Annotated in this window: 198 protein-coding genes, 5 pseudogenes, 1 riboswitch and 1 other annotated feature (1 of these 205 only partly in view); of the genes and pseudogenes, 141 read left to right on the top strand and 62 right to left on the bottom strand. The window is 44.7% G+C overall.

Features of this window, described 5'->3' with window-relative positions; all coding sequences use genetic code 11:
- The 10 genes from BM415_RS05870 to BM415_RS05915 all read left to right on the top strand — a co-directional run.
- Positions 1-462 carry the 3' portion of an aldo/keto reductase gene (locus BM415_RS05870; protein WP_091155615.1) on the top strand. It extends 516 nt beyond the left edge of the window, so the window shows 462 of its 978 coding nt (coding positions 517-978); the start codon falls outside the window, past its left edge; it ends in the stop codon at positions 460-462.
- A 99-nt stretch (positions 463-561) separates the two neighbouring features.
- Positions 562-1,011, top strand: a complete 450-nt coding sequence (locus BM415_RS05875; RefSeq protein ID WP_091155616.1) for a hypothetical protein — start codon at positions 562-564, stop codon at positions 1,009-1,011.
- Positions 1,012-1,241: 230 nt separating this feature from the next.
- Positions 1,242-3,935: a pyruvate, phosphate dikinase gene (gene ppdK / locus BM415_RS05880; protein ID WP_091155619.1), complete on the top strand. Its 2,694-nt coding sequence runs from the start codon at positions 1,242-1,244 to the stop codon at positions 3,933-3,935.
- Between the two features lie 70 nt (positions 3,936-4,005).
- The gene (locus BM415_RS05885) at positions 4,006-4,641 is read left to right on the top strand and encodes a helix-turn-helix transcriptional regulator (protein WP_091155622.1); all 636 of its coding nucleotides are present in this window, start codon (positions 4,006-4,008) and stop codon (positions 4,639-4,641) included.
- A 113-nt stretch (positions 4,642-4,754) separates the two neighbouring features.
- Entirely contained in the window at positions 4,755-5,543 is a 789-nt protein-coding gene (locus tag BM415_RS05890; RefSeq protein ID WP_091155624.1) for a pyruvate, water dikinase regulatory protein, read from the top strand.
- 151 nt (positions 5,544-5,694) lie between these two features.
- The gene (locus tag BM415_RS05895) at positions 5,695-6,507 is read left to right on the top strand and encodes a DUF3891 family protein (RefSeq protein ID WP_091155627.1); all 813 of its coding nucleotides are present in this window, start codon (positions 5,695-5,697) and stop codon (positions 6,505-6,507) included.
- 261 nt (positions 6,508-6,768) lie between these two features.
- Positions 6,769-8,658, top strand: coding sequence for an LTA synthase family protein (locus BM415_RS05900; RefSeq protein ID WP_348272306.1), 1,890 nt, complete (start codon positions 6,769-6,771; stop codon positions 8,656-8,658).
- A gap of 90 nt (positions 8,659-8,748) precedes the next feature.
- A complete protein-coding gene (locus BM415_RS05905) occupies positions 8,749-9,759 on the top strand; it encodes an LLM class flavin-dependent oxidoreductase (RefSeq protein ID WP_091155632.1) in 1,011 nt (336 codons plus the stop codon).
- A 1-nt stretch (position 9,760) separates the two neighbouring features.
- A complete protein-coding gene (gene infC, locus BM415_RS05910) occupies positions 9,761-10,231 on the top strand; it encodes a translation initiation factor IF-3 (RefSeq protein ID WP_091155635.1) in 471 nt (156 codons plus the stop codon).
- A 130-nt stretch (positions 10,232-10,361) separates the two neighbouring features.
- A complete protein-coding gene (locus tag BM415_RS05915; protein ID WP_091155636.1) occupies positions 10,362-11,288 on the top strand; it encodes a manganese-dependent inorganic pyrophosphatase in 927 nt (308 codons plus the stop codon).
- 95 nt (positions 11,289-11,383) lie between these two features.
- Here BM415_RS05915 and BM415_RS05920 read toward each other — a convergent pair whose 3' ends face one another.
- A complete protein-coding gene (locus BM415_RS05920; RefSeq protein WP_091155639.1) occupies positions 11,384-12,583 on the bottom strand; it encodes an ROK family transcriptional regulator in 1,200 nt (399 codons plus the stop codon).
- 319 nt (positions 12,584-12,902) lie between these two features.
- Here BM415_RS05920 and BM415_RS05925 point away from each other — a divergent pair, with 319 nt between their 5' ends.
- Positions 12,903-13,751, top strand: a complete 849-nt coding sequence (locus BM415_RS05925; RefSeq protein ID WP_244533258.1) for a formylglycine-generating enzyme family protein — start codon at positions 12,903-12,905, stop codon at positions 13,749-13,751.
- A gap of 73 nt (positions 13,752-13,824) precedes the next feature.
- On the opposite strand, the gene BM415_RS05930 is transcribed toward BM415_RS05925, so the two are convergent.
- Positions 13,825-15,153 carry a hemolysin family protein gene (locus tag BM415_RS05930; RefSeq protein WP_170862381.1) on the bottom strand — a complete coding sequence of 443 codons (1,329 nt, stop codon included), beginning with the start codon at positions 15,151-15,153 and terminating at the stop codon, positions 13,825-13,827.
- 258 nt (positions 15,154-15,411) lie between these two features.
- On the opposite strand from BM415_RS05930, the gene BM415_RS05935 reads away from it, so the two are divergent.
- The gene (locus BM415_RS05935; RefSeq protein ID WP_091155644.1) at positions 15,412-16,146 is read left to right on the top strand and encodes a DUF1836 domain-containing protein; all 735 of its coding nucleotides are present in this window, start codon (positions 15,412-15,414) and stop codon (positions 16,144-16,146) included.
- A gap of 84 nt (positions 16,147-16,230) precedes the next feature.
- Here the strand turns inward: BM415_RS05935 and BM415_RS05940 are convergent, their stop codons facing one another.
- Positions 16,231-16,449: a cation:proton antiporter regulatory subunit gene (locus tag BM415_RS05940; protein WP_047910171.1), complete on the bottom strand. Its 219-nt coding sequence runs from the start codon at positions 16,447-16,449 to the stop codon at positions 16,231-16,233.
- Between the two features lie 472 nt (positions 16,450-16,921).
- On the opposite strand from BM415_RS05940, the gene BM415_RS05945 reads away from it, so the two are divergent.
- Both BM415_RS05945 and glgD read left to right on the top strand, forming a co-directional pair.
- Entirely contained in the window at positions 16,922-18,064 is a 1,143-nt protein-coding gene (locus BM415_RS05945; RefSeq protein ID WP_091155646.1) for a glucose-1-phosphate adenylyltransferase, read from the top strand.
- Between the two features lie 20 nt (positions 18,065-18,084).
- Entirely contained in the window at positions 18,085-19,185 is a 1,101-nt protein-coding gene (glgD, locus tag BM415_RS05950) for a glucose-1-phosphate adenylyltransferase subunit GlgD (protein WP_091155648.1), read from the top strand.
- 121 nt (positions 19,186-19,306) lie between these two features.
- Here the strand turns inward: glgD and BM415_RS05955 are convergent, their stop codons facing one another.
- The 3 genes from BM415_RS05955 to BM415_RS05965 form a co-directional block, all read right to left on the bottom strand.
- The gene (locus BM415_RS05955; protein WP_091155651.1) at positions 19,307-19,768 is read right to left on the bottom strand and encodes a C40 family peptidase; all 462 of its coding nucleotides are present in this window, start codon (positions 19,766-19,768) and stop codon (positions 19,307-19,309) included.
- Between the two features lie 6 nt (positions 19,769-19,774).
- Positions 19,775-19,912, bottom strand: a riboswitch (cyclic di-AMP (ydaO/yuaA leader).
- A 348-nt stretch (positions 19,913-20,260) separates the two neighbouring features.
- Positions 20,261-21,955 (bottom strand): DUF11 domain-containing protein, encoded by a 1,695-nt coding sequence (locus BM415_RS05960; protein ID WP_091155654.1) that lies wholly within the window; start codon positions 21,953-21,955, stop codon positions 20,261-20,263.
- Positions 21,952-28,704, bottom strand: a complete 6,753-nt coding sequence (locus BM415_RS05965) for a hypothetical protein (protein ID WP_244533159.1) — start codon at positions 28,702-28,704, stop codon at positions 21,952-21,954. Before BM415_RS05965 ends, BM415_RS05960 begins: the two co-directional genes overlap by 4 nt.
- Positions 28,705-28,903: 199 nt before the next feature.
- Between BM415_RS05965 and BM415_RS05970 the strand changes: the two genes are divergently transcribed.
- Positions 28,904-29,677 (top strand): GTP pyrophosphokinase, encoded by a 774-nt coding sequence (locus BM415_RS05970; protein WP_091155656.1) that lies wholly within the window; start codon positions 28,904-28,906, stop codon positions 29,675-29,677.
- A 175-nt stretch (positions 29,678-29,852) separates the two neighbouring features.
- On the opposite strand, the gene BM415_RS05975 is transcribed toward BM415_RS05970, so the two are convergent.
- The 8 genes from BM415_RS05975 to BM415_RS06010 all read right to left on the bottom strand — a co-directional run bounded on the left by BM415_RS05975 (position 29,853) and on the right by BM415_RS06010 (position 37,603).
- Positions 29,853-30,224 (bottom strand): hypothetical protein, encoded by a 372-nt coding sequence (locus BM415_RS05975; RefSeq protein ID WP_091155658.1) that lies wholly within the window; start codon positions 30,222-30,224, stop codon positions 29,853-29,855.
- A 197-nt stretch (positions 30,225-30,421) separates the two neighbouring features.
- Complete coding sequence (locus tag BM415_RS05980) at positions 30,422-31,147, bottom strand: DUF3153 domain-containing protein (protein WP_091155660.1); 726 nt, start codon at positions 31,145-31,147, stop codon at positions 30,422-30,424.
- Positions 31,148-31,528: 381 nt separating this feature from the next.
- Positions 31,529-32,386, bottom strand: a complete 858-nt coding sequence (locus BM415_RS05985) for an undecaprenyl-diphosphate phosphatase (protein WP_091155663.1) — start codon at positions 32,384-32,386, stop codon at positions 31,529-31,531.
- Between the two features lie 42 nt (positions 32,387-32,428).
- Positions 32,429-33,043, bottom strand: a complete 615-nt coding sequence (locus BM415_RS05990; protein WP_091155664.1) for a DedA family protein — start codon at positions 33,041-33,043, stop codon at positions 32,429-32,431.
- Positions 33,044-33,093: 50 nt separating this feature from the next.
- Positions 33,094-35,037 carry an ABC transporter permease gene (locus BM415_RS05995; protein WP_139236953.1) on the bottom strand — a complete coding sequence of 648 codons (1,944 nt, stop codon included), beginning with the start codon at positions 35,035-35,037 and terminating at the stop codon, positions 33,094-33,096.
- Positions 35,034-35,783, bottom strand: coding sequence for an ABC transporter ATP-binding protein (locus tag BM415_RS06000; RefSeq protein WP_139236990.1), 750 nt, complete (start codon positions 35,781-35,783; stop codon positions 35,034-35,036). The genes BM415_RS05995 and BM415_RS06000 overlap by 4 nt, the downstream gene beginning before the upstream one ends.
- Before the next feature lie 132 nt (positions 35,784-35,915).
- Positions 35,916-36,899, bottom strand: a complete 984-nt coding sequence (locus BM415_RS06005; protein ID WP_091155668.1) for a sensor histidine kinase — start codon at positions 36,897-36,899, stop codon at positions 35,916-35,918.
- Positions 36,896-37,603 (bottom strand): response regulator transcription factor, encoded by a 708-nt coding sequence (locus BM415_RS06010; RefSeq protein WP_091155671.1) that lies wholly within the window; start codon positions 37,601-37,603, stop codon positions 36,896-36,898. The genes BM415_RS06005 and BM415_RS06010 overlap by 4 nt, the downstream gene beginning before the upstream one ends.
- Positions 37,604-37,762: 159 nt before the next feature.
- Here BM415_RS06010 and BM415_RS06015 point away from each other — a divergent pair, with 159 nt between their 5' ends.
- From BM415_RS06015 to BM415_RS06025, 3 genes are all read left to right on the top strand, one after another.
- Complete coding sequence (locus BM415_RS06015) at positions 37,763-38,950, top strand: GTP-binding protein (RefSeq protein WP_091155674.1); 1,188 nt, start codon at positions 37,763-37,765, stop codon at positions 38,948-38,950.
- Positions 38,951-39,046: 96 nt separating this feature from the next.
- Positions 39,047-39,511: a hypothetical protein gene (locus BM415_RS06020; RefSeq protein WP_091155677.1), complete on the top strand. Its 465-nt coding sequence runs from the start codon at positions 39,047-39,049 to the stop codon at positions 39,509-39,511.
- A gap of 24 nt (positions 39,512-39,535) precedes the next feature.
- Positions 39,536-40,174 (top strand): hypothetical protein, encoded by a 639-nt coding sequence (locus BM415_RS06025; protein ID WP_091155679.1) that lies wholly within the window; start codon positions 39,536-39,538, stop codon positions 40,172-40,174.
- Between the two features lie 97 nt (positions 40,175-40,271).
- Here BM415_RS06025 and BM415_RS06030 read toward each other — a convergent pair whose 3' ends face one another.
- From BM415_RS06030 to BM415_RS06040, 3 genes are all read right to left on the bottom strand, one after another.
- A complete protein-coding gene (locus BM415_RS06030; RefSeq protein WP_091155682.1) occupies positions 40,272-41,516 on the bottom strand; it encodes a cytochrome P450 in 1,245 nt (414 codons plus the stop codon).
- Positions 41,517-41,563: 47 nt separating this feature from the next.
- A complete protein-coding gene (locus BM415_RS06035) occupies positions 41,564-42,193 on the bottom strand; it encodes a DedA family protein (RefSeq protein WP_091155684.1) in 630 nt (209 codons plus the stop codon).
- A gap of 94 nt (positions 42,194-42,287) precedes the next feature.
- Positions 42,288-42,869, bottom strand: a complete 582-nt coding sequence (locus BM415_RS06040; RefSeq protein ID WP_091155686.1) for a hypothetical protein — start codon at positions 42,867-42,869, stop codon at positions 42,288-42,290.
- A gap of 643 nt (positions 42,870-43,512) precedes the next feature.
- On the opposite strand from BM415_RS06040, the gene BM415_RS06045 reads away from it, so the two are divergent.
- The gene (locus BM415_RS06045; protein WP_091155688.1) at positions 43,513-46,344 is read left to right on the top strand and encodes a DUF5689 domain-containing protein; all 2,832 of its coding nucleotides are present in this window, start codon (positions 43,513-43,515) and stop codon (positions 46,342-46,344) included.
- Positions 46,345-46,480: 136 nt separating this feature from the next.
- Entirely contained in the window at positions 46,481-47,410 is a 930-nt protein-coding gene (locus BM415_RS06050) for an EamA family transporter (RefSeq protein ID WP_091155691.1), read from the top strand.
- 103 nt (positions 47,411-47,513) lie between these two features.
- On the opposite strand, the gene BM415_RS06055 is transcribed toward BM415_RS06050, so the two are convergent.
- Positions 47,514-48,530 (bottom strand): iron-hydroxamate ABC transporter substrate-binding protein, encoded by a 1,017-nt coding sequence (locus tag BM415_RS06055; RefSeq protein WP_091155693.1) that lies wholly within the window; start codon positions 48,528-48,530, stop codon positions 47,514-47,516.
- A gap of 441 nt (positions 48,531-48,971) precedes the next feature.
- Between BM415_RS06055 and BM415_RS06060 the strand changes: the two are divergent.
- Positions 48,972-49,166, top strand: a pseudogene (locus tag BM415_RS06060) (MbtH family NRPS accessory protein).
- A 412-nt stretch (positions 49,167-49,578) separates the two neighbouring features.
- Here BM415_RS06060 and BM415_RS06065 read toward each other — a convergent pair.
- Positions 49,579-50,481 carry an ArsR/SmtB family transcription factor gene (locus BM415_RS06065; protein WP_091155695.1) on the bottom strand — a complete coding sequence of 301 codons (903 nt, stop codon included), beginning with the start codon at positions 50,479-50,481 and terminating at the stop codon, positions 49,579-49,581.
- Positions 50,482-50,653: 172 nt separating this feature from the next.
- On the opposite strand from BM415_RS06065, the gene BM415_RS06070 reads away from it, so the two are divergent.
- The 4 genes and pseudogenes from BM415_RS06070 (at position 50,654) to BM415_RS06085 (ending at position 55,671) form a co-directional block, all read left to right on the top strand.
- Positions 50,654-52,411, top strand: coding sequence for a glycoside hydrolase family 2 protein (locus BM415_RS06070; protein ID WP_091155697.1), 1,758 nt, complete (start codon positions 50,654-50,656; stop codon positions 52,409-52,411).
- Between the two features lie 204 nt (positions 52,412-52,615).
- Positions 52,616-53,062 (top strand): MarR family winged helix-turn-helix transcriptional regulator, encoded by a 447-nt coding sequence (locus BM415_RS06075; RefSeq protein ID WP_091155699.1) that lies wholly within the window; start codon positions 52,616-52,618, stop codon positions 53,060-53,062.
- A 37-nt stretch (positions 53,063-53,099) separates the two neighbouring features.
- Positions 53,100-53,915, top strand: a pseudogene (locus tag BM415_RS06080) (MFS transporter).
- 187 nt (positions 53,916-54,102) lie between these two features.
- Positions 54,103-55,671, top strand: coding sequence for a YcdB/YcdC domain-containing protein (locus BM415_RS06085; RefSeq protein ID WP_091155702.1), 1,569 nt, complete (start codon positions 54,103-54,105; stop codon positions 55,669-55,671).
- A gap of 59 nt (positions 55,672-55,730) precedes the next feature.
- Here the strand turns inward: BM415_RS06085 and BM415_RS06090 are convergent, their stop codons facing one another.
- Complete coding sequence (locus tag BM415_RS06090; RefSeq protein WP_091155704.1) at positions 55,731-56,486, bottom strand: DeoR/GlpR family DNA-binding transcription regulator; 756 nt, start codon at positions 56,484-56,486, stop codon at positions 55,731-55,733.
- A gap of 361 nt (positions 56,487-56,847) precedes the next feature.
- On the opposite strand from BM415_RS06090, the gene BM415_RS06095 reads away from it, so the two are divergent.
- The 9 genes and pseudogenes from BM415_RS06095 (at position 56,848) to BM415_RS06140 (ending at position 65,571) form a co-directional block, all read left to right on the top strand.
- The gene (locus BM415_RS06095; protein WP_091155706.1) at positions 56,848-57,615 is read left to right on the top strand and encodes a hypothetical protein; all 768 of its coding nucleotides are present in this window, start codon (positions 56,848-56,850) and stop codon (positions 57,613-57,615) included.
- Positions 57,616-57,720: 105 nt separating this feature from the next.
- Positions 57,721-58,521 (top strand): class I SAM-dependent methyltransferase, encoded by an 801-nt coding sequence (locus BM415_RS06100; RefSeq protein WP_244533160.1) that lies wholly within the window; start codon positions 57,721-57,723, stop codon positions 58,519-58,521.
- A 66-nt stretch (positions 58,522-58,587) separates the two neighbouring features.
- Positions 58,588-58,859, top strand: a binding site (T-box leader).
- A 94-nt stretch (positions 58,860-58,953) separates the two neighbouring features.
- A pseudogene (locus BM415_RS06110) lies at positions 58,954-60,635 on the top strand (glutamine--tRNA ligase/YqeY domain fusion protein).
- A gap of 186 nt (positions 60,636-60,821) precedes the next feature.
- Positions 60,822-61,157 (top strand): PadR family transcriptional regulator, encoded by a 336-nt coding sequence (locus BM415_RS06115; RefSeq protein ID WP_091155712.1) that lies wholly within the window; start codon positions 60,822-60,824, stop codon positions 61,155-61,157.
- A 1-nt stretch (position 61,158) separates the two neighbouring features.
- Positions 61,159-61,683, top strand: coding sequence for a DUF1700 domain-containing protein (locus BM415_RS06120; protein WP_091155715.1), 525 nt, complete (start codon positions 61,159-61,161; stop codon positions 61,681-61,683).
- Complete coding sequence (locus tag BM415_RS06125; RefSeq protein WP_091155717.1) at positions 61,684-63,141, top strand: serine hydrolase domain-containing protein; 1,458 nt, start codon at positions 61,684-61,686, stop codon at positions 63,139-63,141.
- Between the two features lie 261 nt (positions 63,142-63,402).
- On the top strand, positions 63,403-64,434 hold the full coding sequence (locus tag BM415_RS06130; RefSeq protein ID WP_091155719.1) for an NADH:flavin oxidoreductase/NADH oxidase: 1,032 nt from the start codon (positions 63,403-63,405) through the stop codon (positions 64,432-64,434).
- 123 nt (positions 64,435-64,557) lie between these two features.
- Positions 64,558-64,992, top strand: a complete 435-nt coding sequence (locus BM415_RS06135) for a MarR family winged helix-turn-helix transcriptional regulator (RefSeq protein ID WP_091155721.1) — start codon at positions 64,558-64,560, stop codon at positions 64,990-64,992.
- 156 nt (positions 64,993-65,148) lie between these two features.
- Complete coding sequence (locus BM415_RS06140) at positions 65,149-65,571, top strand: hypothetical protein (protein ID WP_091155723.1); 423 nt, start codon at positions 65,149-65,151, stop codon at positions 65,569-65,571.
- A 128-nt stretch (positions 65,572-65,699) separates the two neighbouring features.
- Here BM415_RS06140 and BM415_RS06145 read toward each other — a convergent pair whose 3' ends face one another.
- The 4 genes from BM415_RS06145 to BM415_RS06160 form a co-directional block, all read right to left on the bottom strand.
- The gene (locus tag BM415_RS06145) at positions 65,700-66,101 is read right to left on the bottom strand and encodes a secondary thiamine-phosphate synthase enzyme YjbQ (protein WP_091155724.1); all 402 of its coding nucleotides are present in this window, start codon (positions 66,099-66,101) and stop codon (positions 65,700-65,702) included.
- A 147-nt stretch (positions 66,102-66,248) separates the two neighbouring features.
- On the bottom strand, positions 66,249-66,572 hold the full coding sequence (locus BM415_RS06150; protein ID WP_091155727.1) for an AzlD domain-containing protein: 324 nt from the start codon (positions 66,570-66,572) through the stop codon (positions 66,249-66,251).
- Positions 66,569-67,297, bottom strand: a complete 729-nt coding sequence (locus tag BM415_RS06155) for an AzlC family ABC transporter permease (RefSeq protein ID WP_091155728.1) — start codon at positions 67,295-67,297, stop codon at positions 66,569-66,571. Before BM415_RS06155 ends, BM415_RS06150 begins: the two co-directional genes overlap by 4 nt.
- Entirely contained in the window at positions 67,294-68,130 is an 837-nt protein-coding gene (locus BM415_RS06160) for a TrmB family transcriptional regulator (protein ID WP_091155732.1), read from the bottom strand. The genes BM415_RS06155 and BM415_RS06160 overlap by 4 nt, the downstream gene beginning before the upstream one ends.
- 218 nt (positions 68,131-68,348) lie before the next feature.
- Here BM415_RS06160 and BM415_RS06165 point away from each other — a divergent pair, with 218 nt between their 5' ends.
- From BM415_RS06165 to BM415_RS06175, 3 genes are all read left to right on the top strand, one after another.
- Positions 68,349-68,567: a PNPOx family protein gene (locus BM415_RS06165; protein ID WP_091155734.1), complete on the top strand. Its 219-nt coding sequence runs from the start codon at positions 68,349-68,351 to the stop codon at positions 68,565-68,567.
- Between the two features lie 74 nt (positions 68,568-68,641).
- The gene (locus BM415_RS06170; RefSeq protein ID WP_091155737.1) at positions 68,642-69,358 is read left to right on the top strand and encodes a 3-ketoacyl-ACP reductase; all 717 of its coding nucleotides are present in this window, start codon (positions 68,642-68,644) and stop codon (positions 69,356-69,358) included.
- A gap of 172 nt (positions 69,359-69,530) precedes the next feature.
- Positions 69,531-71,354 (top strand): ABC transporter substrate-binding protein, encoded by a 1,824-nt coding sequence (locus BM415_RS06175; protein WP_091155740.1) that lies wholly within the window; start codon positions 69,531-69,533, stop codon positions 71,352-71,354.
- A gap of 95 nt (positions 71,355-71,449) precedes the next feature.
- Here BM415_RS06175 and BM415_RS06180 read toward each other — a convergent pair whose 3' ends face one another.
- Positions 71,450-71,653: a hypothetical protein gene (locus BM415_RS06180; RefSeq protein WP_091155742.1), complete on the bottom strand. Its 204-nt coding sequence runs from the start codon at positions 71,651-71,653 to the stop codon at positions 71,450-71,452.
- Between the two features lie 465 nt (positions 71,654-72,118).
- Here BM415_RS06180 and BM415_RS06190 point away from each other — a divergent pair, with 465 nt between their 5' ends.
- From BM415_RS06190 to BM415_RS06225, 8 genes are all read left to right on the top strand, one after another.
- Positions 72,119-72,757 carry a hypothetical protein gene (locus tag BM415_RS06190; RefSeq protein WP_244533161.1) on the top strand — a complete coding sequence of 213 codons (639 nt, stop codon included), beginning with the start codon at positions 72,119-72,121 and terminating at the stop codon, positions 72,755-72,757.
- A 90-nt stretch (positions 72,758-72,847) separates the two neighbouring features.
- A complete protein-coding gene (locus BM415_RS06195; RefSeq protein WP_091155749.1) occupies positions 72,848-73,390 on the top strand; it encodes a MauE/DoxX family redox-associated membrane protein in 543 nt (180 codons plus the stop codon).
- A complete protein-coding gene (locus BM415_RS06200; RefSeq protein ID WP_091155751.1) occupies positions 73,387-73,926 on the top strand; it encodes a TlpA family protein disulfide reductase in 540 nt (179 codons plus the stop codon). The genes BM415_RS06195 and BM415_RS06200 overlap by 4 nt, the downstream gene beginning before the upstream one ends.
- A gap of 11 nt (positions 73,927-73,937) precedes the next feature.
- Complete coding sequence (locus tag BM415_RS06205) at positions 73,938-74,414, top strand: hypothetical protein (RefSeq protein ID WP_091155753.1); 477 nt, start codon at positions 73,938-73,940, stop codon at positions 74,412-74,414.
- A 77-nt stretch (positions 74,415-74,491) separates the two neighbouring features.
- Positions 74,492-74,956 (top strand): hypothetical protein, encoded by a 465-nt coding sequence (locus tag BM415_RS06210; RefSeq protein ID WP_091155755.1) that lies wholly within the window; start codon positions 74,492-74,494, stop codon positions 74,954-74,956.
- Positions 74,957-75,199: 243 nt separating this feature from the next.
- On the top strand, positions 75,200-75,700 hold the full coding sequence (locus BM415_RS06215) for a DinB family protein (RefSeq protein ID WP_091155757.1): 501 nt from the start codon (positions 75,200-75,202) through the stop codon (positions 75,698-75,700).
- Positions 75,701-75,819: 119 nt separating this feature from the next.
- A complete protein-coding gene (locus BM415_RS06220; RefSeq protein WP_091155759.1) occupies positions 75,820-76,248 on the top strand; it encodes a hypothetical protein in 429 nt (142 codons plus the stop codon).
- A gap of 183 nt (positions 76,249-76,431) precedes the next feature.
- Positions 76,432-77,652 (top strand): aminotransferase class I/II-fold pyridoxal phosphate-dependent enzyme, encoded by a 1,221-nt coding sequence (locus BM415_RS06225; RefSeq protein ID WP_244533162.1) that lies wholly within the window; start codon positions 76,432-76,434, stop codon positions 77,650-77,652.
- Between the two features lie 96 nt (positions 77,653-77,748).
- Here the strand turns inward: BM415_RS06225 and BM415_RS06230 are convergent, their stop codons facing one another.
- Positions 77,749-80,052, bottom strand: coding sequence for a helix-turn-helix domain-containing protein (locus tag BM415_RS06230; RefSeq protein ID WP_091155761.1), 2,304 nt, complete (start codon positions 80,050-80,052; stop codon positions 77,749-77,751).
- 334 nt (positions 80,053-80,386) lie between these two features.
- Between BM415_RS06230 and BM415_RS06235 the strand changes: the two genes are divergently transcribed.
- Genes BM415_RS06235 through BM415_RS06255 form a run of 5 tightly spaced genes read left to right on the top strand, consistent with a single transcriptional unit; the run spans position 80,387 to position 85,905 of the window.
- Positions 80,387-81,322, top strand: a complete 936-nt coding sequence (locus BM415_RS06235) for an ABC transporter permease (protein ID WP_091155764.1) — start codon at positions 80,387-80,389, stop codon at positions 81,320-81,322.
- Positions 81,323-81,339: 17 nt separating this feature from the next.
- Entirely contained in the window at positions 81,340-82,221 is an 882-nt protein-coding gene (locus tag BM415_RS06240) for a carbohydrate ABC transporter permease (RefSeq protein ID WP_091155765.1), read from the top strand.
- Positions 82,222-82,255: 34 nt separating this feature from the next.
- Positions 82,256-83,881, top strand: coding sequence for an extracellular solute-binding protein (locus tag BM415_RS06245; RefSeq protein ID WP_091155768.1), 1,626 nt, complete (start codon positions 82,256-82,258; stop codon positions 83,879-83,881).
- Positions 83,859-84,938: a Gfo/Idh/MocA family protein gene (locus BM415_RS06250; protein WP_091155769.1), complete on the top strand. Its 1,080-nt coding sequence runs from the start codon at positions 83,859-83,861 to the stop codon at positions 84,936-84,938. Before BM415_RS06245 ends, BM415_RS06250 begins: the two co-directional genes overlap by 23 nt.
- Positions 84,931-85,905, top strand: a complete 975-nt coding sequence (locus BM415_RS06255; protein WP_091155772.1) for a Gfo/Idh/MocA family protein — start codon at positions 84,931-84,933, stop codon at positions 85,903-85,905. Before BM415_RS06250 ends, BM415_RS06255 begins: the two co-directional genes overlap by 8 nt.
- A gap of 25 nt (positions 85,906-85,930) precedes the next feature.
- On the opposite strand, the gene BM415_RS06260 is transcribed toward BM415_RS06255, so the two are convergent.
- Entirely contained in the window at positions 85,931-86,683 is a 753-nt protein-coding gene (locus tag BM415_RS06260) for a DUF4184 family protein (RefSeq protein WP_091155774.1), read from the bottom strand.
- A 120-nt stretch (positions 86,684-86,803) separates the two neighbouring features.
- Between BM415_RS06260 and BM415_RS06265 the strand changes: the two genes are divergently transcribed.
- The 4 genes from BM415_RS06265 (at position 86,804) to BM415_RS06280 (ending at position 90,976) form a co-directional block, all read left to right on the top strand.
- Complete coding sequence (locus BM415_RS06265; RefSeq protein WP_091155776.1) at positions 86,804-87,409, top strand: GNAT family N-acetyltransferase; 606 nt, start codon at positions 86,804-86,806, stop codon at positions 87,407-87,409.
- Between the two features lie 159 nt (positions 87,410-87,568).
- On the top strand, positions 87,569-88,876 hold the full coding sequence (locus tag BM415_RS06270; protein ID WP_091155779.1) for a DUF4179 domain-containing protein: 1,308 nt from the start codon (positions 87,569-87,571) through the stop codon (positions 88,874-88,876).
- A gap of 359 nt (positions 88,877-89,235) precedes the next feature.
- The gene (locus BM415_RS06275) at positions 89,236-89,955 is read left to right on the top strand and encodes a YebC/PmpR family DNA-binding transcriptional regulator (protein ID WP_047913983.1); all 720 of its coding nucleotides are present in this window, start codon (positions 89,236-89,238) and stop codon (positions 89,953-89,955) included.
- A gap of 241 nt (positions 89,956-90,196) precedes the next feature.
- Positions 90,197-90,976 (top strand): exodeoxyribonuclease III, encoded by a 780-nt coding sequence (locus tag BM415_RS06280; RefSeq protein ID WP_091155780.1) that lies wholly within the window; start codon positions 90,197-90,199, stop codon positions 90,974-90,976.
- 174 nt (positions 90,977-91,150) lie between these two features.
- On the opposite strand, the gene BM415_RS06285 is transcribed toward BM415_RS06280, so the two are convergent.
- Entirely contained in the window at positions 91,151-91,693 is a 543-nt protein-coding gene (locus tag BM415_RS06285) for an isochorismatase family protein (protein ID WP_091155783.1), read from the bottom strand.
- Between the two features lie 182 nt (positions 91,694-91,875).
- Between BM415_RS06285 and BM415_RS06290 the strand changes: the two genes are divergently transcribed.
- Entirely contained in the window at positions 91,876-92,502 is a 627-nt protein-coding gene (locus BM415_RS06290) for an SGNH/GDSL hydrolase family protein (protein WP_091155784.1), read from the top strand.
- Here BM415_RS06290 and BM415_RS06295 read toward each other — a convergent pair.
- From BM415_RS06295 to BM415_RS06310, 4 genes are all read right to left on the bottom strand, one after another.
- A complete protein-coding gene (locus BM415_RS06295) occupies positions 92,492-92,770 on the bottom strand; it encodes a hypothetical protein (protein WP_091155785.1) in 279 nt (92 codons plus the stop codon). The genes BM415_RS06290 and BM415_RS06295 overlap by 11 nt on opposite strands.
- Positions 92,771-92,861: 91 nt before the next feature.
- Positions 92,862-93,836, bottom strand: a complete 975-nt coding sequence (locus tag BM415_RS06300; RefSeq protein WP_091155788.1) for an electron transfer flavoprotein subunit alpha/FixB family protein — start codon at positions 93,834-93,836, stop codon at positions 92,862-92,864.
- 199 nt (positions 93,837-94,035) lie between these two features.
- Positions 94,036-94,803, bottom strand: coding sequence for an electron transfer flavoprotein subunit beta/FixA family protein (locus tag BM415_RS06305; RefSeq protein WP_091155789.1), 768 nt, complete (start codon positions 94,801-94,803; stop codon positions 94,036-94,038).
- 42 nt (positions 94,804-94,845) lie between these two features.
- Entirely contained in the window at positions 94,846-95,430 is a 585-nt protein-coding gene (locus BM415_RS06310; RefSeq protein ID WP_091155792.1) for a TetR/AcrR family transcriptional regulator, read from the bottom strand.
- A gap of 378 nt (positions 95,431-95,808) precedes the next feature.
- Between BM415_RS06310 and BM415_RS06315 the strand changes: the two genes are divergently transcribed.
- The 8 genes from BM415_RS06315 to BM415_RS06345 all read left to right on the top strand — a co-directional run bounded on the left by BM415_RS06315 (position 95,809) and on the right by BM415_RS06345 (position 106,700).
- A complete protein-coding gene (locus BM415_RS06315) occupies positions 95,809-97,989 on the top strand; it encodes a (Fe-S)-binding protein (RefSeq protein WP_091155794.1) in 2,181 nt (726 codons plus the stop codon).
- Positions 97,990-97,994: 5 nt separating this feature from the next.
- Positions 97,995-100,421 carry a 3-hydroxyacyl-CoA dehydrogenase/enoyl-CoA hydratase family protein gene (locus tag BM415_RS06320; RefSeq protein WP_091159093.1) on the top strand — a complete coding sequence of 809 codons (2,427 nt, stop codon included), beginning with the start codon at positions 97,995-97,997 and terminating at the stop codon, positions 100,419-100,421.
- 105 nt (positions 100,422-100,526) lie between these two features.
- Positions 100,527-101,726, top strand: a complete 1,200-nt coding sequence (locus BM415_RS06325) for an acetyl-CoA C-acyltransferase (RefSeq protein ID WP_091155796.1) — start codon at positions 100,527-100,529, stop codon at positions 101,724-101,726.
- 129 nt (positions 101,727-101,855) lie between these two features.
- Entirely contained in the window at positions 101,856-102,368 is a 513-nt protein-coding gene (locus BM415_RS06330; RefSeq protein WP_139236954.1) for a hypothetical protein, read from the top strand.
- Positions 102,369-102,379: 11 nt separating this feature from the next.
- Positions 102,380-102,598, top strand: a complete 219-nt coding sequence (locus BM415_RS24650) for a hypothetical protein (RefSeq protein ID WP_139236955.1) — start codon at positions 102,380-102,382, stop codon at positions 102,596-102,598.
- Between the two features lie 48 nt (positions 102,599-102,646).
- A complete protein-coding gene (locus tag BM415_RS06335; RefSeq protein ID WP_091155838.1) occupies positions 102,647-104,437 on the top strand; it encodes an acyl-CoA dehydrogenase family protein in 1,791 nt (596 codons plus the stop codon).
- Positions 104,438-104,521: 84 nt separating this feature from the next.
- Positions 104,522-106,198 (top strand): long-chain-fatty-acid--CoA ligase, encoded by a 1,677-nt coding sequence (locus BM415_RS06340; protein WP_091159094.1) that lies wholly within the window; start codon positions 104,522-104,524, stop codon positions 106,196-106,198.
- A gap of 55 nt (positions 106,199-106,253) precedes the next feature.
- Positions 106,254-106,700, top strand: coding sequence for a PaaI family thioesterase (locus BM415_RS06345; RefSeq protein WP_091155840.1), 447 nt, complete (start codon positions 106,254-106,256; stop codon positions 106,698-106,700).
- 67 nt (positions 106,701-106,767) lie between these two features.
- Here the strand turns inward: BM415_RS06345 and BM415_RS06350 are convergent, their stop codons facing one another.
- Complete coding sequence (locus tag BM415_RS06350; RefSeq protein WP_091155842.1) at positions 106,768-108,012, bottom strand: sialidase family protein; 1,245 nt, start codon at positions 108,010-108,012, stop codon at positions 106,768-106,770.
- A 176-nt stretch (positions 108,013-108,188) separates the two neighbouring features.
- Between BM415_RS06350 and BM415_RS06355 the strand changes: the two genes are divergently transcribed.
- From BM415_RS06355 to BM415_RS06370, 4 genes are all read left to right on the top strand, one after another.
- Positions 108,189-108,560, top strand: a complete 372-nt coding sequence (locus BM415_RS06355; RefSeq protein WP_091155843.1) for a hypothetical protein — start codon at positions 108,189-108,191, stop codon at positions 108,558-108,560.
- 160 nt (positions 108,561-108,720) lie between these two features.
- Positions 108,721-109,938, top strand: a complete 1,218-nt coding sequence (locus BM415_RS06360; protein ID WP_091159096.1) for a glycosyltransferase family 2 protein — start codon at positions 108,721-108,723, stop codon at positions 109,936-109,938.
- A gap of 6 nt (positions 109,939-109,944) precedes the next feature.
- Entirely contained in the window at positions 109,945-111,012 is a 1,068-nt protein-coding gene (locus BM415_RS06365; protein ID WP_091155845.1) for a glycosyltransferase family 4 protein, read from the top strand.
- A gap of 195 nt (positions 111,013-111,207) precedes the next feature.
- On the top strand, positions 111,208-112,353 hold the full coding sequence (locus tag BM415_RS06370; RefSeq protein ID WP_091155848.1) for a WD40/YVTN/BNR-like repeat-containing protein: 1,146 nt from the start codon (positions 111,208-111,210) through the stop codon (positions 112,351-112,353).
- A 134-nt stretch (positions 112,354-112,487) separates the two neighbouring features.
- Here the strand turns inward: BM415_RS06370 and csaA are convergent, their stop codons facing one another.
- Together csaA and BM415_RS06380 are read right to left on the bottom strand one after the other, a co-directional pair.
- Positions 112,488-112,817, bottom strand: coding sequence for a chaperone CsaA (csaA, locus tag BM415_RS06375; protein WP_091155850.1), 330 nt, complete (start codon positions 112,815-112,817; stop codon positions 112,488-112,490).
- Positions 112,818-112,833: 16 nt separating this feature from the next.
- Positions 112,834-113,382 carry a recombinase family protein gene (locus BM415_RS06380; protein WP_091155851.1) on the bottom strand — a complete coding sequence of 183 codons (549 nt, stop codon included), beginning with the start codon at positions 113,380-113,382 and terminating at the stop codon, positions 112,834-112,836.
- Positions 113,383-113,547: 165 nt separating this feature from the next.
- Here BM415_RS06380 and BM415_RS06385 point away from each other — a divergent pair, with 165 nt between their 5' ends.
- Entirely contained in the window at positions 113,548-115,014 is a 1,467-nt protein-coding gene (locus BM415_RS06385) for a SulP family inorganic anion transporter (RefSeq protein WP_091155854.1), read from the top strand.
- 271 nt (positions 115,015-115,285) lie between these two features.
- Here the strand turns inward: BM415_RS06385 and BM415_RS06390 are convergent, their stop codons facing one another.
- Positions 115,286-116,113, bottom strand: a complete 828-nt coding sequence (locus BM415_RS06390; RefSeq protein ID WP_091155855.1) for an SPL family radical SAM protein — start codon at positions 116,111-116,113, stop codon at positions 115,286-115,288.
- A gap of 194 nt (positions 116,114-116,307) precedes the next feature.
- Between BM415_RS06390 and BM415_RS06395 the strand changes: the two genes are divergently transcribed.
- From BM415_RS06395 to speB (BM415_RS06425), 7 genes are all read left to right on the top strand, one after another.
- Positions 116,308-117,168 (top strand): aldo/keto reductase, encoded by an 861-nt coding sequence (locus BM415_RS06395; RefSeq protein ID WP_091155858.1) that lies wholly within the window; start codon positions 116,308-116,310, stop codon positions 117,166-117,168.
- A 202-nt stretch (positions 117,169-117,370) separates the two neighbouring features.
- The gene (locus BM415_RS06400) at positions 117,371-119,323 is read left to right on the top strand and encodes an amidase family protein (RefSeq protein WP_091155859.1); all 1,953 of its coding nucleotides are present in this window, start codon (positions 117,371-117,373) and stop codon (positions 119,321-119,323) included.
- Between the two features lie 171 nt (positions 119,324-119,494).
- Positions 119,495-120,574 (top strand): Gfo/Idh/MocA family protein, encoded by a 1,080-nt coding sequence (locus BM415_RS06405; protein ID WP_091155862.1) that lies wholly within the window; start codon positions 119,495-119,497, stop codon positions 120,572-120,574.
- Positions 120,575-120,722: 148 nt separating this feature from the next.
- Positions 120,723-121,478, top strand: coding sequence for an SDR family NAD(P)-dependent oxidoreductase (locus BM415_RS06410; RefSeq protein WP_091155864.1), 756 nt, complete (start codon positions 120,723-120,725; stop codon positions 121,476-121,478).
- Between the two features lie 201 nt (positions 121,479-121,679).
- On the top strand, positions 121,680-123,293 hold the full coding sequence (locus tag BM415_RS06415; RefSeq protein ID WP_091155866.1) for a catalase: 1,614 nt from the start codon (positions 121,680-121,682) through the stop codon (positions 123,291-123,293).
- Between the two features lie 178 nt (positions 123,294-123,471).
- Complete coding sequence (locus BM415_RS06420; RefSeq protein ID WP_244533163.1) at positions 123,472-124,248, top strand: kanamycin nucleotidyltransferase C-terminal domain-containing protein; 777 nt, start codon at positions 123,472-123,474, stop codon at positions 124,246-124,248.
- 216 nt (positions 124,249-124,464) lie between these two features.
- On the top strand, positions 124,465-125,436 hold the full coding sequence (speB, locus tag BM415_RS06425) for an agmatinase (RefSeq protein ID WP_091155869.1): 972 nt from the start codon (positions 124,465-124,467) through the stop codon (positions 125,434-125,436).
- Between the two features lie 79 nt (positions 125,437-125,515).
- Here the strand turns inward: speB (BM415_RS06425) and BM415_RS06430 are convergent, their stop codons facing one another.
- Complete coding sequence (locus BM415_RS06430; protein ID WP_091155871.1) at positions 125,516-126,064, bottom strand: ANTAR domain-containing response regulator; 549 nt, start codon at positions 126,062-126,064, stop codon at positions 125,516-125,518.
- A gap of 346 nt (positions 126,065-126,410) precedes the next feature.
- On the opposite strand from BM415_RS06430, the gene speB (BM415_RS06435) reads away from it, so the two are divergent.
- The 8 genes from speB (BM415_RS06435) to BM415_RS06470 all read left to right on the top strand — a co-directional run bounded on the left by speB (BM415_RS06435) (position 126,411) and on the right by BM415_RS06470 (position 135,460).
- A complete protein-coding gene (speB, locus tag BM415_RS06435) occupies positions 126,411-127,412 on the top strand; it encodes an agmatinase (protein ID WP_091155873.1) in 1,002 nt (333 codons plus the stop codon).
- On the top strand, positions 127,396-129,036 hold the full coding sequence (locus BM415_RS06440) for an ABC transporter substrate-binding protein (RefSeq protein WP_170862382.1): 1,641 nt from the start codon (positions 127,396-127,398) through the stop codon (positions 129,034-129,036). The genes speB (BM415_RS06435) and BM415_RS06440 overlap by 17 nt, the downstream gene beginning before the upstream one ends.
- A gap of 29 nt (positions 129,037-129,065) precedes the next feature.
- Complete coding sequence (locus BM415_RS06445; RefSeq protein ID WP_091155877.1) at positions 129,066-130,055, top strand: ABC transporter ATP-binding protein; 990 nt, start codon at positions 129,066-129,068, stop codon at positions 130,053-130,055.
- 5 nt (positions 130,056-130,060) lie between these two features.
- On the top strand, positions 130,061-131,125 hold the full coding sequence (locus BM415_RS06450; RefSeq protein WP_091155880.1) for an ABC transporter ATP-binding protein: 1,065 nt from the start codon (positions 130,061-130,063) through the stop codon (positions 131,123-131,125).
- A complete protein-coding gene (locus BM415_RS06455) occupies positions 131,118-132,068 on the top strand; it encodes an ABC transporter permease (protein ID WP_091155881.1) in 951 nt (316 codons plus the stop codon). Before BM415_RS06450 ends, BM415_RS06455 begins: the two co-directional genes overlap by 8 nt.
- A gap of 59 nt (positions 132,069-132,127) precedes the next feature.
- Positions 132,128-133,015 carry an oligopeptide ABC transporter permease gene (gene opp4C / locus BM415_RS06460; RefSeq protein WP_091159099.1) on the top strand — a complete coding sequence of 296 codons (888 nt, stop codon included), beginning with the start codon at positions 132,128-132,130 and terminating at the stop codon, positions 133,013-133,015.
- A 13-nt stretch (positions 133,016-133,028) separates the two neighbouring features.
- Positions 133,029-134,360, top strand: coding sequence for an MFS transporter (locus tag BM415_RS06465; protein ID WP_091155884.1), 1,332 nt, complete (start codon positions 133,029-133,031; stop codon positions 134,358-134,360).
- Between the two features lie 224 nt (positions 134,361-134,584).
- Entirely contained in the window at positions 134,585-135,460 is an 876-nt protein-coding gene (locus BM415_RS06470; protein ID WP_139236956.1) for a hypothetical protein, read from the top strand.
- Between the two features lie 96 nt (positions 135,461-135,556).
- Here BM415_RS06470 and BM415_RS06475 read toward each other — a convergent pair whose 3' ends face one another.
- Positions 135,557-136,423: an AraC family transcriptional regulator gene (locus BM415_RS06475; protein ID WP_091155888.1), complete on the bottom strand. Its 867-nt coding sequence runs from the start codon at positions 136,421-136,423 to the stop codon at positions 135,557-135,559.
- A 152-nt stretch (positions 136,424-136,575) separates the two neighbouring features.
- Between BM415_RS06475 and BM415_RS06480 the strand changes: the two genes are divergently transcribed.
- From BM415_RS06480 to BM415_RS06525, 10 genes are all read left to right on the top strand, one after another.
- Positions 136,576-137,964 carry an MATE family efflux transporter gene (locus tag BM415_RS06480; RefSeq protein WP_091159100.1) on the top strand — a complete coding sequence of 463 codons (1,389 nt, stop codon included), beginning with the start codon at positions 136,576-136,578 and terminating at the stop codon, positions 137,962-137,964.
- Between the two features lie 279 nt (positions 137,965-138,243).
- Complete coding sequence (locus BM415_RS06485) at positions 138,244-139,722, top strand: alanine/glycine:cation symporter family protein (protein ID WP_091155890.1); 1,479 nt, start codon at positions 138,244-138,246, stop codon at positions 139,720-139,722.
- A 280-nt stretch (positions 139,723-140,002) separates the two neighbouring features.
- Positions 140,003-140,194, top strand: coding sequence for a hypothetical protein (locus BM415_RS06490; protein WP_139236957.1), 192 nt, complete (start codon positions 140,003-140,005; stop codon positions 140,192-140,194).
- A gap of 165 nt (positions 140,195-140,359) precedes the next feature.
- Positions 140,360-141,985 (top strand): response regulator transcription factor, encoded by a 1,626-nt coding sequence (locus tag BM415_RS06495; RefSeq protein ID WP_091155894.1) that lies wholly within the window; start codon positions 140,360-140,362, stop codon positions 141,983-141,985.
- Positions 141,966-143,708 carry a sensor histidine kinase gene (locus BM415_RS06500; RefSeq protein ID WP_091155897.1) on the top strand — a complete coding sequence of 581 codons (1,743 nt, stop codon included), beginning with the start codon at positions 141,966-141,968 and terminating at the stop codon, positions 143,706-143,708. The genes BM415_RS06495 and BM415_RS06500 overlap by 20 nt, the downstream gene beginning before the upstream one ends.
- Before the next feature lie 161 nt (positions 143,709-143,869).
- Positions 143,870-145,528 carry an ABC transporter substrate-binding protein gene (locus BM415_RS06505; protein ID WP_170862474.1) on the top strand — a complete coding sequence of 553 codons (1,659 nt, stop codon included), beginning with the start codon at positions 143,870-143,872 and terminating at the stop codon, positions 145,526-145,528.
- 194 nt (positions 145,529-145,722) lie between these two features.
- Positions 145,723-146,640 carry an ABC transporter permease gene (locus BM415_RS06510; protein ID WP_244533260.1) on the top strand — a complete coding sequence of 306 codons (918 nt, stop codon included), beginning with the start codon at positions 145,723-145,725 and terminating at the stop codon, positions 146,638-146,640.
- Between the two features lie 31 nt (positions 146,641-146,671).
- Positions 146,672-147,607, top strand: a complete 936-nt coding sequence (locus tag BM415_RS06515; protein WP_091155905.1) for a carbohydrate ABC transporter permease — start codon at positions 146,672-146,674, stop codon at positions 147,605-147,607.
- Positions 147,608-147,662: 55 nt separating this feature from the next.
- The gene (locus BM415_RS06520; RefSeq protein WP_091155907.1) at positions 147,663-148,679 is read left to right on the top strand and encodes an endo-1,4-beta-xylanase; all 1,017 of its coding nucleotides are present in this window, start codon (positions 147,663-147,665) and stop codon (positions 148,677-148,679) included.
- A 52-nt stretch (positions 148,680-148,731) separates the two neighbouring features.
- On the top strand, positions 148,732-148,923 hold the full coding sequence (locus tag BM415_RS06525) for a hypothetical protein (RefSeq protein WP_091155909.1): 192 nt from the start codon (positions 148,732-148,734) through the stop codon (positions 148,921-148,923).
- 62 nt (positions 148,924-148,985) lie between these two features.
- On the opposite strand, the gene BM415_RS06530 is transcribed toward BM415_RS06525, so the two are convergent.
- Complete coding sequence (locus BM415_RS06530; protein WP_091155913.1) at positions 148,986-150,176, bottom strand: FtsW/RodA/SpoVE family cell cycle protein; 1,191 nt, start codon at positions 150,174-150,176, stop codon at positions 148,986-148,988.
- 239 nt (positions 150,177-150,415) lie between these two features.
- Between BM415_RS06530 and BM415_RS06535 the strand changes: the two genes are divergently transcribed.
- Both BM415_RS06535 and BM415_RS06540 read left to right on the top strand, forming a co-directional pair.
- Positions 150,416-152,629: a stalk domain-containing protein gene (locus tag BM415_RS06535; RefSeq protein ID WP_091155915.1), complete on the top strand. Its 2,214-nt coding sequence runs from the start codon at positions 150,416-150,418 to the stop codon at positions 152,627-152,629.
- Between the two features lie 492 nt (positions 152,630-153,121).
- Positions 153,122-154,216, top strand: a complete 1,095-nt coding sequence (locus BM415_RS06540) for a threonine aldolase family protein (protein WP_091155917.1) — start codon at positions 153,122-153,124, stop codon at positions 154,214-154,216.
- A gap of 267 nt (positions 154,217-154,483) precedes the next feature.
- Here BM415_RS06540 and BM415_RS06545 read toward each other — a convergent pair whose 3' ends face one another.
- The 5 genes from BM415_RS06545 to BM415_RS06560 form a co-directional block, all read right to left on the bottom strand.
- Positions 154,484-155,749 (bottom strand): S-adenosylmethionine decarboxylase related protein, encoded by a 1,266-nt coding sequence (locus BM415_RS06545; protein WP_091155920.1) that lies wholly within the window; start codon positions 155,747-155,749, stop codon positions 154,484-154,486.
- Positions 155,750-155,997: 248 nt separating this feature from the next.
- On the bottom strand, positions 155,998-157,329 hold the full coding sequence (locus BM415_RS06550) for an arsenic transporter (protein ID WP_091155922.1): 1,332 nt from the start codon (positions 157,327-157,329) through the stop codon (positions 155,998-156,000).
- A 37-nt stretch (positions 157,330-157,366) separates the two neighbouring features.
- Positions 157,367-157,519: a hypothetical protein gene (locus tag BM415_RS25000; protein ID WP_211753650.1), complete on the bottom strand. Its 153-nt coding sequence runs from the start codon at positions 157,517-157,519 to the stop codon at positions 157,367-157,369.
- Positions 157,520-157,708: 189 nt separating this feature from the next.
- Positions 157,709-158,368, bottom strand: a complete 660-nt coding sequence (locus BM415_RS06555; protein WP_091155924.1) for a DUF2642 domain-containing protein — start codon at positions 158,366-158,368, stop codon at positions 157,709-157,711.
- 236 nt (positions 158,369-158,604) lie between these two features.
- Entirely contained in the window at positions 158,605-159,396 is a 792-nt protein-coding gene (locus BM415_RS06560) for a hypothetical protein (protein WP_211753651.1), read from the bottom strand.
- 348 nt (positions 159,397-159,744) lie between these two features.
- Between BM415_RS06560 and BM415_RS06565 the strand changes: the two genes are divergently transcribed.
- Positions 159,745-160,797: a CotH kinase family protein gene (locus BM415_RS06565; protein WP_091155927.1), complete on the top strand. Its 1,053-nt coding sequence runs from the start codon at positions 159,745-159,747 to the stop codon at positions 160,795-160,797.
- A 172-nt stretch (positions 160,798-160,969) separates the two neighbouring features.
- Here the strand turns inward: BM415_RS06565 and BM415_RS06570 are convergent.
- Positions 160,970-161,069: pseudogene (locus tag BM415_RS06570) on the bottom strand (DUF2243 domain-containing protein); the annotation flags it as partial.
- A 310-nt stretch (positions 161,070-161,379) separates the two neighbouring features.
- Between BM415_RS06570 and BM415_RS06575 the strand changes: the two are divergent.
- The 3 genes from BM415_RS06575 to BM415_RS06585 all read left to right on the top strand — a co-directional run bounded on the left by BM415_RS06575 (position 161,380) and on the right by BM415_RS06585 (position 163,125).
- Positions 161,380-161,823, top strand: a complete 444-nt coding sequence (locus BM415_RS06575) for a CBS domain-containing protein (protein ID WP_091155928.1) — start codon at positions 161,380-161,382, stop codon at positions 161,821-161,823.
- A 78-nt stretch (positions 161,824-161,901) separates the two neighbouring features.
- Complete coding sequence (locus BM415_RS06580) at positions 161,902-162,723, top strand: sugar phosphate isomerase/epimerase family protein (RefSeq protein ID WP_091155931.1); 822 nt, start codon at positions 161,902-161,904, stop codon at positions 162,721-162,723.
- Positions 162,724-163,125, top strand: coding sequence for an NUDIX hydrolase (locus tag BM415_RS06585; protein ID WP_091155932.1), 402 nt, complete (start codon positions 162,724-162,726; stop codon positions 163,123-163,125). It begins immediately after the preceding gene.
- A 198-nt stretch (positions 163,126-163,323) separates the two neighbouring features.
- Here BM415_RS06585 and BM415_RS06590 read toward each other — a convergent pair whose 3' ends face one another.
- The 6 genes from BM415_RS06590 to BM415_RS06615 all read right to left on the bottom strand — a co-directional run bounded on the left by BM415_RS06590 (position 163,324) and on the right by BM415_RS06615 (position 168,822).
- Positions 163,324-164,373 (bottom strand): ABC transporter ATP-binding protein, encoded by a 1,050-nt coding sequence (locus BM415_RS06590; RefSeq protein ID WP_091155935.1) that lies wholly within the window; start codon positions 164,371-164,373, stop codon positions 163,324-163,326.
- Entirely contained in the window at positions 164,370-165,872 is a 1,503-nt protein-coding gene (locus BM415_RS06595) for an ABC transporter permease (protein WP_244533164.1), read from the bottom strand. Before BM415_RS06595 ends, BM415_RS06590 begins: the two co-directional genes overlap by 4 nt.
- Before the next feature lie 270 nt (positions 165,873-166,142).
- Positions 166,143-167,183, bottom strand: coding sequence for an ABC transporter substrate-binding protein (locus tag BM415_RS06600; protein ID WP_244533165.1), 1,041 nt, complete (start codon positions 167,181-167,183; stop codon positions 166,143-166,145).
- Positions 167,125-167,874, bottom strand: a complete 750-nt coding sequence (locus BM415_RS06605; RefSeq protein ID WP_091155939.1) for an HAD hydrolase family protein — start codon at positions 167,872-167,874, stop codon at positions 167,125-167,127. The genes BM415_RS06600 and BM415_RS06605 overlap by 59 nt, the downstream gene beginning before the upstream one ends.
- A complete protein-coding gene (locus BM415_RS25770) occupies positions 167,837-168,091 on the bottom strand; it encodes an HAD family hydrolase (RefSeq protein ID WP_091155941.1) in 255 nt (84 codons plus the stop codon). The genes BM415_RS06605 and BM415_RS25770 overlap by 38 nt, the downstream gene beginning before the upstream one ends.
- Positions 168,085-168,822, bottom strand: a complete 738-nt coding sequence (locus BM415_RS06615; RefSeq protein ID WP_280142865.1) for an MBL fold metallo-hydrolase — start codon at positions 168,820-168,822, stop codon at positions 168,085-168,087. The genes BM415_RS25770 and BM415_RS06615 overlap by 7 nt, the downstream gene beginning before the upstream one ends.
- 295 nt (positions 168,823-169,117) lie before the next feature.
- On the opposite strand from BM415_RS06615, the gene BM415_RS06620 reads away from it, so the two are divergent.
- The 4 genes from BM415_RS06620 to BM415_RS06640 all read left to right on the top strand — a co-directional run bounded on the left by BM415_RS06620 (position 169,118) and on the right by BM415_RS06640 (position 173,841).
- Positions 169,118-170,077 carry a sugar-binding transcriptional regulator gene (locus tag BM415_RS06620; protein WP_091155943.1) on the top strand — a complete coding sequence of 320 codons (960 nt, stop codon included), beginning with the start codon at positions 169,118-169,120 and terminating at the stop codon, positions 170,075-170,077.
- A 234-nt stretch (positions 170,078-170,311) separates the two neighbouring features.
- Positions 170,312-171,184 (top strand): CheR family methyltransferase, encoded by an 873-nt coding sequence (locus BM415_RS06630; protein ID WP_091155946.1) that lies wholly within the window; start codon positions 170,312-170,314, stop codon positions 171,182-171,184.
- A 206-nt stretch (positions 171,185-171,390) separates the two neighbouring features.
- Positions 171,391-171,834 carry a MarR family winged helix-turn-helix transcriptional regulator gene (locus tag BM415_RS06635; RefSeq protein WP_091155949.1) on the top strand — a complete coding sequence of 148 codons (444 nt, stop codon included), beginning with the start codon at positions 171,391-171,393 and terminating at the stop codon, positions 171,832-171,834.
- A 21-nt stretch (positions 171,835-171,855) separates the two neighbouring features.
- Entirely contained in the window at positions 171,856-173,841 is a 1,986-nt protein-coding gene (locus BM415_RS06640) for an FUSC family protein (RefSeq protein ID WP_091155951.1), read from the top strand.
- A 141-nt stretch (positions 173,842-173,982) separates the two neighbouring features.
- On the opposite strand, the gene BM415_RS06645 is transcribed toward BM415_RS06640, so the two are convergent.
- Positions 173,983-174,771: a glucose 1-dehydrogenase gene (locus tag BM415_RS06645; protein WP_091155953.1), complete on the bottom strand. Its 789-nt coding sequence runs from the start codon at positions 174,769-174,771 to the stop codon at positions 173,983-173,985.
- A gap of 426 nt (positions 174,772-175,197) precedes the next feature.
- Between BM415_RS06645 and BM415_RS06650 the strand changes: the two genes are divergently transcribed.
- Positions 175,198-175,533, top strand: coding sequence for a hypothetical protein (locus tag BM415_RS06650; RefSeq protein WP_091155955.1), 336 nt, complete (start codon positions 175,198-175,200; stop codon positions 175,531-175,533).
- Between the two features lie 53 nt (positions 175,534-175,586).
- Positions 175,587-178,004, top strand: a complete 2,418-nt coding sequence (locus BM415_RS06655) for a collagen-like domain-containing protein (protein WP_091155958.1) — start codon at positions 175,587-175,589, stop codon at positions 178,002-178,004.
- Between the two features lie 219 nt (positions 178,005-178,223).
- On the opposite strand, the gene BM415_RS06660 is transcribed toward BM415_RS06655, so the two are convergent.
- The gene (locus BM415_RS06660; protein ID WP_244533167.1) at positions 178,224-178,538 is read right to left on the bottom strand and encodes a TetR/AcrR family transcriptional regulator; all 315 of its coding nucleotides are present in this window, start codon (positions 178,536-178,538) and stop codon (positions 178,224-178,226) included.
- Between the two features lie 284 nt (positions 178,539-178,822).
- Between BM415_RS06660 and BM415_RS06665 the strand changes: the two genes are divergently transcribed.
- Entirely contained in the window at positions 178,823-179,491 is a 669-nt protein-coding gene (locus BM415_RS06665) for a PilZ domain-containing protein (protein WP_170862384.1), read from the top strand.
- A 102-nt stretch (positions 179,492-179,593) separates the two neighbouring features.
- On the opposite strand, the gene BM415_RS06670 is transcribed toward BM415_RS06665, so the two are convergent.
- The gene (locus BM415_RS06670; protein WP_091155962.1) at positions 179,594-181,231 is read right to left on the bottom strand and encodes a sensor domain-containing diguanylate cyclase; all 1,638 of its coding nucleotides are present in this window, start codon (positions 181,229-181,231) and stop codon (positions 179,594-179,596) included.
- A 192-nt stretch (positions 181,232-181,423) separates the two neighbouring features.
- On the opposite strand from BM415_RS06670, the gene BM415_RS06675 reads away from it, so the two are divergent.
- Positions 181,424-182,695 (top strand): FG-GAP-like repeat-containing protein, encoded by a 1,272-nt coding sequence (locus tag BM415_RS06675; protein ID WP_244533168.1) that lies wholly within the window; start codon positions 181,424-181,426, stop codon positions 182,693-182,695.
- Between the two features lie 60 nt (positions 182,696-182,755).
- Here the strand turns inward: BM415_RS06675 and BM415_RS06680 are convergent, their stop codons facing one another.
- The gene (locus tag BM415_RS06680; RefSeq protein WP_091155963.1) at positions 182,756-183,610 is read right to left on the bottom strand and encodes an SDR family oxidoreductase; all 855 of its coding nucleotides are present in this window, start codon (positions 183,608-183,610) and stop codon (positions 182,756-182,758) included.
- A 137-nt stretch (positions 183,611-183,747) separates the two neighbouring features.
- Here BM415_RS06680 and BM415_RS06685 point away from each other — a divergent pair, with 137 nt between their 5' ends.
- The 14 genes from BM415_RS06685 (at position 183,748) to BM415_RS06750 (ending at position 202,144) form a co-directional block, all read left to right on the top strand.
- Entirely contained in the window at positions 183,748-184,026 is a 279-nt protein-coding gene (locus BM415_RS06685; protein ID WP_091155966.1) for a hypothetical protein, read from the top strand.
- Positions 184,027-184,143: 117 nt separating this feature from the next.
- Entirely contained in the window at positions 184,144-184,410 is a 267-nt protein-coding gene (locus tag BM415_RS06690) for a DUF2798 domain-containing protein (protein WP_091155969.1), read from the top strand.
- A gap of 118 nt (positions 184,411-184,528) precedes the next feature.
- Positions 184,529-186,379, top strand: coding sequence for a TerB N-terminal domain-containing protein (locus BM415_RS06695; RefSeq protein WP_091155971.1), 1,851 nt, complete (start codon positions 184,529-184,531; stop codon positions 186,377-186,379).
- Positions 186,380-186,397: 18 nt separating this feature from the next.
- On the top strand, positions 186,398-187,759 hold the full coding sequence (locus tag BM415_RS06700; protein ID WP_091155974.1) for an ATP-binding protein: 1,362 nt from the start codon (positions 186,398-186,400) through the stop codon (positions 187,757-187,759).
- Positions 187,756-189,960 (top strand): DEAD/DEAH box helicase, encoded by a 2,205-nt coding sequence (locus tag BM415_RS06705; RefSeq protein WP_091155975.1) that lies wholly within the window; start codon positions 187,756-187,758, stop codon positions 189,958-189,960. Before BM415_RS06700 ends, BM415_RS06705 begins: the two co-directional genes overlap by 4 nt.
- A gap of 733 nt (positions 189,961-190,693) precedes the next feature.
- On the top strand, positions 190,694-191,287 hold the full coding sequence (locus BM415_RS06710; RefSeq protein ID WP_091155978.1) for a DJ-1/PfpI family protein: 594 nt from the start codon (positions 190,694-190,696) through the stop codon (positions 191,285-191,287).
- 337 nt (positions 191,288-191,624) lie between these two features.
- Positions 191,625-193,151, top strand: a complete 1,527-nt coding sequence (locus BM415_RS06715; protein WP_091155981.1) for a response regulator transcription factor — start codon at positions 191,625-191,627, stop codon at positions 193,149-193,151.
- 45 nt (positions 193,152-193,196) lie between these two features.
- A complete protein-coding gene (locus tag BM415_RS06720; RefSeq protein WP_244533169.1) occupies positions 193,197-195,020 on the top strand; it encodes a sensor histidine kinase in 1,824 nt (607 codons plus the stop codon).
- Positions 195,010-196,545 carry a response regulator transcription factor gene (locus BM415_RS06725; protein WP_091155984.1) on the top strand — a complete coding sequence of 512 codons (1,536 nt, stop codon included), beginning with the start codon at positions 195,010-195,012 and terminating at the stop codon, positions 196,543-196,545. The genes BM415_RS06720 and BM415_RS06725 overlap by 11 nt, the downstream gene beginning before the upstream one ends.
- A gap of 117 nt (positions 196,546-196,662) precedes the next feature.
- Positions 196,663-198,336 (top strand): ABC transporter substrate-binding protein, encoded by a 1,674-nt coding sequence (locus BM415_RS06730; protein ID WP_091155986.1) that lies wholly within the window; start codon positions 196,663-196,665, stop codon positions 198,334-198,336.
- 82 nt (positions 198,337-198,418) lie between these two features.
- The gene (locus BM415_RS06735) at positions 198,419-199,384 is read left to right on the top strand and encodes an ABC transporter permease (protein WP_091155989.1); all 966 of its coding nucleotides are present in this window, start codon (positions 198,419-198,421) and stop codon (positions 199,382-199,384) included.
- Between the two features lie 2 nt (positions 199,385-199,386).
- The gene (locus BM415_RS06740; RefSeq protein WP_091155990.1) at positions 199,387-200,331 is read left to right on the top strand and encodes a carbohydrate ABC transporter permease; all 945 of its coding nucleotides are present in this window, start codon (positions 199,387-199,389) and stop codon (positions 200,329-200,331) included.
- Positions 200,332-201,888 (top strand): glycoside hydrolase family 43 protein, encoded by a 1,557-nt coding sequence (locus BM415_RS06745; protein ID WP_091155992.1) that lies wholly within the window; start codon positions 200,332-200,334, stop codon positions 201,886-201,888.
- Positions 201,878-202,144 (top strand): endo-1,4-beta-xylanase, encoded by a 267-nt coding sequence (locus BM415_RS06750; protein ID WP_091155995.1) that lies wholly within the window; start codon positions 201,878-201,880, stop codon positions 202,142-202,144. The genes BM415_RS06745 and BM415_RS06750 overlap by 11 nt, the downstream gene beginning before the upstream one ends.
- A 101-nt stretch (positions 202,145-202,245) precedes the next feature.
- Here BM415_RS06750 and BM415_RS06755 read toward each other — a convergent pair whose 3' ends face one another.
- Positions 202,246-203,379, bottom strand: coding sequence for a family 8 glycosyl hydrolase (locus BM415_RS06755; RefSeq protein ID WP_091159105.1), 1,134 nt, complete (start codon positions 203,377-203,379; stop codon positions 202,246-202,248).
- 255 nt (positions 203,380-203,634) lie between these two features.
- Here BM415_RS06755 and BM415_RS06760 point away from each other — a divergent pair, with 255 nt between their 5' ends.
- A complete protein-coding gene (locus tag BM415_RS06760; RefSeq protein WP_091155997.1) occupies positions 203,635-204,762 on the top strand; it encodes an NAD(P)/FAD-dependent oxidoreductase in 1,128 nt (375 codons plus the stop codon).
- Positions 204,763-204,828: 66 nt separating this feature from the next.
- Here BM415_RS06760 and BM415_RS06765 read toward each other — a convergent pair whose 3' ends face one another.
- Positions 204,829-205,848 (bottom strand): alpha/beta fold hydrolase, encoded by a 1,020-nt coding sequence (locus BM415_RS06765; RefSeq protein WP_091155999.1) that lies wholly within the window; start codon positions 205,846-205,848, stop codon positions 204,829-204,831.
- Between the two features lie 143 nt (positions 205,849-205,991).
- Here BM415_RS06765 and BM415_RS06770 point away from each other — a divergent pair, with 143 nt between their 5' ends.
- Positions 205,992-206,903 (top strand): LysR family transcriptional regulator, encoded by a 912-nt coding sequence (locus BM415_RS06770; protein ID WP_091156002.1) that lies wholly within the window; start codon positions 205,992-205,994, stop codon positions 206,901-206,903.
- Between the two features lie 191 nt (positions 206,904-207,094).
- On the opposite strand, the gene BM415_RS06775 is transcribed toward BM415_RS06770, so the two are convergent.
- Positions 207,095-208,327 (bottom strand): cytochrome P450, encoded by a 1,233-nt coding sequence (locus BM415_RS06775; protein ID WP_091156003.1) that lies wholly within the window; start codon positions 208,325-208,327, stop codon positions 207,095-207,097.
- 219 nt (positions 208,328-208,546) lie between these two features.
- On the opposite strand from BM415_RS06775, the gene BM415_RS06780 reads away from it, so the two are divergent.
- Positions 208,547-209,068, top strand: a complete 522-nt coding sequence (locus BM415_RS06780; RefSeq protein ID WP_091156006.1) for a PadR family transcriptional regulator — start codon at positions 208,547-208,549, stop codon at positions 209,066-209,068.
- A gap of 56 nt (positions 209,069-209,124) precedes the next feature.
- On the opposite strand, the gene BM415_RS06785 is transcribed toward BM415_RS06780, so the two are convergent.
- The 3 genes from BM415_RS06785 to BM415_RS06795 all read right to left on the bottom strand — a co-directional run bounded on the left by BM415_RS06785 (position 209,125) and on the right by BM415_RS06795 (position 211,738).
- A complete protein-coding gene (locus BM415_RS06785) occupies positions 209,125-209,730 on the bottom strand; it encodes a TetR/AcrR family transcriptional regulator (protein WP_091156008.1) in 606 nt (201 codons plus the stop codon).
- Between the two features lie 17 nt (positions 209,731-209,747).
- Positions 209,748-210,647, bottom strand: coding sequence for a 3-hydroxyacyl-CoA dehydrogenase (locus BM415_RS06790; RefSeq protein ID WP_091156010.1), 900 nt, complete (start codon positions 210,645-210,647; stop codon positions 209,748-209,750).
- Positions 210,648-210,973: 326 nt separating this feature from the next.
- Positions 210,974-211,738 carry a MerR family transcriptional regulator gene (locus BM415_RS06795; protein WP_091156012.1) on the bottom strand — a complete coding sequence of 255 codons (765 nt, stop codon included), beginning with the start codon at positions 211,736-211,738 and terminating at the stop codon, positions 210,974-210,976.
- Positions 211,739-211,834: 96 nt separating this feature from the next.
- Here BM415_RS06795 and BM415_RS06800 point away from each other — a divergent pair, with 96 nt between their 5' ends.
- From BM415_RS06800 to BM415_RS06835, 8 genes are all read left to right on the top strand, one after another.
- Positions 211,835-212,527 (top strand): CPBP family intramembrane glutamic endopeptidase, encoded by a 693-nt coding sequence (locus tag BM415_RS06800; protein WP_244533170.1) that lies wholly within the window; start codon positions 211,835-211,837, stop codon positions 212,525-212,527.
- 144 nt (positions 212,528-212,671) lie between these two features.
- Positions 212,672-215,476, top strand: coding sequence for a glycoside hydrolase family 2 TIM barrel-domain containing protein (locus tag BM415_RS06805; RefSeq protein WP_091156015.1), 2,805 nt, complete (start codon positions 212,672-212,674; stop codon positions 215,474-215,476).
- Between the two features lie 180 nt (positions 215,477-215,656).
- Positions 215,657-216,100 (top strand): hypothetical protein, encoded by a 444-nt coding sequence (locus BM415_RS06810; RefSeq protein WP_091156016.1) that lies wholly within the window; start codon positions 215,657-215,659, stop codon positions 216,098-216,100.
- A 61-nt stretch (positions 216,101-216,161) separates the two neighbouring features.
- Positions 216,162-216,455 carry an ArsR/SmtB family transcription factor gene (locus tag BM415_RS06815; RefSeq protein ID WP_091156019.1) on the top strand — a complete coding sequence of 98 codons (294 nt, stop codon included), beginning with the start codon at positions 216,162-216,164 and terminating at the stop codon, positions 216,453-216,455.
- A gap of 131 nt (positions 216,456-216,586) precedes the next feature.
- Positions 216,587-217,603, top strand: coding sequence for an NADP-dependent oxidoreductase (locus tag BM415_RS06820; RefSeq protein ID WP_091156021.1), 1,017 nt, complete (start codon positions 216,587-216,589; stop codon positions 217,601-217,603).
- 319 nt (positions 217,604-217,922) lie between these two features.
- Positions 217,923-219,374, top strand: a complete 1,452-nt coding sequence (locus BM415_RS06825) for an amino acid ABC transporter substrate-binding protein/permease (protein ID WP_091156023.1) — start codon at positions 217,923-217,925, stop codon at positions 219,372-219,374.
- Complete coding sequence (locus BM415_RS06830; protein ID WP_091156025.1) at positions 219,367-220,095, top strand: amino acid ABC transporter ATP-binding protein; 729 nt, start codon at positions 219,367-219,369, stop codon at positions 220,093-220,095. Before BM415_RS06825 ends, BM415_RS06830 begins: the two co-directional genes overlap by 8 nt.
- Before the next feature lie 225 nt (positions 220,096-220,320).
- Entirely contained in the window at positions 220,321-221,505 is a 1,185-nt protein-coding gene (locus BM415_RS06835; RefSeq protein WP_091156027.1) for an alanyl-tRNA editing protein, read from the top strand.
- Here the strand turns inward: BM415_RS06835 and BM415_RS24660 are convergent.
- Positions 221,483-221,719, bottom strand: coding sequence for a hypothetical protein (locus BM415_RS24660; protein WP_139236960.1), 237 nt, complete (start codon positions 221,717-221,719; stop codon positions 221,483-221,485). The genes BM415_RS06835 and BM415_RS24660 overlap by 23 nt on opposite strands.
- Before the next feature lie 721 nt (positions 221,720-222,440).
- Between BM415_RS24660 and BM415_RS06845 the strand changes: the two genes are divergently transcribed.
- The 9 genes and pseudogenes from BM415_RS06845 to BM415_RS06885 all read left to right on the top strand — a co-directional run bounded on the left by BM415_RS06845 (position 222,441) and on the right by BM415_RS06885 (position 230,564).
- The gene (locus BM415_RS06845; RefSeq protein ID WP_091156030.1) at positions 222,441-223,007 is read left to right on the top strand and encodes an NADPH-dependent FMN reductase; all 567 of its coding nucleotides are present in this window, start codon (positions 222,441-222,443) and stop codon (positions 223,005-223,007) included.
- A gap of 372 nt (positions 223,008-223,379) precedes the next feature.
- The gene (locus tag BM415_RS06850) at positions 223,380-224,237 is read left to right on the top strand and encodes an SDR family NAD(P)-dependent oxidoreductase (protein ID WP_091156033.1); all 858 of its coding nucleotides are present in this window, start codon (positions 223,380-223,382) and stop codon (positions 224,235-224,237) included.
- Between the two features lie 37 nt (positions 224,238-224,274).
- Complete coding sequence (locus BM415_RS06855; protein ID WP_211753652.1) at positions 224,275-224,751, top strand: nuclear transport factor 2 family protein; 477 nt, start codon at positions 224,275-224,277, stop codon at positions 224,749-224,751.
- 730 nt (positions 224,752-225,481) lie between these two features.
- Positions 225,482-225,910, top strand: coding sequence for an RrF2 family transcriptional regulator (locus BM415_RS06860; RefSeq protein ID WP_091156035.1), 429 nt, complete (start codon positions 225,482-225,484; stop codon positions 225,908-225,910).
- A 69-nt stretch (positions 225,911-225,979) separates the two neighbouring features.
- On the top strand, positions 225,980-226,807 hold the full coding sequence (locus BM415_RS06865; protein ID WP_091156038.1) for a pirin family protein: 828 nt from the start codon (positions 225,980-225,982) through the stop codon (positions 226,805-226,807).
- Positions 226,808-226,904: 97 nt separating this feature from the next.
- A pseudogene (locus BM415_RS06870) lies at positions 226,905-227,152 on the top strand (fructose-bisphosphatase class II); the annotation flags it as partial.
- A gap of 429 nt (positions 227,153-227,581) precedes the next feature.
- Positions 227,582-228,409 (top strand): histidine racemase CntK family protein, encoded by an 828-nt coding sequence (locus tag BM415_RS06875; RefSeq protein WP_091156040.1) that lies wholly within the window; start codon positions 227,582-227,584, stop codon positions 228,407-228,409.
- A gap of 85 nt (positions 228,410-228,494) precedes the next feature.
- Entirely contained in the window at positions 228,495-229,229 is a 735-nt protein-coding gene (locus BM415_RS06880) for a class I SAM-dependent methyltransferase (RefSeq protein ID WP_170862476.1), read from the top strand.
- Between the two features lie 27 nt (positions 229,230-229,256).
- Positions 229,257-230,564 carry an opine metallophore biosynthesis dehydrogenase gene (locus tag BM415_RS06885; RefSeq protein ID WP_091156044.1) on the top strand — a complete coding sequence of 436 codons (1,308 nt, stop codon included), beginning with the start codon at positions 229,257-229,259 and terminating at the stop codon, positions 230,562-230,564.
- Positions 230,565-230,686: the final 122 nt, after the last annotated feature.

Raw genomic sequence — 230,686 nt, forward strand, 5'->3', positions numbered from 1 at the left:
CAGCGTTCGCTTCCGTATCCGATTATTGTAAACCAGCTGCAGATGAGCTTGTCTCACTTGCATTTTGTTGATGAGGTGGTCTTTGTCAATCAAGCTGCTGGAACGAAGGTAAACTTTGGCGCAGGACTGCTTGAGTTCAGCCAGATGCAGGACATTCAGCTTCAAGCCTGGAGTCCGCTGTCACAAGGAATATTCACAGGTAAGGACGTTTCGGATCAGCCGGAGCATATTCAGGCTGCAGCGAAGCTCGTTCAGGACATGGCCGAAGAGAAGGAAACCACTCGTGAAGCGATCGTACTCGGCTGGCTTATGAGACATCCTGCGATGATTCAACCGGTCATCGGTACGATCAATCCTGAGCGGATTAAGGCGACGGGGGACGCTGTCCGCCAAGGCCAGCTCATGACCCGGGATGAATGGTACAAGCTGTATGTTACAGCAAGAGGACCTAGACTGCCGTAAACTTAATGCTTAATCGGGCCGGCGATGAACACTCTAACTTAGCGCTGCTATCATTTTGGCATAAGCAGATGTTGTCGCTGCAAGGGAGAGTGGTGTGGCTTGGTATCCAATATAAGTCTTATTCTTTTTCTTTTCCTTTCATTAGCGGTCTTTTTCATTAGCATTCAGCAGCGCCGCAAGACGGGGAAAGTAAGGTTTAGTGGACTAGGTAAAGAAAATACGATGCTGATGGTGCTGATCTATGTACTTGGCGGTATTTACCTGATAACGAGTGAAGGATGGCTCAAATACGTTATTTTCATGCTCTCGTTTATTGTCTATTATTTTGTAAGTCAGTTTTATGTCGGGGAGAACGGTGTGAAGTTTGGCATTTATTTTATTCCTTATCATAAGGTGACCGGATACAGGCAATATGATGGTTCAAATGACGTGACATTATATATTGAAGGTAAATCCAAAGGGATCTATCTCAAACCCAAAATCGAATACCGCAGCAGTTTGATTCAATCGGCGCTTGAAATGAAGGGGATTTCTGAGCAGCAACGGTGATGTCTTCTCTGCAAAATACACAAATAAGCTGTCTCTATGAGATAGCTTATTTGTGTTGAAACCATTTTTATAACAACAGGAATCATACGTAATCCACACAAATAAAAGATTCTTATATGACGTATTATATATTGACCATTATCCATTTGTGACGTAATATATTGGCTAAGTTGGATTTGAAAAAAATGGAAAATAAGTTCTTGAAAAACGATGAGATGAGGAGAGATAGGATGACGGACAAACGTGTATTCATGTTCAGTGAAGGCAATGCATCGATGCGTGAGCTTCTGGGTGGAAAAGGGGCGGACTTGGCGGAAATGACAAGAGCGGGCTTACCCGTACCTTACGGCTTTACGATTACGACGGCTTCATGCCGGGATTATTACACTCATCTTGGACATATTCCCCTTTCCCTTATTGAAGAAATTGAAGAAGCACTTGTGAGTCTGGAACAGAAGACTGGCAAAACATTCGGCGATACAGAGAATCCTTTATTCGTTGCCGTGCGTTCCGGTGCAGTGACTTCTATGCCGGGAATGATGGACACGATCCTTAACCTTGGCATGAATGATGAGACAACAGAAGGGCTGGCGGCAATCTCTGGCAATCGCAAATATGCGCTGGAATGCTATGCCCGCTTTATACAAATGTATGGACATGTGGTGATGGGAATCGAGAACAATGCATTCTCGAAATTATTGCGTCACATCAATGGAGCTCAAGGGACAGAACATATCGGACAGCTCGAACCAACAGAACTGGAGGAGCTGATCCATAAATACAAATCACTTATTCAGCAGCGTGCCAAGAAACCGATGCCGCAAAATGTAAGAGAGCAGGTGATAGATGCCGTACGTGCCATCTTCCGTTCCTGGTCTAATCCGAGAGCGAAGGTATATCGTAAGGTTCACAAGATCTCAGAGGATCAGGGTACTGCTGTCAGTGTTCAGGAAATGGTATTTGGCAATCTGGATGAGTACAGCGGAACAGGTGTGCTTTTTACTCGAAACCCATCAACTGGAGTTCATGAAATACTTGGGGAGTATCTGCCTTCGGCCCAAGGAGAAGAAGTGGTTATGGGCATCCGCACTCCGTTTGGGATATCGTATCTTGCACAAACCATGCCGGCTGTTTATGAAGAGCTTCACGAAGCAGCATCCAAGCTGGAAGCATGGTATGGAGATATTCAGGACATAGAATTCACAATTGAGCAAGGTAAACTGTACATACTTCAGACTCGCGGAGCGAGGCGGACTGCCCAAGCGGCGATGAAAGCAGCTGTCGATTATGCGAAAGAAGGCATTATTACCAAAGAAGAGGCTTTGCTTCGAATTGAGCCTGAGCATCTGAATCAGCTGCTGCATCAATCGATTGAAGCTCAGGATGTGGATAAAGTCGTTGCAACGGGACTTCCAGCTTCTCCCGGAGCCGTGAGCGGTGCGCTTGTGTTTGATTCCGAAACGGCAGAAGCATGGACTTCTGTTGGCAAAAGAGTTATTTTGGTGCGCAGAGAAACAACGCCTCAGGATATTCATGGGGTTATTGCGGCTGAAGGCCTGCTAACACTGCGGGGAGGCATGACGAGCCATGCAGCGGTGGTCGCTAGAGGGATGGGGACACCCTGCGTTTGCGGCTGTGAAGAGATGGAGCTTCGTGAGGATAAGAAGGAGCTGATCTGCGGGAAATACACGTTCCAGGAAGGAGATCTGATCTCGCTAGATGGGGCAACGGGTCAGGTATATGCAGGAGAGATCAAGCTGAAGGATCCCGAAATTTCGGAGGAATTGTCTCTTGTTCTCAGCTGGGCGGATGAGGTTAAGCATATGAAGGTATATGCAAATATTGATCAGCCTGGTGATGTAAAATATGCACGTAAATGGGGAGCCGAGGGAATAGGCTTATGCCGCACAGAGCATATGTTTCTGTCTCCTTCCAGACTGCCGCTGATTCAGCGGGTCATCGTCGCCGGAAATGCCCAGGAGCGTCAAGAGGCGCTGTATCGTTTAATGCCTATTCAGCAATCCGATTTTGAGCAGATCTTTACGGAGATGGATGGACTGCCTGTTACGATTCGTTTGCTGGACCCGCCTCTGCATGAGTTTTTGCCGAAGCTCGAAGTACTTGAAGGCAGAAAAGAACATCTTCGCATGATTACGATGGATGGGGACACAGATGAGCTGGACAAAGTGGAACGAGTCATTTCGAAGGTGCAGGAGTTAAGAGAAACGAATCCCATGCTTGGATGGCGTGGGGCAAGACTTGGTATTGTATTCCCCGAAATCTATGATATGCAAATAGAGGCGATCTTCCGTGCAGCTGCGAACTGTATAGACAGAGGGATATCGGTTGTACCTGAGATTATGATACCTCTGATTGGGCATGCAAACGAGCTGTCCACGCTGAGAAAGCTTGTGGATGAAGTCGCGGAACAAGTGCTCAGAGAGAATCTGAGGCATTGTCCGTATCGGGTTGGAACGATGATAGAAGTTCCACGTGCGGCCTTGACCGCCGCAGAGATAGCGAAGCATGCTGATTTTTTCTCTTTTGGCACAAATGATTTAACGCAGATGACGCTCGGCTACAGCAGAGATGATGCGGAACGCAGATTCCTCAGCCAATATATGGAACAGAAGATTATTGAAGCCAACCCTTTCGAAGTGTTGGATGAGGAAGGTGTAGGTGAGCTGATGAAGCTGGCCCTCAGCAGAGGACGTACCTGGAAGCCGCATCTTGTGGCAGGGCTGTGTGGTGAGCATGGCGGTGATCGAGACTCTATTCGCTTCTGTCATCAGATTGGACTGGATTATGTCAGCTGTTCACCGTATCGGGTGCCCTTTGCCCGAATTGCTGCGGCGCAAGCAGAAATTCTGGAGCGAGATGTGTCGGCGTCTAATGTCGGCTCAGAGGTAACGAGCACTGCATAATCTTGAATGTTCATAGCAAGAGCGTGAGCGTACCATCTATTTTTACTGGAACTTTTTATGGGGGCATATTGTGATTGAACTAACAGGAAGACAACAACGTATTGTGGATATTGTTCAGGAGAGCGCCCCCATTACGGGGGATCAGATTGCTGATCGTTTGTCACTATCCAAACCGACGATCAGGGCGGATCTGTCTTTACTCGTAATGACGGGTTACTTGTCTGCCAAGCCCAAGGTAGGATATTTTCTGGGCCGTGCGATGACTGCATCAGAGCGGTATATGACTGAAATGAGCGATATTAAAGTGAAGGATGTACAGAGTGTTCCGGTCGTGGTGTATGGACATACCACCATCCATGAAGCAGTGGTGACCTTGTTCTTGGAAGATGTGGGAACACTGCTGGTTATTAGCACAGAGGGGGCACTGATCGGAATTATTTCACGGAAGGACTTGCTTAAGGTGACCTTAGGAGATCAGGATATTCGAGAGATCCCGGTCAGCCTGATGATGACAAGAGAGCCGCATATGATATCGGTGTCACCGGAGGATAGCGTTATTGACGCCGTTGGAAAAATGGTATTTCATGAGATCGACAGCTTGCCTGTTATTAAGCGGGAGACAAATGAGCTGGTCGGCCGAATATCGAAGACGACGATAGTTAGAGTGTTATATGCGGCGTTTGATTCGGTACATCACGAAGAGTGAGTATGAATGAAAAAGCCAGGGCGTTTGATTCGGTACATCACGAAGAGTGAGTATGAATGAAAAAGCCTTCGGTACATTAATTTCCATTTATAAAGCAGCAGGGGGAGAAGAGGATGCATTTCGTCGCCGTTTGTTCAGATTCTCTAGGGGAGACAGCCGATCTAGTTGTAAGAGCCGCTTTGCGACAGTTTGAGTCATTGAACATTCAGCTGAGACGGTATCCCCAAATCCGCAGTGAAGATGAGATTCGAGAATTGATGGAAGAGGTTCACCGCAAATCCGGTTTTGTCGCATACACACTCGTTCAACCTGAGCTGCGTGAAGCGATCAAAGAAGAATCCGTTCGATTAGGCATTCGAACCGTCGACATCATGGGACCGATGATGCAGGCATTTATTGATACCTTTCATGACTCGCCTACTCAGCGTCCGGGTGTGCTGCACCGTTTGGATGAAGACTACTTCAGACGAGTTGAAGCGGTCGAATTTGCAGTAAAGTGTGATGATGGCAAGGACACAAGTGCAATTGTAAAGGCGGATATGGTTCTGCTCGGCGTATCCCGGACCTCAAAAACACCGCTGAGTATTTTTCTAGCGCATAAAGGCTATAAAGTGGTCAATTATCCCATCGTACCTGAGATCAAGCCGCCCGAACCACTCAATGAGCCGATCAAAGGCCAAATTATCGGACTGACCATGGATGCAGAGCATCTCCTAAAAATACGCTCTGAACGGCTCAAGGTCATGGGACTTCCCAATGGATCAAAATACGCTTCGCTCGCCCGGATCGTTACTGAGCTGGAATATGCTTATGAACTGTTTGATCGGCTAGGTTGTCCGGTTATAGATGTAACAGATAAAGCAATTGAAGAAACAGCAGGCATTATTTTGGGATATCTATAGTAGAATCCAATAAGGTATACGTGTCTTCGTAATTAAGAGTTAGTGTAAGTAAATAAAGGAATAGATGTAGATGTATATAAGAGTCAAAGAAGCCTGAGCGGGCTTCTTTGTTCTTTGTTCTGTAAGCTATATAGTTTAGAATTATGCCTGCATGGGTTACATATCAGAAGCAGATGATGAAGAAGGAGATGTGATCGAGATGATTATAAGAGAACAAGCACAGCACTTCATTATGATTGAGCAGCATGAGCATGCCAGGCTGTCGGGAGAGATTGCCTCCAGACTCTTACCGGAATTGTTTATTAGGGATACATATAAGAAGGACGTATTGTATGCCATTTACGAGCATGACCGGGCCTGGATTCGGGTAGATGAGGTGCCGATATGGAATGACAAGGAGAAGAAGCCTTATTATTTCGTCAATTATCCTTATCCAGTGAAGCTTAGAATGTACCAGACCGGAATTGAGGAAGTAGAAGAACACAATTCTTATGCGGCCTACCTGGTTAGTCGTCATTTCACACACTTTCCCGATATACAGAACGGGACAGACGAGTTCAGCATATCTTTTTGCGAAGAGGAAGAGCATAGACAGCAGCGTTTGCGTCAACAAGCAGCGCCGCAGGAAGCCGAAGTTGTTGACCAGCATTATCGACTTCTTCAGTTCTGTGACGATCTCTCCCTCTATGTATGTATGAATGAACCAGGAGTCAGCAAGCAGGATGAACATCCTTGGTTCAAGAACGGATTATCTCAAGTAAGCGCAGCAGATACTGATGAGCCTTCCATTCAAGCAAAATGGCTGGACAGCCAGACAGTACAGGTGATGCCATCCCCTTTTGCCACACCGTTTCAGGCCCAGCTATCGTATAAGAAAGTGTCCAAAGAGTGGATTGATGAAAAAGGACTGAATGATGCCTACACACAAACGCCGGAGACGAAGCAGACCCTGCATTTTAAATGAGCGTGGTTACCATCAGCTCCAGACAACCATAACGACAACTTAATAGGAACGCTTTATGGTTACGAAACAGGAACGCTTGCCTTTAGGGAAGGTTCCTTTTTTTGTTTGTTCTACATGAATCTATACATCCTCTTGATTATAGCAAATCAGGGCATCATGAAATGATTTCGTATTAGAACAAATACAATATAAATGTTATAATGGATCACATATTTCGTAAAAACATTATAAAATTTTTGATTTAGAATGGGGTCAGTTCAATTGAAAGAAACAAAGACAGGGCTGGGAAGGTCTTTATTTGTTATTGTGTTTGTTCTCATGATGGCAAAGTTGACATTATTCCGCTTTTTTGTATTTAAAGACATATCATGGGACCGCATTGCTGTGGATGCGATTGCTGTTCTGGTCGTTTTATGCTTATGGGAGCTTCTCTTTTCAGGGAGATGGAAGGGTACAGCTTATTGGAGCTTGAACACATTGTTCTCGGTAATTCTGTTTGCGGCAACGATTTATAACGTCCAGTTCGGTTCCATTCCGACATATACGACATTGCTTAGTCTGAATCAAGTACCACAGGTAGCCTCAAGTATCGGTCTGCTGATTGAGCCGGAGCATTTCTTGTTTTTTGCGGATGTTATGGTGATGTCAATATGGTGGATCGTATACAGAGTTCAAGGTAAACGAAGCGTGTATTCCAGACAGTTGTCCCGGATCGGCATTTTATCGGTTGCCGTCATTGGTCTTGTAATGTCTGGAATGACCATTGCCAAGGATGGCTCGATAGAAAATGAAACCGTTCGTGCTGATGAGCTCGGATTTCTGAATTATCAGGTAGCTCAAGCGATTCTTGCGAATCAGCAGAATAAAATGATTGCTGCAGGTGATATCGAGGAGACCGTTAAGGAAATTAATGAGCATCAAGCCACCTACCCATATCAGCAGCAACCTGAAGAAGATGGTGTGGAAACGATGCCAGTTGGATTCGGTGCAGCAAAAGGGAAAAATCTGATTATCGTTCAGCTTGAATCATTTCAGAATTTCCCGGTTCGTCAGCAGGTAGAGGGACAAGAGGTCACTCCAGTGCTCAATGATCTCATAGAGGAGAGTATGTACTTTCCACATGTATTCCAGCAAATAGGGCAAGGGAATACCTCGGATGCCGAATTTATGACGAATACATCGATCTATCCGATTGGAACGATGGCGATGGCTACTGGATTTGGTGACCGTGTGCTGCCAAGTCTGCCCCGCCTTGTACAGAATGAAGGATATACGGCACAGACCTTCCATGTTAATAGTGTGAGCTTTTGGGATCGAAACAAGATGTATCCAGCACTTCATTTTGATCAATATTTTGATAAGCCTTACTTTACAAATGATCATTTTAACGATTTTGGTGCTTCTGATGAAGAAATGTATCGTGTCGGTCTTGAGAAACTGGTGGATCTTGATGCGCAGAACAAGCCTTTTTACGCACATTTTATTGCAACCTCAAGTCATGCGCCTTTCAAAGTACCGCAGGATCGTATGCAGATGGAGGTTCCGGCACAGCTTGCAGGGACTGCTTTAGGGGATTACCTCACATCATTGAATTATGCTGACTACGCCCTGGGGACATTAATTGATGGACTGAAGGAAGAAGGGCTGTGGGAGGACACCATTCTTGTCGTTTACGGTGATCATTTCGGCTTGCAGAACCAAAGTACCTCTCCGGAGCAAGTCGAGGCCGCGCTGGGCGTTCCATATCATGAGCAGATCAGCCGTTTTAATGTGCCGCTCGTCATTCATGTGCCCGGAATGGAAGGTCGTCAGATTGACACGGTCGGTGGACAAATGGATATATTGCCTACGGTCTCCAATCTGCTCGGCATTTCTTTAAAGGAATCGAAATTCACTGCATTAGGTCAGGATCTGCTCAATATTGATCAGAATGTAATTGGGATGAGATATTACATGCCGACAGGAACTTTCTTCAATAATGAGGTCATGTTTGTGCCGGGCAGCGGTTTTGAGGATGGACAGGCGATTTCTCTTACAACGCTGGAACCGGTCGCCGATATTGAGAAGTATCGCACGGATTATGATTATATCATGAAGCTGATGAAGCTCTCGGATGAATATGTGAAGCTGCTTCCTAAGCGTGGATTCTGATATTATAGAAGGGCACCGTTAACAATAACGGTGTCCTTTAACTTTGAAGCTGCAGTAGAACGGCATTTTTCTATAAGGAAGGTGAAGGTAATGATCAAACTAAGTGTATTAGAGCATGGTTACATAAAAGAAGGATTCACGGTCCACGATGCTTTAAGTGAAGCGACAGAGCTGATTCAATTTACGGAAGGTCTGGGGTATCACCGGTTTTGGGTTTCAGAGCATCATGGCATGCCTGCGCTCTCATTTTCCAGCCCGGAAGTGATGATCTCGCATCTGGCATCTCACAGCTCACGCATACGTGTCGGTTCGGGAGGCATTATGCTGCCGCACTATAGTGCTTATAAGGTGGCAGAAAATTTCCGTCTGCTAGAAGCCTTGTATCCGGGCAGAATCGATCTGGGAATCGGTAGAGCTACAGGTGCCATGCCGCTGGCGACAGCAGCCTTAAACGAAGGGAAAAGGATGAATTCGCAGCAATTTCCGGTACAGATTGATGATCTGATCGGTTATCTATATGAGGATCTTCCGGAAGATCACCGATATGCCCATCTTAAGGCTATTCCGCTGATCGACAGTGTCCCAGAGCTATGGGTGCTCGGATCAAGCAGCGAAGGAGGAAAGATCGCGGCAAGGCATGGCGTATCCTACTCGTTTGCTCATTTCTTTGGCGTACCTGGAGGAGAAGAAGCGATCCATCATTACAAAACCGGGTTTAAGCCTTCGATCGTGAGAGAAACCCCGCGGACTATGATTACCATTAGTGTTGTATGTGCAGATACGGAGGAGGAAGCGAGGAATCTTGCTTCAAGCAATCAGCTGTATTTTCTTGCATTGATGAGAGGAGGACAGCTGTCCGGTTTTCCATCGGTGGAGACGTCGCTTAATTATCCTTACACAGCAATAGAGAAGGAGCAGATCAACAGCAGAAGGCACCTCAGTATTGTCGGCGACCCTGAACAGGTGAAGAGAGGAATACTCAGAATCAGCGAGTTTTATAATGTGGACGAAATCATGATTGCATCTGCCATCCATGATTTTGAAGCAAGGAAGAGATCATTTCAGCTTATTGCGGAAGCGATGAGGGAAGGGGAAGCGTAAATTGATCAAGAATGAAAAAATCAAAGCAGCAGAAGTAGTGGTCACCGGCATAGATGGCGAAGATCTCGGTGTAATGAAGACAAGCGAAGCACTTGCATTAGCCAAGAAGCTAAAGGTAGATCTGGTATGCACAACACTCCTGAGCAGCCCTCCGCCATGCAGGCTTGTTGGAGCGGGAGTTGCCAAGCAGGAAGCGGCGGCCGAGAAGCGCAAGAACCGTGAACCAAAAGTGAAAGAAATCCGGCTGACTCCGCATATTGAGGAGCATGATTATGATACGAAGAAGACACAGATGGAACGTATACTTAAATCCGGCGATATGGTGAAGCTGGTCGTGAAGATTCAAAAGAAAGAAGGAGAGATGGCCAAATCACTACTCGAGAGTCTTGTACGTGATTTGAAGGAGTTCGGCGAGCCAAAGACTGGTATTCAGCTGAGCGGCAAACAGGCAGTCGTGGAATTAATGCCATAAAAAATTTTTTTAAAACAAGGTATAAACATTGGAATACAATTCATTTAACGCTATAATCGTATAGGGAAATACATCCTAACCGGATGCTCACACATGATGACAATAACATATTAACGGAGGTCTCAATAAAATGGGGAAAACATTGATTTTTGGACACAAAAATCCGGATACGGACACCATCTGTTCTGCAATTGCCTATGCTGATCTTAAGAGTAAGCTGGGTCTTGAAGTTGAAGCTGTTCGTCTTGGAGAAGTAAATGGTGAAACACAATTTGCTCTTGAATACTTCAACGTGGATGCACCGCGTTTTGTAGAGACTGTAGCAAATGAAACAAACAGTGTTATTCTGGTTGACCATAACGAGCGTCAACAAAGCGTAAGCGATATTGATCAGGTTCAAATTACGGAAGTCATTGATCACCACAGAATTGCTAATTTTGAGACAAGCCAGCCCCTCTACTATCGCGCCGAGCCAGTGGGCTGCACAGCAACGATTCTTAACAAGCTGTATAAAGAGAACAATGTTGAGATTACGAAACCGATTGCGGGTCTGATGCTGTCTGCTATTATTTCAGATTCACTTTTGTTTAAATCACCAACATGCACTGAGCAGGATATTGCTGCAGCCAAGGAATTAGCTGATATTGCAGGTGTCGATGCGAGCGTATACGGTCTTGATATGCTCAAAGCAGGTGCTGATCTTAGCAAAAAATCCGTTCCTCAGCTCCTTACGCTTGATGCGAAGGAATTCTCAATGGGCGGCTTCAAAGTGGAAATAGCACAAGTTAACACGGTAGATGTCAACGATTTGCTTGTAAAGCAAGCTGAGCTCGAGGCGGTTATCTATCAGACAATTGCTGAGAAGAATCTCGATCTATTTGTCTTTGTCATTACAGATATCCTGAACAATGACTCTGTTGCGCTTGCACTTGGACATAAGTCTGAAGCAGTTGAGCGTGCGTACAATGTCCAGCTTGTGGACAACAAGGCACTTCTGAAAGGCGTCGTATCACGCAAATCTCAGATCGTTCCTGTACTGACAGAAGCATTGTCTTAATATTCTGCTCCAAAATAATAGGGTTGTTCTAATCGCAGTCACACTGCATTAGGACAACCCTTTATTTTTCTTGAGAGATCATCTTTCTATCATTTCTACAGCTGGAAGGCACGGCACACGTTAAGTGCGCACCCTGTAATGACTGCGTCTTCTTTCAGGTTCCCTTTCGAGAATACAGGTTCATACCTTGGATAATAGAAGGTATTCTTCCTGGCGATATGAGTTGCTGTATCAAAGTAGAGCGAGTTGTAATTCACCAAGGTTCCACCTAATATAACAATCTCCGGATGAAACATATTTATTAAATTGGCGAGTCCAATACCAAAATAGACAGCAGACTGCTCAAATATTTCACGTGCGAATGGATCTTCTGCATCCAGTGCTTTGAGAAGATGCTCGAACTGAATTCGATCGGGAGACAATGGGCTGAGTAAGGGACCGAGCGCTCTTCCTGCCTTGGCTTGTGATCGTGCAGTTCTCTCAAGTGCTTGGATAGAGGCGTATGCCTCTAGTGCTCCATAATTGCCGATAGGACCAAGTCTCTGACCATCCATGTGCACGATCATTTGACCGATGGAGCCTTCAGTATCAACGGTACCATGGACAATTTGGCCTTGAGACATAATGGCGGATCTGAGGCTGACTCCGGCATGAACATACAGTGCATGTTGAATACCTTGATCACGCATCGCCCAAGCTTCCCCAATAAGCGCAGCGTTAACTCCGTTCTCCAGATAAGCCTTCCAGCCTGTGGCATTCTCGAGTTGCTGACATATGGGGATATTACGCCAGCCTGATGCCGGAAAGTATAATGGGTCCAGAATGGTCCCCTTGTTCCGATCAACCGGTCCGACGGCACCGATACCAATACCTAATATTTGTGAAGGTTCAAGCTGATGATCCTTGAGAAAGCTCCTCATATGCCCAGCAGCAAATTCAACAAAACGCTCGGGTGTCATTGATTCATCCATCCGCCAGCGCATCACGGATTTTGGATTCATAGCCATGTCAAACAGACCGAGTGTGGAAGAGAACCGGGAAATTTCCAGTCCGAATATGTATTTATAATCAGGTTCGATCTGATAAAGAATGGGACGACGACCGCCGCTGGAAGCGCCGAGGCTTGCCGCCTGAATAAGACCTTCGCTTGTCATCTCCTCAAGCATGCGGGTAAGTGTACTGCTCGTTAGTGAAAAAGCATCTAATAGTTCAGCTTTGGAAATAGGACCATGCTCAGCAATCCAGGAATAGATCAATTTTTTATTTGATTGTAATACAGGTTCTTTTTTGTTCATGAACGTCGCTGCTCCAATGAATGAGGTTATTTTTCACTCTAGATATGATAACGATTATAACTCAGATAAGAGACAATGACCATGTAACTTACATACGGTCTAAATGGATTAAACTCCAAAATTGGAAAAAGGTGATAGGATAATTAAATGGAGGTAAGCATGAGGCTATTAACACATTAATAGAAGGAAGTGACTAGAGACGATGCAGAATAAAGGCTGCTGTTCAGCCAGTAGTTCTTCACACTCGGTGCATAGTGAGGTAGATATTCAAGTTCAATATAAACAGAAGACTGATAAGCCCTCTTCAGCCATAATTCATATGAATTGGACTGATATTCCGGCAGGCTCTTTTGTTATGGGATCGGACACGTCAGAAGGTTTTCCAAGTGATGGTGAAGGGCCTGTTCGAGAGGTGTACGTCGATTCCTTTCGTATGTCAGCCTTTACCGTTACGAATGAACAATTCAGACAATTTATTGAATCTACAGGGTATGTAACGGAGGCTGAGAGATATGGCTGGTCTTACGTATTCCATCTGTTTGTCTCTGAGGAGACCAGACAGCAGGTGCGAAGCACGCCTCAACAGGTGCCTTGGTGGTATGTCGTAGAAGGGGCAGACTGGAAACGGCCAGAGGGGCCCGATTCAAACATTGTGGACCGGCTTAATCATCCGGTTGTACATATCACTTGGAATGATGCCATGGCTTATTGTGCTTGGTCAGGAACTAGACTACCGACAGAGGCGGAATGGGAGTATGCGGCTCGGGGCGGGTTGAAGCGGAAGACATATCCTTGGGGTGATTTGCTGAAACAGGGTGGAAGGCATATGTGCAACATATGGCAGGGGAAGTTCCCAGTCAAAAATAATGCAAGTGATGGCTATATTGGCACTGCTCCTGTGGACTCTTATGAGCCAAACGGATATGGGTTATATAACGTCGCAGGAAATGTGTGGGAATGGTGTGCAGATTGGTTCACTCCGGAGTATCATCGTGAAACGTCAGCCGACAATCCCCTGTATCAAATGGAAACAGGCAGAAGGTCGATGCGCGGCGGTTCCTATCTGTGTCACCGGTCTTACTGTAACCGCTACCGAGTCGCAGCACGTAGCAGCAACACGCCAGACAGCTCAACAGGAAATTTGGGTTTTCGCGTCATCCTAAACTAAAAAATACGGCAGGCCCTAAGCATACTTAAGGGCTGCCGAAATTCTCGATTATTATAATATTGTTAAATGTTCTCTAGCCTACCGCCTGAGGGGTCAATTCGAGCTCAATCTCCTCGGGTGCTTTTTTAAATTCGACCTTCTTGACGCGGTTGCGTCCTACTTCTTTGACGGTGAAGACCATTCCTTCGTGATAATGGGTATGGCCGACTTTGGGGTTCATTAATATGGTGAACAGCCAGCCGCCAATCGTATCGGCGGTTTCTAGATCGAAGTGCAGGCCTGTGAGGTCAGCAATTTGATCCAATTGAATCTTGCCATCTACAATATAATGCATTTCTCCGATCTGTTCGATTTCCTTACGCTCCTCGGAGTCAAATTCATCACGAATTTCGCCGACGATTTCTTCGAGGATGTCCTCAATCGTGATGAGCCCGGCTGTACCGCCGAATTCATCAACAATGACAGCCAGGTGCACCTGTTCTTTTTGCATTCTTTTTAATAGTTCATTCACAGGAGTTGCTTCTGAGACAGACAGTACAGGATGCATAAACTGCTTCAAATCAAACGTTTCATTCTCTCTATAATTCAGGAACAGCTGCTTCGTATTAATCATCCCTACGATCTGATCCTTGCCTTGGTGAGCAACAGGAAAGCGCGTATATTGTTCTCTGTGGATGATGCTCATGTTCTCTTCGAGTGTATTGTTGGTGTACAAGCAAACCATATCGGTACGAGGAATCATGATCTCTTTGGCAAGCTTCTCGTCAAAAGCAAATATACGGTTTACATATCCATATTCCGTATTGTTGATTTTACCGCTTTGGTAGCTCTCGGATAATATAATCTGAATCTCTTCTTCCGAGTGTGCATCCTCGTGCTCCTTCACAGGCTTTAGGCCAAACATTTGAACAAGCTTGTTAGCCGAGCCGTTAAGCAGCCAAATAAACGGATACATAATTTTATAGAACAACATAATCGGTCTTGCAACTAGAAATGTGATTGCTTCGGCTTTTTGAATAGCCAGCGTCTTCGGAGCAAGTTCACCTACAACGACATGTAGGAATGTAACGATCGCAAATGCAATAATGAAAGAGAAGAGATGAACTAATTCATCGGGAGCACCCAGGCGTGCAAACAACGGTTCAATCATAATCGCGACAGTGGGTTCACCTAACCATCCAAGTCCTAACGCTGTAATGGTAATGCCTAGCTGACATGCGGATAAATAACCATCCAGATTCGTCGTTACCTTCTGTACGGCAAGGGCGCCTCTGCGTCCTTCAAGCACCAGCTGGTCGACACGGCTCGGCCTGAGCTTAATGATCGCAAATTCGGTTGCAACGAAGAATGCGGTTAGTACAATGAGTATTGCAAACAAGAATAAATTCAGTCCTATACCCATTAGAGTTCTTCACAATCCTTTTTTATAAATTTGAGTTCATATGAACTAATATACAGAACTTATCCTGTGATTATCAATGGTCTGTAGAGTTTATAATAGACCGTATGAGGTTAATTTGGCCCCAAAAGGAAGTTAGACGCCATATTCCCTTAACCAGACCTCTCTTTACAAGGTTATACGTTCGGCGTAATATAATTCCATGTGATTTTTAAACGTACCGGAATCAATTTCATAACACACGCAAGGGAGGTCCATTAGATGACAGAGTTATTCTCACTTACTCGCTCTGAAATGGCACAATTGCTGCTGTCCATCGAAGGACAACATACAGAAACACCCCTGGCTATGCTTCAAAAAGCATGGAATAAGCATCATCCGTCGGAAGTGGAGAATGGCAATAAACTCCCCGCATTTCTGTCGACTTCTTTACCGCCTATATTAGAGAAGCTCATCAAGGGCAATCGTGCAGCTGGATTCTCATTACAGGAAATTGCTTCACTCGGTCAGCTTGTTGAATATTCCAACGTTTCTATTACATCCATGCAAAATTGGGTGAAACGGGACTTTAAAGAATATCTGTCATCTCCGAAGATCGGGAAAAAGTATTCCATTAATCAAGCCTCACTATTGTTTATCATTGATGATCTTAAATCTGTGCTTGATTTTGAGTCTATACGTCATTTATTTGAAGGCGTATTTAACCAGCCGGAGCGCGATGATGACGATCTGGTTAGTCCACTGAAATTGTACAGTACCTATGCTGAACTGTTCGAACAGCTTGACGGCCAATATGATCAAACGATCCATACGGATAAGACAGTGGAGGAAGAAATACGCTCAGCGGCCAATAAGATGGCGGGCCAGTTTACTCATTTGTCTGAGAAGCAGCATCTAATTGTGCGAAATATTTTATTCATCGCCACATTATCGATCCAAACCACTTATCTGTATTCTCTGTCCAGACGCTATTTGAATGCCACCTTATTTTTATAAATATACAAAAAAAGACAGTCCTCGTACAAAAGTTTAGTTTTTGTACACGACTGTCTGATTTTTTGGTAATTCATTTTTGGTTAGTTACCTTTCATTCCATCCGCCAATAATACTCGAGAGCAACATACACTCCTCATCCTCCAGCTCGGCAATAAAGATGAGGCTCTCATGATCCTCTGGATCGGAACAGTAAATTTCACGTCGTCCATCCTCATGATGAACAATGATGAAATTGGAACCTGCTTTCGTCTCCAATTGATACTTCATCCCTACACCAGGCAATTCAGATTTGAGAAGTTCCATGGGAATAATCCCCTTTCTTAGCTTTAATTCTTATTCTAGTTCATACACTCAAAGCCGTATTTTACTATCTGTGTACATGTAATGCAAGCCAAATGCATTATATTTTTTGTGAAAATACAAAAATGGCCATAGTCGACATATCCTGAGGAGATTAGGGGTAAAACGTCATAAACCTCTGTTTGTCAAGAGCTATTGCAATTGTTTATAATAAAATAGAAATGATTTAATTTTATAATACCTATTAATGTGTTATGAAATTAAATCAGATGTGTAAATATTCTTAAGATTCTTCACTCTCTTAGTTTAACCTCATGCATCAAGTGCTTACCGCTATTTACCACTTCTTCTGAGTTAACATCGTTCCTTACCTTCTTTACAAACAAACATACATTACATTACAACTTCATACCTGCGTATTCACTTCATTAGAAGCAGCTACAGTTACTCATACTGATCTTGAGGAGGCTCTTCCATGAATAAAAAAGAAGTGGTGGCCATGTTGCTGGCCGGAGGACAAGGTAAACGTTTGAAAGGTCTGACCAAAACTTTAGCCAAGCCTGCGGTTTATTTTGGAGGAACCTATCGTATTATTGATTTTCCGCTTAGTAATTGTGCCAACTCCGGGATTGATACTGTCGGTGTACTCACTCAGTATGAGCCGCTGATTCTCCATTCCTATGTCGGTATAGGCAGTGATTGGGACCTTAACCGGCGTAAAGGAGGTGTCTTTGTCCTTCCTCCGCATGAACGTGAAGGGAGCAACAGCTGGTATCGGGGAACGGCGGATGCGATTTATCGCAATATCCATTTTGTCGAACAGTTTGATCCCGAGCATGTTCTGATATTGTCAGGCGATCATATCTACAAGATGAACTACGACGCGATGCTGCAGTACCATAAAGAGAGGGATTCGGATTGTACCATATCCGTGATTGACGTCCCATTATCTGATGCAAGTCGATTTGGATTACTAAATACGAATGATAATTACGAAATATCTGAATTTGAAGAAAAGCCGGCGATGCCGCGCAGTACGCTTGCTTCCATGGGGGTGTACCTGTTCAAATGGTCTGTACTCCGTCAGCATTTGCTCGAAAGCGAGCAGGACCCGAATTCAACGTATGATTTTGGGAAAGACATCATTCCTCTTCTGCTCCGCAATGAGAAAAGGCTGTTTGCATATCCTTTTGACGGTTATTGGAAAGATGTCGGTACCGTTCAAAGTCTATGGGAGGCCAATATGGACCTCTTGGTAGACGATCCTCCTTTAAATTTGAATGATCCGAAGTGGCGGATATTTTCCCGTAATCCCAATGAACCTGCATGTTACATTTCGAAGGAAGCACAAGTACGCAGCAGTATCGTTAATGAAGGCTGTGTTGTTCACGGGGATGTGAACAGGTCTGTATTATTTTATGGCGTTGAGGTTGGAGAGGGAAGCGAAATTACAGATTCGGTAATCATGCCTAAGGTGAAGATTGGGAAGAATGTCAAGATCCATAAAGCCATCGTAAGTGAAAATATGATCATCGGAGATGGTACTACGATCGGTGGAGAGGATCAGGATGAAATATTGCTCGTAGATGAAGCTTACAGATCGTTTGAAATAATATGAACAGGGACGGTGGCCGATATATGCAACAGCTCATGGGTGTAGTGAACTTGGATCATGAACTCGATTTGATGAACGAATTAACTTATTTTCGCTGCGGCGCAGCCGTTCCATTCGCAGGCAGGTATCGTCTGATCGATTTTGTCCTGTCCAACATGATGCATTCTGGAGTTCATAACATCGCGTTGTTTGTCCGCCGAAAATATCGATCCCTAATGGATCATTTAGGGGAAGGAGCGCCATGGGACTTGGATCGCAAGAATGGAGGATTGTTCATATTGCCACCGGATTGGAATGATCCTACCGACAGGTCCAAGGGAGACTTACAGCATTTTCATAACAATCGTGATTTTTTCATGAGAGGGACTGGAACGCATATTATTCATACCGGCAGCCAGCATCTCTATACAGCTGATTATAGAGAGATGTTTAATAATCATATGGAGACACAGGCTGACATCACCTTGCTGTATAAAAGAGTAGATGAAATCCTCCCCGAACATGCTTCATGCATCCGGATGGATGTGGACAACGGATGGGTCACAGGGATGCATGGGGAAGGTGGACATCCTAATATCTATTTGGGTGCATTTATTGTGGAGAAGCAGCTATTCTTGAAATTAATAGAACACTGTATTGCTCATGGCCAGAACCATTTCTTTCGAGATGGAATTCAGAACAACCTGGCCAATCTCAAAATCGCTGCTTATGCTTATAACGGATATCATGCCGTGATTAACTCCGTAGACAGCTATTATCGCAATAGTCTGGAGCTGCTTCAGCAAGAACAATACAACCAGCTGTTTAAATATCATGAGGTGCATACCAAGATTAAGTATGAACCGCCAACTCGTTATTTAGAGCATGCAGAAGTCAATAATTCCTTGATTGCGAACGGATGCGTTATTGGAGGAACCGTGGAGAACAGCATCATTTTCAGAGGAGTTAAAATACATAGCGGGGCGCAAATACGCAACTCGATTATTATGCAGAAATGCGTAATTGAGGAGAATGCGGTGCTTGAGAACGTGATATTGGATAAGGATGTACACTTATCTGTGGATCGCAAGCTGATCGGTGATGTTAAGAAGCCTTATGTGATTGCGAAGAGCAGCCAAATCTAAACGCTATGCTTCATGCGGGCTGAGCAGGCGTACACAGCAGAAGGTCCAGGAATCATTCCTGGACCTTCTATCATGGCTATACGCTTATGTTGTTTGAGAAATAATAGATCGGGTAATGTAATTATAATCCAGCTCTTTTAGCAGAGGCCGGGCTAAGCATTCTTTTGGCGCCGTAATACTTGGAGCTCCAATAGCCTTTGTTAATAGGCGTAATAGCAATCCCTTTGGAAGAAGTAGCGGAGACAAATTGGTTATTGCCAAGATAGATTCCTACATGTGAAACACCGGATCCACTAGTATTAAAGAAGACGAGATCTCCCTTTACAAGCTCAGATTTCTTGATAGCCTGTCCTTTATGAAATTGCTGTTTGGAGCTATGAGGCAGATTTACGCCAAGCTGCTTATATACATAACGAGTAAATCCAGAGCAATCAAACCCAGAAAGGGTCGAACCGCCATATTGGTATGGTATGCCTACCGTATTGTTAACTGTTTTGGATAGAATGGAAGCCGATGCTTCTGTGACTCCTGCGGAGAATAATAGAGCGAACCCTAATGCCGCAGCTGTTAGTGTCTTTTTCAAAGTAAATAATACTCCTTCCAATGCCTGCGAGGTTAGCTAAGGATTCGGTTGAAGGTTCCCTATGATCACTTCATATTGATCAATTCACCCATAAAATGGTCGGGTCCCCCGCTTCTTGGTGCTAGAATTCGGCAGTTATCAGTCATTCACCTAAAGATTTCGACAACGAAGTGACATTAATAATTACGAAATTGTTACTTTATCTATTCTTGGATTTTATCACTCACTGGTATATTTATCAACTCTCTTTTCCGAAGTTTGGCATAGTTTTTTCGTTTTTATGTAAAATAACGGTTTAAACACTCGTTAATCCGTAGGTATAAGAAATGTAGAATGGATCATTTGTTCATAAATTTCTAACAAACTTGTAATTAGTTTTTGTCGAACTGAGTAGAATGAAGATTTTGCATAAATCCTAAGAATTAAAAATCCCTCCCTCTCTTCCTAAGAAGGAAGAGAGAGAGGGATTCTTATATCATGAAATATCTATTCCTATTCATCATGCTGCTCGATTACGATGATGTATTCATTCGAATTGACTTCCAGTGTATATTCCTCATTCTCAAACAAATAGGTGAATAATGCAGTGACATACCCTTTTAACAAATCGGATGGTAAGAGTCCGTCGATCTTCACACGAACGATATATTCAATTTCAGCATATTCTCCCGGCTCAAGAACACCGATGAAGAGTATCCCATTTATTAAATCTTGTGTATAGAAGACCCTCGTCGTCCCATCTTGTAAGCGCAAGTGACCTGATATAAGCTCGGTACCCGGTGGGGTAAGGCCTCTCAGCGATAGAGCTGCAGCTAGATTTCCAGTATTGCGAATTAAGATCTGAATGGTCACCTCGTCACCCCGTTCAACTCGGGCAGGGTATGAGGTAAGCACCGCCTGAATAACAGGAGCAAGAAATAATACCTGGACCTCTGCTTCCTCTCGAAGCGAGACCGTTCTGCTATCTGACAGTCGATACGTAAACTGAAGGGATGCTTGATTCATCAAATTCATCTGAGATATCCGGGAATATGGTGTAAAGGATATAAGGGCTCGATACGTGATGACGGTTCTAGAACGTGGAAACAAAGTGCCCAGCCGTATACCGATCACAGGATTTGCATTTTGAACTTCAACCCCGTTAATTCGAACAGAATGATCCTGGAAGATAAGACCTTGTGGAAAATTCATATAGTAAACAGCCTCAATCGGAAGATCTCCTTCATTCAGTATCGTAGCGGTAAACTGAGCAGCTCCTCCATAGGTGACTTGCTCAGGCATTACCGTTACGATCATGTTCACAACAGGATCAACCGGTGACAGCACAACTTCATTGGAACCAGTCTGAACAAGCACCCCGTCAGAGGTGTAAGATACGAGTACTTCACTGGATAAGGGACTACTAATGCTCAGCACACGTACCTGGTATGTCAGCTGTATAATTTCCCCGGGGTTAATGACCGGAAGTATAAAGCCTTGAACAGGATCTAGACCCGGAGAGATGATACCGTTAAGCACCACACTCCCCGGCACAAAGCTCATCCCTGCAGAGAGCAATACGCTTAATCTCGCATTGACCACTGGTACAGTGCCCGTATTTTGAATCGTTATTGTAAATGTAATGACATCTCCAACAAAGGTTTGCATAGTGTTTGCTCGCTGAGATATGATGAGCTGCGCATTCGCAAGTGAGATTCGTACACCGTTTGAAGTAATATCCCTCCTAATTATTCGACCATCCAACGTTTGAAAAGTATACACTGCGCTTGCCACATTGTAGAGCTCGTTAGAAGGCGGGAGGCTCGTGACGATTGTCTGAAAACGGATATTCGTGGCAGACTTGCTGGCAACGATGCCTATATTTAAACCTGAGGTTATGTCTGCCCCCGGAAGAGGCTGCCCATTTATAAGGACGCTGTTAGCAATAAATTGCAGGTTCTCCGGGATCGCATCCCGCACAATCACCTCTGCATCTGCATTTCCAGTGTTAGAAATATTCAGCTCATAAGTGATGATGCTGCCCAGTCCTGCTTGCGTAACCGAAGCCGATTTCTCGAGTGTAATTACCGGGCCCGTTAGTGGAATGCTCACCAAATTGGAATAAGCGACTCCATCCGAAGCTCCTGATATAAAGGTAACTGACGTTTGGTTCTGAAGACGGCGTTCCTGATTAGGATCAAGGCTCATATCATGACAACCTGCACCTGGAATGTGACGGTGACAGAGCTACCTTCTTCAATGGTCCCTACATTTATGCCTGAATTCGGATTTGCCGAAGGTCTTGGCGCACCGTCTACGGTAACACTGCCGGTGACAAAAACAGTACCTGCAGGTACAGGGTCAACCATGATGACATTGTTCACTTCAGTAATTCCGTTGTTGGTGATAACGACAGTATACGTGATGATATCTCCGACGACAGCATCAATAGCAGGTGAGCTCTTTACCACAGAGACTTCTGGCGAAGATACCGGAATTACCAGCACATTGGAGCTGACTGTTCCCGATAATACACGTCCATCTGGCGGAGAGTAAGTATAGTTACCGGTGGCCTGATTCACTAACTGCTGGGGATTCGGCAGAATATCCACAACGACTTGAAATGTTACGGTAATTGAAACGCTATTTCCAGGCTGCACCACACCAACCGGTATGCCCGTTTCTGGATTGACTCCCGGCTGAGGAACTCCGTTAATGAGTACGCTGTTTGGAACGAGTACCGCACCGGTAGGAATGTCATCAAACAAGACGATATCTGCTGGCAAGTTGCCGTTGTTCGTCAAGCTAAGGAAATACACGATCGTATCACCAACGGTGGCGTTGGATGAGCTTGCCGTTTTGACAAGATTAAAGATCGGCTGATAGATGGCAGTAGACACCGTATTGGAATAAGAAGCACCGGTAAAGGTCCCTGTTGTATAGCTGATCGATGATTGATTACTAATGATATACGGTGCAGGAGGCAGTGCATTGATACTGACTGCAAAGGTAACCGTTGCTGATGCTCCGGGCGCAAGTGTTCCGATGCTGATTCCTCCTGCAGGATTCGCATTAGGCTGGGTAACACCATTAATCGTCACACTGCCGGGAACAAAGCTGCTCTGGGAAGGAAGAACATCAGATAGAACAGCGTTGGTGACGTTGGTTATACCGTTATTGGTAACCAGAACGCTGTACGTTAGTGTGTCACCTACCACTGCAGTAGGAGCAGAGACACTCTTAACTAATGAGACGTTCGGCGAAGAGACCTGAATTTGCAGCAGGTTCGAAGTAAAGGAGCCATTTAACGTACGGCCATCCGGCAATGTATAGGTAAAGGTTGAATTCGCCTGGTTGGATAGCTGCTGACTTACAGGCAGGCTGTCTACAGTTACAGAGAAGAGGACAGTTGCTGTTGTGGAGATGACCCCGAGGTCAATCCCTGCTGCAGGATTTGCACCTGCTACAGGTGATCCATTTACAATGACACTGTTAGGAACGAGTGTTGTTCCGGCAGGAATATTATCCGTAAGGATGACATTTGCCCCATAATTGCCGGTATTCGAGTATTCGATGCTATAAACGACAGTATCTCCCACTGTCGCATTAACCGTGTTCGCTGACTTTACTGCAGTCAAAATCGGTTGAAATACAGGAGTCGTAACGGTATTGGAGAAGGCGCTCCCCGAGAAAGTACCGGAAGTAAAGGTAACCGTCGTCCGGTTTGTAACCTCTGCAGGTGTTGTAGGAGGCAGAGCGTTTACCTGTACCTGAAAAGTAACATTGACGCTGGCCCCTGGCGGAATGCTTCCAATGTTAATGCCGGTAGAAGGATTGGCTGTGGGAATAGGTGCTGCATCCACGGTTACACTTCCGGGAACAAAGGTTGTAAATGAAGGCAACGGGTCGCTCAAAATTACGTTATTTATCGCTGCAATGCCGTTATTCGTGACGTTAACACTGTAAGTATTTACATCCCCCACGGATAGCGCCGTCAGCGCAGATATTTTTACTACCGCCACATTGGGAGCGGACACCGTTATGACAGAGATGTTGGACACGGTGCTGTCACTTAAGGTTCGGCCGGAAGGCAGGGTGTAAGCATACGCAATAAAGGATTGGTTTGACAGAATTTGCGGATTCGGCAGTGTGTCGATAACGACCGAGAACATAATGGTTGTAGAAGTGCCGGGAGCCACGACTCCACTCGGAATGCCTACTGCCGGATCGGCTCCTGGAGCGGGCAGACCGTTAATCAATACACTGTTAGCGACCAGAGACGTCCCCGCCGGGATCGGATCGGTTAATGTGAATGATGCAGCATAGTTGCCTGAATTCGCTACACTGATGGTGTAGGTTATGGTGTCTCCGACGGTCGCATTGATGCTGCTTCCTGATTTGACAGCGCTAAGCACAGGCTCATATACCGGGATGATCGGAGTGTTGGAATATGTGGTACCTGTAAATGCGCCAGAAGAATAAGTGACTGCTGCCTGATTCGTGATTTGTGGAGGACTTGGCACAGTGTCAACACTCACGTTGTAGGTGACCGTAGTAGAGGTTCCAGGTGTAATGGTGCCCAGATTAATTCCCCCCGAAGGAAATGCGGTAGGATCAGGAATGCCGTTAATCGTCACACTGCCCGGAATGAAGGTCGTACCTGGTGTAGAATCTGAAAAGAGGACATTCGTGATCGGAGCAATTCCTCGATTAAGGGTGGTTACCGTAAAGGTGATAATATCCCCAACTGAAGCATCTGCCAGTGAGCTGGACTTTGTGACTTCAACATCCGGGGAGGACACCGGAAAGCTTACAGTATTAGATACCGCAGTACCGGTTAAAGTCCGATTATCCGGAGGCGTAAAAGTAAAGACAGAGGATGCCTGATTGGTAATTAACTGAGGTGACGGCAGGGACGTAACCACGACGGCAAAAGAAACGGATATGCTCTGACCCGCAGCAATGGTTCCGATACTGACCCCATCACTGATTACAACACCCGGAACCGGACTGCCCTGAACAATAACACTATTAGGCGAAAATGTGGTTCCTGCCGGAATGGTGTCGGAAAGAACCAAATTGGCTGCCAGATTGCCTGCGTTGGTAACAACAACGGTATACACAATGGTATCACCTACTGTTGCGTTACTTGTACTTGCTGTTTTTTGCAGAGAAATTTGCGGCTGAATGACAGGAATGGTGGATGTATTGGAGTTCGATGTACCCGAGAAGACGCCGGATGTGAAGCTTACGGTTGATTGGTTATTAATCTCTGAAGGCACTGCCATTGTCACATTCACCTCAAAAGTTACGGTCGCGATGGCTGCAGGAGCCAAGCTGCCGATTGGAATGCCTGATTGCGGAGATGCAGATGGAAGGGGGGTTCCATTTACAGTCGCGCTCCCAGGAATGAAGGAAACTTGGGATGGAAGCATATCGCTGAGCACGATGTTATTGATTGCTGCGCCTCCATTGTTTGTAACGACAAGCGTATAGATAATGGAATCTCCCACAATAGCTGTTGTTCTGGAGGGAGTCTTGCTTAGTGTTACATTTGGAGCAGAGACGTTAACCGTAACCGTATTCGATGAAGCTGTACCGGATAGTGTTCTTCCGCTTCCTGTCTGGTAGAAGTAGTTCACGTCGGCCTGATTGATAACCCGCTGTGATGCCGGCAGATCATTGACGGTCGCAATGAAGGTGACTGTCGTCGTTCCGCCAGCAGGGATGCTGGAGATGGTGATTCCTGTTTCCGGGTCTGCACCAGGTGTTGGCTGACCGTCAATAACGACGCTGTTCGTATCAAATACGACTTCAGGTGGAAGCTCATCGAAGAGCGTCGCAAACGATGGAGTATTACCTCTATTGGACAGAATGAATGTATAAGTTAAGGTCTGCCCTACAGTCACAGTGGACAGGCTGGCAGACTTGGCTATTGAAATATCTGCATTATAAACCGGTAAGACGACGGTATTGGAAACAGATGCCCCCGTGAATGTACCGCTGGTAAAGGCGACACTCGCCTGATTCGCGACAAGTCCCGATTCGTTAAGTGCAGCAACCTGCAGTTGGAAGCTGACCAGGACAGAGGACTGACCGGGTACGGAGCCGATGGCAACTCCGGCAGAAGGATTGGAAGCTTGAGACACTACTCCGTTAATTCTCACTGAACCCGGTACAAACACAGTTCCCTGCGGGATGGTATCCGAGACAATGACATTGCTGACCGGCTCTACGCCATTGTTGGAAGCGGTAAGGGTATAGGTGATGACATCACCGATGGCAGCTTCTGTTGCATTGACGATTTTATCTACAGTGACGTTTGGAGCCGATACAGGTATAGTGACGGTATTGGACAAACTTGAGCCTGTCAGCGTTCGGCCACTTGGAAGCACGTAAGAGTAATTAGCCGAGGCTGTATTTGAAATGGAAGGCGGTGTAGGTAGTGAGGCAACCTGAAGCTGAAAGGTAATGGTATTGTTGCTGCCTGCTGCCAGTGTTCCTATAAATATACCTGTTACCGGATCGGCCCCAGGCATACTGGCGCCCCCTACCGTGACACTGCCTGGGACAAATAAGGTACCGGGAGGTATAGGGTCAGTGACCGATACTTGTGTACCGATGTTACCTGTATTTTGCAGGCTGATGTTTACGGTAATGGTGTCGCCGATCGTTGCATAATTGTCATTCAATGCTTTCACTGCGCTGATGATCGGTTGATATACAGGCGTAGATACCGCATTTGAGACTCCAAGACCAGTTAAAGTCCCTGAACGGTATGCGACACTTGCCTGATTGAGGACTTGCCCGCTGGTAGGAACAGACTGAATGAGCACCTGAAAAGTTACTGTCGATGAACTTCCTCCTGCAATGCTCGGCAGTGAAATACCATTTCCGGGATTCGCATTATTACGAGCTACACCATTTACTGTAACGCTTCCGGGTACAAGAGAAGTTCCGGTTGGAATAGCATCCGTAAATACGATGCTTCCCAAGACTGTAGTGCCATTATTCGCGATAACCGTTGTATATGTGAGCACTTCACCAACTGCAGCATCCGTCAGATTCGCTGTCTTGCTGATGACTACGTTAGGCAAAGATACAGGTGTAGATATGGTGTTTGATACTGCTGACCCGCTAAGCACTCTGCCGTCCGGCGGTTGATAGGTGTAGGAAACAGAGGCTAGATTGTTAAGCGTCGGCGGGGAAGGCAGAGAATTGACAACGACTTGGAATGTGACCTGTGAGGTGCTGCCTGCAGCAACAACCCCGATATTAACTCCTGTTGCAGGGTTTGCACCGGAGATAGCAATGCCATTCACCTGGAAGCTTCCCGGCACATAGCTGGTGCCTGCTGGAATATTGTCTGTAAATGTTGTGGTCGCACCGATATTGCCTGAATTCGTAACCGCAACAGAGTAAGTAAGGGTGTCCCCAACGGTTGCATTTGCGATGTTCGACGATTTAGCCAGATTAAAGATGGGGGCATACACCGGCAGTGTTACAGCGTTGGACGGAATAACGCCGGTAATCGTGCTCCCACCCGCAATGCTTTGGAACGTAAAGGCGGCATTCGCGGTGTTTACTACTTGCTGTGGGCTCGGGATGGACGTTACTGTGGCACGATACGTGATTGTCACGCTGCTTGAGAGATTCAATGTGCCGATCGGCACGCCTGAGCGAATATCGAGCGTTGGTTTCTGTGTTCCTGCAACCGTAACGCTTCCCGTAACAAAGGTTAGACCCGCAGGAAGCACATCGGTAAGGACGACATTAGCAGCATTTGCCGTTCCTGTATTTCCAACAACGATGGTGTATATAACGGTATCGCCAACAACCAGGCCGGATACGTTTGCGCTTTTGGATACCGTTATATTAGGGGAATTAATGTTGATCTGCAGTGCATTGGCATTCACAATATAAACATCGCCGGAGGTTGTAAGATTAAGTACGGCTGAGGTCTGGTTATTGACGAGTCTGGCCGAAATATCTACATTCGTAATATCCCAGCCTTGACGTCCGGCAATGATATTCGTCCCTGGTGCACCATTCGTTTGATTCGACGTGCCAAAGCTGCCTGTCGTATTCAACTGACCCGCATCATTATTAATTTGTGAGGCAAAAAAGTTGTTCGCAAAGTTATTCGGCCCGGATAAAGAAACTAGTGAAGCCGAGGTCGGTCCGAACTGTGCAGAGTCACCGGTGCGGTTCGCATCGCCTTCCTGGGCGCTAAAGAGAGCTCTTCCGCCAAGCGCACCTGAAGTAGGTGTAGCAAACCCGGTAATCGTCGATTGATTGGAGGCATTAACCAGCAGGCCGCCAGCCCGAAGCGTCATATTGCGAAAAGGCAGTGTCGGATTGTTATAGATCACGGCGAGTGTCCATCCCGCGTGATTGGCAGTCGTATCGTTGTTAATCACGATTGTTCCCACGACTCCGCCGGTAATATAAGTCCCTGCTCCGCCTTGCTGAACGAGGGGAGTGACATTGGCTGATCTTACATAAGCCTGTGCTCCGTTACCTAGATCGAAGGCATTATAGGTTGTTGGATCAGGCGTCACACTGCTGGTGCCTGCAGGAGTTGTGAAGCTTACCGGATTGTTGATCGCTGAACTTAGATTGACATTGCCGTTGATGTAGGAGCCGCCCCATATGAGCTCGGCATATAGTACTGTACTTCCAGAGGGAAGTACCAGTACGGCTGATGAATTGTTGCTTTGGTATGAGCTTGTAGTGCCTAACGGGTATGTACCGAATCTGACTGCCGAGTTCGTTGTAATAAAAGCGCCTATGCTGTCCAAGGTACCAGGTACACCCTCCGTGTTGGAACGGCTTAGGCCAAGTGTATTCCCGGTAAAGGTTATTGCGCCTGTTGCATTGTACGTTGCACGTAAAACAAGAGGAATTGGATTCGCCCCCTTGAAAATATAGATTAAATTTTGTAAATGAATGAACAACTGAACGCTATTTCATCATGATGTCTTATCATTTGTATCAGCTTATGCCTGAGATCCTGTAAATTTGTTCTTTTTTTCCACAAGCTGACTGTTTTGAAATGGGGAGTCCATATCGTGTACAATGAAATGAGGAAAAGAGTGAGTATTAATCAAGTTATTTTCTGTAGGATCACCTGGAGTGAGGAAGGAAGAAATATACATGAATCAAATGAGTCAGCTAGACCAGATGAAGAGAATCAAGCATGAAATCACCCGTTTCGTAATGGTATACAAATTTGCCCTGGATGAGATTGAGACCAAGATCGATATTCTAAAAGAAGAATTCGAAGCCTTTCATGATTACAGCCCTATTGAACACACGAAGTCCAGATTGAAATCTCCTGAGAGCATTCTGAAGAAATTGTATCGCAAAGGATATCCCATTTCCCTAGGCAATATTAAAGAGCATATCAAGGATATAGCAGGTCTCAGAATTACTTGTTCTTTTATATCCGACATATATAAAGTCAGTGATATGCTTCAGAAGCAAAGTGACATTAAAGTGCTGGATGTTAAGGATTATATCGCGAATCCAAAGCCGAATGGCTATAAGAGTCTGCACCTGATCATTGAAGTGCCGGTATTTCTGTCGGATGGGACAGAGAACGTCTGCGTCGAAGTTCAGATTCGAACGATTGCGATGGATTTCTGGGCTAGCCTGGAGCACAAGATTTTCTACAAATATAACAAGGATGTTCCTGAGCATATGCTTAGAGAGCTCAAGAGCGCGGCTGATGCAGCAAATCATCTGGATCATAAGATGGAGAGATTGCATCATGAAATACAGGAGATTAAGGATCTGCAGGCAGAAGAGGAGGACCCGCGAAAGATTATTATCCGGGATCAGCAATTCATGCTGCCGAACGCCTTTATGGAGATTATTGATCAGGCTGCGGATCGATTCATATCCGACAATGATAAAGATAATAAATAATTAAAGTTATAATTGAAGCGACTGAACTGAAAAACTGGCCTTACTTAGTAATAGCATGAACTATTATCAAAAAGACGAGTTCCATTCTGTTTATTTAGAATGGAACTCGTCTTTCTCTAACTTCAATATTTCACATTATCGATATATTAAATTAAGAGGTATCTATCTAGTAGAGCTAGATTGTGCGGTAGCCAGGAGGTAATTCTCCGGTTCGTTTTATTTCACGAATCTGTGCCAGGGTTAACCGCTGATTGGATGCGATCAGGGACTCCACATCACCTCTGCGCAAAAAGTCATCTAGTTCGCGAATGCTGCGATTGCCACGCAATACAACAAAATTGTCTCGAAAGCGGGAACGATTAAACAGTACGAGTGTGGCGTTCGGATTAGTAGAGAAAAATTTCAGGCTTTCAATTCCTGTCAGTATGACGTCTAAATCAGGCATGCCGAGATTTCCACGGTATACTCTTCGAAATCCCCTGAAATTTTCTTCGCTATATACCGTCAAGCGAGGGTATTTTTGAGAAATAGAGACAGGTTTAGCCATAGGCATTTCCTCCTTTGTTGTACGACACACTGCCTGTGGCAGCATATATACATACGATAGAGTATGCTTAGGCGTGGATGAAGGATTGGATGATCGTCTTTATCTTTATTAAAAGAATAGGGGATAACAAAAAGAGACATGCTTCTCAAAAAAAGAAACATGTCTCTTAGAGACGCAATAAGGCCTTTTCAGTGGCTTCACTCACTAGGGGTTCTTTTCTTTTTCATTCTTTTTCTGACCAAGATAATGATAACTATAACGATGACGGCTAGGAGGGCAATGGAAACCATAAGAATATTTTGAATATTAGGCACGTTAACGGTAAGCTCCAAGTGGTTGTTCGATAACGGGTTGATGTTCCACGTCATCGTTTTGTTATCCTCGCTCGTCTGATTGGCATTACTGGATTCCGGCTTAATTGGCAGTGTAAGCTTAAAGACCAGATCCACCTCTTTGAACACCAGATTACGAACAAAGGATGGAATGGAATTTAGCCTGTCTGTCCAATCATTATCTGGGATGGCACTCATCAAATCTGCATCTGCCACAATGCGGTGGGTTGTATAGAAGAACTTATCGTCAGTATCGTGATTAAAAGTAACACTGTCCGGTAATTCCGGGTTCTGATCTGCTGAACTCATGTCAATCTGCTTCGAAGCCGTCAGTCCTTGAGTATCATCGGTTGCTGCCGATTCGGTCTCAAATCCCTGCTCTATGAAGGTGTCCTTTAATTTGTCGATCAGCTCTGGCTGACCGATGATTTCCAGATTTTGATTGTTCATTTGAATGTTAAATTTCACGTCTGCTGTACCATCTGTATTTACCGTTACATGGGCCTCACCTTTGGCACAGGCGGTAAGCAGCAGGATTATAGTCAGGAGAAGAAGAGGAACCATTGCATGTTTCAGCTTAATAGAATTCATGTAAATATAACCGACCTTTCACTTGTATAAATGGAGTGCACGAAGGACAGTGCTCAATTATTGAATAGGACAAGTATGACATTTATTCCATAAGAGTTACAAGTGCTTAAGCCAAGTGATGGTCATAATCGACCCGCTCTGTGCATACGTATAGTATGGGAAACGTATAGTTCACAGTTGGAATCATGTGGGAGGGAACCGGCTGAAGGAGCATTAGATAGCAGGAGGGGATTTGACATGAGTGCGGAATTGCTCATCCAGCTGCTTGTGCTCATCTTGATGATTATTCAGCTGAGTTCCAGTAAACGTTAGGTCTGTTTTGTTTATAACAACAGAAGAGGAGATCCTGTTAATTCATATACAGGTCTCCTCTTTTGTTATTTACATCACAAATACGAAATAAATGACTGCCGCGAGAATGATTCGATAGATCGCAAACGGTACAAGCTTGACACGGTTTATCAGCTTCAAGAAGAAGCGAATGGAGATAAGTGCAAAGATAAACGCAGCTACAAACCCAGCAATAAAGTATGGCAACGCATCAAGCGTAAAGTACTCCCAGTTCTTCACTAGGGACAGGAGGCTCGCACCGAACATGACAGGCACCGCCATAATGAAGGTGAAGTCGGATGCAGCGCGATGGCTCATACCTAGAAGTACACCACCTGAGATCGTCGAACCAGATCTGGAGAAGCCTGGCCACAAGGACAAGCATTGAATAAGTCCGATAGATAGAGCCTGCTTGTAGCTCATCTGATCTACAGTCTCTACTCTTGGTGTCTTCGGAGCGAAGAGATCTGCTGCGATCATGAAGAAAGCACCAATAACGAGCCCGATAAGTACCGTATTTACCGAGAATAGATGCTCATCAATAAAATCTTCGAACAAGAGACCAAGCACACCTGCAGGAATCAAGCCCACAATGACTTGCATCAGCTTCAAACGATTCGTTCCAGAGGCAGGTACAGCGGCAGCTTTGCTCTTGTCCCGCAATCGATCAAGCCCGAGCAAATTAATAAATCGGTCTTTGAAGACGACAACAACGGCAAGTATCGAGCCAAGCTGTATAACTACCTTGAACGTATTTGCAACATATTGAGTCAAGAACTCTTTGGAGTTCAGCCACATATCATCTACGATGATCATATGACCTGTTGAGGATACCGGAGCAAACTCCGTTAAGCCCTCCACGATCCCAAGAATGATCGATTTAAGTAAATTAATAAAATCAAATTCCATGAATTACTCACTTCTCCTTTAACATCTGGTAACAGCTTAGCATTATTTAGCACGTTTTTTGTTGCGGCGGAAGAACCAGATCAAAAAAGCAATACCGGCCACAGCAATAACGGCGTACGCAATATTGGAGTACACATCCATAAATTCGGTAATCGAGTGCCAATTCTCTCCAAGCGCCGCACCGATCATTACAAGAATGGTATTCCAAATGACTGTACCTATCGTCGTAAACAATAGAAATAGTCCGAATTTCATGTTTGACATGCCGGCAGGAATTGAAATCAGGCTTCGGATCAACGGAATCATTCGGCAGAAGAGAACGGTCCAGTAGCCGTATTTGTCAAACCAGGCATCGGCTTTACGGATGTCTTCTTTTTTGACGCGTAAGATATGGCCCCAGCGGTCAACGATCTTCTCCAGACGTTCAACATCGAGAAGCAGTCCAATTCCATATAGAATGATGGCACCTGCAACAGAACCGATGGTGGCTGCGATGATGACTCCTGGGACGGTAAGTGCCGTATAAGTGGTCATGAAGCCGCCAAAAGGAAGTACGATTTCCGAAGGAATCGGTGGAAACACATTTTCAAGAGCAATGATAAGAGCAATGCCGATATAGCCAAACTGCTCCATAAAATCAGTAATCCAGTTTTGCAAGATATACCTCCTGTAAATCCTATGAATTTTCTAGTTATATCCCTCATTCATTAGAGGAGTGTTTTCTTTAAGTTTCTTAAATAATGAAACCTAATAAAGAAAAAGTATAACACCTGAGCGAGCATAAAGCTAAAAAGCACAACTCCCATTTTAGTTGCAATGGACAAGTAGAACAAGCTCTGCAATGCAATGAACGCAAAAATGCTATGAATGACCGCTACGATCGTAGGCAAGAAGAACATCATCGCCAGCTGCCCGGTCACCATTCGTTTGAATTCTTTGTCAGTTAAGCCCAGCTTCATCAGTATCAGGTATTGCTTGCGATCTCGATCCAGATCAGCATACAGCCTGAAGTATAGAAAGCTGCCAGCAGCGATGAAGAACACGGCGGCAAGGAGCATGGCAATAAACAGCAGGATCCGATACATACTTTCTCTCAAGATATACAAGGTTCCACTGACCGAGATGGAGTATGGCTTATGAGCATCGTAACGAGTACGTCCATGATCTGCTAATTCACTAGCGATAAAGGCCGTTTGAGTAAAATCGTCCAAATAAAAGCCAGTATAAACATCTTGTCTCGCAGGCTGCTTGATTTGTTGATAGAGCTCATCATGTATAATGACGGCTTCGAAGCTCTCGTCAAAATCATCCAGTAAATTATCGGGGATAATGACATGATCCGTGAATCCTATCTCTGTAATAGTGATCTGAGGCTCCTTCAGCGTGTACTTTCTTTGGTTCAAATATCTTGTTTTACTTCGGTCATTCTGTGAGCTGATCATAAGAATGGCCTCATTGTAGCCCGGGCCTTGCTCTGTCATCCTAAATCCGGCCTGCAGTACAGCCTGCTTGTAATCTGAGAATGAAATGACAGGAAGTTCATTTCTAACGATGTCAACATGCTCAGAGCTCGGCTGAGCAGAAGCATATTTGATCTTGATTTGATCCTCAGTATAGACGAGCTTTCTCTCTGTCAGCTCTGCTCTGATATCAGCCAGATGCTCCTCCCGATAAGGATTGCCTGTCTTGGACACATATCCGACAGCAGCAGGGTAATCCTCTTCGAACAGTCCTGACACGATATTAATGGAAGCAAATACGCCAAGCGAGCAGAAGGAAATCGTCGATATCATGGTCACTGTAAAAAACATGCGCGAATGCTCCTTTAACCGGGAAGATAGCCCGATCAAGGTCAACAGATGCCTGCCATTCATTTTTCTGCCGCGTTTTTGCCGGAAATACTGGAGACAGTACACCCCAAGCTGCGAGTATAGCAGGTAAGTTCCTGCTGTCGTGATAAGTACGACGGGTACAACTCTGTCATAGATCGTATACGTGTCGGCTGTGACTGCGAATACGTACCCGATGAGCAGCAATGCGAGTGACAGAGCGGATAGAACAGGGGAGGCGTGCGGTGCCTTCTCCCTCTTAGGCATAGCTTGGAACAGCTCAATCAGTTTGCTTGTCCTTACCATTCTAGATGTGTATGCCGATATGAGTAAAAATAGCAGCACAAATGCTCCAATAGTAAGCAGCAGTGAGGACGGCGACAGATAAAAAGGCAGTGAAGCAATCTCAAGCGCTTTGGCACTGGCCATAAAGAACAGCTTGGCAAACAATGTTCCTGCAAAAGTCCCGAATATAATGGATAACACTCCAATAATCATGTTTTCCAGGAATATCATCTTGCCAAGCTGGGCCAGCGTCATGCCGTGCATCATGAATATGCCAAACTCCCTTTTTCGCGAGGTAAGAAAAGAGCTGACGGAGTACAGCACAAACAGAAAGGAGAACACAAAGATCATGCATTCAGCGACAACAAACGCTTGTATGGCCGTTTCCGAGCTGAGTCCATTTCGGATATCCGGATGAAAAATGAGCATCGCATTTACAAAAAAAACCATGACCGAGAACGAACTGCATAAAAAATAGGCCGCATACGTTCTGATGCCCCGGATCACGTTCCTCAAGGCAAGCTGTCTTACAGTCATGGGCGGTCTCCACCGAGCAGTGCCAGCATATCCATAATCTTTTGAAAAAAAGCCTGGCGGTTGTCTCCTCTGTAAATTTCGTTATACAGCTTCCCATCCTTAATAAAAATGACACGCTCACAGTAGCTTGCAGCATATGCATCATGCGTCACCATGAGAATTGTAGACTGCTCCTGTTCATGCAGCAGCTTCAATAGATTCATCACGTCTCTGCCTGATTTGGAATCCAGATTTCCGGTGGGTTCATCAGCCAGAACGACGGCAGGCTCATGAATAATCGCTCTTCCGATGGCAGTCTTCTGCTTCTGACCTCCTGAAATTTCATGAATCATTCGATTTCGTATGGACTCGATGCCAAGTCTAGACATCACATGGTTAAGTCTTCTGTGCATTTCGTCCTGCGGCACATTGTCAAAAGTCAATGGAAGCAATATATTCTCTTCTACGGTTAATGACTCTATGAGGTTAAAGTCCTGAAATACGAAGCCGAGTCTGCGTCTGCGAAACAGCGCCATTTCCTCGGCTGTCATTTGATATGCATTGTGACCGCTGATCCGAATTTCTCCGGAAGAGGGAGGATCGATCGTCGCTATGGCATTCAGCAGCGTCGTTTTGCCACTGCCCGATGGTCCCATAATGCCAACGAACTCCTCATCTCTTACTTGAAACCGAACATTGTCCAGTGCTTTATTCTGTGAGTATCCGTCATATATTTTGGACACGTTCTGTACTTCCAGCAGCGGCACGGTCACGGTCACCTCTCTTTCTCTATGTCATTGTCCTCATTATAATGAACCGCCCCAGGAGATGGCTAGTATGCTGGCTTACAGTTAGCTTACAGATTTGTAAGACAATCAAATACAGAAGCGGTGTTACAGCTAAAATATCAATTGAATCGTTGTTCCAAGGTGCTGTTCGGAGCTTAATGTGACGGAATGGCCAAGTCTGTCCGCCACTTCTTTGACCAGAAAGAGCCCCATTCCAGTTGATTCCTGAACGGTTCTTCCATTCTCCCCTGTAAAGAAAGGATCGAACACACGGGCAATGTCCTCCTTCGGAATCCCGATTCCCTCGTCTTCCACGGACAGGATGATCCGTTCATCCTGCTTATATCCGCGGAATTGGATCTTCTTGTTCGTTCCCCTTGAATACTTCACGGCATTGGTCAGCAGCTGAGTAATGATAAACTTCAGCCATTTTTCATCCGAGATTACTTGAAGCTGCGGGTCTATCTCCACATAAGGAAAGACATGATTACGAATAAATAAACGTTTTTGCTCTGAAGTAACGGCTCTGACCAAAGTATTTAGTGACACGGATTCAATGTATAAATCATGCTCGAATGAATCGAGTCTTGCTGCATACAGCACCATATCAAGACCCTTGCGCATCCGGTCAAGCTCATCTCCCATCGACGCGGACTCTTCATCGTCACGTCCTTGATTCATCAGGTGCAGCACGGACAGCGGGGTCTTCATCTGATGCACCCATTGATGAATAAAATGAATATGCTGATCGAGCTGTTCCTTAATACCATGGAGACGAGTTTGGTACACACGATTATGGCTTAGCGTAAGCTGCTGTAAACTCTCGGGTAAGGGAGCGTGCTCTGAAGTATAGGTGATCTCTTCAACAGAGGCTACGGGCTCTGATAGCCGCACATAAAACCGGCGGTGTGTTAAGTATCGGTATGTCAGATAAGAAGCAAACAGCGCACCGCTGAGCAGGACTGCATACAGAGCGATGGACCAGTTCTTGAAACCGCCAAGCCAATATACAAAAGTGATGACAGCCAGTTGAATGAAATAAATAAAGACAAGAGGCGTTTGTTCCCGCAAAAACAGTTTAAAACCCTGCTTCATGCCTTAGATTCCACATGAAGCTCGGGATGAAGGCGATAGCCGATTCCACGTATCGTCTCAAGTACACCCGGCAAACCAAGTCCGGCAAGCTTCTTGCGAACACGTGTTATGTATACATTCAGTGTGTTGTCATCTACATAGGAATGCTCATCCCAGATCTTCTCAAGAAGCCGGTCGCGGCTGACAACCTGTCCTGGTTTGTTCATGAATTCATCCATCATTTTGGCTTCGGTATGACTGATTTCGAGCTTCTGGTCCATATAAAATAACGCAAGTCGTTCCATATCAAGCGTAAGACCGGCAAGTGTAACTGTCCGGTCACTAGAAGGAGCAGCGTACGAGCCAAAGGCTCTTCTTAGATGACTGTTCAGCTTGGCAATGACGATATCATAATCAAAGGGCTTGGTAAGATAATCGTCGGCTCCATTCTCGAGGGCCATCACTTGATCCATCTTGCTATCCCTTGCGGAGATGAACACGATGGGACAGGTTGAAATACCGCGGATTTGCCGGCACCAGTAATAACCGTCATAGCTCGGAAGATTGACGTCCAGCAGCACCAGATGGGGCTGGCAGGTTTCGAACTCTCGAAGTACGAAATCAAACTCCTGAACAGCATAGGTTTCAAATCCGAATTTATGTAAGTGTTCAACAAGCAGTGATACAAGAGATCTGTCATCCTCAACAATCATAATTTTAAACATTTATATTCTCCTTCGTGGATTATGTCTATGATTGTACCAAATTTATAGGTTTGATAAAAAGAAGCAGTGAATGAGAGTTGACAAGTGAGAGAAAGAGAGGTATATTCGCTTTTATTAATCGTAATAATTACTATTAGTACATATTAGGGGGAACTAACCATGAAAGAACAAATACCAGTCACTGTACTTAGCGGATATTTAGGGTCAGGGAAAACGACCATGCTCAATTATGTATTGAACAATCGTGAGGGCCTGAAGGTCGCCGTCATCGTCAATGATATGAGTGAGATCAACATCGATGCGGCGTTGGTCAAAGGAGGTGCGAATCTGTCTCGGACTGAAGAGCAGCTTGTAGAATTATCTAATGGCTGCATATGCTGTACATTGCGTGAGGACTTGATGTATGAGATCAAACGGTTGTCGGAAGAGAAGCGATTTGATTATATATTAATCGAGTCGACGGGAATCTCGGAGCCTATGCCCGTTGCGCAGACCTTCTATTATGCAGACGAGGCTTCAGGCATTGATCTTACCCATTTGGCACGACTGGATTGTATGGTCACCGTGGTTGACGCCAATCGGTTCTGGCATGACTTCTCTTCCGGAGAAAGCCTGCTTGACCGTAATCAGGGAAGTGGAGAAGAGGATACACGAGATGTCGTGGATTTGCTTATCGACCAGATCGAGATGTGCAATGTGCTTGTTTTAAACAAGTGTGATCTTGTAAAGGAGGAAGAGCTCATTCGAATGGAGAGCATTCTTCGCAAGCTGCAACCGGAGGCACATTTTATTCGGACTGTTCAGGGACAGATCGATCCGAAGGAAATTTTAAATACAGGACGGTTTGATTTTGAGAAGGCGAGTCTGTCTCCAGGGTGGATCAAAGAGCTGCAGAAGGAGACGCATACACCTGAAACAGATGAATACGGCATAAGTTCTTTTGTCTACCGACGCAGAAGGCCCTTTCACCCCGAGCGTCTTGCAGAATTTATGGGATCTTGGCCAGAGGAAGTTGTTCGGGCAAAAGGACTTGCCTGGATTGCTGTACAGGAGGATATGGCGGCCAGCATTAGCCAAGCAGGACCTTCCATACAGTTTGGACCAGCCGGATACTGGGTGGCTGCATTGCCAGAGAAGGATCGGGATGTGCTGTTAGCTGAGGAACCCGAGATTCGGAGCAAATGGGATGACGACTTCGGTGATCGGATGAATGAAATCGTAATGATTGGAATTGATATGAATCAGGAAATGCTTGAGGCTGAATTGGACGATTGCCTGCTTACGGACGCGGAGATGAAGATTGACTGGTCCCAGATTCCAAATCCTTTGCCGTGGATTCAAGCGTAAAAGACTAGCAGAAGGGATTATATAAGAGCTGGATTTAGCTCAAGTGCTGCTATATAGTAATAAATAAATATAAATAAGAAGAGTGGTGGCTTCATCATGCTGGAAGCGGAGAAAGAGCTGCTCATCAGTCAGCAATCCCCCAAGCTGTGGACAAGACGGAGAAGAGAGCTGGCTGCCTGGATCGAACGTCCTAAACCAACAACCGCAAGCAAAGCGCTGTCTGATTTCAATGGTGTATCCGTAGATGCTCCGATATATCCTGCTCTGATTGCACTGCAAGAAGCTTCCATTCAAACCGAATTTTCATGTGCAGGAGTCAGTATACTGGATGAAGCGGATGATCACTCCTTGTATGCCTATGTCACGATGCTGGATGGACCTGCAACCGAATATTTTGTTCGATATGCGATGGAGCGAATGGGGCACCGGCTTCTCGTTACGTATGAACAAGACAGGGGAAGGTACGATGTCTCCTCCTTTTATATCGCTCACAATCGGTCATTTTGTTATCTGCTTGCTGCGGTCGCGCGTGATTTTAATCAAACTTCTTTCTATGAATAACGTTTATAGCTAAGAGGTGAGCTGATGACGATGAAACGTAGTAAATGGATTGTACTGCTGATGAGCAGTATTCTGTTGTCAGGGGGCTGTACTCCATATTCCAATGCGGTTACGCTTGAATATTCTGATTCGGGTGATTATTCCCAAACCTTTGACGACTTGAGACTGGGAACTGCGCGATTCTATGAGCTGACGATCCCGGAAGAGCTTAAGGATCAAGTGCTGAGAATCAGCCTGTGGACAGATGTTTATCTGGATGGGAAGCTGCAGGACCAAATACTGGGGCTTGCTTCTGGGTTTGACTCCAGTATGTCAACGGGAACCAAATGGGGATTTCTGCTTATGGATAAGGATCAGCAGCACAAATATGGCAAGATGTACGCTGGAAGCGGCAGTACCGGTCTTACAGAATTACCCTCCATCCTGATCAATAAAGACGATCCTTTTGCAACGGCATGGGATGATGCTTTCTCGGAAGAGGAGCGCATTGAACTACAGGTGGGTGAAGCTCAAATATTGGGTGTCCTGCGCATGAACACCAAGAACAGGATAAACAGCTTTAGCCCTAATGATGAGACAGCTCTGCAGGCAGAGATTGCATTCAATGATACAGTATATGTAATGTATGCTATGCTGGAACAGATGGATGAAGGAGAGTATTGAACCTTAATAAGAGCCGGTGTTAATTGGTCGTAGCTCAAATGACCAAGTAACACCGGCTCTACTGCTGTGTCGTGATTTTAACACACTATTTCATCTTCTATATCTTCACATACAAGGAATCAAGTCCTCTGAGCAGCAAATTATCCCGCCATACAGGAGATGTTCCACCCATCTTCATATGAGGAAAACGCCGAGTGAGCACTTCGAAAGAAATAGCAGCTTCCATTCTCGCAAGCGGTGCACCCAAGCAGAAGTGCGCACCGCTTGCAAAAGACAGATGCCGATTCTTGCTGCGTGTAATATCAAATACATCCGGGTCATGGAAATAATCTTCATCCCGGTTGGCAGCTCCCAGGTTAACGAGAATCTCAGCCTTTTGCGGGATCATCTTACCTTCATATTCTACATCGACAGAAGCCACCCGATTGGTGAATTGCACAGGTGACTCATATCTTAGCACTTCTTCAACCGCAGATGCAGTGAGCTCCGGATTAGCAGCGAGCATTTCATAGGAGTCGGGATGCTCCAGCAGCGTCTTCGTACCATTCCCAATCAGGTTCACGGTCGTCTCATGTCCTGCAACCAATAGCAGGATACAATTGTTGATTAGTTCTTCGTCACTGAGTCTGTGTTCTTCCTGCTGCACATGAATTAGTTGGCTGATGATGTCATCTTGAGGCGACTTTCTTCGGTCCTGTACAAATTGTTTGAAATAGTCTCTGATTTCTGCTGAAGAGCGGTCTGCCTCTTCGAAGAAATTATCATCCATTAGGGAAACATCAAGCAGCTTGGCGAGCGTGTTCGACCATTTCTTGAAGAAGTCCCGGTCTTCTTCCGGCACACCCAGCATATCCGCGATAACGACGACAGGGAGCGGGAAGGCAAAAGTTTGCATGAAGTTGGAGTCCGGATTCATCTCCAATTGATCGGCCAAGGATTCCGCAATGGAATAGATCTTCGGCTTGCTCTGCTCGAGCGTCTTTGGTGTGAACGCATACGCAACATGACTGCGAAGCCGGGTATGTTCCGGCGGATCTCGGAATAGCATCCAGTCCTGCACAAGGGACTGGATATTCTGATAGCGGGGAGGAGGTAATTCCTCTCTTTCCTGCTCTGTCAGGAGACGCTCTCTTTCACGTATCATACTGGGACTCTTGAGTATGGACTGCACATGTTCATATTTGGAAACGATCCACATCGACCGATCCTCCAAATAGATGACGGGATGCTCGCTTCGCAAGCGCTGGTAGAATGGATACGGATTGCTATGTAGTTCCGGATGGAAACCGCTGAAGAAATGAGCAATTTCCTGAGCCGTAAGCCGTGATTCAAAATGATGCATGGTTAAGAGCCTCCATTCGTATAATTAGGTTCATAAACCTTACCCGTTCAAATCTTCATCGACTTATCCTTATTTTCGGAACTTTGCTTGCTGCGGAAATAACGGTACATCACATAAAGGGCAAATAGAGTGATCAATACGATCAGGATCAGCATGCCGTACTGGTTAATAAGAGTGCCGATTTCAAGAATATGATCTCCAAGCGTTCGGCCAATCAGAAAATAAACTAGAGTCCATAGAAATGCAGAAGGATAGGCAAAGGCTGCAAAGCGGCGATAAGGCATTGAGTTCATGCCCACGACATACATGGTAACATGCCTCAATATAGGCAGACAAAGACTTAGGCTGATCGCGAATCCGCCGTATTTAGCAATCCATCTTTCAGAAATCAAGAAGAAACGCTCTGTTTTCTCCGTTCTTCTTAAGCTTCGGAAGATGCTGGTTTGAGTTAAGTACCGTCCGACAACATAACCTACACTCATGGCTGAACAGATTCCTAGGGCAGTCGCCAAAAAAGCAGGCATCTCGATCAGAACTCCTGAAGCTCCGAGCATACCTGCTGTCATGACGACGACTTCATTGGGAATGGGTAGACCAATCAGGCCAAGGCATAATACGAGGAATAAAGCAAAATATCCAATACTTCCTATAAGGTCTAATAAAATTTCATAGCCCATTTGATTTAAACATCCTATCTTGATCCAAATTATAAATCTAGTGAATCAAATTCATAACGATTTGTATTATGAAATTGATTCAGTTGAATCCGTATTATATTATACGGGCTTTGATGATCTCCATTCCGCTTGAATTAAGAGATCCGGGCTGCTTCGTATATGCAGCGAGGCTTCCCCGGAACAATTCCTGCAACATGTCCGCTCTTTCAAAATCTGAAGGCTTAACAAAGTGAGGGGGTTTCCGAACAGGAGAGACCCCGGCCTGACTGAGCACATAGGATACGAATTGAGAGCAAAAATATGCATTTTCTCTGTGCAGCTCAATCTGCAGCATAACTCCAATTAATCCCAATAGATGGTATTTGTAAGTATGCTGCTTGTTCATCATTTCCTTAACCAGATGGTGCATGGAATCATATTGTTCAGCTGTGACTTTCAGTCTGTATACCGCACACTCAGACGAGTGAAAGAAAGGCGAGCGATAATCCTCGCGGACCAGTCCTGCGTTGAACGGATTCGCTGCGTTCTTGCGGCCGAAGCTGTATACCTCATTCAGTTCAGCATCAAAAGCGATGGACGCATGGTTAAGCGGAGCTTTCGTATAATATTTAATCATTTTAGAAAAATACGTACCTGAAGAAGTCAGAACGATATAAATGTAACTATTCGCTGACATGTTACTTTTCCCCTCCAACAAATCGATAAACCCATTCTAGCTTGTTAGCAAGCATATAAAAACGTACTGGGGTATTGTTTTGTATCTTGACTATAGTCTATATGAATCCTAGTCCTAAGACTAGGATTATTACAATATTGTTTTATTAGCATTAACTTCAAGATGTGTGCGAATATGGAGATTACCACCATGTTATGAAGTACATGGAATGTATCTCTATATATACGGTTCTGGATGTGATCCTATGCGTTAGAACTGGGGATATTCAAAGAGGAGGAGTTAAATGGTGCTGCCTGGCTGCAATGGAATGCGAATCCGACCTCAGGCTCTTTTACTAGAAGCATGGTGTATGAAAATAGAATAATTACGATATTACAGCGAAAAAACCGTCTTTCAAAATAAGACGGTTTTTTTGTTTTTGTAAGATCAATGATAAAGGATGCAGGGAAGCTGGCAACAAACTACATAATGTTACATAATCCTCTGGATTAAGATTGTTAAATTAATCTTTATTTTACATATTGTACGATATTTTTTGTTAATCGAATGATAGAATAAATTGCTAGATGAATCAATCTCATAGAGTTATAGGTATTATGAAATTGATTCTGGCACCAAATATTTACTAATTAGGAGGAGAAGGATGAGAGAAGCTTCGGGAATGATCAGACGCAGCAGGTGGTTCAAAGCTGTAGCCGCATTTTCTCTTGCGGCGACAATTCACACAGGATGGGGGATTGACCTCCCTGCAGCTCACGCAGAAGGTCCGGCAGATCCGGCGCCGTACATCAATGCCAAGGTTGTTAATGAAAATGCCGGCAAGAAAATACTGTTTGATAACACACATGCACAGACGGCAGGTGCAGCAGACTGGGTCATTGACGGTGGTTTCTCCGATTTTGGCAATGCCTTGGCAGCAGATGGCTTCTATGTTAAAGAACTTCGCAAATCCACTCCGATTACACTCAGTGACTTGTCTGATTACGATGCCTTTGTTATTGCAGAACCGAATGTCCCTTTCAAACAAAGTGAACAAGCAGCTATGGAACAATATGTTGAGCAAGGTGGTAGCATTTTCTTCATAGGTGATCATTATAATGCGGACCGTAATAAGAACCGCTGGGATGGCTCAGAATCCTTTAACGGGTATCGGAGAGGCGCCTGGACGGATCCGACAAAGGGAATGAGTACCGAGGAGAAGAACTCAGCAGCGATGCAAGGGGTCGTCAGTTCGGACTGGCTGTCGGATAATTTTGGCGTTCGCTTCCGCTATAACGCGCTTGGCGATGTTGACGCGAATGTCATTGTTGAGCCTGATCAATCCTTCGGTATTACAGAAGGTGTTGACTCTGTAGCGATGCATGCGGGTTCCACTCTCGCTATTACAGACCCTGATAAGGCAAAAGGCATTGTGTACGTCCCTGAAACGAATGAGGCATGGGGCAATGCGGTAGATCAGGGGGTTTACAATGGCGGTGGGATTGAAGAAGGACCCTATGTTGCGGTATCTAAGGTAGGTCTAGGAAAAGCGGCCTTTATTGGTGATTCTTCACCGGTCGAGGATGCTACACCTAAGTATGTGCGTGAAGAGACGGGCAGCAAGAAGACAACCTACGACGGCTTCAAGGAGCAGGATGATGCCGTGCTGCTGGTAAATTTGATGAATTGGTTAACAGATCAAGAGAATTATACGGATCTGACAGAGGTGTCGGGTCTTGAGCTTGATCAGCCGACAGATCTGCTTGCTTTTGAAGTGCCGGCTGCATCAACTGAGCCTCAAGCAGAGCCTTGGTCCCAACCGGCTGCAGGTTACAAGTGGTGGGATCCAACGACTTTCAAGCCAGGATCTTATGGAAGCACAGCTCCAGCACCGTCGAATCCGGCTTACAGCTTTGTTCACCAAGACGAGCTCCCGAATGCAGAAACATTCCAGATTCGGGTTGTTATAAACAATCTTGCTCCAAACAGTACGGTATCAGGATATAGTGCGGGCATTTATTTAGCGGGCGGAACACAGGTTGCGATGGTACAGAATGAGAATGGCACGTGGCCGAGCGCATACGGCTATAGTCAAACCTTCAGTGTGACGGCTAATAGTCAAGGTACGGCTTACAAGGATTTAACTGTACAGATCAAACCGGGAACGACAGGTGCTGCCAACTTAAGACTTAGACAAAATGGCTCCAATCTCCTGACCTCCCAGGTGACGATTGCGAATGTATCAGCTGAGCCATTGCCAGATGAAGAAGAGGAATCTCCCCAGATCAGCTTAATACCGATCAGTGAAGCACGACTCCAACCTGAAGGCACCGTTGTCAAGGTTGAGGGCGTAATTACAACGGAGCCGGGAGCATTTGGTGGTCAGGCGTTCTACATTCAGGATGAATCGGCAGGAATTTATGTATATCAGACTCAAAGCGGATTTCATTCTGGCGATAAAGTACAGATAACCGCTCCATTAACACTGTATAATACAGAGCTTGAGCTGGCGGATGTTGTCTCAATTGAGAAAATAGGCACAGCTGATCTTCCACAAACGAAGGAAGTGACAGCTATCGATGATAGTAACCAAGGACAGCTCGTTACTTTATCTAATGTGACTATTCAGAATATCATCACTGCTGCTCCGTCCGGATCTTTTGAATTTGATGCCGTCTCGGATCAAACGAATCACATTCGGATTGATACAAGAACAGGACTGAGTCTGGATGAATTCCCTTATCAGGAAGGCGACAAAGTCAGCATTACTGGAGTTTCTGCTATTTTTCGTGGAAATTATCAGTTGAAGCCAAGAGGAATCGAGGATATTGTCCCGGCAGAGGAAACGGAAGAGCCTCAAGAGCCAGAAGTTCCTGAAGAACCAGAGGTTCCAGAAGTTCCTGAAGAACCGGTGCTTGCAGACGGCGTGCCTGGACATGCTTCGCTCACGAGCAATCACGGATACACTGGGCTGAGAAATGGAAATTATGATGTAACGATGAACTTGTGGTGGGGAAACAATGCAACAGAGTACAAGCTGTATGAGAACGGTGAACTCATTGACCAGCAGAAGTTCAGTGACAAGTCTCCGGAGAGACAAACCGCAACGACCTCAATTACAGGCAAAAGCAATGGTACGTACGTGTATACTTACGAGTTGACGAATACTTATGGAACGACAACTGGCTCTGAACTTGTCATTACGGTGACTGATGCGAATCCAGGCAAAGCAATGCTCTCGAACGACAACTGGGATCAAGACGGCAACTATTCTGTATTTATGAACTTATGGTGGGGAACGAACGCCAATACTTATCATTTGTACGAGAACGGTAAGCTCCTCGAGACGACTGCTCTGGTGCCTAACTCTCCTAATGGTCAGCTAGCAGTAATTGCAATCAAGGATCGTGCTGCTGGAACCTATGAATATATGGGTGAACTGGTTAACGATGCTGGTGTTACACAAACAGACAAGATCGTTGTGACGGTAAAATAAAGAGGTGGTTTACAATCCATAAATTTTAAATTAATATTATTTAGTAATTAAATAGAACGTGAATTTGACCCCACTTTTATTGTTTTCTGGATTCTAAAACAATAAGAGCGGGGTCTTTTTATGGAGGTAAACAGCTTTGTTACAACTTATGAAGAACTCGCTTTATGTGTTTTTGGCAGCTTGCTCGTTTGGCATTTTGTCAAGCATCGTTAAACTTGCCTACCAGCAGGGATTTACATTCCAAGAAGTGACACTTGGACAGTTTGGATCAGGCGGGCTGATTATGCTTATTCTCATGCTTTTTTTCTCCCGGAAAAAGGTGAAGCTGAGACAATTTATTCGTCTCGCCGGTGTAGGGGCTTGCACCTGTTTGACAGGAGTCTTTTACTATTTATCATTGCAGAGTATTCCTGCATCGATCGCCGTAGTGCTTCTGTTTCAATTTACTTGGATTGGTGTCGTCATTGAAGTCATTACTACACGCCAAAGACCTTCTAAATCAACGGTCATATCCATTCTGTTATTGTTCTTGGGGACTGTTCTGGCAGGAGGGATTATCGGGGCGAATCCGCTGGGATTGAGTGTGAAGGGAGTATTTCTAGGGCTCATGGCTGCTGTTATGATGGCGCTATTTATATTTTTCAGTGGCCGAGTCGAGACAGCGTTGCCTACCATTTCAAGAAGCTTCTGCACATCTTCAGGGAGTCTGCTGCTGCTATTGCTGCTTCATGTTACCATGTATGGTCCGTCAGCAGTGTTAGAGGTTTCCTTCAAAGATGGTTTATGGATATATGGTCTTATCCTCGGAATATTTGGCGTTGTCATACCGGTGCTTCTGCTAGCTCTGGGTGCACCGAAGATTAGTATTGGACTTGCTTCCATTCTGAGTGCAGGAGAACTTCCTGTTGCCATTCTTGCTTCCATATGGGTGCTGAATGAGAAGGTCTCCATCCTGCAATGGGTCGGTATTGCTGTTATTCTGGTTGGAATTGCCTATCCTCAGTTTGCAGGCCGGAAGCAGCAGGAGGGAAGCGGAGGAATTCCATCTGAAAGTTACTCCTCATAAGGAGAATTTATATATTTTATTGAAATGATAAAAAACCTTTGAGAGGTGTGATCCAAGACGGTTCACACACACTGATCTCAAAGGTCTTTTTAATCATCATTATTTACTTCGTAAGACTATTTACAATGTTATCAACGATTTGTGTATTGGCCACCGTACCCGTGTAGAGCCAGCTTGTGTCAGCACCAAATTCATATACATTGCCATTCTTAACAGCCGGGATGTTCTTCCACAATGGATCGTTTAACGCTTCGCCGCCCGCACCTTTATCACTGTTGATCAGGAAGAGGTGGTCAGTGTCCAGCTCAGCAAGCTTCTCAAGCGAGATTGGCAGCCAGTTGCCTGTACCTGTTGCCGAAATTTCTTTGACTACCTCAGGAACAGCAAGTCCAAGATCACCATACATTACTGTGCCGCTGGAGAGGTCTTCGCTTACCATATAGAATTGATCTGCTACGAGCCAGATGGCTGCAGCGGATTCATCACCTACAGCTTCACTAAGCGCAGCTTTGGCTTCAGCCGCTTTGGCATCATAGTCATCAATTGCTTTCTGTGCATCTTCTTCTTTGCCAAGTACTTCCCCTATCTTAAGGAGCTCATCTCTCCAATCATTGTTCTGTTCTGAACCAATAACATAAGTAGGAGCGATCTTAGAATATTGCTCATATTTATCTCCGCTCGCCATGTCAGCTGAATCCAGGATAATCAGATCAGGTTCAAAGCTTGCTACTTGTTCAAATGGAAGATCGTGCGGAATGGTTGGAACATCTTGCAGTGAGCCTTGCAAGTAATCTTGAATTCCGTTAGCAACAGACCATTGCGCTACTGGAGTTACACCGAGTGCAACCAGGTTGTCCTCCAGATAAGATGCGAGAACACGCTTTGGATTTGCCGGAATGGTAACTTCGTGACCCATAGCATCGGTTACTGTTCTCTCTGTAGGCTCTTCAGCAGATTCTTCAACCTCGGCAGCAGGTGCTTCTGTTTCGGTCTGGGAAGCATTGTTTGGAGCGGAATTACTATCAGTGCCCGATTCGCTGCTGCCGCAAGCGGCAAGAAATGTGGAAACGAGCAGCAAGCTCGCCAGAAGCGAGGCTATTTTCTTTTTGGAATTCAACATGTTGGTTCCCCCTTATGTATATGTAAATCACTTAAAGAATGATAACAATTCTCATTATCATTTGCAATCAATTTTTTTGATATTTAGAAAGGAATCTATATCAATAGTAGAAACAAGACAGAATTGATCTAAAAACGGCATCAAGTTTTATCTGAATTCCGGCCAATGTCCATGCTCTCAAGTCTAGGTAACAGGTAGGTCAAGGGTCACAGTTTGTGTATGCGTAACTTTCATCTTAGGAGGACCTGTTTGTACAGCACCTTCTGTTAACCGATATAGAGAGGTGCTGGAATTCAAGGTGATCCCGAAGTTTAAAGGCTGCCACTAGACACCATTTTTAGTTAAAGATGTATCCAAGGTCGATAATTTGATTAGGACAATAAATTAGTACTAATGAACGGCATGCGATGTCGAATATGACAAGAATCGCGTGCTTTTTTTATGGAAAATACCGTTGACAATGAAAATGGCAGCTTCGTCGTTCTGATTAATGATGAGTAACAGTACTCCATGTGGCCGGAAATGATAGATGTACCGCCAGGATGGACGATCGTATATGGTACAGATAATAAGCTGGCATGCCAGAAATACATTGAAGTTCAGTGGACGGATATGCGTCCCAAGAGCCTGAGATAAACTGAGATAAAGATTATAGAAAGAAATCGAGTGACAAAAATCATTCCGTAGAAACAATGAGCATCTAAAGTAACATTATTATAGAAACATCTAAAAAGCAGCAGGGACTTGTGATGAACAATCATAAGCTCTGCTGTTTTATAATAACAGTTCAATATAAAGATCAGAATCAACCTAACATATTCAATCGATGATATTATTTCAACATATGAAAAATTCAAATAAGAAAAACAAATCGCTGTCTATCTACCGCAAAGCATGATCCCAATATACTATACTAGCGACTTCTCATTTCTGAAGTAAAAATGGGGGCTAAACTCATTATTGCAGAATCAAATCAAAATCAGCAGCCTACCTGAGTAGTCTTGGGATCTTACAGCAATAAGTAAAATAGAGCCACCAATGGAGGTGGCTATTCATATAAGACATGAATATCAATGTCCTGATTATAGTTGCCAAAGCCTGATCCGAACAGACTGATTCCACCGGGATGCTCGGAGCTGGAGCTGCACTCGATCCGAAGACGGATATCATCTCCTTTTCTAATATTTAGCTGCTTAGCTGTCATATCAGACAGCCGAATTCCATCCAGGAAGGTTCCTTCTGCTCGGAGCATCACTGTCTTTAACAAGCCGTGCTGCGTTCCGAATGTCCACCAGCCAGGGGTAAATACACCAAGGGCGTGGCCGTAGTCACCAGGACAAGTCCAGGTACCCAGCTCGCTATCATTGATATAAAATGTGATATCCGATGGCCAGTCTTCATTATATCCAGGGGCTTCCGAACAAATCTCAAGTGTGACACTGAGGCTCTTGATCGCTTGATCTCCTACCAAATAGTTGGGAATGGAGTATTCAACATAACCGCTGCCAAACCATAAATGCTTTGCCTTCACATGCTCTGGATCGGCAAAATAGCGCGGATCGTCCATCATGCCTATCAGGCCGCTCTCAGAGGCCAGCCCACAGGTAGGGTTGACTTGATAGCGGGTATACTGACCCACTGGAATACTAACAGAGTAGCCGCTGCGATCTGCGACAGCTGGCGAGGTGAATTGCAGGGTGACCGAGTCCTGGATTAACCTGCATATCTTCTGTCTGCCACGAGCTCCGGACAGACTCTCGGTACCTACAATTCCTGCCTCTTCAAGCTTCTGAATATGCTTGGTGATCATTGCTGACGATAGTGAAAGCTCAGCGGCCATATCTTTAATGTTTCTAGGTTTTTCATTCAGCATCTCAATGATTTTGATTCGGGTTTCCGATGAGAAGGCTTCAAGAAAGGGAAAATGCTCCGAAGTTACACGAATATTCATATGTTATTTATCCTCTACATAAACATCATTTTGTACAGATTATATAACTTAAAAGTTAACTAATCAACTTTTGATTGACGTTTCCATACGTTAGGTGCATAATCTTGGTTGTATAAAGTTTCCTTATTAGTATTTAAATTAACTTTTAAATTAATTAATGGAGGCATAATCAATGACAGAGTGTTATAGAAATGATTATCCAAGACCTCAGTTCGTACGTAAGGAATGGCTGAATCTGAATGGAGAATGGGAATTTGAATTTGATGATGATGCGAAGGGAGACCAGGGTCAGTGGTGGAAGAGTAAGGAAGAGTATTCCAAGCGAATTCAGGTTCCATTTGCTTATCAGAGCAAACTGAGCGGAATAGCCGAGTCTGATTTTCATGATTTGGTGTGGTATCGCAGGATATTTCAGCTGCCTGAAGACTATAGGGGGAAGCGCATCATATTGCATTTTGGCGCCGTGGATTATGAGGCTTCAGTCTGGATTAACGGAAGTTTGGCGATGACGCACTCAGGCGGACATACACCATTTAGCTCTGATATTACGCCTTTCATTCAGGATGGAGTGAACGAGGTTGTCGTTCGTGCACAGGACTACAGCACAGATGTGACTCTTCCAAGAGGGAAGCAATATTGGCTGCAGGAATCTGAGAGCATTTTTTACACTCGAACCACCGGAATCTGGCAGTCTGTTTGGATTGAGCCGGTATCTCCTTCTTATATTGCTAAAGTGCGTATGACCCCGGATATTGATCGGAAGCAGATTGAAATCAAAGCATTTATTGAGCGGCCTGAGACGAAGACACGGCACTATCTAAAGACACGTATCGAATTCAAGGGCAAGCTGATTGCAGAGGATCAGTGTCTTGTCACTGCAGCAAGTGAAACAAGATGCATACAGCTTCATGACTTTAATGATCATGGCTTAGGCGGATGGTGGACACCTGAGAATCCGAATTTGTACGACGTTACCTTTGAACTGCTTCAGGATGGAAGTGTTGTTGACCAGGTGGATAGCTACTTCGGTATGAGGAAGGTCTCGATAGAGAACGGGCAGCTGTGTCTGAATAACAGGCCGTATTTTCAAAGATTGGTCCTAGACCAAGGATACTTTCCTGATGGAAATCTTACGCCTCCAAGTGATGATGCGATTAAACAAGATGTGGAGCTAACCAAAGCAATGGGCTTCAACGGCGCACGGAAGCACCAGAAGCTGGAAGATCCAAGATATCTATACTGGTGTGACAAGCTTGGACTTCTCGTATATAGTGAAGCGGCGAATGCTTACGAATTCTCTGAGCAATACGTGGAGCGGTTTACGAAGGAATGGCAGGAATCGATTGAAAGGGACTATAATCATCCTTCAATTGTCGGCTGGGTTCCATTAAACGAGAGCTGGGGCGTACCGAATATATGGGTTAATAAGCAGCAGCAATACCATGCACTTGCGATGTACTATCTGACGAAATCGCTGGATCCGACGAGACCGGTCGTCTCGAATGATGGCTGGGAGATGACAAAGACGGATCTGTTTAATATTCATGATTATGAATGGCGTAAAGAAGTGTTGGAGGAGCGTTACCGGACAATCGATCATGTACTGGCTTCAAGACCTTCTAACCGGGAGCTTGCCGTAACGGGATTCCCTTATGAAGGGCAGCCGGTTATAGTCAGTGAATTTGGAGGCATTGCATATAAGAAAAGTGATTGGGAGGGCTGGGGTTACTCTGGTGCAGAGAGTGATGACGATTACGCAGCTCGGCTTCAGGCTGTCATTGATCCATTGCTTCGTTCACGTGTCGTGCAGGGCTTCTGTTATACACAGCTTACAGATGTCGAACAAGAGATCAATGGTCTATTAACGTATGATCGGGTACCTAAACTGCCGCTAGAGACGATTAAAGCGATCGTGCTGGGAAAAGCATAGCTAATGACAACCGGACGATCTATCGTGATCATCCGGTTTGTTTGTACGATGGCATGAATACGCATTGACAAGCTTCTAAAGTGTCTATATAGTAGGTTAGTACAGTTTAGTTAACTTAACTAAACTTTTTTTGGTAACGTACTTATTATTATAGGAAGAGGATCGATTCGCTGACTCCTCCACAAAGGGGCTGATATTAAATACATGAATGATTATATTCAAGTGATTACACGGATGAATCAGGTGCTCGATGAGTTTAATGTTTTGATTACAAAAGAAGTGAAGGAACTGGGTGATTATAATCTGACTTCTCAGCAGGAGGTCATCCTCATCTACATATCCAAACATGAGAAAATTACAACGAGCGAGATCTCGCATGCTTTTGATATTACCAAAAGTGCCGTAAGTCAGGTCCTAACCAAGCTTGAGCAGGAGAAGATGATTCTGAAGCTGGTGAACCCGGATAACCGAAGAGAATCTTTTATTGTGCTTGATGAAAGAGGGAAGTCGTTTATTGCCAAGCTGGCTGATATTGACCAGCTGATGATCGACAAATATTACTCAAAGATCGATCTGCCCAAACTGATTCAAATGACAGAAACGATGGAAGAAATCAACAAGCTCATGAAAAAGAGCAAACTAAAGACGTAATTATACAGAGGAAATATAGACGGAGGAATTTAGACACATGTCACTGATGTTAAGAAACAGGGGAGCCATTCTTCTGTTAATGATTAATATTTTTATCGTATTTACGGGAATTGGACTCGTCGTTCCAATCATGCCCACCTTCATGAAGGAGCTATCGATGACTGGAAGTATTGTAGGGCTGCTCGTTGCTGCCTTTTCAATGACTCAGTTCTTGTTCTCGCCGCTCGCAGGTCGGTTGTCTGATGCCCTTGGCCGCAAAAAAATTATTATCCTCGGAATGCTCATCTTTGCCGTATCCGAGCTGATGTTTGGTATGTCCAATACAGCAGTGTTTCTCTTTCTCGCCAGATTTCTGGGAGGTATCGGGGCGGCGCTGATTATGCCTGCTGTCCGCCGGCTATAGACCCAAATGTGATAATAATCGCGATATCCCGTGTTGTAAATCCAAACTTCTGTGGTGCAGGTCACGATCTTCAGCTGGATTCTCAACAAATTCGGGGAGAAAAACGTGGTAGCCGTCTGTTTGTTTGGTGCCGGACTGTTCGTCATCTTGACGCTTTTCGTGCACAACTACTGGCTAATACTCGTCGTTACTTTTATCGTATTTTTATCCATGGATATATTGAGACCGACACTGAGTACCCAAATGTCCAAGATGGCAATGGAGCAGCAGGGATATATCGCGGGACTTAACTCGGCATTTACGAGTATGGGTAACGTACTCGGACCAGCAATGGCGGGATTCCTGTTTGATATCAATATTAACTTTCCGTATATATCGGCAAGCATTATTTTATTCTTGTGCTTTATCCTCGCACTTCGGGCAAGAAGAGATGTAAGGATTAGAGGCTGAGGCGAGTTTGATTCAAAACTGATGCAGAGCTTATGCAGAGCTTATGCAGAACAGATCGTTCCGATTCATGTTGGGACGGTCTGTTTTTGTATTGCCTAATTTATCGTGCGGTTAACTTAATTGAATTTCAGTATGTACCCGTCTGTTGTATATTGGAAGAGGACTTCATATAACGGAGGGATGAAATGTGGATTGGGAACAACTGCGCAGACTTGCCGAGAACTATGCTGAGGCTCCAGCGAATTTCAGATTGGTTATGGAGGATAGTATACCGAAGGAGAATGCAATGTACCGAGTATTTGTATGGGAGAATCCTGAAAATAGAGAGGAAACCATTGAGGTCGAATTGGATCTTCACAGCAAGGAACTCCTGAGATTGCAAATGTACAAGCAAGCGGAACCATCTTCGTTAAATTCTCCTTCTATAGAGAGTGCAGAGGTTAGGGCACAGGAAATGTTGGAGCGGTACTTATTAGAACCGAATCGTTATATGCTAAATGAATTGAAATATGCTGAAGATAAAGTGAAGGTGGATTATAGACTCCAGATCGGTGGTCTTCCACTACCTCATACAGGGTGTGAGCTCATCCTTACCAGAGACTTGGAGCTAGTCAGATTTAGATTTGAAGGCAATAAGGATATTCCTGAATTACTCCCTCATTGGCCGCTGAAAGTTATCGAACCAGATATTATCAGAGCGAACCTTTTAAGCTCAATTGACATGGAGTTAAGCCTCCGATATTTTTATCCTACGCTATATGATTACCAAGGTTCAGATTCCGAATTTAGGCTCGTATACACCGCAGTTCCTGAACGTCAATTCATATGTGCGGATACCGGAGCGGATCTATTTGATGAAGATCATTTTAGATTTCCTAGAAGTGAGCCTATGATACAAGCACGAGAAGATTTCTTATTTAATGCAGAGCCCCACTGTGAATCTGTGTCTGATTCTATTGATTCCGTGCTGAAGAAGTGGGAAGAACGATTAGGAATAGATTTGTCTTATTTTGAGCGGGATGAAGTGAAGGAAGAGGAAGGAGAGATCCGCTGTCTATATACATTAAGGAACCAGAGTAGAGAGAGGTATCAAGATCTTAGTCATGAATCATACCCGTTTCAAGCAGACGCCTACCTTAAGCACAAATGGGGGAATATACTTGATCGGATGTTCTATTCATGCAAGCTTTCAATGGATGCAGGCACAGGAAGTCTTCTATCATTTCAAGCCTTTGATAAGGAGGAGGATACGGAATCAATACAAGAGACGCTTAGCAGATCAGGGTGCAGGGAGATCGCTGAACAGTTTCTTGCCGATGTTTTTCCGAATTATGGTGCTTACTTGCATAGAGAAGTGGATAACGACTTTGTAGTTGGGGAGCGGAGAAAAAAAGAATTTTTCTTCTTTCCGTTATTTATATCCGGTATTCCGGTATCTCACGAGCAAGTTACTGTCGTTGTAAATACAAGAAACGGACGTATTAACGGTTACCGAGGGTTAAGTCCGCATCTGATATCGGAATTAATGTCCTTAGAGCATCAACCAAAGCTATCGGCCGAGGAAGCGTTCCAAAGATATAGACAGCAGATGGATGTACAGCTGAAATGGTTCTTACATACAGTGCCTTCAGGGAAGAAGGAGTACAAGCTGGTATATGAAAATGTGGTGAAGTACATGAGAGAGTCAGAAATTCTCCAAGCACGATCGGTATTTATAGATGCAAGCACGGGAGAATGGATCTATAGAAAAGAATAGGAATAACAATTCAGCCAGCGCCCTAATTCTTGTCTATAGGCACTGGCTGAATTGATGAGTTAATATACAAGCTCAATTTCTTGATCCTGCAGAATCTGAATCCATGCTGGGGCAGGCTCGCGGTCAGTGATGAGCATATCAATATTCGTGAAGCTGGCTAATTGAACAAAGGCTGTCTTGTCAAATTTGGTGTGATCTGCGAGTAAGATGATCTTAGCTGCCTGATGAAGCATCGTTCGCTTAAGCTCACTTTCCGGCTCGTTGGAGTCCATGATCCCTTTATTCAGCGAGAGAGCTTTGCAGCTTAAGATAAGCTTGTCCACGTGATATTTGCGGACGGTATCCTGTGCAACCGTTCCAGTCAAAGACATAGAGGAAGCACGGAGGGTACCGCCGGTTGAAATCATCTGATGTCCTGTGCTTGCCAGCTCATGCATGGAGATGGCGGAATTCGTTATAATTGTCAAGTTGCTTCGGTGCTTAAGCATCTTCATGAGCTCCATGGAGCTGGAGCTGGGGTCCATCATTAATGTTTCGCCGTCGTGTATATAATTTAATGCCTTTCGGGCGATTGCTTGCTTAATGTCCAGATTGGCCCGTTGCCGTGTAACAAAAGGCAGGTCTTCATTTGTATGCTTGTTAATGATGGCTCCCCCATATGTACGGGTCAAAATTCCTTCCTTTTCAAGCTTCTCCAAATCACGCCTTATGGTTTCTTCTGTCACATTGAATTTCTGGCTGAGCTCGGACACGAGCACACGTTTATCATTTTGTGCAATGTCCATAATGTATTGTCGTCTTTCTGCTGCAAGCATACAGACTCCTTTCCCCATGCTGTAACGCATGGTCCCTGACTTATTTCTAGGATTTATTATAAGACAATGAGCTTTAGAAAGTATACAAATGGATCTCTAAATAAAAGTTGCAGCCCTCAGCTACTTCGTATATAATCAATGACAACTTAAATTTGTCATGTTGAAGGAGATTGAAATTCATGATGTTATCTCGCTTACAACAATATTATCATTTTAATCAGCGTTAGCACACCTTTTACGTTATTAACAGGTGGGCTAACGCATTTCGCGTTCGGCCCTCCTGCGGCATAGATGAAACGCGCAGGACCATGGGTCCGGCGCGTTTTTTATTTTTGCCAAATGAAGGGAGACGGTGAAACGCATGCAAAGAGTGAAATCGAATGAACCAACGAATCCATCGAACGAACAACGAAGCTCTATACGTGAGGAAATGCAGAAATTCGGATTGGATCAACATACATGCTCGGTTAAACAAACTGGATACGAAACAGAAGCACAGCTGTTAGTTACTGCTCTGAATTTTTTCGATTATCTAAATATTCCTGTACAGCTGGTGTGGAATACGGGCTGGCTTCGTAGAGATGGCCTGTCTCTTGATGAAGCCGGAACGATCTTCGATAAGACAGGAATAGCGCATCTTGTTCAATCGAATTCTGAAACAGAAATTCAGAGTAGAGAAGGAGAAGAGGTAATCTACACTTTAATTGCCGATCAAGGTGAGAGTATGCTTGCCAGGTCTGTCTATGTTCCGAATACCACTGCTTCGACTGTGAAATTATATATTGACTTCGATGCTGTAGAAAAGTTGATCGCGGAACAGAATGTGACTATTCGAACAGAGAAGGATGCGGTTGTATTGCTAATCGCCGCTCCTCATCTAAAGGTCGCTGCGTCTAGAGCTTCAGCTGAGCTAGAGGAGTCAGGTATTGCTTCCAGAACAATATACACGAACGAGTCTAATAATGAGTTCACTCTTAAATATGCAATCCGCATCGAACCGTACCAAACGAATGATGATCTGACGGAGACAGGGCTTATTCCTATTACCCTAATCGACCATGCTCAGCGTATAGAGAGTAAGCTGGTGCTGAACCATGGCATTCATGTACTGACTCAGCTGTTATTGTAGAGCCTGTGGCAGAGAAGTTGAAATCACATTCAAAAAACGTTATTCTTATGTCAGTATTTTGCAGTTCATTCCAATTATAAAATGGGTTAAAAGAGGAAGCTGAATATGGACATGAAGAACGGCTCAAGTATTCAAAAGCATTTATTGAATTTGGAAGAATACAATGATCCAACCATGTATGACATGGAGAATGACGGATTTGATGATGATTTTGCATTTATTGAGAAATGGGCATCTTTAATGGGAGGCACCCTTATTGATTTAGCCTGTGGTACAGGTCGCACGGCTATCCCTCTCGCTGAGAAAGGCTATTCCATTATTGGTGTGGATTTACACGAAGGCATGCTGGAGAGAGCCAAGCTCAAAGCAGAGGAAGAGCACACGGACATCCGATTTGAACTGCAGAATTGTGAAGATCTAGAACTGGATATGAAGAGTTCAATGATTTACATGGTTGGCAATGCCTTTCAGCATTTTCTGACGAACGAAGCACAGGATAAGCTGCTGCAGTCTGTGGGCGTTCATTTGAAGTCAGGTGGTGTATTCATATTCAACATACGATTCCCCAATGCGGAAGAGCTGCTGCAGGATGCTGGTGAAGAGTACTGGAGAACCTATACAACGGATGACGGAAAACAGGTGGATATCTATACGATAAGCAAGTACGATGCGCTGACTCAAGTACAGGATTATGTCATTGTTCGGAAAACGAAACGGGATGATCATACAATCGAAAACGAGCTCAGGACGACAATCCAGCTGCGATATACGTACCCGATGGAAATGGAGCGTCTGCTCGCCAGACACGGATTCCGAGTGATTGAGCTTTATGGAGACTGGGAGGAGAATCCACCAGTTGACAGCAAACCTAAACTGATCTATGTGTGTCAAAAAGAGAAGGAATAAGATATTGTATTGATCTGGTTTACATTCGGCATGCTAAGTGATACTATATTAAAAATTAACTGACGAATAAACGCGATGAAGAGAAGAGTAAATGAACAGGATTCCTCATCAGAGAGCTCCGGAAGCTGAGAAGGAGCAGGAAGCCCGTCATTGAACCAAGCCTCTGAGCAGCGCATCGGAACCTGAAATTTCATGGCGATGGTGCGACAGGAGCTCCTGTTATAGAGCTAGAGTATAAGTATAATGCCAAGGCATTATGCCGTACTTGAAGAGGTGGATACAGTGATGTGTTCATGAAGCAGGGGTGGCAACACGATTGATAAAATCTCGTCCCCAAGACAGAAGTCTTGGGGACGGGATTTTTTTGTTTTTTCATTAATCGGAATCCGTTTCATATTACCATTGATTCCATCAATAGGAGGCAGAAAAATGATGAAAGAAGCAGCACACAAGAAGGAAGCTGCAAGTGATTTTTTAACCAGCCTGATTCAGCATGATGTGGAGGCAGGGGTATATCACAGACCGATCAACACACGGTTTCCACCAGAGCCAAACGGGTATTTGCATATCGGAAGCGCATATGCGATTCATGTCAATTCGTCGATTGCGAAGCATTTTGACGGTGTATTTAATCTTCGTTTTGACGATACGAACCCGCTTAAGGAGGATTTGAAATATGTTCAAGCGATTGAGGAGGACCTCCGCTGGCTTGGCCTCACACCAAAGGTTTATTTTGGATCGGATTATTCTGAGCGAATCTATGAGGCTGCTGTTACCTTGATTAGTAAAGGAAAGGCATACGTATGTGATCTGAATCCAGAACAACTAACAGAATATAGAGGATCGCTTACAGAGCCTGGTAAGAATAGTCCATATCGGGAGCGTTCAATAGATGAGAACCAATATTTATTTGAGCAAATGAGGAATGGGGAATTTCAGAGTGGTGCAAGGTGCTTCGTGCCAAGATAGATATGTCAGCACCCAATATTACGCTGAGGGATCCGGTCTTGTATCGAATTATTCATGCGGCGCATTATCGTACAGGGACGGAGTGGTGTATTTACCCGACGTATGATTTTGCCCATCCGATTCAAGATGCCATTGAAGGGATTACGCACTCGCTGTGCTCGGCAGAGTTCAAGGAACATCGCCCCTTGTATGAATGGGTGCTGCAGGAATTGGAAATACCGGAGCCTCCAATACAAAGGGAGTTTGGCCGATTGAATGTTACGGGTCTAGTGACGAGCAAACGATATTTAAGAGAGCTGGTCGAAGGCGGATTTGTTGATGGCTGGGATGACCCAAGGCTTCCTACGCTTATGGCCTATCGCAGAAGAGGTGTGTCTCCAGAGAGTATCTTTCGGTTTATGACCGAGGTGGGGATGCTTCGTCAGAACAGCACGGTAGAATCTGCTATGCTTGATCATTTTATTCGTCAAGATCTGAAGGGTAAAGCAATCAGTGCCATGGCTGTGTTAGATCCCCTGAAAGTCGTCATCACGAATTTTTCTGATGGAGAGGTAGAGATGCTTCCGATCAAAAACAATGAAGCAAATGAGCAATTAGGAGAGCGTCGAGTACCTTTTTCACGAGAGCTGTACATCGAGAGAGAAGATTTTATGGAGCATCCGGTGAAAGGATATTTTAGACTATCTCCCGGACAAGAGGTTCGGTTAAAAGGGGCGTATTATATCAGATGCGAGTCTGTCATTAAGGACCCGGTCACCGGGGAAATCACAGAGCTTCACTGTACGTATGATCCCGAGACCAAAAGCGGAACTGGCTACAATGGAAGAAAAGTGAAATCGACTATTCACTGGGTATCCGCATCCCATGCGAAGAAGGCAGAAGTCCGATTGTATGATTCCTTGCTTAAAGAAGATGCCGTTGTAGCAGAATCGGATAATCACTGGGAAGAGCTTGTAAATCCTCATTCGATTACGGTGATGAATGCGTGGATTGAACCGTATTTAACAAAGGCAAATCCGGGTGATACGTACCAATTTATACGGCATGGCTATTTCAGTGTGGATCCCAGATCTCCTGAATCAGCGGGTCTTGTCTTTAACCGGATTGTTGCCTTGAAGGATGGGTGGAAGAAAAACCAGTCGTAATCTTGGCTTTTCGTTTAATATACAATACAAGCTTTTAAATTAAATAGATCGGTCAATAAATTTAGCTTCGTGTTGTATTATGATTTTTCATACAGTCCTTCTGGTAGTGCCATTTATGCCGGAAGGACTATTTTTGTTGTGTATAATATATTTGATTCCGATATATAATTATGTTAAATTTATTTTATGGATAGAACAAATTTGATTAAAGGTCATTTGGAAATGTTTGTGTTATCAATTTTGTCAAAAGGCAAAAGTTATGGCTATGAAATTATGAAGGAACTAGAAGAGCATAATCTGAAGCTGAAAGGAGTAGGAAGTATTTATCCAATTCTTACGAAATTAAAGGAGCAGGAATGGGTTGAAATGCACAGAGAGATCACCGAGAGCGGGAAAATGAGGGTCTATTATCAAATAAATGAGGCAGGCGAAGCACATCTTCAATATAAGATTAATGAGTGGCTGGAACTACAACAGGATATCGTATCCCTACTTCGTAGTAATGGAAAGGAGATCAACTAATATGTACATTAAACTTAACAGGGGAGAACAACTGTTTTTGGACGAGGTGAGAAAAGGTCTTGTAATTAATCAAGTAGATAAGTATGATGTTCAAATTGTTGAACAACAAATTCTGGAACATATTCAAGAGTCACGAGAGGAAGGGAGAGATGCTCTGCACGAATTAGGGGATCCGAGAGAGTTTATTAAGGATTTCATGGATGTGCAAGGTATAGCTTCATTTGCAAGTGATACACGGACCGAACAGCCAGAGATAAGAAGACATTCAGTAGCATCTAAGATAAAGCACGCAGGCACGGCTGTGATAACCTTCGCTGCTGTATTTTTGGTGTCTCAGTTTCTCCTTGCTATGTTTCTGACAGATTCATTTGTTTCTGAAACCTTTAATTATAACCTCATTTATAATATAGCCGAAAATAACTGGTGGAACGCAATTTTAATCATGATCAGTATCATAACTGCAATCTCTTCCTCAATGCTCACATTGAAGATAGCTGCGAATAGGTTAAGTCAAGGAGCAAAGTAAATGAAGCTTATCAATCGGTTTATAATAATGATGTGCTCGCTATTTATTTTGTATTATTCCATTGGAGCGGAAGCAAACGTTACTGCAAATGGTCGCGATCTACAAATACGTCTGGACAGCTATATTGAAGAGTTTATGAATGAACAGAGGATACCTGGTGCTTCCATTATGCTTCTTAAGGGAGAAGATGTGATATATCAGAAAAATTGGGGAGTTACTGGTGAAGACGAACAACCCATTACTTCAAGTACACCTTTTACAATCGGTTCAATTAGTAAATCGTTTACTGGACTTGCTATGGTTAAGTTGGAACAAGAAGGGCTGGTCGATCTAGAAGCACCGGTACAGAAATATTTACCTTGGTTTACATTGCAAGATCAGCAAGCAGCAACAACGATGACGATTAAGCATTTACTTAGCCACACTAGCGGATTTACTACATACACAGGCTTATTGTTATCTGATCAAGAACTCGTAACATCTGTAACCTACAAATCAATGACTGAGAAATTATCAGAGGCAAAGCTCACCGCAATGCCTGGAGAGAAGCATCAATATAGCAATGCGAATTATATAATACTCGGAGCAATTATTGAAGAAGTGTCAAAACAAACCTATTCAGATTACATGCATCAGCGAATTTTTGAACCACTTGGCATGGATAATGCAGCAGCAGAATTAACTACCGCAATTCGTAATGGATATCGGACAGGATATCAATCGTTATTTGGTTATCCAGTAAAAAGCACAGTGGAATATGACAACAGCGGTTCATCGTATGGCTATATTACGGCTAGTTCGGAAGATCTCGCGAAGTTTCTAAAGCTTATCAGTAACACCAGTACAAATAGACTTCTTAATGATGATTACTTGAACAAATATTTGACACCTCTCGTTCAGGTAAGAGAGAACCGCTACTATGGTTACGGTTTACGCACGACATTGCCTGATAAGAAAGGTGGAGAGTTATCTCTATGGCATTCTGGTTCCACACCTGATTCGCATGGAGAATTGTTTTACTTTCCTGAAGAGGGCTTAGGTGGAGTGATCTTAACGAACAAGAATCATATCTTAGAAGAATCTGCGTTACCTGCTTTAAAAAAAGGAATCATACAGCTTGTAAATAATGAGCAGCCTGAGGACATTCCTGGCTTGTCTCGAAATACCCAGTTGTTCCTCACACTCTTTGTTTTAATATGCATTATACTTCTCTTATATATTATATTAGCCAGACGGAGAGCAAAGATCCGTTACACCGCATTAAGAGTGATAATAGGAACTGTTATGCTGCTTGCTTCGATTCTAACTGTTCCTCTGGTCAGATATTATACAGATTCCCCATTTCACTCGGTTATATTGTTTGCACCAGATGTTGCTATATTAATGTTAATGTCTGCATTGTTAGTACTGCTTAACGGGCTCGTTCTGTTATGGCCACGAAAAAAGATAAGCAAATGAAGGCTTGAATTGTATAAGTAGCCTGTGATTTACGCAAAGGTAAGTTGCAGGCTGTTCTTGATTATAGAATTGACACAGTATTATTGATCCGATAATATATATGCATGTACATACATTATCGAGAAGACATGAGTTACACGCAATATGCAGAAAATATTTAAACAGAAAACATATTTGCTGCGGTTCGGTGCATTATAAAACTCTGTGTAAGTACAAGATAGTGGCTTGAAACTTAGATGAATTAAAGGAGAGATATGCTAAATGATCGATATGTTCAGCGAATACAAACTTAAAGGACTTGAGCTTAAGAATAGGATTGTAATGCCTCCGATGTGTCAATATTCGGTTACTCAAAAAGATGGAATTGCGAATGATTGGCATCATACGCATTATGTCAGCCGTGCCATTGGTGGAACAGGGCTGATTATTATTGAGATGACCGATGTAGAGCCCGACGGAAGAATTACCGACTATGATCTCGGCCTGTGGTCAGATGAACAGATTGCTCCATTGGCTCGTATTGTAGAAGATGCGCACAAATATGGTGCAAAAGTAGGTGTTCAAATCGCCCATGCCGGACGTAAAGCAGAAGATGCTGAGGTGCCGGTTGCTCCTTCACCTATTGCCTTTGACGACCAATCCAAGACCCCTCGCGAGCTTTCTACAGAGGAAGTGAAGGGAATGGTAGAAAAATTCAGACTTGCTGTTCGTCGTGCCGTTCAGGCAGGTGTCGATGTCATCGAGCTTCATGGTGCACACGGCTATCTGATCCATCAATTCCACTCTCCGCTCACGAATAGAAGATCTGATGAATACGGACAAGATCTGACGAAATTCGGTGTGGAGATCATTCGTGCTGTGAAGAGTGAAATGCCGGAGGATATGCCGCTCATCATGCGGATCTCGGCTAAAGAATATGTTAAAGGTGGATATGGCATTAAGGAAAGCCTTGAATTCAGCAAGGCATATAAAGAAGCGGGCGTTGATATGTTCCATGTAAGCTCTGGAGGAGAAGGTCCTATTGGCGCGGATGGACGACCAGGTACTCACACGGCTTATCAGGTGCCGCTTGCCAGAGAAATCAAGCAGGGCTTGAATGTTCCGGTTATTGCTGTGGGGAGACTGGATGAGCCGGCATTAGCCAATTCCGTTATCGGTAATGAGGATGCCGATCTGGTTGCTGTAGGCAGAGGGATGCTTAAGAATCCGTACTGGCCCTTAACTGCTGCCGAATCGCTGCGTAAGCAAACGGATGTTCCAAGACAATATGCCGGAGGGTTCCGGTTAGGCTAATCTCTTTTGCTTCTTCGGGATGAATCGAACTTCTGTAATCTGAGGTAGTTTGTTATAATGAAGATTATGAGTAGTAAGATTTTTTGTTAGAGATTCATCTTATGAAGCTGAGGAGAATTACTTATGGACATGAATCAAGAGCATGACCTTATAACGAGCTGGTTATCACTGACTCACATCCAAATGAATATAGAGAATTTGCTTGATCAGTCACTGCAGTCTAAACATGATCTGTCATTAAATGAATTTTATATGCTGTACTTCTTATCTCAAGCTCCGCTAAGAAGATTGAAGCTGCAGCAGCTAGAGTCGATGGTAGGTCTTAGTCAGAGCGCCATGTCTAGATTTGTGGCTCGCTTTGAGGCCAAAGGATGCGGTGCGCTGAGAAGATCAGCTTGTGAAGAAGACCGGCGAAGTGTATATACTTCTCTTACGGATATCGGTCAGGAGAAAGTGAACCAAGCGTTTCATACCTTTAATGAAGTACTCATTAAGGCTTTGCCCTACACTGATATAGAAGCGCTGCTTGGATCTATAATTCGTGTTAAGCAGGGATAAACCTGAAACAAGCCAAGAAGGCAGTTAACCTTCTTGGCTTGTTTTTTGCGGCAGAACGGAACAATTATGCGCTCGGGCTGCTGTTAGCGATAGGACTGAAATAGGCTCCGCTGGCATAGGATATGTTAACGATTCTTGTCAGGAGGTAGTGAAATAATGGCTCAGTTCATTGATTCAAGAACATCGCAAAATGCGACTTCTTCCAACTCCATCGCAATACCGATTCTTGTCATCGGAACGCCACAGCTGTTTGGTCAGATTGGCTTACAAACAGCAGGTGTCGGCACAAATCCGCGTGTTGTATTCAGTGGAACGATCGGATTGCAGCTTCCACTGGCACTTGCAGGTATTACAATAACGGTAGTCAGAGGTACGCAGCCAACCGATCCTGTCGTCTATTCAGCCATTTCAACCTTTGATTTAAGCTTACTTGCACCGCAAATTATTAATTTCACGGCTACGGATTTTAACCCGCCAATTCAGCCTCAGCTTACCTATTCTGCGTTTGTCGCAGCTAACGTGCTTGGAACCATTCGGGTAGGCCCGGAATCCTTCAATGGCCAGTTGTATTCGGATTAATGTGCTAATAGAAGCAAGAGGACTCACACCCTAATAAGATGGTGGCTATGAAGAAGGGCTAGAAAAATGAATAACAAAAACCGGCTTGGAAGAAAAGATTCCATAAGCCGGTTATTTGTATTAGGCTGCTAGCCTTCCATGATCTTCACATGGTATTCTCGATCGCGGGGACCGTCGAATTCACAGAAGTAAATACCTTGCCAGCGGCCTAGAACTAGTCTTCCTTCTTGAATAATTACCGTTTGCGATGTTCCCGTCGTTATTGCCTTCAAATGCGAAGCCGTGTTTCCTTCGGCATGCAAGTATTTGGGATGATTCCATGGGAATACTTCATCAAGCCGGAGCAGTACATCGTGCTTGACATCGGGATCAGCATTCTCATTAATGGTGATCCCGGCGGTAGTATGAGGACAATAAATAATCGCAATCCCATCCGTAATACCGCTCTTCGCAACCACAGCTCTCACTTCCTGTGTAACATCCCTCATCTCATCTCTGCTGGATGTTCTAAGCTCCAATTTTTGCAGCATCTAATCCCTCCAAGAATAAGTATTCTATTCCTTAATATTGTACCCTCATGTCGAATGAGCGCAACTAGTGCTCCATGAATGCCGTAATCGGAAGCTGCAGCAACAGGGGGTTACGTTGTCGTCTCACTTGTATAGATCACAATACAGTTACATAAAAAGTCTGATCACGGCCATACATACAACACCCACGATAACCGTTGCAGACAAGCTTTTAGTCCACACAGCAACGGCAAGCGTAGGAATAAGAGCAATGAATGTACTCCAATCTATCGCAATCTGATCACCCGTCTCTGATATCATGCTCTCAATAACAAGAGCTGACAAAATACAGATTGGAATATAGGAGAGCCACTTCAATACGACATCAGGCATCCGGACACTTCGAACAAAAATAAACGGGATGATTCGAGGCAGCAGAGTCACAAGTGCACAGCCTGCGAACAGCCATATCATCGTCATGCTTGTATTCATCGTTCAGTCACCACCCCGATCGTTGCTACAATGACAGTGGAGAGTAATACCGCTACATGAGACGGAACGAAGTAAGACAACACGATCATGCAGATGACCATATATAGAACCAGTGAAAGGCGGTGCTTCAGCTTGGATCTCTCGGTACTGTTCAGCTGAAGTACAAGCAGAGCAGCAAACATGGCAACAAGAGCAAAATCTAGTCCCAATGCTTCCGGATCAGCGATCCACTGCCCTGATATTCCCCCGAGCGTACATGCTGCGATCCAGCATAAGTATGCCGTTAGGTTAAGTCCATTCATCCATTTACCTGATAGAGAGCCCTGTTCTGCAATGCGATTCGCTGCTACTCCGAACGTTTCATCGGTAAGAAGTGCGCCGAAGCCAATATTTTTAGAGATAGAATATCTTGTCAGATAAGGAGCAATCGTAAGGCTGAGCAGAAAATGTCTTAGATTCACAATAAAGGTGGTTAAGATAATAGCTGAAGCAGGCGTGTTTACAACAAGCAGGGCACAAATAATGAACTGTGCGGAACCGGCATAGACGAGAATGGACATAAGCGCAATTTCGAATATACTGAGCCCCGAGGATACGCCTACAATTCCAAAGGCAAAGCCGATGCTCATATAACCCAGCAGGGTAGGTACACAGTCTTTAATGCCTTGAATAAATGAATTTTGATCTTTGGACATAGGGATATTGCTTTCAGCTTGAATACTCATCTCTTTAAATCCTCCGATTGATGCCCTGCCCATTTGCCTGTTACAACATGATACAAATCCTTGTGTCCTCTCCATAATGCTTCTGCTTTATCGGAGCCGACTTTCTTGACGAGCTCTGAGAACATGATGTCGTGGCGAATGTATTCCATGGCAACCAGAACGAGTGCAGGATCTTCTGTTTTGATAGCCCAAGCTGTTGACCCCGGCGAGAAATTAGCGATCAGCACTTCCTTGTTATCTCTAGCAATAATGGTCAGTCTGCCGCCCATGCGTTCTTCTGCTACCTGCGGAGACATGTAGTTGTGATGGGTTGTAAACCCGAGCTTGATCTGATCGGGACCAAATACGATCGCGTATATAGGGAGCTTCTGCTCCTGCCTGTTGATTGCTTCATCTTGTATATACGAAAATTCATTCTCCCATATGGAGAACCACAGTTCTTCTTCTGCCTGCTTAATCATCGTGTTCATCTCCGCAATGACATGAGCATCACTATGAATACGATGAATCACGTCTACCTCCCGTTCTCCTTCCAAAGCGGTCAGTCTCGTTTCGAGATACTGAAAGGATTGTTCAAATTCGCTGCGGGTTCTATTGATGAGTTCTCTCGCAGGCAGAGGAGCATAGGTTACAGGATCACTTGGTACCGTGTGAACAGCACCTTTATCCAGGAGTTTCCCTAGCACTTCATAGATCATAGATCGTGGTACACCGGTTCGTTTGCTGATTTCGTAGCCTGTAATAGGTGAATGCTTCAATAGACCGATATATGCCTTGCATTCATAGGTGGAGTAGCCCAATTTTTGAAGTGATCGATAGATTTCTTCGTCCATGAGGTCAGATGGCTCCTTTGTTGTAGTAGTTAGTGTACCAATCACTATAGGTAAGGTAAGGAATATTGTCAATGTTTTTTCGCGATCGTGAAGAAGTCGATTAGTATCATTGATGAGAGCATTCGGGATTATGAGTCCAAATCTTCGATCTTCTTTCTGGCTACTTCCAGTTTGGAGCGTAAGGCAGACGTCTCACCGCGGGAGACGAACCGGGTTTTGTGAAGATATTGGACGAGAAGCATCTGGCATTCCCAGATCGGCCGGGTAACCGCACAGGTCTTGCCGTTGTATTGGAGGCTGAGAAGTGTTTCGTGCATTGCCCGCAGGCGTTTAAACAGGCGGGTATCTGTAGTCACGATCAATGGATTCTTAAGGAAGAGCATTCGAATACGAGCGAAATGTTCAAGGTGCACTTGGCTATCAACGGCTGGAAATGAATGAACGGAAAAGTTATAATGGAGTGACTGACGATTACATAAAAATTTAGATATAAATAAAGGAGAGAATCAACATGCAGGATCTTAGAGGTAAAACAGCGCTCATTACAGGTGCAGGCAGAGGGATAGGCCGAACAACCGCCATTTATTTTGCTAAGGAAGGTATTCATGTTGGACTGCTGGGAAGAAGTGTTGAGAATTTGGAGAAGGTGGCTGCTGAGCTAACAGAATACGGAGTTCGTGTTTCATTGGCAAGTGCGGATGTGGCTGATCTTGAATCTGTGAATCAAGCAGTGAATCATATTACGAGTGAGCTTGGACCTATAGATATTCTGATCAACAACGCGGGTATCGGCAAATTTGGCGGATTCCTGGAGCTTGAGCCAGCTGAGTGGGAGCAAATCATCAAGGTGAACGTGCTTGGCGTTTATTATGTAACTAGAGCGGTATTACCGCAAATGATCGAACGTAAGACGGGAGACATCATTAATATATCCTCTACAGCAGGGCAGAAGGGTTCCCCGGTATCGAGCGCTTACAGTGCATCGAAGGCAGCGGTACTGGCTATGACAGAATCTCTGATGCTAGAAGCGAGAAAGCACAATATCCGTGTGAGCGCCTTAACCCCTAGTACGGTTGCAACCGATATGGCGGTAGAACTGAACCTGACAGATGGCAACCCGGAAAAAGTAATGCAGCCAGAAGATCTCGCTGAGTATATGCTGGCACAGCTGAAGCTGAATTCTAGAATCTTCATTAAATCAGCCGGAATGTGGTCAACTAATCCATAATGTTGGCTTAGATACAGGGTGCGTTAGTCACCACATACCAACGACCAATATAAAACCATTCGTAATAAACCACGGATGGTTTTTTCGATGAAAAAATAATTCCTAAGCTCCATCCTAAGGAGTACAATGTATGGATAGGAAACTCTCTTACCAAAGGAGGGGCTGAGTGATCATGCTGTATGAGCAATATCTTGTACTAAACCAGAAGCTGCGTACCAGAGGAACAGGCGATGTCTCAATTGAGGTTACCGTTAAGAGTATCGCTGAGATCCTATTTTGCACGACGAGAAATGCGAAACTGGTTATACGAAAAATGACAGAACAAGGCTGGATCAATTTTGTATCCGGCAGGGGCAGAGGGAATAGATCAAGGCTTACATTCCTTGTCGATCGGGAAGAGATGCTGATCACAATAGCCAAAGATCTTGCCCAAAAGGGACAATTTAAACAAGCCTTCGAGATGCTCCATACTCATGGAGAACAGAATTCGATTGATCAGTTCTCTCTATGGCTGGATGGCTATTTTGGACTCGAAAAAGAACATAAAACGGGCAGTGAGACAAAGGATGTACTAAGAATACCAATCTATCGGCCAATAAATACAATGGACCCTGCGGATTGCTTCTGCAGCCTGTCCGCTCACATGATACAGCAGCTCTATGACCGGTTAGTGATCTACGATATAAATACAGAGCGGTTTATTCCGGCCCTGGCGCACCACTGGGAATCCAATGAAGATGCTACGGAGTGGACGTTTCACCTTAGAAAAGGAGTCTTGTTTCATAATGGAACGAAGTTAACCTCTGAGGATGTCCGTTTTACGATGGAGAGGCTTGCCTTAAATAGAAGAAATAGCTGGATTCTCAGGTCTCTTAAGCAAATTGAAGTCCTGTCATCTCATGCCATTCGCTTCGTATTATATCGCCCGAACTGGATCTTTCTCCGATTCGTTACAGCGGTATCCATGTCCATTCTTCCTAAGGATTATGCGGGGCTCTCAGAAGAGGAGTATTGGAAGCATCCGATTGGAACAGGGCCGTTTCAGTTTGCCGAATGGACGGAAGGCTGCTTCACCATGAATGCTCATCCTTATTACTACCAGGGTCGGCCTTACTTAGACAGCGTAATTGTTGCTACGTTGCCGGAGGAGGCAGGAATTATAGGAGGTTCGTCTAGAAAATGGAGCTGTCTGAACAGTTTGACTGCTGAAAGTGTAATGGACACTAGTGCTGCTGCATTGGATACTCAAGCTCCGGAGGACATAAAGCCGCTTGACAATATTGGTTCTGAGCATTACTGCACCGGACTTCTTACCTGGAACATGACAAAAGAGGGGAGTCAGCAAACGGCCCAGTTTCGTCATGCGGTTAATCTGTATCTGGACAGAGCGAGAATGATACAGGAATTAGGAGAGCATCGCTCCCACCCGGCCCATTCCTTTCTTGCAGACAACCGCTATTCAAGGCAAGCACATCATGTGGATGAGCAGTATGCCAGAGCGTTATTGAAGGAATCGGGATACGATGGATCACCCCTTGTTATTGGCAGCTATGGACTGCATGTGCGTGACGCAGAATGGATTAGGGGAAGACTTGCTGACCTGAACATTGAGGCGATTGTTGTTGCCAAAAACATGACCAATATTCTGGAAGACCATTTAGTAGAAGAGCTGGACTGTATTATTCATTCCGTCGTCCTGCCGGGTGAAGAGGTGTGCCTGGTCGAGAATTATGAACAGCACGGCAGTTATGTTAAAGAGTTGCTGGACCCCGGTATAGCGGATTGGGTACACGAGCGGATAGATCGTGCTCTGGCTTGCAGACGGGCTGATGAACGAATGGCCATGCTCGAAGAGGTTGAGGAATATTTGAGAAGAGAAGCCCATGTGCTGTTTCTCAATCATTCAAGCTTTCAAATACAATCCGATGCTTCCTTCAAAGGAGTAGCTATTAATTCGCTCGGATGGATTGATTTCAAGGAAATTTGGAAAGCATAGCTCAAAGGTAAATTGAGTTATACAAAATTCTGAAATAAAAGAGCAGGCTGCATTTTAGCAGACCTGCTCTTTCTTTGAATCCACCTGTTCATTTTTTAAGAGGATTTTGCTTTTCGTGACCGGCGTTTCCGGAAGAAACCATATAACAGGCTTAGATTAATAAATCCAACATGAGACCTTAATTTCATCCTTTTCTTTGCGCTGCTGCTTGAATAAGCTCTTAAAATCCCTCTGCGGTCCTGATGTTCCCAAATTTGTTGCTGATATTCATACAGCTTATGCTGTGTGTAATCATCCATAATAAAGACCTCCTTCTTGATGTCTTTATTATGAGGCTGAGAATAGCTTCTAAAAAGTGTAAACCTTACACCGATTATTTCCCCTTTTAACCATTCAGCTTCATTGGGAAGTATGGCTTTACATGACGATTCTTGCTGTGACGTTTTGGATACGGATGATGATTAGGATGCTTCTTGCCATGCTTGCTGCCCTTGTTGATGGCTGTGATCCTGCTCTATTCTTACATATAATTGATTCTTCTAATTCACTCGGCACACCTGCACTCTACGTTATGAGATCAAATCGTACATACCTATTGTATGCTTGAGAATGAAAGATCATCAGGTACGAATGTCAGGGCAAATGTCAATTTAACGAAATAACCTATGGCCACGCTCTTGAATTAAGAAATAAATAACGTGAATGGTTCATATGCTGAAATAGATGGGGCGTAAATAGCATTCGAAGGGAGGAGAACACTGCTATTGCTGATCCTGTTCTTGTTTGCCATAAGTGCTGCTGTTGCAAGTGTAGATACCACCTGTGGACTTAACGTATTGGGAAGTCTTGAGCATACGAAGGGGAATAAAGTCAAATATGCATTCATCTATATTATCTCTTGCATGGCTGGTGGGACCGTGACCGGCTTGATCATTAGTGGGCTGAATGCGATCATCAGCCTAACGGCAGTTTCTGCCTATTACGAGCCTATTCTGATCACATGTTTTATTATTGTTATGCTTCTTGAGATGTTCAACAAGTCCGCGATCCTGCCTTCAGGCAACTTTATCGTGCCTTCTTCCTGGATTAGCAAGGCGGATTATCGGACTGCAGCCTTGTGGGGAAATATACTGGGGCTGGGCTTCCTCACATTGCAGGCAGGTGTGCTGTTTCATACTTACGTCATTGTATCATTATTCACTTCACCGTGGTGGGCAAGTGTTGTCGCTGGATGCTGTTTCGGATGCATAAGAGGGACGGTGTACAGTCTCCCTGTGGTCCGTTCGTTGGTGTATCGATTGCTTGAAAAAAGAGCCGGACATTATACACTCCTCACGGCAATAAGGCTGACGCTGTCCTACTTGCTTATCTTGGGCTCTATTGCGGTACTGTTAGTCTCCTAATGTGACGAAGCCAATGGGTATTTCTAATCATAAGAATGATTGTGATTAGGCTAGTGTTCAAGAGTGATATGGAGATGGAGTGGTAGAGGTATGTACGAACTTCTTGCTATCCTTATGTCTTTCCCATTACTCATGTCGGCAGCCAGTTTCATTTGGGGAAAAGTACTTGGTGATCCGAGTAATTTTCCAGCGCATCCATCCCTCTATAAGGCACTCATCAGTGTACAAATTCTTGCTGCTCTTATCGTCTTCATTTACCAATCTTCCTTCAGCTTTATTCTTCTGTCACTGGTTTATCTGTCTCAAGCTATAGGGGTTCTGTTCATCATGCATACAAAAGGTAAGGTAGCTTGCGGCTGTCTAGGCCCTCAGGTGAGCTCCAATTTAAGCTATAAGCTCGTTCTACTGAACCTATTGTTTGTCTTTGCTGGGATATGGATCTGTTATTTTACTTACCAATTCTACGAACCCGTCATTATACCCGAAGGTGTATTAATTTATATGATTCTTGTACTGCTCGCTCTACTCATTGCTGTAGGCGTGCCTGATGCGCTGTATGCCATTGCAGCATACCGGTCCGTGGCTAGTCTAAACCGGCAAGTCATAAGCAAGCGGGGAGGAGGCGGAGGTTGAATATTTTATTTTGGCTATCGTATATCATACTGTGGCTGTTGGTCGTTCCGCTCGTTATTCTGAATCTAGTGCTGTTCAGGCAGCTCGGGATCATGATTATGGGAACGGCCCGGGGAGTGAATCAGTCTGGAATTCCTATTGGGAACAAGATACCTGCAGCTGCAGCCTTGAGGCTAGAAGGGGAGGAGTGGTCGACAGTCGAGTTGCTCGGCTCCCCCTCCTTGATGCTCTTTGGTTCTCCAACCTGTAAAGAATGTGCAGAGATAATGCCGGATTTCAAGCGCATAGCGGAGTTAAATGAGGTGAAGCCGATCCTTCTGTTATTCTCAACTGCTGAGCTTGCTTCTGAGTATGTGAGAAAGATCAATTATACAGATGAGGTGATGCTGGTAAGTCCGGATTTGGCGAATCAGCTCGATGTTCAGGTAACACCGTTCGCCTATGCGATTGACCGGGATGGCATAATCAAGCACAAAGGTCTAGTTAACAGCAGAGACCAACTGGAATTATATGTTAAGGCTTCAAAAGCTTCATGAAGAGGTGAAGTATGTGGCGAAATCCAAAAAATAAAGATGAAAAGATCCAGGACTTCATCAGCAGGCAAGTTAGAAAATGGAATTATGCTTATGGGGTAAGCAAAGCCTTGAATAAAGCTGCCGAGGCGATAGCGGTAGCACTAGCCAGGTTATTCATTCGTGATCGTAATACGGCCCAAATTTCTTATCTCTCGGGGGCCTGTTTTCCTCCACATGGTCAGCTGTGCCGCGGGTGTGGTTCAGACGGTGCCTGTCCTTCCACTTATGTGACATGCACAACATACAATGCGCTTATGGGCTGCAGAGGCTTGTGCCCGCATCCTTCGGGATGGTGGTATACCAGTGATCCTGTAGGGTTAAGGACCAAATGCACGGATTGTGTGACTCAGCAAATTATGCCGTATACGCCGGGAAACTGGTGTTACCAAGGTGCACGTATTAATGGAGAATATGTCATTTGTGGATGTCAATCGACCTTATTATATTAACATCTGCAATTAGCAAACACTTATATATGGGCATTTGCATATACTGCATAACAAAGAAGAGAACAGGGAGGAACGTCATGTCTACTCAGCGTGAACGACAATTGATGTTTCAATGTGAACATGAGACAGCGGATTATTTGAAGAAGTATCGGCAATATGTAAAAGAGTCCTGTGAGCAATTCATGAACCATGACGTCAGCATACAAACATTGGATGGCGAAACATTTGAAGGTACCATCGTAAATGTAGACCCTCATCATGTATATATCAGAGTTCATGAACAGCGGGGATTTGGCGGCCCAGGATTCGGACCTGGGTTCGGTCCCGGAGGACCTGGGTTCGGTCCCGGAGGACCCGGACTCGGAGGACCTGGCTCAGGCTGGGGACCCGGTGGAGGTAATGGGCCATATGGACCTGGTCATGGCGGCCCCGGATTTGGGCCAGGTCCTGGATATGGCCCAGGTTTCGGCTCAGGGCCAAACCCGAACGTTATTTTACCCCTCACATTGTTCAATTTGCTTACACTCAGTTTATTGATTTAGTTCGCACGATAAGGGATTGGAGGGATAATTCGAAATTCAGGATCATACATTAAGGAAAGTTGATCGGATAAAACTGCGGGATTCCCCGCAGTTTTTATTTTTTATTCAATGCAGTTTCTTCAATCATTCAAATTTAAGTTTTGAGGTATATTTTAGTTGAATGAAGAACATATGTGCTTACAAAGGGAGTGGTGTTTGATATAATATCCGTGTTATTCCAATATTTTACGGGAGGATGATAGGATGAAGGTATGGTTTAAGCATAATTGGCAGCTGAGAGAACAGTGGTATGAATGGTGCCGGGATGTTCCTTATGAGGAACTGGTCAAGGAGCGTATTGGCGGTGTCGGCAGCATCATGCGAACACTGTTTCACATTGTTGATGTGGAGTGGAGCTGGATCCAAATGATGCAAGGGAAGTCCCATGATGAGGAGAATTTCGATGAGTTCAATACAGTGGACAAGATTCAGGAGCTCGATCGACGTTACCGTCTGGACATCAAGGAGTTTATTGAGAATTGGAACGACAGTATGGAGGAAACTCCATTTTATTTTGACGAACCTACAGGTCAAGTGAACGTCGATGCATGGGGAGAGATTATGCGGCACACGATTGCACACCAGATTCATCATATTGGACAAATATCGTTGTGGGCAAGGGAGATCGGTAAGCCGCCTCTATCTCCAAATGTAATAGGAAGAGGACTCATTCAACCGCAAACCGTTCACAATCAAGGAATCTAGCTTTTGTCGATATACCTCTTCGGTTCATATATTTAGATGCTTACCTCCTATTAATCACCCATACCAAATCTGTCATGTAACATACTATATTATATCTTAATAGGATTGGGGGTAAGGTTATGTCAGAGTTTATTGATTCCAGAACCTCACAGAACGCCAGCTTTGCCAACTCCATTTCCATCCCGATTCTAGTCATTAATACTCCGCAATTATTTGGTCAGATCGGACTTCAAACCGCAGGGGCTGGTGCAAATCCACGTGTCGTTTTACAAGGGACGATATCATTGCAGCTTCCTCTTGCTCTCGTAGGGATTACGATTACGATCGTCAGAGGGACCGCCTCAACAGATCCCCTCGTTTATTCAGCGACTTCAACTTTTAATTTAAGTGTACTTGCTCCTCAAGTTATTACGTTCAACGCGGCAGATTTTAACCCGCCGATAGCACCACAATTAACGTATACAGCGTTTGTTACATCTAACTTGCTCGGAACCGTTCGGGTAGGGCCTGAGAACTTCAGCGGCATTCTTGTTTCTGATGCTGTATAATCTAGATATTTTTAATTAATTTTTCATTAGTATATTCGTAAGAATGGTATGACAGACTCTGCCACTGGCAGAGTTTTTGTCTATTGTTCTACCTGCCACATGAATCCTCCATGCGAATCAATTTCATATGATGAAATTCATTCATGATATAATAGATGGAAAAAACAAGAGTGGGTGCATGCATTGACATTTAAGAAAATAAAGCGGTCCTGGAGGGCCGAGAAATTATCATATTTGGGTTCGTCTATATTTACAGAGGTTGCAGAATGGAAAGAAGAAGCACGCTCTTCCGGCAATGAGATCATTGATCTGGGCATTGGAAGCCCTGACCGCGGGCCCACGGCTCATATTCGAAACATATTGAGTGAAGCCGTTCTTGATGAGAGCAATTATGCTTATCCGGGGACTTCCGGCAGCCAGCCTTTCCGTCAGCAGGCTTCTGCATGGATGAAGCATCGATTTGAGGTGGATGTAGATCCAAATACAGAGGTTTTAGCCCTTATGGGGTCTCAAGATGGGCTGGCACACCTGGCTCAGGCCATATGTAATCCTGGAGATCTAGCCATTGTTCCTGATCCCGGATATCCGATATACGCTGGTTCTCTTGCCATTGCTGGGGTGAAGCCTTGGTATCTTCCACTGAAGGAAGAAAACGATTTTCTACCTGATTTAGATAATGTCCCTGATCAAGTATGGGAGGAAGCTGTATTCATACTGCTTAATATTCCCGGAAATCCGATTGCGGTGACAGCGGATACAGAATTTTATGAGAAATTGATTCGAATCGCGACAAAGTGGAACGTACTCATTGTACATGACTTGGCGTACTCTGAGATGGCATTTGATGATTATCGGCCTATGAGTATTCTTGAACTTCCAGGCGCGAAGGATATCGCCGTTGAATTTCATTCCTTCTCGAAGAGCTTTAATATGGCTGGCTGCAGAATTGGCTTCTTAGCTGGTAACCCGGAAGTGGTAGCCGCACTTCGTGACCTGAAGAGCAACATTGATTACGGAGTATTCGAACCCATTCAGGCAGCAGCGATTGCTGCGCTGGAAGAGGCGATGAGTAAGGGGAAAGGAGATCGGGGAGTTGCTCCATTATATGAGGCTCGCCGAAATGCTTTTGTCGAGGCGCTTGCAGCCGAGGGCTGGAATGTTCCGAAACCAAAAGCGACGATGTTCTTATGGGCTCCGCTTCCTGCGAGTTTTAAAGGATCGGCAGAGGCCTCACGGAGATTTGCCCGTGAATTACTGCTGGCAACAGGGGTTGTGGTCATCCCTGGCGAAGCCTTCGGAACCGAAGGAGAGGGATACGTTCGGATTGCTCTCGTACAAGAACAGGAAAGGCTAATAGAAGCGGCAAAACGAATGGGCAGGTTTATCCGTCAGTACGAAATTTAATAAGTGAGATGTAAACATTATGGGAAGACGAGAAACACCTTCAATGCATACCGCACATCCTGACAAAATGCGGACATGTTCTTGAAGGTGTTTTTTTCATCCATTGCTCAGCTTATGCTCCTGCAGAACACGCTGTTTCCGATACGCACCAGGCGTCATGTTGGTCAGCTTCTTAAACGATCGGTTAAAGGAGGTGATATTATGATATCCAACGAGCTGGCTGATCTCGTTCACATTCAGGTCCGTAGTCACAAGCAGCTCGCATGCCTTGGACATGCGCACTCCCTGCAAATGCTCGCTGAAATTCATTCCTGTCTTCTCTTTAATATAGGCTGAGAGATAAGCGCTGGATAAATTGAGCTTGTCGGATAAGTAATCCAGCGAAATGTCCTCCATATACTTGTGCTGAATAATTTCGAAGAACATAACGACGATGGGCTCTGATGTTAAGTCCTGGCGTTTGCGAGTAAGCGCGCATGCAGCCGAGACAAATGGAAGGAAGCCTGAACGATACTCGGCAAAGGAATGACAATGCTCTATTCCTTCCATCCACAGCTTCAGTGCAGGGTAGGTATCCTCGCCGGGCAGAAGCTCCTTGGTACTCTCCAACAGTTTTACAGCAATGAGATGAGCATACTCCTGAAACTGCTGTATTCCGGCTCCTTGCTTATAAAATGGCACCAGCAGTTCTTCAATCAGCTCCATACAGCGTTCCTCATCCCCTGATTGTAGAGCTTGATGTAGATTTTTTTGCATGGCTGAAGAAATGGGAGGAAGCTCAGGAAGCGCTCTTTCCTCAAATATAATTTGAGTTTCTTCTATTAAATAGGCTTGTGATGACAGATTTCGTAAACGTTGATACGCCTCATTAAATCCGGAAGCATCAGCAACATGCGGACTGACGCCTACGGTCACAAGATAATGCTCTTGGTCCGCATCGAACGTTTGCTTGATTCGTTCTAGCAGCATGTTCAAATCCTGTGCAGAGGCTCCTTTCAATACGGAGACGATTTCATCGCTCTCCAGCTGGAATGTATGTGTATCCTGCACACATTCTGAAGAAATCAGATGGATATGCTCCAGCAAATGGCGGATAACCCGGATCTTATTTTCCTGAGCCTCCATTCCGGCTTGGCGCAAACGAATATCATAATAAACAATATGATATCGCCCCGAGCTGTTCAGGAAGTCTGACCACTCATTTATGTCGGTGTTGATATTTTTGAGCTGATTCATATAGGTATAGCTTTGGAGCGCTGCTTTTTGCTCCTTCATCCGCTGGATAACCATCTCTTTTTCTTTCTGAAGCTGTTGAATTCGGCTGTGGATAAGATCATATTCCCAGATCTGTCCCGCCGTATTGGATTCAATCCCCATAGGAGGTTCACTTTCGCCAGCATCGCCCTGAGTTCGATCCAACAGACTTGAGAGCATTTGCTTCACAGGGGAGTGAAGCTTTCTGCTAAGTACAACTGCAGCTATAATGGCGACCGCGAGTGAAGCGATAAACACCAGCAGTAGATATTTGGAGATATGCTGCAGCTGAACGGTGATTTGCGTGTCTGGAGTCGATGTAATGTAGGTGATTCCATCACTGCCAGTGGTCTTGAAATAATAAACTCCATTGTGCTTCACTATGTTCTCATCTTGAGTGAATTGGGGAATCTGATCAGCTTGAGCACTTCCATCCTTGCTGTACAGGATATTTCCTGTTTCATCCATCAGCATTAAATTTCCTTGACCTGTCGTCCCGTAAAATGCATCTGCCGCCTGCTCAATATCAATCATCGCTACAAGCTGATAAGAGGTGTCGGGATAGTGGAATATATATGGCATCAGCTTCTTGGACTCGATGTTCATCGCCGCAAGCTCGAAGTTAGAAGCAGTCAGCATTTGAAATGAATCTTGCTGATTAAGCTCTTCTTGCCAATCGGATAGGGTATAGTTCACATTATGATAAAAACGCTCAAACATATATTCACTGCTGCTGCTGCCGCTCTTGCCAAACGCAAGATCAGCCTGATCCAAATGGACAATGACATCTTGGATCATAAACAACGAATTATAGGCTTCTCGTCGAATCTCCTCAATAACCTCCTTGGCTTTCAAGAAATTCGCTCCGTCAATGCCATACCTCGTCAGTTCACTATTAAAGCTGATCAGATCCGGATTGTGATATAGATGAAAGAGCAGAATCTGTATTCTCTCAAAATGCTGGGCAAATCTCTCCGCTGTATTCTCCGTCTGCGTCTGACTGCTGCGCATAATTTCCTGCTCAAGTCCATTACGAAACATTGTATAGATAAGCACATAGAAGCAGCCAAACAACAGAATGAGGGTGAGAAAGCTCACAAATATTTTAAAGTATAAAGAACGCTTGCGGGCCCAGATCCACTTCATCGTACATTCATCTCCTAACGTTATTTCTGTGCTGCCAAAGCTTGACCGAATCCTTCTTAATCGGCTTATTGTAGCAAGACAGTATTAAATCGCAGGGGCACCATTGTAAATCAGATGTAAAATACAGCTGTGTATTTTTTAAGATTGTATTGTGTTTTTAAGAAAAGATGATTGGTTTTGTAAAGTTCTGAATAGATGTCTACAAACCAAAAAACGGTAAATACCCTTCTAGCAAAAGCTCTTGTATCATGTGACTTGGAAGTGACATCACAGTGCTTGCATTTGTAACTGTAAAAAGGGGGTGTTAAGTATTGGGAAGGATATAGCAACCAAGATGCAGGTAACTGAGAGAAAGAAATGGAAGCAGAGAAGCAGCCTGCGAGCATGGACCCGAAATTGGGAGCTGTACTTATTGTTTCTGCCTGTGCTCGCTTACTTCATTATCTTTCATTATATTCCGATGTATGGAGTGCAAATTGCCTTCAAGGACTTCATCGCGAACAAAGGGATCATGGGGAGTCCTTGGGTCGGTTTCGAGCATTTTGAGAGATTCTTTGACAGCTTCTATTTCTGGAGAATTATTAAGAACACGCTGGGGATTGGCATATACGAGCTGATCGTCGGGTTTCCCATTCCGATTATCCTTGCACTCATGATCCATGAGCTGAGAACAGGCAAGTTTCGAAAATTTGTGCAAACCGTCACGTACATGCCGCACTTCCTATCCACGATTGTCATGGTGGGCATGATCATGATGTTCTTGTCTCCCGCATCTGGACTCATTAATGTAGTCATCTCGTTATTTGGCGGGGAGCCAATCAGCTTCATGACAGAACCTGGCTGGTTCAAGAGCATCTACGTATGGTCCGGTGTATGGCAAACGATGGGCTGGAGCTCCATTATCTATATCGCAGCTCTTGCCGGGATTGATCCGCAGCTTCATGAAGCAGCCAGAGTGGATGGAGCATCCAGGCTCCGTAGAATATGGCATATCAATTTACCGGGCATCGCGCCAACGATTATCGTACTGCTCATCTTGAACATGGGCTCCATTCTTGGCGTCGGGTTCGAGAAAGTATTCCTGATGCAAAACGACTTGAATATGGAAAGCTCGGATGTGATCTCTACCAATGTCTATCGCAGCGGTATACTCGGGGCACAGTACAGCTTCTCGGCCGCAGTCGGACTATTCAATTCTGTCGTTAATTTCATTATGTTACTCACGGTTAACCGGATTGCACGTAAAGTCAGCTCAAGCAGTCTTTGGTAGAAAGGAGGCCTATAAGAATGGCAGAAAGCCGGGGAGATCGTTACGTCATGACTGCAATATACATTCTGCTTGGACTCGTCTCTCTCATTGTCTTATATCCGATATATTTTGTACTGATCGCCTCTTTTAGCAGTCCGGAGGATGTTATGCTGGGCAAGGTATGGCTCTGGCCGAAGAGTTTGTCTCTAGTCGGTTATGAACGGATATTTGAGAATAACGAATTGATGAAGGGTTACTTTAACACGATTCTATACACGTTCTTTGGAACCCTACTCAATGTGGTGATGACGATTGCTGCGGCATATCCGCTGTCTCGTCAGGACTTCAAAGGGAGAAATGCATTTACGATCCTAATCGTGTTTACGATGTTCTTCAGCGGAGGCATGATCCCATCCTATCTGTTGATTAAGGATCTGGGGATGCTGGATACGTTCTGGGCGATGATTCTGCCTACAGCGGTATCCGTGTGGAACATTCTAATTATGAGGACGTTCTTCCAAAGCTCCATTCCAAGAGAGCTGCAGGAGGCAGCATTTCTGGATGGATGCTCCAACCTGAAGCTGCTTGTCCGGATTATCCTTCCGCTGTCCGGGCCGGTGCTGGCGGTTATGGTATTATTTTATGCCGTAGGTCATTGGAACAGCTATTTCAACGCTCTGATCTATCTATCTGACAGGGATAAGTATCCGCTGCAGCTGTTTTTAAGAGAAATTCTAATTCAGAATCAAATGCAAAATATGGTGGACTTGGGCAGCGATACATATTCCAAAAGCTTGATGGAGGTTGAAGCCATCAAATACGCAGCCGTCATGGTGACGAATCTGCCGATGCTCATCCTATATCCGTTCCTGCAAAAATATTTCATTAAAGGTGTCATGATTGGCGCTATTAAAGGATAACTGAGGTTTTTACTAATATCGAGGAGTGAATTAGATGATGTGGAAAAAATGGGGGAGACCTTCTTTGTCGTTGGTTATTGCAGCAAGCTTAATGGCGGGCTGCGGCTCAAGTGAAGGCAGCGGAGAAGCCGAAGGAGAATCTGCTACTGAAGCAACATCCAATTTGAATGAGACGGGAATGCCGATCGTCAATGAGAAAATCACGCTTGATTTTTTCACCGGGAAGTGGGCAGGAAACAGCAGCAATTACGATGAAGTGCTCGTGTGGGAGAAGTATCAGGAGCTGTCCAATATTGATGTGAACTTTAATCTAGTTCCTTTTGAAACGCTGACAGAGAAGCGCAATTTGGCACTGGCCGGCGGAGATTATCCGGATGTCTTCTACTCCGCAAGAGTAGGCTCTGCTGAACTGACCCGATATGGACCGCAAGGGGTATTCATCCCACTGAATGATCTGATTAATCAGTATGCTCCCAATTTCAAGAAGCTGATGGATAAGAATCCGGGAATTCGTAAAGGTCTGACGATGCCGGACGGGAATATTTACTCTCTGCCTTCTTTCTATGATCCCAACTTCTTATCCATGCTTATCGGTACACCTTTATGGATTAATGAAGACTGGCTGAAGGAGCTGGGCATGGATGAGCCGGATACTATTGATGAATTCTATAATTATCTAACGGCGGTCAAGGAGACCGATCTGAATGGAAATGGCAAGAATGATGAAATTCCATTTGGAGGTACCGGTATTACATCAATCATCGATCAGGTCAAAGGGGCATGGGGTCTAGGAACGAAAGGTCTTGGACATAAATTCGTCGATGTGGATCCGGACACGAATGAGCTCCGTTTCACGAAGACGCTGCCAGAGTACAAGGAAATGCTGCAATTTATGAATAAGCTGTACACAGAAGGATTAATTGACAAAGAAATATTCACAATTGAGAGCAGTGCTCTGAACGCCAAGGGACAGGCCGACCTGCTCGGTTCCACCATCGTTCCGAACCCGGATACGGTAATGGGCAAGAATAACTACATCGGACTCGGCGCATTGGAAGGGCCGCATGGCGATAAGCTGTATTCCCATGTGAAGGTTCCGATGGTGCATGTAGGAGCCTTTGCAATTACAGATAAGAACGAGCATCCGGAAGCAACGATCCGCTGGATGGATCACTTCTTCGGACAGGAAGGTGCAACGTTCTTCTTCATGGGAGAAGAAGGCACCACTTATAACAAAAATGCGGATGGCGAGCTTGAATACATTGAAGAAATTACAAATAACCCAGATGGGCTCACGATGGATCAGGCGCTTACTCAATATTTCACCTGGACAGGCGGAAGTTATCCTGGTTATGTGAAAGGCGAATATTTTAAAGGATCAGAAACCTTGCCAAATTCGATGGAAGCCGCAGAGAAGGCTGAACCGGACGCAGTGGAAGATATTTGGTACAACTTTAACTTTACGAACGAAGAGACGGATTTTATGTCCTCGGTTGGTAAAGACATTCATGATTATATTGGCGAAATGGAAGCAAAATTCGTTAATGGCAGTGCCTCTTTTGATGAGTGGGACACGTATGTGGAGACCATTGACAAAATGGGACTTGAAGAGTATATGAAGATCTATCAGGCTGCTTATGAACGTTATAATGCAAGCTAAACAACCGATGAAAATAGCGATTAAGGGATACCGTGCCGGAGCTGCTAAATATGCACAGCGCTATGCGGAACACCCTGCGATTCAGTTATCTGGTGTGTGTGTTCCAAGTATGGGTGAAGCTGAAGAGTGGGCAGAGCACGTTCATTTGACCGTATTTCATAGCCTGCCAGAGCTGCTGGCAGAACAGAAGCCGGATATCCTTCATTTTACACTTCCGGTGAAGGAGCACTTGGCTGATCTGCACTCCGCTGCGGAAGCGGGAGTTCTTATGATCTGCGAGAAGCCCTTCGGCTTGTCATCAACAGATATGAATCAGCTTGTTGCGATGTGCAAACAGCATGGTGTAAAAATAATTCCTTCTCACGAGGCCTTGTTCAGACCGGATTATTCGGATCTGGCACGGCAGGTGAGAGCGGGAGTGATCGGCAGTCCAGGCGTCGTTCATGTGAGACGCATGATGACAAGAGAAGAAGCTGGCGGCAGCCATGTGCCTTCATCCTCTGCTTATCATAACGAAACCATCATGGCACTTTTTATTGAAGAAATTGAATTTATGTGTCATTTGTTAGGTGAAGTGGAGAGCGTATTCGCACAGCATATTCGTAAGGAGTGGGCTGAGTATGCGCTGTTGACACTAAAGTATCAATGTGGAACCATTGTGAATTTGGAAGGCATGTTAGGTTATCCGATTCCGGAATCATCTGAATTCGAGATGGCAGGTAATCAAGGAATTATTCGTTCTAGCCCGAAGATGAGCACATCGGTGGAGATCAGAAGAGTGAGCTCCCCGTCTGCAAAGTATGTGATTACAGATTGTGCTCATCCTAAGCACCGTTCCGAATTCAGCATGGTGAGTCCTGCCTTTGAGGATGCGGCCGACGGATTCATGCGATCTGTGCTTCATATTGCAGCTCATAAGGCTGACCCTGATATAACGCTGCTGGACTCATGGAAGGCGGCAGTTATAGTGCAGGCAGCTGCTTATTCGGCAAAGAATAGGCAAGCGGTGACGATGAAATCATTTCGTTTAACAGAAGGATGGTGGCGGGATGCGTAAGCTTCGTATCGGCATGATCAGCTTTGCTCATTCCCATGCTTTCAGCTATTACAGGCAGCTGCAGCATATTAAGAATGCTGAGGTAACCGCGATTGCAGATCACCAATATGATCGGGTCCAAGCGATAGTTGAACGCGACCATGTTCATTTCTATCAAGATCATCGGGAGCTGCTCCAGCTGCCGGATTTAGATGCAGTCATCATTTGTTCAGAGAATGTTCATCATGCCTCACTCGTTACTGACAGTGCGAAGGCAGGCATGCATATATTATGCGAGAAGCCCCTTGGAACAGGACGCAGGGAAATGAGGCATATGATTGATATTTGCCAAGAAATGCAGGTACAGTTAATGACCGCCTTTCCTTGCCGCTACCTTCCGTCTGTGATTCGGGTTAAGGAAGCACTAGATCAAGGCGAGATTGGTGAAGTCATGGCCGCTAAAGGGTATAACAGAGGCGGAATGCCAGGCGGCTGGTTTGTCGATCCGGTACGATCAGGCGGTGGTGCGCTGCTCGATCATACGGTACATGTTGCCGATTTGCTGAACTGGATGCTCGGAGTACAGCCCCGAGTTGTTCATGCTGAGAAGGGTACACTATTTCACCATATTCCTGTCGAGGATTCCGGTATTGTTCATTTGGAGTATGCGAATGGCGTGATTGGAGTCATCGATACAAGCTGGTCTCGTAATCCTGTGTTTCCTTATTGGGGAGATGTTAAGCTGGATATTATCGGAACTGAAGGAATAATAAGAATGGATGCTTTTGCCCAAGTCAATGAAGTGTTCAGCATAGAGCAAGGGAGGGCAAGGTACAGCTACTTTGGAGACAAGATGGATTATTACATGCTTCAGGATTTTGTGAACTGTATTCTTGAAGGAAGATCAGTAGCAATTACGGGAGAAGACGGGTACGCCGCAGCCGAGGTAGCTTTGTCGGCCTATGATTACCTGGAGAGAAGATCGTAATCTATAATTTGAAACAAGGTGCGCCTCAACGAAGGAGGCGCACCTTGTTATTTTTAAGTTTAAAGAAGATCGATACAACGAGCAGACTAATCAAACCGGAATCGATCAATCTGACGACATGAACACCTATGCTATGAATAGGTACCAAATCAGCGATAAACCAAATAAGGAAGAATACTATAGATAATAGACCAATGGAAAGCCAGTACATCCACTTTTGGTTAGAAGGAGTACTGCGATTGGCTAATACTTTATATTTTCTTGCTCGATAGAGTAAGTAAATAACAATCAATGATAGTCCGGCCAGCGTTCCGCCATGCTGTAGTATTTTGTAGATGGGAATCTCATAGCCCAATACTTGCAGGTCAGCGCTTAGGAACGGTATCCGATCAACAACAAATCCATGTTGATGCGTAAAAGCATCCCACACCACATGCGTTAACATCCCAAGCAAGGCAGAGTAGCAGAAGATGATTATTTTAGCTGGTAAACCGAAATTAGAGATGCGCTGATAACGGTCCTGCATAAATACAGGCAAATGATCGAATAGGCTGTTATGTATCCAATAATGATAGATCAGATAGACCACCGCGACCAGCGGCAAATTAAAATAGAAGAAACCGGCAAAGGTGTGTCCGGTCATCCCTGCAGGCTGACCTCGTAGAAAGTATTCAAAATCCGGGGCCATGCTCCCCAGCACCAGAGCTGTAAAATGAAGATACTTGCTCTTGCGAGAGAAAGGCAGAACAGCAGCAGGATGGGCGAAAGTAAATGGCATCGTTGTATGAAGTCTCCTTTTTAATGGGTCAAAATCAGTCTCTAGATGTATGTATTACCGAGCTCAGGCACGTTAAATTATAGCATAAACCGTTAGGCTATAAATTGGAGGCAAAGACGGATGGAATTAATAAACATTGTAAAGCTGACTGAGCTTACTGAGGAGCGGCTAATGCAGGCCGCGGACGTATACGTGAATAGTTATTATAACGAGTTAAGCTCGATGTCGAAAGATAAAAGTATGTTAAAGAAAATAATAAAAGCGTCATTGAATAAAGATCAATTCTACGCTGCTACCATTGATGGTCAAGTTGTCGGAATTATGGCATACTCGACGAGCATCACTCGCTCTCAGCATTTTGATAAAGGCTTCCTAAGAAGCATACTAGGTAAGGTTCAAGGCAGTGTAGTTCATTATTTCCTGGCAAAACAATTTCACGTACCCGCTCCAATTCTTAGAGATGAGTGCTTTTTGGAGGCAGTAGCGACAGACCCTAAGTATCGGGGGAGGGGCATCGCGACAGCATTGCTGCTCCATCTGATCCATCAGCTGCCATATCAGGTTTTTAAGCTGGAAGTGGTTGATACGAATTATGCTGCACGATCTATTTATGAGAAGCATGGTTTTCATATTTATAAGACTGTGCAACAAAGGCTGTTTCGCAAAAAACTTGGCTTCAATGAGAAGCTGTATATGGTAAAGACAGTGGAACGTACAAATATATAGCATAAAGAAATGAAATAGTTTTTACGGAATGACAACTTTTATTTAGTGTGCAAATTTCAAGTTTTAATATAGTACTTTTGTAATTTCAGCAAACCAACCGTCCACCCATTACGTTTATAGATTTAGAACATTGGTACGTGACTAGGTGGGAGGTAGACAATGAATTCAGATCACAGGAATGAAGAAAAATCTGTCAGTGATGAGCATTTGAATGATGAAGCTAAACATCCGGGGGATCGCAACAAAAAGAAACGCTTGTTTTTAATTATAGCTTCTGCGGCTGCAATGCTGTTAGCAGGATATTTGGTGATGGAGCATGTATTATCTGAAACTGATGCCGAGAGTCGTTATTCACCGAAAATGCAAAAGTATATAGAAGTCATTGATTATGATCAGAACTTCATGCTGGCTGCTCAACATGACCTGCTGCAGGAACTACATGTATCGGATACAAGCGGAGAGTATGAACTGGCTGTTGGCGGAATCATTGCCGATGAGGAAAAAGCTGTAATCCTGTATTCCGTGAGCGGTCCCGATCTTAAGGAACACCAAGACGCAACTGATGCTATTGAGTTAATTATCGACGAAGATGCTCCTCATTCGATTGGTTATGGTCATACTTCGCTAAACGAAGACGAGACGATCATTTATCAAAGTATTCAGCTAAATATGGAACATGGTGAGCTACTTCCCAATGAGCTTAAGCTTGAGATGAATATAAACGAGCAGCCTCTTGAAGTTACATTCCCAGTAGATCACTCTCAGTTTGCAGGTATGCGAGAACACATGGATATCAATAAAACTATTGTCATCGATAACCAAACTCTAACGTTTCATGATATGGAGATTACGCCGCTGCAAACCATGATCCGGATGGAAACGGATACGGAGAATACAAAGAATATTAACCATTTGAATGGGTTCAGGTTAACCGACAATAAAGGGAACCATTGGGCTGAAATCTCAAATGGAACGAACGGATCTGGGGATATAAGCTCAGGATCGTACATTGCATACATGGATAGTATTTACTTTGACAAGCCAGATCATCTATCCATAATGCTAGATGGCGTTAGTCTGTCTGACAAGAATTTAGAGTTTGTGCTCAATACAGATACTTTAGAAATGGTAGAGGCTCCTGATCATCGGTTGAAGATTGCAGAAATAGATCGGAATCAGGGTTATGTATATATTCAGCTTGAGTATAATGATCCGGAAGAATCATTTAATAAACCACCGTATCGAGTATTACGTTTGCTTAAAGAAGATAACGTGTTTACTGACGCTGCAGGTATAAAATACAAGATAACAGGCTCACCTCAATCCGCATTTAGTTTTGGAGATAATAGGACTACACTTCTATACATGGTGAACATTCCAAATGAAGATTATGAACAACCCTTAACTTTTGAGATTAACGAATATTCGGGAAAAGTAGATCAGAAGATTGAGATTCCTGTGTACTAACATTGTAGTGAGGATTCAGTTAGGTAAAAAATTGAAATGATCCGCAACATGAGATGCGTTGCTCCAGTTGCGGATCTCTTTATGCTTTTTACAATACATTAGATGCAGCACCGAGCTCCAGATTCTTCTCTAAAATGATGGCAATTCGATTCATCTTAATTAGTTCACTCCTATATTCATAGTCAGAATTACTTATGGAATTTTATGTATAGTATGATACAGTTTTATTTTCATATAAACTAGAGTAGACCTTAGATAAATCGTGAGTACTGCAGCATGGTAACTTTTCAAGCCGGCCCATAAAAGCTATAATATAAAGGATTGTTTAGAATCTCTATTGAAAGCGAGCGAATATTGATATGGGTCGTAAGTGGAATAATATTAAAGAAAAGAAGGCGTCCAAAGACGCAAGCACAAGTCGCGTATATGCGAAGTTCGGACGTGAGATTTATGTTGTTGCCCGTCAAGGAGAGCCTGATCCGGAATCGAACCGTGCGCTAAAGGTCGTTCTGGAGCGTGCTAAGACTTACAACGTACCGAAAGCGATCATTGACCGTGCACTGGAAAAAGCGAAGGGCGGATCAGAAGAGAACTTTGATGAGCTTCGTTACGAAGGCTTTGGTCCAAATGGATCGATGGTCATTGTGGATGCACTTACGAACAATGTAAACCGTACGGCTTCTGAAGTTCGTTCAACCTTTACGAAGAATGGCGGTAATCTGGGTGTCAGTGGTTCTGTCAGCTACATGTTTGACTCTACCGCAGTCATCGGGGTGGAAGGCAAATCTGCAGATGAAGTGCTTGAGCTGCTGATGGAAGCTGATCTGGATGTCCGTGATATTGTGGAAGAAGATGAAGCGGTTATCGTATATGCGGAGCCGGATCAATTCCATGCAGTACAAGATGCATTTAAAAATGCAGGTGTAACGGAGTTTACTGTTGCTGAGCTAACGATGCTGCCGCAAACCTTTGTATCCTTGGAAGGCGATGCACTTACACAATTCGAGAAGTTGATCGATGTACTTGAGGATCTTGAGGACGTGCAGCAAGTGTACCATAATGTGGAATTTGAAGAATAGGATCATACAACTTTCTGATGAAAGTTGAAATTTTGTCATCAGCCTCTCATTTATCACGGGATAAATGGGAGGTTTTTATATGAACGTAATATCTGTAAAAATGTACATTGCGTGAAGCTGTGCTGAAACCTGAACAGCAGCAAGGGAGTAAGGAATTTTCTATGTTATAATTTTATGGTTGTCTATTTAAGACTACGGTAAGAGCAAAGAAAATTTACGAAAAGGGGAGAGTTCATCTACAGTGAAGCTGGTATCTTGGAATGTAAACGGGCTGAGAGCCTGTGTAAATAAAGGATTTATGGATTATTTTCATCAGATGGATGCGGACATTTTTTGTCTGCAGGAGACAAAGCTGCAAGAGGGTCAAATTCAGATGGAGCTGGACGACGCCTACGAGGATTATTGGAATTATGCAGAGAAGAAGGGTTATTCAGGAACTGCTGTGTTTACAAGAATCAAGCCAATCTCTGTACAGTACGGCATGAGTGAGGATGATCCAGATCCGGAGGGTCGAATGATCACGCTGGAGTTTGAGCAATTTTATCTGGTAAATGTGTACACACCGAATGCGAGAAGGGATTTATCTCGTCTACCGCTTCGTCTGGATTGGGAGGAACGTTTTCGAGCATATCTTAATGAGCTGGACAAGTATAAGCCTGTGGTCGTATGTGGAGACATGAACGTAGCACACCAGGAGATTGACCTCAAGAATGCAAAATCAAACCGTGGTAATTCAGGCTTTACGCTCGAAGAACGCGAGAAAATGACTCTTCTGCTGGATTCAGGCTTCATCGATTCTTTCCGTTACTTTTATCCCGATCGGACGGATGTGTACACCTGGTGGTCTTATATGGCAAAAGTAAGGGAGCGGAATATTGGTTGGCGTATTGATTACTTCCTTGCTTCGAACCGGCTCGCACCGTACTTGAAGGATTCAGGGGCAGACTGTCATATCATGGGAAGTGATCATTGTCCGGTGTACTTGGAGATGGAGCTTGATGAATCTCTTCAAAGTGCTTAACTGCTAACCGTTATAAATAGTTTTTAGGGATGAGCAAGGCATTTTATATAAAGTCATATGGAAATTCATTTAAAAGTCTGATAAATGATTAGTGCTGTTTAATTGATTGTGCCCCAAGCACTATGTTGCCTTGGTTCATCCCTTTATACTGAAATAGATTTGTATAAAATAGATTTAGATTGTATTGTGTACGGTATATTTCCGAACATAGCTATCGTGATCGAGCACCTCAATGGCACCTGACCAATCAAGCACTTTTCCGACAAAACCCTTGATGTCCAAATCCTTCATCTCATACGTATCCGGTGTATTCCCCGTACCTGTTGCATCCTTAATCAAGGTCACTTTATATCCGCGGTCATAGGCTGATATCGCCGTAAACAAACAGCAGAACTCCGTCTCAAATCCTACGATGAATAATTGATTGACGCCTAACTTCTCCAGTGTCTCTGCAAGATTTGTATTAAAAAATGCACTCGGAGTCTGCTTCTCGACTACAGTTTCGGCATATTCAAGAAGTGAATCATGTATATTTGATCCCTCTGAATCACGGTACAATGGACTTTCTTCCTGATCGTCAATATGTCTGATGAAAATGACCGGTTTTCCGTCTCTTTTGAAATCTTGAATTACCTGTTCCATTAATGTGAGTTCCTTCGTGAAATCCTTTAGCCGGACAATGGCGTTCTGTACATCAATAACTAGCAGTGCTTTCATTAGATCACCTCCTGGAATTATGTAACAATTGGTAATTCTACAGATATGCGATAAATCCTCTTGATGAATGGAATCTAACAGGTAATCTAACAAATTAGTGATATATGGCGTTGCAAGTCCATGCTGATAGCGCTATCATAAGTTCAGAACTTCATATCATTTCTAAAGGAGCAAATATACATATGACACGGATTGAAGACCAAGCTACAGTGTTATTTATCGGAGACAGCATTACGGATTGTGGTAGAAATTACGATAATAGAAGTGACCTTGGCAGGGGCTATGCGATGATGGTTGCGGCAGAACTTAATCTGCGTTATCCCGAGAAACAAATTCAGTTTATTAATCGCGGCATTAATGGCAACCGTGTCACTGATCTTGAACAAAGGTGGGAGCAGGATTGTCTGGCGCATAACCCAACCTGGGTCTCTATTTACATTGGAATTAATGATACCTGGCGCTGGTACGATTCCAAGGCAGAGACCTCTGCAGATGAATTTTATCGTACATACCGTGAGTTGATTGTGCGGACAAAAGAACATACGAATGCAAATATCGTATTGATTGAACCATTTGTACTGCCTGTTCCAGAAGATCGGAAGGGATGGAGAGTAGATCTTGATCCAAAAATTCATGCAATTCGTGATCTGGCTCGAGAGTTCGGAACCTACTACGTTCCACTGGATGGCTTGTTCGCTCAAGCGAGCGCCAAGGCGGAGCCTGCTTTCTGGGCAGGAGATGGTGTGCACCCGACTGATGCGGGTCATGCTCTCATTGCAAAAGCATGGCTTGATGCAGTTAAAGCTTAACTTCATGTTTCAAACCAAGAAGACTGCTCCTCATTTCAATTGAAATAGGGAAGCAGTCTTTTCTTTGAAGCTGCAAAGTGAAATTTTTTGGATACCGAACGACTTTTGCGAAGCAACCGGAGAGAGGGAGCTCAAAAAATGCAACGACTGCATCGCGCGCAGGAATTCTTCCCCCAGCTACAAGTGAAATTTTTTGGATACCGAACGACTTTTGCGAAGCAACTGGAGAGAGGGAGCTCAAAAAATGCAACGCTAGCTTCACCCACAAAGAAATTCTTCTCCTACTTCTAAGTGAAATTTATAAAAATTCAAATCAACGGTTGCGAGCAACCGGAGAGCGGCGTCCAATTATGGAACGCCTATACGAGTACCTTCCGAAACTCCGCAGTCAACAGAGGCACAACATCAAACAGATCACCGACAATGCCGTAATCGGCAACCTTAAAGATGGGAGCTTCAGGATCCTTGTTAATCGCAATAATAACACGCGATTGGCTCATTCCAGCCAAATGCTGTATGGCACCGCTAATGCCGCATGCAATATAAATTTCGGGCGTAACGACTTTCCCTGTCTGACCAATTTGCAGCGAATAATCGCAATAGCCTGCATCACACGCTCCGCGGGAAGCACCAACAGCTCCGCCGAGCAGATCAGCGAGCTCTTCAAGTGGCTTGAAGCCGTCTACGCTCTTCACTCCTCGGCCTCCAGAGACCACAATTTTTGCCTCGCTAAGATCAATCTTGCCTGTCGTCTTCTGAACGACATCCTTTACGATCGTGCGTAGCGATGGAGATGGATAAGCAATATCTTCAATGGGTGAAGCACTACCTTCCGGTGCAGTCGCGGCAGCAACATTGTTCGGACGAATGGTAATGACGGCTGGCCCATTCTCAAACACACGTTTTTCAAAGGCTTTACCGGCATACAGGGGTCTAGTAAATACCGCATTACCTTCTTCTACCTCAATGGCAGTAATATCCGAGATTTGTCCCGCCGCAAGATGGGCTGCAACCAGTGGAGCCAAATCCTTACCCAGAGCGGTATGACCGAACAGGACAAGATCGGGTGCTGCCTGTTGTAAGACAGATTTTAATACTGATATATAAGCTTCGGGGTTATAGTGTTCAAGCTCTGGATGCTCAATGGTATAGATCACATCGGCACCATAGGGAACAAGTTCACTCACGGCGGACGTTATGTCAGACCCGGCAACTACAACCTGGATACGATCCTGAGCACCAGCTATTTGCTGCGCAGCTCCTAACGTTTCTAGTGCTACCTGACGAAGTTTACCATCTCGATTCTCGGCATATACAAGCAATGTTTTACTCATAACAAGAACCTCCTAGGGTCATCCGAAATAGGATGCATGATTAAATACTTGAAAAATAACGCATGTTGGACATTCTATTGACCATACACTTTAGGTAGATCAGCTGCATATTATTGAAACCGCATACAAAAGTATGGGTATGGCATGATAGAGTCCACCAATGCTCAATAAACTTACGATACCGTACGTATTATACCGTTCAAATGACTTTGGATTCGGTACGCAGTAATCCGACAAGTTCGCGGGCAACATCCTCGGCATCACCCTTAAGGATTCTACCCGCGCCGCGTTCAGGAGGAAGCGTCAGCTCAACTTGCTTCGTAGCAGGCTGAACTTCTGCTTCAGTAAGATCAAGGTCTTCCAGCAACAAAGTCTTGAACGGCTTCTTCTTCGCTTTCATAATGCCGGGCAGGGAAGGATACCTTGGTTCGTTGAGTCCTTGCTGAGCTGTAAACAGCGCAGGAAGCGATACGCTAAGCACTTCAAGATCCCCTTCGGCATCTCGATGAACTTCTGCTGTTGTACCTTCAATCGTAAGCTTGGTAATGGATGAGGCATGAGGAATGCGAAGAAGCTCAGCCAAACGGATAGCGACTTGACCTGATCCGCGATCTACGGAGAAGTTACCTCCAAGAATGAGATCCGGATTTTCCTGGGATAGATAGGCGTGCAGCACTTTAGAAACAGCATATTCGTCATCCGGAATTCGCTCATCCGAAATCAGAACCGCTTCATCTGCGCCCATCGCAAGCGCTGTTCGAAGTGCTTCTGTCGCACGTTCGGGCCCGACCGAGAGGAGAGTCACACTGCCGCCGTGCTCATCTCGAAGCTTGACAGCTTCTTCTACCGCATATTCGTCGTATGGATTAATAACAAATTTCACACCATCCTCAGAAACGACTCCATTCTGCAGAGTGATCTTTTCCTCTGTATCAAAAGTCTGCTTTAACAATACAACGATCTTCATATTCAATCTTCTCCCTTCAAAAACATGAGTTATGAAATTGATTTATTTGGAAACACCATGAAGAAAGAAGCCAAGGGTGTCGTCAACCTGATCCCGAAGCGAATATTTCTGTCCTGCGATCAGCCATGAGGTAACGGCTTCATCCATGGAGCCGAAGATGAGGTTCCGAACCAGCTTTAGATTAAGGTCTTCTCTAAACTGTCCCAGCTCTATACCCTGCTCTAGAATATTCTCGATCAGCTCAATATATGGCTTGAGTGATTTGCCAATCTCTTTGCGAAGCTCAATATCACTTTGCCTTAGCTCAACCTGCGTGACGTACGCAAGCTCGGGATTATTCTCAAGCTCTGTAAAATGAATGCGGCATACCGTGCGGAGGGCCTGAGTAGGGTCAGAGCTCCCAGCGACACTGTCATGGAATTTCTCCACCAGCTCGCCAAGCTTCTGTTGAAACAGATGAATCAGGATATCCTCCTTTCTCTTAAAGTAGAGGTAGATTGTGCCATCGGCTACGCCGGCTGCTTTGGCAATCTTGGAGACTTGGGATCGATGGTAGCCATTCTCGGCAAACACTTTGAGGGCGCCTTGAAGAATGAGTTGATATTTTTCTGTTTTTTTACTTGTCATATGTTCACCCCGGTGTTAGAATACAGTTAAATTTCTGAATGAATACTCATTCATTTCTTGTAACCACTATAAAATACGTTCAAGTCATTGTCAACGATTCAATCCCTGTTGAAGTGAGAAATCGTTATACAAAGGTTGAGACGATTCGTTAGGCGTTCATATCAAGGTTTGCAGCGAGTATGACAATCCAATTGTCTAAAGTCCAAACGATGTGGAGGTCTGTTTTTGCAGACGCATTGTAAGCGCTTAATTATTGAATCGAATTTGCCTTGTCAATGGCAAGAGGTGTTTTTGTCCGAAAGGAGTGAAGTTCAACAATCAGTGATCCGCCATGCAAGCTGAAATTTAAATCTTATGATTACAAGGGGCTTGATGAGGATGATTCTACAAATGATCAATGCGCTGCTCTTTACCCTCATTACCGGCTGGGCGGTTTATCTATTCGCCAGAGTTGTATACCACCGTTATTTATATATCAAATTAGGCAAACCTGCGAATCTTCGTAAGGATATTAAAGACAGGATTACTGCATTTATGGTGCAGGTCTTCGGTCAGAGCAAGCTATTCAAAGATCCGAGAAGCGGAATCATGCACTTTATCGTTTTTTACGGATTTATTATTCTGCAGTTCGGTGCGCTGGACATTATCTGGAAGGGGCTCACGGGGCACAGTTTGCCTATACCGGGCTACGAAGGATTTATTTTGACCCAGGAGATCACGGTCGTACTTATTCTTCTCGCCATAGGATACGCTGCCTACCGAAGATACGGGGAGAAGCTGCATCGGTTAAAGAGAGGCTGGAAGCCAAGCCTGGTTGTCTTTTTTATCACGTCATTAATGATATCCGTTCTACTCACTATGGCATTTGAACGTCTGAGAGAGGATTTGCCATCTTCATTGTATGCACCCATCTCATCAGGAATTGCTTCCTTATTTACATGGATGCCCGAATTTGCAGTGACCACAATGTATTACCTTTTTTGGTGGATTCATCTGTTGATCCTGCTCTCCTTTCTACTATACGTCCCACAATCGAAGCACTTTCATCTCATTACCGCACCCATTAACATCCTGTTTCGACGAACAGATTCACCAGGCAAGCTAAGCAAGCTTGATTTGGAAGATGAAGAGGCAGAGTCCTATGGTGTCGGCCAAATCGAAGATTTTACCCAGAAGCAAATGCTCGATTTCTATGCTTGTGTAGAGTGTGGGCGATGTACCCATGTATGCCCGGCGACGAATACCGGCAAGCTCCTGTCACCCATGCACATGATTATCAAGTTAAGAGATCATTTAACGGAAAAGGGCGAGGCACTTACGTCAAAGTCGGCCTGGATGCCTGCTAGTGTGTTCGGTTACGCCGGTGTACATGAAATGAGAGCTGCAGACCTATCTCTTACCGATTGGACAGGGGAAGGAATTACCGACATTCGTCCGACCATGGGTGTGCAAAAAAGAGCCTGGCATCAAGTTGAAGGTGTCAGTGCCAAGGATGTCCAGCTCATCGGAGGAGTCATGACAGAAGAGGAAATATGGGCTTGTACAACTTGCCGTAATTGTGAGGATCAGTGTCCTGTTGCTAACGAGCACGTTGATAAGATCGTGGATCTCCGGCGTCATCTCGTGTTGATGGAAGGAAGTGTACCTCATGAAGGACAACGAGCGATGCAGAATATTGAGCGCCAAGGCAATCCATGGGGCATCAGTCGTGCAGAACGCAGCAAATGGGTGAAGGAAATTGACCCAGACGGTACCTTGAATTTGACCATTCCGACGGTGAAGGAGAATCCGGACTTTGACATTCTATTGTTTGTAGGTTCAATGGGGTCATATGACAATCGGAGCCGTAAGGTTACGCGTTCCCTAGTTCATTTGATGAATGAGGCAGGTGTCAACTTTGCGATCTTGGGCAATGAAGAGAAGAATTCGGGTGATACACCGAGACGTATGGGGAATGAATTCTTGTTCCAGCAGCTGTGTACGGAAAACATTGAAATTTTTAATAAATATGGTGTTCAAAAAATCGTTACAGCCTGTCCCCATACATTCAACGTGTTCAAGAACGAATATCCCGAGTTTGGCCTTACAGCAGATGTGCTTCACCATACCGAGCTGCTGGATGAGCTGGTCAAGACCGGCAGGCTGATTCCCAAGCATACTTTACATGAAAAAATCACCTATCATGACTCCTGTTATCTCGGAAGATATAACGATGTGTATGATCAGCCGCGTGATGTGCTGCGCGCCATTCCAGGAGTCGAGCTCGTGGAAATGGAACGCAGTCGAGAGAACGGGATGTGCTGCGGTGCCGGCGGAGGACAGATGTGGATGGAGGAGGATACCGGCAAGCGTGTAAATCTAGCTCGGACTGAACAGGCACTATCTGTATCCCCGACGATGATCAGCTCTGCTTGTCCCTACTGTCTGACGATGCTGGAGGATGGTACGAAGCTTAAAGAAGTAGAAGCAAAAGTGCAGACGAAGGATATTGCAGAAATATTGGAAGCATCCGTCTTCGGTGTTGCCGAAATTAATGAACAGGAGGTCGTTGCGAAGTGAACAAAATGTTAAGTCCTACGCATACAACTGCGATTAAGAAGAGGTCCATATCAAAAGCTGCCGTTATTGGCTCCGGAGTCATGGGTGCAGGAATTGCTGCACATCTAGCGAATGCGGGACTGTCTTGTCTGCTCTTGGACATTGTGCCTGCTAAATTATCATCAGAAGAAGAGCAAGCGGGGCTGTCACTGGAACATCCTGCAGTACGTAACCGACTTGCTAAGCAAGCGATTGCTGCACTTCCTAAATCAAGTGCGGCTCCACTGTATGCTCCCCATTTTGCAGAACGCATTACACCAGGTAACATAGAGGATCACTTGAATCTACTGAAACAAGTCGATTGGATCATTGAAGTCGTTACTGAAAAGCTTGAAATTAAGAAGTCCATCATGAAACAGATCGAATCGGTGCGTACAAAAGGAACCATTGTCAGCACGAACACGTCCGGAATTTCGGTGAATGCCATGGCGGAGGATTGCAGTGAGGAGTTTCGGAGTCATTTTCTAGGCACGCATTTTTTTAATCCACCACGGCATATGAAGCTGCTGGAGATCATCCCAGGGTTCGACACAGATCCCGAGATCACGTCATTCATGAAAGAATTTTGTGAGAAAAGGTTAGGAAAAGGCGTCGTCATCGCCAAGGATACACCAAATTTTATATCAAACCGTATCGGGACTTATGGGCTGCTTGTCACGTTGAGGGAAATGGCGCAAAACGGTTACACGGTGGAGGAAGTGGATGCCGCAACAGGACCGGTGCTCGGCAGACCTAAGAGTGCAACGTTCCGTACGCTGGATTTGGTGGGGATTGATACTTTTGTTCATGTGGCGAAGAACGTATATGATTCCGTGCCCGATGGTGCAGAAAGGGACATATTTGAAGTGCCTGTCGCACTGCAGGAATTGTTGTCAAGAGGCTGGATTGGTGAGAAGAGTGGTCAGGGGTTCTACAAAAAAGTGAAAGGAGATCACGGCAGTAAGATTCTATCGCTCAACCTAGCTAATATGGAATACAGTCCAAGCGCCAAGATCAGCTCAGCATCGATTGAAGCAGCGAAGGCAGTCAAAGGTGCGGGGAAGAAGATCAAGGCCTTTCTGAATACGAAGGACCGATATTCAGAGCTTGCATGGAATGTACTAAAGCAAGTGCTGATCTATTCCGCCGAGAAGCTCGGAGAAATTGCGGATTCCATCGAGGATATCGATAATGCGATGAAATGGGGATTTAATTGGGAGCTGGGTCCGTTTGAGACCTGGGATCTGATCGGTCTGCCAGCGTCGGTTGACCGTATGGAAGCCGAGGGATTGGTCGTGCCTGCATGGGTGAAGAGCTGGATCGCTGCAGGGAACAACTCCTTTTATCGGCAAAAGGACGGAGACGTATTCCAATATCTTAAAGGGGAGTACCGAGCGGTAGAGAAACAGCCTGAGATCATATCCTTAGCATCGTTGAAAGCGCAAAATAAAATCATCCGTTCAAACACAGGCGCAAATCTGATTGATATTGGAGATGAGGTCGCCCTTCTGGAATTCACCTCTCCGAACAATGCCATTGGCGCCGACATTCTGGTCATGATTCAGCAGGCAGCCGAAGAAGTCGAAGCCAATTATAGAGGCCTGGTGCTTGCCAATGAAGGCCGAAACTTCTGTGTAGGCGCTAATTTGATGCTGATGCTCATGGAAGCTCAAAGTGGAGATTGGGATGAGGTTGATGACATTATCCGATTGTTCCAAGGAAGCATGATGAAGCTTAAGCAATTAGCTAAACCGGTTGCGGCTGCTCCACATCGAATGACGCTTGGAGGAGGCGTAGAAGCCTGTCTTCCAGCGGACCGTATTGTTTTCTCCGCGGAAACCTATTTTGGCTTGGTAGAAACAGGAGTAGGCTTGATTCCGGCTGGTGGCGGATGTAAAGAACTGGTGCGAATGACGAGCGAGCGTTTCCCGGATCAACAGGCGGACCTTCAGCCTGAGCTTAACCGGATATTTGAAATGATTGCACTTGCCAAAACTTCATCCAGTGGACACGAAGCACTACAAATGGGATATGGCCGCTCCCACGATCGTGTCGTGATGAATCAGGATTATCGCATCTATGAAGCCAAGCAGGCGGTACTTGAGTTGGATCGTGAAGGTTACACACCTGCTCCTGCAGGTAAGGCAAGAGTTGCAGGTCGTGACGGACGTGCGGTGCTTCAGCTGGGAGCGCTTGGTATGAAGCAGAGCGGATATATTAGTGATCATGATTACCTCATTGCGAAGAAGCTTGCTCATATACTGGCAGGGGGTGATGTACCGGCAGGTACCTCCGTGTCAGAACAGTATTTATTGGACCTTGAACGGGAAGCCTTCTTGAGTCTTCTAGGTGAAGTGAAAACACAGCAGCGCATGCAGCACATGCTTGCCAAAGGGAAGCCTCTTCGCAATTAGGAGGCATCTAAGCTGACTGCAACGTATCAACAACCAACAGAACTTATGAAATACACTCATTAAAACTATCAGTACCTATATCCTTTAAAGGTTGAGGTGATTTGTATGAGAGAAGCGGTCATTGTGTCACTTGCCCGAACCGCTGTAGGCAAGGCCAAGAAAGGGAGCCTGGCGGATACACGAGTAGAGGATTTGGGCAAAGCCGTGCTTGAAGCGGTCATTGAACGAGCACCAGGGTTGAAAAAGGAAGATGTCGAGGATATTATCCTTGGCTGTGCAATGCCGGAAGGAGAGCAAGGGTTGAACGTTGCTCGCATCATTTCCTTGTATTCCGGCTTCCCTGTTACCGTTCCTGCATTGACGATCAATCGGTTCTGTTCCTCTGGCCTGCAAGCGATCGCATTTGCGGCGGAACGGATTATGCTTGGATCTGCTGAAGTCATTGTTGCGGGAGGCGTGGAGAGTATGAGTCATGTGCCTATGACCGGATTTAAGCCTGCTCCACATTACCGAATTGTGGAGGAGATGCCGGAAGTATATATGGGTATGGGACACACAGCTGAAGAGGTTGCCCGTAGGTTCGGGGTTAATCGGGAGGCGCAGGATGCCTATGCCGTAAACAGTCATCGGAAAGCCCATGCGGCAATCGCTGCAGGCCGATTCAAGGATGAAATTGTGCCAGTTGAGGTTACCCATACGTCCATTGATGACAATAGCCGTATCAGGAACCGGAAGTTTACCTTTGATACCGATGAAGGCGTACGTCCAGATACCTCAGCAGAGGGGTTGGCTCGTTTGAGACCTGCTTTTTCGGTTAAAGGCACGGTTACTGCAGGCAATGCATCTCAAACGAGCGATGGTGCAGCAGCGGTTGCTGTAATGAGCAGGGAAAAAGCAGAGGCGCTCGGCCTTGAGCCCCTGGCGACCTTCCGCTCGTTTGCTTTGGCAGGTGTGGAGCCGGAAATCATGGGTGTAGGACCTGTCGAGGCTATACCGAAAGCGCTGAGAATGGCAGGTATTGAGCTGGATCAGGTGGCGCTGTTTGAAATTAACGAAGCGTTTGCTTCCCAATGCCTGCATATCATCCGTACCCTCAATATTGACGAAGAGAAGGTCAATGTGAACGGAGGTGCCATTGCTCTTGGTCATCCGTTAGGCTGTACAGGAGCGAAGCTTACCGTGAGCCTGGTCTCCGAGCTTGCCCGTAGAGGCGGAGGATATGGAGTAGTGAGCATGTGCATCGGTGGAGGTATGGGTGCAGCGGGTGTGTTCGAGGTGCATGGGCAGACAGCCAGCACAGCCTAGGTTGCATTAGACGACTTCCTTAAGACGAAGGAAAGGAAGCCGTCCCCCCTCTCACACCCACAAGGTTGAGAGAGGAAGAATTGCGCTTCACGTATTGGAGTGCAGCATCAGCGGAGAGGGCGAAATCGGGTGGAGAAGCGAAGCGTGCGTATTTGCCCTTGGAATTCACCATTAGAGTGGAATCAGAAGAATCCAAGGGCAAGAAGGCTCGGAACCCGATTCGCCATCGGAGCGCCCACAGCAGCACTCACATCACCATCGAAGCTCACAGTTTCCCCTGAACTTAAAGAAACAGACGACTTCCATAAACCAAAGGAAAGGAAGCCGTCCCCCCCTCTCAAACCCACAAGGTTGAGAGAGGAAGAATTGCACTTTACGCAAGGAGTGCAGCATCAAGCGGAGAGGGCGAAATCGGGTGAAGAAGCGAAGCGTGCGTATTTGCCCTTGGAATTCACCATTAGAGTGGAATCAGAAGAAATCCAAGGGCAAGAAGGCTCGGAACCCGATTCGCCATCGGAGCGCCCACAGCAGCACTCACATCATCATCGAAGCTCTACAGTTTCCCCTGAACTTAAAGAAACAGACGACTTCCTTAAACCAAAGGAAAGGAAGCCGTCCCCCCTCTCATACCCACAAGGTTGAGAGAGGAAGAATTGCACTTTACGCAAGGAGTGCAGCATCAGCGGAGAGGGCGAAATCGGGTGGAGAAGCGAAGCGTGCGTATTTGCCCTTGGAATTCACCATTAGAGTGGAATCAGAAGAAATCCAAGGGCAAGAAGGCTCGGAACCCGATTCGCCATCGGAGCGCCCACAGCAGCACTCACATCATCATCGAAGCACTCATTTCATCTTATCGCACACATGCACACTAACTTTCTTCATCGATCAACCATCACCTACCCCGAAAGGAGCTAATTCTCATGAGCGACAACCAAACCAAAGAACCAAAAATCAAAGGTGGAAGCTTTGTCATAGACAAGGCAGATCTTGATCGCATCCTGACGCCCGAAGATTTTACCGAGGAGCATCGCATGATTGCAGAGACCGTTCACGACTTCATCGATGGTGAAGTGGTAACAAGAGATGAGGAGATCGAGAAGCTGAATTATGACCTCACCGTAGAGCTGCTTCGAAAGGCCGGTGAGCTTGGACTGCTTGGGGCTGATGTGCCGGAAGAATTCGGCGGAATCGGCCTCGATAAAGTCAGCTCGACCATCATCAGTGAGTCGCTGGCAAAGGGTTCATCCTTTGCCTTGTCCTTCGGTGCTCATGTCGGTATTGGGACATTGCCGATCGTATTTTTCGGTACACGGGAACAAAAGGAAAAGTATTTGCCCGATCTTGCATCTGGGGCCAAAATTGCCGCCTATTGCTTAACGGAACCCACCTCGGGCTCGGATGCAATGAGCGCAAAAACGACCGCTGTGTTATCGGAAGATGGTGAACATTATATTTTGAATGGATCTAAGCTCTACATTACAAACGCGGGATTCGCAGATATCTTCATTGTGTACGCGAAGATCGATGGTGAGCACTTTACCGCTTTTATTGTAGAGAAAGAAATGGAAGGCTTTACGCTTGGACCGGAAGAGAAGAAGATGGGAATCAAAGGCTCATCCACCCGCCCCCTTTACTTTGAGGATGTTAAGGTACCGAAGGAGAATTTGTTAGGCGAGATCGGCAAAGGCCATCGAATTGCTTTTAATATCCTGAATATCGGTCGATACAAACTGGCGGCAGGCTCTGTGGGAGCGGCCAAGGAAGCGGTTGAGCTCAGCACGAAATATGCGAATACACGAAAACAGTTTGAGACACCAATCTCGAATTTTCCGCTTATTCGCAAGAAGCTGGCAGAGATGAATATTCGAACATTTGCAGTTGAGAGTATGGTATATCGTACAGCTGGACTACTGGACGAGGCGATGCAGGATATTGATTATACAGCGAATGATGCAGGAACACGGGCTGCAGCTGCAATCTCCGATTATGCGATTGAATGCTCGATCAATAAGGTGTTTTCTTCCGAGAACCTAGACTCAATCGCGGATGAAGGTGTACAAATCCATGGCGGCTACGGCTACATTCAAGAATACAAAATTGAGCGTTTATACCGCGATTCACGGATTAATCGGATATTTGAAGGGACCAATGAGATCAATCGGCTTCTGATTCCAGGCACACTCGTGAAGAAGGCACTAAAGGGAGAGTTAGCACTCCTCCAAAAAGCACAGGCTCTACAAAATGAGATACTGCAAATCATACCGAATCAAACGTTTGAAGGGATCTTAGAGCAAGAAGAGCATTTTCTAGATATGAGCAAGAAGATATTCTTACTAGCTGGAGGTCTTGCCGTACAGAAATACGGGACGAAGCTCGAGAAGGAGCAGGAAGTGCTCGCGGGTCTTGCCGATATGATGATAGATATTTTTGCACTCGAAAGTGTGCTTACCCGTACGAACAAACAACTAGCGAGAACCTCTGAAGAGAGAACGCAAAATATGATTGAAATGACAAAAGTGTTTGCTTACGAAGCATTCTTGAGAGTAGAATCTGTGGCAAAAGAACTGCTGACTACTGTGGAGTCCGGCGATATGCTGCGTATGCAATTATCAGTACTCAAAAAGCTGACGAGAAGCAATCCGGTGAATACAACACAGTATAAACGCAGCATCGCTGCTCGTGTTATCAATAATGAACGTTATACGGTTTAATCTGAAGAGATCAGATGGTTTTGGATGAGGAGTAGGTCAGCGAGGAAGCATTCTCGATGAAAGAGAATGAAAGGGATGATTGTCATGAACGATAAGCCCTGGCTGCCGTTTTATGAGGCCGAAGTGGCCCCATCTTATGAGTATCCGAATCAGAACTTGGCCGCGTTTCTGGTCACGTCAGCACAGAAGTTTCCCCATCGGCCTGCGATGTATTTTATGGGCAAGACGATTAGCTACAAGAGTCTGCTAATGTTGTCATATCAAATGGCACACGTGCTGCGAGGCTTAGGAGTGAAGAAAGGAGACAGGGTAGCCATTATGCTGCCCAATTGTCCCCAGGTGGTCATTGCCTATTATGGTACGCTGCTGATTGGCGGCGTAGCGGTGATGACCAATCCACTATATATGGAACGCGAGCTTGCCTACCAGATGAAGGATTCCGGAGCGAAGCTGATCATTACACTGGATACCTTCTATTCCCGGGTTGAGAACATTGTGCAGGAAACGGAGATCAAGCACACGATCATTACAGGTGTTAAAGACTACCTTCCGTTGATTAAGAAGTGGCTCTATCCTATAAAGGCCAAAAAGGAGGGACTATTGCCTGTAATTCCTTACAATAACCAAGTCCATTCCTTTACAAAACTGATCAAAAGCGCAGCTGCGGATCCAATATTGGAGTCGGTCGATGCGGAGGAAGAATTGGCGCAGCTCCAATATACGGGAGGTACAACGGGTGTACCGAAGGGTGTGATGCTCACCCATAAGAACCTGATCGCAAATACAATCCAGTCCGGGAACTGGTGCCACCAGGCCCAGGATGGCAAAGAACGATATTTGGCGGCACTGCCCTGTTTTCATGTCTTCGGACTGACATGTGTATTAAATCAGGCTATTTACAGAGCTGGGCTGATGATATTGGTACCAAAATTTGAAGTCAATATGATACTGAATCTAATTCGTAAGAAGAAGCCAACACTATTTCCGGGAGCTCCAACCATGTATATTGCCCTCATCAATCATCCCAGGATCAAAGAGTATGATCTATCGTCAATTAATGCTTGTATCAGCGGATCGGCTGCGCTTCCAGTAGAGGTTCAGGATACATTCGAGGAGATGACGAAGGGACGTCTCATTGAAGGTTATGGATTAACGGAGGCATCTCCCGTAACTCATGCCAATCCCATATGGGGCAGACGCAAGATAGGCACCATCGGCATTCCTTTTCCTGATACGGAGGCAAGAGTGATCCATCCCGAAACAGGAGAGGAAATGCCTGTCGGAGAACCGGGTGAGCTGATTGTCAAAGGTCCTCAAGTGATGAAGGGCTACTGGGGAAGACCGGAAGAGACCTTTGATGCGATCCGGAATGGCTGGCTCTTCACAGGTGATATGGCTACGATGGATGAAGAGGGTTACTTTACGATCATTGACCGTAAAAAGGATATGATTATTGCGAGCGGATACAATATCTATCCGAGGGAAATTGAAGAGGTGCTGTATGAGCACCCCTCTGTGAAGGAAGCCGTGGTTGTTGGGGTGAAGGACAGTTATCGTGGAGAGTCGGTTAAGGCTTATATTGTGCTTAAGGATGGAGCAGAGCCTGATCCGGTTTCTCTCGAACAGTTCTGTCGCAGTCAATTGGCGGCATATAAAGTGCCAAGGCAATATGTATTTAGAGAGTCACTGCCTAAAACGATGGTGGGCAAAGTGCTAAGGCGGAAATTGCTCGAGGAGGAAGAAGAGCAGCCAACAGCATAAATCAATGTCCATCAGTCCCAAGATAGTTACATGAATACAGAAGAGAGGGAGAGCAGTGGTCAGGATAGATCATGAACAAGAGGATGCCCGTGGTCAGACAGACGAACAAAGGGAGTACATTGAGTCGATTACAAAGGCAGCAGAATCCACGTTTTGGGGTTATCTGGGATGTAAACTTGAGCATGCTGGAAGTGATGAAGTCGTCGTGTCGCTTGATCCGCTTCCACATCATTTGAACCTCATGGGAATCGTCCACGGTGGTGTTCTGTCTTCCTTATTGGACAACACGATGGGCGTTGCCGTCATGCTGAAATATCCGAATCGTCCCAGTGTTACCAGCAATCTGAACGTACATTTTGTAATGCCTGCCAAGCAAGAGTATCTTACGGTTACCGGCAAAATTGTACATGAAACCGGTCGATCCATTACGGCGGAATCGAGAATTACTAATTCACGAGGAGAGCTGATTGCACTTAGCACTGCATCCTTTAGGCTGAAATAGGGCCGCAGAGGCATAAGCGAAAAAATAGATCATTCGTTAAATGACGAATGATCTATTTTTGGTGGATTCAAGTAATGACAATATCCGAGTATCCTGAGAAAATGCTTTGAGCTCCGGTACTGGTATCTGTCCACACTCCAATATAGCCCCCTGGAGGCACACTAATAATATCAATATAATCTCCAATTAATGGAACTGGAGTGGGGCTTGAGCCGTTGGGATTAAAAGAGACGTTCGTGATACGTGTATTGGTAAAAGTTTGACCTCCATTGATGGAGCGGGCAACGTATACATCGAGATTAAACCCATCAATTTGGTTGCTGTAATATATGATATTGACTACTCCAGTGAGTGGATCTACGTCAACGGAAGGGAAGAAGTTTTGTGATCCAGTAGGTGCCCCAGTAATACTTACGGGTTCAGACCATGTTTCTCCGAGGTCAGTAGATATCGACATGAATATATCCGAGTACCCAAGTCGATAATCCTGCCATACCGCATAAACTGCATCTGTGTAAGGACCTATAGAGCGATCAGTTGAAATACTGGCAAAGGTAAGAACGCGGAAGCCGTATCCGGTAACAGGAAGCACAATGGGTACAAGTGAAATCATCGAAACAAGCACTGGTGGTTCAAAAGTGGCTCCCCCATCCAACGAACGGCGAATAACAAAGCGTGCAGACGGATCAACTGTAATCCAGGCCCCATATACTATTCCAGCTAGACCTACGGCAACTTCCGGGCGCTCCACTTGATCAGCTTCACTAGATAGTAGTATGGGGGTTTGCCAAGTGTTCCCTCCATCTGTGGAGCGGCTGAAGAATGCCGTTGAGTTTCCACCATTGGCTACATTGAATTGGTGATTATATGTGACATATATATTTCCTAGATAAGGACTGGACTGCGCTGTATCGCATATTACATTGGTCTCATCATTATTAATATAGGTACCATATCCCTGATTTACAATTCTGGGTGCGCTAAACGTTGCCCCATTGTCGGTTGAAATATAAATGATCGCTGTCCCATCAGATGCACCAGGGAAAGCATGCGCAGTAATGACAAATGTATTAGGAAAGGCATAAGCAACGGCTGATGCCTCTGCTCCTGTAAATCCGGGAGGTAGGGGCAGGAGGGCATTGGACCAAGAAAATCCACCGTTTAAGGATTGGTACACCCCAATTAACGGGACTCCTGTCGTTGTATCCACTGCAGTAGCAACCATAATGCCAGGGATCAGAAGGTTTACTGCTACACTGGGTTCAAATTTAGGGTTACCAACAGGAGTTACCTGAAAGTTAAAATTGGTCAACTGTAATCCCCTCGCTTTAAATAGTTTTATCTTGTCTTATTCTATTTTCACATCCTAGCTTTTGTTTGAGACAACACCCATTTTTACTAAAATCCGCACATGTAAAGGTGTTTGTCTATAACTCTCTGAATCTTTTGAATATGAATGATAGTGTAAGATGAAAGGAGGAGAAATATATGCCGGTCTATACAACGGGACTAATTACAAATACAAGAGCCTCTGGTACAGCTTCTACGAACATTGTAGTTAGTGTTCGTAATGTAGGAACCTCCGTTGCCAATATCATCGTAGCGGTATTTGTTGTTCCCATCTCGACTTTGACACTGACACCATTATATGTATCCAGTTATTCGGTCGCTGCACGTAGTGCAGACATTCGCTCTTTTAATATTGCAGGAAATGTGGCGTATGAAGTGCAATACAATATTAATACGACGCTCACCGAAGCGGCAATTTCCACTTACGGATTAGATGAATTTGGTAATCTGGTAACAGAGCAAGGCGTCCTTCAATCGGAACTAACACCGATCAGTGCATTGTCCTTATAAATTTAAAGATAAATTCTGTTTTGTTCATGATTGGCCCATTGTTGATAACAATGGGTTATTTGAGTTTATCTGAATTATTGGAATGGGGATAGCCGCACAATCCATTGGTTGAACGATTCATACAATATAACTAAATGTGCGGAAGCAGAGGTGAGTGGGCTTGGTTGATTTAGGTGTGGTCATGCCAGTATATATACAAAAGCCCGAATTTCTCCAAGAAGCATTGGAATCCGTGTTAAACCAATCTTTTAGTAAATTCAAAATGGTGATTGTTATTGACGGTGCGCCAGAGATGGAACCGCTGGTCAAGAGCATAGTAAAGGGAGATAAGCGTGTTGAAATCGTAGCTTACGCCAATAATCAAGGTGTTGCGCATGCGCTTAATACCGGATTCCAGTATTTGTTCTTGGACAAACATATAGAGTACTTGACGTGGGTCTCAAGTGATAATGTGTACTACCCCTTTTTTCTGGAAACCTTGCGGAAGAAACTGAAAAAGGGTTCAGACGAACTGGGGCTAGTTTACAGCTCTTTCCAGTCCATAGATAATATGGGGAATCGTCTTTACAATGAACACCAGCTGGCAGCGCTCCGTAAATACCAGAGCAGGCCAAAGGAGAAGCTGCTAGATTCATCGATTATCGGTGTTTCGTTTATGTATAAAACAAAGTATGCCAAAATGATTGATGGTTATCATCTTGTACCTGTAGAGGATTATGATTATTGGCTCCGTTTGACGGAAAATTGCGAGATCCGCTACATTCCCGTCGAATTGATGGACTACAGAGTGAATTCGACCTTTAGCGTATCGGCGACACTTAAATCAAGTGAGCAGCATCGAAGATGGAGATACACGTATCATTTGGCTCGTCATTTGGCTCGATCAAGAAGAAAAATGAAGCCTCAAGTGACGGTATTGTTTCCCATAAGCATGGCAAACGAAGCATCCCTCATGAGATTGGAGAACTTGTACGAGCAAAGTTTCAGCAATTACTACTGTTATGTACTGGATCTTACCACAGATCAGAGTGTTCAAACGCTGTTGTCCGAAGTCCCCCATCCAATAACGGATTTCAAGTGGTATCCCACAGTGAACGAAAATGTAGCAAGTCTCATTGCCGTCCAGATGGTTCAAACGCCTTATACGATGATCCTGGGCAATGCTTGTACGACAGACGTTATGGAGATGGAAACCTTGCTAAATGAATTATCCAAGTCCGAGCCTAGCGTGATGTCCAATTATTACACACCAGATCATTCTCAAATCGGTTATCGCTTTTCCCCTTATTTACCACAGAAGCTTGATTACTATAATGAAATGTTCAAAACCGAGCATCTAGAACAGGCATTAAAATTTAAATATAAGAATGCGTGGTAGTGGAAGATGAAAATACTTTTTACATTTTTTAATCCGAGCGGCGGTATGGAAACGTTAAATCGTGTGAGAAGCAAGGCACTTATGGATCGTGGATATGAATGCCATCTATTATATGCTGTTGATGGTGAAGGCCGCAAAAATATAAAAGGGATAAAAACATTTGTAACCAACGATAATGAGGAAATTAAACGCATCATTGAGTCAGAGAATTATGACATGATCGTCGTTTGCACAGACATTCACCTGCTTCAAAAGATAAAAGAAATGGGCTTTCGTGGCAAAGCTGTCTTTGAGATTCAAGGTCTGGGTACAACAGATACTGCTCTTGAACTGCTTAAGGTATTCGATCCAAGTATTCGAGAATTTGCAGACGCGTTGTTATATCCCCGAACTTCGCACCTAAAGCAATGGTTTGAGCAAATCTTTCCTGAAATTCCGCAGTTCTGTTTTGATGATCCTCTCGATACAGAGCATTTTGGATATGTCTCATACCCTGTTAAACCCTTTCCGATTATCGGCTGGATTGGCCGTATCGAACAGAACAAGAATTGGACCGAGTACTTAAGAATAGGTTTTGAATTAAGAAAACAGATTCCAGACCTATATTTATGGATGTTTGATGATGATACACTATCTGATCCCTCGCAAAGAGATTATTTCGAATTTAGCGTACGTACACTAAACTTGTCTGAACGGTTAATTCGATATTCCAATATCCCGCATGAGCAAATGGCAGACTATCTATCGATAATTGGAGATTCAGGGGGATTCTTGTGTTCAACATCTATTAGAGAGGGCTTTGGTTACGCAGTTGCGGAAGCGATGCTATGCAGATGTCCGGTACTATCAACCGATTCGGATGGAGTAAAGCGGCTTATTACGCATAATGTAACAGGCAAATATTACAACCTCGGAGATATTATGCATGCAGTTGGTGAATCTCTGACCTTAATGAGAAATCGGGACTTGAGGAACCAGATAATTTCCGCTGCTGAGCAGCATATTAAAAACGAATTTTCTACCTCTATCTACTGCAATCAATTTCAGTCCATGGTATCTAAGCTAACGACATAGTTTCTGAACTGAATCGTGATACGAGATGGGGGATCGTTTCTCCCGTCTTTTTAGTCATGCGATGCTTCAAGATCTAAATTGGACAATCTAGAAAGATGGTAATAAGAAATGAAGTTAATTGGTTAAATAACTATATGGATTCGGGATTCACAAATTCAGGATCTAAGTTGTTGATATAAAAGGGGAGAATTGATCATGGGAAGAACAAACGGAAGATTAGCTCCATTCGCTAGAATAACTAAATTAACATTAACGTTGGCTCTGACAGGATCCATGGCTGTTATGGGTACTGTTTCAGCGGAGGATACGAGTGCACTCACGGGAAATAAGCCTGCAGGAGGAGAAGGCTTCTATATCAGTGATATTCAGTTTCTAAACGGAACGACGGGACGAGCAGCAGGCAATGGATATATGATCGGTACATCGGATGCCGGTGATCACTGGCAGAACATTTACTCAGGCACATGGCAGTTTACTCAGCTTGATTTCATCAACAATAGAGAGGGTTACGCGCTTGCGAAATCAGCAAGTGGGGGTCCGAACGCATTATTGTATACGGATGATGGCGGAAAATCATTACTCAAGATAAGGACAGGGTCAATGTATCTGCAGCGAATCGATTTCCGGGAGAAGGATCAAGGGTTTGGCTTCTCAAGGGCATACACTTACTACACCTCCGATGGAGGCAGCAGCTGGAGCAAGATTGCAACCCCAACTAACACAAGATATGCTGTATTCTCTGATCCGAAGAAAGGATATGCACTAACGGTTCATCCGGGATACGGATATAAGCTGCATCAAACGACCAATGGTGGCAAGGATTGGGATGTTCGGCTCTCCGCTGCATCCGAGTCAGTCAGTGGCGGCGAAATTGCTGTGAACGGTCAGGAGGTATGGGTGAGACTGAATGGAGGAGCTGGTATGTCTCAGCAATCCTACGCCTTGTATGCTTCGAGGAATGCAGGTCAGAGCTTCTACAAAGTGATCAGTCAAGATACAGCTGGAGCTGGACCTGCGCCGGGTAACTCTGCAGGGTATATCGATGTCGGTCCTGCAGCACCTGCCGGGCATCCTAGGAATTTATCACTGGTGAATGGAGCGGCCTATCTTGCTGGATTCTCGCCGGCAGGTGAGAAGATCGGTGTCGGAAGCTCATTTGATGGGGGAAAGACGTGGACTAACCAGCCTTCTATTGAAGGATATGGTAGTGTCATTTCATTCACGAATATTAAGTCAGGCTGGATGGCGGATACGAGCTTAACGCATCCTGCGATCTATCGAACGATAGACGGAGGTCAACATTGGACCGAGGTCTTGGTGCTGGAGCAGCCTAACGATTGATTCATCATACTCGGCAAGACAGATAAAGCTAATGAGAGTAATACGATATGAATTTACAGAGTGGATTAACAGAGGAGCAGATTGGGATTAATCATCCAATGTCTGCTCCTCTGTGAGGTATGAGATCAACTTTTTTAAGCGATCGGTGTTCCATTGGGCACTTCTTCATCCGGTCTGAGCAAGATAACATCGCCTGCCTCGGGAATGCCGCCAAGTACGAGTACTTCGGATACATATCCGGCGATTCGGCGCGGAGGAAAGTTTACAACTGCAGCGATTTGCCTCCCGATTAATTCATCGGGCGTATATCGTTTCGTAATTTGTGCAGAGGAATGCTTGATACCTAGTTCTCCGAAATGAATCTCCAGCTTGATTGCGGGCTTCCTTGCTTCCGGAAAAGCCTCTGCCTTAACAATGGTGCCGATACGGATATCCAGCTTTAAGAAGTCATCAATGGTTGCCATGTTATATCCTCCATGTTTAATTTTCGGAATCAAGATAACGATACAGTGTAGATTTGCTGATTCCTGTTTCATCTTTGATTTGAGCTAGGCTGTACTGATTGCTTTGATACATGACGATCGCTTTTTTGACATTTTCGTCCGGCTTCTTGGGGCGCCCAGGTCTTATTCCCTTCTGTTTTGCTTCATAGAGTCCTTTTTTTGTCTTTTCACTGATCACATCGCTTTGAAAGTCGAGCAGATGGTGCACCATCTCTTGAAAGATCAATCCCGGAGAAGCACTTGTATCGATGCCTTCTTTTGCTGAAATAAGATAGCAACCTTTATTGCTGAGCTCATCGAGCAATTCGGCAAGGTGTCTGGTTGAATCCGCTAGGGCAAATAATTTAGCTACCACGATATGATCGCCAGACTCGAGCTTGTCCAATAGACCATACAACCCGGTTCGCTTCTTGGCAGAGCCGTGCTCCTCGGCAATGATATAATCGCAGGCATATTGTGCCAATATGGCTTGCTGATCGTTACATAGTAAATCATCCTGATAAGGTCTTACATATCCGATTAACATGAATAAAACTCCTTGGACATTCACTAGTCTCAAAAAGGTTCCATTTTGGAACGATTCGTGATAAACTAACGAAGGTATTGATAGACTTGCTGTTTATCGTGACTTGACTTTTATGAGACTTAAAAGTCAGGCATTTAAAAATATACAAAGAGGTGTGGAGAAAGAGTGTTAGAAAATCTAAAGAGAACATGGTTTTTTAATGTAAGAGCTGATATTCTGTCCGGTATTGTTGTTGCTCTTGCCCTGATCCCGGAAGCCATTGCCTTCTCGCTAATTGCCGGCGTGGACCCTATGGTCGGTTTGTATGCTTCCTTCTGTATCGCTGTAATTATTGCCTTTGCTGGGGGCAGACCAGCGATGATCTCTGCAGCGACAGGGGCTATGGCCCTGGTACTCGCTCCCCTGGTTAGGGAGCACGGAATCGAGTATATGCTCGCGGCTACCATTTTAACAGGTATTATTCAATTTCTGCTTGGCGTGTTCAAAGTGGCTTCACTGATGAAATTTATCCCACGTGCCGTTATGATTGGCTTTGTCAATTCACTGGCAATTCTCATCTTTATGGCGCAGGTCCCTTATTTCTGGGGAATTAATGGAGCCACCTATGTATTCCTCGGAATCACGCTGCTCATCGTATACGTTGTGCCTCGATTCTTCAAGGCCATTCCTGCACCACTGATTGCCATCGTATTGTTAACTGTTGTATCCGTATTTACGGGATTTAGTCTTCAGAACGTAGGAGATATGGGGAACATCACACAGACCTTGCCGTCATTACTGATCCCGAACGTGCCATTTTCTTTAGAAACACTACAGATTATATTACCATATTCTTTTGCGCTCGCAATTGTCGGTTTGCTCGAATCTCTGCTTACCTCATCTATTGTAGATGATATGACAGATACTCAAAGTGACAAGAACCGTGAAGCAAGGGGCCAAGGAATAGCCAACTTTGTAACAGCCTTCTTCGGTGGTATGGCAGGATGTGCAATGATCGGTCAATCCATGATTAACGTCAAGTCAGGCGGACGCAGCCGATTGTCTACGCTTGTGGCCGGACTATTCCTCATGTTCTTGATTCTTGTACTCGGCGATCTAGTTGTCTTGATGCCGATGCCCGTTCTAGCTGGAATCATGGTGATGGTAAGTATCGGGACGTTTGATTGGTCTTCATTCAAATATTTGAAAAAAGCGCCCCGCTCGGACGCACTTGTCATGCTGGTTACAGTCATTATTGTCGTTGCTACTCATGATCTATCCAAAGGCGTCATTGCCGGTGTCATCTTAAGCGCTGTGTTCTTCGTGGCGAAGATATCCAAACTGGAAGTGATCGAGAAAACGGAGGGTGACAAGAAACAGGTGTTCAAAGTTAAAGGGCAATTATTCTTTGCTTCTACAACAACGTTTGAGCAATCGTTTGACCTGTCTGTACAAGACCGCGCCATAGTGATCGACTTTTCCAATTCTCATATTTGGGATGATTCCGCTGTAGGCGCGATTGATAAAGTCATCTTGAAATACAGGGAGAATAACAATGAAGTAAGACTGACCGGACTGAATGAAGCAAGTCAGCGTATGATTGATAAGCTGGCGGTATTTACAGATAGCAAGGGAAAATTGAGTACACATTAAGACAGGTGCGGTTTAAATGCTCTGCAGGAAATACGATGCGAATTCTCAGAACCATCTGCAGCCAGTAAGATCCGTTAGTACATTGATATTCCTCCTCACTCGTTATGTTACATCATAAGGTGCTTGGTCGTGTTAGTCATAAAGTAGTGAAGAATGTACATTGTCCCTTCCTTGTTGTGAAGTAGTTAGGATCAAGAGTGATATACTTGATGAAATAATAAGGAGGTCCTGCTCTGCTGCGTATGCAGAGCAGGACCTCCTTGCGTATATTCTAAGGCTCAAAACCCTGTTGACTAATAAATACACAATCTTCTGGAAAAATTTTTCTCATTCGAGAAAGGACGACTTGATATGCAGCTGAGTTATACCACTCTGTTGAACCGATTTCATTATACAAAGTATGGATTCCCAGTTGTCTTGTTCTTTTGCCGCCGCTGCCATCTCCCATGAAGTAATCATCAATGGTAACACGATTGGTAATATTATAAATCTTGGAAGCAAATGCCTCACTGCTGGGCAGAACTGGGGCGATGGCTGCTTGAGTCGGAATACCTGTCTCCGTTAATTCCTTCAGTGCCTTTAAACGAGCGGCAATAGGAGTAGCTGAGGGAGAGAAATGTTTTCTGACCTCATCAAGATCTGTTTCGATCGTAAGACTGACACGAACTTTGTCTCCTAGTGCTGTGAATAGATCTATATCCCGCGTGACGAGGGGGCTTCTGGTTTGCACCAGTAAAAAATCAGGCGGAGATTCGCACATCACTTCGAGCAGCGAACGAGTAATCTGCTCCTTATATTCGATGGGCTGATAAGGATCTGTACTGGATGACATAAAGATCGTAACTGGACCCTTAGCCTTAGCGCGCTTTAATTCCTTGAGAAATACAGATGACGCTTCCTGCTTAACATCTACCCAAGTTCCCCATTCCGACCCGCGAAATATAGATACAGGCATTCGTCGTACATAGCAATACGAGCATCCGAACGTACAACCTGTATACGGATTTAACGTATGGCTGTATCCGGACAGGAATCCCGTCCCTTTGTTCATGAGCGTCTTTGGAGTCTTATATAAATATTGAATATCTCTCTTCGGCATAGATGATCACCTCGATTCTTAAAGAACATACTCCATTATAATACATGAATCATAATATAGGAACATACATTCTTGTTATTTGATTTAAATAGTTAGGTTATAAGTTATGACATTCGGGTATAAAAGGCGTAGCCGGATAATCCACAATTACCTACATTATTTGAAGTCATATCACAGCATAAAAAGGAGATGTAATGATGATCAAGCGAAATACAATCAAGCTGGCAGATGGAACCGTGCTTCCTGCAATTGGGCAAGGAACTTGGCATATGGGAGATGATCCTTCTGTACGAAATGAAGAAATTGCCGCACTGCGTCTTGGTGTAGAACTGGGAATGCATGTTATTGATACCGCAGAAATGTATGGCGAGGGCCTGGCAGAATCCCTTGTAGGGGAAGCTGTTCAGGGCATACGGGAAGAAGTATTCCTCGTCTCCAAAGTATATCCGCATAATGCAGGACGAAACCGGATCATTACCCGATGTGAACAAAGCTTGCGCAGACTAAAGACAGATCACCTGGATTTGTATTTGCTCCACTGGCGAGGAGACGTACCACTTGCTGAAACCGTAGAAGGAATGGAGAAGCTTGTACAGGACGGCAAAATTGCGCGTTGGGGTGTTTCCAATCTGGATACAGACGATATGGAGGAACTCCTCTCCATATCTAAAGGCAGTAACTGTGCGGTTAATCAGGTATTATATCACCTCGGCTCGAGGGGAATTGAGGTTGATCTAATGCCATGGCAGACCGAGCGTCAGATCCCAATCATGGCCTATTCTCCACTTGCGCAGGGAGGTACATTGCGGCGTGAAATTATTGGCAATGGGACTGTGCAGGCAGTCGCAGAGAAGCATCGTATTACACCACTTCAATTGATGCTTGCCTGGAGTATTCGGAACGGCCAAGTACTCGCCATACCTAAATCCTCCAAGGAGGAGCACGTGAAACAGAACGCTGCTGCATATGAGGTGCAGCTAACTGAAGAAGATCTCAAGGACTTGGATTCAGCATTCCCGAAGCCAGATCATAAAGTACCGCTCGAGATGATCTAGTAAGGAGGCTTTTGTATAAATGATTCAACAAGAAGATATATGTTATTAAACATGACATAGATCTTCTTGTTTTGTTTCGAAGTAATTCAATCTACCTATAATCAGCCAAAATATTACTTAAATTCCCTTATTTACAATACTATCAGTCTAGTATATGTTAATTTTAATAACACAAATAGATTGAGAGTGAGGGATTATAAGTATGAGGAATGGCAAACAGCGAATAATGAGTGTTCTCTTGGCTGGCGGGCTGCTGCTCCCAGTGGCAGGCTTTCCCAGCGAGAGTGAAGCAGCAGCATCTGTAAACACGGAATTGACTGATTTTCTGAACCTAGACTGGGCTCCGAGTGAATGGACTGCAGAGAAAGAATGGGTAAAGACCATCAGTACAGAACAGTTTGCTGAGCTCATTAATCTAGCGGCGAAAGAAGCAGGATCGGAGCGCCTTATTACGGAAGTTCCGCAATCGGGCAAGATTAACCGAGAAATTGCAGCACTCTTATTGGATGAGATCATTGATGTACCTTACGTTGAAGAAATGATGTATCAGGACATTCCGATAAACAGCTATTATGCAAGCTCTATCGGTGTAATCACTACCGCGGGCCTAATGAAGGGAGTTGCTGAGTATACATATGGTTATGGCAAACCACTCACCAAGGAAGATGCAGCAATTGTTGCCCTCAGGCTCTATCAATATTTACAGCCGGTGAGTGTTGCAGAGACATCCATCTCGGATTTGCAGAAGGCTATGACTTCCGGAAGAGTCACCTCGAAAGAGCTGGTGGATATGTATCTGGAGCGAATCGAAAAATACGATGCACAGGGTCCGAAGCTTAACTCTATTATTTCCGTCAACGAACAGGCGGACGAGCTTGCTGAAGAGCTGGATACGGAGCGTGGACAAAGTGGAGCAAGAGGAGCACTGCATGGCATTCCTATTATTCTAAAAGATAATTTCGATACAGCGGATATGCCGACAACGGGAGGCTCGTTAGCATTAGTAGATAGTATTCCCGTGGATGACGCTTATCAAGTAGAGAAGCTAAAAGAAGCCGGCGCAATCATATTAGCGAAGTCTAACCTGCATGAATTTGCATTTGGGTATACAACAGTAAGCTCGGTGTCTGGTCAGACGCTTAATCCGTATAACCTATCCAAAGTACCAGGAGGATCAAGTGGGGGGACGGGTGCATCGATCGCGGCGAGCTTTGCCGCGGCAGGAATGGGAAGTGATACCGGGGGTTCAATTCGGGTGCCGGCTTCATTCAATAATCTGGTCGGTATTCGACCTACTATTGGTTTATCAAGTCGTGACGGGATCATGCCTTTGGCATTGACACAGGATACAGGGGGGCCGATTGCAAGAACTGTTGCTGACGCTGCTGCGATACTTGACGCTACAGTAGGTTATGACCCTGATGATGTGACGACAGCAGCAAGTATCGACCGCATTCCGGAATCATATCTCCATTATTTGGACCCCGCGGGACTCCGTGGTGCAAGAATTGGAATTGTCCGTGAAGTGTTTGGTTCCGATCCAGATATCAATTATGTAATAGATGAGGCAATTCAGGATATGAGAGATCAAGGTGCAGTATTAATAGATGATGTTCAAATTCCTAACTTTGAGCAGATCAACAGTTATGCGAGCCTCAGCGGATGGGAGTTCAAATTCCAGTTTAATGATTATCTCGAAACGCTGGGAGAGGATCGTGAGTATGAGGACCTTGCCGCAATTATTGATTCTGGTTTGTACGATGAATCTGTGAAGACACAGCTCATTGAACGCAATAATCGGGAATCCCTTGAAGATGAATCATACAAAGACATTGTTCTTTATCGTACGAAATTGGCACAGGATGCCGTACTTAAGATGATGGCCGATTATGATCTGGATGCCCTTATTTTTCCTACATCAGCCAATCCCGTTTCTGATATTGGGGATGAGCAAACGATTGGCGACGGATTTAAACTCAGCTCTTTCACAGGGTACCCGACAATAACGGTTCCGGCTGGCTTCAGAGCATCTGACCGCATGCCGGTTGGATTGGATTTTATCGGGAGGCCTTTCAGTGAACCTACACTAATTAAGCTTGCGTATTCCTATGAACAGCATACCAAGCATCGTACTGCTCCTGCGTTAACTCCCTAAAGATCGGTGAACGTGAACGAACGGCGGACTTTTGATTCCGCTGTTTTTTCTGTGTGTCAAATCAGGCAGCTGAGTCATTCCCTCAGACGCTGTGTTATAAATATGATGGATCAGGTAAAATGAGTTCTGATAGCTTCGGTCTTATATGAAATGGAAGGTTGAGGATGAGAGATGAATAAAATCGTATTCGCTGTTATTGGGGCTGGATGGAGAGCTGAATTTTTTCTGCGAATTGCTGCAATGCTTCCGGATTTGTTTGAAGTAAGCAGAGTGCTGGTCAGAAATGAAGCTAAGGCAGACAGATTTCAAAAGAAATGGGGCATACCAAGCGTAACGACATTGGATCAATTCTTAGAGAAGCGGGATTATTCGTATGCGATTATTTCCGTACCTTGGGATGCCAATCCGAATTACATAGCCGAGATGAGCAAGCAGGGAATTCCTGTACTCGCAGAGACTCCTCCTGCACCAGATATTGACGGACTATTGAAGCTGCATGAGGAGCTGCCTTCAAATGCTAAGGTGGAAATTGCAGAGCAGTACTTATATCAGCCTATGCATGCAGCCAGAATTCGTCTCGCCCGGTCCGGCATCCTTGGTGAAGTATCTCATGTTCAAGTATCAGCCGCCCACGGGTATCATGGAATAAGCCTGATCAGGGAATTGCTAGGTGTCGGTTATGAGAAGGCAAAAATCACAGGACATCAATTGACAAGTCCAATTGTGAAAGGACCGGACAGACAGGGCTTGCCTGAATCCGAAGAGAAGGTGCAGTCCGTTCAAGAGCTGGCAATATTTCAATTTGGAGTGAAAACAGCGGTGTTTGATTTTTCAAATGTTCAATATTTCTCATGGATTCGGGGGGATCGGATATTGGTTCGCGGCGACCGTGGAGAAATCGTCAATGATGAGGCGACTTATCTGAAGGATTTCAGAACGCCAATCACGTCCCTACTGAGAAGAATAGATACAGGGCATGGTGGGAATCTGGAAGGATACGCGCACCGTGGAATTCAGTTTGAGTCGGAGATGATCTATGAGAATCGATTTGAGAGTGGAAGACTGTCAGACGATGAGATTGCTGTTGCGACAAGCATGTATAAGATGGGTCTGTACGCGTTAGATCTGGGACCGTCATTCTATAGTTTTGCAAAGGCAGCGCAGGATCATTATTTATCCCTTATGATGAAGAGATCGATTAAAGAAGGCCAAGAGGTCGTCACTGAAATTATGCCGTGGTCAAGCAGGTGAGCAGCACTCGCCAAACAGACTCCGTTGTTCCCAATACACAAATGGTTCATTATTTCAACGAAAACCTCGTATTTTTCTGTCATTTGGGTAAATTACTTAAGTCAAGTTATATACCAGAATATAAATGACTGACAGGAGACATGCGAAAATGGCTAAATTAACAGACAAAGTGGCGATCATTACGGGAGGGGCCGGCGGAATCGGTAAAGTAACAGCAGAGCTTTTTCTTAAGGAAGGCGCAAAAGTTGTTATTGTGGACCTTATGCAGGATGCACTGGATACCGTGAAGTCGGAGTTGTCATCCCTCGGAGAAATCGTCGCAATACAAGCAGATGTATCAAATGAAGCGGATGTTGAGAAGTATGTAAAAGCGACTGTTGATCAATTTGGCAAAATTGATATTTTCTTCAACAACGCCGGGATTGAAGGAAAAGTTGCGCCGATCATGGAACAAAAGGTTGAGGATTTCGATAAAGTAATCTCTGTTAATGTCAGAGGTGTTTTCCTGGGATTGAAGCATGTGCTTAAGGTGCTTGTCAACCAAGGCTATGGTAGTGTAATCAACACTTCATCCGTTGCCGGCTTAAGCGGCAGCATTGGGGTAACGCCATATATTGCCTCCAAGCACGCGGTTGTAGGACTGACCAAGGCAACGGCGCTCGAAGTAGCCAGCAAAAATGTCCGGGTAAATTCCATTCATCCTTCACCTGTCAACACACGTATGATGCGTTCCTTGGAAACGGGGATGCATACGGATCAAGAGACGTTGGCGAAATCCATCCCGCTCGGACGCTATGCGGAATCCAGTGATATTGCTAATCTTGTATTATTCCTTGCTTCCGACGATAGTGCATTTATTACTGGTGTGCAGTATCGCGTTGATGGCGGTATGGGTGCGATGTAATTCATGTAACTACAATACACAGTAATCGATAACACTTTTCGGCTATGCTGCTGAGAAGGGTTTTTTGTGATGTAAGGTTGCCATTCTGTACCCTATGCTTCTAATTTATGCATTAATTATCAGAATAAAAATTCCAGTTGTGGAAAATATACAAGGGGTAGGCTTGACCTAACCCATACTATAGGAAAGTAGGTACATGAGTTGGATACAAATAATACGGATCCAAGAACGAACATAGAAGACGAGGGAACTTTAACGAATCGACAAGGCCATCCGATTACGAATAATCAGAATATTAGAACCGTCAGCAACCGGGGACCCGCTACACTGGAAAACTACGATTTTATCGAAAAGATCAGTCATTTTGACCGGGAAAAAGTGCCGGAACGAATTGTACACGCCAGAGGAGCAGGTGCACATGGTTATTTTGAAGCCTATGGTACATGCGGAGATGAGCCCATATCCAAGTACACTCGTGCTAAGCTGTTTCAGGAAAAAGGAAAGCAGACCCCGGTCTTTGTGCGTTTCTCTACCGTGGTACATGGATTGCACTCGCCTGAAACCGTACGTGACCCACGGGGATTTGCAGTTAAATTTTATACAGAGGATGGCAATTGGGACCTTGTTGGGAATAACCTCAAAATCTTCTTTATACGAGATGCGATGAAATTTCCTGATATGATCCATGCCTTCCGCCCAGATCCGGTGACAAATATTCAAGATGCGAGACGGTTCTTCGATTTCTGTGCCAATTCGCCGGAATCCTTTCACATGGTGACGTTTGTCTATTCTCCATGGGGAATTCCAGCTAACTACCGAATGATGCAAGGCTCGGGAGTTAACACATACAAATGGGTGAATCAAGAAGGTAAAGCAGTGCTGGTCAAATACCATTGGGAGCCAAAGCAAGGTATTAAGAACCTCACTGCGAAGGAAGCTGAGGAGATTCAAGGAAAGAACTTCAACCATGCGACACAGGATTTGTACGAGGCCATCGAGAATGGTAACTACCCTGAGTGGGAGCTGTTCGTGCAGATCATGGAGGATGGTCCGAATGCAGAGCTTGATTTTGATCCGCTTGATGACACAAAGCTGTGGCCAAATGATCAGTTCCCATGGAAAAAGGTTGGCCGCATGGTGCTGAACAAGTCTCCTGAGAACTATTTCAATGAAGTGGAGCAGTCTGCTTTTGGTACAGGGGTATTGGTGGACGGACTTGATTTCTCGGATGACAAAATGCTGCAGGGGCGAACCTTCTCCTATTCCGATACACAGCGCTATCGTGTAGGTGCGAACTATTTGCAGCTGCCGATTAATGCCGCGAAGAAGCGTGTCGCAACCAACCAGGAGGGCGGACAGCTTCGTTATTACAACGATAAGGCACCTGGGCAGAACCTGCATGTGAACTACGAGCCATCCAGTATGGGCGGATTGAAGGAAGCGGAGCAGACGGGCAAAGAGCACACACCATATGTTGAAGGCCATCTCGTGCGGGAGTCAATTGATCGCAATGACAATACGAAGCAGGCAGGCCAAACCTACCGTGATTTTGAGCAGTGGGAAAAAGATGAGCTGATCAGCAACATGGTGAATGACATTGCCATCTGTCCGAAGGATATTCAAGATAAGATGATTGCTCTTGCGGAGCAGGCTGATGAAGACTATGGCCGCCGCTTGAGAGAAGGCATCGCAGAGAAGATCAAAATGATGGGTGACAACAATAGTGTCTCACAGACACATCCGCTTGGAGCCAATGATGCACCTCAGGCAGTGGATGAGGCAATTCAAAAAGGACATGAACAGGATCCTTATTAAGGATTGCTTGCACATGTTAGCTGACTGAGTGCGGTCATCAGTGGTTAATGAAATACATAGGCGCAAGTTCTCTTGGGTCTGAAAAATAAAGTAACCCTCAACACATGAACCATATTCATGCTGTTGAGGGATTTTTTATGCTGTATGATAAGATGGAAACGTAGTTTCGTTAGATCACATGGAGGGGATCAAAATTCTAGCTTATCCTTATAATACATCCAGGGAAGAAAAGTGGAGATTTATAGAACAGATCAAAGACAGGCTTCTGGCTAAGCATGAAGACATTATTATAGCGATTGGAGTATATGGTTCCATTGGACAGCACTCAGATGGGGCGTATTCCGATATTGAGCTTCACGTTGTAACCAAAGATGGTACAAGCATTGCTGAGCTTGAGATCGTGTATCCGCCATTCAAACTGGAAATTGGAGTTACAGAACGGACAAAATGGCTGGCTAAATTAAGACGTGTGGATGACAGCTGGGCGATTTGGTATGGAGCTTTCGTTCATATCATTTCCTTGTACGACCCGGAAGGTTTCTTTGCTACAGTGAAGAAATTGGAATTATCGATATCTGATGAAAAAATAAAGACGATAATGCGTGAATTCATGATCTGGGAACCGTACGAAACGATGGGCAAAATTCGTAATTGCTATAACAATGGTGACCTTACTTATCTCTCTCGTGCAGCTTATGATATAACCTGGCAAACGGCAAAATTGATCGGTCTTGCAAATAAACAATATTACAGTACCAGGGCTGCGACATATAAAGAATCTCTTCTCATGCCATCTATTCCTTCTGGTTATCAAGCGCTCGTTGCGAAAGTAATCGAGGGGGATCTGCGGAACAAAGAGGGGCTTTATCATCTATGTGAAGACTTATGGACGGGATTAAACGAGTGGTATTTACAGCTGGGTATTGTATATGTCAGCAAGGAACTTTCGATATAATATAGTTCTTTAGATATATAATTTAATCACTGTATTGACCATATTTCCATTGTTTGTTATATTACTTACACAACAAATGCATATCTCAAGTAGTCTTTCCGAGACGGGGCTGCTACTTGATCGGCAATAGAGCCGCTTGCTTATCTAAGAAGATAAGGGAGCGGCTCTTTTTGTTTAATTATGCATTTTTAATAATCAATTAGAGGAGTGTTGTACATGTATCGACCTTTAACAGAGAAAGGCAAACCTGCATTTGGAGGAATCCGCACATTTATGCATCTTCCGCATATCAAGACATTGGATCATGTCGATTATGCAATCATCGGCAATCCTTTTGATACTGGCGCGGGTTACGCAGTGGGCACAAGATTTGGTCCGTCGGCGATTCGGGAAATGTCACAGCGAATTAGAACGACAAATCCTGCTCAAGGGATTGATAGCAGCGAGTATTTGTCTGGAATCGATTATGGGGACCTCTCCATATATCCTGGTTATATTGAACAGACGTATGAAACCGTTCAAGAGCAGCTTGCTCCAGTCTACGATAACGGTATTGTTCCCATTATTCTAGGAGGAGACCATTCCATATCCTATCCACATGTGAAGGCTGCTGCAGCCAAATATGGTCCCATCAGCCTGGTTCATTTTGATTCCCATTCGGATGCCTGGGAACCTATGGATGATACACGTAAGTTTTCTCATGGTAATATGTTTTATCATGGAGCTAAAGAAGGCTGGATCAATACTCAGACCTCAATTCAAATGGGAATGCGGGGGCATTCGAGCTTAACCCATTATGAAGAAACTCGTGCGCTTGGTTTTGACCTCCTTACTACAGATGATGTGAAGAGTATGGGGACGGAGCAGTTGTGTCAAACAGTGAAGGACAGAGTGAAAGACACGCCTGTCTTTCTAACCTTTGATATAGATTTTCTTGATCCGGTGTATGCACCAGGTACTGGTACGCCTGAAGTCGGGGGATTTACGACTTATGAAGCAATTCAGATGCTAAGAGGACTTGCTGGAATACATATTGTCGGATGTGATCTTGTCGAAGTGCTGCCCGACCGTGATCCAACAAGGGTAACGGCTCTTAACGCGGCCACGATTGTATCGGAGTTTATTACACTTCTAGCTATACATCGCCGGAGCCAAAACCGATTGGCTGCAGAATCTATGACTGTCTAACTTCGTGTTTTATAAAAAAACATCCGCTGAAGCATATTCAGCGGATGTATTAAGGTTGTTAGGGCTGCTTAATGTCATATCATATAGGCTGACTTAGTACAGAATCAGCGACCTCGATTAATTTTCTCCGTTCATTCATTGCTTGTGTGCGCATCATTTCATAGGCTTTGTTCTCACTTATATTTTTCTGCCTGCTAAGTGACAGCTTGGCGCTTTCAACACGCTTGATTTCATCAAGCTTGCTAGATAAGAAACGATACTCACGTTCCAAATGGACCCGCATCTGATAGTTCTTTACTCCTATGAGCAATGACCATTGAAGTTCATTGTCATTCATACCTGAGCAAAGCACGCCGTCGAGCTTCTCATGGGGAGCGGCGGTAGCTGGTTTTCGTTCATCGCACCACCACAGAATAGGGAAAGAAAATAAGGAGTTAGCAGAATGAAGCCATTTCTTCAGTCGGCAAGCAGGCAAATCGAGGATGATCATTTCAAACCTGTTCTGTGTAAGTTCTCCCATACATTCAGCTTCAACAGACTCAACACGATAACCTAGTTCCTTAAGCTTGACATCAACTTGACATTTGTTCGTCGGGATATCATGAACATGCAATAATCTTGGTTTCATAATTTACCCATCACCTCGAAGTAGGAATTGAGACAACAGCTTTCGTGTTTTGTGTATGTACAAAGATGAATGAACCTGATTAATGATAATTTATATAATACATCTATTTAAAAGTCAACAGATTAGGTAAAGTAACATGACATATTTGTACAAAAAACAATAATTTTCAAGATAATATGTTAAACATATTGACATAACTAATTCCTGTTTCTATAATTGCATTACACAACTGCATACAAGCATGCATCCTCTGGAATGGGATGTTTGTCTATGGCAAAGAGGCCGCTTAATCATAAGCGGCCTCTTTTTGCTTTTTTCTTAGAAAATAGAATGGAGTGAGATGAAGATGAAATATCGTCCACAGATTGAAATGGGGAAACCGTTGTATTCAGGAATCCATACTTTTATGCATTTGCCTTATGTTCAGAACCTGGAAGTAGACGTTGATTTTGCCGTAATCGGCGTTCCGTTTGACACGGGTGTCAGTTATGGAATTGGTGCTAGGTTCGGACCATCAGCGATTCGTAGCATGTCTCAGCGGATCAGGCCCATCTCTCCCGTACACCAGATTGATATTTCTGAATATTTATCAGGAGTAGATTATGGGGATCTAATCGTTCATCCAGGCTATATCGAACAGTCTTATCAGGCAATTGAAGATCAGCTGACTCCAGTATTTGGAGCAGGTATAGTACCGATATTGCTGGGAGGAGATCATTCCATATCATTACCCCACTTAAGAGCAGCAGCCAAGAAGCATGGTCCTGTATGTTTGGTGCATTTCGATTCCCATTCCGATACTGGACGATCCAAACATCCGGAAAGAATGTGGTCGCATGGAGCTGTTTTCAGTTATGCAGTAGATGAGGGTCTAATTGATCCTTATCATTCAATCCAGATGGGAATGAGAGGAACAACGTACCGTGCAGGAGGGCTGGAGGAAGCTAGAGCTATGGGTTTTGAGGTGTTGACGACAGATGATGTCAGAGATTTAACTATTCCTGAACTTTGTCGCAAGGTTAAAGAGCGTGTCGGAGATCGCCCGGTGTTCCTTACCTTTGATATTGATTTTCTTGATCCGGTCTATGCGCCTGGAACGGGAACACCAGAGGTCGGAGGCTTTACAACCTATGAAGCTCAGAAGATGCTGAGAGGCTTGGCAGGTATTGATTTTATTGGTTTTGATCTGGTAGAGGTTCTGCCTGACCGTGATCCAAGTCAAGTGACGGCACTGAATGCAGCTAATATTGGGTTCGAGTTTATCAGCTTGCTTGCGGTAAAGCGTAGAGATAACTCGGAACTGGTGACTAAGGTGGAAGGGGATGTGTCTTATGAGAAAATGGTTTAAAAAAATGGCATTATACCCCCTGTTATGCATGCTATTAATAACAGGCTGCGGCTCGCAGGGAGAAGGATCCGTAACCGCAGTGGGTGCGTCTTCCGGTGGTAGTACTTCACAAGCAAACCAATTGACTATCGGAATCACCAATCCTCCGCTTATGTTTAACCCGATTGATTCGGATGGCAGTGGGTCGAGCGGTGCTGTATTTACGTATCGTTATTTCTTTGACAGTTTGATCAAGACGACAGGACCGCTTCAATTTGACCTTCAGCTGGCAGAGTCTTTTGATACAGAGGATAATCAAACATTCAAAATTGCTATCCATCCCGATGCAAACTGGACAGATGGTGAACCAATCACAGCAGAAGACGTTGAATTTACGATCAATCTGATTGCAAATCCAAACACCATAACTACCCAGCGGAGTGCTATTTTTTCATTGGATGGTCTGAATGAGAAAGGAATGCTGCCGGAAGGAACGGACAAGCTCGAATCCATTAAAGTCATTGATGACAAGCATCTGGAGCTGCGCACCAAAACCCCGGTTGATCCCAATCTCGTATATGAACGCTTCTCAGATGTGCTGATTGTACCTAAGCATGTATTGTCTGACGTGAACCCTGCGGAACTGAACCAACATCCGTTTTGGCGTAGTCCCAATGTAACATCCGGACCGTATTCTTTTGTTAAGTATGAGAACAAATCTTATGTTGAGCTGGCTGCCAATCCAGATTATTACCGGGGAGAGCCGAAGATAGAGAAAATATTTATTAAAATTATGCCAGCTGCCAATATGGTCGCCCAATTAAAGTCAGGTGAGCTCAATATGAATGCTGCGCAAGGCGTCGGAAACATTCCGGCTACGGAGTGGAGCACGGTCAAATCAATTGATGGACTAAAGACGCTTGAAGAGCAGACCCGTAGATATAATTCCATCGAAATTAATACCGAACGGTTCCCCGATAAAAAAGTGCGCCAAGCTCTTGCCTACGCAATTGATCGTCAGATGATTGTAGATCAGCTGATGCCTGGAACAGGAGAGCTGCAAGACGGTCCTTATTCGAATAGCCATCCTTACCATGACGAGAATATCCTCAAATATTCCTACGATCCAGAACTTGCCAAACAAATGTTAGCTGAAGCAGGGTTCGACATGAATACTCCCATTGAGCTTATTGTTCCAACAGGAGATAGAACACGAGAAATGGCAGGGAATATTATTCAACAAAATTTTCAGGCAATAGGCCTGAAGGTGAATCAGGTCAATTTCGATTTTCCGACAACGGTATCTAAGCTTGTTTCCGGAGATTTCGATCTTGCGCTCAGCAGTTTCGGGAGCATTATCGATCCGGATGGGCCGGCAACGGTCTACCGATCAACTGCAGCTCTTAACGATATGCGATATAACAATCCGGATGTAGACAAGCTGTTTGATGCGGGCATGGCAGAGACGGACCCTGAGAAACGGAGTGAGATCTATGACAAGCTTCAGAATATCATTCAGGAGGATGTTCCACTCATCACGGTTTACTCAGAGTATAACCTCGTGGCAATAGGAGAGGACATCAACGGCAAGGGTGGTGTCGTCGATGGCATGCACTATGACGTCAACACATGGGAACGTAGATAAAGATCTGCAATAATCGAAGGAGGTGCAGCATGAACGAATTACTGACGGTTCGAGAGCTGAAAACCAATTTCCGTACAGAAACAGGAGAAGTGACTTCCGTTGATGACGTCAGCTTCTCTCTTCAAGAAGGTGAGACCTTATGTATCGTTGGCGAATCTGGCTGTGGAAAAAGTGTAACATCTCTATCCATCCTGCGCTTGCTTGGGCGCAGCGGTTATATATCGCACGGATCCATTCGGTTCCAGGATAAGGAACTGGCGGAGCTTCCAGAAGCTGAGCTAATTAAACTTCGGGGCAAAGATATCTCCATGATATTTCAGGACCCGATGTCCTCGCTAAATCCCGTTTTTACGATCGGAAATCAGTTAATTGAGGTTATCCGGATGCATTTGGGTTTGAACACTAAACAAGCCAGAGAGCACGCAGTATCCTTACTTAAGCAAGTTGGATTTTCGAGAGCAGAGCAGATTCTTGGTCAATATCCCCATACATTATCAGGTGGAATGAAACAGCGGGTTATGATTGCCATGGCTCTTGCCTGTAAACCGAAGCTCCTGATTGCGGATGAACCAACGACAGCTCTGGATGTGACGATTCAAGCCCAAATTCTCCAGCTGATTAAAGATATTCGCTCCGAATACGGTACTTCAATCATGTTGATTACCCATGACCTAGGTGTGGTTGCAGAGATGGCGGATCGAATTATCGTCATGTATGCCGGTCAGGTAGTTGAGGAAGCGGAAGTATTCGAGCTGTTTGATCATCCCGCTCACCCCTATACCAATGGCTTGATGGAATCCATCCCTCATATTGAGATGGATGACGCGAGGCTTCACTCTATTCAAGGATCGGTTCCTTCCCTGCAAGAGATGCCTACAGGCTGCAGATTCATGAAGCGATGCACAAAAGCTGGGGAACTGTGTAATTCACTTCCTCCACTTACAGAGATTAAAGCAGCTCACAAAGTAAGATGCTGGTATCCAATGATGACGGACAATTTGTCCAAGATCGAGGGGTGAATTCGATGTCTACCATACAGATGAATAAAAAGGAGAACATCAAGGCCGCAACGCCTCTGCTTCAACTAGAAGCTGTTCATAAATATTACTCAATCAAAAAAGGAGTGTTCTCCAAAACCATCGGTCACATCAAAGCGGTGGATGGGGTGAACTTAACGGTGTTCCCTGGTGAAACTGTCGGGCTTGTAGGGGAGTCAGGCTGCGGAAAATCGACGCTTGGGAGGAGCATTGTTAAGCTGGAGGAGGTTAGTAAAGGCAAAGTCCTATTTGAGGGAAAGGATATTGCTCCACTGCCTCTTGGTGCAATGCGGGGGGTACGGCGCGATTTGCAAATGATTTTTCAAGATCCATATTCATCCTTGAATCCGAGAAAGCGGATCGTGGACTTGATGACAGAGCCTCTCAAAGTTCTGCGGGGAATGACGGATGCAGAGGCAATACAGCAGACTTCCTGGCTGATGGAAATTGTGGGATTGCCTCTATCGAGTCTTGGTAAATATCCTCACGAATTCTCGGGAGGGCAACGTCAGAGAATTGGCATTGCTCGTGCTGTGGCCTTGAAGCCAAAACTAATCGTCTGTGACGAACCCGTCTCGGCACTGGATGTGTCGATCCAAGCTCAAATCTTGAACCTGCTAAAGGATTTGCAGCAAGAGTTTAGCCTGACATATCTGTTCATCGGGCATGGACTAGGCTCGGTTAAATATATGAGTGACCGAATTGCAGTCATGTATTTAGGGAAAATCGTCGAATTTGCTTCTGCCAAAGCCTTGTTCCATCGTCCGAAGCATCCTTATACCAAGGCGCTGTTGGATGCATATCCTGTACCTAATCCACATCTTCGAAATAAAGAACGCATCCTCCTGCAAGGGGATGTTCCGAGTCCATCAGCACCACCAGCAGGCTGTCGTTTTCACACCCGTTGTCCACTGGCAAATAATAAATGTAAGGAAGAGGAACCTCTGCTTACTGAGAATCGATCTGACCCGGACCATCACTATGCCTGTCATTATCCGCTTATAAGTAACGAAATAGAGAGGTCTAGTGAAGAGAGGTTGATCTATGTTTAATTACATTATTCGAAGATTGCTCATTGCACTCCCGGTGCTTCTTGGTGTCACCTTTCTTAACTTTGTGCTAATTAACCTGGCTCCAGGTGATCCGGTGGACATGTACGTGAACCCAGATGTAACGGAGGAGGACAAGCAGATTCGGAGGGAAGCGCTAGGACTGAATGATCCGTTCATGATCCGTTATTTTAAATGGCTAGCGAATCTATTACAGGGTGATCTTGGGCATTCCTTCAGTTCGTTCCAGCCTGTTACAACCATGATTTCAGAACGCATTGGCCCGACCTTGCTGTTAGTCGGAGCTTCCATATTGTTTGGTTATTTGATTGCTATACCTATTGGTATATACTGTGCTGTCAAATCCGGATCCAAATTTGATTACTTGATGTCAACCGGCTCTCTTCTGGGTGTATCCATCCCCAATTTTTTTCTTGGTTTAGGTCTTATTTATATCTTCGGTGTTCTGCTAGGTATACTTCCAACCGGTGGTATGAACTCAATGGGAGGCAGCGGAGGGTTCTGGGATACACTGACTCATCTCATCCTGCCTACGATTACTCTAGGGACCTCGATATCCGGAGGGATGATCCGTTATGTGCGATCAAGTGTCATTGAAGTGCTTGGACAAGAGTATCTAAGGACAGCTCGGGCTAAGGGGATGAAGGAATTCATCGTTATTAACAAACATGCACTAAAAAATGCGCTGATCCCTCTTATCACTATTGCCGGTCTTGATATTCCAATACTGATCGGCGGTGCAGTAATTACAGAAACTATATTTCAATGGAACGGAATGGGCCAGCTCACCATTCAAGCCATATTCTCAAGAGATTTTCCGCTGCTTATGGGTGTAAATATGCTTGCCGCCTTGTCTGTGCTAGCCGCAAATCTATGGTCTGATGTTATGTATGCGGTCGTTGATCCACGAATCAAATATAGTTAATGAAAGGAGTGAGATGAATGCCTTCACTAAATGTGCAGCCTATTGCAGCATCAGAAGATATGACATCAGCAGCCACGGCTCACGTGCCTTCCTATGAAGCGGATAGCTACTGGAGAATGATTAGACAGCGATTTATGCAGCACAAGCTTGCTGTAGCAGGACTTATTATCATGGGATTCTTGATTCTCGTTGGGATATTCGCGCCATGGATCGCGCCATACGATCCGAATGCGATTATAGGAGCTTTTTCTGCACCACCTTCTGGTGCACACTGGCTTGGAACCGATCAGGTAGGCAGAGATGTACTCAGCAGGTTGATTTATGCTACCCGAGTATCGCTTGCAGTGGGTGTTATAACCGTAATCCTGTATGTTCTAATAGGTACAGTGGTTGGGGCCATTGCTGGTTATATCGGTGGATGGGTGGATATGCTGATCAATCGAATCATTGATGTATTTATGTCATTTCCCAGCATGATGGTCATTCTTGTACTTGTAACGGTACTCGGCACGGGGCTCTCGAATATTATTATCGTGCTTGCGCTGCTTGGTTGGCCGGCGGTTGCAAGACTGGTGAGAGGCAGTGTGCTCTCGCTTCGCCAAACCGAATTTGTACGGGCCGGAATAGCACTCGGTTTTAGCTCACCGCGTCTCATCTTCGGCCATATCTTACCGAATGCGATTGGACCTATTCTCGTAAATGCTACATTTGGTGCAGCTGCCGCGATTCTATCGGAATCCTCTCTAAGCTTTCTGGGGATGGGAGTTCAGCCGCCGGCTGCAAGCTGGGGGAATATGCTGAATGCGGCACAGTCCATCACTGCACTGACGACTCAGCCTTGGCTGTGGATTCCGCCAGGTCTGGTTATAATTCTTTCTGTGCTATCCATTAATTTTATAGGTGATGGTATTCGGGATGCGATGGACCCACGCAGGACGGGGGCGTGAAAGTAGAGGTCATATGAAGAGTTCACTTGTTATCTTTCTCATATCGTTTACTAATCTCAATTTGCTGAAAATATATCCGAAAGATGCGCTGCTGTTTATTGCCGCCAGCTTCGTTAATTCAACGGGCAAAGCGATCATGTGGCCATTAACTACCCTATATGTTCACAACATCATGGGAAAATCCTATGGTGAAGCTGGATTAATCGTGCTGTATCAAGCGCTGTGCAGTGTAATAGGTGAAATTGTAGGCGGTAATTTGTATTACCGGCTTGGTCCGAAATTGCTGATTGCCGGCTCGTTTATTCTGTCCGCTTCCGCACTGTATGGTATAGCCTTCACTGACAGCTGGCCTGCGTATATCCTGTGCGTGTGCTTGCTTGGTTTTGTTAACGGAATTGCACTCCCATCCTTAAATGCCTATGTTGGGTTTCGTTGGAAAGAGCATCGAAGAACGCTGTATAACCTTATGTATGTCTGCAACAATTTCGGGTTGTCTATTGGAGCGATGGTCGGTGGTCTGATCGCATCCATTTCTTTCACATTGACCTATACGTTTACAGGGACGACAACTCTATTGTTTGCAATTTTTCTGCTTTTTTTTATGCGCGTGCGTGGAGGCGCAGCTTCAAATTCACATCCTCACTCAAGTCAGAAAACGGATAAGAAATCCACTGTAGCAGAAGAAAAAAATCCGTTTATTATGGAAGAGGCCCATTTGGATCGAAAAAGCTTATTGAAAAATATAAGCATATATTTGTTTATTTCTCTTGGTGCCATGTTCTTCTGGTTTTCGTTTTCTCTCTGGTCAACTGGAATAGCCCCTTACATTAACGAGAAGGGGATGGATCTTAAGTTCTACAGTCTGCTGTGGACGATCAATGGTTTTGTGATCTTGTTTGGGCAACCGTTTACTGCCTGGATTAAAAGTCGTTTTGCACAAACGATTGTCAGGCAAATGTTTGTAAGTGCGATATTCTCAGCTATGGCTTTTTCCTTCATTCTGTTCTTCCATGAACAGTACATTTATCTGGTCCTCGGTATGATCCTGGCTACAATCGGAGAAATGTTGCTGCTGCCTACAATCCCTACTTTTTTCTCTGAACGAACAGGCCATTACGCACCTTTCTATATGGGATTGTCAGGAGGGTTTTCAAATGTGGGAAGAATGATTGGCCCGTTAATGTTTGGTAATGTATATGATCTCTGGGGGATCATCCCGGTAATTTTTCTTGGCACGATGTCTTCATTTGCTGCACTTGTGATGTTTTATATCCATTCCAATTTAAACAAGAATGAAGAGCCTGTGCATGGCTTGTCGTTGAGGGCAGAGACCCTGGGGAAATAAGCTCACTGTTTCATAATGGAGCAGCACAAAACCGTCGTTTGTTTAAGTACAAATGACGTTTTTTTGTGCAGCTAGATTCGGCCCTTGTATTTACTGTTCAGGTCAATATATTGACCAATCTTCACCAATCTCCATCTAAAACACATACGAATGGTCAGAGCCTAAAATGTGTTTACAAGCAACTTTGTAGTATCCAATCGCGTCATAAACTAGAGGAGGTGCAGATGATGAAGATCCAATCCAAAATGATATTGCTGCTGCTGCTTACATTCACGATTGCAGGTTGTGCTCAAACTAATGAAGCAGACCCAGTCCCTGAACCCGGAGTTGACCAGGGAATCGTAGAACCGAATGAGCCCGAGGTAGAAGTGAAGGAAGCCAAAGGAACTCTTACAGGTCTTGCTGATCCGCACACGGTTGAGATTGTAATAGATGGCGAGCCGACAGCCTTTCAGTTAGGCGAGGGAATGCAGGCTGCCATTGCGGAGGTGGGAGAGAACAGCGTCCTTGAATTTAAATATGAAGAGCGGCCGATTGAAGGCGAGGATACGTTACAGCAGCGGGTTCTCATTGAGATTATAAGTTCTGCACAGGGAAGCGAGGGTCCTGATACGGCAGAGCCAAAAACGCCGGGAGACGAACGACCTTCTGTTACAGAGATTGAACTACAGCTTGAGGGTATGACTGAGCAGAAAGAAGCAGAGCTGGTAAAAGCAGCTGATGGATATTCACTGTATGTATTTGATATATTCACCTTCAATCCAGAGACAGGTGTGCTGTCCATGGATGTCGATCCAAGCTATGAGGTGAAGATTGGTCAGCAGAGCGGAGATACCGAGCTTGCACAGTTAAAAGAAGAGGGGATGACTAAGCTCTCAGCATTTGGAGCAGTTGAAGAGCTGGAGCATGATAGCATTCATGATGCAAGCCTGTTTCTAAAAGTTCGGGAAGAAGCTACTGGAGACTCTTACGAATATATCGTTAAGGATATGGATGGTACTTGGTTTATATATGAGGTTGCAATACCGCAAGGAGAACCGACGGAAGGATTTAAACCACATGCTTATGCTTCCATAAATACAATTGAGCTTGATCAGTAGTTTGTGTGAAGGTCCGATACCGATTAATGGTTCGGACCTTTACTCTTGGTGAGATGAACTCTATGAATAGCTCTGATCGATATTCTGGAGTTATCACTACATAAACAGACGCTTCCGAAAATTTCGTGGTGATATGCCCTCCTGTTTAGTGAAGCAGGATGTGAAGTATGCAGCTTGGTTAAAGCCGACTTCCTCAGCAACCCGGCTAATGGAGAGATCTGTTTGCAGCAGCAGCAGCTTTGCCTGTTCGATGCGGTAATGCAGTAAATACTCGACGGGTGAACGATTGAATTCCTTCTGCATGCATCGTGCGATATAGACAGGGTGAAAGTTGATACGTTCTCCCATGGTCTGCGCTTTAAATTCCTCACGATAATGTTTACGTATATAAGCAGCGGCCTTACTGGCACAGGCGGAGGATGGCGAGGAGATCGGCGGCTCTAGTGCCCCGGCCAGCTGCTCCATCAGCTCTTGAAAAACAAGCTGCTGCTTCCATAAGGATTGAGTATGATGACCATGCTGTACGAGTCCTGTTAATGTTCGAAGCAATGCCTCTGTTTTGTCTATGCTTGGCAGCGTGCCGAACTGAGGGATATTTACCGTGAAGTAATTCGGCACCATTAACTGCAGCTCGGAAGAATCATGGCTGGGAAGCTTCAGAGATGACGAATCCGTGCTCCACGAGCCAGACGATTGAAAGTGCAGCCAGTAATAGGTTGTATCCTCTGAGCATTCTTTCGTTCCGTAATGATGCGCATCCGGCCTTAGAATCAAATATTTACCTGTGCTAATGTGATAGGCAGTACCGTTCTCCGTGACGTCAAGCTCCCCAGAGATAACAACGAGCAAATCAAATATGCCGATGTTCTTACGGTTTGGGTGCTTACCCGCCATCGGTCCATTACAGATCCCGCTCATGATATATTCCGGCAGCGGAGGAACCGAAAAATGAAGAATAGTCATATTAAAAGCCCTTTCATATCCTTAGGTTTGAATATTATAAGTTTGAGTTCATAAAATGATATTATCCTTTTAGTATACCATCTATAATTTGAAAATGTTGAGGCGTTCGGATCGATTTTTAGATAAACGCTTATTTTGTTGTGGAGGTTGGAATATTAGATATGGATAATAAAAAGTTTACGTTATGGGTGCTGGCATGGCCCATATTTATTGAACTGTTTCTGCAGTTTCTGCTCGGAGCAGTTGATACATTAATGGTAAGCCGGATTTCCGATGATGCCGTTGCCGTTGTCGGTTTCTCCAATCAGCTGTTTCAGGCAATGACCGTGTTGTTTACAACGATCGCCAGCGGAGCAGGGATTCTGATTGCCCAGAAGCTGGGCTCAGGCAAGATGCAAGATGCCCGAATTATCGGTATTATGGCTTTTAGCGTGACTACGCTGATCGGCATTCTATGCAGTGTCGTTCTGTTTGTGTTTCCAGAACAGATTTCTTCCATGCTGCAGCTCCCAGCAGGATTGCTTCCGCTCGCAGGGACTTACATTTCGATCGTAGGCGGAGGTATGGTGCTTGTGTCCATGATGGCGACGATGAGCACTGTGATTCGGAATACAGGGAATACGAAGGGGCCGATGTATGTTGCAATTGGGATGAATATCATTCACGTCTTCTTTAACTATGGCTTCATATTCGGGGCCTTCGGTTTCCCACAGTGGGGACTCACCGGGGTAGCTATATCAACGGTTGTAAGTCGCCTTCTGGCTGTATTGTTGCTGTTCTACATGTACCTTCGCTCATTTGATTATAAGATTCAATGGAAGGAATTCCGGATTTTTAACAAGCCTTTGTTTGGCGAGATTATGAAGATTGGCTGGCCGCTGGGAGTCAATTCCTCTTGCTGGGTCTTTACACAGCTCATCCTGTACTCGTTTATCGCAACACTAGGATCTGCGGAACTGGCAGCCAGAACATACATGAATACACTGGAGTCATTCTGTTTCCTGCTCGGTTCATCCATTGCAATGGCAGCCCAAATTCAAATTGCTCATTTGTTTGGTGCAGGAAGAATTCAGGAGGCATACCGCAGCGCCTACAGGGCACTAGGCATCGGGGCGATATATGTTGTAGTTAATGCGTTCATACTCTTTGTATTCGGAAGACATATATTAGGCCTGTTTACCGATGATCAGACCATTATTGCAATTGGAGCCTCGTTACTAGGGATGAATCTAATATTGCAGCCGGGGAAAATGCTCAATATGGCACTCGGCAGTTCGCTAAATGCGATTGGAGATACGAGGTTCACGATGTATATCTCATTAGGATCGATGTGGATTGTAGCTACCGGTCTCTCTTACGTTCTTGGAGTTCACATGGGATGGGGACTGGTCGGAATCTATTCCTGCATGATCGCTGACGAATATTTGAGAGGCATCCTTTCTTATTATAGATGGAGGGGAAAGAAATATTTGAAGAAGGCAGAAGTGAGCAGCAACGAAGCTGTAACCCCTCCGTCTCTTGAAACGATAGCAGCAACATAATTGAAATGCTCGTTCAACGAAGAGTCCGTCTTAGTATAAGACAGGGCTCTTTATTTGTTTCGCCCACGATTGACATAAACATTGACATGCTGCTGTATAAATTACAAAATGCCCGTTTCTTCTCTAATGCCAGCGATCTAACTCTTTATTGATACTTATATGAAATATATATTGACATGATATGGTGTGTTCGGACTATAATAACTCAATGTAGGGAGAATGAAGTTAATTTATATGACGCAATGAAAAGTAAAAGTATAAATTCCGGGAGGTTTGCAAATGGAGTCATTTGTTAATTGGTTAAACGGTATTATATGGAGCGATGCATTAATTTATCTTTGTTTAGCGACAGGACTCTTTTATACTTTTGCAACACGTTTTATGCAGGTAAGAATGATTAAGGATATGTTTAAGCTGATGTTTAAAGGAAAAAGCTCTGATGCGGGAATATCTTCCTTCCAAGCCTTATCCATGGCTTTGGCGGGAAGAGTCGGAACAGGAAATATCGCAGGTGTAGCAACTGCCATCGCTTTTGGCGGACCGGGTGCGGTATTTTGGATGTGGCTGATTGCCTTCCTTGGTGCAGGATCTGCATTTGTCGAAGCAGCGCTGGGCCAAGTGTATAAGACGAAGCAGGATGGACAATTTCGCGGAGGCCCTGCATATTACATCGAAAAAGGACTGAATATGAAATGGTATGCGGTCTTGTTTGCAATCGTGACCGTATTGGCTACTGGTCTGCTTCTGCCAGGTGTTCAAGCGAATAGTATCGCTTCGGGAATGTCAACGGCATTTAATATTGATCCTGTCGTTACTGGCATCATTCTTGTAGTTCTTCTGGCGGTCATTATCTTTGGCGGGGTTAAGCGGATTGCCAATGTCGCCCAAGTAGCGGTTCCATTTATGGCGGCAGGATATATCATAATGGCAGTCCTTATTGTGATCGTGAATTTCTCTGAAATTCCAGCAGTATTGAGCATGATTTTCTCAAGCGCATTTGGAGCGCATGCTGCCTTTGGCGGTATTTTAGGGGCTGCGATTAGCTGGGGTGTTAAGCGTGGAATTTATTCCAATGAAGCAGGACAGGGAACAGCGCCGCATGCGGCAGCCGCTGCAGAAGTATCCCATCCTGCGAAGCAAGGCTTGGTGCAGGCATTTTCAATCTATATTGATACGCTGTTTGTATGTACTGCAACGGCATTCATGATATTGGTCACAGGAATGTACAATGTTATCCCAGAAGGAACAGCACCGATTGTGAATAATCTGGGGGATGTTAGTCCAGGTCCAGATTTCACGATCAAGGCTGTTGAGACCTTCATGCCAGGTTTTGGTGCACCGTTCATTGCGATTGCGCTGTTATTCTTTGCTTTCACAACCATCATGGCCTACTATTATATGGCTGAAACTAATCTTGCTTATATTAATCAAAAAACGCGCCGGATTTGGTTAGAATATGTGCTCAAATTGGTAATATTAGGCGCCACATTCTACGGAAGTGTGAAGACAGCGAGCCTTGCATGGGGACTCGGAGATATAGGCGTTGGCAGTATGGCATGGCTGAATATTATTGCGATTCTTCTACTCACCAAGCCTGCCCTCAAAGTGCTTAGAGATTATGAAGCCCAGAAGAAAGAGGGCAAAGACCCCGTATTCGATCCAGTTAAGCTGGGTATTCGAAATGCAGAGTTTTGGGAAAAGGAATACGTTCCAGACCCGCCTGCAGATAAGCCGAGCAACAACACGTTGAATTTCTAACTTATATCATCATGGCATGAGTGACATATGTTTGGGATCATTCAATGATCCACAGCAATCCTCGTTTCTCGAAAGAGAGGCGGGGATTTTTTTGCTATATATTTCAGGATCGTTCATTTTGGGATTTATGCAAAATTCTTATTTCTAAACATTAAATTAATGAAGTAAAACCTATAATTCATCGGGTATGTCGTGGAATCTCTTTGCGATAAGATGTTCCTAGATTAGAATCATGCCAAATCGGCAGAGTATTGATGGTTTAGACGCTATAGCTGATGGCATGAAAAAGCGCATAGCTATGTTCAGTCCGTGGTCTGCTCCTTATGTGGAGCAATTACTGTTCGAATATAAGCTGGCTGTAGACGATACCACACTTGCAAGTCCTAAAGGAGCTTTCATCCGTGCCCAAACCGCTGTTATGCTTAGGCTGCTCTTGGAAGGCAGTAAATTATATAAGAAGCTTACTATGTAGGATAGACCATCGCCTTTTATAGGGGGTGGTCTTCTCATTTCACCCATTTTCATCATATTTTTAATTTGACACTTAAATACATCGCTCATTACAATAAACACACCTATATGTAAACGCTACCATATAGGATAACGGTAAGTCAGCAATTATAAGGGGGGACTTTGGATGCAGTCTACATATACAGCTATATTAGTGGATGACGAGGTATTTACCCGCAAAGGATTAATGAAGATCGTTGATTGGGAATCATGTGGATTTCGTATCGTCGGAGAGGCCGACAATGGTGAAGATGCCCTAAGTCTGATTAGAGAATCGTCGCCTGATGTAGTTATTACGGATATTCGAATGCCCGTTCTTGATGGGATGGGATTAATCCGTCAGGTGATAAGTGAAGAGGAAAATGAAGGAACCAGACCATCCTTTATCATTGTGAGCGGCTATGATGACTTCAGTTATGCACAGCAAGCGGTCAGATATGGAGTTCATGATTTTATTTTGAAGCCGATTGATGAAGAAGAGTTCCACACTACGCTCAAAAAATTAAGTCTGCGTATTCAGCAGGAACGGACTGCAGAACATTTGAATCAAAGTTTGAATTCAAGTATGCTGATGGATCTCATCCTGAATGAGAAAGGAGAACCCGGTGCTTATCGAGAGTGGGAGAAGCGTTTAAATATGGACACGGGTGAAGAGATCTACTATGTGTTTGCAGAAATAAATGATATCTTCCATCTGTCTGCTGATAGACAGTCTGACATTATTCAACAATGCAAAGCACATATACTGAGATGGCTTCAGCATGTGACTTGTGCTGATCGTGTGTACTTGCAGGAGCACCGTAACCGATTTGGCTTCATTATAACGAAGCGAATGCTGTCCATGTTCAGTAACAATATACGAAATTTGCTGGAGCACCTTCAAACCGAAGTAAAACTAGAAGGACGATTGTTCTTATATACCGGTAAGCGTGTTCAAGGGATAGCGAGCATCCGTGAATCCTACGAAAGTGCTAAGCAGGCTTTGCTCTATAAATTTATTTATGATGATACAGGGATCGTCATCCTGGATGATAATCACCATTCAGCTTTAAAGTACCTGCCACTTGAAGAGCAAATGTATAGACGAGTCATGGAACAGATTGAAGAATCCGATATGGAGTCACTTCCTGTCACTATAGAATCCATGTTTCGGAGCTTCCAGGAGAAAAATTATGCACCAGAAGCGATGAAGATGAACATTCATCAATGTGTCAATCATGCTGTAAAAGTGCTGAAGGACATGGGAGGAGATGAAGACCGGCTAGATGCATGGGTTCCCATGACTTCCTGGTACGACCACAATCTCTCTTTGAAGGCAATCCGCGATTTATTCACGAAATTTGCTGCAGAGAGTGCACTCTATATCGCTGAGCTTCGCAAGGAGCAAGGAACACGGGGTATCCATAAGATCAAGCTATATATAGATAGTCATTTTCAAGACAATATCAGTCTCAAGAGCATTGCGGGTGTGTTCTACATGAATCCTGTGTATCTTGGTCAGCGGTTCAAAAAAACATATGGATTATATTTCAATGATTACTTGCTCCACCTTCGAATCCAGGAGGCAAAGAAGCTGCTTAGACAGACAGACTTACGAATTTACGAAATTGCAGAACGCGTCGGTTACGGCAATTCGGATTATTTTGTCACTCAATTTGAGAAGCTCATGCAGATGAGTCCTAGTGATTACCGCCAAGGTCTGCTGAAGGAAGGCAAGTCAGAGGAGAAACCACATGAAGCCAAGCCTGAATAATGTAAGGCTGCGGGACAAGATGCTGCTTCTTTATTTTCTGGCGGTATTCCTGCCGATTCTTGCAACGAATATCATCTTCTATACCAGGGTGACGGATAACGTAAAGAACCAGAGAATTCAAGATATCAACCTGACACTAACCCAGATAAAAAATGAATTCACCCGGGAGCTTCAAGATACACTCGAAATTTCCTCCGAATTCTACACGGATCACATGCTATACGAGATTATAGAAACATCATATCCCCATCCAGCCCAGTATATTACCGCATACGATTCTTACCTCAGGCGCATTTTGCATTCAGGAAGTGCAGTCTATAACACTGTTGAAGGAATAACGGTATATTCAGACAACCCTACACTCTTGTATTCCGGAGGGATTAGCCTTATAGATGATGCTGTGAAAAAAGAGCCCTGGTATGAACAGATCATGTCTGCAGAACAGACACAGCCGCTGATCATACGACATGGTGAGAATAACCAGCAGGGCAAGATGAGTGTTATTCGAAAGATGGATTATTATTACTCACAAAATGAATATACCAAGCTGCTCAAAGTCGATGTCCGAATGTCTACAATTCGTCAGATTCTTGGCAATCGTCAGCTTCAGGGGAATGTATATCTATTGAACGGCAGTGGGGAGATTGAGTATACGACGGATCCTCATGTCAATGTATCAAAGGGGGCTGTTTCCTATGCAGATATTGAGCTGCCGGATGAATATCTGGAGTTTCAGACGCCTTCATTTATGACGAATCATCTAAACAGCTGGACCATTGCAGCAGCAATCTCTAAAGATGTTGTTCTCTATGAAGTACGCCAATCCCGCAATTTTATCATTACCTTGACTTGCTTGAACTTCTTGCTGCCAACCATTGTGTTGATCTGGATCAGCCGTTCCATGAATGTTCGGCTCATTCGTATTCTGAAGCACATGAAGAGGGTCAAGAATCAGCATTATGACACCATTAACGATTCAGAAACGACCGATGAAATTGGTCAGCTTACATATGAGTTTAATCGGATGACGCTGCAGCTGAAGAGCTTAATTAATGATGTGTATGTGGCTGACATTCAGAAGAAAAATCTAGAGATTGAACGAAAGGAAGCTCAGCTTAACGCGCTGCAAAGTCAGATCAATCCGCATTTTCTGTTTAATACACTGGAAACGATTCGGATGCGCAGTCTCATGAAAGAAGAGGAAGAAACCTCAAAGATTATACACAACCTGGCCAAAATCTTACGTAATTCTCTAGTGTGGAAGCGTGACATGGTCACCTTGAGGGAAGAAGTGGAATTCATTCATTGTTTCCTGGAGATCCAGCGGTATCGTTTTGGAGACAGGATTAACTACGAGGTAAAGATCCATCCGGAGGATAAAGACCGATTGATCCCCAAAATGTCGATTGTCACTTTTGTAGAAAATGCGGCCCTTCATGGAATAGAGCCTGTCAAGCATGGTGGCACCATCAAGGTCAATGTGCAAGTGATTGACGACTTGATGTATTGCACCATAATGGACAACGGAGCAGGAATGCCAACAGAGCAGGTAAACCGGATTAATGCTTATATGTCGAAGGATGAGGATATGGGCGAGCGGATCGGGATACAGAATGTCATTTATCGAATGAAGCTGTATTATGGGGCGAATTTCAAATTCACGATCGAGAGCGAGCCAGGCATAGGAACATATGTATCTATAATTATTCCAGTAGATCCGTAAGGGATAGGATTTAAGTAAATTGAAAACAGTATGATTTCCTAAGTACTCACTATAGATTGCCTAGTAAAAGAGAAATTCTTTCTAAATTATAATGAAAGTGCTTACAAATTCATCGAGCTTTTCGAAAGGGGAAGGTCAGAATCGTGAAAAAGAAATTATGGATGAATTGTCTTACCCTGCTTCTCTCGGTCTCTATCGTTAGTGCTTGCAGCAGTGGGTCCAGCGGTACCAGCGAGCCCGGATCAACAGCAGGCAGTGAGGAAACAGGACAGGAAGAAAAGGTTACCTTCAGTTATTTCAATGCAGCAGCCGGTAAAGACAAAAATACGAATGAGACAACGATCGGCAAAATATTCGAGGAACAAACCGGTGTCAATTTCAAGATGGAGCATCTGGTCGGGGATGAGAACACGAAAATAGGAACCTTTATCGCGAGTAATGAGTACCCGGATGTTCTTGTTCCAGGTGCATCAATTGACAAACTGCTGGATGCAGGTGCATTTATTCCGCTGAATGACCTCATTGATGAATACGGCCCTAACATCAAGCGTGTCTATGAGCCGTACTACAACTTGATGAAAGCAGAAGATGGCAATATTTATTTCCTGCCGCTTAGTGCTGTGGTTGGTGATTACATATCTGCGCCAAACATTGAACAAGGTGCCTTCTGGATTCAGCGCCGAGTGCTCAAGGAAGCCGGGTATCCAGATATCAAGACATTTGATGACTATTTGGCCTTAATCAGAGATTATGTGAGCAAGCATCCAGAGGAAGATCTGACAGGCTACCTGTCACTAACGACACAAGATAAGTTCTTTGCCTTTACCAATGCACCGATGCATCTCGCGGGATATCCGAATGACGGCGGAGTCATTATCGACATGGAAACGCATCAAGCCAATGACTATGCGGATGATGATATTACCAAGCGATACCTGCAAGAGCTTAACAAGCTGAACAGCGAAGGGTTGTTTGATAAATCCTCATTTGTAGACAACTATGATCAGTATCTGGCGAAGCTTGCCTCGGGCAAAGTCCTTGGATTCTTCGATTACCGCTGGCAGGCAGGGCAAGCGATGAACAATTTGCGTGAAGCGGGCAATGATGATCTTGAATACATGGCACTGCCGATCGTTTATGCCGAGAGTATTAAGGACCAGTATTTGGATCCGCCTTCCTTTGTCAATAACCGCGGTGTCGGAATATCTGTCAGTGCGAAGGATCCAGTTCGTATTATTAAATATTTTAATAACCTGCTGACCGACGAGAACCAAGTGTTGTCTAACTGGGGGATTGAAGGCGAGACCTACTCCATTGATGAGAATGGACGCTTCTATCGGACAGAAGAGCAGATTGAGAAGACAAACGCGGATGCATTCCGTGAATCATACGGGTTCAAATATTTTGAATATAGCTGGCCGCGCTACGGTAATGGTTCTTCCTTGCCGGATGGTAACTCCGTAGGAGCAGGCCGTCAGCCGGAAGTTGCACAGATGTCTTACAGTGAGGGAGATAAGAAGCTGCTGGAGGAATACGACATTGCATCCTTCTCCCAATTGTTTGCAGACCCAGATAATCGTCCTTGGTATCCAGCGTGGAGCATTCAGATCGAGCAAGGCTCTCCTTCTCAGATCTTCACTCAGAAGAAGTCCGATCTGCAGAGAAAGTACTTCCCTCAGCTCGTGCTTGCGAATCCTTCAGACTTTGAATCCCTGTGGGGAGAATATATCACCGAGTTTAACAAGCTCGGTGCAGCAGATTATGAGCAGCTGATCACGGAAGAGGTAGCGAAGAAAATTGCGGTTGTAGAAGGTCAATAATCAAGGAAAGGCGGGCCGGGTTCTCTTGATACGTCTTGGAACCCGGCCTTACATTGTCTTCGGATCAGGATTTGCATAATTCGATGTGATCATTACATACCCTCACGGTGAAGAGGAAAGGAGCAGGGACCATGGAAAATGCCATCACTCCGTCGTTAGATAAAAAAACACGGCGCAAGCAGAGGGCAAGAAGAATGACTCCAGGCACATTTATGAGAAAGCTTGGACAGCAGAAAACACTCGTATTCATGTCGGTACCGTTCTTGATATGGCTCATTATCTTTAAATATCTGCCACTATGGGGCTGGAGCATTGCATTTCAGGACTTTAAACCGGCAAAAAAGATCCTAGATCAGGAATGGGTTGGCTTCCAGCACTTTGCCTTTTTGTTTCAGGATGAACATTTTCTAAGAGTTATGCGCAATACGCTTGCCATGAGTTTCATCAATCTGGTGCTCGGATTTGTAACAGCAATTACACTGGCCATTCTGCTGAATGAGCTTCGTAATGTGGTATTCAAGCGTTTTGTCCAAACGGTCAGTTATTTACCTCACTTTATATCTTGGGTGGTAGCTGCGAGTATTATCTCGACTGCATTATCCGCAGAAGGCGGTATTGTGAATGAACTCCTGATGTGGACGGGTCTAATTAATGAACCGATCTTATGGCTCGGCAAAGGTGAATACTTCTGGGGAATTCTAGGAGCTTCGGAGGTATGGAAAAATGTCGGCTGGAACACGATTATATATCTTGCTGCGATGACCATGATTGACCCTGCCCAGTATGAGGCGGCAGAAATTGATGGAGCAGGGCGGTTGCAGCGGATTTGGCATATAACACTACCGGGACTTAAGCCGGTCGTTATCATCTTGCTTATTATGAATATCGGTAATTTGCTGGAATCCGGATTCGAGCCGCAATATCTGCTTGGAAATGGAATGAATGTGGATTACTCAGAGAATCTGGATATTTTTGTACTGAAGTATGGGATTCAGATGGGGAATTTCTCTTTATCCATTGCTGCTGGAATGTTCAAGACGATCGTCAGCTTTATTCTATTGTTCTCGGCGAATTCCATTGCGAAAAGAATGGGTGAAGATCGACTGTTCTAGATCGTTCAATCTATATAAGGAGGATTATTGTATGGCTAAGTCAATGAACGTATCCAAAACCCATGCCCGGTTCAAATCGCCTTCAGATCGGATATTCGATACACTGAATATATTGTTCATGCTGCTGATTATGGTTGTAACCCTATATCCATTTCTAAATACGCTGGCGGTATCGTTCAATAATGCTACAGATTCGGTAAAGGGCGGGATTTATTTATGGCCGAGAGTATTCACATGGGAGAACTACAAATATGTGTTTAACGAAGCGACCATATTTCATGCAACCTTAATCTCCGTACTTCGTACTGTGGTTGGCACTGTAACTTCGGTATTCTGCTGCGCAATGGTTGCCTATACGATCAGCCGCCCGGAATATGTACTTCGTAAATTCATTTCGATCGCATTCATTCTCACCATGTATTTCAGCGGGGGACTGATTCCGAACTTCCTCCTGATCCGAGAGCTGGATATGCTTGGAACCTTCTGGGTATATATCATCCCAGGACTAATCGGAGTATTTAATGTCATTGTAATCCGTTCTTTTATCGAAGGGCTTCCCGAAGGAATATTGGAATCTGCGAGAATTGACGGAGCAGGGGAGTTCACGACTTTCATGAAGATCGTATTGCCGCTGTGTGTACCCGTACTTGCCACCGTGTCTCTGTTCACTGCGGTAGCACAGTGGAATTCATGGTTTGATGTATTCTTATATAACTCGTCTAACACTGAGCTAAGCACACTACAATATGAACTCATGAAGATATTGCAGAACTCGAATACTTCAATGAACTCCGGGCAGGATTATGCCAGCCAATTCTCGAATTCAGAGGCAGGAGCAAATCAAGTTACACCTACTTCCATCCGGGCTACGATGACCATCGTAGCAAGTGTACCTATTATACTTGTCTACCCTTTCCTTCAAAAGTATTTTGTAAAAGGGATGACCCTTGGTGGAGTAAAAGGATGATATACTCAGTATATGTGCAATGAAAACGCTTAACCAAACAGGAGGAATGAAGGCGATGAACCCTAATGATATCACAAGCACACCATCCTTAAAGGAAGCATTCTCTGAGCATTTCTTGATCGGCGCAGCCGTTAATCCCAGAACAATTATTCATCAGAAGGAGCTGCTTGCTCATCACTACAACAGTTTGACAGCGGAAAATGAAATGAAATTTGAAAGTGTCCATCCATCAGAGGATACCTATACCTTTGAGGCGGCGGATCAAATTGTGAGTTACGCTCGGGAGCATCGGATGAAGCTTCGGGGACATACACTTGTATGGCATAACCAAACGACCGATTGGCTATTTGAGGATAACCGTGGAGGATTATGCAGCAAAGAATTGCTCTATAGCAGATTACAATCTCACATTGATACCGTAGTCAAGCGATATAAAAATGATATCTATGCTTGGGATGTTGTTAACGAGGCGATATCTGATCATGAAGATGAATGGCTCCGGCCATCCAAGTGGCTGACGATTGCTGGAGCCGAATTCATAGCCAAGGCCTTCGAGTTCGCTCATGCGGCCGATCCCGATGCACTCTTGTTCTATAACGATTACAATGAGTCCAATCCGGTTAAACGTGACAAGATTTATAAGCTGGTCAGAACCTTGCTCGATCAAGGAGCTCCAATTCATGGTGTAGGACTGCAGGCACACTGGAATTTATACGATCCGTCGTTGAAGGAAATTCGTGAGGCGATTGAGAAATATGCAAGTCTTGGTGTTCAATTACAGCTGACCGAGCTGGATGTATCCATGTTCAAATTCGATGATCGAAGAACGGATCTCTTAGCGCCGACGGAGGAAATGCTTGAGCTGCAGGCACAGCGCTATGAATCGATATTTGGGCTGCTGCGAGAGTACAAGGATGTAATCAGCTCGGTTACGTTCTGGGGAGCAGCAGATGATTACACTTGGCTGAATGATTTTCCGGTGAGAGGGCGTAAGAACTGGCCCTTCCTGTTCGATGAGCAGCATCAGCCAAAGCCGGCATATTACAGTGTAATGAATAGATCATTAACGTGAAAATATGGTATTATTGCAGTGAATGAACAACATTGACTGTGGAGCTGACAGAATGCGTAACAATAAATGGAACAAATATGTAGGTATCGGCTTTGTACTGGTGGGCCTGCTCGTCATGACGTTAACAGGGAGAGATCAATTTATTGGGGTTGTACCTATGCTAATTGGTCTTGTATTTGTAGGGATTTATGCAGCAAGGACCTTTAAAGAAGTGCGGAAAACGATGAACAACCATGACGAGTAAGCATGTAGGATGTGCAAGGAACTCTTCCTGAGAATATCAGATAGAGTTCCTTTTTTTATTACTTATAATGAGCGTTCCTTCTGCTCCATGAGATAAGAAGAGTGAGGATTCATAAATAGATCCTCAGGTTCTTCATCGTATAGCCGAATGCTCAATACTACACCCATGCAGGCCATATTAATAAGCAATGAAGATCCTCCGAAGCTGAGAAAAGGCAGAGTAATTCCTGTCAGCGGCATCAAACCGATAAACATCCCAATATTCTCAAATATTTGATAGAGCAGCATGGATACGATTCCCACAATGATAATCGGACCTTCCGTGCGTTTACACTCCAGCGCAATAGTAATGAGTCTGTGAACGATAATGAAGTACAGAAATAAAATAACCGATACACCAATAAATCCAAACTCCTCTGCGGCTACTACGATAATGGAGTCGGAATAGGTGTAGGGGACAAAGCCTGACTGAATGTATGCACCTTGAAGGAAGCCCTTGCCAAATAGTCCGCCTGAGGCAATAGCCAGCTTAGCATTGTTGGTATGGTAGGTGGCATCCTTGCTCGCTTCATCGGGAAGGAGCCAAGCATCAAAGCGATCCAGCCAATGCTCTTTGTCTATATTCGTCAAGAAGCTGGTAATTTCATCATGAAAACCGATATACGATTTGATTCCTCCATACACGAGCAAGGCGATGAGCAGCATAATCAATAGGGTATGCATATTTTTCATATTGCCTATCCATAGAATACCCAGCAGAATAACAACATAGCAGAGCGCGTTTCCCATATCATTCTGCACCATAACGAATGCGAAGGGAACAAAGGTGAGGAGAGAAATCGGAACAACGTCTTTCCAGAATAAGAGCTCACGCTGCTTGGCTGCAACAATCGCGGCAAGACTAAGAATCAATATAAATTTAAATATTTCTGCCGGCTGTACACTGACAGGGCCTAAGTTGATCCAGCCTTTGGCACCATTAATGACATCTCCGTAAAAAGCGATATAGAGAAGGAGCAATAAGCCTGCGGCAAACAGAATCCAATGATATTTAATGAACAGCCTGTAATTAACAAACGCCGTCCCAAAGAGTACGACAAAACCAAGGATATAATAGAGCAGCATTGTCTTGTCAGAGCCGGCCATGATCGGATCAGACTGAATGCCGCTGTGAATGAGAAGAATGCTTGTGACCATAAAAAAGCATAAAATGATAACAATCGTCCAGTCTATTTTCTTGAGATGGGATAGCATTGTTTACTCCTCTCTATTTGTTATCTCTTCTATTAAATTATAGTGCAGACATCTAATCTTTACCAATTGCTAGAGTGCTTGCATCCAACCTTACTTACCTATATGAATCAGACAGGTCAGGATATTATAGTGGGAATTAGAATTATATAGAATAAAATTAGAAACTTTTTCCGTTACAGAGCGTCTAATACTATGAATTTTAGAGGAGAATAGAAAAATAGAACAGAAGGAGTCAAAGAATGAAACTGAAGAAACTATCCATGCTAACCGTCTTGGCCTTGTCACAGATCGCTTCAGCTATCCCGGTTAGTGCACAATCCAACGTTATTAATGCTCCACAAGAATCGGACGTGAGCGAAGTTCTCGAGCAGAGTCTGACATCTCAAGAGTCTGGAAACGAAGCTCCCATAACTGATCAACAAGGTGCTCAAGGGGAACTTGAAAATAACAGTTCTGCCGATACGGATGAGTCAGCACCATTACCAAATGCAGCTTCTGGGACTGAAACAGGTGAGGAGTCTGAGCCGCCTGCAGAAGTAATCGACAATACGGTTACGAACGAACCTGTACCTGCGGCTTCCGCTAATGAGCTGATACTGCACTTTAACAGCACGAAGATGGAGCAAGGCGGTCAAGTATATAACGCACCTCAGCCAATGCAAGTCAAGAAGGGCGTTTCGTATGTTCCGATTCGTGCGCTTGTTGACCGTGTTGGATATAAGGTGACTTATGACAAGAGAACCAAAGAGACTATTATCACGAGTGGAACCAACGAACTGCGTTTCAAAACCGACAGCAGCAAGTATACGGTTAATGGAGTTTCGAAGACGATGAAAGGCACCTCCTTCCAAACGAAGAATACCTTCATGGTACCGCTGACAGCGATTACTCAAGCACTTAATATATCTTACAAAGTAGACAATGTGGGCAAGCGTATCATTATGGATGTGTCGGTTAAGCCTGTTGCCAGGTTCACAATTCAGGAGAAGGAAATTTATGCAGGCCAAACTACACTCAATTATGTGACGGAAGCGATTTCACCTTCAGGACTTGAGATTGTTAACGAACGCTGGGAAGGAAGACAGGATATTTATGCTGAGGCAGGCGAGTACACCATTACATACATGGTACAAGACGAGAACGGTACCTGGAGTGATCCTTACAGCCAGACGATAACCGTAATCCAGCCTAATCTGCCTCCGGTTGCTATGTTCACGACGGATAAGGATGAATATCGAATGGGCGAATTCATTACAATTACGGACCAGAGTACGGATGACGGTCAAATTGTGAAGCATGATTGGAATAATAAAGCCTATGCGCATTTCACACCGGGACCCAAAACAATCAGCCTCACGGTAACGGACAATAAAGGATTGACGTCTTCCTATGAGAAGACGATTATTATCACTGGGGAAACACTCTATTCGGCGGATGACTTTAACAAGCTGCTTCTGCCTCCTGGCGAGAAATTCTCATTTGACGGGTCTAATGTGCCTGCTCTGCCAAAAATCAACTACTCATATTATGATGAGCCTAGCACACTCATTCGCAGTAACAGTCCCGAGACCGTTAACAGCGAAGGAATCGTATATAAAGAAACCTCTGTGGGCGACACCCGCTTTATGATTCACCATGTTAACAATGTGGGCAAGAACGTGAAGATGTATGTAGTGGCGACGAACAAGAATGCCACTAAGGCCACAATTACGACAGAGAACCTTGGTTTTGCTGGACCGACAGGTATCGCAACAGCAGCAGGTAAGAAATCCGTTTACAATTATTTCGAATCCATGCAGAATGGCTCCAAACAATCGATGCTGACGCTGGAACCAGGAGAGAGCAAGCTGGTGATGACAGAACTCAGTAAGACGAGAATGAAGCAAGGAGATGTCATCTCGTTGTTCTCCGATATGCACAGCGATTATCCGATTGAGTACAATGTCGTTATGATTGATGAGAAGCTTGATCCGCTTACAGTGCTCAGTGAGCTGCCAGTTCTCGATCGCGATGGTGTGCATAACCGAGGAACTTATCCGAATTCGACTCGTGTCATTCGTTATTCTGAGTATGTTGGAGATACAGCGCAGCGTTTGGCTCTAGGGGATAATCAGGACGATCCAAATCTTGCGGGCACAGATCCTATGCTTGGTGTTGAAGCATCCAACACGGGTAACTTCGGTGTACTGTACAAAATGACATTCGATAACGTAGCTGCCAATACCCTGATCTCCTTCAATCCGCGTGGAGGCAAATATTCCGGGTATGCGATGGTGAACGGTAATATTACGGCGATCTATTCTGCTGGACAGGTCAGCGCACCTAATGAGCAGGCGATATTATACCGTACAGGTGACTACAGCCAAAAAGTAGAAATTCTGTTGACCGCAGCACCAGGAAGTAATTTGCCTGTTAATCTGCTCTTTACACCGCTGCCAGAGAAAAAAGAATAGTTGAATTAGTTTCATAACTTAACAAAAAGCAACTAACGGTAGTATGAAAATGATTCAGTCAACTTGAATTAACAAACAGCCACCGATCCTAGAGTACAAAGGATCGGTGGCTGTTTAGCGTTATTGGATACCGAGCATCTAAAAAGAGTCTTAGCTAGAACACGTTTCTAGTTAAGACTCTTTTCTATTTTATGAAATGCTATGAGATGCTCTAGATCAATACCATTTGAAAGTTTTAGCGATAATGACCAGCAAAATGAATAATACGAGGATTCCTCCAATGGTAAAGCCGTGGTTTCCGCTTTCGTAGTTCATGCATCCACACCTCCTTTGCTGGTTTTAATAGTATTTTATGCAATTTTTGAAGATTTGGATTACGCTGGTATCTATTTTTAATAGAGTTGAATCTATTTCACTCCGCCACCGTTCTTATGATATGTTTAGATAACAGAGCTTGATGATTTCGATAATTCTACTACTGGAGGACGAGAGATGGAACAGCACAACAATATGACACTATCAGAAGCATACAACAAGAGTGAATATCCCATTTTAGGTAATGGTAGATGGAATATTCAGATGTTAAAGGATGCATTTGAGCATATGGATGGGGATATAGCGGGAGACCGCTATGGGACAGGAAAAGTGATTGAAGATTTTGAGCGTAAAATTGCTGATTTGTTAGGTAAAGAATCGGCAGTGTTCTTTCCTAGTGGTACGATGGCACAGCAGATCGCTATGCGGATATGGTCAGATGAGAAGGACAGCAAAATAGTCGCGTATCATCCGCTTAGTCATTTAGAGATTCATGAGGAAGATGGCCTCAAAGAGCTGCATCACTTGGAGCCTCTACTTCTCGGAGAAGAGAATCGTCTTATCCGATTGCAGGATGTCAAGCAACTAGGAGGAGAAGTGGCATGCTTGCTGTTAGAACTGCCGCAACGTGAGATTGGAGGTCAGCTTCCAGCGTTTGAGGAGCTCATGGAAATCTCTACCTATTGTAAAGAACAGGGAATTCGACTGCACCTCGATGGTGCTCGATTGTTCGAATCAATTCCTTATTATGGAAGGTCAGCTGCTGAAATATGTGCGCTGTTTGATAGTGTTTATGTATCTTTTTACAAAGGAATTGGCGGTATTGCAGGTGCAATATTAGCAGGACCTGAAAATTTCACGACACTATCTAAAGTATGGAAGAGACGGCATGGCGGAGACTTGATCGGGTTATATCCTTACATTCTGAGCAGCGATTATTATTTCAATAAACGGATAGATCGAATGACGGAATATTATAACCGGGCGAAGGAATTGGCCGAATTGTTCAATCAGTGCACAGGAGTTAGAGCCGTACCACAGGTCCCGGTGACAAACATGTTTCATCTTCATTTTCATATGTCTGCTCGCGAGCTGGAGACCATATTAATCGATATCTATACAAAAACAGGAGTCGGCCTAATTTCGTTCCTGCGAGAAGTTCATGATCAGGAATGCAAGACAGAGATTAGTATTGGGGATCGTTACGGTGAGGTGCCGAAGGAACGACTATACCAGGCGATTCAATTGCTTCAAGAGAAAATGATAAAGTAAATCTTGAAATCAATGTAAGTAGAGAATACAGTGACAGCGGAGTCGAATGAGCATTAATTGAACTGCTGATCAAGTTTGGAGAGCAGAAGGAACATAAAGCGAAGAGCATTGATGATTCTAGTCAGCTTGTTAGTCATCTAGAAAAGAAACGACATCTACAAGCTGCCGAATGTCAATGCTCTTTACTAAACAGCTAACAACTTAAATGCAACCAAGTAATACTATGGTAATAATTAAATACTGACCTGGAAATATGACTGCAAAACACTAAGGTCTAAATTTTCTCATTCGATCAAGGAGAAGACCATCAGTGGATGTATTTTCTCCCGTCACAAAATTCTCCATATAATAAGTCAAATATTGACCGTAAAGACTTTCAGTGCTTAGAAGAAGCTCATCAATAAAGTATATTCCATTCGGAAGGTCATCCTTAAGGAGTGTGCACAAGGCACCGTAAATACCGCAAGCGACTTGAAAATAAGTGGCATTCGTATGATAGATAGGATAGATCTCCTTACTGCTTAGTACGTTATACATATACCGTTCCTTGTCTGGATATACGAGCAGAACTCCGACTAAATCCTCACCGCCAAGTTCACCATCAGCAGGGTCCAGTACTACATGTTCCCAATCCCACAGATCATCCGCATTTTCCAAGTTATTACGAATCGTATCGATAACGTAATCGCTGACCCGATATATGAAACCTGTTTCCATATCGAATTCTTTTCCTAAGGTGAGTACCTCTTCGTGAGCCATTAGCGAGCCGTAAAACTGTTTGGCTCCTAACCTCACCTTAAATTCCAGCTCATAAACAGGAGCATGCATCGTTATTGGAAACTTGTATTTCATATACAATGGATAATTGATAAGTGCTTCATCTAGAAAACATTCCGGAGACCAAGTAGAATAAATCGTCTGTTCTTTAATATGGGATGGATCAAGATACATGGTATTATCATGCTCCACAATGTAACAAGCAAGCGGTTTAATATCCGGTGTTTCCTGGATCAATCGGATAGCCATCCATTGAACTACGCCAGGATTCATTCCAGAACCAATAATGGCCTTGTAGGGAGAGATGGTGCTCAAGCCTTCCATGAACTGCTTGTATCGTTCAAGCAGCGTATAACCGTTCAGAATTTCCAGTTCGTCAATGACCGGACTTTCCAATGCGGTATTGATATATGCTACCCCTCTAGCCTGACAGCAATTTAGCATATCAACCGAATCCGCCCAAGAAACATCAATCGCATGTGTAGTACCGGTTACATCTAAGTGTTCCTGGAACTTGTCCAAATCGGTTAAATCGAACTGATGGAGTGTAGCATGAATCAGCAGCTGCGGCATGAAGGATGCATAGTATGCCTTGTCTTTCTGCTGCAAATCTATTAAATGAATTTGACATTGGTGTATATAGGAATGGATAGGATCATTGGTATCGCTGTAGCTCTTCTCTAGTATAGATAATATAGCTCTGGAAACGCCTCCAGCACTGCCAAGAATGCTGATAACGGTTTTTATATTTTTCATGAGTATACCTGCTCCTTTCTATAAATTAAGATATTCATAGATTGCTAGAAAAGAGTGTTCATATACACATGCTAGGAGCGGATTTTTGGATACAAAATGGCTTAGTCTAAATATGTGTGAAGAGCAATGAAGATTCAATACAGATTGTGGATTCACCAGGATTAGCATCTACAAGCTGCCGAATTTCAATGCTCTCTATGAGTTTAATTATTCAATGTTGGCTTTAAAACGGTAAGTTTACTCAAATATCAGTATAACCACTGTACCCAAACGGCTAACAAGACCAGTGTAACCACTAAAGTTATTGGAATCGTTAGGAGGGTGACTCTGATATAATCCTTCCATTTAACCTTAACGTGATGCTGTTTAAGGATATGAAGCCATATTAACGATGCTAGGGTTCCCATAGGAAGAATGAGTGCACCTATGTCGCTTCCAATTACACTGGCCAGATAAGCAATCTTAAGTGTAAGCGGATCAAGACTCATTTCCGTGAGTGCCATCGTTCCTACCATTAATGCCGGATGATTGTTAAACATAATAGACAACAATGAGAGCAGTCCGCCCATCCATAGACTGGCGTTAAGCAAATCAGCTGCAACAATAGGCTCTATAAATCGAATCAATAGATGGGTAAGTCCAATATTATGAAGACCAAATATGATGACATACATGGCAAAGGCAAAGACGAGGATATGCCACGGGGTCTTTCTTATCAAATCCTTAGGTGTTATCTTCAATACAAACCATCGCCAGGTTAATAGTATGACAGAACCAAGTACGGCGACCATTTCGATTGGTATTCCGACATAAGAAGCAACAAATAAACTAATACGTACCATAAATACAAACAGTAGGACATTAATCATCAGTTTATTTCGCTTTTCTATGGAGCTATACTCCATTTTTGGACCCAGCGGGTGTTTCCCAATCCCACTGTGTTTAAATTCTTTAGGAAGTTCCTTCCTGAAAACGAAGAAGAGAAGAGTTACGAGCAGGAGCAGACCAAGTGAGGCTGGCACAAACATCATAAGAGTGTGCATATATAGATCCATATCAACAATCTCAAGAGCTATTAGATTCACAATATTGCTTACGCCGATAGGAGCACTTGAAGCTGTTGCGATGAGTGCACCGGATAGTAGATAAGGTATTTTTTCGTGGTTCTTAAAACCGAGACGTTTCAATAGGATCAATAGAATGGGGGTCGTTATCAGAATGCTTCCATCATTGTTGAAAAAAAGTGTCATTAGAAAACATAGCAGATTTACATACCAGAACAATCGAACCCCTGAGCCCCTAGCTCTTGCTGCAAGGCCTTCTGCCGCCCAGTTGAAGAAACCGAAGCTTTCTAAGATAATCGCCATTACAATGGTAGCAAGAATAGTTATAGCCGCACTGCTAATGGTGGTCGTGATTGTAAACAAATCTAAATAAGTTACACTTCCGCTCAAGACGACCAGCAGAGCACCAATAGAAGCGGGGATAGCTTCATTTAAGCCTTTTGGACGCCATATAATCAGCACCATTGAAAAAATAAAAGCAGCGATGGTAATTGTAACAGTTGCTGAACCGAGCAAGTTTATCACCCCTTTTTGGTCGGATTAGCATGGGAGTTTACACATCAGATTTCTCCGCAGCCATAACACTGATCAGGGCAATTTTCTCCTTCATTGGTTCTTCTGATGAAGATTCCAAGGATTCTATCTTGGGTGGTGCTAACAAGAAATATAATCCACAGCCCGAGATTAAAATAATAATGAATTCCATCAACCATATCACCTCCTAATAATTGAAACTTCATTCGATTAGTTACCTGTCAATTCAAAACCGATAGATACACTTTATCAGCTGCGTATCCACTCGGAGCTAGTAGTACAAGGAGCCCGTTCTCAAGTTGAGCAACGAGCTGTTTTGTTATACGATCACTTGTGCAGAAGTCAAACAGTTAGCTTCATATTATGGTAGATGAATGGTCTTGATATGATCCGTATGCATGATAATTGAGGAGCCGGCCGCTTCTACAATCTCCATAAGATTATTGTCTATTGCTTTGAGCAAGCCAGCTCTATGAGGACTATCTTGCAAATTGATAGTAACCAGCTCACCCTTCAGCTTCTTGAGCTGCTGATCCAGGGTTCTTGATAGGGACATTGAAGTAGGTTGTATAGGAAAATACTCCTGGCTTAAAGAGAATGGCCTGACATTTGGCGGGTAAGGGATAATGTATTTTACATGCTCCACAGAAACATAGACAGATCGGTGTAGAGGAGAATAGAATACAAAATAATCATTCATAATACTGGTCACATATCCATGTAGTGCCTTGTCCCCTACTGATATTTCACTGAAGATTCCTCTGGCATGCATTAATATTTTTCGGTATGAGATGTTACTGTGATCTAAGGAAGGATCCAGTGGTTCTTCAGTAACCGTTGAACTGTTATCTGATAGTCTTAAATACTGAAGGTGATGTAACGGAACATAAACATAGCGAAAATCCCCATATAGTACAACAATATCATTGCCAACATCAATAACTTCTCCTTGAATAAGGTTCTTGCACCCTGAAATACTGAGCTCAATTTGCTTGCCTAACCAAGAATCGATAACTTGCACGATATACCTCCTTTCGAAGCGTTTAACCTAATTTGATGTGTGAGATAGCATTCCTTTATTTGATGAAATGTTGTTAGGGAGGAGGTAACTGATATTATAAGGTACTAGAGCTGCACTGCATTGAAGTAATCAATAACCCTATGGTCAGTGCTGAGATATATATAGTTCGAGTAGGTCACCTCCAAGGTGTAGGGTATCTTAATAAGCTTATATTAATAGAAGAAATTCAGTGCATTTTATTTGTTGTACGATCGTTTGTTGTTAGAACCCTTCGATTTCGATTTATTACCGCGAGATTGGTTTGCACCTTGTTGGCCACGAGATTGATTACCGCGAGATTGGTGTGCACCTTGTTGGCCACGAGATTGATTACCGCGAGATTGGTGTGCTCCTTGTTGACCACGAGACTGATTACCGCGAGATTGGTTTGCACCTTGCTGGTTGCCACGAGACTGATTTGATCCTTGCTGATTACCTCCGGATTGATTGCGATTTCCTTGGTTACCACCAGATTGATTAGCCGCTTGCTGGCTGTTGCCGCCTGCTTGGTTTCCGTCACTTTGATTGTTTTGTCCTTGATTTCCTTGGGAAGAATTATTATTTTCACTATTCCCGCCACGTAAAGCAGATACAGATTTAATATGATATAGCGGGATTCTGACGATTTCTTGATTTTTCATCGTCAGAATCAATTGGTTTTGATTTGCATCTACAAGAACACCTTCTAATTTTTCAGGACCGCCACGGTTAATTTGTATCTGTTGAAAACGAAGTGCTTGCATGACACCGAGAAAAGTGTTAGCAAAGATTGGGGTAGCCAGGTTTCTTGCAGCTCCACTAGTACGACCTGTATCTGTGATGCTTTTAATATGAGAGTCTTTCACATAGACCAGGCCATTTTTGGTATTTATAACCATGTGGTCATTTCTCACATCCATTAACGTACCTTCGATAGCATCAGGACCGCCACGATTAATCTTTACGCCCCTTCCTATGAGACCTCTCATTCCTTGATCATAAAGAGCCATTGAAAATTTCCCCTTCCATTACATAAATTAATAGACTAGAAGAGCGGATGTAGGAATACTCCCCTTCATTTGTCATTCAAGTCTATCTGTAATTTAATAGTATGTAATTTCATATAGAAGGGGACTAGCCAAACATACATTTATGTCGTAAAAACGGCGCTTATCTATCAAATTGATGCCATATTTAATAGATAATGGTTCGTGATATCTGTACATCTGGGGTAACTTACCGTCATATTAGATTGCTTGCGTTGCTTGAGATATCTGTAACCTAGAGCATTTTCCTGAATATGATAAATGTTATATGCCTAGATATAACGACTTGTTTCAAGTGAAAGGCGGAGAACAATGGCACTTCCTATATATCGCATTACCATCCCCGATAAAGAGCATGAGGAGTTAAAGGCGGATATATGGTCAAACCGCTTTGTCAGTGGTCAGATGAATGTAGATCATAAGCAGTTGCCGATTCGAGTAAGGTATCGGGGAGGACATACCAGGGAGTATGAGAAAAAATCATACGAAATTCGTACGAGCAGTAGAACTTATCATTTTAATGCAGAGTTTGACGATCCTTCTTTGATTCGTAATGCCTTATCATTTCGTTTTTTTGAATCTATAGGTGTTCCCGCACCTTCATCCCTTCATTGTCATTTATATCTGAATGGTGAATATAAAGGGATATATTTACGGCTCGAGGGAGTTAAAACTCCCTTTTTTCGAAAGAGGAATTTGTCTGTACAAAGTATCTTTTATGCAATTAATGATAATGCAGGATTTTCGGCGGATTCAGTTTCGATTCTTCACAGTAGAGGAGAACTTCGAGGATACAGCATGATAAAGGGAACAGATGCGGATAAAACGAGATTAATAACATTTATCCAAAAATTAAACACGAAGTCCAAAATGGACTTGTTTCGATATATTAACAGCCGAGTCGATGTAAATCTTTACCTGCGCTGGCTTGTTGGTGCAGTGCTTACCGGAAATTATGATGGTTTTCATCAGAACTATACTTGGTATGAAAATAGGAAATTGAAGAAATATCGAATTATTCCATGGGATTACGAGGGCAGCTGGGGTAGAAATTGTTATGGAAACAAAGTGGACGTCGATTTGGTCAGAATTAAAGGCTACAACACGTTGACCGGAAAAATATTAGCTTACCGAGTGTTTCGAAATGAGTATAAGAAAATGCTGAAGAAGCAGCTAGTTCATTCATTTACGAAGAAGCAAATAATGAACCTGGTAAATCCCATTTATCAGCGTATTGAAGATGAAGTTCCATTAGATCCATATTTTAAATGGCCGATAAGCATGTTTTATTCTGAACCTGATACTATACGTAATTATGTAGAAGAACGCAAGGAATATATACTGGAGGAACTAAAGAGTTTATGATATCTGTGCCTTTCCTGTCTTTGATATAAAGGCTCTCGGGCTAACGGATTTGTACCAACCATAACATCGTATAGTGAAGAGGAGAACATCAACAACGTCTCCTCCATAATACATAAGCATAGCCCCAGTTTCTGCCTGTGAAATATGATGAGTGAAGCCGAAAAAAACCTCTGATGACAGCGAACCAGCTGAAGGGCATGAAAAAAACCGTCGGATATGCGCCCAGTTGAGGTAGTTGATTTATCATAGAAATGATGCCAATGAATAAGTCTAAGAATCGTCTGCAAACTCTAAAATGAAACCCATCCCACATTCAGTTATATATTTTCAACATATGAAAAATTCAAAATAGAAAGATCGGATTTACCTAGAAACTTCACATTAAATCAGATACTACAGCTTTACTTATATCAGATAGTTATTAGAATAAGAGAAGTGTCTCACTTCGGAGGTGGTAGGATCTATTGATTTCGGTGTGAACAATTACGCCTTTTTTGTAGCAAGAGTATATTATAAAGAATAAGAATAATAATGTTAGACTTATTTAGAATGTGAAAATCTGCTTGAGAAGGAGGCCGGAAGATGAAGGCGCATGAAATTATGATCAGCCCCGTATATAAAGTGAAGGAAAGTGACAATGTTGAACAGGTCATTCAGAGATTTATCGATCATCGGATCAGTGGTCTTCCGGTAGTGAATGAACGTAATGAAATTGTTGGTTACATAAGTGATGGAGACATTATGCGTTATATAGGCAAGAAGGATGATATGTTTATATATACATATTCCGTCAATTTGAATTATGAGGAATATGAAGATCGCGTCAAACAAATTATGAAATTGAATGTGATGTCCATATGTAAGAAGAAAGTGATAACCGTATCCTGGAATGAAGATATTGAGATCATAGCGTCGATTCTCGGAAAAAAACAAATCAAGAAGCTGCCAGTTCATCGTAATGGAGTACTTGCAGGTATTATCAGCAGAGGCGATGTAATTCGCCATTCCTTTCAATCCCTTTTGTAGTTCTGGGATTTGATGTAGGATAGACATAAGAAATCTCCTTATCTTATACTTATCCAAGCTAGAAAGGGTGAAGTGAACGTGAAAATAGGGCTGACGAAAGCAGGTATTGGTCCAATTGATGATGTCTTGTTCATACAAAAAGCGGCAGAATATGGCTTTGAAGCCGTTGATCTGGATGCCAAGCAGCTCGTTGATAAGAATGGGCTGGAAAGAGCCCAGCAGCTTCTCAAGGATCATGGCATGATCATTGGATCTATAGGTCTCGATGTAGAATGGCGCGGCACGGATGAACAGTTTAAGCAAGGATTAGAGGGTCTTACCCTATCGGCTGCTTGTGCTGAACAGCTTGGCTGCAAGGCTTGTACTACATATATTTTACCGTCCACAGATGAGAAAGCGGCTTCATTCATGGCTAGAAGCATCTCTCGACTAAGATTATGCGCTGAAGTGCTAGGGGCATACGGCATACGCCTCGGTCTTGAATTTGTTGGGCCTCATCATTTGAGAACCGCATGGAAGCATCCATTTATTTGGACTGCAGAAGAAACGCTGGAGATGATCGATGCGATGGGGATGTCCAATGTAGGGCTTCTTGTTGACTTTTACCATTGTCATACGACAGGCTTGACTCCGAATGATCTGCTCCGGCTCAAAGAAAATCAAATCGTTCATGTACACATAAACGATGCCTATGATCTCCCGGTAGAACAGCTTCTTGATAATGACCGGGCATATCCAGGGGAAGGTGTCATCGATTTGTCCGGCTATTTGAACAGCTTGGCACTAATCGGATATCATGGAGTTGTATCCCAAGAAGTTTTGTCTCCGGCACAGCCGGAAGGGACATGGGATGACTTATTAGCTCGCTCCCAAAGCGGATTTGGAAAGGTGTTCAAGTAAATGACAACTACAATAGATAAGATTGCATGGATTCACTTGCTTAATGGACAAATCTTGGGTGCTCGCAGTAGAGGCAAGGATACTTATTATTTACCAGGCGGCAAAAGAGAATCAGGTGAGACTGATGAAGAAACGTTAATTCGTGAAATTAGAGAAGAGTTATCTGTCGAAATACTTAAGGACCGTATTGAATTATACGGTACGTTCGAAGCTCCAGCACATGGCAAATCGGAAGGAATTCAAGTGATGATGACCTGCTACATGGCAGAGTACGAAGGTGTCTTAAGTCCTGAATCTGAGATCGAGCAGTTAAAATGGTTGAATTATGCAGATCGGAAACAAGTGTCAGCAGTTACACAGCTTATTTTTGACCAGCTTCATAAAGAAAATCTGTTGAAATAGTATTTTAAAGGCCCGTTCGGTAGTTTGAACATTACCAAAACCTTCTGGATCAACTATCCAGAAGGTTTTTGCCTCTTGCTTCAAATGAATTCTTTGCGATTTAAATGAGTCCCGTCCACTGCAGGCCATGCCTTATGCCATCCCGATCTGCACTTAATGTCACGTAGGGAGGCCAACTTTCGCACCGCTTCAAGGTTGTCATGCTCCTTCACCGCCGAAGGATGATAAGTTCAGGCTGACTTGTTCGTTCATGGAGAAGGGCAGCGGGGAGATAACCTCCCACCGGCCGGCCTCGCTTTGAATGTCATAATGAAACTCTTTTCCCTGGAACTGAACATTCACGATTTTACCGCCGATGCCCGGCTGCAGGTGCGGTTGCAATTGAAACTGGTCTGGTCTGACAGGATAGATGCCGTTCACTTTGAAGTAGTCGGCAACGTTGATCCCGGACCAAGACACGTTCTCGCTGCCTTTCGGCATAAATCGGTTCGCTTCCCAGTGACCGGTGACTAAGTTGGATTTCGATACAAATTTCGCTACAAACTCAGTCTGAGGTCTTAAATAGATATCTCGCGGCGTACCTGCCTGCTCGATCCGACCATCTTTCATGACGATGATGCGGTCAGCCATGGCTAGGGCCTCGCCTTGATCATGCGTAACATAAACAATGGCGGATCGGGTATTGCGATGGACTTGCTGGATTTCCCGCCGCATGTCCATGCGCAGCATGGCATCCAGGCTACTAAGTGGTTCGTCCATTAGCAGTAGCGACGGCTCAGGTGCGATGGCTCTTGCTATCGCAACCCGTTGTTTTTGTCCCCCAGATAGTTCGTGGGGCATGCGATTCGCCAGATGAGATAATCCAGAAATATTTAGTACTTCCTGAATACGGGACTGCTCATTGTTTTTGATATGTGGCGGGGTGGACTTATGCGTTCGGATCGGGAACCGGACATGTTCAGCTACGTTCATGTGGGGCCAGAGTGCAAAAGATTGGAAGACCATGCCGATCCGACGTTTTTCTGGAGGGAGCAGTGTGCCTGCCCCGGCTACAACGTTGCCGTCCATCGATACTTCACCGCTGGTGGGCTGCTCGAATCCAGCCAAAATGCGCAGTAGAGTCGTTTTTCCACAGCCTGATGGCCCAAGGATGGCCACGAATTCTCCATCCGCAATCGTTAAATCAATCGTGTGCAGTGCTTGAAAGTTGCCGAAGAATTTGCTTACCTGTTTAATCTGGATGCTCATGATTTCTTCACTCCCTTGTGTGAGGCCCAGCGCTGAACGAGCAACAGAATGATGCCTCCTGCTGCCATGAGTGCAACGATCAGACTGGACAATGCGGTAGAATACAGGGTGTCCCCTGCTTGTTCAAAACTGAAGATAGTTACGCCAATGGTCTGAGATCCGGAGGAATACAGCAGGGCGGACACGGTAAGTTCGGTCAGTGCGGTTAAAAAGACCAGCATGCCCCCTGTTAACATGCTCGGCAACAGTAATGGCAGCAAAACTGCAATCCATTTACACCAAAACCCAGCACCAGAAATCCGAGCAGCCTCTTCCATTGAGGAATCCAGCTGCATGAACGACGCAACGCTGGAACGAATTTGCAAAATCAAGAATCTGCAAATATACGCAATAAACAGGATTGACATGGAGCCGTAGATGCCCGGATTCCAACCGGGGATCGGTTCCATCCAAACTAAGATGATGGAGAGAGCAAAGACGATGCCTGGTAAGGTATAGGGAACTGCAGTAGCAAGTTCAGCTGTTTTGTTGAAAGCATTTGGCCTGCGAACCCTTATATAAGCGAATCCAGAGCCGATGACCAGGCAGATCAGCATCGTAAGCAGGGACAGCACCAAGCTGTTTTGGATGGACTGCAATACACGCTCATTTTCAAAAAGGATGTACCGATAATTGTCCAATGTCATGTTGGCACGCGTTAGACCCAAACCATAGGCTCTTTTCAAAGACATTGAAATCATTGAAGCAAGAGGAACGATGGTGATTAAGAGCAAACCTGTCCAAATGACCCAAGTCAGCGGTTTGCGCATGCGTCCCAAAGTGTATCTCGGTGTAAGGTCGGGTTGCATCGTATCCGAAGCGTGGCTTTTGCGTAAAAGAACCCATTGTAACAAACTGCCCACCACCGCTGCCGCGCCCAGTAAAACGGAGAGAGAGGCACCACGGGCAAAGGCGGATGGTCCAAATCCGATAACTTCCTCGTAAATCAGCGTGCTAAGCACCGAAATATTTACTGGCGTGCCCAGAAACGCCGGAATGCCGAAATTGTCGAGCGAAGCCAGAAAAACCAATAAACCCCCAGCGGTCAAACCAGGAAGGGCAAGCGGAAGCGTAATTTTACGAAACACTTCGAACCTGCTGGCTCCACCCGCTCTGGCAGCCCACTCCAGGTCACGCGGGATCTTTCGCAGTACATCCAGCGTGAACATGTAAACCAGTGGAAAATGATGAATGGCCATGACGAAAATGATGCCGCCCAAGCTGTACATGCTCCACGGGGCCAGGTCTGGGTGGATCCATTGAAGTAAACTGGCAAGCCAGCCTTGGGATCCAGTAAAAGAAGACCAGGACAATGTCAGTACATAAGAAGGCAAAATGAAGCAAAGCATGATGCCCATATGTAACGCCGATTTATTTTGGATATCCGTATAGGCAACGACCCAAGCCAGCGCTATGCCAAGCACAAGTGCGAACAAGGTAGATCCGACTACGATATACAAGGTATTGCGGATGGTCGTCCAAAAGCGCCCTTGCTGCAAGATTTCGCCGTAATGAGACAGCGTCCAACCATGTTCGCCCTGAAAACTAAGCAAAATTAATTTCAGGATGGGATAGACAAAAAAGATAAGTATAGCAGCGCCACCAAGCAAAGCGCCCAAGTGACTCCAGCGAAGCTGGCCAAGCAAGGCGGAAAAGGGCTTACGCCCTTTTCCGCCTTGCCACAAGATGGTGCTCGTCTTCGATTTTTCCATATCTAACCGCTCCAATCATTACTCACCGAATACTTGAATGAATTGTTGCTTGTCCGCTTCACGATCAGCGGCAAGTTTAACCGGGTCACCGGACAAAATCTTCATTTCGGAGACGCTCTTGAGTCCTTCAGGCGGGGCGATACCTTCCCGGATCGGGGAATAACCGATCTCTGCCGACAATTGTTGTCCTTCTTCAGATAAGATAAAATCAACGAAGGCTTCTGCAGCTGGCACATTGGCCGCATCTTTCATGATCCCAACCGGCTCGGTTATGATCGGCACGCCTTCTTCTGGATAGGTCAATTCAACCGGGGAGCCTTTGGCCTTTTCACGTGCGACGAGATAATCCACAACAACACCGTATGATTTTTCGCCGCTGGCTACAGCTTTCATGACAGCGCCGTTTCCTTTGATAACGGATATACCATTATTCTTAGTTTGCTGAAGAAAATCCCAACCGAATCCATCTGTGCGGCTGAATACGCCAATGTTGTACGCTGCTGCTCCAGAATAGAGCGGGCTTGGCATAATCGATGCGTCTTTGCTGTCTGCCGCAGTCAGTACATTCCACGACGTCGGTGGGGAGGCCACTTTTTGCGTATTGGTCGCTAGTACGGTAGCCATGACCTTGGTTCCCGCATACATGCCATCAGGATCGACAAGATCGGCAGGGATTTCGCTTAGTTCAGGAGATTTATACGAAAGTAGAAGGTCTTCTTGCTTCAGGTTTTCAAAGGTTACCGCGTCGGCGAGCAGTAAGACGTCAGCTTGTGTTTTGCCAGCCTGGCGTTCGGCCTGGATTTTGGCGGTGACTTCTTCTGTCCCGGAGCGGAAGACGCTGACCTCTACGTCCGGATATTTATCGTTAAAAGCGGAGATCAGCTTCGTAGCATCCTCTTCAGGCTGAGAGGTATAGAAAGACAACTTCCCCGATATTGCATTTGCTTCGGCGTTAACGTTGTTCATTTCTGAAGTGCCTTGTCCTTGTGTAGAGCAACCGCTAAATACGACCATACCTGCCAGAACGGGCAGAAGTAATGACTTTTTGAATGGAATCACGAAAGTTCTCTCCTTTATTAGCCACTTGTGGCGTCGTCTTATATTTCGATAAATTTATTCTGCAACCAATGTTATGGAATGGATATTTAAGCAGATAATTGCGGATCGCCATGGCGACGCCGTCTTGTTCATTTGTTCCTGTAATGACGTCTGCGCTCGCTTTGACATGAGGCTCAGCATTGCCCATTGCAATACCCAACCCGGCCCATTGAAGCATGTCCAGATCATTGTCGTAATCTCCTGCGGCGGCTACCTCTTGTCGATCGATGCCTTGCTCGCGGCACAGACGCTCAAGCGCACCGCACTTGCTGATACCGACCGCGTTCACGTCAAATCTCAAGCTTTCTGTTTTGGTACATTGGTACATAGCCGACGCTTTAAGTTGGTTATATATTCGATCGCGGGCGGCAAGGTCTGTGCAAATGACGGCCGCTTTGTAGATCATGCCAGGCATGCTGTTTACGAACGATTTGAAATCGGAACCGACTTCGACCAACCGGATCAGTTCGGTTTGTTCTTTGTAATGATCTTCCGTCCATGGCAGTTCTGGTCGCACGACAACATTATTCAATGCCCAGTTCCGATTCGTATCGTTGATTTGCCGTACATATAGGACATTGTAGCCGTAGAAATGAACGTAGGCGCTTTCTTCCTCAATTACATTCAGGTATGTATAAAAGGGATGCTGTATTCAGGGGGAATCCTTCAATCATTTGGCCGGTCTCTGCATCAACGGTTACCGCACCATTCAATGCCACTAAGGGAAAATTCAATGGTATTTCCCTCGCATGTAGCCATACCGAAGCGGGAAACCGCCCGGAAGCGATAGTGACAGCTACTTCATCCGCCATTAATTGCTGGATGGAGTTTCGCGTTTCCGGCGTAATGATTTTGTTCGGATTCAACATGGTCCCATCCAAATCAAGAGCAAGCAATCTATGCAACTATAACCATTCCTTCCTATTCGATGGATCATGGTATACATGCGCAGTGGCTCAGGAATGTCCACCGGTCCATGAAAGGTTCGACTTGCTTCATGACGCATGAATTCCAGATTTCCGTCGCCGGGCAGATGCACCAGTACGAGCTGTTTCACATTGGCTTGTCCGGCAATCATACCTGCCTGCAGCGCATTCATGTGTCCTTGGCCAGTGGTGTGCACGCTTCCCTCGCAGATCGTTGCTTCGCACAGGAAAATGTCTGCGTCACGGGCGAGCTCAATCAAGGCATCACAATAGGAGGTATCACCTGAATACACCAGCACCTTGCCTTTGTAAGAGATCTTGATTGCATAACAAGTAATCGTATGTTCGACATGCACGAATTCGATATCCGCTCCTGCAAGCCGGACTTTGGTGGAAGGATCGATCGGAATCACTTTGGTATGTTCGCTGAATAAGCTGTGCAGTATGTCAACAGGAGCATCTGGGGCATAAAGCTTCAGTTTCTCTTTCATGCGACCGTTGCGAATGGCACCTGCTGCCGCATATTGAAGAACGCCAAGATCTGCCATGTGATCATAATGCAAGTGAGACAGAATCACGCCGGATAACGCTTCTACCCTGGTTTCGGAAGGGAGCTTGTTCATTACGCCGCTGCCACAATCCAATAAAATTTGTCCTTCGTCGGTGGTTACCAGATATCACGCTGTTGCCCCGCCTGCTGCAGGGTAGCCTCCCCAATAACCCAAAATCCTTACATTCATCTTTTGCACCTCGGTCTGTCTTAATCTGAAGTCAATTACAAATGTTCTGCGTTGTTACAAATGTTCTGGACAGTTCTCATTGTAAGGACGCTTTATTACTCGGATATCAGATGAATGTCAAACTTGTGTAAAAATAATTTGGGAATATGTTCCTAACTTGACTCGGGCGTAAACGCCATTTTATATTGAGACATGTGTACGCACTATAAAGCAAAAGGCGGACTTGTATGTGAATATAGACGAGCGAAAAAATGTAGTCAGAGTATGCAAATTGTATTATTACGAATCTTGGACGCAAGAAAAGATTGCAGAGAAGCTGGGGGTATCAAGACCGGTCATCTCCAAAATGCTGCAACGGGCTAAGGACGAAGGAATCATTGAAATTGTTATTCATGATGACGATCGTGAAATTTCGAATCTGGAAAAAGAGCTTGAGCAAGCATTTCATTTGAAACAAGTTCTGGTGGTTCCAACCAAAGATTTAAACAAGGAATTGGTGTCAAGTGCGGTTGGAAGGGCGGCTGCCCAATTTGTGCAAAGGTTGATCAAAAACGGAGATCGTGTAGGCGTTTCCTGGGGCAACACGTTGTATCAGATGGTTAGAGAATTTCCGTTAGAGAAAAAGGAAAACGTCAAAATCATTCCGCTTGTCGGCGGAACGGGAAATTATCGCAATGAAATGCACTCCAATCAGATCGCATATGAGCTATCCAAGAAAATGGGAGTCTCGTGCGAGAGCTTATATGCCCCTGCTGTGGTAGAGACCGAAGAACTGCGTGAACAGATTGTTGGCATGGCTAACATTGCTGCGGTTTTGCGAGAGGCGGAACAAATCGATTTAGCACTGGTCGGTATCGGAAATCCATTTTCTATGTCCACAATGGAACGGTCAGGATACCTCAATGAGCAGACGTTATCTGAACTGAAATCCATGAACGCGGTTGCAGACATTAACTCCGTGTTTATCGCACGAGACGGATCAATCGCGAAACATTCCATTAACTGCAGAGTCATTGGACTTGGGCTCGAACAGTTGAAAAAGGCCAAGACGGTTGTCGGCATGGCCTTTGGTCTGCACAAAATCGAGTGCATACTCGCTTCCTTGCGGGGCAAGTACATTAATATGCTCGTTACGGATGAGTCGACGGCCCGACGCATACTAGACGGCCACCTTGTTCCAATTAAGTAACAGTATCATAATGACAGAAGCAGAAAATTAGAAACGCAAACCAAACAGATTCTACATCGAGTTGAAGCGAATCTACCGGATGATCGCCGTAATATATTGAAGAAGCTGTACAGCAATCAGACCAATTTTGATGGGAAGCGAATTCTTCTAGTTGACTATATTAACAAGCCGATTGATGTTGAGAAATTGCTTTCTTTATTAAAGGTGTGGCTCTATACGTAAAGGAGGCTGAGGATGATTTCTGATCGTGGAGAATATACGCAGCTTGCGCCTCTGGCAGGTCATGATAAGGAGGAGCTTGAGAAAATAGAAGTAGAGCTGCTTCTCCAGGCTATTTATCGGATGTATGGTTATGATTTTCGGAATTATGCTTATGATTCGATATATAGAAGAATTAGGTACGGAATGCAGTCTATAGGCGAAGAGTCGATCTCGGCTCTGATCCCTCAAGTACTCCATTACCCTGACCGGATGCAGCAGCTGTTTCGCTATTTTGTCGTTGGAGTGACGGAAATGTTTCGTGACCCGGATATGTTTTATTCGTTTCGCAAAAATATCATCCCTTATTTAAGAACGTATCCCCATATTCGAATATGGCATGCAGGCTGCTCAACCGGCGAAGAGGTATTGTCGATGGCTATCCTGCTTCAGGAAGAAGGATTATACGACAGGGCCAGGATCTATGCAACAGATATTGATGAGGATGCACTTGAAAAGGCTCAGATGGGCATATATCCCTTGAGAAATATGAAAGTGAACACCTACAATTATATTCGTTCAGGCGGTACAAGAGATTTCTCGGATTATTACATGGCCCGCAAGGATTCCGTTATTTTCAATTCATCACTGCTGAAGAACATTGTATATGCACGGCATAATCTGGTCACGGACCAATCGTTTAATGAATTTAATGTAGTCTTCTGCCGAAATGTACTGATTTACTTCAATCGGGAGCTGCAGAATCGGGTGCATCAACTCCTGCATGACAGTCTAGCCATGCTTGGATTTCTTGTGTTGGGAGATAAGGAATCCATGCTGTTTAATAGTCATAGTCACAAGTATGAAACAATTGACAAGCGTGAGAAGCTGTATCGAAAGATCCAATGAATAGATATCTATGTTACTGCCAAACCTGCTGAGATAGAGATAGCGGGTTCTTTTTTTGTAAAAGCTTAAACAATCTCATATCTTCTGGGTATATGAAATTGATTTAATTAACAAGTGATTTTCAGAAAAACTTGAAAAAAGACAAACATAGGGATAAAATTAATTTGTATACATATAATTTGTATAACAATTATGGAGGTAGAGTGATGAGGGCTGCAGGCAATGAAGAGAAATATGGATATGCGATAACAAGAACTAGCCGAGCGGTGCTTCGGTTCCTTACCGGATATCTAAGAAGCTATTCGATAACACCCGAGCAATGGACTGTAGTGAAGAGAGTGTTCGAGTTTGAAGGTATTACGCAAAAAGAGCTTGCTGTAATCTCAGATAAAGATCCGGCAACCTTGGCCAAAATATTGGACATACTGGAAAGAGAAGGGCTAATTGCACGTAAAACAAACGATGAGGACCGGAGATCCTATCTCATATTCATTACAGATCAAGGCGTCAAATTAAGAAATGAAGTATATGAACACCTCGAGCAGGTATTCAGCAAGGTTCTTGAGGGAATACCGCAGGAAGAACTGGCAGTGTTCAACAAGGTATTGTTCAAGATTGAAGAAAATGCAGCCATTCATGCAATAAATTAGTTGGAAATAGAGGTAACAAGTATGAATAATCACAAAAATCATAATATCAATAACTACCAAAAATCCACTGACAGACGCCGTGTACAACACAGCATTCCAGCGGTAAAGAAATACAGGGAGGCATTTACAATCAAGCCTATTCCTTTGAATTGGTTTAGAGGAATTGGATCAGCCTTAAGTGTAGGCGTACCTTCCTTATTAGGGTTTCTAAGTGGAAATCCGGATCTTGGAATATTGGCATCCATCGGCGGTTTTACTTTTTTGTATGTATCGAATGAAACCTATGCTCAGCGTGCGGTTCGTTTATTTTGGGTAGCCCTTGGTTTGACTGCTGCTCTAACACTAGGGGCCTTATGCTCCTACAGTGTGGCATTAATGGTCTTCATGTTTGGTCTTGTTGGCGCCTTAACGGTCTTTATATTCAATCTTTTTCAGATAACTGGCCCAGGAGGTATGTTTTTCGTCCTCGCATATTCTGTCGGAACGTCCATGCCGCATGACCCTAGTACATTGCCGTTAAACGCACTATGTGTTCTGCTAGGCGGTCTGTTCGCTTGGATTGTGGGGATGTTTGGTTATTTGATCGTCCCCTACGGTCCAGAGAACAAATCAGTGTCTGCAGTATATCAGAGCTTGTCCAAGCTGCTGTCAGCTATTGGGACAGAACGATTCACAGACCTTCAGCATCAAAGTGCCTCACTAATGAAACAGGCAGATCGTACATTATCGAATGGTAAAGTCATCGGTGCGAGAAATAATCAGTACTTAGACAAATTAAAGAGATTAAATCTTCAAGCAAGTGAAATATTTTTGTCCATCATCGATGTCTCCTTGGATAGCAAAAATACGGCTGAGGATGAGCTGGCCCATGCTCTACAAACGATAAGCAATGCCATCCATACAAGAGATGCAAGTGTCCGATTTGTCGTTTCCTTGGAAGAGGAATCACAATATTCGTTACGCAATTTGCATGATCAAATTCAAGCAGCTTATGATACCATAACGAGAGATACCGTTCATCTGGGTGGAGATACTGAGGCAGCAGGTAATACCAAGGTTCCTATTCTGGTCTTGCTTCGTAATGCGTTCACACCAGATTCAACGATTCTGTATACTTCACTACGATATGGTCTGGTACTGCTCGTTGCAGCGGCAATCGCCTATGGCTTTCATTTCGATCGCTCTTACTGGGTTCCCTTGTCAAGTGCAGCTGTGATGGCAGGAGGCACCTATATCGGCACGGTATATCGCGGTCTGCAGCGTTCGGCTGGTACGATGATCGGAATATTAATTGGTGCTGCTGTGCTGTGGTATGAGCCACTTGGAATAGTAATACCTCTCACACTTATGATATTTCAATTCATTGTGGAGCTTATTTACGGAAGAAACTATGCACTGGCAGTATTATTCCTGACACCAAGCACTTTGCTGATCGGTACAACCATTCAGCCCGCATTGACCGCAGGATATTTTATATCGGCCCGCATAGTAGATATTATCATCGGAAGTATCATCGCTATCGTGGGTTCATTGCTGCTCTGGAGAACAAGGGCATCAAGGAAACTGCCAGAAACATTGTCCAATGCAGTTCAAAAAGAAGGTGAAATGCTGCTTGCAATATTGAATGCTGATCCTGTTCATGATAAGCAGGTCCAAGAGCAAGACTTACGTAATGCGCTGATTCAATTAAGATTGGTTTATGATGATGCCTTTGCTGAGTCCATTAAAAAAAGCTCCCAAATCGCCGTATTGTGGCCTGCAGTGGCAGATTGTCTGCATTTGGGATATGTTCTGCTGGCAGCAGCAAACAAATATGAAAGCGAAGCGATATCAGATGAGGATAGATTAGAGTTCCGGCGTTACTTTGCAATGCTCGCACAATCCATTAAGGATAAAAAAGAACCCGCAGAAATGAATATACCTTGGCTTTCCAAGTTCCCAGCCATATATGAAGATATTGAACAGCTTCATTATTCCCTCCACATTGGCGAGAAGGCGACAGTTTAGTTCGAGTTAAGAGTAGAGTAGAGTATAGCTAATTGTGGAGAAAGCGAATCCCTTATGGGTATTCGCTTTTTTTATGTTGAGGGTTAAGGGAATAATAGAAAAGGGCCCCTAGCAGGGGTCCTTTTGATGTCTTGAGATTGTCTAGTATTGGTTTGACTGTCCACCGTCAATTGGAATAACGACACCGTTAATAAATTCGGATTCTCCAGACAGCAGAAACGCAACGAGACGGCCTACTTCTTCTGGTTTACCGAAACGTTTTTTTGGATTTACGCTGACAAATTGCTTGCCTGCTTCTTCCCATCCGTCTTCTCCGCCAATCTGCTTCAGGGAACCAACCACCATTGCTGTCATGATCGCACCGGGTGCAATGGCATTGATGCTTAAGTTGTACTGACCGTACTCGATTGCTGCATTCTTCGTCATACCGGACACTGCGTGTTTACTTGCAACATAAGCAGCCTGATTCAGAACTCCGCGAATCCCGCCAACGGATGCTACGTTCACGATTGCGCCGGATTGCTGCTCTTTCATTACAGGAAGGACATATTTCATGCCATAGAAGACACCTTTAAGGTTAATGTCAATGACTTTATCAAACACTTTGCTGTTGTATTCTGCTGTAGGAGCCTGGGTACCTTCGATCCCTGCATTGTTGTAGAAGCCATCAATACGGCCGAATTTTTGTACCGTATCGTCTACATATTTCTGTACAGCTTGCTCATCGGATACATCGGCAGTGAGAAGAAGAATCTCTGCTTCAGGTGCTGCTTCAATAATCAATTTTTTAGTGTCCCCAAGTGCAGTTTCATTGAGGTCAACGAGTGACAGCTTTCCACCTTCCTTAGCGATTTCAAGGGCTGCAGCTTGTCCTAATCCAGAGCCTGCTCCAGTAATCAATACAACTTTTGAATCAAAACGTTTATTCATGCTCCATTCTCCTTTTGTAAGTAAAATATACGGGATGCTCATCTATATAAATCAATTTTATACTTTTATCAAAATGGTGAATTGGAAACTATATGCTCTTGATAAGAGCTACGAATGGTAATACGAATGATTCATATAGATGATAATAGCGTTTTCAAGCGGAATTCATTAGTAATCATATATCACAAATAATTCACTTGCCAATAAACAAACCTTTTTCATCTGTCTTCTAAACAACAGCATACCCTTATATGTTCACACACGACATAAAACTTAAACATATGGATATGAAATGTTCGAATATCACCCAAATAAGTGGTTAACTCGACAGGGTTCATGACATTCATTGAGCAACGACATCATATGTTGATAAAGATGGTTCCTGACCTATTAGAATAAGACAGTTCATGAAGGGGGGAACAGTAATTGCTTGTCACTACGGGGCCTATTTTGAATAATGCGGTAAACGGCCTTCGGCCGGTCCATATGGTTACAGTCAAAATTATTAATAAATCGCTGACTCAAAATGCTTCGATCTCAATACAAGGATATGTATTGGATCAAGTAAGAACAAATTACGTGGCGGAGTTCTTTAATCTCGATCCAAATGCGGTATATACAAACACTTATCAAGCCAATGTCGAAGGTTATGAGTTTGAAGTGTCTGCACTAGATAATGATGCGATCGAAATATCTGTGTGGGGAAAAGATGCATCAGGTCAGATCGTGAGCGCGTATCGGTTGGTGTCTTCGGAATTGTAAGAAGTGAGGGGTATAACTAACAAAGCACTTCAAAATTGAGGGAGATTGGTAATATGGCTAATTACTCAACTGGACCTATTGAGAACAATGCGGTAAATGGAGCCAGGATTACACAGCAGATTACGATATCTATTGAAAACAGGGATACCGTCAATAGCGGAATTGTAACGGTTCAGGGATATGTATTGGATGCTGCTCGAACATTATATGTGTTGGATTCCTTAAGTATTGGACCTAATGGTGTGATCAACAGAACCTATTTCGCCAACCTGGACGGATTTGAGTTTGAATTTCTTACAAGCGGTCTTGCAGAGGGTTCAATAGAGTTATCTGTATGGGGCAAAGACGCGGCTGGAAATTTGGCAGCACCCCACCGGATCGTCTCTTCTGAGCTTCTTGGAGCAAATGCAGGAGGAGTTGGAGCCACCGGAGCCACTGGAGCCACTGGAGCAACAGGAATTACGGGACCAGAAGGGCCTCCAGGTGGTTCTACCGGAGCCACTGGGGCCACTGGGGCGGAAGGTGCAACCGGTCCGACGGGACCGACGGGAGTAACCGGAGAAGCAGGAGTAGCGGGTCCGACCGGTCCGACAGGGGTAACCGGTGCAACCGGTCCAACGGGAGCAACTGGTGAAGCCGGAGCAGTAGGCGCAACCGGCCCATCGGGGGCAACGGGTGACGTCGGAGCAGTAGGTGCGACGGGACCAACGGGAGTTACGGGAGTTACGGGTGAATCCGGAGAAGTAGGCGCAACCGGCCCAACGGGGGCAACGGGTGAATCCGGAGCAGTGGGTGCGACCGGTCCAACGGGAGCCACTGGTGAGGCAGGAGCAGTAGGTACGACCGGACCAACAGGAGCCACTGGTGACGCAGGTGCAACCGGCCCAACCGGTCCAACAGGAGCAACCGGTGATGCAGGAGCAGTGGGTGCGACGGGTCCAACGGGAGCAACGGGTGACGCAGGAGTAGCAGGTGCGACAGGTCCAACGGGGGCAACGGGTGACGCAGGAGCAATGGGTGCGACGGGTCCAACGGGAGCCACTGGCGAAGCAGGAGCAATAGGCGCAACCGGCCCAACCGGTCCAACAGGAGCAACCGGTGATGCAGGAGTAGTGGGTGCAACCGGAGCCACAGGTGACGCAGGAGTAGCAGGTGCGACAGGTCCAACGGGGGCAACGGGTGACACAGGAGCAGTAGGTGCGACCGGACCAACAGGAGCAACGGGTGACGCAGGAGCAGTAGGTGCAACCGGTCCAACGGGAGCAACGGCCGAAGTCGGAGCAGTGGGTGCGACCGGTCCAACAGGAGCCACGGGTGACGCAGGAGTAGCAGGTGCGACGGGACCAACGGGAGTAACGGGCGAAGCCGGAACAGTAGGTGCGACAGGTCCAACGGGAGCAACGGGCGAAGTCGGAGCAGTGGGTGCGACCGGTCCAACGGGAGCCACTGGTGACGCAGGAGTAGCAGGTGCGACAGGTCCAACGGGAGCAACGGGTGACGCAGGAGCAGTAGGTGCGACAGGTCCAACGGGAGCAACGGGTGAAGCCGGAGCAGTGGGTGTGACCGGCCCGACGGGAGCTACCGGTGAAGCCGGAGCAGTGGGTGCGACAGGTCCAACAGGAGCAACGGGTGACGCAGGAGCAGTAGGTGCAACCGGCCCGACGGGAGCCACTGGTGACGCAGGAGTAGCAGGTGCGACCGGTCCAACGGGAGCAACGGGTGACGCAGGAGAGGTAGGTGCGACCGGTCCAACGGGAGCAACGGGTGAAGCCGGAGCAGTGGGTGTGACCGGCCCGACGGGAGCTACCGGTGAAGCCGGAGCAGTGGGTGTGACCGGTCCAACGGGAGCAACGGGTGAGACAGGAGCAGTGGGTGCGACCGGTCCAACGGGGGCAACAGGTGCGACCGGACCGACGGGAGCCACTGGCGAAGCCGGAGCAGTAGGTGCAACAGGTTCAACGGGAGCCACTGGAGAGACAGGAGCAGTAGGTGCGACTGGACCAACAGGAGCAACGGGTGATGCAGGAGCAGTGGGCGCAACTGGCCTGACTGGTGCAACAGGAGCTACTGCCGCCTCACCTGTGCTGGCTTTTGCAAATGTTCCGGCAGCTACTGCGATGCCAGCAGCAACGGAAGTCACGCTTGCGAGTGTTACACAGGATACTGCAGCGGGACTTCCTCTAAAATTAGATTATACACTGTCTGCAGAAGTAGACACGACAGCCGATTGGTCTGTTCAAATGGAATTTAGATTGTATAGAGATGCAACACTGATAAATACTCAGATCGTAATAAGGAGCGGTGGAACAGCGGGAATTCAGCGTTTTACGATCGCGAATACCTATGTAGATACAGCTCCCACAACAGCAACAAGTACGTACAGTGTAAGAGGATTCCTCACTGCAAGTACAAATGTAACCTCTGTATCAGCAAATAATACGAACTTTAATATTCTTTCTTTCCCAACATAATTTCAGAGGAAGTATGCTGTAACTCCATATAAACTAATTTATTGTTTAAAACAGGACCTTTAAAAGAGTCCTGTTTCTTTTTTGTGTAATCAAAATTTAAAGCCTATAAGGCGGCTTTCTGAATTTATAAATCTCCGTTCACTTTTACATGCTAACCGAAGTTCGAAAGAGGGCTTATTAATCTCAGCAGCATATCTACCTTCGGCATCCTGTAATCCTCTATCCCGTAAGGAGGGCTTCAATATACGTATTCATCGAATATTGCTCCAGAAGCTGCTTGACCTGCTCGGGAACACCATCAGACGTCCGCGCTTGGTGGACTAGCATGAAGTAAGGGGCTCCGCTTTCATCAAGAATCTCCGTAGTCAACGCCCTGAGTTTCTGGATAGGCGTGCCTGGCAGCTCATAGATGCTGCGGATCGCCACCTCCATTTCGAACATGGCCTCTTGAACAAGTGACGTGAACAACTCGTCTTTCGATTTAAAATAATAGTATAGCAATCCGCTGCTAATGCCCGCAGTTGCAGAGATCATACTCATCTTGCTGTTATCGCAGCAACGGTCATTCCTTGACCAAAGATTGGGTCGTATGTACAGAAAACGTCTCCCAACACCAGTAAACAATCCCCTCTCCAGCACATTATCATTCGAATAAATCACAACTAACTGATCAATCTTGCAACTGAGAATTTACGCATATTTAAAAAACAACATTTCAAATTTCTGATATTCTTATATAATAATGCTGATCATCATTTTTCCAAAAACACACAACGATGTATTTTCAATGCAGCTTTTTAATATTTCAGGAGGAATACATGATGAGCATAGATAAAATTAACGAAGCCTCATTAATAGACTGTGTCGTCGTTGTACGGAGTAAGCTCCGCTCGGTCGGAGGTCGAATCTCTTATATAGAAGGCGATGTATTTGAAGTGATGTTTGAGGTGGAGGAGAACATCCCTATTCCTTTAGGTAATTCGGTGGGGATCACGATCTACTCGGCTGAAGGGTTAATTGTGTTTGATACTTATCCCATCGCAAGCTACCTGCAGCGGATTCTATGCATTCTACCACCTGATTTGCAGAAAAAGCTGCTGAATAGACGGAAGGATATCCGCATTCCGGTCAGGTACTTGAACTCATGCCTAGAGTCTTTGTTACCGCAAGCATCCTCAAGTCCTTATGTATTTGAGCAAGGTCTGCATTGCGATATTAAGAATATCAGCTTGGGAGGCTTGCTGTTTTCAATCGAAAGTCCGATACCCATTCAGGAGAAGGATGTCGTCCGTGTCAATCTCGACGGGAAATTCAAGCTTAATGCGATCATCAGACATCATCAAAAGCTGGATACAGAGTATAGATACGGTGCAGAATTTATGGAGATGTCGAAGGAAGATAAGCATACTCTCAAATCTCTCATTATTAATCAACAAGCAACGCATCGGCCGATGCAGATTGGAATTGAGCACTATTTAAATGATTGAAGAAGTTAATGATCCCGCGACAAAAGAAATGTAGAACACAAACTTATTGAATGCCTAAAGAACCCGGCGAAAGCCGGGTTCTTTGCATAGCTATAAAGTTAATTAACGGATTTCTTCTTGGTGATAGAAGGTAACCCGATTTTTTCCCGATTGCTTGGATTGATACAGACATTCGTCTGCAAGCCGGATTATACTGCCTACATCACTATCATGAGTCGGATAGAAGGATACACCAATACTGCAGCCGATCGTTACATGATTGAGGTCAATAATAAAAGGACTGTTGATTGATTCAATCATACGATAAGAAATCGTGTGAGCCGACTCCATCGCTTCATTCTTCCCGGAGCGCAAGATAATTAGAAATTCATCTCCACCTAAGCGGACAACGATATCTTGTTCTGGTATGGCTTCTCTCAAGCGGTTTGCCACTTTCTGTAATAGAATATCTCCAGTCTGGTGTCCCAAAGTATCGTTTACACGCTTGAATCCGTCCAAATCCAAATACATAAAAGATAAAGCCTCTTGGTGCATATCCAGATCCTTGATGGTGTTCTCCAGATAGATCTCCAGTGCTGCCCGATTAGGTAAGCCTGTCAGTTGATCCCGATGAGCTTGATTCTTCATATCCCCTAATGCTGTTTCTGTCCGAACCAGCGTATCCACCAGACTGCGTAGAGATAAGGAGAGAATATGCATATCTGAGAAACTTTTATATACAGGGATCTTAACATCTTTACCTTGTCTTAGCTGATTAGCCGCATTGGTAATTCCCCGGATCGGCTTCGTAATTCGTTCTGACAATAACCAGCCAATCGCAGCAAAGATAAGTGAGGCGGTAATACCTGCTAGAATAAACTGTCTTGTCAGTTCCTTAAGATCGATAAAGGCCGTGGCTTCAGGCTGTCTGACGAGTACGGACCATCCCAGTCCCTCATAATTCAAATAACCATCACCATATGCATAGCCGGTCAGATAAGTTTTTCCATCCGGCCATTCTTCGATTTCCCACGAATCTTCACCGTTTTGCACATTTTGAATCAATTGGATGTCTAGTTGACGACCCACCATATCATCTGGGCCTAATAGAATCGTCTTTTCATTCTTACTAACAATGAACAGCTCAATATCCTGCGTATGATTCTGCTGAGGCTCTAATATTGTGCGCTCTACCTCTCTAGACCATTCCCAGCTGAGATGGGCGGCGAGCACTCCCTTGACCTGACCGTTACGGTCCATTACCGGCATACTAATATCGACGAATTGCAGCGGTTCTCCGGTAGGATTGGGCAGGAGCTTGGCCAGAAGAACGGCATCGTGTACATCTCCTATAAATTTCCCCTTGATTCCTTCCTTAAAGACAGGGCGTTCAGATATATTGGACCCTACCAGAATTCCATCTGTCGCCGCCATTACATCTCCGTTCACGTTCATATAGCCTATCCATGAGAAGGAAGGGAAGCTCGTTTGCAGCTGTCCCATTAAATTTTGTATCTCAGAAATCTCGTTATTCTGAGCGAGTGTATATGTTGCAGCCAGCATTTCTACTTCACCTTGTCTTGACCACATAAAATTATCCAGCTTGTCCGACATCTGATAGGCTATGTTCGCGAGAGATTGACCAATCTCCCTTTGAAGGCTTCTCTCGGCTCGACTACTAAGTATGAATCCCATAATGAATGTTAGCATAATGACGATTACAGTAAACGCAAAAACAAGAACAGTACGAAGTTTAAACATGTGGCCTCCTAAGGATGTTGCAAAAATACTCGAATTTTGACGAACAGAGTGAATATAACATGAACAGGATATATATTCCATACAAAAAATCTTGTATACAAAAAAGTCCAATTGATGGAAAATCGATGATGCCGTATGCTGTTCAATATTAACGCCTATCTTCACTACATTCATTGATATGGAGGACCACTTATGATGCTTCAGCATTCTGATCCGGTTTGTCTTGCAACAGTCGATGTAAGCTCGGCTGGCCCTAATTGTAAAATGCTATTCGGGGATCTCAATAACGATGGAAGATTAGAAATGGTAATGATTCAGCCGGATAACCGGCAAGATGTGAGATATATCCCTCATCAGGTGCAGTGTATTACTGTATTTGATCTGGAGGGTAGAATGCTCTGGCAACGAGGAACTCCAGATGCTCAGGCAGGAACGCAGGGCTCCGATTATCCTGCGCAGGTGTACGATCTGGATGGAGATGGTCGATTGGAAGTTCTGTGTGTGATGAATGACCAGCTTCATGTCATTGACGGGCTTACTGGAGAGAGCTACCAGGCCTACGATCTTCCCTCGCCGGAAGCGCATGACTGTATCATTATCGCGAATTTATCTGGGAATGAACGGCCCACTGATCTATTGCTCAAAGATCGTTATCATCAGATATGGGCATTGAATTCACATTTTGAACTGCTGTGGACGCATCAAGGGAATCCTGGACACTTCCCATGGGTTTACGATATTAATGGCGACGGTAAAGACGAAGTCATGGCAGGATATGATATGCTGGATTCAGAAGGAAACGTCATATGGAGCTGTCAGGACTTGTCGGATCATGCGGACTGTATATGGGTAGGGGATGTGAACGGGGACGGAGAAATAGAGATTGTCATTGGTGGCAGTGTAACAGTCATGATGGATAAGCATGGAACAGAAGTATGGAGATATGCGGATTCCATTGAATCCCAGCATATAGCGCTTGGACGATTCCGAGACGATCTGCCAGGGCTTCAGATTGCTGGACTGGACCGAATCATTCGCGGGGATGGAAAAGCAGGTGTTAAAGGCAAGGATGGGATGTTCATGCTGGACGCAAACGGTCAAGAAATTTGGAAAGAACACCGCCAAACCGACGGGTGGTTAACCATTATTGATACAATCAGCGGCTGGGATGAGAGCGGGATGGATTATATTCTAGCTTATAGACGTGGAGGCGGTATATTTCCTACTCTCTATGACGGTGATATGAACGTCGTTGCAGCATTTCCGGTAGATGGGTATGTGGGACATGCTAATTTTCTGGGTAATGGCCGTGAACAGATTGCTATTTATGATGGCGACACCATTCACATCTATTCATCTCATGCAGATTCTATCGCTGCAACGCCGGGAGCGAAGCCTATAGTTCAAACAAAACGACTATACAGCTCCACGATCTATATGGGGGGAGAAGTCGTCAAATCATAGTTATACATAAGGGACACCTATTATTGTTGATTATAGCCAGCAATATAGGTGTCCCTTACGTTATTTACCTTTGCGTGTCATGCTGGCAAGCTGATCCCACTGTTCATGTGTCACTTCTGATAAACCGTTAAACTGTCCTGCTCCCTGCAGCCATTCGCCACCATCAATCGTTATAACTTCACCGTTAATAAAGGCTGCATAGTCCGAAACAAGAAAGGCCGCCAAATGAGCTAGCTCCTCCTTGCTACCGGCTCGTTTAAAGGGGATGCGCTCACGCAATTGCTGCTGGAGCTCCGGTGTAGGAGAGAGTCTTGAATCTGCACCGTCCGTTGGAAAAGAACCCGGAGCAATAGCAACTTGGCGGATTCCATAAGGCGCCCATTCAACCGCGAGTGAACGAGTAAGGGCAAGCACCCCTGCCTTGGCTGCTGCAGAAGGGGTTACGTAACCCGACCCTGTTGAAGCATAAGTAGTAACAATATTCAGCATCGTTCCGGGGTGACTAAGCTCAATCCATTTTTTGCCGACTTCAAGGGTCATATAAAAAGTACCATGCAGCACGATGCCAAGAATTGAATCTACTGCTCGATGTGATAGTCGCTCGGTCGGACTTATGAAGTTGCCGGCAGCATTGTTGACTAGAATATCAGCTCTTCCATAATGGGAATAAACCGCTTTCACAAATTCACTCACTTGAACAGGATCTCTTACATCACATGATTGTACATAGACTTCTTGACCTTTGGAGCGAAATACCTCAGCAGCTTGATCCAGCGCTGCTTGTCTTCTTCCACATATGGCGAGCTTTGCACCTAGCTCTGCAAATTGCTCACTCATTGCCTGGCCGAGGCCGGTAGCACCTCCAGTAACGATAACGACCTTGTCTTTTAACAGCTCTGGTGAAAAGGGATTCATTTTATCACTCCTTATGGAGATTTTACTTAACCGTAAGAACAGATTATCATGAATACTAACCGAAGTCATATGTAAAAAGACTCGCGACGGTTGGGTAATTGAAGCAGCATTATCATTCAAATAAGGGAGTGAAGATCATGGAGAGGCTTGCAACACAGGCCTACTATAAAATGTTACGTAAAATTGAAGGCATTCATATGGAGACGATTGCGGACGAACGTGAATTGATTCTATATTCTGATAAAATTGTTACGAAATATCGGGAGTTTCCATTGGAGAAAGTATTTGATCTTTCCTACAAAAAGGTTGGAGAGATGGATGGACTGTTATATCTGCATACACAGCAAGGAGTATACCCCTATACGGTCAAAGAGAATCCCGAAGCATTCATTCAAGCGGTCAAAGAAAGGATCTGAAGCGAAAAGGGTCTGGATATCATAATTGACGAATTGGATTGTTACTGATAAAATACATCGTTATGCGGTTGAGCATCGTGATATGCATAAGAACAAAGAACAACGGAGAGAAGCTTAATGAAGATAAATAAAAAGTACGAAACGATTATTTTTACATTTTTTATGGCGTTTGGAATGTCATGTCTGATGTCATTTGTCATGATGTCTATCAATTACGGCTTCCACGATTCCTTCTTATTAATATGGATGCGATCTTGGGGGATTGCCTTCATGCTGGCATTTCCACTCGCTTATTATCTTCCGAAAGGGATTCGCAGAGGGATGAAGAGAATCCAGTTTGTGGAGTATACAGGAGATACACAGCAAAGTGCAGAACTGAAATAAACGCTCTTGATGAGGAGGAGGATTCGTACCAAGAATCCTTCTTCTTTTTTGTGTAAAGATAGATGCTCATTTCCTTGAAATGATATAATGTAATTTGTGATGGAGGGAGGTATGTCCTATGAGTAACAACGATCGAATCCGGTTTGCGGAATTTGATCTGACAGGAAATGAACGGGATGTTCCCATTGCTCCAAGTGAAGCAAATTCCATAGATTATAACACTAATATGCTGGATGACAGAGAGACTCAGTCCAATAGCCCGCCTGTTCAGGAAGTTCCTTATAATGAATCCATCCGTCAGATCTATGCGCCACAGAACGCCATGCCGCAAGTGAACTGGGAGCAGGATTTTCGTTATATATCCAGGGAGCAGCAGTTTGTACATACAGCCAAAGAGCTGGCTGCGCGTACTGCTGAGCAGGTACCGTTTGTTCCATTTCACAGCTACTGGCCGACTTATGATCAGATGAGACCTGAACAATATCAATGGTATTTTTACTGGAGATCCGAAGTGCGGAACGGCCTTTATCCAGTTACGGATTTGTCCTATCTGTTTGTTTATATATATGAGCTCATTAACGGGATTGGTTGGGTTCACCCTTCCGATGGCTGGGAGCAGCTAAATAAGGTATGGCAGGCATATCGGAAACAGCACCTTAAGCTGGACAACTACATGAGGGAATGGCTCTATGATTTTGCAACGCTGCATCAGCTCGAATATGACCCGTCTCCCATGAGTAAGAAACTGCCTCGCAGCATGTCGAATGAACTGAAAGAGCTGGAATGGAGACGGAGATTTACCACAGAGCCCATTGAGCTGTCTTGGGACAATCTTTTTGTTATGCTGGATTATGACCCTGAACGAAGCAGATTTTATATAGAGAGCGGACGATATGAGATGATGAAGTTCACTCCTAAAGTCATTGCTCTCGTTGATCAATATTTGTACAGAGCCTATGGAACCCGGCTGATCCATCGTTATGAACCTCGTTCACAGCGTGTGAAACGGACGCTCTTCAAGAGTGCACTGTATGATAGTGACATCTATGGTCGAACGATAACCGTTGATTTTGTTTCTATCAGCGAGCATAAGCCTTTAAGAGCTTATATCACTCAGCTGGTACGGTTTACCGAGAATAAGCTGCGGGAATTAAAAGGCTTCAAGGGCCGGTTAAGAGGGATTGAGCTTGAAAAAGAGGTGGAAGAGCTCATCTCACGATACCTGGTCAAAGAGATGAGGGCACTCAAAGCTCAAACAGCCCGTGCGGTTCAGCCGGCAATCCAGATTAATTCGCGAAAGCTTGAGCGCTTAGCACGTGAATCAGATGAGGTAAGAGATATGCTGATCATCGGTGCAGCCAATGAAGAAGAGGAAGCGAATACCTCCCGTATAGCACATACTGCACAGTGCAGGGATATCAAAGTGATGGAGCACACCCGCTCTCAAGCGCATTCCCCGAAGCTTGGACAGGAGACAGGAGCATACCATCTTATTCAGACGGTGATGGACTTTGATTCTCCCGTACCTCTGCCTGAAGAAGAAACGCTGTTGGTTTCTCCTGAAATAGCTGAATCTGAAATATGGCCAGTATCATTGCTAGAATCTGGGCCTGTTCAGGATGAAGCAGATACGAATGCAGATGTGAATGCAGCATCAGCAATTATTATGGGGACGCAAGTGGAAGTACAGCCTGCCCTGGTATGGAACGTGGAGGGGCTTGATGAAGAATGGCGAGATTTTGCTGCTAGCTTACAGCATGCACATCTCGAAATATTGTTCTTACTTAAGGACAGCCATGGTGCTCAAGCGCTGCAGGCTGCTGCTAGCAGAGCAGGCTCCATGCCCGCTGTGCTGATCGAGGAGATTAATGAAGCCGCAATGGAGCATATCGGTGACTTGATCATTGATGAGGAGACGATTGTCGAAGATTATATGAGCATGATGGACAAGCTATGTTCCGGAGAATGAAACGGGGTAATAACGAATATGAAATCAATGAAAATACCAAAACGTCTGACGACGGCGCTTGTAAACTCGTTAACTGCAGGTGTAGTACCCAGAGTCGGACTTGAACATATTGCCGTTGGACGCAAACCTGAGGTCGAATCGATCTTAAGAGATATGGACAATATTGCCGAAGGCGGCGCTGCCTTCCGTTTAATTACGGGAAGATACGGGAGTGGGAAGAGCTTCTTGCTTCAAATGATACGCAATTATGCCATGGACCGTGATTTTGTCGTGGCTGACGCGGATCTGTCCCCGGAGCGTCGTCTGGTCGGTACGAAAGGGCAGGGACTTGCCACTTACCGGGAACTGATGACTCATCTATCGACCCGGACCCGTCCTGATGGCGGCGCGCTGGAGACCATACTGCAGAAATGGATCGCTGCGATCCAGCAGGATGTGATGATAAGCTCCGGACTAATGCCGGATGATCCTGCGATCAGTCAGAAGGTTGAGGTCCGGATCTATGCTGTCGCTGGTGAAATGCAGAACCTGGTGCACGGATTTGATTTTGCCAAAGTACTGGCTGCCTATTGGACTGGTTACAAGCTGGGGGATGATGATCTTAAGGGCGCTTCACTTCGCTGGCTGCGCGGTGAGTATGCGACCAAAACAGAAGCCCGCAAGGAGCTCGGCGTATCTGTCATTATAGATGATGACAATTGGTATGATTATATGAAGCTGTGGAGCGAGTTTATTTCCAAGATTGGTTATAAGGGTCTGCTGCTATTTATTGATGAGGGTGTGAATCTGTACAAAATTACGAACAGTATATCCCGGCACAGCAACTACGAGAAGCTGCTCACGATGTTTAACGATACGATGCAGGGAAAAGCGGAGCATTTAGGTATATATATGGGTGGTACGCCTCAGTTTGTTGAAGATGAGCGAAGAGGGCTGTTCAGCTATGAAGCACTGCGATCTCGTCTAATCGACGGACGATATGGCGGAGGCGTATTGAAGACATACACTTCCCCTATTCTTAAGCTAGAGATGCTGTCTAATGAAGAAATACTTATCTTGCTGCAAAAATTGCGTGAAATTCATGCGATGCATTTCCAATATGAAGCCGAGCTGTCCAATGAGCAGCTAATTGCCTTTATGCAGGCTGCAGTTGGCAGATTGGGAGCGGAACAGCTGCTAACGACACGGGAGGTGGTCCGTGATTTTATGGACCTGCTTCACACACTGCATCAGCATCCGGAAACGACTTTTGATGAGCTGCTGACGGATCGTGGACAGGAAAGTGGAAATAGTGCTGGATCTGGGTCCAGAACCCTGCCTTCAAAGGAACAACGTCCTTCTGATGCTCTGGATGACTTCCTCGCGGAGTTTGACCTATGAGCTTGAACCGATCACCCAATCCGTTTACACGTCTGGCTCCTTTCATTCAAGAATTTATATACAAGAAGCGGTGGGATACCCTTCGTGAAGCACAAGTGGAAGCCTGCCGTGTTATCTTTGACACACCGAATCATTTGCTGATTGCTTCCGGTACGGCTTCAGGGAAGACGGAAGCCGCTTTTTTTCCTGCACTAACGGAGCTGCATAATCGTCCTCCAGAATCAGTAGGTATTCTGTACATTGGACCGTTAAAGGCACTGATTAACGACCAGTTCGAGCGAATTAGCGATCTGTTGAAGGAAGGCAACGTGCCGGTGTGGCATTGGCATGGGGATGTCTCTCAGGCAGAGAAGACCAAGCTGATGCAGAAGCCTTCAGGTGTGTTGCAAATCACGCCGGAATCATTAGAAGGCTTGCTTATGAATCGGCCAAACGCAATTCCCGCCCTTTTTCATGATTTGAGATACATTATCATCGATGAGGTTCACGCCTTCATGGGAGCCGATCGTGGAATACAGGTTCTAAGTCAGATGACAAGAATAGAGCGGATGGCTTCCTGCTCGCCACGTCGTATCGGTCTGTCTGCAACCTTAAGCGATTATGAATCGGCTGCAGGATGGCTAGGCGCTGGGACGACAAATTCTACCGAGGTGATCTCTCCTCAAGGAGGGAGAAAGCTGAGGTTGTCTGTTGAGCATTTCTCCCTGCCGGATGCCCGGGATGAGAAGCAGGCAGAGCAATTGGAGCTGGCCAAGCAGGCATATCATCAATATATTTACGACGTGACTCATCTGAAGAAGGCGCTCGTATTCACCAATAGCAGATCGGACGCGGAACTCACTACCCTGGAGCTTAGGCGGATTGCCGCCAAACGGGAGCAGCGAGATGTATTCCACGTCCATCATGGCAGCATTTCCGCCATGCTGCGAGAAGAAGCAGAAGCTGCTCTAAAGACAGGGCAGGAACCCGCGGTTGCTGCCGCGACGGTTACATTAGAGCTTGGCATTGATCTTGGTGAACTGGAACGAGTGATTCAGCTCGGAGCTCCATACAGCAGTTCCAGCTTCGTTCAGCGCCTGGGTCGCTCAGGTCGTAGAGAGGATCAGGCGTCCGAGATGATGTTCCTTATTCCTGAGGAAGAAGATGAAGAAGCACAGCTTCCTGCCCGGATGCCTTGGACACTGCTTCGTGCCATAGCTGTCATCGAATTGTATCTGCGGGACAAGTGGGTGGAGCCCGTGGCCGTTCGAAAGAAGCCGGTCGGTGTCCTGTATCATCAGACGATGAGTACGCTAAAAAGCATGGGGGAAGCCACCCCGGCCGAGCTCGCTAGACATGTACTTACACTGCCCTCCTTTAGAGAGATTTCCACGAATGAGTATAAACAATTTCTTACGTATCTTCTGGAGACGGATCATATTCAGCGTACAGAGGAGGGAAGCCTGATCATTGGACTGGGCGGCGAGAAGATTGTGAACAATTACCGTTTTTACGCTGTATTCAAAGATGATGAGGAGCATGTTGTTTATAATGGCTCGGAAGAAATCGGTTCGATTACAACGGTGCCGCCTCCAGGCTATTGTTTCTCTTTAGCAGGTAAGCTGTGGAAGGTCGAAGAAGTGGATGCGAAGCATAAAGCACTTTATGTTAAATCAGCTAAGGGTAAAGTTGATACGCTATGGCTAGGTGCTGGAGGAGACATCCACACCAAAGTCATGCAGAAGATGAGAGAGGTATTGGCGGGCAGCACCATTTACCCTTATCTGGCGGCAGGTGCAGTGAACCGTCTGGAGCGTGCTCGAAGACTGGCCCGGGAGAGTGGACTACTAAGTAGCATCATTATACCTGCGGGAGGGGATTCACTCTTCATCCTGCCGTGGGCGGGCAGCAAGCAGTTTCGCACCTTAGAGCGGCTGCTTAAGCATAATTTATCGCATCGTTTGAATTTACGTTCCATCGTTCCAATGGAACCGTATTATATGGTAGTTTCCGGCAAGACAGATCCGATTACCACGCATCAAGCGATCATCGACGAACTGTCAAATCTTGAAGATCCCAGCTTATTGCTGGAGCCGGATGAAGCGCCTTACTTAGGAAAGTATGATGAATTCATACTTCCTCAGCTTGTTCGAAGTGCTTTTAGTGTGGATGGGCTTGATGTTGCTGGTTTAGCAAACACATTAGAACTAAATAAGAGATAGAAAGTTTAATCACAGCAAACGGATTTTATATATGTGAAGTATGTTTTTGGACAGTGTGATCTTATTAAGGTCACACTGTTTTAAGTTGAATTGGCTTGTGGAAGTAGTAGAGATGCAATGATGTTAGTAACGACATTTATTTTCCGTAATTAATATTATGTAAACTATCGTATAGTTGGAGCAAACATCTTAAACTTGAGGAGGCTGCCTGGTATACACCAGTTCATATTTTAAGCGGAAGTGTTGGCTCTGAACCCGAGTTCTTCGATTGCCTTGGTGAGCAGTAACCGGGAGCTCGCAGCCTTGAATGTGAACGGAGCAGCAGCTTGAAGTGGATAAGCCTGTGCTAAAGGCGAGAGGACATCGAATGGAGACCATTCGTGTAAAACTCCCAACATAACAGATGAGGGGTCTGTCATAGCATCCATCGTTCGTTCTTGTATCCATTACGAGCAGTGAGCCTTATAATCAAATCACCAGCACGAATTTCATAAAAAGGTATGATGACATAATCTCCATTTAGTGAAATTTTAGACTACTGAGGATGAGGTTATGTCTATTTTCATATCATGGCTTGAGTATAATTCAAGTTTTGTTTCATTGTTCTTCGTTTGATCTGCATAATTGATCATAGAACGCTCTGAATGGAGGATAGGAAAGGAAGACGCTTACAGGTATACTCATAGAAACCTGATATGCGTAATTCACGAATAAAAAAGGACGGGTGGAAAAAATGAGGATCGCATTTGTACTATTCAACGGTATGACAAGCATGGATTTTACGGGATTTTACGAAGCTATCACCTGGTTAGGGATACTTAAGGCGAAAGAGAACGTATCCTGGACCTTCTGTTCGGATAAGGAGGAGGTGACGGATGATCGGGGGCTGACAATGAAAGTGAATGAAATAAACCCGGATTTGGGTAAGTTTGATCTTGTCTTCGTTCCTGGCGGCATGTCTACAAGAGAGCTTCGTCACGATCATTCCTTTATTGATTGGATTCGGACTGCGAAGCATGTTCCATATAAGGTATCTGTCTGCACAGGTGCCTTATTGTTTGGAGCTGCGGGTTTCCTTGAGGGAAGGAGAGCAACCACGAACTCTTCAGCTTATGAACTACTGGCTCCGTACTGCAAGGAAGTTATTGAAGCGAGAGTCGTAAGAGATGAGGGAGTTATCACCGGTGGTGGAGTAACGGCCTCTATAGATTTGGGATTGTATATGATCGAGTGGCTTACGAATACAGAAACCGCTTTGCTTGTGCAACAGAAGCTGGAATATCCATATTATCAGGCAGGCAATCTGAGTGAGGTATATGGGAGTTAAAGGATGGACTTGACTTTGTAGAAGAAAGGGGTTTTATTATGTGTAAGTAGAGTGGAAAGTGGAATAGCAGTACTCATTGGAATATTCGGATATAAAAAGCATATCATTTGTACAAACCTCAGCAAGGACAATGATTTTTTGCTGCTACATTAACCTCCTTAGGTCCTCTAAAAAGGTAAAGATTTGGATCCTATATAAATTTTTGTTTATTATGGAGTAGATAAAAGCTATAGATAATTATAGAGATACACTTTTCTAAGATTCGATAAATAACGCTTATGTTTGATGCGCTTACAAACACGATACAATCTTCATTCAATAGGAAGGGGAAATATGAATGTTGGATGTATTATTGGTCGATGACGAGCCGTGGGTGCTAGAGGGCTTGCGAACCATGGTAAACTGGGACAAATACGGTTTCCAAATCTGTGGAGAGGCTGAGAATGGAAATGTCGCTTGGGCCATGATTGAAAAACTTCAGCCGGATCTCGTGTTCACGGATATTCAAATGCCTTCAGTGAATGGCCTTGAACTGATAGATCGTTCTAGACAAGTGCTCGACAGACCACCTCGATTTGTCATTTTAAGCGGCTATGATAGCTTTGAGTATGCGAAAATAGCTCTGGAGCAACGTGTTGAGGATTACTTGCTCAAGCCGATTGATGAAATCGAGATTGAAACTGTATTAGATTTGATCGGGCGTAAGATGTTGGAGGAGCACGTTTCAGCGGAAATGTATCAACGTGAACATGACTTATATGTAAATTGTTTGTTCAATCGCCTGCTTCAAGGAGATGACAGCAGTGATCTGCAAGACGAAGTGAGCAGAGCTCTTCGAATGGAGGGTCATGAGAACGTGGCCTGTCTTCTGATTTCAACGGATGCCAGTATTGAAGACGTGAAAGAGCAATTGCATAGTTGTTCTGGCATCCATTGTTCAAAACTTTTTGCAGATATGGAAGGCAATATCGGAGTGTTTGCTGCCGACATTAATGATTCTCTGAAGAGGCTTGAGGCGTTGGGCAAAGGTCTATCTGAATTATATTCTGATCGTGCCTCAATTATTGTGGCATTTGGACATAAATCAGGCGGAGTATACGGCATGCGCTCAGCATATGAAAAAGCTCTATTCGCATTGAAATGGAAACGCTATCATTGCGAGGCGGGCTTTGTCAATCAAGGGGATTTGCCACAGAATGAAAGCATGGCTAAAGTAAATCAAAAAGCTTTGACCGAACTAATGCAAGTTATTTTATTAGGCGAACAGGACAGGGTGGAAGGAAAGATGCAAGCGATGCTTGCTAATCCTGACTCCGAGCTAGCAGTGTCAAATATAGAACACGTCCGAGTTCAATTAATTGCTCTTGAAATGAGGATTCTAAGACATTTAAAGGAGCTGAAAGGAGATGTTGGCAACTTTTTGATATATGTTAAAAATATGGCATCCGACATTAATGGAATACACACATATCCTGAGTTTCGGGATTACGGGCTTAAGCTGAGCTTTAAAGCTATGGAGACGCTCCAGGAACAACGAAAACAAAAGGAATGCAACACGATTTTTCAGGTGGAACAGTATGTCAATCAGGAGTTCCGACAAAAGTTGCAGCTCCAGGAGCTGGCATATAAATTTCATATGAACGCCAACTATTTGGGGCAAGCATTCAAACAGCAGACAGGTAAGGCTTTTCGGGAGTATTTGAATGATAAGCGGATTGAGGAGGCAAAACGTTTGTTGCGTCAAACCAATATAAGCATTGCTGACGTTGCGGTACATTCGGGTTATCTGAGTGCCGACTATTTTATAAGTCAGTTCAAGCGAATGACGGGCATGGCACCTTCACAGTATAGAAAACAGCAATAAGACGTTGGAAGATAAGAAGCATGAACGAAGGATGTGATGACAAATATGTTCTCAAAACTCCGTGTCCGCAGCATTGTAAATGATATTCCATTGAACTATAAGTTCATGCTGATATTTCTAATTGGAATTTTACTTCCCATCTTTGCGAGCTATTATTTGTTCATGGATCGTATGTCTGAGCTAATCAAGGAACGAGAGGAGCAGAATTTGAAAATATCATTGGAGCGCGCAAGAAAAGACATCCATTCAATGATTGATGGTGGTATTGCTGTGAGTCATGCATTGATCACAGACAAATTATTGACCGAATCCATGGATCGGGACTATGATGGACAGCTGGATTTCTACAGCACGTTTGATGATATGCTCCGCCATCGAGTGACTTCCTATATTCCGACAAATAACCAAATTCAGCGTATCGGCATATACACCGACAATCCAACCATAGTCCCCGGTGGGGATTATTATTTTCTGGATAGTACAATGCATTCCAGTGGCTGGTATCAGCAGTGGAAAGCGGCGGGGGAATCTCTAAGAGTAGTCGCATATCGTGATCAGGCGGTCAACAATCGTGCTGCGACCTCCTCGTATTTAAGCATAATTGAAAAAATGGACTATTACTATGCACACAGCTCTTATCAGAAGCTGGTACGCATCGATTTTTACCTCAACCGATTCTATGATGTGATTGCAAGAGAAAAAAATTCTCTTGAGTTGTATCTTGTTAATGACCAGAATCAAATCATTGTGTCTGCGGATGATAAATTTCATGGAGAGGTTGACAGCCAATATTCATTGTTCGATGCAAGTAAGATGGCAGATAAAGATATACATATTGTTCCAATAGGAAGTGCCAGCTATATTAAAGGCTGGAAGTTGATTGGTTTGCCTCAGGGAACACATGTCAAGGAAGCGATGCTATCTATGCAGCTCTATTTCGGAATGCTGGCTGGGATAATTACCCTAATCACTTCCATTTTCATCTATGTCATGCTGCGTTCCTACAATCATCGCGTAAAGCGATTATCTAGACACATGAAAAAGGTGGGGAATGAGAAATTTGAGCTGATCAATATTGACGGTGGGCAAGACGAGATTGGTCATTTAATTTGCAACTTCAATATGATGACTGTTCAAATAAAGTCATTGATCAATAACGTATACAAGCTTGAAATCCAGCAACGAAGCCAGGAGGCTGAACGTATCCGTGCCGAGCTTTATATGCTGCAAAGCCAGATGAACCCCCACTTTTTATTCAATACGCTGAATGCATTGCTTGTGGTAAGTGCCAAAAATAATTATGTGGAGGTCAAGGATATAATTAAGGACCTGTCCAAGCTGCTTCGTCGCCTGTTGAATTGGAAGGACGATGTGGTCACTCTGGAGGAAGAAATGAGTTTTACAATCATGTACTTGGGGATTGAGAAATTCCGTTTTCGGGACAAGTTTGAATATCATATTGACATTACCGACGAGGCAAAGCTATATAAAATACCGAAAATGAGTATCCAGCAATTAGCAGAGAACGCATGCAAACATGGAATACAAGCCATTGAGGGCCTTGGCATCGTCACGATTCGGGCTGGAATCGTGAACGAGCATCTGCGCGTTGTTGTATCCGACAATGGTAAGGGGATGGACCAGGAGCGACTGCAATCGGTTTTGGATCATATGCGAAGAAAGGAAGAGAGTGAAGGATACAATATTGGGATGCGTAATGTATATCGCCGTCTTGAACTGTACTATGACGATAAAGTGAGGTTTGACCTGGTGAGCAGACTTGGGGAGGGGACTGAGGTGTCCTTCGAAATTCCGTTGCATCTGTTGGAACGACAGGGTGAAGAAGGAGGCGTGGAACATGGCATTTAAAGTACTGTTGATTGATGATGAGCCCTTGGCGCTCGAGGGCCTGCAGTTGTGGATACCATGGGAGAATCTTGGCTTTGAAGTGTGTGGGGTCTGCACAAACGGTGCTGAAGGCTTGCAACAAATGGAGAAGTTGGAGCCCGATCTTGTCATGGTCGATATACATATGCCTGTAATGAATGGCCTAGAGATGATTGAGGCATGGAGACTCAGAGGCAACCAGTCAACCAGATTCATTATTCTTACAGGATACAGCGATTTTTATTATGCTCGAAAAGCACTTAAATTTAGAGTTTCCCACTATTTGCTAAAACCACTGGATGAGGAACAGGCGGAGCTTGAAATCCGTCAAATGGGACAAGAACTGATCAAGGAGCAGGAGCAGCTTCATATTGAACAGATCGCTCGGAGAGAGCGGGAGCATTTGATGATGAAAGAGGCATTGAAAAGCAAAGATCTGTCCTCGGAAGCAAATTGCTTAATGGAGTCCCTATCACAAACATCGGATGTTTGGAATGTATGCCTGGTTCAGGTGTCTGGGGAAGATTATGGGCGATGGAGTAATATTGCTGCAGAATGTCTTAACGGATCTAAAACCGTGTATATGATTCGCTTGCGAGATGATTTGGTTTCCATCGTGTTTAACGATTCAGACTTTACAGGCCAGGAAACAGGAGGTATTGATAGAAAGCAACTAGAGGAAATGGCTCGCCGTCTGGCGGGCTTTCGTGCATTTATGGCGATTGGAGAAGCCGAAACCTCTCTCACTCGTATCAGCCACTCCCGAGCAACAGCGGAGAAAGCGCTCCTACATGCCTTTTATGAATCGGATAAGAACTTAATTATAGATTATAAGACGCTCAAGGATCATGATTTTCAATGGCATTACGATCAGGTACAAATAATGGAAAGAATACTGGGAGCACTTCAACTTATTGATCATGACGCTTACCAGTCCGTAGTGGTATTTATTGAACAATCCTTTCGGAAAATACGGCTCCATCCGGATGAAGCCCGTAAATTCGTCATTTACTTACTCCATGAAATTCGTGCATATATGGGGGAACAGCTGGCGGAGGATTCGAACCTTCTGTTCGAAATCCCAAATCTAGATGAAGTTCTGCTGACTCTCAACGATTTGATCGCTATTCTTCAATCATGCGGACGTGTCTGCTTCGAGCTGTTGCTTAAGGAGAACGCGTGCGAAGCACTAGGAATTGTCCAAGATATCAATGATTATATTCATACACATTACCGCGAGGGATTAACCATTAAAAAGCTGGCGGAACGTTTCTTTCTGCATCCTGCTTATTTGGGTCAATTGCTGATTCGGAAAAATGGAATCGGCTTTAATGAACTGCTTCATAATATGCGGATTAAGGAAGCTTGTCGCCTGCTTCAGATGAACCAATACAAAAATAGTGAGGTTTCGGAAAAAGTTGGATATTCCAGTTACCATCTTTTTTTAAAGCATTTTGAGAAACGGTTGAATATGTCCCCCAATGAATACAAGACTAAGAATACCTAAGCTTTTCTCGGAAAGAGCTTTAATTCGAATATAGTTTCATAATGGCGTGAAATTTATAATGAAATTGTTCTATTGAAAGGGCTTACATTACGAAGGATCAAACTTTGGAGGTGCTTTATGGGGGAAAGTAAAAAGAAGTTTTTCCGCACGGGAGCAACACTGTTGTTGTCGCTGATCGTTGTGCTGGCAGGTTGTTCTGGCGGTGCTAATGAATCAGACAGCGGAGAAAAAGGAAGTGAAGTAGGGGTTGATGATCCGATAGAAATCTCGGTATTCCTGAGCGAGGCCGGACAACAGCCTACCGCTGACAACAAGATTTATAAGAAAATGAAGGAAGAGCTCGGCGTTTCATTTAAATTCGAATTTTTGGCTGGTGACAAAAACCAAAAACTCGGCGTAATGATTGCCGGTGGTGATTATCCTGATCTGATCTCAGCAGATACCAAACTAACAGCAGCTGGTTCGGTTATTCCGCTTGAAGATTTAATTGAGGAACACGCACCCAATTTGAAGAAGCATTACGAAAAGTACTGGAATCAAATGAAGGACCCAAACGATGGACATATCTACTACCTGCCTAACTACGGTGCATATAACGGTGAAGTGGCTGACACCTACTACAGTGGTCCCGCATTTTGGATTCAGAAAGAGGTGTTGAAGGAGTTTGGTTATCCGACACCCAAAACATTGGACGAATATTTCGACTTGATCGCAAGATACAAAGAGAAGTATCCAACCATTGATGGCCAGCCGACAATCGGTTTTGAGGTTCTAAACTATGATTGGAAGAACTGGGGCTTGCTGAATCCGCCACAGCATCTGATCGGTCATCCGAACGATGGTGGTGTGGTAGTAAAAGACGGTATTGCAGAGATTTTTGCTGACAAGGAATATGCCAAAGATTACTATCAGAAGCTAAATGAAATCAATGCACAAGGCTTACTTGATAAGGAAGCGTTTGCACAGAACTATGATCAGTACATGGCTAAATTGTCCAGTGGAGCAGTGCTTGGTATGTTTGATCAACACTGGAACTTTGGCAGCGCGGAAGATTCACTTGTAACGCAAGGTAAAATTGAGCGAACTTATGTAGGGTTCCCGCTGGTTTATGATAGTAGTATAAAAGACTATTACCGTGACCGCGCAGCGCTGAATCTGAATAATGGCTTCGGTATTACCGTGAGTGCCGAAGATCCAGTCAAAATCATCAAAGTGCTCGATAAACTTATGGAAGAAGAATGGCAGAAAATACTTACTTGGGGCATCGAGGGCGAGGACTATTATGTCAATGATGAAGGACGTTTCATGAAAACACAGGAGCAGCGTGACAACGCAGCTGATGCTACATGGAAGCTGGCCAACAAAGCGGACGCATTCTATGCAACTGCACCGAAGATTGAAGGATACTTCAGTGATGGTAATGCAACCTCGGCAAGTAATCAGCCAGAAGAATATCAAGCCAGTCTGAGACCGTTTGATAAAGAAGTTTTAGATGCTTATGGATTTAACAGCTATGTGGATTTCTTCAGTGATCCACCTGAGAATCCAATTTATTACCCGGCGTGGTCTGTTGACCTTGTTGAGGGTTCTCCAGCTAAGATTGCGAACACGAAGCTGAATGAATTGTCTACCAAATATTTGCCGAGGGCGATTTTGGCTGCCAGTACATCAGATTTCGAAAGTGTTTGGAATGAATACATTTCCCAAATTCAAAAGCTGGACATCCAATCTTATGAAGACCGCATCAATGAAGTTTTGAAGTGGAGAGTTGATAACTGGACTGTGGAGTAAAAGAAATATCGTCAGGAAGGAAGTACTTCTTCCTTCCTGATTTTTTGTACAATTATAAAGATGGATAGGGAGCTTGATATTTATGGAGGAAATTGTAGTAAGAACCGATCCACACAGCCCGAAGAAAAAACCGAAAATTAGGAAAATAACCTGGCAGAATATCAAAGCACAGAGGCAGCTTATATGGATGTCTGTTCCTCTGCTTGCATACATTATTACCTTTGCTTATGTGCCGATCTGGGGCTGGACGATGGCTTTCCAGGATTATAAGCCTGCAAGAAGCTTTTCACAGCAAACCTGGGTAGGATTTAAGCATTTTGAATTTTTGTTTACAGATGATAATTTCTTGCGCGTGCTTAGAAATACGCTCGCCATGAGTATTATAAACTTGATTTTAGGTTTTGTTACTGCCATTATTTTGGCACTCCTTCTAAATGAGATCAAAAAGGTCATATGGAAGCGGACAGTACAGACAATCTCATATTTACCCCATTTCTTATCATGGATTATCGTTACTGGCATCGTCGCAACATCGCTCGCTTCGGATGGCATTGTCAACGATATATTAATGAAGCTGAACTTAATAAAGGAACCAATTCTATGGCTGACGGAAGGAAAGTATTTCTGGGGTGTCGTTGCGGGTTCACATATCTGGAAAGAAGTCGGCTGGAACACAATTATTTATTTGGCAGCCATCGCATCCATTGATCCGGCGCTGTATGAAGCATCCGATATTGATGGAGCGAATCGATACCAAAAAATGTGGAACATTACTTTGCCGGGAATTAAGCCTACCATTGTCATTCTGCTGATTATGCAAACGGGGCATATTCTTGAAGCAGGCTTCGAGGTTCAGTATTTGCTAGGCAACGGATTGGTTGTTGACTGGTCTGAAACGATTGACATCTTCGTACTCAAATATGGGATTGCGCAGGGCAACTATTCATTGGCTACTGCAGGAGGAATATTTAAGACCGTAGTCAGCATTACAATCTTGCTCTTAGCGAATTGGACCGCCAAGCGGCTTGGGGAAGAGAGGCTGTTATAATCATGAAAAAAACACCATTGTCAGGAAATTTTGAATCACTATCTGTCCGACGTCCGGGTAGCAGGGGCATTGAACCGCTCCTGTTCAACACTTTTAATACTATCTTTATGATTATGTTGGTAATGGTGACATTGTACCCGTTCTTGAACACGATTGTTGTCTCATTTAATGCTGGAAATGACACGATCCGAGGAGGACTATATTTATGGCCCCGTGAGTTCACTCTGCAGAATTACAAAGCAGTATTTGCGTCAGGTACAATTTACAACGCTTTTATAATTTCTGTTGCACGAACGGTTCTTTCCACTGTGCTTAATATTTTCTTAACCTCTATGCTGGCTTATACGCTGAGTCGCCGCGAGTATATTTTCCGCAAGCCAATTACGACCATCTTTGTGCTGACAATGTATTTCAATGCAGGGCTTATCCCAGGATACTTCTTGATTAAGGACCTGAATTTGATCAATTCCTTCTGGGTGTATGTCTTACCTTCGCTGATCAGTGCATTCAACTTGATTGTTATTCGTACTTATATATACACGATCCCTGAAAGCTTGATTGAATCAGCGAAAATAGATGGTGCGGGAGACTTTAAGATTTTCTGGAGAATTATCTTCCCGCTGTGTAAGCCGGTACTCGCGACCATTGCACTCTTCGTCGCAGTTGGCGCTTGGAACTCCTGGTTTGATGCTTTTCTCTATACGTCCTCTGTTCAAGAGCTGAGCACTCTCCAATATGAATTAATGAAGCTGTTGTCCTCAAGCATGAATGCCAACAGTAATCCTTCAGTAGCCAATGGTATAGGAATGGAGAATTCAACGCAGGTAACGCCAATTTCCATTCGGGCTGCAATTACGATTGTTGCTTCTTTACCGATTTTGTTCGTATATCCTTTTATGCAAAAATACTTTGTCGTTGGACTTAATGTTGGGAGTGTCAAGGAATAAATGCCACATCATCAATCACAAACATTACGCTATGCCAATCCGATCCTTCCCGGATTTTATCCGGATCCAAGTATCGTGAAGGCGGATGATTATTTTTATCTTGTTTGTAGTTCGTTCGAGTATTTCCCCGGAGTACCCATTTTTCGAAGCCGGGATCTCATTCATTGGGAACAAATTGGTAACGTATTAGACCGAGTCAGCCAGCTTGATTTGACCGATCGGAAGAGCTCGGACGGGATCTATGCCCCTGCACTGCGTTACAATGAAGGCACATTTTATATGATTACGACAGATGTGAGAGGTATCGGCAACTTCTGCGTTACGGCAAAGAACCCTGCTGGACCGTGGTCTGACCCTATCCGTATTCCTTATGGCGGAATTGATCCATCCTTGTTTTTTGATGATGATGGTAAAGTGTATGTTACCGCCCAACAAGGCGCGGGTTACGATTCACATGCCATTCAGTACGAGATCGACATTGAAACGGGGGACGCGCTCTCCGAACCACAAGTCGTCTGGCATGGGGATGGTGGACCATGGACCGAAGGTCCGCATTTGTACAAAATTAATGGGTTGTATTATATGATGTCTGCTTCCGGTGGAACAGCCAAGGAGCACCGTGAAATTATCGGCAGAAGCAATGATCCCTACGGCCCATTCGAACGCTATCCTGAGCCCATTCTTACCCACCGTAATTTGGATCATCCCATCCAGTACCTTGGACATGCTGACCTGGTGGAGGATCATCAGGGTGACTGGTGGGCCGTATTCCTTGGGGTTCGATTGACCGAGGATGGTTACAGTGTGCTTGGACGGGAAACGTTCCTTGCACCGGTCGTTTGGAATGATGGCTGGCCGCACATTGATAACAATGAAGGAACGGTAAGTCTGGATATGATCGTTCAGCGCTTGCCGATGACAGTGCCTACCATACCAGAGAACCATGCAGCAAACGTTCAGAGCCGGGAAGACTTTAATGAAGAGCTAGGCTCACACTGGATGTTCGTGCGCAACCCAACAACGGGTGCTTGTACTCTTTCGGAAAAGCCAGGGTTCCTGACACTCTATGGCCAAAAGGCAAGTCTTAGCGACGTTGGTCAAATTTCTTTTGTTGGGCGAAGGCAGCAGCATCTTCAGGCCATCTTTAGAGCTTCTATGTCGTTCGTTCCGGTCGCCGATGGTGAAGAGGCAGGGCTGTGCATTCGTAGGGATGAGGATGCGCACTATGAGCTCGGTGTAAGACAGTCTGAAGGTCGCAAAGTGATTTTTGCCCGATTGACGGTACGTGGAGAGTCAAAATTCGTGCATGAGAGTGAGACTGAAGAGGAGCAGCTAGTACTCCAAATTAAGTCAACAGAAAAGGAATACCAATTAGCCTGTTCGGTAGATGGAAGTAACTGGATGAGCTTGGGTACAGGCTCTGCTCGAGCTATATCTCCGGAGGATTTTGTGCATAAGATGTGCTTCACCGGCGCGGTAATCGGGCTATATGCCACCGGTAATGGGCAGGTAAGCCGTTCCCCTGCACACTTTGACTGGTTCGAGTATGGGATCTAGCTCACAGGCATTTAGTCGTACAGTTGTAGAGCATTTCGGGAATCGTGTCGTTTCCTGGGACGTTGTGAATGAGGCAATGAGCGACAATCCACAGAACCCTGTCGACTGGGAAAATGCACTGCGCAAGTGGTTATGGTATAACGCGATCGGTCCGGATTTCGTAGACAGCAAAACGATTATACGTGCGGACTTAATCATCAATGGAAGTTTGTTGCCGTCAGCAATTAAAACTTGTGCATTAAGAGGACTTCCCTGAATCGATGTTCAGGGAAGTCCTCTTTTCGCTTTATTATTACGTTTTATTCATTTGAAATAGATAAGGCCGTTAACTAGTTGAACTAATTCCCACGCTCATTGTCAATATATACGATATCTGCCGCTTAAGGCTAGAAGACTGAAGAAATATAGGCAATTATCATAATAACGACGCTCACCCTGACGCAGAGGAGTGTTCCAAAATTGGCGGACGAATAGGTCAGCATGCGGTCCGTCAGCAGCCAGTGATGCCATGGCATTGGTAGCAAGCAGACCTATAGGATGTAATGACGGTTCATCGAAGGGCTGTCCTTCAATGGTATATCGACGATAATCGGACACATCAATGTCGCTGAAGAAGGACTGAATCCGATTGGATTGTTCAACCTGCCACTGATCTTTGCGAAACCATTCCCAGTCCAATGCTATGTTCGCTGCAACCCGGTAGGCATCACTGTAGAAATGCCTAAAATCACCATGAGGTTGAATCGGAGCTGGTGAACCGTCATAGTTTGCATATTCAGGTGAAAGCCCGGTTAAGGGATGACAGGCTGTATGCAGGTAAGCTCGGCTTGCCGCCGCTGCTTCTTTCCAGAAGGGTCGATCACTTTCATCAGCATATAATGCAAATAGTTCATAGAAGTGAGGAAGGTGATAGGAGGGATCGGTGAATAACGATTCCGGTACAAACTTGATTAGTCGGGTATGTGGATCCCACATCGGATCACCATCTCCATCTTCACCTTGATGAACGCAAGCTCGAAGGATCTTTCTTGCTTGTACCTTGTAATCATAAGGAGCCACGCCATCACTCCAGCGGTTTGAGGCAAAAAACAGAGCCATGGCAAAAAACTCCTCGCCATCAGGTGCAGGTCCTTGTGACAGGCGGGTTCCGTCAGGCTTGCAATGCCACGCAAAATAATCCTTGTATCGCCCCTCAGTATGCTGCATATACGTGTGAGAGAAATTCCAGAGTCGATCGAATTCTTCTTTTTTGTCCATCTGTACTGCCATCATCATGCCATAGGACATGCCTTCAGAGCGAATATCGAGATTGCCGGTATCAAGTATATAGCCTTTGTCCCCATCCACAGGATAATAGATTCGTGTGTTCTCATCTCCATAAAACAGTTCGTTCCATGTATCCTCAAGCTTCATATTAATTTGCTGTTTGTCATAACCCAGCTTTTGAAACAGATTGGTATATGTACCTGTATCGTATGCGCCTTGACTCATAATCTTCACTGTATTCCTCCTTTGTATAGTTTGTTCATCCAATTATATCATGGCTGAAGTATATAAATTAAAGCGATTACATTAAAAATTACAGGTATTCTCGTTATTACATTACTAGATCAATTGATAATGCAAGCTGTGAAGGGTGTACATGATATCTTCAGCACCGGTTGGAAGTTATAAGCTGCAGGACACTTAGACTTTCTTCGTACATTCGATATAATGGAGACATTGGTTTATGAAAGGAATGTAAGCATGAAGAAAGTCATCGTCGTAGGAGCAGGAATATTAGGCGCTTCCACCGCTTATCAATTAGCGAAGCTGGGAGCAGAGGTCTTGATTGTAGATCGCAAAGATGAAGGGCAGGCCACCGATGCTGCTGCAGGCATTATATGCCCATGGTTATCACAGAGACGTAATCAAGCCTGGTACCAGTTAGCGAAAGGCGGGGCCCGTTATTATCCAGAACTTATTGATAGTTTAAAAAAAGAGGGAGAGACCGAAACAGGTTATGCTGCAGTAGGCGTTCTAAGCATTCATACGGATTTAGAGAAGATTAGCAAAATGGAGGAGCGTGCGCAGTCACGGAAGGGCGATGCCCCCGAAATCGGTGATGTTACGATCAAAAATGATACGGAGACTCAGGAGCTCTTTCCACTGCTTGCAGAAGGATATCAATCCGTTTATGTCAGCGGGGGAGCCAGAGTCGATGGACGAGCGCTGCGTGATGCGCTTCTTCGATCAGCGGAGCGGAACGGGGCTACACTTATTCGCGGAGGCGCCGTTCTGGAGTATGAATCAAATCGTGTAACAGGGGTTTCCGTTGATCAGACAAGTTACTCTGCCGATGAAGTCATTGTATGTGCCGGAGCATGGGCGAATTCCTTATTTGAACCACTAGGGATTCAATTTAAAGTAAGCTACCAAAAAGCTCAGATTATGCACTTACGGGTTTCGGAATATCAAGATACCGGTGCTTGGCCAGTCGTCATGCCGCCAACGGATCAGTACCTGCTGTCCTTTGATGAGCAAAAAATAGTGATTGGTGCTACACATGAGAACGATATAGAGGGCTATGATACCAGGGTGACTGCCGGAGGTATGCAGGAAATACTGAACAAAGGGCTGGAGCTCGCGCCTGATCTCGTCAATAGTACGGTTCTGGAGGTAAGAGTTGGATTTCGTCCGTTTACACCCGGCTTTCTTCCTGTCATCGGTACGGTACCAGGCTGGGATGGCTTAATCACTGCAAACGGTCTCGGTGCCTCTGGCCTTACGATGGGCCCATATATCGGGAACCAGCTTGCGAAGCTGGCACTTGGAATGGAGCTGGACATCGACCTTCAGCACTATGATGTTCGTAAAGCGATGGGGGAGAGCTAGACGAGGACAGCCTAATTTCTCAATCAAGTGGAGAGAAATTAGGCTATTTCTATTACTTACGATTATTTATCTGTTTGGATTAAGTGATAACATGCGTTTTAAATTGACATCTATAAAATTATTATCGACATTGTTAATTCCACGACCGGCAAAATGGCCCCAGATCGATTCAATGGGATTAAGTACTGCATTGGGTATAAGCATAGCCTCGTATTCGTTCTCGTCCGAAGTGCAAAAGAGATCGGTACTCCCTGGCATGACGTAGGCTAGTGCTTTAATGTTTCGAAGCGCCTCATCGAAATCTCCTTTATAGAAAGGATTTACACTAATATCTGCATTTTGGCCTGTCCATAACATAGCGAGAACATTGTGTGGATCCATCTTCATAAAGCTATCTTCCCAAACGCCAACCACAAATTCTTCTAATGAATCAAATCCCAGATCACGATACAGTTCCTCTCTGTAATACGTCTGTGATAGGCCCCATCCGGCATAAACACGTCCAACAGTGCGCATGTGTGCAGAGGTCAGCTGGTTTATTTTATTTGGATCGAAGCCTATCGCAGCCATGAGCGCCGCCCTCATTCCGTCAAGGACCACATACGCTTGCGGCCAAGTCTTTGCAGCTCCGCAGAAAGGTGCAATTCGTTCCACCATGTCGGGGTAACTAGCTGCCCATTGAAATGACTGGATGCCGCCCATGGACCATCCAACTACGAGTGCAATTTTTTGAATGCCGAATTTTTCAGTGACCAGCCGATATTGGAATTTAACGTTGTCGTAGATGGTGACTTGTGGAAAATGACCCCGGTCGAAAGGGGGAAGTGTGTTACTTGGAGACGAAGACAATCCGTTTCCCAGCAGATTTGGAATAATAATAAAATATTTCTGTGGATCTAGTGCCATGTCATTTCCAATTAACCATTCATTCTGATAATGTTGGTCACCAAAAGCTGTAGGATAGACAATAACATTATCTTTCTTCTCGTTCAATGTCCCATAAGTCTTATAAGCAAGAAAAGCGTTTGGTAGTGTCACTCCTGATTGCAAAGTAACGTTACCCAGATCAAAAACTTCGTAATCCATTGTATTACTGCTCCCTTCATCTTGAACCCTTAAATTACAAATGCATTTGTTGTTGTTAGTATAGGGCTATGGTAATCTCAATAAAAGTGAACAAAATTCAAAGCAGTATTCAATAATATTGAAAGTAAAGTGGGGGCTGGAGGATGGAATTACGTCAACTGAATACGTTTCGCACGGTTGCATCAACTTTAAATTTCAGTCGGGCTGCGGAGGTTCTGAATTATGTTCCCTCCAACGTCACGATGCAGATCAAAGCATTGGAGGATGAGCTTGGGGTTCGTCTATTTGACCGATTGGGCAAACAACTCATGCTCACAACAGCGGGTATGCGCTTCCTAACTCATGTTCAAAGTATTTTAGACAAATTGGATGAAGCTAGGAGTGACGTTCATGAAAATGAAAATCTAATAAGCGGCACACTGACGATAAGCGCCAACGAGGTTCTGTGCGCCTACCGGCTTCCCACTGTTTTTCAGCAATTTCGTTCGCGCTATCCAGGAGTACGTCTCATCTTCCGCTCTGTTCCTAATCAGGAACTTAAGCAAACGCTCTTTGAGGGAACTGCGGATGTCGTTTTTATGCTGGATGAAACCATTCTCTCAACGGGGCTAACAGTGGAACCGCTGCTGGAAGAAACTTTCCGCTTTTTCGTCGCCCCTGACCATCCTCTCGCGGAACGAAGTGTACTACACCTGGAAGATTTTCACGGAGAAGTATTCCTGGTCAATGAAAAAGGCTGTACCTATCGCACCATGTTTGACCGTTCGTTTGAGAAAAAGGGGATTGATGATATTACCTATTTGGAGTTTCAAAATGCCGAAGCCATTAAACAATGTGCAATGGCGAGAATCGGCATTGCCTTTCTTCCCGAAATAACAGTGGAAGCCGAAGTTGAACGGGGTGAACTTGTTGCTCTTCCATGGCAAATTCCGGACTTGCACGTATATACTCATATGGCATGGCATAAAGACAAGTGGCTTTCTCCCATCATATTATCTTTCATAGAAACAGCAAGGGAAGTTATAGCTATAGAGGAGGGGAATAAAACGTATTAGTTAGTAAACTTAAAATATGTACATTCCTACTGAGAGCGGGAAGGGCTGATAAGCTTGCTTCTTCACTATCTCAGAATCTGTTAACTTTTTTGGATCGTCCTAGTGCGGACCCGCATATTAGTTGATGTGAGAGGAGGGGTGGTGCCCCTCCTACTTGATTATTAGATTGCATGAGCAGACAGAGAATAGGCTTATTTTTTGTATACCCGTACCGGCAGTGATGATAGCATTTTGCCTGCAGCGGACGGCGTCAGATTCGCTTCAAGATTGAAGCCTGGAATCGGTTCGATGCGGGCAAACTTATCCATGAACATGCTGATCCCTGTATTGGCTTCCAGTCTCGCCAGCGGTGCGCCAAGACAGAAGTGAGGTCCATTGCCAAAGGTTAAATGCTGCTTGTTGTTCGGTCTATGAATATTTAAAGTGAACGGATCTTCGAATACTTCACCATCCATATTGGCAGCACTCATCCAGGCAACCACAACATCCCCTTCTTTCATCTCGACACCAAGCAGATTATTATCGACTTTGACCGTGCGGTCCATCTTCGCGATGTTGAACCGGTAGCGCAGCATTTCCTCAACCGTATTGGGAAGCAGCTCCCGTTTCTCTCGTACTTCTGCATAAATCTTATCGTTATCATAAAGGAAGGAATAGAACGTATTGGCTAGTAGATGACTCGTCGTTTCAATGCCCGCACCCAGAATAAACATGGTTGTCCTTACAATGTCATCATCGGATAATTGATCTCCGTCTACTTCGGCCCGGATCAAATCAGATATGATATCATCTGACAAGTTGGCTCTTTTTTGTACCACATATGGATACAGATAGGAATAATATTCAACGGCGGCTTTGCGTTTACGTTCATTTACCGTATCTTGATTCTCTTTGGGCATCGGAAGAAACAGATCATAAACCCATTGTTGAAATAACATTCGGTCTTTGGAAGGGACGCCTAGCAGATCCGCAATGACAATCGTAGGCAGGGCACTAGCAAAATCGTCGACAATATCAATAACGGGCTTGTCCTCCATAGAGTCAATCAACTCGCTTACAATTTCCTTGATTCGTGGCTCCCATAGCTTCAAACTGCGTGGCGTAAAAGCGGCAGCGAGCAAGGAGCGGCTCTTTTTGTGTTCAGGAGGATCTGTCATCAGATTGAATTTCCCGGAGTGCTTGCCTTCATCGACATCAGCGCCAACACTGATGGTCGTACGTACTCTGACGCTAGAGAAATGCTCATAATCACTAAGTACTCTCTTTACATCGTTATAACGGAATACATTCCACGTATTGGTCGCCTCATTATAGCTGACAGGATCGTTCATAAGCTTGTCCTTATACCAAGCATAAGGGCTGAATTCCTCTGATGACGACTTAAATTCGGTAATTTCCTCCAAGGATATAATTTCATTGTTCACTATTAATCCCTCCAGTCATTCAAATAGATATTTTATTGAATTGATTTAACTATGTTAGTTTAACATATATAAAAATGACGAAACACATGCGAACGACCCATGACCATAAGACCCTATCTCAGTTTTTTGTCGAATATGGGATTGAAGATGAAGCGGGTAATTGGTAAGCTTACAATACATTTGAGCACCAAGATACTAAACTATATAAGAGGTAACATTATGTACATAGAGCTGCTTATACTTATCCAGATTGAGGACTCACCTAAGCATGGTTATGAGATCAAGAAGGAAATCCAGAAGGATTTAGGATATTTGACCGATGTGAACAACAACATGCTGTATCCTGCACTACGAAAGTTTACGGAAGAAGGACTGGTCACGAAACGAATAAATGAACAGAGTGGAGGGCCTACTCAGTATATATATGAAATAACAGAGAATGGGAAGAGACGAATAACGGAGCTGGTCAATGCATTTACGGAGAGAGATGCGAGGCATCATTCGGAATTCTTGATCAGAGTGTCTTTATTCCGGTATATTTCACAGGATAAACGGCTGCGTATATTAAATATGAGAATGAAGGACCTTGAACAGCTCTTATTAAATCTAGAGGAAAGACTTGAGCAGCCTAACATTGATTATTACCGGGATCAAGTGTTGAAGGTATCTATCTCCAAGTTAAAGACGGAAATGAGCTGGATTAACAAATTAATTGAAACAGTAGGTAGAGAAGAAGAGTGAACTAATCTAAACATTCGTATTTTCTGTGTCAATCGATACAAGCAAAAGGCACGCATCTACTGCGTGCCTTTATTAATTCGTATGCCTTTAAGAATATATCCAATGGCTTGCTCCGAAGCTTCTTCTGGCGAATAATTCTTTACTATTGGATTTAGAAACGGATTGCTTAATGAGAATATCAAGGTTCCCATTACAAAATTAATGGTCATTTCTAATGACTCATATTCAACAATTCCGTTCTCCTTACAAGCCGTCAGAATCTGTCGAAGCTCATTCCATGAGGGGAGGAAAACATCGGTCATCAGATCGAGTCTCGGACTCTTCAAGAAGAGCTCTTGCTGAAGAATAGTGATCAGTTCGTGCTCCTCGTACCTGAATAAGACAAAGGATCTGCAAAAATCAGTCAGAGCAGCTAATGGCTTCGACAAGTCATATAGATGGTTCTGGGTTGTCTCCCTAATCGGATCAAACAAGGCGAAGAACACCTTCTCCTTACCGCCAAAATGATAGGACACGAGGGCCAGCGAAACGCCTGCTTCTTCACAGATTTGCCTGACCGTCGTCGCTTCATATCCTTGAGATGAGAACAGCTTCTTGGCTGCTTTTAGGATTTGCTCTTTCACATTTTTATTTTTTCCCTGGTCATCCTTCGCAAGGCTCATCAGATAATATACTCCTTTTAGCTTTTAAGGAAATCGGGATGCTCATAGCTTGGATTGGGATACTTGTAGAAGCCTTCTCCGGTTGCAACGCCAAGCTTGCCTTTGTCGATATATTCAGTCTTCAGCAGTTGAGCCACTTTTTCCAAAGTGGGATTACTCGTAGCCTTTGCTTTCGCAAGAACGATGTTATAGGCCGTATTTAGTCCAACCACGTCAAGAATCGCAAAAGGTCCTTTCGGTGCGCCCGTACCGACCATCCAGGTTTTGTCGATTGTTTCCGGATCTGCAATCTCTTTAACCAACAGGAGCTCAGCTGCATCTAACAATGGAACAAGAAGTGAGTTGAGTATGTAGCCGGGCTGCTCCTTATGAAGCGGAAGGGCCACCATGCCGATGGCACGAGCAAATGCAATCACATCCTCGAACACCTTTTCATCTGTACCAGGATGCTTCATAATCTCTGCTGTATTGTTCTTCCAGATCTCATTAGCGAAGTGAAGGGCGAGAAACTGACCTGGACGACCCGTTACTTCGGCAAACTGACTAGGCAGCAGAGTAGAAGAATTGGATGCAAAGATGGTATGTGCAGGTGCAGCTTCACCGAGTTTCTTGTAGAAATCCGTCTTAATCGGCACAATCTCTGGGATGGCTTCAATGACCAGGTCCGCGCTTGAAACGGCTGCACTGAGATCTGAGTTAAAGGATAAACGTTCGTAAGCAGCATCAACCTCCTGTTGACTCGCTCCCAAATCCTCCTGATAACGAGCTTTGAGCTTCGAGATCCGCTCCTTTGCTTTATCCAGGGCTTCATCATTAATATCATATACGGTTACTTGAAATCCATGGAATGCCGTTTGATAAGCAATTTGACTCCCTAATACACCACTGCCCGCTACACTAATATTTTTGTAGTTCATCTGAATCTCTCCTTCTAAGTTCATTCTAATTGGTTGATGGGACACATTATTTGAACATGTGTTTTGAACAAACGTTCAAATATATTGCATGGTTCTAAACTACTACTCTGTTCACAATTTGTCAACATTTATCGTGCTTCACTGTGATGAATTTAACTGGGAATACAACGCAAAAATCCAGAGGTAAACTTAATTTACCCTGGACTTCACGATTATAGTTATGCAGCATTTTATGTATAACATTTAGATTCATGAGTGCTGCTATTTTTTGGAATATGGTGTCGTTAAGTTAATAGCTATAGTCGATTGATTATTCTTTATGGAGACTATATAAAATTCTTGGTTTCATAATAAATAATTGCCTGCTCCATAAAAATGATCATTTCCTCTTTGATCGGATACAGATTTAGATCCGATGAAGCTTCCTCCGATCTCCTTGCTTCCCAGAACTTATCGGCAAGCTCCTTATTACCTTGAAACATTTCGTCAGATAGCAGAAGAGTATCCTCGGCAATGATTTGAGCATCGCGTGAACTTGGGGATTTATTCTCCTCCAGACAAATTTCGATTCGCTTAATCAAGTTAATCCATTTCGTCATATGAACAGGATCGTTCTCCATTTTTGGCAATTGATCTGTAAGAATAGTTTGTTCATCCGCTGTGAACCACCCCTCCATCACCTGTTTTTTTCTTCGTTTACGTTCCTCAGCTTCCTGTTCATTTGACAATAGTGGAAGCAGGAGGTCCCATTTGATCTCTGTTTGCAGCTTGGTCATGTTCATCAGCGTGTTCGTGTAATCGAGCGCCTGCTGTAAACGCTCAATATCATATTTAAGCTGGTCTCTATGAACATGCAGCGTTTTTTCGATGGATAGTTGATTAATCAATTTCTTGATATCTTCGAGGGACATAGATGCAGACTTAAGCAGTAATACTTTTTCAAGCAGCAGCAAGTTTTCTGGTGTGTAGTGGCGTTTGCCATTTTCGTCTTTGTATGATGGCTGTACTAGCTCAATCTGATCATAATAACGAAGGGTGCGTAAAGATACATTTAGCTTTTTTGACACCATACCTGTTGATAAATAATTCATTATGTAATTCCCCCCACATAAAAAAAGCTTGCAGGTTACGTAACGTCACCAATTAAGCTGAATTTAACACACTAAAAGTCCTAGGGGGAGTTTATTTTGAAAAAAGAAGCATTGGCATCTATGGAGTGGTCATTTAAGGAACTCGGTCTATTACTCTTTCTTGTCCTGGTTATTGTTCCTGTCACCATTGAGTATTTACTGCAAGACTTGCTATATGAATGGTTTCAAGACAGCTTATATTCTGGCACCTTAACCGGTCTGATCATGGCGATCATTTTTATAGCAGGCGTGTATTTCATTGCGCTTAAGCCTCATGGATTACAATGGGCTGACATTGGATTACAGTCTTTTTCCAATAGGTATTGGGGATTCATCGTGTTATTGTTGTTCGCATTAATTGCCTCAAGCATTCTCATATTGATCGTGATGGATCTATTACATATAGGTACAGAGAACAGCAAAACTGAAAGCCTTCAGCAGAATATGAGCTGGTTTACTTTAATGATCGGATTTGTCTCTGCGGCGATTGTATCACCGGTGTATGAAGAAATCTTTTATCGCGGATTTCTATACAAATGGTTTCGAGTTCAATGGGGAGTTAGCGCCGGATTAATTCTTAGCTCGATCGTCTTTACCATTGTTCATATTCCTACGTACAACACTTTACCCGTCAATTTTATATCCGGAGTCATTTGTGCATGGTGCTATGAGAAGACGGGATCGATTGTTCCTGCCATGATTGTTCATGGAGGGTTTAATGGGTTGGCTGTTATACTAACCGCGTTGTAGTCTGAATTGAAGTTTAAAAAATGTATAGTTTCAGCTTCATAATTTATCAATTGGATTCTGAAACCTTATAAATGAAGCGTTATCATGATAGAATTGCATGTATTACATAGTTACAGAATGTTTGGAGAGGGGGAATAGAAATCAATGCTGAACAGAATGAATTTAGAAGGGGCTTGGAGTCTGCAGCTGGATGAGCAGAAGCACGGGCTTCAGCTGCCATTTGAGGATAGCATCACACTGCCGAATACGACATCCCATGCGAGGAAAGGGAAGAAGAATACAGAGGTCAAAATCGGGTCATTAACCGATGAATATGCATTTGAAGGTTTTGCTTGGTTTGCGAGAGAGGTTGAAGTTCCAGAGGAGCTTCAGGACAAGCCATGTTTTCTATTCTTGGAGCGAACACGTGTCACTACGGTATGGGTGGATGGAGAAGAGATGGGGACACAGAACAGTCTAAACACTCCGCACGTATATGATCTAACGGGTACCCTAAGCGAAGGGAAGCACACAATTACGATCCGTGTGGACAATACGAATTACCCGACCAAGGGTGGACATATGACTTCCGAGGATACACAGACCAACTGGAACGGAATTACGGGGCGAGTAGATCTTCAATTTTACAGTCACGATTATCTAGAGAACATTCAAACCTATACCGATCCGGTGAAAAAGACAGTTACGCTCACAGCCCATCTTAACGGCAGATGGGATGCAGCACAGCTTCACATTTCGGCATGCAGCTCTAACACGGATATCAAGCATACGGTGAAGGAGCAAACATTTCAGTTAAGCTCGAATAACGTATCTGTCACTTATGAAATGGGTGAAGATGCGCAGCTGTGGAGTGATCTGAAGCCTAATTTGTACGAGCTGAAGGTTGAGCTGAAAGCGGTTAGCGGAGAGGTGCTGGATTCTCATAACGTCTTGATCGGACTTCGGGAATTCAGAGCAGATGGAGATAAGTTTACAATCAACGGTAATAAAACATTTCTTCGCGGCAAGCATGATGGCTTGATCTTTCCGCTTACTGGCTACGCCCCAACGGATGTAGAGGAATGGCTGCGTATTATGACGACATCGAAATCGTATGGAATCAATCATTATCGCTTCCATACGTGCTGTCCACCGGAAGCCGCCTTTATCGCTGCAGATATGCTGGGCATTTATATGGAGCCTGAGCTTCCGTTCTGGGGGACGATTACAGATGAGACACATGAACAGCATAATCAAGCGGAGCAGGATTATTTGATTCGTGAAGGGTATGCGATACTCCGTGAGTTCGGTAATCATCCGTCATTTGTGATGATGTCGCTGGGTAATGAGCTGTGGGGGAGCAAAGAGAGATTAAATGACATTTTGAAGCAGTATAAGGCCTACGATTCACGCCATTTGTATACGGAAGGTTCAAACAATTTTCAATTTGTACCTGTAATTCTGGAGGAAGATGACTTTTACTGTGGTGTACGCTTTTCCAAAGAACGCTTGTTCCGTGGCTCCTATGCCATGTGTGATGCTCCACTTGGACATGTTCAAACTGACTTCCCCGGCACGATGAAGGATTATGATGAACAGATCTGGCCGTCTGCAAAGCTTGATGATGGGGACAAGGAATCTGGTAATCAGTCGATCCAAATTCAATATGGAACCGAGATGCGTACTGTACAAGCTGAGACAGCAGAAGAGCAGCTGATCCCTCGCATTCCAGTCATTTCTCATGAGATCGGGCAATATGCAACCTATCCGAATTTTAAGGAGATCGAGAAGTACACAGGACCGCTCAAGGCGAAGAACTTTGAAGTATTCCGTACTCGTCTCGAAGCCAAGGGGTTAGGACATTTGGCCGAAGCTTATTTTGAGAACTCTGGAAAATTGGCCGTTGCCTGCTATAAGGAGGAACTAGAAGCCGCATTCCGGACCAAGAAGCTTGCAGGCTTTCAATTGCTCGATTTACAGGATTTCAGTGGACAAGGAACAGCTCTCGTCGGGGTTCTGGACGCCTTCATGGATTCCAAGGGACTTGTAACGCCCGAAGAGTGGAGGACATTTTGCTCGGATGCTGTTCTGTTGGCCCGTTTTGACCGCTATAATTATGAAGCCGGAGAGTCTTTTGAAGCTGATATCCAGCTGAGTTATTATAGGACTGACTCTTTAAATGGTAAGACGCTAAAATGGGAATTAATAAATAATGGAGATGTATTAGTCGAAGGAGAAATGGAAGTTTCGGTTGGACAAGATTTGAATTATATAAATATCGGCTCTATTCACACACAGCTGCCAAGCGTAACTTCTATGACTCAAGTCGTGCTGAAGCTCTCCATAGCAGGGACTGATATTTATAAGAACTATGATCTTTGGATATACCCGGTTCATCAAGAACTAGACTGGACAGGGACTCATTTGTTCCGAGAGCTTAATGATCAGGCAAAAGAGCTGCTTGAGCGTGGGGAAGATATTTTACTCCTTCCAGATCCGGCGTCATTGACTCATTCCATTGAAGGTACCTACAGTACAGACTTCTGGTGTTACCCTATGTTCCGTTCCATTTCAGAGAGTATGAATAAGCCTACGCCTGTTGGAACGATGGGATTATATATTGATAATAAGCATCCCGTGTTTGAGTCTTTCCCTACGGAGACACATTCCACCTATCCATGGTGGAGCATTGTCATGAATTCCAGGTCCATCGTATTGGACGATACGGTGCCGAAGCTCCAGCCCATCGTACAAACCATCGACAATTTCGAACGTAATCATAAGCTCAGCTTGCTGTTTGAAGCTCGTGTATTAAATGGCCGAGTTGTCGTCGGAACCTTTGATGATAAGGAGATCGCTCATACACCGGAAGGAAAACAATTCTTGAATAGCATCCTTCAGTATGTAAAAAGTGATGACTATCATCCGCAAATTCAATTACAATATGATGAGCTTGCAAGATTGCTGTAAGATTTACGAATTATTTCTTAATTTACATTCTATATCGATATGATCAAGGAATGAAGCCGCTCAAGCAGTGGCTTTATTTCTATTTATCCTTCTTTGCCTGTATTAATTGCTCATGTGCCTGACTCATAATCTCTCAAATTGAATAATCTATTAATATATCAAAATAGAGGTGATGTGATCATGAGCAGCCGATTGGTAGACATGAGAATTGCACAGGATAGTACTGTCGATGTGCCTGGTTTCACGTTAACTTCTTCAATGGGAGGATATGTATTTGGTAACATTGGATTACAGACCACATCGGTATCACCCCAAGAAGCCGGATATGTTAGAGTCATGTTAAACGCTTACTTGAGGCTGGCAGCACCCGGACCCAATGGACCTTTTACATCGGATGTTACCTTTCGAATTTACCGAAACGGAACACTCATATTTACAACTGTCAATCCAGGAACAGGGGACATAAATGAGATACGTTATGAAATGGTTGGCATTACTGCCGTCGATTTTCCCCCAGTGCAAGATGTACTAGCTGGTCAAATACAATATATCATCGTCGTTTCGACAACCCGGGATGCTACATTAGGTGCCCGTTCATTTGCTGGAACTGCAGTAGTGGGTTAAGGGAGAGGCATCTTATTTGGTTTCATTGACAAAGATAAGGTTTAATAGGTAAGATAGTTCTATGACTATCAAACTATTGACGATGGATGATGAGAAGAGAGCGCGAATATTCAAGGCATTAGCTGAGAAGAAACGCATCGAGATTGTCCGTTACTTGCTCGATCGTCCTCAATTCAATAGCTGTGGAGAGATTGGAAGGACGCTTGGCATGGACAAATCCAACGTAACCTATCATCTGAAAATTATGAATGATGCTGAGCTGATTAAAGTCGTTAGAGAAGGACAGAATAAGAAGATACATTTAGTAAAGGATATGTTTAATACGGCAGTACCGGGTTTCTTGGATAGCCTGTAAGGCAGAAGAGAAACCCTTTAATTTGGAGTTATAGTTTGAAAGTTTTAAAACTTTACATTTCCCGTATCTTTTTCACGCCCGGAGTTTAACGAACACTGGCTACAATACTTAAGAAATGAGTGATATTCATTATGATGAACCGAAAGATCTTACTCCATTCAAGACCCCAAGGAATGCCGACAGAAGAAACATTTAAATTCGAAGAAGCACCTATACAAGAGCCAGCACAAGGTCAAGTGTTGGTTAAATCCATTTATTTGTCCGTGGATCCTTACATGCGCGGGCGAATGAATGATTCCAAATCCTATGTTCCCCCATATCCACTTGGAGAAGTGATTACAGGCGGAGTTGTTGGAGAAGTCATTGATTCACGATCCGATAAATTCAGCAAAGGTGATAAGGTATTAGGCATGCTTGGATGGCAGCTATATAATGTAGTGGAGGCAGACAAGCTGCAACAGATTGATGAGAAAATCGCGCCATTATCTGCGTATCTTAGTGTCATTGGCATGACAGGCTTGACGGCTTATTTTGGACTAATGGATATTGGTCGTCCCAAGGAAGGTGAGACGGTGGTCGTGTCTGGGGCAGCTGGAGCGGTCGGCTCCATTGTCGGACAAATTGCCAAAATCCAAGGAGCACATGTTGTCGGCATTGCAGGCTCGGATGAGAAAACATCCTGGCTCACGAAGGAGCTTGGATTTGATGCGGCTATTAACTATAAGACCACGTCTGATTTGAAAAAAGATCTTCAGCAGGCGTGCCCTAATGGGGTCGATGTGTACTTTGATAATGTTGGCGGCGATATTTCCGATGCGGTGATGACGGAGCTGAACGATTATGCACGTATTCCGCTATGCGGTGCCATCTCTGCATATAATGAAGAAGAAGGCGGCGATGTAGGACCACGTATTCTGACGAAGCTCATCAAGACACGCTCCATGATCAAAGGCTTTGTACTCGGGGATTATGCAGATCGCTTGCCTGAGGGAGCCAAAATGTTAGGACAATGGTTAGCAGAAGGTAAGCTCAAATATGAAGAAACGATCTTCGAAGGCTTCGACCGTGTTCCTGAAGCATTCCTGGAGCTGTTCCAGGGCACGAATATCGGCAAGATGCTTGTAAAAGTAGATACAGCTGAGAATTAAGACAGGAGAAAATTCGAGTCATCTTTACTGCTTAAGTGAGCAGTGGAGATGGCTTTTTTTGTGAGAATACTTCTGATTGAAGAATTATAACTGCGTTGTTAGTTGAAAGATGGTTCGGACTTTAAGATGGTGACCAAGCTGAATTGAATCGAATGCACAGGAGAGACGAATAATAACTGTACAAAAATTCATCGAATGATTATTTTCATGAGGCCAATAAAATTGTATAATAATCGTTACGTCTGTTAAAAAAGGAGTACGAGCTCCTTCCGTAAATCAGGTGTAACTATGAAAAAGAAGACCGTCAAGAGGAGGACATATGAAAACAACAAAGGTCTCATTTTTTATTCTGACGCTGGTGCTGCTTCTAGTAACTGGCTTGTCCGGATGGGCGGGAGGTGCTTCAGCACAGTCGAATTCCGGAAAAACCTATGTGATTGGAACAGATATTACATTTGCCCCGTTTGAATTCCAAGATGTAAACGGTGAATTTGTCGGTATCGACATAGATCTGTTAGATGCGATCGCGAAGGATCAAAATTTCCAGTACGAAATTAAACCGTTAGGGTTTAATGCGGCAGTTCAAGCGCTTGAGTCGAATCAAGTCGACGGCGTTATTGCCGGTATGAGTATTACGGATGAGAGAAAACAGAAATTTGATTTCTCAGATTCCTATTTTGAATCCGGGGTTGTTATGGGTGTTGGTGCAAATAACGATACCATTCAGAGCTACGAAGATCTTAGAGGACAGAAAGTAGCTGTTAAGACCGGTACGGAAGGATACAGCTTCGCCGAGTCTATTTCTGAACAGTACGGCTTCAGTATTGTACCATTTGATGATTCCTCACAGATGTATGATGATGTAAAGACAGGCAACTCTGTTGCTACTTTTGAAGACTACCCGGTACTGGCTTATGGGGTAACTCAAAACAACGGTTTGAAGATTGTAACGGATAAGGAAGAGGGCGGTTCCTACGGTTTTGCGGTTAGCAAAGGGCAAAATCAAGAGCTGCTGCAAAAGTTTAATGCCGGACTCACGAACCTTAAAGCGAGCGGAGAGTATGATCAGATTCTCGCCAAATATCTGGGTGAAGGCGAAGGGGTACCTGCTCCAACCTTAAGTCGCGGCGAACTGATTCTGCAGTCAATCCCACCGTTGTTAAAAGGTCTTGGACAAACGCTGATCTATACGATCGTATCCTTGTTCATTGCGTTTATTCTTGGATTGATCTTCGGACTCATGAAAGTCGGACAAAATAAAGCTTTGCGATTCATCGCAACGGTGTTCGTTGATTTATTCCGTGGTATACCACTTATCGTACTTGCCTTCTTTATTTACTTTGGTATTCCGCAGGCGTTTGGCTTTACAATGCCGCTGTACCTGGCTGCCATTCTGACACTTAGCTTGAATGCAGGTGCTTATGTAACAGAGATCATCCGCGGCGGGATTCAATCCATTGATCAAGGCCAAATGGAAGCTGCGCGTTCGCTTGGGCTGCCTTATCGCACATCGATGATGAAGATTGTCATTCCACAAGCGATTCGTGTTATGATTCCTTCGTTTATCAATCAGCTGGTTATTACACTCAAGGATACGTCGATTCTATCCGCGATTGGACTTGTCGAATTGACTCAATCAGGTAAAATCATTATCGCGAGAACCTTTGCTTCCTTTGATATCTGGTTGATCGTTGCGATCATGTATCTGGTTGTTATCACCATACTCACTAAAATTGCAAGCTCGCTGGAGGTGAAACGTAGTCGTGGGTAAAGTTCGTGTTGAAGGCTTGAAGAAAAGCTATGGCTCAAATGAAGTACTTAAGAACATTGATATGTCCGTCAACGAAGGTGAGGTTGTGTGTGTCATCGGTCCTTCCGGGTCAGGAAAGAGTACGCTCTTACGCTGCATCAACAAGCTCGAAGAAATTACGGCTGGACATGTAGTAGTAGACGATCAGGATCTTAGTGATCCCAAAACAGATATAAATAAAGCTCGAGAAAATATCGGTATGGTGTTCCAGCATTTTAATCTTTTTCCGCATTTTAATGTGATGAAGAACATCATGTTTGCTCCGATGGAGCTTGGTAAGATGAATGAGCAACAGGCACGTGAGACGGCTACACGCTTACTGCAACGTGTCGGTCTGTCCGATAAAGCGGGTGCTTATCCAGCCGAATTATCAGGTGGTCAGAAGCAGCGGGTAGCGATTGCCCGCGCGCTTGCGATGAATCCGGATGTCATGCTGTTCGATGAACCGACTTCGGCGCTTGACCCTGAGATGGTGGGTGAAGTACTTGGCGTTATGAAGGACCTTGCTCGTGAAGGCATGACGATGATGATCGTTACTCATGAGATGGGCTTCGCACGTGAGGTTGCCGACCGGGTCATCTTCATGGATGGCGGTTATATTATAGAAGAGGGTACCCCGGAGGAAGTATTCGGTAATCCGAAGCATGAGCGTACGATCAGCTTCTTGCAGAAAGTGCTCTAATAAATATTAAGATCCTTCGAGTCTTGGCAGCAATACCGCCAAGTGCTCGAAGGTTTTTTTATGGACAGCGGCAGACCTTGCTTCACGAATACCTTAATTGAAGGAAGGCGTGTATAATTAAACAAGCATGCTGCGGCTTGCGGATACATAGCACAGCTTCGGAGTATCCCTTACCCCTGGACTGTGGTAATAAATAACGATCGACAGAAGAAAGGAACCGCCTATATGACGAAGAAGCTTTACTATGACTCCCCTTATCTGACGCAATGGGAGACTCGTATAATACATACATGGCAGCAAGACGACTGCTATTATGTTGAACTGGAAGAAACGGCATTTTATCCCCATGGGGGAGGGCAGCCATGTGACATCGGGACAATACAGGGGATTCCGGTGCTGGATGTTGCTACCCATGGAGATCAGATTGTACACCAGGTTGAAGCCTTGCCGGAATCCAAAGAGGTCAGCTGCATAATTGATTGGGACGTTCGGTTTGATCATATGCAGCAGCACAGTGCTCAGCATCTGTTATCCGCTGTATGCCTTGAGCTCTATGAATGCCCTACGCTAAGCTTTCATCTGGGAGTGGATTATTGCACGATTGATGTGGAAGCAGCTGAGCTGAGTAGAGACCAATTAAGCTCCATTGAGCAGGAAGCGAACCGTCATATCTACAAGAATCATCCTATTCATACCTATTGGGTGACCGAAGAGGAAGCGGCAAGGATCAAGCTTGTAAAGCAGCCCAAAGTGAAGGAGAACATCCGCATTGTAGAGATGAAGGATGTCGAATATAATGCCTGCGGCGGAACTCACGTATCCTCGACCGGTGAGATCGGAATGATCAAGCTGCTTAAGACAGAGAAGCAAAAAGGCAATATCCGAATTTATTTCATATCCGGCTATCGGGCTCTGAAGGAATTCAATATGTATGGGCAGATCATCAGCACTTTATCCTCCCGATTTAAATCAGGTAAGGAAGAGCTTACTGACCGTCTAATCCAGCTGGAGAACGAACATAAGCAGGTGCAGGCTGAGCTGGCTGTTCTTAAGGATCAGAATGATGACTATATGGCTCAGCAAATGATTCAGGATTTGGCAGATAAGGTTATTCATCACGTCTTCCCGGACAAGACACTTAAGGATCTGCAGAACCTGGCCAATAAAATAGCCGCGATGACGGAGCTGCCGGTTCTCCTTGCTTCAGTATCTGAGAACAAGGTCGTCCTCTGTCAGAACAAAGAAGCATCACCTTCCTGTGGGAAATTCTTCAAGGCTCACTTGGCAGGCTTCAACGGAAAAGGCGGCGGAAGTGACCTCATGGCACAAGCTGGGTTTACTAGCTGGGATGATGCAGCCGCATTCTATCATTTTGCTTCTCAAGAACTCACTGACCAGGGAGAAATCTAGCACTGTGCTGCTCAACTGCGTCAATTGCACATGCGTTTCTTTGCAGCCACACCGGACAATGGCGGCCGGGAATGAACTGCGTAGTGACTTGCGGCCCAGAGATTATGCTGCCATCTTCCGCGCTCCGGGCCTGTGCCCGGTAGTATTGATGGGCAGCGGTCTCGGCAGCGTTCCCATGGGTGATATCACCCGGGCAGCGAACGACTCGGTGCAAACCGTCGTACCCGCAAAATTACAGATCGAAACACTTGCCGTGCCTCTCGTCGATGTCGAGAAGACCTGGAACGAGAACACTGGAAAATCACGGGTTGTCTTTGTCTTGAATTGATACCGAGCGCCGAAACGATCAACGTAGGCGTTGTTGTGCCAGGCGCCTCGTTGACGAGGCAGGCATCGACTACTTCGCGGATGAGGAGATGCCTCCGTGTCCAGCCCAACGGCCAGAAGCTTGAGCGTTCAACAATGAAACGCAAGAGATCACCCCAATGTAATTCTGGTTCAATGGCGTGGTTGTTGAGCAAAGGAGGATTTTTACCTCGAAGCTGCCAAGCATCGCAGTACCATGATGTGGACCATACGCATCTCTGGCATTGCCATGTGCCAACACAAGGACGCTTGGTACGAAGAGACCGATCTGGACCTTTGAAGTCGTTGCTCTTGTCAGCCTGAGAATATCCTAATCATACATCTCTAGCGATGAGGATTTGAAAATTCCGGATCGTCATCGCTCCGTTTGTTATACCCAGGGGAAAATCCATCTAACCCCTTTTTTCGAACTCGAATGTTGAGAGGCTATGAATGGCGAACGCCATCTGCGAAACAGAAACAGAAACTATGTTTGCACAGAATCAGTATTTATGCTAAACTGATTCTGTGCTCAATCAGTAACAGGGCACAGCTTGTAGAAGACGAAATGAAAGGAGGAATGACTAAATATGCTGAAAATCGCAATCGTTACTGGAAGCACCCGTCCAGGTCGTGTCAATGTCGATGTTGCAAAGTGGGTGTACAACCTCACAAAGGAACGTAAGGATGCCGAATTCGAGATTGTCGACATTGCCGATTATAACCTCCCGATGCTAGACGAACCGATGCCGTCGTCTACCGGACAACAATACGTTCATGAGCATACAAAAGCGTGGTCGAAGAAAATCAAGAGCTTTGATGCCTACATTTTCGTGGTGCCCGAGTACAACCATGGTCTATCTGGTGCGCTCAAGAATGCTATCGACTTTTTAACTCCTGAATGGTACAACAAGGCGGCCGCTTTCGTCAGTTATGGGGGCGTTGGAGGTGTACGCGCGGTGGAGCATCTGCGAAACGTGTTGGCATCTCAACATGTTGCTACCGTTTCGGCACAAGTGATGCTCTCGCTCTTCACGGATTTTGAAAACTTCACAACGTTCAAGCCACATCCACGGCATGATGCTGAAGTAGGGCCGTTACTGGATCAAGTGATCGCCTGGGGTGGCGCTCTCAAGCCTCTCCGAACAGAGGCGTAACCGGGTTTCAAGCACCTAATTGAAGGAGCAAGGTAACCCCAAAAAGTGAAGAACAGCTAACGAAGCAAATTCCGAATGCTTTTCGGGGACCCTGGATAAGCTAGAAAAGGCTTGGGTGCTAGGAGCCGAAGAAGGACGCCCGCAAACGGCGAAATGCCTCGGGGAAGGTAGTAAGCACACATCGATCCGAGGATGAATGGGGGAACCCAGCAGCGATAACACGCACTGGAGGCCCGAACCCACGAATGTTGAAAAAATAATTCGAGGATGAGTTGGGGTAGGGAAGAGATTTCAATCGAACTCGGAGAAAGTTGGTTCTCCCCGAGATAGCTATAGGGCTAGCCTAAAATAAGAGTATGGAGGTAGATCATTATGACTTCAAACAAAACACTTGTCGCCGCCGTAACCGGTGCAGGAAGAGGGCTCGGACGAGAGCTCGCTCTTGCCCTCGCGGCGAAAAATTACCGCGTTTTCGGCACAGCAAGATCGCAGACCGAAATCGATGAGTTGAAGGAAGCGACCGACGGTGCCGTCCAGCTCTCCCTCTGTGACATCACCGATGAACCTGCCGTCAAGCGCTGGACGCAGTCCGTCGTTTCGCAGACCGGCGGCGAACTGGATCTTCTTATCAACAACGCCGGCATCCTTTCCCCGGGGCCGGTGGAGTTCGTGCCACTTGGCGAAGTCCGGCGGGAGTTCGAGGTAAATGTGATCGGCTCCCTTTCAGTCATCAACAACTTCCTGCCGGCGCTGCGTAAAGCGCGGGGACGGATCGTTCAGATCAGCACCATCACCGCGCGCCTGCCGTTGCCGTTCAACGGGCCGTCTGGGGCGTCAAAAGCCGCGATCGAAGCCTTTGCGACTGTTTATCGCGCAGAACTCAAGCCGTTCGGTGTGGATGTCGTGGTCGTGGCCCCCGGCAACCTCAATACGACCGGATCGGTGACGAGTGCAGCCGCCCTTGCAAAATTCTCGAAAGAGATGACGCCCGAACAGCGTGAACTCTATGGAGAGAATTTCGATAAGTACGCGGCCATGTTCAACGAGATGCAAGCCAATGGCCTCGACCCGGTCATTGCCGCGAACCAGATCATCGCCATTTCAGAGCAGACGCCTGCGCCTGCCTATGCGACTGTCGGGCCCGATGCGGAACAGTTCATTCGGGTCGTTCGCGAGAAATCCGACGCCGAGCAGGACAAGTTCCGGCTCAATCTGTTCGGGCTGAACTGAACAATTTTACCTCAATTTCATAAAAGGAGAAACTACCATGAATAAGAATACCATTATTGAGCTTGTCGATACGAACGATCCCAAGGCCGTTCGCAACAAAAATAACCTTCTCGATTGCTATGACATGATCATCAACAAGAAGCAGGCGATGGAAGGCGCCATGAAATACGTCACCGAAGACTATATCCAGCACAATCCGCTCCTTGCGGATGGGGCGAAAGGGCTCGGTGAATGGTTTGAGAACCTCCACAAGGAACGGCCGCATGCTCGTGTGGTGGTGCACAAGATCGTCGCCATTGGCGACTATCTGTTTGCGCATGTCAATTTTCTGAACTTCCTGAACGACGACCCGGACGATACGGGCATCGCTGTTGTCGATATGTGGAAGGTGCGCGAGGACGGGATGATGGTTGAGCACTGGGACGTCTTGCAAGTCATCGGCGATCCGAAAACCAACTCCGCTCCGTGGTTCGGACCGAACATCCCCGCCAATAACAACAACGGCGTGATGTAAGGCCGACCAGACGGTACGCAATATCCAGGGAAAATAAATCTAACCCCTTTTTTCGAACTCGAATGTTGAGAGGTTATGAACTGCGAACATCATCTGCGTAACAGAAACAGAAACAGAAACTACATTTGCACAGAATCAGTATTTATGCTAAACTGATTCTGTGCTTATTCGGTAACAGGGCACAGCTTGTGGAAGACGACACCGGGTTTCAAGCACCTAAAATACGTAGAGTTGAAGGTGGTCCTTGCTCGTTATTTTCGATCCACATGTAGTCTCGCAGAACTAACGTAAGCGTTTAAAAGTCCCCACCTATGTGATGGGGACTTTTGCTACGCTAGGACTGTGATGGTTGCGGTACAGAGGCAGACCGGATCTGCTCTTCGTACCATATCACCTTGGCGGTCAGTTCTGCGACCTGCGTGTGGAGCTTCATGTTCTGCTCCTGCAATTGTTTGATTGTATCGGGGATGACGATGTTCTTCATACTTTATTCATTCGACACATCCGGACAAGGATTCGTCCCGCTATTTTGATATTGGGTGATGCGCTTCATCCATTGCTGACGAAGTTTCTCTTTATCCATGCGCTCATCCTCCTATTTGAAGATGAGTCCATTTTCACAAGACCAGATGCGGATTAATAGTTGGGGGCTTTTTGACATTTACGAACTGCCGATGTGGGTTTCCTTGCATGGAGATGCCACGGTCGGCTTCAGGAAGGAGGGGGGAGAATGCAGTTGAACCCAAACAAGGTAGAAATCATCCCGAAACATCGATTTCGGATTGCAGCATTTGCTCTAACATGGCTGGCCATCAACCAATGTGTTCAGTCCAGTGCTGTTCTGGCAGAGACGCTTCAGATCAATGCATCTTTTCTAAGAAGAGTTTTGTTTCCGTTCGTACAAGCGGGTATGGTTGAGGCAAGGGAAGGGCGTGACGGTGGATATGTGCTCAAAACAGATCCCACACATATTACGCTCGCTGAAATTTTTCTGATCACAAACACTGAGACAAACTCAGATTTAAATCCAACGGATCAGGATGAAACCTGTAGCCTCTTCGATCAAGTTTTTGAAGAGATTACGGATGAGGTTGAGCAACAAATGCTTAAATCTTTACAGAAATACACCCTCGCGGACATAATGGGCCGCATGCACTGAAGTTTGTGGGGTTGAAAGATGGAGCAAGGTACAAGTACTTGAATAATACACAGGATGGAGTGAAATTGGATGCAACGGGAAATAACGCGAGTCTGGACAGTCACGCCGGTTAAACGGAGTTCAACACATACCGCGGGAATCGTACTTGAACCCGGGCACTGGCACGAGTATGACCCCTTTTTACTGATGGCAGAGGATTGGTTCGAGTCAGGGACTTTTAGTATGCATCCGCATCGTGGATTTGAGACTGTCACGTACATCATTGAGGGAAATCTAAGCCATTTTGATAATAAAAACGGGGCGGGCCAACTTGGGACAGGTGACGTTCAATGGATGACGGCAGGACGCGGCGTCGTTCACACGGAAGAACCCTCGCCGGGGGAAACCGTACACAGCCTTCAGCTATGGGTTAATTTACCAAGGGACAAGAAGATGACGGATCCGCGTTACCAAAACCTATTATCCTCTGAAATGCCTGTGCGCAAAGAAGAAGGAGCGCTCATTCGGGTCTTTTCAGGGTCTTCCAAAGAGGTGGTGGCGCCTACGCAAAATCACGTTCCGGTGACCATGGTTGAACTCAATCTTGAAGCAGGATCAACCGTAACGCAGGACCTTCCCGCTGACTATAATGGATTTCTTTATATCTTAGAGGGTCGTGGCATATTTGGTTCAAATGAAGTCTCAGGTGAAGCTTCTCAAGTGCTTTGGCTCGGTGAGGCTCCGGCTGATGAAGGCAGCGACGTTCTTGTACATGCAACTACAAAACTACGTGCTGTCTTGTTTGCCGGAAAGCCCGTGCGTGAGCCAGTCGTTCAATATGGACCGTTTGTCATGAATAGCCAGGCTGAAATACAACAAGCAATTAAGGACTATCAATCAGGGAAGTTCAGTCAGTGATTGCATTTTGACTTCCAGATGACTTGAGCGAACATCATCGGACACACGTACCGAATACGTAGATGATGACGTACCTTTAGAACGAATCCGATCTCCAGACTCTGATCGAGCTGCCGCCGAGGCTATGAGAGACATGTTCGATACAGTTTCCATGGACGGAACCGTAGTGATTGGAGAAGGAGAGATGGATGAAGCGCCAATGCTGTATATTGGCGAACATTTGGGAACAGGGGTGCACCCGCTGTGGACCCGCTTGAGGGAGGTCGTCGCGAGCGGTCAGGCGAGCTGCCCACCGTGGTCGCCCTTGCTCCTCGTGGAACGCCGCTGAATGCACCGGACATATACTTTTTCCGCGGGCGCTCAGTCCAACAGTGATCTTCTCCATAAGTAACAATAAAATACGAGCTTACGAACACTTGCCTCATAATAAAACTTAAATAGTTCGTATTTATAGTGTTACACGTATCTCGGCTGTACCCGGGCTTGATTCGCGCAAGCGGATCTGACTTCTTCAATTGACAACAAATCTTATATATGAAGAAAAGAGCTCATAATGGGCGGAAGAGGGAAAGCGTGGTTATCGCTGTAAGACAATGATATAAATGTACAGAGCCGTGATTCAGCGGCTCTTTTTCTTTTTTCTAAATGCGATGCTGGCAGATCCATGATATGAGGCTGGGCGAAATATGAATTGACAGTATTTAGTGAAAATCATATAATCATCTCAACCCAAAGTTAATCGTAATGTTTACAATTAAAGAGAGGGAAGTGTGGATGAGGCAGGAGATCGAATTTGTTAAATGTAATCCGACACAGAATATGACCATACTTGTTCAGACGGATCATGGGGATTGGAACTATGAGACCATTGCCTCCCAGATTATGTCCTATGATAGTATTCATGCGGAGCAGGTTGGATTCATTGAACAGCCAAGAGGCAGTGCTGCGGCTTATTTACATATGGCTGGAGGTGAATTTTGCGGTAATGCATGTATGTCTCTGGCCGCCTATATCGCATCCAAGAAGGGAATCGGACCAAATGAGGAAGACAGGATTAACATTGAGACCTCAGGAACTGATCAATTAATTGATTGTTTGGTTGTGAGTAATGGTGATCGGTATACCTGTGAGCTAAATATGCCTGTGCCGCTTCAGATTGAGCCCAAGACGATACATATAGGAGAACTTGACTATCCATGTTTCTTAGTACGCTACGAGGAATCCATTCATCTCATTATGGAAGTAGATGCTATCTCCGAGAGCATTCGAAATACCGCTCAAATGACAGCACATCTCATGGGCCTTACAGGTGATCACAAGCTTATAGGAATTCTGTTGTATGAGCCAGACGATCATAGGATGACCCCGCTCATCCATATACCTAAGCTCGAAAGCATGGTATGGGAGAGAGGCTGCGGCTCGGGTACGGCATCCATAGGAGCTTATCTGGCTTGGAGGAATAAGTCAAACATCGATATCGAGGTCGTTCAGCCTGGGGGACTTATTCATGTATCGGTTTTGTATAACAATGGTTTGTCGTATGTGATGATTAAGGGCAATGTCGAAATCGTGGCTGAAGGGAGAGCTTATATTGGTGACTGACGCACTTGGCAGGAACAAATCGATTACAGTGGATACACATGATTTAACTCTCGGATTGAAGGAGTATCTGGAACGATTTGAGGTCATGTCAAACAAGTATGATTCGACTACACGTTATTCACATGAACTCGAGCTATTGATCGACGAATATGCTGCATATATTACAAATCCAGCAAACCGAAGCATGTGGGAACGGCTGGAGCCAGAAGAAGAGCTCGGCGAGCTAGTGTTGAATCTAAGAAGAAGTTCGGCCTTCTGTGTTGCGATAATGGAGAAATATCGGGCACTTAAGCTGCTAAGTGGTTCTTCTGAACAATCTGCATATTTTATAAATATCGAGAGCTGTATTGAGCAGGAATTTGGAAGCTTCCAAGTGTCGCCCGGCTCCAACGTCTTATTGGTTGGCTCCGGATCTTTTCCCATGACACCGCTCCTTATTGCCAAGAGAACGGGTGCGCAAGTCGTAGGAGTAGATATAGACCAAGAAGCTATTGATATGGGCCGTTCTGTACTGAATATCCTGGGACCAGAGTATAATATTCGTCTTGCACAGACTCCGCCAGAGGAGCTTGAATCCTTAGAGGATTTCACGCACATCATCTTCAGCTCTACAGTAGAAGACAAGTTCAATATCATGGACCGGTTATATGAGCTGACGAGTGACCAGGTTGTGGTGGCGATGAGGTATGGTGAAGGATTGAAATCCTTGTTTAATTTTCCGCTGCAGGAAGTGGACAAGTTAAAGTGGAAGCTGGAGGAGCACGTATTACGCCCCGATCAGGTATTTGATATTGCTCTGTATAAGAAGGTTATCTCTTAGAAAAAGAAAGGTTTTATAGGAGGTTATATGAGCGTTTTCAATCGAGTTCTTATCTGTGGGACGGGCCCGGCGTCGATTCAAATGGCCGTGTATATGAAAAACCAGTGGAACAGCTGCATTGGAATTGCAGGGAGAGCCTCTGCACGTTCGGAGCATTTTTACAGCGCTTTAAGCAGTAACCATCAAGTTGTACGAGCTACCGTACAGAATGAGCTGCATCAAATTATGGAAGGCGAGATGACAGTTGATGAAGTGTTCCATAGCTATGAAGCGGTAACCGGCTTGTGGGATACAATCCTGCTTGCAGTCACTGCCGATGCTTATGGACAAGTGCTGCAGAACCTGGACGCAGAGCTGCTTCGGCATGTAAGCTGCATCCTGTTGTTGTCACCTACGCTGGGCTCAGGCAGCCTGGTTCACAGCTATGTGGGAGCCTTGAATCCAGCAGCTGAGATCATCAGCTTCTCTACCTATCTGGGGGATACACGCTGGACAGATTCTACTCCGTCCAATCAGGTATTGACCACGGCAGTGAAGAAGAAGCTGTATGTCGGATCTACGATTCCTGCATCTGATCATGTGAGCAGCCTATGCGAACATTTTACGAGCTCGGGCATCGCGCTTAAATCTATGGAATCGCCTATTGCCGCTGAGAGCAGAAACATATCCTTATATGTACACCCGCCATTATTCATGAATGATTTTTCATTAAGTCGGATCTTTGGTGAATCGGATACGCCGGCTTACGTATATAAGCTGTTTCCCGAGGGACCCATCACGTCGAGCTTGATTCAGGAGATGCTGTCCCAATGGAAAGAGATCATGAATATTTTGTCCTCTCTGCAGGTGGAACCACTTAATCTGCTTCAATTCATGATTGATGACAATTATCCGATAAGAGCTGAAAGCCTGGCCCGCAAGGATATCGATCGTTTTCTTGAGCTGGATGACATCCATCAGCAATATTTGCTGTACATAAGGTACACTTGTCTGCTCATTGATCCCTTCTCCAAGCCGGATAAGGATGGCAAATACTTCGATTTCTCCGCTGTGCCCATCAGAAGGACATTTATTAATAAAGAGGGAGAATGGGATATTCCGAGAATGCCGAAGGAGGATTATTATCGCATCAAAATCATTCAAGGGATTGCCAGGCATACAAACAACGCATGTCCCACCATTGACCGGTTTGTAGACAGATATGAGAGCACCATTCGAGAGACTGCCTTGCAGCACCCAGAGAGAATATTCTCGGAAGCCTATGAAGTACAGACCTTCGCAAAGGATCTTCAGCAAATTTGCAGCTCCTTAAGTGCAGCAAGCTCAAGATCATAGGATAGCAATACTGCATTACTGCATTACTGAAACTCTAAATACTGTAACTCTAAGAACTGCAATACTCTATAGTACCGGTGTTACGGATACTTTGTGTACTGAACAATATTACATGAAGCGTA

The sequence above is a fragment of the Paenibacillus sp. 453mf genome (assembly GCF_900116105.1).
Lineage (GTDB): Bacteria > Bacillota > Bacilli > Paenibacillales > Paenibacillaceae > Paenibacillus > Paenibacillus provencensis.

Coding starts and splice junctions, on each gene's coding strand:
- BM415_RS06585 (WP_091155932.1), top strand. CDS start 162,724: ATGACAACTACAATAGATAAGATTGCATGGATTCACTTGCTTAATGGA.
- BM415_RS05985 (WP_091155663.1), bottom strand. CDS start 32,386: ATGGAATTTGATTTTATTAATTTACTTAAATCGATCATTCTTGGGATC.
- BM415_RS06260 (WP_091155774.1), bottom strand. CDS start 86,683: ATGCCATTTACTTTCGCCCATCCTGCTGCTGTTCTGCCTTTCTCTCGC.
- BM415_RS06320 (WP_091159093.1), top strand. CDS start 97,995: ATGTTAAGTCCTACGCATACAACTGCGATTAAGAAGAGGTCCATATCA.
- BM415_RS06675 (WP_244533168.1), top strand. CDS start 181,424: ATGATGCTTCAGCATTCTGATCCGGTTTGTCTTGCAACAGTCGATGTA.
- BM415_RS06560 (WP_211753651.1), bottom strand. CDS start 159,396: ATGGCTCTTTATGATCAAGGAATGAGAGGTCTCATAGGAAGGGGCGTA.
- BM415_RS06170 (WP_091155737.1), top strand. CDS start 68,642: ATGCAGGATCTTAGAGGTAAAACAGCGCTCATTACAGGTGCAGGCAGA.
- BM415_RS06755 (WP_091159105.1), bottom strand. CDS start 203,379: ATGAGTCAAGGCGCATACGATACAGGTACATATACCAATCTGTTTCAA.
- BM415_RS06090 (WP_091155704.1), bottom strand. CDS start 56,486: ATGCTTGCAGCAGAAAGACGACAATACATTATGGACATTGCACAAAAT.
- BM415_RS06315 (WP_091155794.1), top strand. CDS start 95,809: ATGATTCTACAAATGATCAATGCGCTGCTCTTTACCCTCATTACCGGC.
- BM415_RS06180 (WP_091155742.1), bottom strand. CDS start 71,653: ATGGATGATTACACACAGCATAAGCTGTATGAATATCAGCAACAAATT.
- BM415_RS06305 (WP_091155789.1), bottom strand. CDS start 94,803: ATGAAGATCGTTGTATTGTTAAAGCAGACTTTTGATACAGAGGAAAAG.
- BM415_RS06705 (WP_091155975.1), top strand. CDS start 187,756: ATGAGCTTGAACCGATCACCCAATCCGTTTACACGTCTGGCTCCTTTC.
- BM415_RS06515 (WP_091155905.1), top strand. CDS start 146,672: ATGGCTAAGTCAATGAACGTATCCAAAACCCATGCCCGGTTCAAATCG.
- BM415_RS06770 (WP_091156002.1), top strand. CDS start 205,992: ATGGAATTACGTCAACTGAATACGTTTCGCACGGTTGCATCAACTTTA.
- BM415_RS05925 (WP_244533258.1), top strand. CDS start 12,903: ATGAATTGGACTGATATTCCGGCAGGCTCTTTTGTTATGGGATCGGAC.
- BM415_RS06405 (WP_091155862.1), top strand. CDS start 119,495: ATGAATAAAATCGTATTCGCTGTTATTGGGGCTGGATGGAGAGCTGAA.
- BM415_RS06505 (WP_170862474.1), top strand. CDS start 143,870: ATGAATTGTCTTACCCTGCTTCTCTCGGTCTCTATCGTTAGTGCTTGC.
- BM415_RS06400 (WP_091155859.1), top strand. CDS start 117,371: ATGAGGAATGGCAAACAGCGAATAATGAGTGTTCTCTTGGCTGGCGGG.
- BM415_RS06155 (WP_091155728.1), bottom strand. CDS start 67,297: ATGAGTATTCAAGCTGAAAGCAATATCCCTATGTCCAAAGATCAAAAT.
- BM415_RS06285 (WP_091155783.1), bottom strand. CDS start 91,693: ATGAAAGCACTGCTAGTTATTGATGTACAGAACGCCATTGTCCGGCTA.
- BM415_RS06365 (WP_091155845.1), top strand. CDS start 109,945: ATGAAAATACTTTTTACATTTTTTAATCCGAGCGGCGGTATGGAAACG.
- BM415_RS06750 (WP_091155995.1), top strand. CDS start 201,878: ATGGGATCTAGCTCACAGGCATTTAGTCGTACAGTTGTAGAGCATTTC.
- BM415_RS05960 (WP_091155654.1), bottom strand. CDS start 21,955: ATGAGCCTTGATCCTAATCAGGAACGCCGTCTTCAGAACCAAACGTCA.
- BM415_RS06380 (WP_091155851.1), bottom strand. CDS start 113,382: ATGTTAATCGGATATGTAAGACCTTATCAGGATGATTTACTATGTAAC.
- BM415_RS06255 (WP_091155772.1), top strand. CDS start 84,931: ATGCGTAAGCTTCGTATCGGCATGATCAGCTTTGCTCATTCCCATGCT.
- BM415_RS06325 (WP_091155796.1), top strand. CDS start 100,527: ATGAGAGAAGCGGTCATTGTGTCACTTGCCCGAACCGCTGTAGGCAAG.
- BM415_RS06880 (WP_170862476.1), top strand. CDS start 228,495: ATGTCAAACAAGTATGATTCGACTACACGTTATTCACATGAACTCGAG.
- BM415_RS06160 (WP_091155732.1), bottom strand. CDS start 68,130: ATGGACGAAGAAATCTATCGATCACTTCAAAAATTGGGCTACTCCACC.
- BM415_RS05905 (WP_091155632.1), top strand. CDS start 8,749: ATGATCAAACTAAGTGTATTAGAGCATGGTTACATAAAAGAAGGATTC.
- BM415_RS06490 (WP_139236957.1), top strand. CDS start 140,003: ATGAAAAAGCGCATAGCTATGTTCAGTCCGTGGTCTGCTCCTTATGTG.
- BM415_RS06205 (WP_091155753.1), top strand. CDS start 73,938: ATGTGGCGAAATCCAAAAAATAAAGATGAAAAGATCCAGGACTTCATC.
- BM415_RS06740 (WP_091155990.1), top strand. CDS start 199,387: ATGAAAAAAACACCATTGTCAGGAAATTTTGAATCACTATCTGTCCGA.
- BM415_RS06465 (WP_091155884.1), top strand. CDS start 133,029: ATGAAGAGTTCACTTGTTATCTTTCTCATATCGTTTACTAATCTCAAT.
- BM415_RS06450 (WP_091155880.1), top strand. CDS start 130,061: ATGTCTACCATACAGATGAATAAAAAGGAGAACATCAAGGCCGCAACG.
- BM415_RS06715 (WP_091155981.1), top strand. CDS start 191,625: ATGTTGGATGTATTATTGGTCGATGACGAGCCGTGGGTGCTAGAGGGC.
- BM415_RS06065 (WP_091155695.1), bottom strand. CDS start 50,481: ATGAATATTCGTGTAACTTCGGAGCATTTTCCCTTTCTTGAAGCCTTC.
- BM415_RS06530 (WP_091155913.1), bottom strand. CDS start 150,176: ATGCTATCCCATCTCAAGAAAATAGACTGGACGATTGTTATCATTTTA.
- BM415_RS06045 (WP_091155688.1), top strand. CDS start 43,513: ATGAGAGAAGCTTCGGGAATGATCAGACGCAGCAGGTGGTTCAAAGCT.
- BM415_RS06025 (WP_091155679.1), top strand. CDS start 39,536: ATGACGATGAAACGTAGTAAATGGATTGTACTGCTGATGAGCAGTATT.
- BM415_RS06340 (WP_091159094.1), top strand. CDS start 104,522: ATGAACGATAAGCCCTGGCTGCCGTTTTATGAGGCCGAAGTGGCCCCA.
- BM415_RS06845 (WP_091156030.1), top strand. CDS start 222,441: ATGCTGAAAATCGCAATCGTTACTGGAAGCACCCGTCCAGGTCGTGTC.
- BM415_RS06470 (WP_139236956.1), top strand. CDS start 134,585: ATGATGAAGATCCAATCCAAAATGATATTGCTGCTGCTGCTTACATTC.
- BM415_RS06125 (WP_091155717.1), top strand. CDS start 61,684: ATGAAGCTTATCAATCGGTTTATAATAATGATGTGCTCGCTATTTATT.
- BM415_RS06815 (WP_091156019.1), top strand. CDS start 216,162: ATGACTATCAAACTATTGACGATGGATGATGAGAAGAGAGCGCGAATA.
- BM415_RS06855 (WP_211753652.1), top strand. CDS start 224,275: ATGAATAAGAATACCATTATTGAGCTTGTCGATACGAACGATCCCAAG.
- BM415_RS06100 (WP_244533160.1), top strand. CDS start 57,721: ATGGACATGAAGAACGGCTCAAGTATTCAAAAGCATTTATTGAATTTG.
- BM415_RS06220 (WP_091155759.1), top strand. CDS start 75,820: ATGTCAGAGTTTATTGATTCCAGAACCTCACAGAACGCCAGCTTTGCC.
- BM415_RS06865 (WP_091156038.1), top strand. CDS start 225,980: ATGCAACGGGAAATAACGCGAGTCTGGACAGTCACGCCGGTTAAACGG.
- BM415_RS05890 (WP_091155624.1), top strand. CDS start 4,755: ATGCATTTCGTCGCCGTTTGTTCAGATTCTCTAGGGGAGACAGCCGAT.
- BM415_RS06020 (WP_091155677.1), top strand. CDS start 39,047: ATGCTGGAAGCGGAGAAAGAGCTGCTCATCAGTCAGCAATCCCCCAAG.
- BM415_RS05945 (WP_091155646.1), top strand. CDS start 16,922: ATGAATAAAAAAGAAGTGGTGGCCATGTTGCTGGCCGGAGGACAAGGT.
- ppdK (WP_091155619.1), top strand. CDS start 1,242: ATGACGGACAAACGTGTATTCATGTTCAGTGAAGGCAATGCATCGATG.
- BM415_RS06670 (WP_091155962.1), bottom strand. CDS start 181,231: ATGTTTAAACTTCGTACTGTTCTTGTTTTTGCGTTTACTGTAATCGTC.
- BM415_RS06690 (WP_091155969.1), top strand. CDS start 184,144: ATGAAGATAAATAAAAAGTACGAAACGATTATTTTTACATTTTTTATG.
- BM415_RS06410 (WP_091155864.1), top strand. CDS start 120,723: ATGGCTAAATTAACAGACAAAGTGGCGATCATTACGGGAGGGGCCGGC.
- BM415_RS06655 (WP_091155958.1), top strand. CDS start 175,587: ATGGCTAATTACTCAACTGGACCTATTGAGAACAATGCGGTAAATGGA.
- BM415_RS06700 (WP_091155974.1), top strand. CDS start 186,398: ATGAAATCAATGAAAATACCAAAACGTCTGACGACGGCGCTTGTAAAC.
- BM415_RS06575 (WP_091155928.1), top strand. CDS start 161,380: ATGAAGGCGCATGAAATTATGATCAGCCCCGTATATAAAGTGAAGGAA.
- BM415_RS06310 (WP_091155792.1), bottom strand. CDS start 95,430: ATGACAAGTAAAAAAACAGAAAAATATCAACTCATTCTTCAAGGCGCC.
- BM415_RS06660 (WP_244533167.1), bottom strand. CDS start 178,538: ATGATCTCTGCAACTGCGGGCATTAGCAGCGGATTGCTATACTATTAT.
- speB (WP_091155869.1), top strand. CDS start 124,465: ATGTATCGACCTTTAACAGAGAAAGGCAAACCTGCATTTGGAGGAATC.
- BM415_RS06785 (WP_091156008.1), bottom strand. CDS start 209,730: ATGAGCCTTGCGAAGGATGACCAGGGAAAAAATAAAAATGTGAAAGAG.
- BM415_RS06215 (WP_091155757.1), top strand. CDS start 75,200: ATGAAGGTATGGTTTAAGCATAATTGGCAGCTGAGAGAACAGTGGTAT.
- BM415_RS05915 (WP_091155636.1), top strand. CDS start 10,362: ATGGGGAAAACATTGATTTTTGGACACAAAAATCCGGATACGGACACC.
- BM415_RS06015 (WP_091155674.1), top strand. CDS start 37,763: ATGAAAGAACAAATACCAGTCACTGTACTTAGCGGATATTTAGGGTCA.
- BM415_RS06075 (WP_091155699.1), top strand. CDS start 52,616: ATGAATGATTATATTCAAGTGATTACACGGATGAATCAGGTGCTCGAT.
- BM415_RS06640 (WP_091155951.1), top strand. CDS start 171,856: ATGAATAATCACAAAAATCATAATATCAATAACTACCAAAAATCCACT.
- BM415_RS06135 (WP_091155721.1), top strand. CDS start 64,558: ATGGACATGAATCAAGAGCATGACCTTATAACGAGCTGGTTATCACTG.
- BM415_RS06195 (WP_091155749.1), top strand. CDS start 72,848: ATGTACGAACTTCTTGCTATCCTTATGTCTTTCCCATTACTCATGTCG.
- BM415_RS06030 (WP_091155682.1), bottom strand. CDS start 41,516: ATGCATCATTTTGAATCACGGCTTACGGCTCAGGAAATTGCTCATTTC.
- BM415_RS06175 (WP_091155740.1), top strand. CDS start 69,531: ATGCTGTATGAGCAATATCTTGTACTAAACCAGAAGCTGCGTACCAGA.
- BM415_RS05995 (WP_139236953.1), bottom strand. CDS start 35,037: ATGACTGTAAGACAGCTTGCCTTGAGGAACGTGATCCGGGGCATCAGA.
- BM415_RS06290 (WP_091155784.1), top strand. CDS start 91,876: ATGACACGGATTGAAGACCAAGCTACAGTGTTATTTATCGGAGACAGC.
- BM415_RS06885 (WP_091156044.1), top strand. CDS start 229,257: ATGAGCGTTTTCAATCGAGTTCTTATCTGTGGGACGGGCCCGGCGTCG.
- BM415_RS06210 (WP_091155755.1), top strand. CDS start 74,492: ATGTCTACTCAGCGTGAACGACAATTGATGTTTCAATGTGAACATGAG.
- BM415_RS06370 (WP_091155848.1), top strand. CDS start 111,208: ATGGGAAGAACAAACGGAAGATTAGCTCCATTCGCTAGAATAACTAAA.
- BM415_RS06010 (WP_091155671.1), bottom strand. CDS start 37,603: ATGTTTAAAATTATGATTGTTGAGGATGACAGATCTCTTGTATCACTG.
- BM415_RS06545 (WP_091155920.1), bottom strand. CDS start 155,749: ATGAAAAATATAAAAACCGTTATCAGCATTCTTGGCAGTGCTGGAGGC.
- BM415_RS06875 (WP_091156040.1), top strand. CDS start 227,582: ATGAGGCAGGAGATCGAATTTGTTAAATGTAATCCGACACAGAATATG.
- BM415_RS25770 (WP_091155941.1), bottom strand. CDS start 168,091: ATGTTGAATCCGAACAAAATCATTACGCCGGAAACGCGAAACTCCATC.
- BM415_RS06120 (WP_091155715.1), top strand. CDS start 61,159: ATGTACATTAAACTTAACAGGGGAGAACAACTGTTTTTGGACGAGGTG.
- BM415_RS06130 (WP_091155719.1), top strand. CDS start 63,403: ATGATCGATATGTTCAGCGAATACAAACTTAAAGGACTTGAGCTTAAG.
- BM415_RS06685 (WP_091155966.1), top strand. CDS start 183,748: ATGGAGAGGCTTGCAACACAGGCCTACTATAAAATGTTACGTAAAATT.
- BM415_RS05980 (WP_091155660.1), bottom strand. CDS start 31,147: ATGAATTCTATTAAGCTGAAACATGCAATGGTTCCTCTTCTTCTCCTG.
- BM415_RS06355 (WP_091155843.1), top strand. CDS start 108,189: ATGCCGGTCTATACAACGGGACTAATTACAAATACAAGAGCCTCTGGT.
- BM415_RS06335 (WP_091155838.1), top strand. CDS start 102,647: ATGAGCGACAACCAAACCAAAGAACCAAAAATCAAAGGTGGAAGCTTT.
- BM415_RS06235 (WP_091155764.1), top strand. CDS start 80,387: ATGCAGGTAACTGAGAGAAAGAAATGGAAGCAGAGAAGCAGCCTGCGA.
- BM415_RS06810 (WP_091156016.1), top strand. CDS start 215,657: ATGAGCAGCCGATTGGTAGACATGAGAATTGCACAGGATAGTACTGTC.
- BM415_RS06760 (WP_091155997.1), top strand. CDS start 203,635: ATGAAGAAAGTCATCGTCGTAGGAGCAGGAATATTAGGCGCTTCCACC.
- BM415_RS06420 (WP_244533163.1), top strand. CDS start 123,472: ATGGAGGGGATCAAAATTCTAGCTTATCCTTATAATACATCCAGGGAA.
- BM415_RS06475 (WP_091155888.1), bottom strand. CDS start 136,423: ATGACTATTCTTCATTTTTCGGTTCCTCCGCTGCCGGAATATATCATG.
- BM415_RS06565 (WP_091155927.1), top strand. CDS start 159,745: ATGGCACTTCCTATATATCGCATTACCATCCCCGATAAAGAGCATGAG.
- BM415_RS06645 (WP_091155953.1), bottom strand. CDS start 174,771: ATGAATAAACGTTTTGATTCAAAAGTTGTATTGATTACTGGAGCAGGC.
- glgD (WP_091155648.1), top strand. CDS start 18,085: ATGCAACAGCTCATGGGTGTAGTGAACTTGGATCATGAACTCGATTTG.
- BM415_RS25000 (WP_211753650.1), bottom strand. CDS start 157,519: ATGGAATTCATTATTATTTTAATCTCGGGCTGTGGATTATATTTCTTG.
- BM415_RS06270 (WP_091155779.1), top strand. CDS start 87,569: ATGAATTCAGATCACAGGAATGAAGAAAAATCTGTCAGTGATGAGCAT.
- BM415_RS06525 (WP_091155909.1), top strand. CDS start 148,732: ATGCGTAACAATAAATGGAACAAATATGTAGGTATCGGCTTTGTACTG.
- BM415_RS06825 (WP_091156023.1), top strand. CDS start 217,923: ATGAAAACAACAAAGGTCTCATTTTTTATTCTGACGCTGGTGCTGCTT.
- BM415_RS06245 (WP_091155768.1), top strand. CDS start 82,256: ATGATGTGGAAAAAATGGGGGAGACCTTCTTTGTCGTTGGTTATTGCA.
- BM415_RS06835 (WP_091156027.1), top strand. CDS start 220,321: ATGACGAAGAAGCTTTACTATGACTCCCCTTATCTGACGCAATGGGAG.
- BM415_RS06265 (WP_091155776.1), top strand. CDS start 86,804: ATGGAATTAATAAACATTGTAAAGCTGACTGAGCTTACTGAGGAGCGG.
- BM415_RS06005 (WP_091155668.1), bottom strand. CDS start 36,899: ATGAAGCAGGGTTTTAAACTGTTTTTGCGGGAACAAACGCCTCTTGTC.
- BM415_RS06455 (WP_091155881.1), top strand. CDS start 131,118: ATGTTTAATTACATTATTCGAAGATTGCTCATTGCACTCCCGGTGCTT.
- BM415_RS06665 (WP_170862384.1), top strand. CDS start 178,823: ATGATGAGCATAGATAAAATTAACGAAGCCTCATTAATAGACTGTGTC.
- BM415_RS06540 (WP_091155917.1), top strand. CDS start 153,122: ATGGAACAGCACAACAATATGACACTATCAGAAGCATACAACAAGAGT.
- BM415_RS06230 (WP_091155761.1), bottom strand. CDS start 80,052: ATGAAGTGGATCTGGGCCCGCAAGCGTTCTTTATACTTTAAAATATTT.
- BM415_RS05975 (WP_091155658.1), bottom strand. CDS start 30,224: ATGGCTAAACCTGTCTCTATTTCTCAAAAATACCCTCGCTTGACGGTA.
- BM415_RS06680 (WP_091155963.1), bottom strand. CDS start 183,610: ATGAATCCCTTTTCACCAGAGCTGTTAAAAGACAAGGTCGTTATCGTT.
- BM415_RS06495 (WP_091155894.1), top strand. CDS start 140,360: ATGCAGTCTACATATACAGCTATATTAGTGGATGACGAGGTATTTACC.
- BM415_RS06590 (WP_091155935.1), bottom strand. CDS start 164,373: ATGAGCATCCAGATTAAACAGGTAAGCAAATTCTTCGGCAACTTTCAA.
- BM415_RS06500 (WP_091155897.1), top strand. CDS start 141,966: ATGAAGCCAAGCCTGAATAATGTAAGGCTGCGGGACAAGATGCTGCTT.
- BM415_RS06630 (WP_091155946.1), top strand. CDS start 170,312: ATGATTTCTGATCGTGGAGAATATACGCAGCTTGCGCCTCTGGCAGGT.
- BM415_RS06140 (WP_091155723.1), top strand. CDS start 65,149: ATGGCTCAGTTCATTGATTCAAGAACATCGCAAAATGCGACTTCTTCC.
- BM415_RS06035 (WP_091155684.1), bottom strand. CDS start 42,193: ATGGGCTATGAAATTTTATTAGACCTTATAGGAAGTATTGGATATTTT.
- BM415_RS06720 (WP_244533169.1), top strand. CDS start 193,197: ATGTTCTCAAAACTCCGTGTCCGCAGCATTGTAAATGATATTCCATTG.
- BM415_RS06250 (WP_091155769.1), top strand. CDS start 83,859: ATGAACGTTATAATGCAAGCTAAACAACCGATGAAAATAGCGATTAAG.
- BM415_RS06780 (WP_091156006.1), top strand. CDS start 208,547: ATGTACATAGAGCTGCTTATACTTATCCAGATTGAGGACTCACCTAAG.
- BM415_RS06735 (WP_091155989.1), top strand. CDS start 198,419: ATGGAGGAAATTGTAGTAAGAACCGATCCACACAGCCCGAAGAAAAAA.
- BM415_RS06145 (WP_091155724.1), bottom strand. CDS start 66,101: ATGCTGCAAAAATTGGAGCTTAGAACATCCAGCAGAGATGAGATGAGG.
- BM415_RS05930 (WP_170862381.1), bottom strand. CDS start 15,153: ATGGGTATAGGACTGAATTTATTCTTGTTTGCAATACTCATTGTACTA.
- BM415_RS06150 (WP_091155727.1), bottom strand. CDS start 66,572: ATGAATACAAGCATGACGATGATATGGCTGTTCGCAGGCTGTGCACTT.
- BM415_RS06240 (WP_091155765.1), top strand. CDS start 81,340: ATGGCAGAAAGCCGGGGAGATCGTTACGTCATGACTGCAATATACATT.
- BM415_RS06520 (WP_091155907.1), top strand. CDS start 147,663: ATGAACCCTAATGATATCACAAGCACACCATCCTTAAAGGAAGCATTC.
- BM415_RS06635 (WP_091155949.1), top strand. CDS start 171,391: ATGAGGGCTGCAGGCAATGAAGAGAAATATGGATATGCGATAACAAGA.
- BM415_RS06765 (WP_091155999.1), bottom strand. CDS start 205,848: ATGGATTACGAAGTTTTTGATCTGGGTAACGTTACTTTGCAATCAGGA.
- BM415_RS06535 (WP_091155915.1), top strand. CDS start 150,416: ATGAAACTGAAGAAACTATCCATGCTAACCGTCTTGGCCTTGTCACAG.
- BM415_RS06795 (WP_091156012.1), bottom strand. CDS start 211,738: ATGAATTATTTATCAACAGGTATGGTGTCAAAAAAGCTAAATGTATCT.
- BM415_RS06445 (WP_091155877.1), top strand. CDS start 129,066: ATGAACGAATTACTGACGGTTCGAGAGCTGAAAACCAATTTCCGTACA.
- BM415_RS06730 (WP_091155986.1), top strand. CDS start 196,663: ATGGGGGAAAGTAAAAAGAAGTTTTTCCGCACGGGAGCAACACTGTTG.
- BM415_RS06860 (WP_091156035.1), top strand. CDS start 225,482: ATGCAGTTGAACCCAAACAAGGTAGAAATCATCCCGAAACATCGATTT.
- BM415_RS06395 (WP_091155858.1), top strand. CDS start 116,308: ATGATGATCAAGCGAAATACAATCAAGCTGGCAGATGGAACCGTGCTT.
- BM415_RS06805 (WP_091156015.1), top strand. CDS start 212,672: ATGCTGAACAGAATGAATTTAGAAGGGGCTTGGAGTCTGCAGCTGGAT.
- opp4C (WP_091159099.1), top strand. CDS start 132,128: ATGACATCAGCAGCCACGGCTCACGTGCCTTCCTATGAAGCGGATAGC.
- BM415_RS06440 (WP_170862382.1), top strand. CDS start 127,396: ATGAGAAAATGGTTTAAAAAAATGGCATTATACCCCCTGTTATGCATG.
- BM415_RS06115 (WP_091155712.1), top strand. CDS start 60,822: ATGGATAGAACAAATTTGATTAAAGGTCATTTGGAAATGTTTGTGTTA.
- BM415_RS06070 (WP_091155697.1), top strand. CDS start 50,654: ATGACAGAGTGTTATAGAAATGATTATCCAAGACCTCAGTTCGTACGT.
- BM415_RS06275 (WP_047913983.1), top strand. CDS start 89,236: ATGGGTCGTAAGTGGAATAATATTAAAGAAAAGAAGGCGTCCAAAGAC.
- BM415_RS05920 (WP_091155639.1), bottom strand. CDS start 12,583: ATGAACAAAAAAGAACCTGTATTACAATCAAATAAAAAATTGATCTAT.
- BM415_RS05935 (WP_091155644.1), top strand. CDS start 15,412: ATGACAGAGTTATTCTCACTTACTCGCTCTGAAATGGCACAATTGCTG.
- BM415_RS06745 (WP_091155992.1), top strand. CDS start 200,332: ATGCCACATCATCAATCACAAACATTACGCTATGCCAATCCGATCCTT.
- BM415_RS06055 (WP_091155693.1), bottom strand. CDS start 48,530: ATGTTGAATTCCAAAAAGAAAATAGCCTCGCTTCTGGCGAGCTTGCTG.
- BM415_RS05895 (WP_091155627.1), top strand. CDS start 5,695: ATGGGTTACATATCAGAAGCAGATGATGAAGAAGGAGATGTGATCGAG.
- BM415_RS06710 (WP_091155978.1), top strand. CDS start 190,694: ATGAGGATCGCATTTGTACTATTCAACGGTATGACAAGCATGGATTTT.
- BM415_RS06095 (WP_091155706.1), top strand. CDS start 56,848: ATGCAAAGAGTGAAATCGAATGAACCAACGAATCCATCGAACGAACAA.
- BM415_RS05940 (WP_047910171.1), bottom strand. CDS start 16,449: ATGGAACTTCTCAAATCTGAATTGCCTGGTGTAGGGATGAAGTATCAA.
- BM415_RS06695 (WP_091155971.1), top strand. CDS start 184,529: ATGAGTAACAACGATCGAATCCGGTTTGCGGAATTTGATCTGACAGGA.
- BM415_RS06725 (WP_091155984.1), top strand. CDS start 195,010: ATGGCATTTAAAGTACTGTTGATTGATGATGAGCCCTTGGCGCTCGAG.
- BM415_RS06790 (WP_091156010.1), bottom strand. CDS start 210,647: ATGAACTACAAAAATATTAGTGTAGCGGGCAGTGGTGTATTAGGGAGT.
- BM415_RS06850 (WP_091156033.1), top strand. CDS start 223,380: ATGACTTCAAACAAAACACTTGTCGCCGCCGTAACCGGTGCAGGAAGA.
- BM415_RS06300 (WP_091155788.1), bottom strand. CDS start 93,836: ATGAGTAAAACATTGCTTGTATATGCCGAGAATCGAGATGGTAAACTT.
- BM415_RS06430 (WP_091155871.1), bottom strand. CDS start 126,064: ATGAAACCAAGATTATTGCATGTTCATGATATCCCGACGAACAAATGT.
- csaA (WP_091155850.1), bottom strand. CDS start 112,817: ATGGCAACCATTGATGACTTCTTAAAGCTGGATATCCGTATCGGCACC.
- BM415_RS06510 (WP_244533260.1), top strand. CDS start 145,723: ATGACTCCAGGCACATTTATGAGAAAGCTTGGACAGCAGAAAACACTC.
- BM415_RS06820 (WP_091156021.1), top strand. CDS start 216,587: ATGATGAACCGAAAGATCTTACTCCATTCAAGACCCCAAGGAATGCCG.
- speB (WP_091155873.1), top strand. CDS start 126,411: ATGAAATATCGTCCACAGATTGAAATGGGGAAACCGTTGTATTCAGGA.
- BM415_RS06390 (WP_091155855.1), bottom strand. CDS start 116,113: ATGCCGAAGAGAGATATTCAATATTTATATAAGACTCCAAAGACGCTC.
- BM415_RS05970 (WP_091155656.1), top strand. CDS start 28,904: ATGAATCAAATGAGTCAGCTAGACCAGATGAAGAGAATCAAGCATGAA.
- BM415_RS06485 (WP_091155890.1), top strand. CDS start 138,244: ATGGAGTCATTTGTTAATTGGTTAAACGGTATTATATGGAGCGATGCA.
- BM415_RS06040 (WP_091155686.1), bottom strand. CDS start 42,869: ATGTCAGCGAATAGTTACATTTATATCGTTCTGACTTCTTCAGGTACG.